The sequence below is a fragment of the Burkholderia sp. APQ4-4ca genome (genome assembly GCF_057837105.1).
In genome coordinates this window covers 1-230,686 of the sequence record NZ_JBYQCG010000072.1, presented here as the reverse complement: position 1 = coordinate 230,686, position 230,686 = coordinate 1, and the positions used below count along the sequence as shown (strand labels likewise).

Sequence of the window (230,686 nt, the reverse complement as noted above, 5' to 3'; positions counted from 1 at the left end):
GAACTCTATTGTTGTCTCGAACCTAGCCGACTCGTGGAAACATTGCGCGAGAAAATGGGCTTTATGATAACACCCGACAATGCCATACTCCTTCAATTTAGCATTGAGCAGCGAGACGAATTTATATTTGTCGTATTTATATATATCCGGGTATTTTTCCGGAAACTCCTGCACAAAGGTCCTTGATCCGCCTTTCCCCGTAAACCAGTCTCCCGATTTTTCATAAACCTTTTCCAATAGCTCGACCGTAATTGCGCAGCAGTCTGTGTCCGCAAAATTCCCGATCAACCCAATCGGATGGAAGTGCCAAGGCGAAAGATCTGTGGGGAAACCGTCAACCCCCTTGATCTGCTCCCACCATTGAAGCTTCGCGAGCCGGTCAAGTTCCGTCTTCCACATCTCGGTCTGCTTCTGCATGAGCGGGTTAAGTTCTTCCCACTTGCCGAGACCGCCGCCCCATTCGGTTTCATTGCGCACCACCAAATGCGAAACCGCTTCGGCCATCCACGGCGTTTCCAGTGCATGCTTCAGTTCTTGTGCCGACACCTTCCCGTCGTGGTTCGTATCGATCGCCTTTTCAAGTTTCGTGATGAGTTCGCCAGCGTTGACCTTCGCTGCCGTTTCCATAAACTCCGTACCGTCCTCATCCGCCAGATATTGCTCGGTCGTATGTATATGGCGTTTGAACATGTCAGAAGGGCTGACGCTGCCGTTGTCGACCAATTCGAAACCCGGCCATTCCCATGAACTCCGGAACTGTACGTGGGGATGGTCGGTTTCACACACCCATCCTTGCCGTGAGGACCCATCGTTCGAGCCGATCGTGATATTCCACCAATGATGGCCCTTATCATCAATTGCGATGTTATCCGCGCCAAGCTTGTTGAGTTCAGCGCGACGAAGCACACGCCGAAAGTCTGCGCCGGGCCCTGCGGCCTTGGAAACGTCCAGGGGAAAGTTCTGCCACCCCGACACATTCGCCGTGCTGATTGTATTGGCGAGACTGCTTTCTACCCACATCGGCTTCCCGACGTCCTTGAGGCTCTGCGTCGCCTTCTGCTTGCCTTTCGCAGGCACATTCGTCACGCTCTTCGGCTGCACCTTGACCCAACGTGAACCTTTCACGTCGCCTATCGGCACGAGCTTCAATCCGGCCTGCGTCAGTTGCTGATCAGGCGCGGGAATTTCGCTGACCAGCTTGGCGCCCTGCTCGATTTCCAGAAGCGGTTTGCTTTTATCGTTCAGTTCTTTGGCACGCGCGCGGCTTTGGTTCATGAAATCCTTGAAATCCGCGCCAGCGAACACTTCGAGATGCAGCATCGGGTAGTTCGGCTTCGGCGGTATCGGACTTGCCTTCCTGGGCCATTGATACTGGCCGACATGCGCGACGACTTCGCCTGCCTTGATGCGCTGCGGCTCCTTCAGGATAACGACCGTATCGAGCGGCTTCGGATCGACAACGGCATCCAGTTCTCCTTTGAACACGTAGCCCCAAGGCGCTTGGGGGGATACCGGCTTACCCACTTCGGCAGACAAAACCGTGCCCGATTTGATGGCCCTGATCTTGATCCAATCCGTGTGTGCGGGATCGCCTTCACCGGCAATCACTTCGGCCCCGGTCGGTAATATCCCGAGAATCTTGCTCTTTCCGTTTGGCAATTCGCGAATGCGCAATCCCATCTGCGGAGCCAGTAGGGCGACATCTTGATCGCTATCGGTCGGTATCGGCTCGTTCTGGCTGGTATTGTTGATGGGCAGATCGTCGGCCGAATCCGCTCGCGTAGCGGGAGGCTGGACAGGTGCCTTCGGCTTCGGCACCGATTGTGGGTCCTTCGCCTTGTCGCCGACTCGATAATAGCGGTCGCCTTCCCAGTATGACATCGGCGTTGGAAGCGCCGGATCGGGTTTCGGGTTCGCCTTGGCCTGCTCAATCGCCTTCTGATAGGTCGCCCAATCCATCGTGTGCATGTACAGGCTGAAAAACACGAGGGATTTGTCGTTCGCCGGTTTGGTGTTGGACGGCGCATTATTGGCTGGAGCGGGTGTAGGAGGTGCAGCGTTCGTCGATGCTGGTGCGGGAGCCGACGCGGGTGCCGAAGTCGGTTTCGCAGGTTCCGTCGGTGCCGGTTTCGGCGGCAATTTCAGCTCATGCCGAATCAGCACAAAGCCGGTCGAGTAGTGCGCCAGACCGAGGTTGTTCGGATACGTCGTTTCCTCGTATTTCGTGTTCAGCCTGTATGCAACAATCTTGCCGTCCGCAATCGCGCGCACACCGCTGTCCTGCTTCAACATCTCCGCGCTGCCTTCGGCGAAGTGCACGCCCCCATGCCACATTCCGCTGACGCCCATCGGATAAAAGCCGTTCTCACATTTTGCCAGCGCCTGGAAATACGTCATCGGGTCTGTCGCGTCGGCCTTACCTACGGGCGTGAACGGATACGCCCAATTCAGCGTGGTATCCGCAGGTTTCGTTGGTTTCGGGGCCGATTGCGGCGCGGTCGCTGGATGGTGCTTCTTTTTATGGGTTGTCTTGCTCATGATTCCCGACTCGGATTCGGTTTCAGGATTTTTTGTGATTAGACTGTACCGGTCGCGCGGTTCAACCGGAGAACACGGTAAAACGCCCGCCCTCAGTCGATACCGGCGACGAATTCAGCGGATTTTGCAGCGCACCGCTTGCGGCACCGGCTTTCTCCCAATTCGCGCACTTTTCTACAATCTGCCCCGACGTTGCATTCTCGATCATGTTCGCCGTCAGCTTGATATACGAGCCGTTGGCGCCGATCCAGATTTCATCGGCCGACAGATACATCTTCTTGCCCGCAGTAATCTTCACATCTTGCGAAGCGGCCAAACTCATCGAATCGTTCTGGGCCTGAAGGTCTATCGGGCCGCTCGCCGCGTAGATCTTGACGCCGAGTTTTTCCGCAAACAGGCTGATTTGCTCCAACACACTGGCGAGTAACGCCCGTCCGGCTGCGAGGTTGATGTCCTCTCCGGCAACCACGTTGGTTTGCTTGTTTGCCGTGATATGCGCCGACCCTTGCGTCGATGCAGCAATGCCTTCCGGACTCGACAGCAGCATGATCGGCTTCCCGAAGCCGTTCGCGTTGCCCGTGCCGCCGCCTGCCGTGCGGCCGCCTTTGGTCGTGCCAGCCACCGGGTGCTGCGTTGCGTCCGTGAAAGTTTTCAGTGCATCGTGGCCGTCTTGCTGACTCTGCGCCCGATTCGTCTGGCTCGCCTTCGACGTCGTCGCCAGCATTGCTTCGGCGCGGGTAAGCTGTTCGGACGCCGCCGTCACACTCAGCGGTTGGGTCGCGACGGGTTGCGTCGACACATAGAGCCCTTGTTCGGCCCGCACCGCACCGTAACCCAACGACTTGAGATCGAAGCCCTGTCCGATAAACGCGCCGCGCGTGTTGCCCGAATGCTGGATCAGGTAGCCCAGGTGCAAATGAGAGCTATAACTCGTCGAGTACAAGTGCACGCGGTTCTGCCCGCTGGCGTCGTCCATCATCAGCTGGTTGTAACCATCACCGCCGTATTCGCGCGACAGCAAGCCGGAGGTCAGCCCATGCGTGTGCCATTCCGGCATGCTTTCGCCGCCGTGCATTCTCGACAAGATCACGGGCCGATCGCAATCACCGTTGATGAAGCCGATCAAAACTTCGTCGTTCTTGCGCAGCGGAAACATGCCGCCACGCTTGTGGCCCGCGTCGGGCATCGCCGCGCGTATCCACGCCGAGACGTTCTGGTCGCCGTCATTGAGTCGATCGGATGTCAGCCGAACCTTCGCCCGGAGCATCGCGTCGGTATAGATTTCTTCGTTCTCCGGCCCGCCGACGATGCCGGTCTGAAGCTGCATGACGGGCTTCTTGTGTTCGAACGGACTGCGAAACGCGACGCGACGCCGTTGCGCTTCGATTTCGACGTGGAAGAATCCGACACCGCCGTCGTCGTGGCGCACCGCCGAACCCGCACCGTTCGCACGCGCTTGCTCGACCTCTGCGCGCACGCTCTTGCGAAACCGCATCAGGTTTTCAAGACCCGGCACGTTGTTCTGGATGAGCCAGTTCACGGAAAGAATCGCCATCTCGCGATCCTGTTCCGACTGTGCATCGTGCACAGGGTGCCCGGTCAGCAGGCCATAGCGACCAGGCCATGCACAACGCAATGCGCCCACACCGTAGAAGCGTTGCGCCCGTGAGCGCCATTCTTCTGTGACAACGTTTGCCTGAGCCTCGCCCATGTCGCGATCCGACCACGTATGCGACCCCGTGTATTCGTACTGCTCGCCCAGCCCCGGCACATCGTCAAGATCGAACGCGGGCATCGTGACGTGCTTCGAAAGGTCCGGACGCTTGTAGTCGAATGTGCCCGTATCGAGTTCGGCCGACTGAATTTCTTGCGAGTCGATCCACTCACTCAGGCCATCGAATTCCTCGTCTTGTACCGAGCGGCTAAACAAAATGGTCTTTTGCTTTAACTCGGGAACCGAGAAAAGATCGTCCATGATGACGACCTTGTGAGACTTGCCGTCCTGCGCGATATCGAAACGCGGAAAAAGACCGAGTTCTTCAAAGGTACGGTGGACGTAATTCCAGTCGGATTCCCATTGCATCCGCTGAGAATACGAGCGCAACGATTGACGCAGTTGCCAAGTAAAGTTACCGGTCGCCTGCGGATACTTTCCCAGCACATCGGACACGGTTTGTTGCGCAGGCGTCTCGATCCAGTCGCGTCGGTCACTGCCGAGGCGCAGCAGCGCGAGGAATGAATTGAAGCGGAGTTGATAGTACGTATTGGCTCCGTCCCCGCCCAAGCGGCTGAACGCCGTCACATAACCGTGAATCGGCATTTCGCTGCCATCCGTTTGCCGGATCCACAGCGTCACGGATTGCCGGATCAGCGCCTTCGCCGGAATTGTTTCGAGCCGCGTCGATGTTGCATCGATCGTGAATTCGAAGTCTCGCCCAAGACACGCGCGCCCCCGGACATAAAGCGGGACCAACCAGTCTTCGCCAAGCGGCGTATCGAGGCGGACAATTCGTCCGTGTTGCACGTATTGCGTGCGCAGTGCCTTGTTCAGGAGATCGGAAACCATCAGGCTACCCCGTACCATGTAGTAACAAAAACGGCCGCCGGGAAGCGCCGGGCGGCAGATTGGTATCTCATCGAAATAGGAAAAAGGCCCAGAATTTTCCGGCCACTGCTGGGGCTTTCGGCATAAAAGGATTCAAGCCGCACACCGGATCGAGCCGGAATTCATCATATCAAATCCAACTCGGATGCAACTTACGCCATGCTTTCGAGCACAACGATATCCGCAGGCGGCGCAGGCACGCCGCCCGTGGGGCCACTGCATGCGGCAACGGTAACGACAGTGCCCACCGTAGCCGGGCCAGCCAGATAGCGATAAATCGAATAACCGTCGTTTACCTTGGAGCTTTCAGTCTATAAACATCAAAAACTGTGAAGCCATCGGGCACGGCCTCCCCGCAATGCAATGCTCGTGCAAATTATGCGCCCTCCAAGCGCTGTAAACGCAAAAGGCTCGGGTTCGATCACCCGAGCCTTTTTCACCAACACAAACCGCCCGCACTCAGAACGTATGCATCATCCCCACATACGCGCCCGTCTGCGACTCGCCCGTTATCGGGCTCGTCCCCGACGTCGCATCCCGCGGCGTCGCGAGTAGCGAGAAGTTCGAATTTCCACCGTTTCGCGCATACGCGACCGTGCCATACAGGAACGTCCGTTTCGACAGGTTGTACGTGGTGCCGAGCACGTACATGATCGCGTGGCCCGACGGATCGTGCGACGCATCGCCGCCACCATCACCCACCTTCACGTAATACCCGCCACCTGTCACGGCCCACTGCGGCGTCGCCGAATAGGTCGCGCCAAGCCAGTAGTGATCCGCCCGATCGGCGACACCGGCCGGACTATCCGGCGCCTGGTAGTGCGTATACGCGCCCTGAATCTTGAACTTCGACACCTTCACGTTCGCACCCACGAAATACTCGCGCGACGCCGTAAAGATATTGCTTAACTTGCCGTTGTTGTCGCGCAGCTCGTCATAGATGCCGCGCACGTCGAGCACCGGTGAGTGGTACGAGATCATGATCCCGTCCGAGCGGCCGAAATCGTCGGCAGCGCCGTAATTGAAACCGCGCGACTGGTTGCCGAACGCGTATTGCGCCTGCACGTCGAAGCCGCCGATCACCGGGCTGTGATATTCGATGTTGTTGCTGCTCTGCTGCCAGTTGCGACCGCGTACGAGCGACGCCGACGAAAACGCCTGCTGGACGAACGGATCGAATTCCCACACGCCGTCGCTGTCGATGAACAGGTTGCGGCCGGCCTGCAGCTGGCCCCACGTGTCGCTCTTCAACCCGACGTATGCGCGCCGCGACCACATGCGCCCGCCGCCCGTCTGGCCGTTCATCACCTGAAACGCGGTTTCCAGGTTGAAGACCGTCGACATCCCGCCGCCGAGATCCTCGACGCCTTTCAGCCCGAACATGCTGGTGCCCCAGTCACCGCTTTCCGCGGTCCAGCGCGTTCCGCTGCCGCCGTTCGGCTTCGCGATGTGGTTCAGGTATTCGATGCCGCCGTCGATCCGGCCATACAGCGTGACGCTCGTCTGTGCAAACGCAGCCGCCGGCGTGGCGGCCGCAATCAGCCATGCGAAGTATTTGAGTCGCAAAATGATGCCCCCTCGAAATCTCGACCGTCCGTCGCGCGCCCCATGCACGCGCCTCGGGTCTGCTTATCCGCGATCGATCGAAAAACGTCCGGGGCCGGCCGCGCAGAGCGCAAGCAAGCCGCCCGAGATCGCGATGTTCTTGTAGAAATGAATCATGTTGTTGATCTGCTCGCCGCCCGTCATCGTCCAGTAGTGGTGGCCGATGATGCCGGTGCCGATCGTATACAGCGCAAGCAGCAGCGCGAGCGGTCGCGTCTGGAAACCGACGAGGATCGCGATCCCGACGAACAGTTCCATCACGACGGAGATCGCCGCCGAGATGATCGGGGCCGGCGCACCCTCGCTGCCCATGAACGCGATCGTACCGGAGAAGTCGACAATCTTCTTCCAGCCGAACATCACGAACAGGATCACGAGCAGGATTCGGGACAACAGCAGCAGCACATCGCGCTGGGACGCGAGAAACGGTTGATTCGGTGTCATGGTGTGATCAACGAAAACGATGCGCGCGCAACCGCACGCACCGGATTGCCTGTGAACCGGTGCGGGCGGCCAATCGCGCCGCCCGCCCCGCTCTGCAACAACCGGCATCGGGGCCCGCCCGATGTGCTGTGCTCCTCCTCTTTTGTGTTGTCGCCCTGCTTCGTCGCGTGCCGCGTCAGCGCAGCTTCGCGACGTCCTGCTCGGTCACCTTCGCGGCCGGATTGCCGAACTGCCCGGTCACGTAGTTCGTCAGCGCGGCGATCTGCGCATCCGACAGCTCGTGACGGAATGCCGGCATCCCGACGTCCTCGCTGCCGGCCTTGCGCTGCACGCCGTTCAGGATCACCTGCACGAGGTTGGTCGGATTCGGTGCGCCGACCGTCGAGTTATGGAACAGCGGCGGGTAGTAACCGTCCGGCGTGCCCTTGCCTTGCATCTGGTGGCAGGTCGCGCAGTTGCCGAGATACAGCCGCGCCGGATCGATGCCCGACGACGCGAGCGCGACGCCGCGCAGCTTCAGGCCGTCCTCGGCCGGCTTGCCCCACGACGAGCGCGACTGCTTCGCATCGCCATTGGCCACGGCCGGCACCGTCCGGATGTACGTCGCGATCGCGCCGATGTCGGCTTCGGTCATCTTCGAGAAGCTGTGCTCGACAGCCTCGGCCATCGGGCCGGCCGCCTGCGCAAGGCCCGGCACGCTGCCGGTGCGCAGGTACTGGACGAGCTGCTGCTGCGTCCAGCCGCCGATCCCCGCGTTCGGGTCGGACGTGATGTTGTAGCCGTCCCAGCCCGCGAGCACCGAGCCCGACAGGAAGCTGCCGCCCGTTTCGTCGAGCGACTTCTCCTGCATCGCGATGCCGCGCGGCGTGTGGCACGTGCTGCAGTGCGCAAGGCCCTGCACGAGATACGCGCCGCGGTTCCACTCGGCGCTCTGCGCCGGCTTCGGCTGGTAGACGCCGTCCTTCAGGAACAGCCAGTTCCAGATCTTCAGCGGCCAGCGCATGCTCAGCAGCGCAGGGATCTCGTTCTTCGGCGGCGCCTGCTTGACCGGTTCGACGCCATGCATGAAGTAGGCGTACAGCGCCTGCACGTCGTCGTCGTTGATCTTCGCGTACGACACGTACGGCATCGCGGGGTACAGGTTGTCGCCGTTCTTCGACACGCCGTGACGCACCGCGCGCTCGAAGTCGTCGAACGTCCACTTGCCGATGCCCGTATCGGGATCGGGCGTGATGTTGCTCGTATAGATCGTGCCGAGCTTCGGCACCGGCATGCCGAGGCCGCCCGCGAACGGCTTGCCGCCCTTCGCGGTGTGGCAGGCCATGCAGTCGCCCGCGACCGCGAGGTATTCGCCGCGCTTGATCTGCGCCGGATCGGCGGAATCGGCCGCGCGCACGAGGCCCGGCAGCGCGAGGCAGCCGGCGACGAGGAAGGTGAGAGTAGATTTCCGCACGGTCAGACTTCCTTCTTCAGCGTGTCCGACATCCGCAGCGCGAGCGCCGCGATCGTCAGCGTCACGTTCACCGTACCGACGGTCGGCATCGTCGAGCTGCTCGAGATGAACAGGTTCGGATGGTCGAACGTGCGGCAGTCCTTGTCGACGACCGAGTCGCGTGCATCCGCGCCCATGATCGTCGAACCCGTGATGTGGTTGTTCGGCGCGAACTCGTCGTTGAAGACAACGTCGGTGCCGCCGAGCACCTTCGCGGCCGTCGCGTAGACCTCGCGCGTGTGCACGGCGCCGCGCTTCACGTAGTCGTCGATCGCATACGTGATCTCGGGGCGCGGGATGCCGATCGCGTCGGTGGCCGTCTTGCTCGGCACGATGCGGTTCTCGGGTTGCGGCAGGATTTCGTGGAAGCAGTCGAACTGCACGTAGCGCGCGGAACGGTCGCGGATCTGCGCGTCGAGCTCCTCGGGCTTCATCAGCTTGCCGGCCTTGAAGATCTTCTGCGTCTCCTGGTTGATGCGCGACATGTTCGACAGGTGGATCTTCTTCGCGGCTTCGGTCGCGCGGAACGGGCCGTCGCGGAAACCGATCAGCGACGTCATCTCCTGCGGGCCGCGGCCCGGCCACAGCTTCTCGTTCGCGTAGAACGACACGCCGGTGCCCGGATGGTCCATCAGGTTGCGGCCAACCATGTCGGAGCTGTTCGCGACGCCGTTCGGGAAATCGCGGTTCGCGGACATCAGCAGGATCTTCGGCGTCTCGATGCCGTTCGCGGCGAGCACGAAGTACTTGCCCTCGACGCGATGGTCGGCGCCCGTCTTGTCCTTGTAGATCGCGGCGACGATGCGCTTGTCCGGCCCGGTCTCGAGCTTGTAGACGACCGCGCTGTCGATCAGCTTGGCGCCGGCCTGCTCGGCCTTCTCGACGTGGACGATGCCGTTGTACATCGCACCGATCGGGCAGATCGGCATGCAGTTGTTGTTCCCGCAACAAGTCGGCCGGCCGTCGTACGGGCGGCTGTTGCGTGCGACCGGCTCGGTCACCACGTGGAACTTCGGGTCATAGCCGTTGAGCGCGCTCTTGATGGTCTGCTCGTTGAACGACAACGGCAGCGGCGGCATCGGGTATGCCTGCTTGCGCGGCGAGTACAAATCTTCCTCGGGGCCCGGGCCCCACACGCCGAGTTCTTCCTCGGCGCGCTGATAGTAATGCTCGAGGTCGTCGTACTGGATCGGCCAGTCGCGGCCGACGCCGTACACGGTCTTCATCTTGAAGTCGTTCGGGATGAAGCGCCACGCCGACGCGGCCCAGTGCCACGTCGTACCGCCCACCGCGCGGATGTACTGCGAGTTGAACTTGTGCTCGCCCTTCAGGATCAGGTAGTCGTTCGGCGGGCCGTATTCCGGATGCGGGGCCCACGGGCTCGACGGGTACGGCGCCATGAAATCGGTCTTGTCGGGCTGGTTGCGAAAACGCTCGACGATTTCCCAGCGCGGCATGCGCGGGCCGGCTTCCAGCAGGATCACGGACTTGCCCGCCATCGCGAGCTGGTGCGCGACGATCGCGCCGGCGACACCCGATCCGACGACGACGATGTCGGCTTTTTGCGTATCGGTATCGGCCATCAGGCTTGCCTCTCGATCGGTTTTTCGGCCCAGAAGCCGGGTTTGTTGGGGCAATACGACGGGATCACGAGGGTATCGGACACCACGCTGAACATTAATGCTTCTTCGTAGGTAATCACGACGTTATCGACGATGCCGAGATACCACGCGCCGAGAATCGTCAATGCGAGCGATTCCTGGTCGGGATTCAGCGAGCCGGATGCGAGCGCACCGGCGAGTTGCGGCAGGCTGTCGGCCGTCTTGAACGAGCCCTTCTGCAATGCCTGCAGATAGCGCTCGCCGGTGACGCGGCTCAGCCCTTTCTTGCCGGTCAATGCTTCGGAAAGCGTCATGAACGTATCGAGCGGCGCGGTGCCGGGATCGTCGGCCAGGGCCCGCAACGCCAGCGAGCCGGTGAGGCCCGCCACCGTCAGCGCCAGTGCGCCCTGCAGCCATTGACGCCGCGTGATGCCGGTTGCGGCTGCGTCGTTGTCACGACGCGATTTGGGGGTGTTGTCGTTGTGCATGTTTCCTTCTCTCGAACACCGGATTCGGGAAAACCACGCTTGATATTTCTCAAACATTGGCGCGGACCTGAAATGTACGCGCTCAAGCCGGATCAAACAATCTTTTTATAGTCGATTAAATGTTCCGCCATCCGAGACAATCGAGATTTCGCTGCAATTTTGTGTCGTCGGCGCGACAGATCCGTTGCCCGCATACCCGTGTCGCGTGCCGACCACACACTGCACCCGCACGCCGCACTGCGCGCGCATGGCGGTCGGTTAGAATCGCGTGCAATCAAACAGAAAGCTTCCCTCCGAGGGCAATCGAGCGATGAAGCAGCGCGACAAGCACAACAAAGAAACAAACCCAACCAACCACACGACCCGGCTGCTCTGGCGCATCGGCGCCGTCGCGGCGCTCGGCGGCGCCGCGGCGCTGTCGCTGCATGCGGGCGCGGCGCGCACGGTGAGCGTGTCGCCGCAAGGCACGATCACCGAAGTCCGGCAGAGCGTCGTCAAGTTCGACGAACCGATGGTCGCGTTCGGCTCGGCCTCCGCGCCGAGTCCGGCGCGCGTGACCTGCAACGATTCGACGGCCGCGCGCGGCTCGGGCCACTGGCTCGACGACAAGACCTGGGTTTACGATTTCGAAAGCGACCTGCCGCCGGGCGTACGCTGCTCGGTCGCGCTCAACGACACGCTGCGCTCGGTCGCCGGCAATGCGGCCAGCGGCCCGCGTCGCTTCACGTTCCAGACGGGCGGCCCGTTCCCGGTGTCGGTACGCCCCGGCTCGCGCGAGATCGAGGAGCGGCAGGTCTTCGTGATGAAGCTGAACGGCCCGGCCGAGCCGCGTTCGGCAGTCGCGAACATCTGGTGCGAAGCGGCCGGCATCGGCAACCGCATTCCCGTCACGGCGGCCGACGACGATACGCGAAACGCACTGCTCGACCATTTCGGGTTGAAAAAAGAGGCGGCGCGCGTGCTGACGCTGTCGTGCGCGCAGGCGCTGCCGGCAAGCGCGAAGATGCAGCTCGTGTACGGCAAGGGCGTCGCGAGCCCGAGCGGCATCGCGAACGAAACCGAACGGCGCTTCGATTTCACCGTGCGCGCCCCGTTCGCCGCGAGCTTCTCGTGCGAACGCGAGAACGCGAAAGCGCCCTGCACGCCGCTGCGCCCGCTCACGCTGTCGTTCAATGCGCCGATCGCGCGCAAGCAGGCCGAAGCGATCAAGCTGCGCGGCCCCGACGGCACGCTGTCGCCGACCTTCGCGGCCGACGATCACAGCGAGGAAGTAACGACCGTCACGTTCAATCCGCCGCTGCCCGCGCAGGCCGGCCTGACCGTCGAGCTGCCGTCCGGCCTGCACGACGTGACCGACCGGCCGCTGTCCAACGCCGACCTGTTTCCGCTCGCGACGCGCACCGCACCGATGCCGCCGCTCGCGAAATTCTCGTCGGGCACCTTCGGGATCGTCGAGCGCTTCGCCGAACCCGGCACGCCCGCGCTGGTGCCCGTCACGCTGCGCAACGTCGAGGCCGACCTGCATATCGCGGGCCTCAATGCGGGCGGCGCGCAATTCGCGAACCTGAAGGTCGAGAACGACACCGCGATCCGTGAATGGATGCGCACCGTCGATCGCTTCGACAACTGGTCGATGACGGCCGGCTCGATCGACAGCCAGATTCCGGGCTTGCTGGAACGCAAGGGGCAACGCCCCGTCTATGTGCCGCTCGAGGCCGGCGAAAAGCAGCCCGCGCCGAAGAACCGCCGCATCGACGTGCGCTCGCTGTCGCTGCTCGCGGGCGAGCCCGGCGCGCAGGTGCTGACGCTGCCGAAAGCCGATCCGAAAGCGCTGCGCCCGTTCGAAGTGGTCGGCGTGCCGATCGAGAAGCCCGGCTTCTACGTGCTCGAACTCGCGTCGCCCGCGCTCGGCCGCTCGCTGCTCGCGAAACCGTCGAGCATGTACGTGCGCACCACCGTGCTCGTCACGAACCTCGGCGTGCACCTGAAACAGGGCCGCGAAAACAACCTCGTGTGGGTCACGACGCTCGACAAGGGCAAGCCGGTGCCGAATGCGCAGATCCGCGTGTCGGACTGCAACGGCGACGAAATCGCGGCCGGCAAGACCGACGCGCAGGGCCTGCTGAAGATCGACGGGCCGTTCGAGCCGAAGCGCGCGTGCAGCTCGTCGGAACAGCGTTTCGACGACTACTTCGTGTCGGCGCGCGTCGACGATCCGAAGACGGGCCCCGACATGGCGTTCGTCAGCTCGGACTGGAACCGCGGGATCGAATCGTGGCGCTTCAACGTGCCGACCGACACCGACAGCGCGCCGACCGTGCGCGCGCATACGGTGTTCGATCGCACGCTGCTGCGCGCCGGCGAAACCGTGTCGATGAAGCATTTCATCCGCACCGAGACGCTGCAAAGCCTCGCGTTCCCGTCGCAATACCCGACGCGCGTGACGATCCGGCATCTCGGCACGGGCCAGACGTACAAGCTGCCGCTCACGTGGGCGGCCGACCACAGCGCGGATTCGCAGTTCACGCTGCCGGCCGCCGCGAAGCTCGGCGAATACAGCGTCGAACTCGAAGGCGGCCCGGACGATGCGCCGACCGCCACCTACTACAGCGGCAGCTTCCGCGTCGAGGCGTTCCGCCTGCCGGTGCTGAAAGGCTCGATCGGCGCGCGCGACGCGCAGAAGAGCCCGCTCGTCGCGGTCAAGGAAGCGCCGCTCGCGGTGCAGATCGACTACGTGTCGGGCGGCGGCGCATCGAACCTGCCCGTGCAGGTGTCGGCGCTGATGAAGTGGGCGTCGCCGCCGTTCGCGGATCGTTTCGAGGATTTCAGCTTCACGCCGTATCGCCCGGACACGAGCGACGGCAATGCCGACGACGATGCGCAGGACGGCGACAACGCGTCGTCGTCGGCGTCGAGCAACGATCCCGACGCGACGAAGCTGATCGCCGACAAGCTGCCGCTGACGCTCGACTGCAACGGCGCGGGCTCGGTCACGCTCAAGGGCCTGCCGGACGTCGACGCACCGAAGCGCATCGCGCTGGAGGCGACGTTCGCGGACCCGAACGGCGAAGTGCAGACGATCCGCGGCGACACGATCCTGTGGCCGGCCGCGGTGGTGGCCGGCATCAAGGCCGGCCGCGGGGTGTCGGTCGGCCAGCGCGTGCCGGTGCAGGCGCTGGCGGTCGATCTGCAGGGCAAGCCGCGCGCGTCGGTGCCGATCGAGATCAAGGGCGTCGCGCGCATCACGACGTCGTCGCGCAAGCGGATGGTCGGCGGCTTCTATGCGTACGACAACAAGAGCGACACGCGCGACCTCGGCGTGCTGTGCTCGGGCAAGACCGACGACAAGGGCCGCATGGCCTGCGACGCGACGCTCGAACAGGCCGGCAACGTGCAGCTGATCGCGGTCGCGAAAGACGGCGACGGCCGTACGTCGAATGCATCGACGTCGGTATGGGTCACGCGCGAGGACGAACTCTGGTTCGGCGGCGACAATACCGACCGGATCGACGTGATCCCCGAAAAAACGTCGTACGAACCGGGCGAAACGGCCCGCTTCCAGGTCCGCATGCCGTTCCGTTACGCGACCGCGCTGGTCGCGGTCGAGCGCGGCGGCGTGATGGAGACGCACATCGTCGAGCTGAACGGCAAGAACCCGACCGTGGACCTGAAGGTCGGCGAATCGTGGGGGCCGAACGTCTACGTGTCGGTGCTCGCGCTGCGCGGGCGGATTCGCGAGGTGCCGTGGTACTCGTTCTTCACGTGGGGCTGGAAGGCACCGGTCGAATGGGCGCGCGCGTTCTGGCGCGAAGGCCGCCACTATGAGGCGCCGACCGCGTTCGTCGACCTGTCGAAGCCCGCGTTCCGCTATGGCCTCGGCGAGATCAAGGTCGGCACGGGCGTTCATCGCCTCGGCGTGACCGTGACGACCGACGCGACCCGCTACACGGTACGCAGCAAGGCGCAGGCGCACGTGAAGGTCACGCTGCCGAACGGCCAGCCGGCACCGGCGGGCACGCAGATCGCCGTCGCGGCCGTCGATGAAGCGCTGCTCGAACTGATGCCGAACAACAGTTGGGACCTGCTCGACGCGATGCTGCGCCGGCGCGCGTACGGCGTCGAAACAGCCACCGCGCAGATGGAAATCGTCGGCCGCCGCCACTTCGGCCGCAAGGCGGTGCCGGCCGGCGGCGGCGGCGGCAGCGCGCCGACCCGCGAGCTATTCGACACGCTGCTGCTGTGGAACCCGCGCGTGACGCTCGATGCGAACGGCAGCGCAACCGTCGACGTGCCGCTGAACGATGCGCTCACGCGCTTCCGGATCGTCGCGATCGCGGCGGTCGGCCCCGACCGTTTCGGCACGGGCAGCACGTCGATCCGCAGCACGCAGGATCTGCAATTGATCTCCGGCCTGCCGCCGCTCGTGCGCGAAGGCGACGCGTTCCGCGCGCAGGTCACGCTGCGCAACACGACCGACCGTGCGATGCAGGTCGTCGTGACGCCACGCGTGACGGGTCTCGACGTCGCGCCGCAAACGGTATCGCTGGCGGCGAATGCGGCGACCGAGGTCGCATGGACGATCACCGTGCCCGAGCAGGCGCTCGATGCGGCCGGTGCGCTGAACTGGCGCATCGAGGCGGCCGAGCAAGGCGGCAAGCGCGCGTCCGACGCGCTGGCCGTCGCGCAGAAGGTCGTGCCCGCGCTGCCGGTGACCGTGCAGCAGGCGACGCTCGCGCAGGTCGACGGCACGCTGACGGTGCCGGTGGCCTCCCCGGCCGGCGCCGCGAACAACGCGCAAGGGCTGCCGCGCGGCGGCATCGCCGTGTCGCTGCAGTCGAAGCTCGCCGACGGCCTGCCCGGCGTGCGGCGCTGGTTCGAGCGCTATCCGTACCGCTGCCTCGAACAGCAGACGTCGCGCGCAATCGGCCTGCGCGACCCCGCGCAATGGCAGGCGCTGATCGCACGGATGCCCGTCTATCTGGACAGCGACGGGCTCGCGAGCTATTTCCCGCCGTCGTCCGACGATTCGCATCACGGCAGCGCGACGCTGTCGTCATACCTGCTCGTCGTGTCCGACGAGGCAAGCCGCCTCGATCCGCGCTTCGCGCTGCCGGAAGACCTGCGCACGCAGCTCGAGGCCGGGCTCGCGCGCTTCGTCGACGGCCGCCTCGAGCGCAACACGTGGGCGCCGCGCCAGGATCGCGACCTGCGCAAGCTCGCCGCGATCGAGGCGCTGTCGCGCTACGGCGCCGCGCAGGGCCGCATGCTCGGTTCGATCGAGATCGCGCCGAACCAGTGGCCGACGTCGGCGGTGATCGACTATCACGCGATTCTCACGCGCGTGAAGGACATCCCCCAACGCGACGAGAAACGCGCGAAGGTCGAGCAGATCCTGCGGGCGCGCCTGACGTACCAGGGCACGCAGCTCGTGTTCTCGACCGCGCGCGACGACGATCTGTGGTGGCTGATGACCAGCAACGAGACCAACGCCGCGCGTCTCGCGCTGGAGTTCGCGGGCGACCCGGCATGGAAGGACGAAATGCCGCGCGTGACCGCCGGCCTGCTCGCGCTGCAACGTCAGGGCGCGTGGCAGACGACGACGTCGAACGCGCTCGGCCTGCTCGCGATCGAGCGCTTCTCGCGCACCTACGAGAGCACGCCGGTCGCCGGCGCGACGAAGGTGGCGCTGGGCGGCGACGAGCGCACGATCTCGTGGTCGCAGGCGGCATCGGCCGCGCCCGCCGATGCGCCGGCGTCAGCCACGCCGGCGACCCGCGCGGCCGCCGCGCGCAGCGTGCTGATGCCGTGGCCGCGTGCGTCGCAGGGGCCGGCCACGCTGTCGGTCACGCAAGACGGCACGGGCCGCCCGTGGGCCACGGTCGAAAGCCTCGCGGCCGTGCCGTTGCGCGCGCCGTTCGCGGCCGGCTACCGGATCACGAAGACCGTCACGCCCGTGTCGCCGGCCGTCAAGGGCGTGCTGACGCGCGGCGACGTCGTGCGCGTGCATCTCGACATCGATGCGCAAAGCGACATGACGTGGGTCGCCGTCAACGATCCGATCCCGGCCGGCGCGACGATCCTCGGATCGGGCCTCGGTCGCGATTCCGAAGCCGCGACGCAGGGCGAGAAAACGCCCGACGGCGCGTGGCCGGCGTTCATCGAGCGCGACTTCGACGGCTACCGCGCGTACTACGATTATTTGCCGAAGGGCAAATTCTCGGTCGAGTACACGGTGCGGCTGAACAACGTCGGCACGTTCGGACTGCCGCCGACGCGCGTCGAGGCGCTGTATGCGCCGTCCGTGTACGGCTTGTGGCCGAACCCGCCGATGACCGTGAAGCCGGCCGACGCGGGCAAGTGACGAGACCGCGATGATCGATCTGGCATTGCCGCGGCCGGCGCGTTTCGCCGGCCGCATCTTCGTCGCCGTGGTGCTGGCCGCGCCGCTCGTCGCGCATGCGCTGCCCGGCTACGACGACGTGCGCCGCAACTGGCGCAGCTCCGACTGGGTGCTGCTCGCGCGCGACGGCACGCCGCTGCAGCGCACGCGTGTGGACCTCACCGAACGGCGCGGCGACTGGGTGTCGCTCGCCGACGTATCGCCCGCGTTCCGCGAGGCGATCGTCGTGTCCGAGGACAAGCGCTTCTACGAACACAGCGGCGTCGACTGGCGCGGGATCGCCGGCGCGGCATGGGGCAACCTGTGGAATGAGCGCACACGCGGCGCGTCGACCGTCACGATGCAGCTCGCGGGCCTGCTCAGCGATTCGCCGCGCCGTTCGGGCCAGCGCTCGCTGCCCCAGAAAGCCACGCAGGCCGTGAACGCGCTGTGGCTCGAACGCAGTTGGCGCAAGGATCAGATCCTCGAGGCGTACCTGAACCTGGTGCCGTTCCGCGGCGAGACGATCGGGCTCGGCTCGCTGTCGCAGGTGCTGTTCGGCAAGGCGCCGTCGGGGCTCGACGCACGCGAGGCCGCCATCGCCGCCGCACTCGTGCGTGCGCCCAACGCGGCCCCGGCGAAGATCGCCGAACGCGCGTGCCGGATCCTGCGCGACATGCAGGCCGCGCAGGCGTGCGCATCGCTCGACGGCTACGTGCAACTCGTCACCGCGCGCCCGGCCAACGCCGTACGCGACGACGGCGCCGCCCTCGCCCCGCATTTCGCGCGGCGCATCGCGGCCGAGGTCAAGCCGGCGGCCGGCGCGCAAGTCCGCACGACGCTCGATGCCCCGCTGCAGCGCTTCGCGCAGGACACGCTGATGCGCGCGCTGACCGAGCTCAATGCGCCCGCGCACCGACGCAACGTGCAGGACGGCGCGGTCGTCGTGATCGACAACGCGACCGGCGAGATCCGCGCGTGGGTCGGCTCGTCGGGGGCGCTGTCGAGCGCGCGCGACGTCGATGCCGTGCTCGCGCCGCGCCAGGCCGGCTCGACGCTCAAGCCGTTCCTCTATGCGCAGGCGCTGGACGAGAAACGGCTGACCGCCGCGTCGCTGCTCGACGATGCGCCGATCAACCTCGCGGCCGGCGGCGGCCTCTATATTCCGCAGAACTACGACAAGGATTTCAAGGGCTGGGTGAGCGTGCGCAGCGCGCTCGGCGGCTCGCTGAACGTGCCGGCCGTGCGCACGCTCGTGCTCGTCACGCCGCACCGCTTCGCGCGCACGCTGACCGCGCTCGGCCTGCCGCTCGCGCAAGAAGGCGATTACTACGGCTTCAGTCTCGCGCTCGGCAGCGCGGACGTCACGCTGCTGTCGCTGACCAACGCATACCGCGCGCTCGCGAACGGCGGCGTCGCACGCAAGGTCGTCGACCTGCCCGCCGCTGCATCGACACCCGCATCCGGCGCATCCGGCGCATCCGGCGCATCCGGCGCATCGGCATCCGCGCGTCCGGACGCCGGTACGCGCGTGTTCAGTGAAGCGGCCAGCTTCATCGTGACCGACATCCTGTCCGACAACAACGCGCGCGTGCGCACCTTCGGCTTCGACAACCCGCTCGCGACGCGCTTCTTCTCCGCGGTCAAGACCGGCACGAGCAAGGACATGCGCGACAACTGGACGATCGGTTTCACGTCGCGCTATACGGTCGGCGTGTGGGTCGGCAATGCGGACGGTTCGCCGATGTGGGACGTGTCGGGCGTCACGGGCGCGTCGCCCGTGTGGTCGGCCGTCGTCGGCTACCTGCACCGCGATCTGCCGAGCCGTGCGCCGCGCGCGCCGGCCGGCGTCGAGACGCGCCGCATCGCGTTCGAGCGCGATATCGAGCCGGCCCGCAACGAGTGGTTCATCGCGGGCACGGCGGTCGACACGATCCGGCTCGCGGCGCCGGTCACGCCCGGCAAGGACGCGGCGCGCGCGCCGCTGACGATCGGCGCGCCGACCGACGGCACGATCTTCGCGATCGACCCGGACATTCCGCCGAAAAACCAGCGGATCTGGTTCGAACGCTCGGCCGGGCGGGCAACGAAGTTCGCGTGGCGGCTCGACGACAAGGTGATCGGCCACGCCGATCGCGTCGCGTGGCTGCCGTGGCCGGGCCGGCACCGGCTCGAACTCGTCGACGCGCGCGGCAACGTCGCGGATGCGATCGGCTTCGAGGTGCGCGGCGCGTTCGCGAAGCCGGCCACGCGCAAGCCTTGAACCGGTGAGCCGGCCTTATTGGCCGGCCGTATTCGCTTTCCCCGGATCACGACATAGAATGACAACAGCGCCGCATTCCCCCACGCGCACCGGTTGCCTCATTCTCTCGGATTGCCCGCGACCATGAACATTCGCCTTACGCGCTTCACCCGCCCCGCGCTGGGCGCGTTGTGCGCTGCAACGCTCGCCGCCCTCCAGGCCTGCAACGGCGATGCCTGCTTCGGCGTCGACGCGTGCTTCAACGACAACACGCAAACCGTCTCGCTGTCGGGCACGGCCGCGACGGGCGACGCGCTCGCGAGCGCGCAAGTCACGGTCAATTGCGCGGCGGGCTCGGCAACGACGCTGACGGACGGAGGCGGCGACTACCATGTGACGCTCGACGCGGCGCTGCCATGCGTGATCACCGTGGCGTCGGGCGGCGCGAGCCTGCATTCGCTCGCCTACGCGGGCGGCACCTTCAACACGACGCCCGAGACCGAGCTGATGCTCGTCTATCTCGCGGCGCAACTCGGAACGAACACGGCCGGGCTGATCGGTAATTTCCAGGGCACCCTGCGCTACCAGCCGGCGATGAACAGCCCCGACACCGTGCAGGCCGCGCAATCGGCCGTGGTGACGAACCTGCAACAGCGCTATGCGGTCACGCTCGCCGCGCCGGCGTTCCTGACCACGTCGTTCGTGGTCGGGCAGCCGGGCGTCGACAGCGATCTCGTCGCGCTGGCCAAGGCCGGAGCGATCGCCCCGAACGGACTGCCGGATCCGGCGGCCGTGTCGCTGTTGCAGCAGGCCGGGGCCGCCCATCCGCTGTAAGCGCCGCGAGGCGGGACGAGAATCGACCGTCAGGCGCCGGCTTCGTGCGCGTCGTCGGCCAGCAACGCCCAACGCTCGTGGTCGCGCCATTCGCCGCCGATGCGCAGATAGCGCGGCGAAAATCCCTCTTGCCTGAACCCGAGCCGTCGAACCAGCGCGATCGACGCATGGTTGCCGGGCTGGATATTCGCTTCGAGCCGGTGCAGCCCGAGTTCGCCGAACGCGACGTCGATCGCCGCGCGCAGCGCATCCGTCATCAGCCCCTTGCGGCTGAAATCCGCCATTCCGTAGTACGCAAGATAAGCGCTCTGGAACACGCCGCCGACGATCTCGTTGAGGTTCACCACGCCGACCACCGCGCCTGACGCCCGCGCGCGCGACAAACCCGACGTTCGGCCCCGTCAGGCAGCGGGCGAACCATTGATCGAACCCGGCCTGGTCGATGAACGAATCGACCCACGGCAGATGATGGCTCCGGCTCGCGCGGTTCGCGGCGATCAGATCGGCGGCGTCGGACCGGGCGACGCGATTCAGCAGGATCCGGTTCATGAGTCGATCGCGAGCCGGCGCTTACGCCGCCTCCCCGCTTCCGCACACCACCGTCGCCGCCTGCTGCTGCGACAGATACCGCAGCAGCTTCGTCACCATCCACACGACGATGAACGACAACGCGACGAAGAACACCGCGAGCGGCGTCAGCACGTGAATCGACACGAACCCTGCCAGCCCCATCATCGCGGACGACACGAGCAGCAGCGCACAGCCGAGAATCGCGCTCGTCAGGCCGGCGATATGCGGAAACAGCGAATTGCCCTTGGCCATCAGCGTCGGATACATCGCACCCGCGCAGAAGCCCATCACGAGCACCGGCGTCGCAAGCGTCCACACACGCAGGCCGACGGTCAGCGCCAGCACCAGCATCGCGATCGACGCGCCCGCCATCGCGCGCGCGCCGATACGCAGCCGTTGCTCGGCGCTCGGCAGCCCGCGGCCGTGAATCCGGTTCGACAGGCCGCCGAGGAAATACATGAGGCCGATGCCGAGCGCGAGATAACCGAAGAAGGTCGGCGGCTTGTGCAGCGTGGTCTGCACCATGAACGGGCCGACGATGTTGAACACCAGCAGGATGCTGTAGCAGAGCCCCTGGGCGAGGAAACAGCTCTGGAACACCGGGCTCGCCAGCACCTTGCCCGCGTTCGTCATCAGCGTGCGCGGCTCGAGATGCACGGGCTTCGGCAAGGTTTCGCGGTAGCGCCACAGCAGCGCCCACATCGCCAGCGAGTAGACCAGCAGGAACACGAGGCACGCGCGCCAGCCGAACCATTCCTGCAGGTGCGCGCCGATCACCGGCGCGATGATCGGCGCCAGCCCCCACGCGATCGACATGTACGTGAACGCGTGCATCAACGCCTGGCCGGAGAACGAATCGGTGATGATCGCCTTCGCCAGCAGGTTGGTGGTCGCGATCCCGAAGCCCTGCAGGCAGCGCGCGAGCACGAACGTTTCCAGGTTCGGCGCGCCGAGCGACAGCAGGCAGCCGATCGTGTAGATCACGAGCCCGAACGCGAGCACGCGCTTGCGTCCGTAGGCGTCGGCGATCGGACCGAAGATCAGTTGGCCGAGCGCGTAGGCCGCCATGTAGCCGGACACGCTCGACTGGATCGCCTGCGGCGTGGTCGCGAACGAGCGGGCCATGTCGGGCAGCGCGGGCACATAGATATCGATCGCGAGCTGGCCGGCGGATGCGAACAGGCAGATCAGGAACAGCAGGAAGCGCGGCGAATTGGACTCGCGCGCGGGCGTGGGCGTGGCGTTCATGAAGACTGGGAAGGAGGTCGGGCAGCAGGCCGCACCATCAATGTTCGAATGCCGAACATGCGTGCGATCGTGGCGAATTCCGTATTGTGCCCGTTGTTGCACCGGGCGACAGGATTCCCCTGGCACGGGCGAGGTTGAATGCCGATGGCGGCACGTCCTGAAATCTGCTGATCGGGCCGGCCGGCGGCAATTTTAATGTTGATTTAAGCCGACGGTCGCATTGTCCCGGATGGCTCACTTCGTGAGCCGTACGTCATTGTTGATTCGATCAGTCTCGTTTGATGGAGATACGAAGATGCGATTCCGTTCGTATATGGCGGCGGGTGCGCTGGCGCTGGTGCCCGTGTTCGCGCTGGCCGGGCAGGCCGGCGCGGCGGCGGCCGCCCACCCGATGTTCGTCAACGTCGACGGGCAAGCCGTGCCCGTGAAAGCCGAAACGCGCGTCGTCCAGACGGCCGTCGGCCCGATGAAGGTCAGCACGTGGAGCTGGAGTAGCCCGCAAGGCGGCGCGAGCTTCGAGATGCAGACGTCGTCGTCGGGCGGCGTGCCGCCCGCGGCGGCGTTGCGGCAAATACAGGCCGCGCAGTACCGGATGCAGGCGGCGCAGGCGCAGATGGTCGCGATGCAGCAGCAGATGATGGCGCTGCAGCACATCGCGCTCGCCAACGCGTTCGCAATGCCGATGCCGCAGCCCGTCGGGTTCGCGATACCGGCGTGGGCCGCGCCCCAACCGGTGCTCGTCATCGTCCCGGCCCAGCCGCCGATGCCGTCGGTGGCCCCCGCAAGGCCGGCCGCACCGGCCGCACCCACCGCACGCGGCCCGGAAATCAAGGCCTGACGCGCTTCGCGCCGCTCGGCGCCCTGCGCTCGAACCGCCGGCACGCGCCGGCGGTTTTTCATTGCGACGGCCGAATCAGTACTGCGCCTGATCCGTCGGATTCTTGAACAACTGCTTCATCTCAGCCGACAGCGGATAGTTGAGGCTCACGCCCTTCGGCGGAATCGGCTGCATGAACCACCGGTCGTACAGCTTCTCGGCCGCGCCCGACGTTTGCATCTTCGCGATCACGCCGTCGACGACACGCTTGAACGCCGGATCGTCCCTGCGCATCATGCACGCGTAGTTCTCGTGAACGAGCGGCGTGCCCGCGACCGTATACGCAGCGGGGTTGCGGTCCTTCGCGATCTCGCCGTACAGCAGCGGCTCGTCCATCACGAACGCGACCGCGCGCCCGGTCGTGACGTTCATGAACGCTTCGGCATGATCCTTCGCGCTGATGATCGTCATGTTCATCGCCTTCTCTTCGTTGAGCTTGCGCAACAGGCGCTCGTCCGACGTGCCGGCCGTCGTCGCGACCGTCTTGCCGGCCAGGTCCGCGAAGTCCTTCACGCCCGAATCCTTGCGCGTGCTGAAGCGGATGCCATACAAAAAGATACTGTTCGAGAACGCGGCCTGCTTTTGCCGTTCGAGCGTATTCGTCGTCGAGCCGCATTCGAAGTCGATCGTCCCGTTCTGCAGCAGCGGAATCCGGTTCTGCGACGTGATCGGGATCTCCTTCACCGCGAGGTTCGGCAGGTTCAGATCCGTCTTCAACTGGTCGATGATGCGCGACGCGATGTCCCGCGAATAGCCGATGTTCTTCTGCTGGTTGTCCGAATACGAGAACGGCACCGACGACTCGCGAATGCCCAGCGACACGACGCCCGTGTCCTTGATCTTCTTCAGCGTACCGGTAAGGGCCTGCGCGTGGGCGGCGCCCGCCAGCGCGCAGGTGAGCGCAACGGCCAGCCAACGAAAGCGGCGATCCATGCTTTTCTCCTGACGAAACGTTGATCGAATCGCGATCGTACGCCCGAAAAAATTCGCGCCGCATCGGGGAAACCGTCAAGCCTTCCGTCGCGCGCCTTCATCGGGAGAAATCGTTTCCGCGTCGCGCAAAAGCGCCTGCGCCGCACGTTTCGTCGGATCGACCGCCCGCATTCTTGCACTCCATGAACATATCACCCGTTCCAAACGCGCGTTCATGCTGCAAGACAGCATCGCAATCGTTTGCGTCCCACCCATTTTTCACACACAACATATTCAAGAAGCCGCCTCATTAGCCGTTACCCAATGCATGGCGCGTCGCAGCAGCCGGCGGGCGCCGACAAAAACAAGGTCCGGTTTGCGCCGGACCATGCACCACCACCGGCACGACGGTTATCTACGAGGATCGACTTTCGACATGAAAGCCAAACGCTTCAATTTCGCGCTGGCCCGTTCGGCCCATGCGCGCATGCTCGCTGGCATGCTGTCCGCCGCCGCCCTCCTGCCCCTCGCCGGTTGCGGCGGAGGCGGCGGCGACGGCAGCAACCCGTCTTCGTCCAACGCTTCACCCGCACCGACACCGACGCCCGCACCGGCACCCACTCCCGCGCCCGCCCCCACCACCCCGCCCACATCGTCCGGCGGCAATGCGTGCACGTCGCAGCAGGCCGCCGTGCAGATGGCCGCGCAGACCGCACCGGCCGAGCCGCCGGTCGATCACCTCATCGTCAAGCTGAAAACGCTGACGGCCACGCGCGCGATGGCGACCATCGACAACGGCTCGCGACTCGATGCGGTGATCCAGCGCGCGATGACGCGCTGGACGGCGCCCGTGACCGGCAACGCGCGCGCGTACGCGAGCACGGTCGCGCAAACACCGGTGAACGTGCAGGTCGAGCGCACGATCTCGAATGGCGCGGCCGTGCTGTCGCTCGGCCAGCGCATGGACGCCACCGATGCCGCCGCGCTCGCGCAGGCGTTCGCGGCGGACAGCGATGTCGACTACGCGGAACCGGATCACCCGATGCAGATCCGCGACACGCCGAGCGACCCGCTCTACAACCAGCAGTGGAACCTGTCCGACCCGGCCGCCGGCATCGACATGCCGCCGGCGTGGAACGTGACCAAGGGCTCGCCGACCGTCGTCACCGCCGTGCTGGATACCGGCTACCGGCCGCACGGCGACCTCGTCGGCAACCTGCTGTCCGGCTACAGCTTCATCAGCAACGTCAACACCAGCAACAACGGCTTGACGCGCGGCCCGGACGCCACCGATCCGGGCGACTGGGTCACGCAGCAGGAACTCGACAACGTCAACGGCCCGTACTATCACTGCGCAAGCCAGCCCAGCAACAGCAGCTGGCACGGCACGCGCGTGATGGGCGTGATCGGCGCGACCGCCAACAACGGCACGGGCGTCGCCGGCGTATCGTGGCTCGGCCAGATCCTGCCCGTGCGCGTACTCGGCAAGTGCGGCGGCGTGACGAGCGACATCGCGGACGGCATGCGCTGGGCAGCCGGCATTCCCGTCAACGGCGTACCGACGAACCCGCGGCCGGCGAAGATCATCAACCTGAGCCTCGGCGGCGTCGGCGCATGCAGCACGACGTTCCAGCAGGCGATCGACGACGTGACCGCGAAGGGCGTGACCGTGGTCGTCGCGGCCGGCAACGACGGCCTGTCGACCGGGCTCGACCAGCCCGCGAACTGCCGCGGCGTGATCACCGTCGGTGCGACCGACGCGACGGGCCGACGCGCGTCGTTCAGCAACTTCGGCGCCGACGTCGCGCTGAGCGCGCCGGGCGTCAACATCCTGTCGACGTCGAACACCGGCACGACGACGCCGGGCTCGGACACCTACGGCCCCGCGAACGGCACCAGCCTCGCGGCGCCGCAGGTGACGGGGGTCGCCGCGCTGATGCTGTCGGTGAACGGCAACCTCACGCCCGCGCAGATCCTGCAGAAGCTGCAAGGCGGCACGCGCGCGGCGAAGCTCGCGGCCGGCACGTCGTGCACCGCGCTGCCGGCGGGCTCGGGCATCCTCGACGCAGGGGCCGCCGTCGCGACCGCGAACCAGTAACCGCACCCCGTTCGACGCGGCCGCGCGCATGCCGACAAGGTGTGCGCGCGGCTGTTTCATTGCGGGTTGTCGGGGGCGCTTGCGAACGCGCACCGGCCCGATCAAGCATCTCGAAATAACGCCCGACAAAAGGGTTGACGCTTCGCACAGCGGGCCATTACCATCGCCCCCGTCTAGTTACATGGAGTGTTCTGTGAACACCGATGCGAGTTGTAGTTGGTATCCGGCCAACTTGACTGCTGCCTGAGGAAAACGCGCAGAGCCTCGTCTTCTGCCGCATCCCGGGAAGCAGGATGCGGCGCCCTTCCGGCCTGACCACGGGCCAGATCTCCCGCCGAATTTTCGATGTTGTCGAATGCACGCGACGCACCGTCGCGCGTGTGCGTTCGCGTTGCGGGCGGCGCCGGCCGCGTGCGCTCTCCGTTCGCGTGCCGTCCGGCCGCGCGCCTCGTTGCGCGCCGTTGCCGATCGCCCGTGCCGACTATCCTCAACCGACAGGAGTGCAGATGAACTCGGACGACAGTAGTCGATTACCGCTCGCCGGTGCGACGCTGCGCATCGACACGCCGTCCGCATCCTGCGCGCCGGCGAGCGTTCCCGCCTTTACCGATCCACAGCCGATCGCGCCTGACGCGACGCGGCGGGGAGCGCTCGCGCGTCGATACCGTCGCGGCCGCTCCCCGCCCGCCGCCTCATGCGCTAGGAGCGACTCATGACGACACGACACAACACCTCTCACAAGAAACAACGCGGCTTCATCAAGGCCGGCGCCGGCCAGCAGACCGACCCGCGCATCATGCGCGTCGCGCAGGAAGCGGCCCGCCCGCTCGACGACACGCTGAAGTCGCTGCGCACCAGCACGCGCGGCCTCACCTACGACCAGGCCGCCGACCGCCTGCAGCATGACGGCCCGAACGAAATCGCGCACGACAAGCCGCCGCACTGGACCCGCCAGTTGCTGCTCTCGTTCCACAACCCGTTCGTCTACGTGCTGCTGGTGCTGGCCGCCATCAGCTTCTGCACCGACGTCTATTTCGCGGCGCCCGACGATCGCGATTACGTCGGCATGACGATCCTGCTGACGATGGTCACGATCAGCGCGCTGCTGCGCTTCGTGCAGGAATTCCGTTCGCTGCGCGCGGCCGAGAAGCTCAAGGCGATGGTGCGCACGACGGCGACCGTGCAGCGCGCGGTGACCGATTCGTTGGAACCGACGCGCCGCGAGGTGCCGATGCGCGAAGTGGTGACCGGCGACATCGTGCATCTTTCGGCCGGCGACATGATCCCCGCCGACGTGCGGCTGCTCGCGTCGCGCAACCTGTTCATCAGCCAGGCCGTGCTGACCGGCGAGGCGCTGCCCGTCGAGAAGTACGACACGCTCGGCGCGGTGGCCGGCAAATCCGCGAGCACGCGCGCGGCCGGCGCGGCCAACGACGCACCGGCGTCGCTGCTCGATCTCGAGAACGTCTGCTTCATGGGCACCAACGTCGTCAGCGGCACGGCGACGGCCGTCGTCGTCGCGACCGGCGAAGACACGTACTTCGGCTCGCTCGCGCGCAACGTCGTGAGCCACAAGCGCATCGAGACGAGCTTCGACCGCGGCGTCGCGAGCGTGAGCTGGCTGCTGATCAAGTTCATGTTCGTGATGGTGCCGATCGTGTTCATGATCAACGGCCTGACCAAGGGCGACTGGTTGAGCGCCCTCACGTTCGCGCTCGCGGTGGCCGTGGGCCTCACGCCCGAGATGCTGCCGATGATCGTCAGCGCGAATCTCGCGCGCGGCGCGGTCGCGATGGCGCGCCGCAAGGTCGTCGTCAAGCGGCTGAACTCGGTGCAGAACTTCGGCGCGATGGACGTGCTGTGCACCGACAAGACCGGCACGCTCACGCAGGACAGGATCATCCTCGAACATCACCTCGACCTGTCCGGCCGCAAGAACGAGGACATCCTGCGGCTCGGCTGGCTGAACAGCGTCCACCAGAGCGGCCAGAAGAACCTGATCGACATCGCGGTCGTCGCGCGCGCCGACGAGATCGGCGAACGCGTGAAGCCGCAGGGCTACAAGAAGATCGACGAGCTGCCGTTCGACTTCGTGCGGCGCCGCCTGTCGGTCGTCGTCGAGGATACGCGCGGCACGCACCTGCTGATCTGCAAGGGCGCGGTCGAGGAAATGCTGGCGGTGTCCACGCACGTGCAGGATGAGGACGGCGTGCGCCCGCTCGACTTCGTGGCCCGCAAGCGGCTGCTCGAACAGGCCATCGCGTACAACGAGGACGGCTTCCGCGTGCTCGTGCTCGCGACGCGAACGATTCCGCGCGGCGACGAACGCGCGCAATACCGCACCGCCGACGAGCGCGACCTCGTCGTGCGCGGCTTCCTGACCTTCCTCGATCCGCCGAAGGAATCGGCCGCACCGGCACTCGCCGCGCTGCGCGAGAACGGCGTCGCGGTGAAGGTGCTGACGGGCGACAATCCGACCGTCACGATGAAGGTATGCCGCCAGGTCGGCCTCGAACCCGGTAAGCCGATGCTCGGCACGGAGATCGAAGCGCTCGACGATGCAACCCTCGCGCAGGTGGTCGAACGCACGACCGTGTTCGCGAAGCTCACGCCGCTGCAGAAGGCGCGCATCGTCAAGGCGCTGCAGGCGAACGGCCACACGGTGGGCTTCCTCGGCGACGGCATCAACGACGCACCCGCGCTGCGCGACGCCGACGTCGGCATCTCGGTCGACAGCGGCGCCGACATCGCGAAGGAAACCGCCGACATCATCCTGCTCGAGAAGAGCCTGATGGTGCTCGAGGAAGGCGTGATCAAGGGTCGCGAGACGTTCGGCAACATCCTGAAATACCTGAACATGACGGCCAGCTCGAACTTCGGCAACGTGTTCTCGGTGCTCGTCGCCAGCGCATTCCTGCCGTGGGAGCCGATGCTCGCGACGCAGTTGCTCGTGCTGAACCTGATCTACGACACGTCGCAGATGCTGCTGCCGTGGGACAAGATGGACCGCGAGTTCCTGAAGAAGCCGCGCAAGTGGGAAGCCGGCAACATCGGCCGCTTCATGCTGTGGGTCGGGCCGACGTCGTCGGTATTCGACATCACGACGTACATCCTGATGTGGACCGTGTTCGGGGCGGGCGCGCTCTATCACCTGAACGGCGGCGCGAGCGGCCAGATCGTGATGAATTCGGGCTGGTTCATCGAGAGCCTCGTGTCGCAGACGCTCGTCGTGCACCTGCTGCGCACGCAGAAGATCCCGTTCCTGCAGAGCACGGCGTCGCTGCCGGTGCTGCTGTCGACCTTCACCGCGATCGCGATCGGCTGCTGGCTGCCGTTCTCGCCGTTCGCGGAATCGATCGGCTTCATGCACCTGCCGGGCACCTACTGGCTATGGCTCGCCGCGACGATGGTCGGCTACATCGTGCTCGCGCAGATCGTCAAGACGATCTACGTGCGCCGGTACAAGCAGTGGTTCTGATGGTGCGCCGATGACGACGTGCCGGCCCGTGCGCCACCCGCGCGGGCCGAACGTCGTTCGGTAATGTACGGGCCGCATCCGCGGCCCGTTTTTTCATTCATTGCGCGTCGTTCGCGCCGAACAGTTGCGCGCACACCGCGCGCCCTTCGTCGGTCAGGGCGGCGCTGCCGGTACCGTCCTCGTTCAGCGTCGTCGCGCTCAGGCCCGCGGCGTCCAACTGCGTCAGCACGCGCCGCAGCGTGCTCATCGGCAGTTGCGTGCGCTTCGCGATCTTCGGCAGCGACCACGCCTTGCCGGCCGGATCGCTCGCGGCTTCGTTCAGCGTCGCGAGCGTGGCGACGAGCGCGGGATCGAGCGGGGATTCGTCGGAGTCTGAAGTCATCGGTTCGGGTTCGTCGGCCGGCGTCGGGCCGGCATGCATGGAGACAACCATCGCGGACACTATACGCCGCGTCACGCGCCCTTGAGCGCGGCGCGCATGAACGACACGAAACGCGTGGTGACCGGATCGTCGCGTTCGGACCGCCATCCGAGCCCCACGCGCCACTTCGCGTCCCGGCCGTCGAGCGGCAGCACCGTCGCATCGCGCAGCAGGTACCGCGCGCTCGACGGAATGAACGCGACGCCGACGCCGGCCGCGACCGACGTCAGCACCGACTGCACGTCCTCCGCCTGCTGCATCACGTGCGGCACGAAGCGGCGCTCGACGCACCACCGGTCGATCTGCGCGGCCAGCCCCGGGCCGCGCGCACGCTGCAGCGCGATGAAGCCGATCTCGTTGAGCACGTCGAGGTTGGCCGGCACGCGCTTGAAGCCCAGATGCGGCGGCACCGCGAGCGCGAGCGCTTCGTCGGTCACCTTGAACGACGACAAGCCTTCGTCGGCAGGCAGGCGCAGGAAACCGGCGTCGAGCTTGCCGGCGTGCAGCCGGCGCGTCTGTTCGGACGACGACAGGTCGCTCAGCGTCACCGCGATACCCGGATTGCGGCGACGAAATTCGGCGATCAGTTTCGGCACGAGCGTGAGCACGGACAGGCAGATGCCGAGCCGCAAATGCCCGCGCTGGCCGCTGGTCGCTTCCCGCGCACGGGCCAGGATTTCGTCGGCATCGCGCACGAGCGCCTGCGCGTCGGGCAGGAAGCGTTCGCCGAACGGCGTCAGTTCCGCGCCATGCCGGCCGCGCTCGAACAGCTTGCCGCCGAGGCTCGCCTCGAGCGCGCCGATCTGCTTGCTGAGCGCAGGCTGGCTCATGTGCAGCGCATCGGCCGCACGGCTGAAATGGCACAGCTCGGTCACCGTCAGGAACGTGCGAAGCAGTTTCAGTTCCATTCTTTTAAGGAATCTGAGTGATCGAAAGATTCATTTTACCGATCGAATGCGATGGCGTTCAATACGGACATGCCCTTCCCGGAACTCACTTCCATGTCCCTCGATCCAGCGGCCGACTGCGTGGCCAAGCCATCATCCGACGTCGCGACTGCAAGCGAATGCGCGGCAGCCACCGATGCGCGCGCACCGAAGCGTCGCGCCGAACGCACGGACGGGCGCAGCCGCCGCTTCCGCTTCGGCGATGCGCTGGAAGACGCGCCGCCGCGCGCGGTGACGGGTTCGATCGCGATCAGTTTCGCGGTCGTGTCGCGGCGGAACTGGCCACGCTGAACCGCGTATCTGCCCGCCTTGCATGCCACCGCGCACCGCTTGCCCGGCAGCGCGAAAACGACCGGAATCCGCCCGCATGAAGCGTCATTGCGCGTCATCCCATCGTCATCGCCGCGCGATCGACCGTATAATTTCCCGCACCCGCTGACCGCCCATGCATTCCGCGCAGCCGCATCGCGCGTGAAAAGGAGACTTTCGCTTGACCGGCCTCATCGCGCACCTGCCTCGCGCCCGGACCACCCTGATCCTCGCCCTGTCGTTCCTGCTGCTCGCATTCGCCGCGCATGCGTCCGCGCAACGCGTGCAGCCGCATCGCACCGCCCATGCGCAGCCGCATGCCCATACGAAGGCCGTCAAGAAGACAGCCCATCGCAAGAAAAAGGCCATCAAGCACCGCCGCTCGCGCGTGACGCATCAAGCGGCCAAACGCCACGCGGCACCCGCACCGCAGCAGCGGCGCGCGAAACGCACGACCGCCGTGCGACCGCGCCCGCCCGCGAAACCGAAATTGCTCGCCAGTTGCGGCTATACGCCGCGCGCGGTCGCGTCGCTGCATTCACGCGCGGCCTACGTGCTCGACGTCGATTCCGGCACCCCACTGCTCGCGCGCAACGCACGCACCGTACGGCCGATCGCATCGATCTCGAAACTGATGACGGCGGTCGTCGCGCGCGACGCCGATCGTCCGCTGAACGGCGTGCTGCGCGTGACCGCGCGCGACCGCGACACGATCAAGTTCACCGGTTCGCGCCTGCAGGTCGGCTCGGAACTGTCGCGCCGCGACATGTTCCATATCGCGCTGATGTCGTCGGAGAACCGCGCGGCCGCCGCGCTGAGCCGCGACTATCCGGGCGGGCGCGCCGCGTTCGTGAAGGCGATGAACCGCGAAGCACGCCGGCTCGGCATGCGGCAAACGCACTTCCGCGAGCCGACCGGCCTGTCGCCGCACAACGTGTCGACGGCAGAAGACCTCGCGCGGCTCGTCGGCGCGGCCGCGCAGGATCCGCTGATCCGCTATTTCTCGACCGATCTGTCGACCACCGTGCGCCCCGGCGACGGGGAGCTCGTGTACGTGAACTCCGACCCGCTCGTGCGCTACCGCCGCCTGCCGATCCGGCTGCAGAAAACTGGCTTCATCAACGAATCGGGGCATGGCGTCGTGATGCGTATGCGCGTGAAAGGCCGCCGCGAGACGGTCGTGCTGCTCGGCGCACCGACGCGTGCCGGCGTATCCGGCGACGCAATCAACATCCATCGCTGGCTGTCCTGTTCGATCCGGTAAGCGCACACGGGCAGCCGGCGCGTTCACGCCACGGGAGCGACGCGATGCAGCACGAATACCGCTTCAACGCCTTCGGCCGGCTGCTCGCCGTCGTGCGCACGGACGGCCGCTGGGCCGTGTTCGATCTCGGCGCCGAAGGCAAACGGCGCCCGGCCAATCTGCAGATTCCATCCGCGCTCGCCGCGGACGAACTCGGCCAGTACCTCGGCGATCTGCTGCACGAAAACGCGACCCCGCGCTACAGCGAAGTCGTACCGGTCGCGCATCGACGCGCGTAATCGCGCGCCGGACGGCGCCGTCAGGCCGGCGATCAATTCGACAGTCAAACTTGCAAGTTTAGCTGTCGTGTTCTAAGATTCGCCGCATGAACCCGCCACGCAAACCCGGCGTTTCCGCCGAAACCGTCGCCGCCGACCTGACCCTCGCGGTCGGCCAGCTCATCCGTCGGCTGCGCTCCGAGATCGATTCCGGTGGGCTCGGCATGTCGCAGACGAGCGCGCTCGCGCGGCTCGATCGGCACGGGCCGATGACGACCGCCGATCTCGCTCGCGCCGAAGCGATGAAGCCGCAGTCGATGAAGGCGATCCTCGCGAGCCTCGAGGAAGACGCGCTCGTCGAGCGCGAACCGCATCCGACCGACGGCCGCCAGATCCTGTTCAAGCTCACCGCCGCCGGCGTCGACGCGCGGCGCAAGCGCAACGCCGCGAAACACAAGTGGCTCGGCGCGGCGATCGGACAACTCGATCCGGACGACATCGACACGCTTGCCGCGGCCATCCCACTGATCCGCCGCATCGGCGAGCAATAAACCCGGCCGGTGCGCCGCGCGGCATGCGCGCGGCCGGCTTTCTTCGCCCTTTCCCCCGGAGCCCCATCATGAGCGCAACCCGTCTCGACACGAACACGGCGCTGGTCGTCATCGACCTGCAGAAAGGCATCGTCGCCCTCCCCACCGCGCATCCGGTCGCACCGGTGATCGCCCACGCCCGCGAACTGCTCGACGCATTCCGCGGCCGCGGCCTGCCGGTCGTGCTGGTCAACGTCGCGGGCGGCGCGCCGGGCCGCACGCAGCAGCAGGTGCGCCTGGACGCCCTGCCGGCCGACTGGACCGAACTCGTGCCCGAACTGAACCGCCAGCCAGGCGACCACGTCGTGACGAAGCGGACCTGGGGCGCGTTCACCGGCACCGGTCTCGACGCGCATCTGAAGGCAGCCGGCGTCACGCAGATCGTGCTGGCCGGCGTCGCGACGAGCATCGGCGTCGAATCGACCGCGCGACAGGCGCACGAACTCGGCTACAACGTGACGCTCGCCGTCGACGCGATGACCGACCTCAACGCGGACGCGCACGCCAACAGCGTCGAGCGGCTGTTCCCCCGCCTCGGAGAAACGGGCACGACGCAGGACATCGTCGCGCTGCTCGACCGGCGCGGCGCGTGAGCGACGAACGCAGACAGCCGACGCCGGGCCATGCGATCGGCCGGCTCGCCCCGTCGATCTGGAAAGTCAGCGCGGTCGCGACGCTCGGCTCGCTGCTCTCGCAGCTCGATGCGACGATCGTCAACGTGTCGCTGTCGAGCCTCGCGACCGACCTGCATGCGAGCCTGTCGACGATCCAGTGGGTGACGAGCGGCTACCTGCTCGCGCTGACGCTGGTGCTGCCGCTGAGCGGCTGGCTCGTCGACCGCATCGGCGCGAAGGCGCTGTACCTGTGGTGCTTCTCGGCGTTCACGCTCACGTCGGCGCTGTGCGGGCTCGCGTGGTCGGCGCCGTCGCTGATCGCGTTCCGCGTGTTGCAAGGCGTCAGCGGCGGCTTGCTCGCGCCGATGGCGCAGATGATGATCGCGCGCGTCGCCGGCCAGCAGATGGCACGCGTGATCGGCTACGCGGCGGTGCCGGTGCTGCTCGCGCCGATCCTCGGCCCGGTCGTGGCCGGCGCGATCCTGCAGCACACGTCGTGGCGCTGGCTGTTTCTGGTGAACCTGCCCGTCGGCGCGCTCGCGCTCGCACTGGCGGTGCGGTTCCTGCCCGGCGACCGGGACGATGCGCCGCGGCGCGAACTCGACTGGATCGGCCTCGCGTTGCTGTCGCCCGGCCTCGTGCTGTTCCTGTACGGCATCGAGCGGATCGGCTCGATGCCCGGCATCGCGGCGGTCGCGGGCGCGGCGCTGCTGCTCGTCGCGTTCCTGCGCGTCGAGCGCCGCCAGGGCGAGCGTGCGCTGATCGATCTCGCGCTGTTTCGCTCGCGCGTGTTCGGCGCGGCAGCCGGCACGCAATTCCTGTCGAACGGCGCGCTATATGCGGGCCAGATGCTGATTCCCGTGTTCCTGATCCAGGCGTGCGGGCGCTCGCCGGGCGAAATGGGCTGGCTGCTCGCGCCGCTCGGGCTCGGCATGCTCGTCACCTATCCGTCGATGGGCGCGCTGACGAGCCGGTTCGGCGTACGCCGGCTGGCCGCCGCCGGCGCCCTGCTCGCACTCGCCGCCACGCTGCCGCTCGTGTTCCTCGCGCTGACCGGCTACGATCCGCTCGTGCTCGTACCGGCGCTGTTTCTGCGCGGCATGGGCCAGAGTGCGATCGGCGCGCCGTCGATCGCCGCCGCGTATGCGTCGGTCGAGCGACGCGACCTGCCGATGGCGACCACGTCGCTCAATATCGTGCAGCGGCTCGGCGGTCCGACGTTCACGACGCTATGCACGCTGTTTCTCGCGTGGCGGCTGCACGCCGAATCGACGGCGGCGGGCGGCACGCAAGCCGTCGCGTATGCGTGGGCGTTCGGCCTGCTGTGCACGCTGCATGCGGCGAGCTTCGTGACGACGCTGCGGCTGCCGTTGCGCTCGGCCGGTGCAGGCGGCGACCGACGGGCCGGCAACGCGCCGGCCGGTTCGCGCTGAATTGGGCGCCGCGCCGCACCGCGTGCGCGGTTTCCCGCTACGGCAACCACATCGGCGCGATCGACACCGCAATGCGGCCGGCAACGCACGTTCCCCAGTCTGGAAAAACGCATTCGTTGGGCTGGCCCGTTGTTCGCGGGAACGATCCCTACACCGTGTCCGGCTCCTGCCGCGCGGGCGTCGTGCCCGCCGCCTCCAGCGCCTGATGCAGCGTGGCGAAGATGCTTGACGCGCCGACCGCCTCGGTGATCCCGTGACGATCCATGTCCGCGCGCAGGTAGCGGTTCACGCGCCCGAACAGCACGCCGATTCCGCGCGCATGCAGCGCCCTGACGAGATCGACCAAGGTCCGCGCGGCCGAATAGTCGACGTCGGTGATCGCGCCCGCGTCGACGACGAACCAGCGCGTCGGCACCGGCGCCGCGTCGACGAGCTCGGTCACTTCCGCAGCGAACAGGTGATCGTTCGCGAAGAACAGATCGGAGCCGAACCGGTAGACGATCAGCCCGGGCGCCGTCATCACGCCGCGCCGGGTGGGCACCGGCTGCCACCGTCCGTTGCCGGCGACGGGTTCGAGCACCATCGTATGCGGCCGGTAGCTGTGCCGCACGTGCCGCATCAACGACAGCGCGACGGCCAGCAGGATGCCGTGCTCGACCCCGATCGTCACGACCGCCGCGGCCGTGATCATCGCGAGCGTGAATTCGCCGGGGCTTTCCCGGCGGATCGCCGCGAGGCTGCACACGTTGATCAGCCCGAGCGCGATCGTGAACACGATGCCGGCCAGCACCGCATGCGGCAGGTACTGCAGATACGGGCTGAAGAACAGCAGCACGACGGCGACGACCGCGGCGAACGCGAGATGGCCGATCTGGCTGCGCACGCCCGCGCCGTCGGCCATCGCCGTCTGCGTCGGGCTGCCGTTGACGATGAACGCGCCGCCGAGCGCCGCCGCCGCGTTCGCGGCCGCGAGGCCGAGGATGTCGGCATTGGTGTCGACGTCCTCGCCGTACTGCTGCGCGAACACGCGTGCGGCGGCCGCGCTCTGCGCGATGATCATCACGAAGCACGACGCGGCGACCGGCACGAGATCGAGGAACTGCTGCCACGTGACCGATGGCCAGCGCAGCGGCGGCAACCCGCCCGCCACGGGCCCGAGCACCGCGATGCCGTGCGCGGCGAAATCGAATGCCGCGCTCGCGGCGATGCTGCCGGCGACCGCGATCATCGGCATCGGCACGCGCGGCAGGAACCGCTTGCACGCGAGAATCGCGACGACGACGAGCGCCGCGAGCGCGAGCGTCGGCCGGTGCGCATGAAGCAGGTGCGTGGCGACGTAGTCGAGTTGCGCAAGGCTGCGCGACGCCGGGTACGGCACGGGCAAGCCGAGCATGTCGCCGAGCATCGCGATCGACACCTGCACGCCGACGCCGGCGAGAAAGCCGACCAGCACCGTGCGCGACAGGAAATCGGCGAGAAAACCGAGCTTGAAGATGCGCGCGAGCAGCAGCATCGCGGCGGTCAGCAACGCGACCATGCCGGCGAGCGCCGCATAGTCGGCGCTGCCGGCCGGCGCCATCGACGATAGCCGGCTCGCGAAAATCGTCGCGGTCGCCGAATCGGCGGCGACCACGAGATGGCGCGACGCGCCGAAGCATGCGAACGCAACGAGCGGCAGGCATACCGTGTAGAGCCCCGTGACGGCCGGCATGCCGGCGATGCGCGCGTAGCCGAGCACCTGCGGGATGTCCATCGACGCGAGCGACATGCCCGCGAAGATGTCTCGGATGGCGCCCGCGCGGCGGATCGGGAGGATGCCTTTCAGCAGCCATACGCGTGACGGACGGCTTTCGTTGGAATCTTGCATGCGTGAAATGCGTGAGGTCGAGTGACGGGGGACGCGAACGGGTGCGCGACGATGGTGCGTGTCGCTCACCTCGCCGGAAGGGCCGGACAGGCCGCACGCCAACGCGAGCGGCACACCGACGACGCCGGCGACGTCCGCATGATTGCATGGATCGCGGATCGTGCGTAGCGAAGCGCAAAGCCCTGCCGTCATGGCTTCCGGCCGAATGCATGCTGGCGGGTGACGCGTCCGGCAACCGGCTCGCACGCCGGCTCGCGGTGATGTCGATTCGAGGCTCGCCTTCACCCCGATGCAGAGGATACCTGCGCAATGGTGAGCCGATTCGGGAGCCGCTCGCCCCGCCTTCACGGCACGCATCCGGAACCCGCTGGCACAATCACGGTCCCTTTCATGTGCCCTTCATCGGGCGCGGGCCGCATCGCGGCGCCGATTCAACGCACGAGAAGGCCCCTGTCCGCCCCTATGACCCTGAACGAATCCTGGTTTGCGCCGCTCGTCGGCATCCTCGTCCTGCTCGCCGCCGCCGGCGCGATCACCGCCGTCGTCCACTTCCTGCTGTTTCGCGTGGTCGCACGGCTCGCGCGACTGTCCGCCACGCGCGTCGACGACGCGCTGTTCGAATTCGGCGCCTTCAAATGGCTGAACCGCATCGTCCCGTTCGTCGTGATCAAGCTCGGGCTCGGCGCGGTGTCCGGCATTCCCGGCCTGGTCGCGCAGGTGGTCGACAAGGTGCTGTTCGCGCTGATCGTGTTCCTCGTGACGATGACCATCAGCGCGACGCTGTCCGCGCTCGAACACGCGCACCGCACCGCTCAACGCGATCAGCCGCGCCTGTCGCTGAAAGGCGCGATGCAGCTCGTCAAGCTCGTGATGTTCATCACGGCCGCGCTCGTCGTGATCGGCGATGCGACCGGCAAGCAGATCGGCCTGCTGCTGTCCGGCATCGGCGCGATGTCGGCGGTGCTGATGCTGATCTTCAAGGACACGCTGCTCGGCCTCGTCGCCGGCGTGCAACTGTCGTCGAACGACATGCTGCGGATCGGCGACTGGATCACGATGCCGTCGGCCGGCGCGGACGGCACGGTCATCGACATCACGCTGAACACCGTCAAGGTCGCGAACTTCGATCACACGATCATCACGGTGCCGACCTGGAAGCTGATCACCGAGAGCTATCAGAACTGGCGCGGCATGACCGAGGCGGGCGGGCGCCGCATCAAGCGCGCGCTGTTCATCGATGCGACGAGCGTGCGCTTTCTCACGAACGACGAGATCGAACGGCTCGAACGCCTGACGCTGCTGAAGGACTATCTCGAGGACAAGGTCGACGCGATCGAGCAATGGAACGGCACGCTCGGCGCGGCCGGCGACTGCCCCGCGAACCGCCGCCAGCTGACGAATCTCGGCACGTTCCGCGCGTACGTCGCGAACTACCTGAAGGGCCATCCGCGCATCCGCCGCGACATGACGAACATGGCGCGACAACTGCCGCTCACGGCCGAAGGCATTCCGCTCGAACTGTACTGCTTCACCGATACGACGACGTGGGTCGACTACGAGACCATCCAGGCCGACCTGTTCGACCACCTGATCGCGGTGCTGCCGGAGTTCGGGCTGCGCGTGTACCAGCATCCGTCGGGCTTCGACATGCGCCGGATGGTCGACGCCGCGCAGCCCGGGCTGCAGGCGCCGCGCGCGGCGTGATACCGGCCACGGCGGCAGGCCGCCGGCCGCCGCCTGCCCTGCCGGCGGGCGGCAACGCTCACCGCGCCGCGCACTCCGACGCGAGCCGCCCCAGCACCTTCAGCGCATCCTCGATCTGCCGCGACCACGGGTAGCTGTAGTTGAGCCGGATGAAATGCCGGTAATCGGTGCTGGCCGAGAACATGTGCCCGGGCCCGACCGTGATCCGCCGCGCGAGCGCCAGCGTATACAGCTTCATCGCATCGACCCGCGGCGGCAGCTCGACCCATAGCACATACCCGCCCTGCGGCTGCGACAACCGCGTGCCTTCCGGGAAGAAGCGCCGCACCATCGCGCTCATCAGGTTCGCCTGCTGCGCGTACTGCTTGCGCATGCGCCGCAGATGAAAATCGTAGCCGTCGTGTTTCAGGTACTCGGCGATCGCGAGTTGCTCGATCGCGGGCGTCGCGAGCGTGTTCAGGAATTTCAGCTTCTCGACCTGGTCGCGGTAACGGCCCGGCATCGCCCAGCCGATCCGGTAGCGCGGCGACAGGCTCTTCGTGAACGACGCGCAATGCAGCACCAGCCCGTCGCGATCGAACGACTTCAGCGCGCTCGGCGCCGTGTCGCCGAAGTGCAGCTCGTGATAGACGTCGCTCTCGATCGCCGGCACGCCGTGCTTCGCGAGCAGCTCGACCAGCGCGCGCTTGCGCGCATCGGGCATCTGGAAGCCGAGCGGATTCTGGAAATTCGGCATCACCATGCACGCGGCGATGCGCTCGCGCGCGAGAATCCGTTCGAGCGCGTCGAGATCGATGCCGTCGCCCGGGTGCGTCGCGACTTCCAGTGCACGCATGCCCATCCGCTCGATCGCGTGCAGCATCGCGTAGAACGTCGGCGACTCCACCGCGATCGTGTCGCCCGGCTTCGCGACGGCCTGCAGGCACAGGTTGATCGCCTCGGTCGCGCCGATCGTCATCACGATCTCGCCCGGCTCGACCGCGACCCCGCGCTCCGCATAGCGCCGCGCGATCTGGCGGATCAGCTCCTGGTTGCCCGGCGGCAAGTCGTCGATCACGCCCCAGCGCGTGCGCCGCCGCCCGATCGCCTGCGCATAGCGCGCGAGACGCTGCACCGGAAACTGCGACGCGTCGGGATACGGCGAGCCGACCGGCACCGCGTCGTCGCGCGCGATCGAGCGCAGCGTCGACAGCACGAGCCGGCTCACGTCCACGGCCGACGGCTCGGCGGCCGGCGCGGAGACATGCAGCTCGGCCTCGGCCGGCGCCGCCGCGCGCGCCCGCACGAAGTAGCCCGACTGCGGCCGGCTTTCGATCAGGCCGCGGCTTTCCAGCACGAGGTACGCGCGCAGCACGGTCGTGACGCTGAGCTGCTGCTGCCGGCTCGCGTGCCGCACCGACGGAATCCGCTCGCCGGGCCGGTACACGCCCCGCTCGATCTGCGCCTGGAGATCGTCGGCCAGTTGTTCGTAACGCTTCACGCGCCTCCCTTTCAACTTCCCTTCAGCAACACAGTTGCGATCCGCACGGGATGAATGGCCGAAACTGTACTCTTTTTTGAAGTGAACAGGTGTACACACAGCCGTACGGGCGCCGCGCGTACTCTGCACGCATCGACCCCGACACCTGCATCATGAAAACGAAATCCGCCACCGCGCGCATCGAACCGTACACCCACCCGGCCGCCGGCTGGGGCGCGCTGAAAGCCGTCACGATCAACCTGATCAAGGAAAAGGTCGCCGGCGGCAACTACCGCACGCTGCTGCGCCAGAACCAGCCGGACGGCTTCGACTGCCCGGGTTGCGCATGGCCCGACCGCCAGCACGCGTCGACGTTCGAATTCTGCGAGAACGGCGTGAAGGCCGTGGCTGCGGAAGCGACGAGCAAGCGCGTGACGCCCGAATTCTTCGCCGCGCACACGGTGACCGAACTGCTCGAACAGTCGGATTTCGAGCTCGAACAGCACGGCCGGCTCACCGGCCCGATGGTGTACGACGCGCAGGCCGACCGCTACGTGCCGATCGCATGGGACGATGCGTTCGCGCTGATCGCGCGCCATCTGCGCGCGCTGCCCGACCCCAACCAGGCCGCGTTCTATACGTCCGGCCGCGCGAGCAACGAGGCGGCGTTCCTCTATCAATTGTTCGTGCGGCTGTACGGCACCAACAACTTCCCCGATTGCTCGAACATGTGCCACGAGGCGACGAGCCGCGGGCTGCCGGCGTCGGTCGGCGTCGGCAAGGGGACCGTCACGCTCGACGATTTCGAGCATGCGGACATGCTGCTGATCTTCGGCCAGAACCCGGCGACCAATCACCCGCGGATGATGGGCGAGCTGCGCGAGTGCGCGAAGCGCGGCGCGACGATCGTGTCGATCAACCCGCTGAAGGAGCGTGGGCTCGAGCGCTTCGCCGATCCGCAAAGCCCGCTCGAGATGCTGACGATGTCGGGCACGAAGATCGCATCGACGTTCATCCAGCCGACCATCGGCGGCGATTTCGCGCTGATCAAGGGAATGGCCAAGCGCGTGCTCGAACTCGACGACGCCGCGCGCGCCGCCGGTGCGCCGCGTGTGCTCGACACCGCGTTCATCGACGCGCACACGGCCGGCTTCGACGCGTTCGCCGACGATCTGCGCGCCGAAAACTGGTCCGCGCTGACGGCCGAAAGCGGCGTGCCGTACGAGCAGATCGACGCGCTTGCGCAGCGCTATGCGCGCAGCGAACGCGTGATCGCGACGTGGGGCATGGGCATCACGCAGCACAAGCATTCGGTCGCCACGGTGCAGATGCTGACCAACCTGATGCTGATGCGCGGCAACATCGGCCGCCCCGGCGCCGGCCTGTGCCCGGTGCGCGGCCACTCGAACGTGCAGGGCAACCGCACGGTCGGCATCGAGGAAAAGCCGTCGCAGGCGTTCCTCGACCGGCTCGGCCACGTGTTCGATTTCGAACCGCCGCGCCATCACGGCTACGACGTCGTCGAGACGATCGAAGGCATGCTCGACGGCCGCGTGAAGGTGCTGATCGGTCTCGGCGGCAACTTCGCGATGGCGACGCCGGACACGCCGCGCACGTGGGAAGGCATGCGCCGCTGCGCGCTCTCCGTGCACATCACGACGAAGCTGAACCGCAGCCATCTGATCCACGGCCGCGACGCGCTGATCCTGCCGACGCTCGGCCGCACCGAGATCGACCTGCAGGACAACGTCGCGCAAGGCGTGACGGTCGAGGATTCGATGAGCATGGTCCACGTGTCGTACGGGATGAACAAGCCGGCGTCGCCGAACCTGATGTCGGAGCCCGCGATCGTCGCGCACATGGCGCACGCGCTGTTCGGCAGCGGCAAGATCGACTGGCTCGCGTACAAGGACGACTACGCGAAGATCCGCGACGCGATCGAGGCGACGCTCGACGGCTTCCATGACTACAACACGCGCATCGCGCGGCCCGGCGGCTTCCACCTGCGCGTGGCGTCGCGCGACCGCGAATGGCTGACGCCGACGGGCAAGGCGAACTTCATCGCGCATGCGCTGCCGACCGACACGCCGATCCAGCGCGCCCGCGCGCTGCACGGCGAACGGCTGATGACGCTGATGACGACGCGCTCGCACGACCAGTACAACACCACCGTGTACGGGCTCGACGACCGCTACCGCGGCGTGTTCGGCCAGCGCCGCGTGGTGTTCGTCAACCGCGACGATCTCGCGATGCTCGGCCTCGCGGCCGGCGACTGGGTCGACATGGAAACCGTGTGGCACGACGGCATCGAGCGGCGCGCGAACGGCTTCCTGCTCGTCGAATACGACATCCCGCGCGGCTGCATCGGCGCGTACTACCCGGAAACCAACCCGCTCGTGCCGCTCGACAGCGTGGGCGACGTGTGCAACACGCCGACGTCGAAGTCGGTGCCCGTGCTGCTGCATCGCGCGGCCGCGCCGGCCTCGATCGCCGCCTGACGGAGCACGACGATGATCGTTCGTCCGCGCGAGCACTGGCTGCGGATGCTGCTCGTCTGGAATGGCTCGGTGCTGCCGACCATCCTGCCGCAGCTCGTGCTGACGCTCGCGATCAGCCTCGTCGCCGTGTGGGGCGGCGGCCGCGTGCTCGGCGAGAAGGTGCCGCTGAACCCGACGCCGTTCACGCTGATCGGCCTGACGCTCGCGATCTTCGCCGGGTTTCGCAACAACGCGAGCTACGAACGCTATCGCGAGGGGCGGCAACTGTGGGGCGGTGTACTGACCGCCACGCGCACGCTGGTGTCGCAGGCGCTCTGTTACGGCGCGGTCGACCGCGACGACGCGTCGCGCCGCGCGTTCGTGCGCACGGTCGTCGCGTTCGTCCATGCGCTCAAGCATCAACTGCGCGGCACCGATCCGGCCGCGGACCTGCGCGGGCTGCTCGACGGCGCCGCCTATGCGCGCATCGCCGCGTCCCGGTTTCGCCCGGTCGTCATCGTGCACGCGCTGCGCGAAGCGTTCGCCGCGCGCGCCGACGCCGGCCAGCTCGCCGACACGCGACTGTGGATGCTCGATGCGCGCCTCGACGAACTCGTCGCGATGGTGAGCGGCTGCGAGCGCATCGCATCGACGCCGATTCCGTTTTCATACGACGTGCTGCTGCACCGGACCATCTACGCGTATTGCGTACTGCTGCCATTCGGTCTCGTCGATTCGATCGGCGCGGCGACACCCTTCGTCACGGTTTTCGTCGCCTATACGCTGATCGCGCTCGACGCGATCGCACATGCGATCGCCGAGCCGTTCGGCAACGGGCCGAACCACCTCGCGCTCGATGCGATGACGCGGCAGATCGAGCGCACGCTGCTCGAACTGAACCGCGAGCCGCTGCCGGCCGAAGTGACGCCCGGCCCGTCGTACCGCCTCACCTGACCCGCCTCACCTGACTCGCGCCGCTCAGTCGCGGCGGCCGCGCAGGAAGCCGTCATGCTCGGCGGCGGCGTCCGCGATCCGCCGCAGCAGGACGATGCCGCCCAGCAATGCATGCGCGGCGTCGCCGTCGCGCGCGGCCACGCGGCGTCGCAACAAGCGGGCGGCGGCGTCGCAGGTCTGCTCGAGCCGCGCGAAATCCGCTCGCGCGACGCGCGCGCGCACCGCGGCCGCCGCGCGGTGCGCGGCCGGCTCGCGCGTGGCCAGGTCGGCGAGCGACAGCACGCTGTCGCCGAGCCCCCAGATCGCGAGCAGGTCGCGCATGTCGCGCTCGATCAGCGTCTGCGGCAGGCTGCCCGCGAAACCGAGCTCGCGCGCGAGACGGTCGGCCGTGCGGCTCAGCCATACGCTCGCCGGCCACGCACGCGGATCGCGTGCGATGGCGGCCAGATCGCGACGCACCGCGCGGTGCAGACGCCGTCGGCTCGTGCCGGCATCGCCGGGAAACACCAGCGCGAAGATCAGCGCGCCGAACGCGATGCCGAGCATCGTCGCGAGCGCGCTGTTCAGGAACGCGGCGTCGCCGATGCGCGTCGTGTTGTCCGGCGACGTGAAATTCCAGAAGAAGATCGAGAACGCGCTGCCCATCGCGGCCGTGCGCGGATGGCGCATCGCGATCCCGGTGCCGATCAGGAACACGCCCAGGATATAGGCGAGCATTTCGAAACCCGACACCGCCGGCAGCAGGATGAAGTTGCAGACGACGCCGGCGATCGCCGCGCATGCCGAGCCTTTCAGGAAGCCCACGGCCGCGCGCACCGAGTTCGGACGGGTCGAGAACAGCGCGCCGACCACGGCCGTGATCGCGACGAAACCGCCGCCTGACGGCCACGCCGTGAAAATCCAGATCGCCGACGCGGCCAGCACCGCGATGAACGCGCGCAGGCCGTTGCGCCACGCGAGCACCGGATCGCGGTGGAACGCGTAGCGCACCCGCGAAGGCGGCAGCTCGGGCCGGTCGAGCAGCGCCTGGCTCGCCCACGCGCGATCGAATCCGCCGAGCAGCGCCGCCAGCCGGTCGAGCGTGAGCAGGCGCGACGTGTCCGGCGCAGCCGGCGCGGCGGCCTCGGCGCGCAGCGCATCGTTCACGCGTGCGCGCAGTGCGGCCATCTCCGGCGCCGCGTCGCCTGCCGCGGCGATACCGTCGAGCACACGCGCGACCTCGTCGACCAGCGGGTCCGGCGCGTCATGCGCGCGCGCCGCATGCTCGCGGATCGCCTGCGCGGCCGCCTGCGCCGTCAGCACGCCGAGCGCCGCCGCGCGCAAATGGCCGATCGCGCGACGCACCGACGGTGCGCCGGCCGCCGCATATTCCGCCGCGGTGTCGAGGTCGAGTGCGTCCGCGAACAGCCGGTGGACGGCCGCGCCATTCGGCTCGCGGCGCAGCGCGCCCGCGCCGAGCGCCACCGCGCGCTCGAGATAGCGCGCGAGCCGCGTCCGGACTTCGTCCAGCGGCACGCCCGGCGCGAATACCGTTTCGAACAGCGCCCCGCACAGGATGCCGACCACCACGTATAGAAATCGCGCGACCGCGATATCGAACGCGTGCAGCGGCGCCGATACCGCATCCATCGCGATGATCGCGGCCGTATAGCCGGCGAGCACCGCCGCATACGCGCGGAAATTCCGCTGGAACGTCGCGACGCCCGCGCACAGGCCGATCCACGCGGCGAGCGCCGGCAGAAACAGCTCGGGCGTCTGCGCGAACGCGCCGGTCAGCGCGAGCGCGACGGCCGCACCGATCGCGGTGCCGAGAATCCGGTACTGACTCTTCGACAGCCCCATCCCGCGGCTGCCCTGCGCGACGATCCACACCGTCGACGCGGCCCATTTCGGATCGTCGAGATTCATCCGGAATGCGATATAGAGCGCGAGCAGCGACGCGGCCGTATTGCGCAGCGCGAATGCAAGCGCGCCGGGCGGCAGCGTCGGCCGCGCGTCGCGCAGCGCGGCCCGGACGGCCGCGAGCGGCGGCATGCTGGGGAAGGCGAATTTCATCCGGCGAGCATACGATCGCGCGCCGGCCGCCACTAAGCGGCGGCGGCGGGATGCGTTATTGCGCCGGGCGGGATAATCGGCTCGACCTGCAGCGATCCGGCCCGTGACGGTAAGATGCGCGCAGGCCGAACATTGAAACGAATCGCATGGACCTCGAGAGCATCCGGATATTCCTGCGCGTGGTGGAGCGCGGCAGCTTCACCGGCGCCGCCACACAACTCGACATGCCGCTCAGCCGCGTGAGCCGCAAGATCAGGCAGCTCGAGGACGACCTCGGCGTCCAGCTGCTGTACCGCACGACGCGCCGCGTGTCCGTCACCGAAGCCGGGCGCGACTATTACGAACGCTGCCTGCGCGCCGAGGAAATCCTGCTCGACGCGGACCGCCAGGTGCGCGCGCTGCGCACGGAGCCCGAAGGCACGCTGCGCGTGCTGGTGCCCTACGCGATCGGCCTGTTCGAACTGGAACCGGCGCTCGCCGAGTTTCGCCGGCGCTATCCGCTGGTCCAGCTCGTGCTGATCTACGACAACAGCGCGCTCGATCTCGTCGAACACGGCTTCGACGTCGCGCTGCGCACCGGCGTGCTGACGGATTCCGGCTACGTCGCCCGCTCGCTCGGCTGGTCGCACGCGAAGTTCGCGGCCAGCCCGCACTATCTCGACCGCGCCGGCCGGCCGCATACGCCGCAGGATCTCGCCGATCACGACATCCTGTTCGTCGGCCGCGACGTGCCCGGCCTGACGCTGCGCCTGACCAACGCGGCCGGCGACGTGGCCGACGTGCCGGTACGGCCGGTGCTGATCTCGAACGAATCGGTCACGGTGCTGCGCCAGGCCGCGAGCGGCGGCGGCATCGCGCTGATTTCGACCCACTTCACCACACGGCGGATCGAGAACAACGAACTCGAAATCGTGCTGCCCGACTGGCATCGCACCGACGACGTCGAACTGCACGCGTTGTACCCGAAGCGCGCGACGCTCGACAGCAAGGTGCGCGCGTTCGTCGAATTCCTGACGGAAGTCTTCACTGCGTGGCGGACGGCGGCATAGCCGCGCCGTCACCCCATCGCACGACGGGCAATCGATGCACGTCCGCGGCATTATTGCGGCGCAGGAAAGGAATTAATGAGCACGCGGGCGTTGATCGCCGTTCGCCGCATCGTTAGCCTGTGCCGATGAAAAACGACCACACACGCCACGGCAGCCACCTGAGCGCTGCCCGCCGACGCGTCACGCGCGTCGCGCCTTCCTGACCGGCCTGCCTGCTTGCCGAAGCCGTCACGGCTTCGCCGATCCGATCCCACGCCTGAACCGCACGCCGCGCGCGAGCGGCGTCCGCTTGCCGGGCCGCGCGCACGTCGCGCGTGTCCGCACGCGCGTGCGCCGTCGGCGCATGCGCCCCGCGGGCCACCTTTCATCACGCAGGAACACCATGTCATCTCCGTCACCCCAGGCGCCGCTGTCGGGCAGCAAGCTCGCGATCGGCACGATCGCGGTATCCCTCGCGATGTTCATGAACGTGCTCGATTCGTCGATCGCGAACGTCGCGATCCCGACGATCTCGGGCGACCTCGGCGTGTCGGTCGACGAAGGCACGTGGGTGATCACGATCTTCGCGGCCGCGAACGCCGTGTCGATTCCGCTGACGGGCTGGCTCACGCAGCGCTTCGGCCAGGTGCGCCTGTTCGTCACGTCGATCCTGCTGTTCGTGTTCGCGTCGTGGCTGTGCGGGATCGCGCCGAACCTGCCGACGCTGCTCGCCGCGCGGATCCTGCAAGGGGCGGTGGCAGGACCGCTCGCGCCGCTGTCGCAGGCGCTGCTGCTCGGCGCGTGGCCGCGGCAGAAGTCGTCGACGGCGCTCGCGCTGTGGTCGATGACGGCGCTCGTCGGCCCGATCGCGGGGCCGTCGCTCGGCGGCTGGATCACGTACGACTACAACTGGTCGTGGATCTTCTACATCAACATTCCGGTCGGTTTCTTCGCGGCGGCCGTCACGTGGTTCGTGTTCCGCGATCGCGAGTCGGCCACGCGCCGCCTGCCGATCGACACGGTCGGCCTGCTGTTGCTCGTGCTGTGGGTCGCCTCGCTGCAGATCATGCTCGACAAGGGCAAGGATCTCGACTGGTTCAACTCGCCCGTGATCGTCGCGCTGGGCATCGTCGCGCTGATCGGCTTCGCGTTCTTCCTCATCTGGGAGCTGAACGAAGCCAACCCGATCGTCGACCTGCGGCTCTTCACGCAACGCAACTTCGCGGGCGGCACGATCGCGATCTCCGTCGCGTACGGGATGTTCTTCGGCACGCTCGTGCTGCTGCCGCAATGGATGCAGGGCTATCTCGGCTACCGCGCGGTCGATTCGGGGCTCGCCACCGCGCCGCTCGGCGTGTTCGCGATCCTGCTCACGCCGCTCATGGGGCGCCTGCTGCCGCGCACCGATCCGCGTTATATCGCGACGACGGCGTTCGTCGGCTTCGCGGTCGTGTTCATGATGCGCACGACGTTCTACACCGACGTGTCGCGCTGGGATCTCGTGCTGCCGACGCTGCTGCAAGGCATTCCGATGGCGATGTTCTTCGTGCCGCTGACGTCGATCATCCTGTCCGGGCTGCCGCCGGACAAGATTCCGGCCGCGGCTGGCCTGTCGAATTTCGGCCGCACGTTCTGCGGCGCGGTGGGCACGTCGCTGATCAGCAATGCGTGGAACGACCGCACGATCCTGCATCACGTGCGGCTCACCGAACAGGCGAGCGTCACCAATCCGGTCTTCACGCAACAGCTCGACACGTCCCGTTCGCTGCTGCACCTGAGCCCCGATTCGGCGCTCGCGTTCTTCAATGCGTCGGTCGATTCGCAGGCGGCCGTGATGGGATTGAACGACATCTTCTACGTGTCGGCGATCATCTTCGTCGCGATCATCCCGCTGATCTGGATCACGAAACCGGTGCGCTCGGGCGGCGGCGATGCCGATGCGGCGGCGGCCGGCGCGCATTAATCCGCATGCGCGGCAGCAGCGCGACGACCGGGCGATCCGCCGCTCACGGCGACAACGGGAGCAAACGCGCGTCCGACAGCGGGCGCCGGTTGTATCGAATCGTTTCAACGCGCCGACGGCGTCGAATGCTGCGGGTATACTCCGTCGTCAGCCGCCTGCCGTGTCGTCGTCCGTCAAAAACGGCCCGATTCCGGGCGGTTTCGTCGCGAAGCTTCGCGTTTCGCTCCCCCGCGCCCCAGCCTCGATACGAGACACCCGACGACCGACCATGAAACGATTCCTGCTGCTCCTTCCCGCCGCCCTGCTCGCCGCCTGCGGGTCCGCGCCCTCGTCCGAGTCGGCCGCCTCGGGCGCCGCGCCGATGATCTACGTGTCGTCGCAACGTCCGGCCTACGCGGTCGCGAACTGCCTCGACAGCCGCCTGTCGGGCACGGAGCAATCGCAGCACAACGGCGTGACCGACATCGCCGTCGGCTCGAATTCGTACTTCGTCACGCTGACGCCGTCGGGCAACGGCTCGGTGATCAAGGTCGTGCGCGGCTCGGGCAACGAACCGGCCGAGGAAGCGATGCGCTTCGCGGTCGCGCGCTGCGCGATCTGACATCCTTCGGCGCCGGGCGCCTGCCCGGCCCACCTGCCTGCCGCTGCGCGCCACGCGGCGCGCCTGCCGAATATTTTCATCCGAACGGCCGTCGATGAGAGAATCGCTCCACGATTCCCTTTCAACGGAGCCCGCATGAAGCACCTGCTGTCCCGGCTGTTCGTCAGCGCCGCGCTCGTCGCGCTTGTTCCGGCGCTGCCGGCGCAGGCTGCCACGCCGCCCGGCATCTTCGTCGTCGCCACGCAACTCGGCGAATTCACGACCCTCGACCCGAGCGGGATCTACGAGCTGGTGCCGTCCGAATACGTCGCGAACACCTACGAACGGCTGGTGCGCGTCGACCTGAAGGACCCGACGCGCTTCGACGGACAGATCGCGCAATCGTGGACGGTCGGCGCCGACGGCGTGACCTACACGTTCAAGCTGCGCCCGGGCCTGACGTTCCATTCCGGCAACCCGGTCACCGCCGACGACGTCGCATGGTCGCTGCAGCGCACCATCCTGCTCGACAAGGGGCCGGCCGGCGTGCTCGCCGATCTCGGCCTCACGAAGGCGAACGTGGCGCAGAAGGTGCGCGTGGTCGATCCGCAAACGGTCGTGCTCGAAACCGACCGCAAGTACGCGCCGAGCTTCGTGCTCAACGTGCTGAGCGCGTGCCCGGCGTCGGTCTTCGACAAGAAGCTGCTGCTGTCGCACCAGCAAGGCAACGATTTCGGCAGCGGCTGGCTGCGCACCAACGACGCGGGCTCGGGCCCGTACCAGCTCGTCAAGTGGACGCCCAACGAGAGCATCGTGCTGCAGCGCTTCGACAAATACCGCACGCCGTACCCGATGAAGCGCGTGGTGCTGCGCCACGTGCCCGAAGCGTCCGCACAACGGCTGCTGCTGGAGAACGGCGATGCCGATGCCGCGCGCAACCTGAGCCCCGACAGCCTCGCCGCGCTGTCGAAGGCCGGCAAGATCAAGATCGCGTTGTGGCCGGTGTCGGCGCTGCTGTACCTGAGCCTGAACACGAAGAACCCGAACCTCGCGAAGCCCGAGGTGCAGCAGGCGATGAAGTGGCTCGTCGATTACGACGGCATTCAGCGCAACATCGTCAGCACGACCTACAAGGTGCATCAGACCTTCCTGCCCGAAGGCTTCCTCGGCGCGTCGAACGCGCGGCCGTACAAGCAGGACGTCGCGAAGGCGAAGGCGCTGCTCGCGAAGGCCGGCTTGCCGAACGGTTTCGACGTGACGATGGACATGCCGAACGACTATCCGTACCTCGAGATCGCGCAGGCGCTGCAGGCGAATTTCGCGCAGGGCGGCATCCGCGTGAAGCTGATCCCGGGCGACGCGAAGCAGGCGATCGGCAAGTACCGCGCGCGCCAGCACGACATCTTCGTCGGCGAATGGTCGCCCGACTACATGGACCCGAACAGCAATGCGCGCGGTTTCGCGTGGAATCCGGACAACTCGGACCAGTCGCCGACCAAGATGCTCGCGTGGCGCAACAGCTGGGACATTCCGCAACTGACGAAGGACACCGAGGCCGCGCTCGTCGAGCCGTCGCCCGCGAAGCGCGCGCAGCGTTACGAAGCGCTGCAGAAGGCCGTGCTCGCGAACTCGCCGTTCATCATCATGTTCGAGAAGGTCGTGCAGGTCGCCACGCGCCCCGGCGTGACCGGGCCGGAAATCGGGCCGATCAACGACCTCGTGTCATACCGCACGCTCGCGAAATAATCGCGGCCGCCCGCGCGCGTGGCCACGCCGCCGCGCGGGCAATCCGCCGCGAGCCGCCGTGCCGGCGCCGGGCGCCTATGCGCTGCCATCGGCCGCTTCATCGAGGCCGCCGCGTATTGCGCGCGCCATCCGCAGATCCGCAAGCGCGTGCTGTCCGACGCGGGCATCCGGTTCTGCGCGCCGCTGTTCGACCTGTTCTCGCGGATCGGCGACGACCGGCTCCACGTGTGCGCCGACCCGCTGTTCTGCACGTTTGTCGTCACGCTGCGCGCGACGAGCCTCGGCGGCCGCAGTGCAACGCGATCCGGCGGCGGCGCGAAGCGCCGGACACGCGGCAGCAAGCTGCCGGCCGGTCCCCGTTCAATTGAATGCCGCCCATACCAGGTACGCGTTCAGCCCGACGATCACGACCGTCGCCGCGCCGGCGACGATCCGCAGCGGCATCCGCATCGCGTAAGCGCCCATCACGTCCGTGCGTGCCGACAGCATCAGCAGCGCGATCATCGGCATCGGCAGCACGAAGCTCAGCACGACCTGGCTGACCACCATCGCGCGCGTGACGTCGCAGCCGAGCGCGACCACCACGAACGCGGGCGCGATCGTCACCGCGCGCCGCACCCAGATCGACATGCGGCGGCGGATGAAGCCCTGCATCACGACCTGCCCCGCCATCGTGCCGACCACCGAGCTCGACACGCCGGAGGTCAGCAGCGCGACGAGAAACAGCGCGCCGGCCGCCGGCCCGAGCACGGGAATCAGCGTGTGATAGGCGTCGCCGATGTCGGTCATGCCGGGCGCGGCCGCGTGAAACGCCGACGACGCCATCATCACCATCGCGAGATTCACGAAGCCGGCGAGCCCCAGCGCGATCACGACTTCGCGGTTGGAGAACCGCACGAGCCGGCGCCGCTCTCCGTCGTCGCGCGGCGCGGTGCGATCCTGCGTGAGGCCCGAATGCAGATACAGCGTGTGCGGCATGATCGTCGCGCCGATGATCCCCACTGCGATCGTCAGCGCCGCATGATCCGGAATCTGCGGGACCACCAGATGGAACGCGGCGGCATGCCAGTCCTGCGGCGCGATCAGCAGTTCGCCGAGATAGCACGCGCCGATCACGCCGACCAGCGCCGCGATCGCCGCTTCCAGCGGCCGGAAGCCGCGTTTTTCGAGCGCGAGGATCGCGCAGGTCGCGAACGCGGTCGCGATCATCCCCGCGAACAGCGACAGGTGGCACAACAACCCGAACGCGAGCGCGCCGCCGAGGAATTCGGCGAGATCGGTCGCCATCGCGGCGATCTCCGACGCGATCCACATGCCCCACACGACCGGCGCGGGAAAGCGGTCGCGGCACAGCTCGGCGAGATTGCGGCCGGTCACGATGCCGAGCTTCGCCGACATCGCCTGGAACAGCATCGCGATCGCGTTCGCGGCCAGCACGACCCACAGCAGCCGGTAGCCGTACGCGGCGCCGGCCTGGATGTTGGTCGCGAAGTTGCCGGGGTCCATGTAGCCGATCGACGCGATCACGGCCGGGCCGACGAACGGCAGCAGCGCGGCGACGCCGGTGCGGCGCCCTTCCAGCGCGGCGCGCGCCGCGCCGTCGGTATGCTCGATGGACCGGCCCGGCAGCGCGAAGCCGCCGGCAGGTTTGCTCGGGACGGGAATCATGGTCAGTATTCCGTTCGAATGAGGAGGACCGATTCGAGGTTCACCCCGCCACGGCCAGCAAGCCGCGTGCCGGCCACGGCAGGACGCCGGCGGCGTTACAGCGGCACGACGTCGGGACGATTGCGCGGAAATTGCGCGATCACGTCCGGCGCGACGTTCAGGTGCGCTTCGACGAGCTTCGGCGGCGTGTGCGCGAGCCAGTCGGACAACGACACCTCCGCATAACGGTCGGTCTTGAAGATCTCGAGGAACACGAGGTCGGTCTGGCCGGTGTTCTGCACGTAGTGACCGAGGCTCTTCTTCACATAGCCGACGTCGCCCGCGCGGAAGTCGGCCGTCTGCGCCTTCGGCCCCGTGTCGAACACGGTCATCCGCGCCTCGCCTTGCAGGTAGTACTGCCATTCGTCCGCGTTCGGGTGCCAGTGCAGCTCGCGCATGCCGCCCGGATGCACGGTGACGAGCGCCGCCGCGACGGTCGTCGACACGTTGAAGTTGGTGCTGTCCGCGATCCGCACCTCGCCGCCGCGCGTCTTCCTGACCGGCTTCATGTCGCCGAGCGAAAAGACGAACGGATGCGGCGGCGCACCGGCCGACGCGGCCGACGCGCGCTGCGCGTCCGCCAGCGGGCCCGGTTCGTCGCCCTGGAAGATCCAAAGATTGTCGAGCGGCACGTTCCTGAACGCGTCGGCCGGCACGCCGAAGTTCAGCGCGAGCACGTCGGGCGGTGTATGCGCGATCCAGTCGGTCAACAGCAGCGTGTTGAATTCGGACGCGCGACCGTTATCGAAGGCGAGCAGGAATTCGGCGCCGTCGCTGCCGAGGCCCTGCAGCGAATGCGGCAGGCCGGGCGGGAAATACCAGAGATCGCCGGTCTTGACGTCCTGCACCGACGGCCGCCCGAGTTCGTCGAGCACAGTGATCCGGCAGCGGCCGTCGAGCATGATGGCCCACTCGGCCTGCTGGTGCCAGTGCATCTCGCGAATGCCGCCGCGCGTCAGCCGCATGTTGACGCCGGAAATGGTTTCGGAAATCGCGAAATCGTCCTGCGTCACTTCGCGTGCCCATCCGCCATTCTGAATGCGTTTATGGGCATTATTGAAAGACGCCCAGAATAACGGCATCCCGTTGATATCGGTAGCCGGCGGATCCTGAAAAGACGGGAATTGATTGGCGATGGCCGGATTTTTAGGCCCCGGGTCGGTCAGGCTCTGCCGGTTGCGGGCATTCACCGCGCCTTCCGGCGGGCTGTCCGGGTTACCGAACGAAGCGGCCTTCGCCGTTACCGCAATGCCCGCGGCCGCAATGGCGCCGGCCGTATTCGTCAACATCCTGCGTCGAGAAAGATTCGTCATGATTTCCTCTTCATTTCTGTCATCGAGAGAATTCCCATTACGGAATACCTGCCGTTTTCGAATGATCGAAAATCGAACATCCCGTGACGCAAGTTAAATCCATATTCATCTAAAAATTAAATGAATTATTAACCTGAATTAATGACTGAATGTGATCGGCTTTAATTTTGTAATTGTTGCGATGCAGCAGAGGATGAATGTCGGGAAGAAGGGATCGATATGCGCGCCGGTCGATGGCGGCCCCATGCCATCGACCGGAACGGGAAAATGCGGATGCGCCGGCTTTCACGTGCCCGGACCGGCCGGGCCGGGACCGGGTCACGCCCGCGGCATGTCGGCAAGTCGTTGCGCGGCGAAGCGCAATCCGCCGAGAATGCGTTCGGCGATCCTCGCCGGAAAGCCGGCCGGCAGCGCCGCGCCGACCGATTCGATCACGTGCGGCGTCGACGCCATGAGTCGTTCGACGATCGGCGTAGCGATGTCGCCAAGCAGGCAATACTCCGCCATCGCAGTGAAGTGGCGGCGCGTAATGTCGCGCATCGCATAGTGCTTGCGCTTGCCGTGCACGGCCATCGCGAGCTTCGCCTTGTGCCACGACCACTGGTTCGCGCCATCCCCCTCGACCGGCCAGATCGACATCACGTCGTAGAGCGGCGTCAGACGGAAGCGGCCACCCGGCAGCAGGCGCAGGCTGAAGTTCTTCGCATGCCCGTCCGGTGCGGCGAGCATCCAGAACACCACCAACGCGGTGAACAGCGTGTCGAGGTCGGCCTGCGCCGTTTCCGACCGGCGGAGGATGCCGGCTAGATCGGGCACGCCGGGGCCGCCCTGCGCTTCGTATTTCAGATGCGGCGGCACGCCGAGCGCCTGGCAGAAATCCTCTTGCGGCAAGCGCAACAGCCATCCGCCGTCACGATGCAGCGCGCGATCGAAGCGCGCGACCGACAACACCTTGTGTTCGCCGAAATGCAGGATGTCGGCCTGCGCCGTCGGCAAGCCGAACGCGCGCAGTATCGCGAGGCACAGCCACTCGTTTTCGACGGATGTCGTCAGATCCGCACGCTTGTTGCCGACCAGCCCGAGCGGCAACTTGAGGATATGCGTGGTCGGCGTCGCGCCATGCGGACGCATCCACCGCCCGTCGTGAAACAGCAGCGCGGTCTTTTCCTGCGCGCCGGCCAGCGACAGGCGGAAGTCGTCATCGTCCTGCGCGCCGCCCGCCGCCCCGCTCGCCTGATCGAGTACGCGTGCCACGTCGTCGTCGGACAACGGCGTACCGTCGATCCGGTCATGGCCGGCCGGGGTTTCATCCTCGCCGAGCAACTGCACCGCGCCGATGCAGTCCCGGCCGAGCGCCGCGAGCAGATCGAACGGCTCGGTCGTCGCCGTGCCGAACCGGGACGCAAGCCGGCGCCGAATCGCGTCGCTGTCGGGCAGCAGATTGTCGAAGTAGTGATTGACGCGCTCGCCGCGCAACGGCGCAGGGCCGATGCCGAACGGCAGCGACAGCGACAGCGGGCGGCCGGCATCCGACTGTTTCCAGCCGGCGTCGTACAGCAGTTCCATGTCGCCGCGCGCGGGAATCCGCCAGATTCCGACCCGCACGCCATTGGCCCAGATCGATAGCGCGCGGCTGTGCGATTTGCGCCCCATCGATTACCACTCGACGTTGGCAGCGTCGCGCCCGTCCTTCGTGCGGATGCTGAGCTCGAGACCGTATAGCGCGGTCAATTCGAGCAACTGCTTGAGCGACAGGCTTTCGGTGCGGATCGTTTCCAGCGACGACAGGCGCGATTGGCCGACGCCGATGCGTGCCGCCGCCTCGGCTTGAGTCAGCCCCTTGGCCTGACGCGCGGACGACAGGATTTCGCCCAGTTGAGCAGGGGTATTGACGATGAGATTCACGGCGGAGGTCCTGTATGCGATTCATGCAGTATATCTCTGACAGGCATAAGCACAAATTATCTCTGACAGAGATAAACGGAAAATATTCCTGTCAGAAATATTTTACACGCCGGTGCGTTGCTCCCCCGTCATTGCACGCACGCCCCCCTATCGTCCACTGCCGCCCCATAGTTTTTATCCGCTGGCGCGAATGATTTTGGCTTTGTCAGATAGATGACATCGAATCATCAAATGACAACGATCTAACATCTCGATGACCTGCGCCTTCGCCCACACCGTCGAATCCCGCTTTGCCGAGTTGACGCCGACCGCAAAGCGCATCGCGAGCTACATGCTCGCGAACCTCGATCGGCTCGGGCTCGAAACCGCCGACCAGATCGCGCAGCAGACCGGCACCAGCGGCATTTCGGTCGGGCGTTTCCTGCGCAGCATCGGTTACCGGAATCTCGACGACCTGAAACGCGAACTGCGCGGCGGCGGCGACCGCCCGTGGATGATCACCGACCGCCTCGACGAGTACCGCCGCGCCACCGCCACGCCAACGACCGTCGGCGAGCGCGACGGCCATCGCGGCGACGGCACGCTGGCGTCGTCGCTCGAGCGCGAACTCGACGCGATCCGCCACGTGTACCGGCTCGCCGAAGAACCGGTGTTCGCGCAGGTCGCCGACCGGATCGCGCATGCCGATGCCGTATTCATCCTCGGCATCCAGTCGACCCGCGGCATCAGCAACGCGTTCAGCAGCTACCTCGAATACCTGCGCCCGCGCGTGTTCTATTCCGACGGCCAATCGGGCTCGTACGTCGATTCACTGAATTCCGAGTTCGAACGGCCGTACTGCATCGTCACCGACACGCGCGCCTATTCGCGCAGCGCGCGCCGCTATTGCCAGGCCGCCGCCGAACGCGGCCAGCCGTTCGCGCTCGTCACCGATCTGTATTGCCCGTGGGCGCGCGAGTGGCCGGCCGATCTGCTCCAGGTGAAGACCGACGTCGGCCAGTTCTGGGATTCGCTCGCGCCGCTCACCTGCCTGTTCAACCTGCTGATCACCGCCGTGGTCGACCGCCTCGGTCCCGCGATCGACCGGCGCGTCGCGCGCAACCGCGAACTGCAGCGCACGTTCGACCAATTCGAATCCTGAGCGAACCGCACCGCCGATGAACCGTCACCGCCTCGTCGAAATCACGCCCGCCACGCATCGCGTCCAGATCGATCTCGTCTACGCGACCGAACGCAACCTGACCGGCAAGCCGATCTACCGCCACGCGCACTGCCTGCTGCTCGAGCCGGCCGAAGCCGCGCTGCGCCGCGCGGTCGACGTGGCCGCGCAGGCCGGCTTCACGCTGCGCATCTACGACGCGTACCGCCCGCCTCAGGCGCAGCAGGTGCTGTGGGACTTCCTGCCGGATCCGAACTTCGTCGCCGATCTCGGCCGTGGATCGAACCATAGCCGCGGCACCGCGCTGGACCTGACGCTCGTCGGCGCGAACGGCGAGCCGCTCGACATGGGCACCGGCTTCGACGAGATGGTGGCCGCGTCGGGCCACTTTCACGCGGGGTTGCCCGAGCCCGTGCAACGCAACCGGCTGCTGCTGCTCGGCGTGATGCACGCGGCCGGCTTCGCGCACATCGACAGCGAGTGGTGGCACTACGAACTGCCCGGCTCGCACGCGCTGCCGCAGATCGACAATGCCGCGAGCGGCCCGTGGCGGTTGATGTGACGACGCGGCACGCCCCCTTTTTCATGCAGTCACACGTTCAACGACTCAAACGACAGATGGAGAAGCGCCCATGAATTTCCCGACCTCCCGGCTCGTCGCGGCGCTGGCCGCCGCATCCCTGCTCACCGCCGTTCCGCTGTCCGCCGCCCGTGCGGAAACGCCGAAGGACATGTTCGTGATGGCCACGCTGCTCGACGAATTCACGACGCTCGATCCGGGCGAGGTCTACGAACTGGTGCCGGAGGAATACGTCGCGAACACGTACGACCGGCTCGTGCGCGTCGACCTGCGCGATCCGTCGAAATTCAACGGCGACGTCGCGCAATCGTGGACCGTGAGCCCCGACGGGCTGACCTATACGTTCAAGCTGCGCCCGGGCCTCAAGTTCCACTCGGGCAACCCGCTGACGGCCGACGACGTCGCATGGTCGATCCAGCGCACGGTGCTGCTCGACAAGGGCCCGGCTGCGGTGCTGACCGGCATCGGGCTCACGAAAGCCAACGTCGCGGCGAACGTGAAGAAGCTCGACGACCAGACTGTCTCGATCACGACCGACCACAAATACGCGCCGACCTTCGTGCTGAACGTGCTCGGCTCGTGGCCCGCGTCGGTGCTCGACAAGAAGCTGCTGCTGTCGCACCAGCAGGGCAACGACTTCGGCAACGCGTGGCTGAAGACCAACGAGGCCGGTTCCGGCGGCTACAAGCTCGTCAAGTGGTCGCCCAGCGACAGCCTCGTGCTGCAGCGCTTCGACGGCTACCGGCTGCCGCTCGCGATGAAGCGCATCGTGCTGCGCCACGTGCCCGAAGCCGCGAGCCAGCGCCTGCTGCTGGAAAACGGCGACGTCGACGCGGCGCGCGACCTGAGCCCCGACGATCTCGCGGCGGTCGTGAAATCCGGCAAGGCGAAGGTGTCGGCCTCGCCGCAGGCGACGCTGCTGTATCTCGGCCTGAACACGAAGAACCCGACGCTCGCGAAGCCCGACGTGCAGGAAGCGCTGAAGTGGCTGGTCGACTATTCGGGCATCCAGTCCAACGTCGTGAAGACGACCTACAAGGTGCACCAGACTTTCCTGCCCGAAGGTTTCCTCGGCACGCTGAATGCGAACCCGTACAAGCTCGACGTCGCGAAGGCGAAGGCGCTGCTCGCGAAGGCCGGCGTGCCGAACGGCTTCTCGGTGACGATGGACGTGCGCAACGACTATCCGTACACGGAGATCGCGCAGGCGGTGCAGGCGAATTTCGCGCAGGCGGGCGTCAAGGTGCAGTTGATCCCCGGCGACAACAAGCAGACGCTCGCGAAATACCGCGCACGCCAGCACGACATCTACATCGGCGAATGGTCGGCCGACTACGTCGACCCGCACAGCAACGCGCAAGGTTTCGCATGGAATCCGGACAACACCGACAAGTCGAGCTATAAAATGCTGGCCTGGCGCAACAGCTGGGACATTCCGCAACTGACGAAGGAAACCGACGCCGCGCTCGCGGAGCCGACCGCCGCGCAACGCGCGCAGCGGTACCAGGCGATGCAGAAGGAGATGCTCGCGCGCTCGCCGTTCGTGATCATGTTCGAGAAAGTCGCGCAGGTCGCGACGCGGCCCGGCGTGAGCGGGCTCGAAGTCGGGCCGATCAACGATCTCGTGTCGTACCGTAACCTGAAGAAACAATAAGATTCGCCGCATGTCGACCCCCGCCTCCTCCCTCGAAGCGCTGCGCACGCTGCCCGCGCGGCGTCCGGCCGTCCGCTGGGCGCTGCGCGTGCTGCGCTGGGCGCTCACGCTCGCCGTCACGTTCGCGGGGCTGCTCGCGCTGACGTTCGTGATCGGCCGCAAGGTGCCGATCGATCCCGTGCTCGCGATCCTCGGCGATCGCGCGTCCGCCGAAGCCTACGCGGCCGAGCGCATCGCGCTCGGCCTCGACAAGCCGCTCGTCACGCAGTTCCTGATCTACGCGCGCGACGTGCTGCACGGCAATCTCGGCATGTCGCTGCTGACCGCGAACCCGGTGCTCGACGACATCAAGCGCGTGTTTCCGGCCACGCTCGAACTCGCGACGATCGCGACGTTGATCGGCATCGCGATCGGCGTGCCGCTCGGCGTCGCGGCCGCCGTGAAGCACAACCGGCCGATCGATCACATCGCACGCTTCGTCGGGCTGATCGGCAATTCGGTGCCGGTGTTCTGGCTCGGGCTGATGGGGCTGCTGCTGTTCTATGCGCGGCTGCACTGGGTCGGCGGACCGGGCCGGCTCGATCCCGTGTACGACGGGATGGTCGACCCGCGCACGGGCAGCCTGCTGATCGACGCGGCGCTCGCCGGCGAGTGGGACGTGTTCCGCAACGCGGTGTCGCACATCGCGCTGCCGGCCGCGATCCTCGGCTACTACTCGGTCGCCTACCTGAGCCGGATGACGCGCTCGTTCATGCTCGACCAGTTGAGCCAGGAATACATCGTCACCGCGCGCGCGAAGGGCTTGTCCGAGCGCCGCGTGATCTGGCGGCATGCGTTCGGCAACATCGCGGTGCCGTTGCTCACCGTGATCGCGCTCACGTACAGCAACCTGCTCGAAGGCTCGGTGCTGACCGAGATCGTGTTCGCGTGGCCAGGGCTCGGCTCGTACCTGACCGGCGCGCTGCTGAACGCCGACATGAACGCGGTGCTCGGCGCGACGCTCGTGATCGGCGCGATGTTCATCACCGTCAACCTGCTGACCGACGCGCTGTACCGCGTGTTCGATCCGCGTGCGCGCTGAGGGCCGGTTCGATATGACCGCTTCCATCCTGCGTCCTGTTCCACCCATGTCGAAGGCCACCCGACCATGAACGCCGAGCGTCTCACCCTGCGCGCGTGGCTGCTTTCCGATGCGCCCGCGTCGCGCTCGCAGGCCGCGTTCGGCCTCGCGTACCGCCGCTGGCGCCGGTTCGCCACGAATCCGCTCAACCTGTTCGGGCTCGCGATCCTGGTCGCGCTGATCGTCGTCGCGATCGTCGGCCCGCTGATCATGCCGCACGATCCGCTGCGCCAGGTGCTGCCCGACCGGCTGCTGCCGCCCGGCTCGCCGTCGCACTGGCTCGGCACCGACCAGCTCGGCCGCGACATCCTTTCGCGGCTGATCGCGGGGTCGCGCCTGACGCTCGGCATCGCGCTGCTCGTCGTCGTGATCGTCGTGCCGATCGGCCTGCTGATCGGCACGACGGCCGGCTATTGCGGCGGCTTCGTCGACAGCGTGCTGATGCGCATCACCGACATCGCGCTCGCGTTCCCGAAGATCGTGCTCGCGCTCGCGTTCGCGGCCGCGCTCGGGCCCGGCGTGATCAACGCGGTCGTCGCGATCTCGATCACCGCGTGGCCGGCGTATGCGCGGCTCGCCCGCGCGGAGACGATCCGCATCGCGCAGGCCGACTACATCCATGCGGCGCGGCTGCAGGGCGCGTCGGGCCCGCGCATCCTGCTGCGCTACATCATGCCGCTGTGCATGTCGTCGGTGATCGTGCGCGCGACGCTCGACATGGCCGGCATCATCCTGACCGTCGCGGGCCTCGGCTTTCTCGGCCTCGGCGCGCAGCCGCCGAGCCCGGAATGGGGCTTCATGGTTGCGTCGGGCCGCAACGTGCTGCTCGACGCATGGTGGGTCGCGACGCTGCCCGGCATCGCGATCCTGCTCGTCAGCCTCGCGTTCAACCTGCTCGGCGACGGGCTGCGCGACGTCTTCGATCCGCGTCATGGAGCGTGACATGTCATTGAATTCCGCCCACGCCGCCGCACCGCTCTGCGAGATCGACGGCCTGAAGATCGGCTTTCGCGGGCACGACGGCGTCGTCACCGACGCGGTGCGCGACCTGTCGCTGACGCTCGCGCCGGGCGAACGACTCGGCATCGTCGGCGAGTCGGGCTCCGGCAAGTCGCTGACGGGCCGCGCGCTGCTCGGCCTGCTGCCCGACGCCGCGCGCTGGTCGGCCCGCACGATGCGCTTCGCGGGCCACGACCTGCTCGCGATGTCGCCGCGCGAGCGCCGGCGCCTGTGCGGCAGCCAGATGGGAATGATCCTGCAGGACCCGAAATATTCGCTGAACCCGGTGATGACGGTCGCGAAGCAGATGGGCGAAGCGTTCCGGCGGCACGAGCCGGGCTTGCGCGGCCGCGCGCTGCGCGAGCGGATCGTCGAGGCACTCGCGGCCGTGCAGATCCGCGATCCGGCGCGCGTCGCCGACGCGTATCCGCACGAGCTGTCGGGCGGCATGGGCCAGCGCGTGATGATCGCGATGATGGTGTCGACCGGCCCGCGCCTCCTGATCGCCGACGAGCCGACGTCCGCGCTCGACGTCGCGGTATCGATGCAGGTGCTCGCGGTGCTCGACGCGATGATCGCGCGGCACGACACGGGCCTGATGTTCATCAGCCACGACCTGCCGCTCGTGATGTCGTTCTGCGACCGCGTCGCGGTGATGTATGCCGGCCGCGTGGTCGAAACCTGCGCCGCGCGCGACCTGCGCGACGCGACGCATCCCTATACGCGCGGGCTGCTGGCGGCGAATCCGCCGCTCGCGAATCCGCCCGACGAACTGCCGGTGCTAAGGCGCGATCCGGCGTGGCTCGACGCGGCGCCGCCGGCCGCCGCGCGCGCCGATCGACAGGAGGCCTCGCGATGATCGACGTCGATCGCGTCTCGATTCGTTTCCCGACCCGCACGGGTCACGTCGACGCCGTGCGAGACGCGAGCTTCGCGGTGCGCGACGGCGAAGTGTTCGGGCTCGTCGGCGAATCGGGCTCCGGCAAATCGACGCTGCTGCGTGCGCTGACGGGCCTCGTGCCGCTCGCGGGCGGCAGTCTGTCGATCGACGGCCGCCCGGTGGGCGGCACGCCCGAACGCGCGTTCCGCCGGCACGTGCAGATGGTGTTCCAGGATCCGTACGCATCGCTGCATCCGCGCTTCACGGTCGACCAGACGCTGCGCGAGCCGCTGTCGATCCATGCGATCGGCGACGCCGACGCGCGGATCGCCCGCGCGCTCGCCGAAGTCGGGCTGGGGCCCGCGTTTCGCTTCCGCTATCCGCACCAGTTGTCGGGCGGCCAGCGGCAGCGCGTGGCGATCGCGCGGGCGCTGATCGTCGAGCCGCGCGTGCTGCTGCTCGACGAGCCGACGTCCGCGCTAGACGTGTCGGTGCAGGCCGAGATCCTGAACCTGCTGCGCCGCCTGCATCGCGAACGCAACCTGACGATGATCCTCGTCAGCCACAACCTCGCGGTGATCGGCTTCCTGTGCCAGCGCGTCGCGGTAATGCAGCACGGCGAGATCGTCGAGCAACTGCGGATCGAGGACGTACGGGCCGGGCAGGTCGCACGCGACTACACGCGCACGCTGCTGAACGCGACCGAAGGGTATCGCCGGCTCGACCCGGCAATCGACGCGCCCACGGCCTGACACGCGCCGCCCCGATCCCGCGACCGTTGCATGACATGCCGCGTCCGCAACGCGGCATGTCGGCCGCCACGCCCCTCCGCCGGCCGGCCGTTCCCGCTTCAATCCGCTTCGAATAACGCATGACCGCCTACGAATGGCGGATAGCGCGAATATCGGGCGGCGCGACCCACGAAATCGGTACCCCGACCGATTTCGATAACGGGGCACACACGCGCCGCCCTGCCTGCCCCCTCCCTTCCCTCTGACTGCCCCTGCGGCAATCAACCAAAAACTTCGTACGCGTACTAGATAAATGGATTATCGATTCGTACGAGTCGCATTACAAAATCATTACGAAGCCCGCATAATTTGACCCGAAACGCGCCATTCTGAAATTTAAATTCAATTCGCGCTTTCGAACGTCGAACTTTATTTGGGACTTCAACCATGAAAAACATCAAGCACAGCGCCATCCCGCTTCTCCTCGTCGCAGCCGGCGCAGCCTTTTCGTCCACGGCCCACGCGGCGGACGGCACGGTCAGCTTCGTCGGCAAGGTCATCGCATCGACCTGCAGCGTCGATGGCGGATCGGATCTCACCGTCCCGCTGCCGCCGGTCAGCACCACCGCGCTCACCGACGTCGGCTCCGTCGCCGGTCGCAGCGCATTCTCGCTGGCGCTCAAGGGCTGCACGGTCGGCGGCGAAAATCCGGTGAAGGTCGGCGTGATCTTCGAAAACGGCGCGAACGTCGATCAGTCGAGCGGTCGCCTGACGATCGACACGGGCGCCAAGGCCGCGACAGGCGTCCAGATCAACGTGCTGGACGATCAACAGAAGCTGATCCCCATCGGCGCTCAAACCTCTGCGAGCACTCAAATCGCCGATATCGACGCCGAAGGCAACGCGAAGCTGAACTACTTCGCCGAGTACTACGCGTCCGGCGCCGTGAAGGCCGGCGACGTCAACTCGCGCGTCGAGTACTCGCTGATCTATCAGTAAGAACGCACGCGTGGAGGTCGCCGCCCCGGCGATCTCCACCCCGTCACGCCGCGCGGCACGGAACTGCCGTTTCCGTCCGCTTCCGTCCAACGATCCGACTCTCCACGCCCATGAAACTGTTGAAGCTCCTCCGTACGCTGACCCTGGCCGTCACCGCATTCGCGTCGCAAGCCGACGCAAGCGTCGTGATCGCCGGCACGCGCGTGATCTTCCCGTCCAGCGAGCGCGAGGTCACGATCCAGCTCACGAACGACAGCAAGCGTCCGGCGTTGGTGCAGGCGTGGCTCGACGACGGCGACAGCAGCGCGTTGCCCGAGCACATCGACGTGCCGTTCACGTTGACGCCGTCGATCTTCCGGATGGAAGCCGGCAATGGCCAGACGCTGCGTCTCGTGCACACCGGCGAACCGCTGCCAGCCGACCGGGAATCGCTGTTCTGGCTGAACGTGCTCGAAGTGCCGCCGAAAGCGTCGGCGGAAGAAAACCGGAACCGCATCCAGCTTGCGTTCCGCTCCCGCATCAAGATCATGTATCGCCCCGCCGGGCTGGCCGGCAGCGCCGACGATGCGCCCAGCCAGCTCGACTGGCGCGTGGTGCGCGCCGATGGCGGCTACGCGCTCGAGGCCCGCAACCCGACGCCGTTCGTCGTCAATTTCGGCAACGTGCTGCTGAATGCCGCGGGCCGCAAGCATGACGCCGGCATGGGCTATGTGCTGCCCCGAAGCACGCAACGATTCCCGATCAAGCATCTCGCCGACGCGCCCGCCGCGGGTGCAACGGTCGAGTTCGGCAGCATCGACGACTGGGGCCGGTCGACCGACATCAGGCGTCCGGTCGGCATCGCTCCGTAACGCGGCAGAAGCCGGCCGCGCGCACCGCGGGTGCGGCCGCCCGCTTCCCTTCCTTTCGTCCGCCGCCCTTTCCGCCGTCTCGACCGGACGGCCCGGACCCGGAATCCCCTGACTCGACATTCGTCACGCAGCAACGCGCACGCCCACGCGACTGCGCCGGCGAAACGCATCCGTTCGATCCGAAACCATCTGGAGTACTGCTCATGACCTCGACTCGACTGCCATGCCATCGGGCGGCCGACCTGCCACGCGTCAAGCCGATCCATCTGCTGGTGATGGCCTGCGTCGGCGCGTGGTCGAGCGACGGCCGTGCGACGACGCAAGCCGCCGCCGCAAGCACGCTCGCGCAAGTCGAGTTCGACGGCGCCTTCCTGCAGAACCGCCTGGGCAAGCATTTCGACGTGTCGCGCTTCGCGCAGCGCAACGTGACGGCGCCCGGCACGTATACCGTGGATCTCCATGTCGGCCCCGACTGGATCGGCCGCTACGACGTGCGCTTCGCGGCCGCGCCCGAGTCGGGCGACGCGCGGCCATGCTTCGACCGCACGCTGTTCGAGCGCGTCGGTATCGATTTCACCAAGCTCGCGCCGGAGGTCATCGCGCAGCTCGCGAGCCGCAACGCCTGCCTGCGCGTCGAGCAAGCGGTGCCGGAAGCCAGCGCGACGTTCGACTTCGCGCGGCAAACGCTGCGGCTCTCGATTCCGCAGGCGTCGCTCGCGCGCAAGGCGCGCGGCTACGTGAACCCCGATCAATGGACCGCCGGCGAAACCGTCGGCCTGCTCGGCTACAACTTCAATCTCTACACGTCGAAGGCCAGCGGCCATACCGCGCAGACGCAGGGCTACCTCGGCCTGAACGGCGGCGTGAATCTCGGCGCCTGGCGCTTTCGGCACGAAGGTTCGTATTCGTGGTCGTCGCGCGGGCAGAGCCGTTACCAGGGCATCGCGACCTATCTGCAGCGCGACCTGCCGTCGCTGTCGTCGCAACTCGTCGTCGGCGAAAGCTACACGTCGGGCGAACTGTTCGATTCGACGCAGTTCCGCGGCGTGCGCCTGTCGACGGACGACCGGATGCTGCCCGATTCGCTGCGCGGCTACGCGCCCGTGGTGCGCGGCATCGCGAACAGCAATGCCAAGGTCACGATCCGCCAGAACGACGTGACGATCTACGAGACGACGGTCGCGCCCGGCAATTTCGAGATCGACGACCTGTACCCGACCGGGTATGGCGGCGACCTGCAGGTGTCGGTCGCCGAGGCCGACGGCTCCGTGCACTCGTTCTCCGTGCCTTACGCCGCCGTGCCGATGTCGCTGCGGCCGGGCATCGGCCGCTACAGCTTCGTCGCGGGCACGCTGCGCAGTCCGTACGGATCGAGCCAGCCGCTGTTCACGCAGGCCACGTACCAGCGCGGCCTGACGAACCTGCTGACGGCCTATGGCGGCGTCACGCTCGCCGGCGGTTATGCGTCCGCGATGCTGGGCAGCGCCCTCAATACGTCGTTCGGCGCATTCGGCGCGGACGTGACGCATGCGATGACCTCGATTCCCGGCGCGAAGCGCTACAGCGGTTCGAGTGTGCGCGTCAGCTATGCGAAGTCCATCGATACGACCGGCACCGACATCGCGCTGGCCGCCTATCGTTACTCGACCGACGGCTATTTCGGCCTCAACGACGCGATGCAGGCGCGCGATGCCGTCCGGGACGGACGCCCGGCCAGTTCGGTCTGGCGTCAGCGCCATCGCGCATCGCTTGCGCTCACGCAGCGCCTCGGCGCGACCGGCGGACGCATCAACGCCACGGCTTCGACCGTCAACTACTGGAACCGCTCCGGCTCGGACGTGAACTATTCGATCGGCTACACGAACCAGTTCCGCAACGTGTCGTATAGCCTGACGGCCACACGGCAGCGCAATGCAGGCGGCGACATGGGCACGCTCTATTACGCGAGCGTCACGATCCCGCTCGGCCACGCGAGCCCGACGACCGTCTCGGGCAACGTGTCGCGCGACACGCTCGGCCGCACCCGGCTGCAGTCGACGCTGTCCGGCTCGCTCGGCGACGATCACGCGCTGTCGTACAGCGTCAGCGCGAACCACGCGTCCGGGTCGGGCTCGGCCACGGACGGCAGCGCAAACGTCACGTACCGCGCGCGCATGGCCGAAATCAATGCGAGCGCGGGCGCGAGCACCGACTTCCAGCAGGGTTCGCTCGGCGTGCGCGGCGCGCTCGTCGCGCACCGCGGCGGCATCACGTTCTCGCAGCCGGTGTCCGAGACGTTCGCGATCGTCGAGGCGCCCGGCGCGGCCGGCGCGCGCATCACGAACGCGGCAGGCGTCAAAGTCGACGGCAACGGCTTCGCGGTCGTCCCGTACCTGACGCCCTACAGCCTCAACACGGTCGCGCTCGATCCGAAGGGAATCTCGATGGACGTCGAGCTGAAGGAAACCAGCCGACAGATCGCGCCGCGCGCCGGCGCGGTGCCGCTGATCCGGTTCGCGACCGACACTGGCCGCGCGGCGCTCATTCAGGCGCCGCAGGCCGACGGCACGCCGTTGCCGTTCGGCGCCGCCGTGCAGGACGAAACCGGCAAGGAAATCGGCGTCGTCGCCCAGGCCAGCAAGATCTTCGCGCGCGGGCTCGGCGACAGCGGCGCGCTCACCGTTCGATGGGGCGCCGACCGCCGCTCGTTCTGCCGGATCGCATACGCGCTCCCCGTCGTCGACCGTCGCGGGCACGCGTCGGGCATACAGACCGTCAAGAGCGTCTGCCGCGCCGATTCGACGACCGCCGCACAATAAGGAACCCAGATGACCCACTTCTCTTCATCGTCCACATCGATCCGCGCAGCGCGCCGCCCACGCATGGCGCACTCGAGTGAAGTTCGGGGCGGCGTTGCCCGACGCGCGTCGCGCGTCGCCGCGATTGCATCGACGTTGCTGCTCGCATGCGCGGCGTTCGCGACCGACGCGGCCGCAGCCGGCCTCTATGCGTTCGGGCAGGCCACGGTTTCGAGCCCGGCCAACGCGGCGCCCGGGGTCGTCGTCGCGCGTCATTACTTCACGCCGCAGGACGTATGCGGCGCGAGCACTTGCCAGATCACGAGCATCAGGATGTATCCGAAAGGCGGCGTGATGACGTCCGACGGCCCCGACCTGGAAACCAACGTGTCCGGCCTGTCCACGCGCATGCTCGTCGACGGCAACGTGGCTGTGTCGTCGACGAAGACGACGCTGCGTAACACGCTCGAAGTCATGCTGTTTCGCGACAGCCGCCAGCCTCAGGACGGCTCGCTCAATTCAGGCATGATCAGCGCCTATTACACGATCTATTACAAATCCGGTCTCCTGGGCGGATCGACTCCCGTCTTCCTCGCGGCGAAGGTCAGCTTCATCAACGGAACCTGCTCGGTTCCCGACCAGACCGTCACGCTGCCGCCCGTGCAGCGCCGCGACTTCAACGGCGTGGGCTCCACCGCCGGCGCGACCGAGTTCCAGGTGCGGTTGAACAACTGCCCGGCCGGCTACAACCGGATCGGATACCAACTGGCGCCGCTCGACGACGTCGTCGCCGGGATACCGGGTGGCATGCAGCTGCGTCCGGATGCGACTGCGGCCGGCATCGGCATCCATATCGCCGATGCGACGACCGGTCAACCGCTGACGCTGCGAAAATCGCACACGGTGACCGGCTACAACGCGGCCACCGGCGGATCGCCGTCGATTCCACTCAGGGCGTCCTATCTGCAAACAGGCGGGAAGATCGGTGGCGGTTCCGTGCATGCCGCGGCGCAGGTGCTGCTCGACTACCAATGAACGATATGTGTGCGCGGCAGCGCCGACATCCGTGCGACACCGTGGCGTGCGATACTCGGCACGCCGCGCGCGGGTTCGCCGCTACCGGGAACCCTGGTGCGCCGCGCGGGTCCATGACGTTTCGTCAACCACTCAACAGCAACCGGGAGGCATCCATGCTGCAATTCATCGAAACCCTGGTGGTCGGGCTCATCGTCGGCCTCCTCGCCCGCGCACTGAAGCCCGGCGACGACAAGATGGGCATCGTGATGACCGTCGTGCTCGGCGTCGTCGGTTCGCTGGTCGCCGGCTACGTCGGCCGCGCCGCCGGCTGGTATGCACCGGGCCAGGGCGCCGGCTGGATCGCGTCGATCATCGGCGCGATCGTGCTGCTCGTCGTCGTGGGTGCGATCCGCAAGCGCGCGGGCTGAACACCGCATACCGCGCTCCGACGCAAACGGCCGCTCGTCCCGCACGAGCGGCCGTTTTCTTTTGGCGAATCGTCATCCTCAGGATTGTCGATTCGTTGAGTCCTCAACGATTTACCCGCAAACGCTGCATCCATTGACGCGCGTCAGCCGAGCGTACGTTATCGGCAATACCCTGACTTGCGGCCGCACAAATTTGAGATAAATTGATTGAAGGAACGCGGCGTCATTTGCTCGGCGTCGTGATTTCCGGGTTTCTCCCTCAAGAGGTTCGATGAACTTGCCGTTTACGCATACAGCACCGCAGCGTTGACGGACTGCCATTCGAGCGGCCTCGCTGCGACGCGCTTCCTCTCTGGAGCCTGTCATGAAGCATCGTTCGTTTGCCGCCTCGCTCGCGCTGGCTGCCTCGCTTCTGGCCTCGTCCTCGTCCTTTGCCGCCGGCGCGTCCGGCATCATCCACTTCACCGGCATGATCGTCGAGCCGCCGTGCTCGTTCGCGCTCGACACGGCCGACGCCGCGCATGCGCACGTGCGGCCCGACTGCCCGCGCCCGGCGAGCGGACAAGTCGCGTTCGTCGACGCGGCCAGCCTGCGCACGATCAAGACCACGGCCTTTACGCAGGCCTCGCGCGCAATCGTTTTACCTGACCGTCCGGGCAACGCGAACGCGCCGATGATCGCGGTCGTCACCTATCAGTAGCACTCGCTGCGGGGAAACGTCGCGCGTCAGTCGCGATGGCGCGCGATCCAGTCGCTGAACGCGCGGATCTTCTGCTGGCTGCCGAGGTTCTCGGGATAGACGAAGAAGTAGCGTGCGCCCGTTTCGAGCACGATGTCGAACGGCCGTTCGAGCCGGCGCGCGCTGACGTCGTCGTCGACGAGCGTCACGTCGCCGATCGCGACGCCGAAGCCCTGCATCGCCGCGTTCGTCGCGAGATCGAGCGTGTCGAACGTCGGCCCGCGCGCGGGATCGACGCCACGCTCGCCCGCATGGTCGAGCCACGCACGCCAGTCGCGATGGTCGCGCGTGGGATGCAGCAGCGTATGGCGCGCGAGATCGCCGACCGTGCCGAGCGGCGACGCCTGCCGCAACTCGGGCGCGCAAACGGGTGTCAGCCGCTCGTCGAACAGCGGCAGCGCGACGACGCCCGGCCCCGGCGACGTCCCGTAGACGATCGCCGCGTCGAACGGCTCGCTCGAGAAATCGACGACGTGCTGCCACGCGGTCGTGATCTGCACGTGGAGATCGGGATGTTCGCCCTGGAAGCGCATGATGCGCGGCAGCATCCAGCGCATCACGCAGGTCGGCACCTTCAGCGCGAGATCGGTGCGCTGCCGCGTGAGCTTCATCGAGATGTCCTCGATCCGCGCGAAGCTCTCGTCGACCACCGGCAACAGTTGCTCGCCCTCGGCCGTCAGCGTGAGGCCCTTCGCATGCCGCTTGAACAGCGGAAAACCGTAATGCGCCTCGAGCGTCTGGATCTGCCGGCTCACCGCGCCCTGCGTGATGCACAGCTGCTCGGCCGCGCGCGTGAAGCTGCGGTGGCGAGCCACCGTCGAGAAGATCTGCAGCGCGTGCAGGGGCGGAAGTCGGCGCATGGCGAACGGAAAACGAAAAACGACGCGGAAGAACCGCGCGCCGACGCCGGCGCGCGCTGATCGACACGATAAGCCAAACGCCGGCTTCGCGCGAGACGCCGAAGGTTCAGGCCGCGGCGGTCAGCGCGCTCGCCGCGATGCGCGCCGCCGATGCGACGACGTCCGCGCGCGCCGCGGCGGCGGCGTCCGGCTGCGTGAACGACACGGCCATCACGATCGGCGCGCGCGACGGCGGCCACAGCACCGCGATGTCGGTCGTCGTGCCGTAGCCGCCGGTGCCGGCCTTGTCTGCCACGCGCCAGCCGGGCGGCACGCCCGCCGCGATGCCGGCCGCGCCGCGTGCGCCGCCGGCCATCCATTCCGTCAGTTGCATGCGCTGCGGCTCGCGCAGCGTGTCGCCGAGCAGCAGCCGCTGCAGCGTGTCGACCATCGCGACCGGCGTCGACGTGTCGCGCTCGTCGCCGGGGGCGGCCCGGTTCAGTTCGGGTTCCCAGTGATCGAGACGGAAGGTGGTGTCGCCGCTTTCGCGCGCAAACGCCGTGACGGCCTGCGGGCCGCCGAGCACGCCCATCAGCAGGTTGCCCGCGCCCTTGTCGCCCGACTGCAGCATCGCCGCGCACAGCTGCGCGACCGTCATGCCGGTGTCGACGTGGCTCTCCGTCACCGGCGAGCCGGACACGATTTCATAGCGGCGGTACAGGATGCGGCGCGGCAGCAGCGACGCGTCGAGCGAGCCGCGCGCGAGCATCGCGGCGGCGGCCATGACCGCATACGTGCCGCACAGCGGGAAGCGCTCGCGCGCATGGTGCGCGATGCGCACGCCGTTCGACGTATCGAGCGCGGCGACGCCGAGCCGTCCGTTCGACGCTTTTTCGAGTGCGGCGAGTTCGGCTTGCGCGGTATGGGCGCGCCCCTGGTCGGCGACCGGCGCGGACGTGCACGCGGCAACGAACGGCGCGGCAACGGCGGCAAGCAACAGCGAGCGGCGTGTCGGAGAGTGTTCCATGAATGAGGTCTGTTCTGTCGGAAACGGTGGCGCGAAGCGACGCGGCCGCGCATCGACGACGCACGACCGTTCACGCCGACGGCCGGCCCGCGACGGCATTCGCCGCGCATCCCCGAAAGACGCCCGTCGACCCCGCGCGGTGGCGAGATTCGCATGAACACCTAGCGTAGCAGCGACCGCCGTCGCGTTCCAGCGAAACGACCCGACTTCACCCTTGCGACGAAGGCAGGTACGGCATCGGATTCACCGGCTTGCCGTCGCGCCGCACCTCGAACAGCAGCGCGACGCGCGAGTTGTCGAGGTCGCCCATCTCGGCGATCGCATCGCCCTGATGCACGATGTCGCCCGTCTTCACGAGCAGCTTGCGGTTGTGCGCATAGGCGGTCAGGAAATCCGCGTTGTGCTGGACGATGATCAGGCTGCCGTAATCGTTCAGGCCGGTGCCCGCGTACATCACGCGCCCGTCGGCCGCGGCGCGGACCGGGTCGCCCGGCCGGCCGGCGATCTGGATGCCGCGGTTCTGCCCGGGCCGGAACCCTTCGACGATCTTGCCGCTTGCGGGCCACTTGAGCGCGACACCGCCCGCATGACGCTTCGTTTCCTTGACGACCTGACGGTCGTTCGCGGTCGACGCGCTGGCCGGCGAAGTGGCCTGCGAAGTTCCCTGCGCGGTGGCCTGATTCCCCGCCGCATCATTGCTCGCGACGGCCTGCGTGCCGGCCGCGCCCGCGGGCGGCAGCGGCTGCTGCTTGACGATGCGCAGCACCTGCCCCATGCGCAGCCTGCCGTTCGCGGCCAGCTTGTTCCAGGTGCGCAAGTCGGCCACGCTGCAATCGTTCGCGGACGCGATGCCCGTCAGCGTGTCGCCGCGCTTCACGACGTACTTGCGCGCGACGAGAACGGGCGCAGGCCGCATCGGCGCGGGCGACGGCGCCGCGGACGGGCTCGAATCGGAGGGTTGGGCCGCCAGCGTGTTGCTCGGCGGAACGGACTGCGTATTTGCACAACCGGCCATGACGAGCACGGCGGCCAGCCCCGACAGCCACGCCGCCTTGCGGTGAATCTCGCGCGTTTTCATGGACGATCCGACTCCGGTTTGACAATCTTTCAAGCATCTCAAAAACGGAACGGCCGACGTGTAACCGGATGCAAACAATGATGACAAACGATCACGGACCGGATGCCGGCCGGCATTCACTACCGGTAGTACGGCCCGATCCGGAAAAACTTGATGGTCTCGACGCGGAAAAACGGAAGAATTTTCGTCGCAACAAACTATGATTGATTCGTGTCGATAGCCTTACACGACGACATTCACCGCAACCATGCGACGAATTCGGCACCGGCCCACGCGATGCCGATACACAGGAACAGCAGATGCAGCGCGATCTTGAACGACACGCCCCATGACGAATCGATCTGCATGACGGGCTCCCCGGTTGATGTGCGTCCATGATCGGCCGCCGATCGCGTCCCGAAAATGCGGAAGCGGCGAACCGGGTCTCAGGCCGCCCCTGAGACCGGCGCCGCGGTTCCTGCTAACTTATCGGCCATTCCCCCACCCATCGCTCCGCCCATCATGCGCTTCGACCTGACCGACCTGCGGCTCTTCCTGAACATCTGCGAAGCCGGCACGATCACGGGCGGCGCCGAACGCACGCACATCACGCTGCAGGCCGCGAGCGAACGCATTCGCGGGATGGAGGACGAGCTCGGCGTGCCGCTGCTGCACCGGACCAAGTCGGGCGCGCAGGCCACCGATGCGGGGCGCGCGCTCGAACATCACGCGCGCACCGTCCTGCAGCAGATCGATCACATGCGCGGCGAACTGCAGCAATACGGCCAGGGGCTGCGCGGCCATATCCGGCTGCTGTGCAACACCGCGTCGCTGAGCGAATACCTGCCCGATGCATTGGCCGATTACCTGCCGCACCATCCGAAGCTGTCGATCAGCGTCGAGGAACGTTCCAGCCAGGAGATCGTGCATGCGATCCGCAACAAGACGGCCGAGGTCGGCATCGTCGCCGATTCGGTCGGGCTCGGCGGGCTCGAACAGAAACCGTTCCGCGAAGACTGGCTGATCGTCGTCGTGCCGGCCGCGCATCCGCTCGCGTCGCACGACAAGGTCGCGTTCAACGACATCGCCGGCGAAGACTTCATCGGCCTCACCGACGGCAGCGCGCTGCAGGTGCATCTCGCCGACCAGGCGCGCGCGCTCGGCAGGAGAATCCGCTATCGCGTGCAATTGAAGAGCTTCGACGCGATCTGCCGCGTGATCGCGAGCGGCGTGGGCATCGGCATCGTGTCGCGGCATGCGGCCGAGCGCGCGATGCAGACGATGGACGTGCGGCTCGTCGAGTTGTCCGATCCGTGGAGCCATCGGAAACTGACGCTCTGCGCGCGGTCGTTCGACGCGCTGCCGAAGTACACGCGCGAGTTCGTCGCGTTCCTGTCTGGCGACGCACCGCCGCCGTAACGCGCGCCGCATTCGACTCGCCCCATCGACATACGGAGACGTGACCATGACCGACATCGATCTCGCAACCCGCTATCGCGCGTATATCGACTGCCTGAACCGGCAGGACTGGACGGCGCTCGGCGAATACGTGTCCGACGACGTGATCCACAACGACCGGCCGCTCGGCCTCGCCGGTTACCGCGCGATGCTGGAACAGGACTTCCGCGACATTCCCGACCTGCGCTTCGACATCCGGCTGCTCGTGTGCGAACCGCCGCGTGTCGCATGCCGCCTTCGCTTCGCGTGTTCGCCGAAAGGGACGTTCATGGGGCTCGCCGTCGACGGCCGCAAGGTCACGTTCGCCGAGAACGTGTTCTACGAGTTTCACGACGGCAAGATCCGGCAGGTGTGGTCGGTGATCGACAAGGCGGCGATCGAGAAGCAGCTTTGAACGTCGTCGAAGCGGCGGGTCGGCGCATGTGGCTGCGGGCAGCCTTGAGCGGCTCGCTGCGTCTGGATTCTTATGGATAACGTTTTCTCTCTTCATGCATCGAGAACCCGTTTCCCTGGCATGCTCCCGCTGGCCGCTTCACAGCTTCTCTGTCGCGCGATGACACGCGGTCATCAAGATAAAATTCCCGCTACTTACGTGTAATTTCGACTCCCCCTCCCTCACACCCATTCGGGTTTCTACCGCCGTCTCCGACGTGAAAGTTCATTGACATCACGCCGCTCGATGCCTAAATTTGGAAAACGTTTTCCAATGCTCGAGCGAGATGTCCGTCATGGCCCGCGCAGGGGGAACGCTTGCCTGCTCGATGTGCGAGGCAGGCCGTCCGCCTCAGGGATCAGGGTTTGCAGGGCGGGCGCCAGGTACGGCACCGAGCGCGGTATCGGCGATACGTGACCGTGCTTCACCACTATTCAAAACTGGAGACACCATGCATCCGCGCAGCAGATTCGCGCTCGGCGCCGCGCTCAGCGCCCTTTCCGTCGTGCTCGTGAGCGCGTGCGGCGGCAACGACGTGACGGACACACCGTCGTCGTCCCCTCCGTCCACCCCGCCCGCGCTCGCATCGAACTCGCTGCAGGCCCTCGTCTATGGCGCGCCCGACACCAGCGTGCCCGCCGGCACGAACGTCCCGGTCACGATGATGGGCCAGATGCGCGCGCTGTTCGACCTGATCCGGAAATCGCCCGATTTCACGCAGGTCGTGATGGATCTCGGCGACGGCACGCCCGTCCACGTGCTCGACACGAATACCGGCGACAAATTCCTTCCCGGCAAGCTCGCGCTCGGGCTGTCATACATCCTGATCGACATGAAGGCGAAGAACGACCCGCAATACGCGAGCTACCTCGCGACGTACCAGACGATCACGACCGCGATGATGGCGCAGTCGGGCGGCACCTACGCGTATGCGAACACGTCGTGGGGCGAGTACTACTACCTCGTCGCGCTGAACAACCTGAAGGCGCGCGGGATGCTCAACGAAGTCTTCAGCGACGCGATGCTCGCGACGCTGCAGCAGCGGCTCACGTTCTGCGACATGTTCGGCCCCGATGCGAGCGGCAAGACCACGACGTGCCCGGCCGCCGGCACGCCGATCGACATCGCGTCGCTCAACACCGCGCAAAACTACTATGCGGTGTCCTACGGCATTGCCGGGCTGCGCCAGAAGCTCGGCTGGAGCAGCCCGTCGTTCGCATCGAAGACCGATCCGGCGGTCGCGGCGATGAGCGCACGCGACGCGCTGCTGTACACGCTGACGAACCACATCCGCAACGACTCGTCGGGCGGGTTCTCCGACGAAGCGTCGAACACGCACACGACCTACTACGACCAGGCGCGCTTCGACCGCTACAGCACGCTGCTGATCGGCGAAGTGGTCGAGCGCACGTTCGAGATGGGCAACGAAGCGAATCTCACGCCGGAGTTGAAGGGCTATCTGCGCAAGTCGGTCGACCTGATCCTGCCGCAACTGAACGCCGACGGCCAGGGTTTCGACTACGGCCGCTCGATCGGCCCGTACGGCGATTCCGCGTTCATGGAGGTGCTGACGGCCGCGGCCAATGCCGGCGTGTTGACCGATCGCGAGAAACAGGTTGCGTATGCATTCATCTACCAGGCCGCGCGTCGTTTCGACACGTACTGGTACGACCCGTCGCTGCCGACGCCGTCGGTGAACATGTGGGTCAAGGGCCGCGGCACCGACACGTATCGCGGCAAGCCGCGCGTGATGGGCGAGAACTTCAGCCTGCTGCACCAGTACCTGTACGTGAACGCGTGGTGGAACAAGCTCGGCTTCGGCGGCCAGGCGCCGATGGCCGATGCGGACTACCGCGCGTGGCTCGACGCGCTGCCGCGCTACACGCTCACCTGGTACAACCAGCCGGGCGACGCCGCGCATCCGTACAGCGCCGCGTTGCTCACCGTGCGCGACGGCCGGCGCGTGATCAACCTGAACCTCAGCCAGGCGCCCGACTACGACTCGTACACGCCGTATTACCCGGTGCCGTTCTCCGACAAGCTGATCTACGGCACGACCGACCTCGGCTATGCGCTGCTGCTCCCGCAGGTGACGTACAACGCGAAAACCTACATTCCCGTCACGTACTACAGGAACCTGAACGTGCAGCAGAGCAACGGCCAGGTGATCGTGTCGTTCGATACGACGAAGTTCCGGCTCGCGTCGAAGAACGCCGCGTACACGACGGATCTCGACCTGCAGGTGCACACGGTGCTGACGTTCGCGCACGGCACGATTTCGCGCAGCGATACGCTGAGTTCGGGCACGCTCGCGGGCAACCTCGCGGTCGAGACGGACTTCACGTCGTTCGCGGATTTCTCGTCGACGCAGGCCAATGGCGACGGCGTGTCGGTGACGTACGCGAACAGCGCCGCGACCGGTTATACGGCATCCGGGTTCGACAACTGCGCGCTGTCCGCCTTCGACACGGCGAACGGCGTGACGAATCCGTCGTCGACGACGCCGATCGGGCAGTTGCATTCGAACTTCGCGTGCACGACGAAACCGTTCGCGCTCGGCGCAGGCGCGACGCGTACCGTCGGGTGGACGCTGAGGTACGCCGATCCGGCGTAAGCGGCACGACCGCCACCCCGTGACCGTTCCCGAAGCCGGCTGCCGAAACCGGCTTCGGGATCATTCAGCGCCGGGGCGCACGCTCACCACCACCGCGATCCCGCCATATACGCGCCGAGCGCGATCAGCCCGACGAAGAAGCAACGCTTGAACATCTTCTCGCTCATCACGCGCCGCGCATATTGCCCGCCGGCCATCCCTGCGAGCGCCGGCACCAGCGCGAGCGCCGACACGCCGAGATCGACCGTCTGCAGTGCGCCCGTCACGCGCAACTGCAGGCCGAGCACGATCGTCGATGCGGTAAACGACAGCCCGAGCGCCTGGATCAGATCGTCCTTCGACAGCCGCAGCGCCTGCAGATAGGGCACGGCCGGTACGACGAACACGCCGGTCGCGGCCGTCACGACGCCCGTCAGGTAGCCGACCACGGCCGATAGCCATGTTTCATGGCGGCCCGGTGCGGGCAGCCGCGCCGCCGCCAGCCCCCACAGCCCGTAAAGCACCAGCACGATGCCGAGCGCCGTGTGCGTCCACGTACTGCCGGCTGCAAGCGCCGGCAACCCGCCCGTCAGTGTGCCGACGGTCAGGCCGACGAGCAGCGGCCACAGCCGGCGCAGCAGCGCGCCGAACGACGGACCGAGCCACAACTGCCACACGTTGGTGATGAACGACGGCACGAGCAGCAGGCTCGCTGCGGCCGACGGCGGCATCGCGAGCGTCAGCAGCCCCATCGCGATCGTCGGCAATCCGAGCCCGATCATCCCCTTGACCGCGCCGGCCAGCAGGAAAACCAGCACGATGATCGTCAGCGTATGAATTGGCATGGCAGGCATCCCGTCCGTTGAGTGCGGCGCCGATGGTGCCTGCCCGCCACGCCGCCCGCCATCTGGCTTTGCCTGAGGCTGGCTCGGGCCCGCCGGACGGGGCTTTCGGGACCGTCGATCCGGCCCCATGCGTCACCCCCGGCCCTGCTCGCTGTCGAGGTGCGCCATCTGCGCGGCCGGATAGCGCTCGCCGGCAGCCGCCCCGGCGGGAACCGCCGCTTCGATGCGGGTGAGCTCTTCGACCGTTAGTTGCAATTCAGTCGCCAGCAAACCGTCCCGCAGTTGCGTGCGCTTGCGCGCGCCGACCAGCGGTACGATGTCGGCGCCACGCGACAGTGCCCACGCAATCGCGACCTGCGCCGGATTGCTGCCCTTCTCGTCGGCGATCGTGCGCAGCGCGTCGACGAGCGCGAGGTTGTGCGTGAGGTTCTCGCCCTGGAAGCGCGGGCTCGCCGCGCGGAAATCGCGCTCGCCCTGCCGCGCCGCCGTCCAGCGCCCGCCGAGCAGCCCGCGCGACAGCACACCGTAGGCCGTCACGCCAATGCCGAGCTCGCGGCACGCGGGCAGGATCTCGGCCTCGATCCCGCGCGACAGCAGCGAATATTCGATCTGCAGATCGGCGATCGGCGCGACGGCGGCCGCGCGGCGAATCGTGTCCGCGCCGACTTCCGACAGTCCGACATGGCGCACGTAGCCGGCTTTCACGAGATCGGCGATCGCGCCGACCGTCTCCTCGATCGGCACCGCCGGGTCGACGCGGGCCGGCCGGTAGATGTCGAGGTAGTCGGTGCCGAGCCGCTTCAACGAGTACGCGACGAAGTTCCGGATCGCCGCGGGCCGCGCGTCGTAGCCGGCGAACCCGCCGGCCGGATCGCGCAGCGCGCCGAATTTCACGCTGATCAGCACCTGGTCGCGCGCCCGGCCGCGCAGTGCGTCGCGGATCAGCATCTCGTTGTCGCCCATCCCGTAGAAGTCGCCGGTATCGACCAGCGTGATGCCGTGGTCGAGCGCCGCATGCAGCGTCGCGATGCTTTCGCCGCGGTCGGCCGGCCCGTAGAAATCCGACATCCCCATGCAGCCGAGCGCGATCGCCGAAACCTGCGGGCCCGTGCGGCCCAGTTGACGCGTGTCCATGTCCGTTTCCTTCGAATGGTGAGTGGATGAAACGGATTCTGGCCGCACGACGCCGCCCGATAAACGCGAAACGCTCCACCAAACCATTCGACGCTGATTAACAATGGAGCCTGTTCCCGTTCCCGCCAAGGTGTTCGCCCGCATGGACCATCTGCAAGCAATGCGCGTCTTCGCGCGCGTCGCCCATCTCGGCAGCTTCACGAAAGCGGCCGAGCAGCTCCAGTTGCCGCGCCCGACGGTCAGCAATGCCGTCCAGTATCTGGAAAAGCACCTGAAGATCCGCCTGCTGCAACGCACGACGCGGCGCGTCGCGCTGACCGCCGAGGGCGCGACCTACTACGAGCGCTGCGTGCGGTTGCTCGCCGATCTCGACGACGCGGAAACGCTGTTCGAGGATGCCGGCGCGTCGCCGCGCGGCGTGATCCGCATCGACCTGCCCGAACGTTTCGCGCTGAACCAGGTGATTCCGGCGCTACCGGATTTCCATGCGCGCTACCCCGACCTGCGCGTCGCGATCAGCACGACCGACCGCTTCGTCGATCTCGTGGCCGACGGCATCGACTGCGCGGTGCGGGTCGGCGTGCTGTCCGACACGTCGCTCGTCGCGCGGCACGTCGGCGAGATGCCCCAGATCAACTGCGCGTCGCCCGCCTATCTCGCGCGACACGGCACGCCGCGCTCGCCGGACGATCTGCCGGACCACGTCGCGGTCGGCTATTTCTCGAGCCGCACGGGCCGCGAACTGGACTGGGAATATGCGGACATGGATTCGGGCGAGCTGCACACGGTGAAGATGCGCAGCGTCGTGTCGGTCAACAGTTCGCAGGCGTATCTCGCGTGCTGTGTCGCGGGCCTCGGGCTGATCCAGGCGCCGCGCGACGGGCTCGCGCCGCTGCTCGAGGGCGGCTCGCTGGTCGAGGTGCTGCCGGAATGGCAGGCGCCGCCGTTGCCGGTGTCGGTCGTGTTTCCGCACAGCCGGCATCTGGCCCCACGCGTGCGGATCTTCGTCGACTGGCTCGCGGAAACGCTCGGCGGCACGCACCGGGCGGACTGACGGCGGCCGTGCCGGGGCCGTTCGCCCCGGCGCCGGCGCCCGGTCAGAACTTGTGGCGGATCGCGGCGCGCACCGCGAACTGGTTCGACGATGCCGACGGCCCGTCCGTGCCGACGACATAGCCGCCGTCGGCGGCCGTGCCCGTCTTGTCGCCGCCCACCTTCTGCCATGCGCCCTGCAGATACACGTCGGTGCGCTTCGACAGGCTGTAGTCGGCCATCAGGCCGACCGTGTGGTACTTCGGCTTGAACGAGCCGGCCGCGGCATCGTACTTGCCGTCCGTGTACACGTACTGCGCGCCGAGGTAGAAATCGGGCGTGAGCTGGTATTTGCCGTTGATCTCGAAGTTCTGGAACTTCGTCGCGGTCAGCCCGAGGCCGGCGAACGTCGACGCCGGCAGATAGATCGTCGATACCGGGTTCTTCACGTCGGTCTTCGTATAGACGACGCCGACCGTCGCCGGGCCGAACGTGTAGTTGACGCCGCCGCCGAAGATGCGCAGCCGATCGGCGACGAAGTTCGCGTCGTCGGCCGCGATCGCGCCCGCGTTGCCGATGCCCGGGTTGTTCGCCTGCAGGTACGCGGCCGCGACCTGCAGCCCGGCCAGCGAATACTGCGCGCCGAGGCTGTACTGGCGGTTGTTCGAGAAGCCCGTGCTGTTGCTGAAGCTGTACGTGCCGCCGAACGTCAGGCCGTTCCAGTCGGCGCTCGCGTACTTGACCGTGTTGTTGACGCGGAACGAGTTGTCCGTGTTGTCGTTGTCGAACGGGTGCGAGAACAGCGTGCCGCCCCAGTTGCCGTTCGCGGTCAGCGGCGCGAGATAGTCGACGACGGCATCGTACTGGCGGCCGAAGGTCAGCGTGCCGAAGCGCGACTCGGACAACCCGACGAACGCCTGACGGCCGAACATCCGGCCGCCCTGGCCGAGCCGGCCGTTGTTCACGTCGAAACCGTTTTCCAGCGTGAAGACCGCCTTCAGCCCGCCGCCGAGATCCTCGCTGCCCTTCAGGCCCCACCGGCTGCCCTGCGCATAACCGCTCGCGAGCTGGTAATTGGTCTTTCCGACCCCATTGACGTTGACGTTGTTCGTGTAATTGAAGCCTTCGTCGATCACGCCGTACAGTGTCACGCTGGTCTCGGCGAAGGCCGGCGCGGCGAAGGCAGCGAGCGCGGCGGCAAAAATGACGTGCTTCCTCATGACGAATCTCCGGAGCCGGGGGCCGGGCTGGCCGTACGCCCGGCGAGTGTTCGATCTGTTGTATGTGTGGCCCGCAGGGCGGACGACGCGGTGTGCGGCCGCGTGAGGACAAAATGGTGTCACGACGCAAACCGTCCGTCCATCGGGTGCGGGTCGTCGCGCGCAAAGCGTTGCGCTCGTCCAACTGCCCCGTTGCGCGGACAGCCTGACGGGCTTGTCGGCAGCGGCGGGCCGGCCCGCCATCCGCGTAAACCCGGAACGCTTCGCATCGGTGGCACAATGCGCATCCGTCCGCCATTTCTCCACGAAGTCATGCTTCACCCCGATTCATGCGCGGCGCGTGCCGGCCGTGCCCGCGGCCCGCGCCGGAAGGCGCTCCGATGACCGCGCCGGCCCGGGCCGGCCGCTACGCCGAGCTCGATTTCTTCCGCGGCCTCGTGCTGCTCGTCATCGTCGTCGACCACATCGGCGGCAGCATCCTGTCGCGCGTCACGCTGCATGCGTACGCGCTGTGCGACGCGGCCGAGGTGTTCGTGTTCCTCGGCGGCTTCGCCACCGCCATTGCGTACAACTCGCTCGCCGAGCGGCACGACGAGGCCGCCGCGCGCCAGCGTTTCATCCGGCGTGCGTTCGAGATCTACCGTGCGTTCCTCGTGACGGCCGGCCTGATGCTGCTGATCACCGCCGCGCTGAATGCGCTCGCGATCGACGGCCCGAACATGCCGACCAACGATCTCGACGGGCTGCTGCACAAGCCGCTCGCCGCGCTGCGCGACATCCTGCTGTTCCGCCGCCAGCCGTACCTCGCGTCGGTGCTGCCGATGTATGCGTTCTTCGCGCTGCTCGTCCCGCTCGCGCTGCCGCTGGCGCGCACGCAGCCGTGGCTGATGCTCGCGTTCAGCGGATCGCTGTGGTACGCGGCGCCGCACGTCGCACGCTTCTTGCCGACCGTCGAAGGCGCGCCGTGGGATTTCAACCCGTTCGCGTGGCAGTTCCTGTTCGTGCTCGGCGTGATCGCGCGCTGCCAGCCCGTCTACCAGACCCTCGCGCCGAAGCCGCAGGGCTGGCTGCTGACGGCCGCGGCGCTCGCGATCGTCGCGGCCGGCGCGTACTACCGGCTGCGCATCGAGCCGTTCCCGACCGATCCGTCGATCAAGCAGAACCTCGGCGCGCTGCGGCTCGTGAACTTCCTCGCGATCGCATGGCTCGCGGCCAAGCTCGTGCACCTCGGCTGGATGAAGAAGGTCGCGCACGCGATGCCGTGGATCGGCACGATCGGCCGGCAGGGGCTGCTGTGCTTCGTCGCGGGCACCGGCATCTCGCTCGCGGTCGACTCGGTGCTCTACCAGGCGACCGAAGGCTATCTCGACGTGCCGCTCGGCCTCGCCGCCGACGCCGTCGCGATCGGGCTGCTGTATCTCGTGGCCAAACTCTACGGGCCGCTCGTCGCGCGGCTGCCGTTCCGCTCGCGGCCATGACGCGCCGCGCCGTCATGCGCCGCTGCTACGATAGCCGGCGCCACTCCCGAAACGATTCGCCATGCGCCGACTCGCCCTTCCGTTCGCCCTCGCCCTGATCGCCGGCGCGATCGCCACCGCCCATGCCACGCCGTCGGCGGCGCCTGCCGCCGCGCCGGCGCTATCGCCCGCGCCGCCGGCCATCCAGACCGCGACGACGCCGTCCGCCGCGCAGGAGCCGCCCGTCAATCCGGGCAGCGGCATCGTGCTGCGCACGTTCCGGTCGGCGTCGCTGAAGCGCGACTGGTCGTACACGGTCTACCTGCCGCCCGGCTACAACCCGGAAGGCGCACGCTACCCGGTGATGTACCTGCTGCACGGCAACGCGGGCAACGCGAACGACTGGGTCACGCAGGGCCGGCTGCAGGCCACCGCCGACACGCTGATCGAGCACCGCGACATCCCGCCCGTCGTGATCGTGATGCCGCAAGGCGGCACCGACTGGTACGTCGATCGCAAGGAGAAGATGCAGAGCGCGTTCCTCAACGACCTGCTGCCCGAAGTCGAAGCGCACTTCGCGGTGTCGAACCAGCGCGCGGGCCGCGCGATCGGCGGCGTGTCGATGGGCGGCTTCGGCGCGCTGCGCTTCTCGCTGCTCGAACCGGGGCTGTTCTGCGGCGCGATGCTGCTGAGCCCGGCCATCTACGCGAACGAGCCGCCGCTCAATTCCGCCGCGCGCTACGTCGGCGTGTTCGGCGATCGGCAGTTCGATTCACGCGTGTGGCACGAGTTGAACTATCCGGCGCTGCTGCGCGGCTATTTCGCGCGCAACTGGCGTGTGCCGATGTTCATCGCAGCCGGCGACGACGACCTGACGATCCAGGCGGAATCGAGCGTGCTGTACACGCACCTGCGCCGCGCGCAGAACCCGGCCGAGCTGCGCATCGTCGACGGCGGGCATACGTGGGACGTCTGGCGCGGGTTGCTCGGGCAGGGGTTGAAGTATGCGCTGGAGTGCGTGAAGTAACGCCCGGCGGCCGTTGCGGCGATCGTTCCGGGCTGGCGGGTCGGTAATCGGCCGACCGCCGTCGCTGACCGTCGTGCCCTGCGCGCCGCCCGCCGCTCAAAGCCACGTCCCGCCCTGTCGCTCGCTCGGCTCCGTATCGAGCGCATCGAAATCGTGGATCCAGTCCAGGTGATGCAGCACGCGATCGCGGTCGGCCAGCCGCGCGTTGCGTGCCTGCGCGGCCGGCCCGTCGGGAAGATGCAGCACGTCGGCTGCCGAGATCGACGCATATTGCACCTTGCGCGTCCGGCCGCGGCGCAGCCGCTCGTAGGCTTCCTGCGCTTCGCGCCAATTGCCCGGGCCGGCCTTCGCCAATTGCGCGGCCAACACCACCGCATCCTCGATCGACTGATTCGCGCCCTGCCCGTGATGCGGCACCAGCGCATGCGCGGCATCGCCGATCAACGTCACGCGCCCGCGGCTCCATCGGCCGAGCGGCGGACGGTGAAACAGCCCCCAGCGCTGGCTGATCGGCACGGCCGTGATCATCTGCACCACCGCCGGATGCCAGTTCCGGAACGTACGCAGTTGCTCGCCTTCCTCGGCCGGCATGACCCACTCGCGCGACGGCCACGGTGACGGGTGCCGCTCGACCAGCAGGAAATTCTGGTCGCCGTCATCGCCGATCGGATAGTGCAGCAGATGCCCATGCGGCCCGACCCAGAACTGGATCGTGTCGGGATCGGGCAGCAGGTCCATGCGCGCGGCCGGCACCACGCCGCGAAAACCCGAACAGCCCGAATACAGCGCATCGTCGTAGCCGAGCATCCAGCGTCGTGTGATCGAACGCGCGCCGTCCGCGCCGATCACGAGATCGGCGTCGACCTGCGTGCCGTTGTCGAACGACAGCGTCACGCGATCGGGGTGTTGCGCGAGGTCGACCAGACGATGGCCGAGATGGATGCAGTCGAGGCCGACCGCCGTCGACAGCACGGCCTGCAGATCCGCGCGATGCACGCCCCAGTACGCGCCGCCGAATTGCCGGCGATAGTCGGGGGCGCCGCGATGATGGCCGATCACCGCGCCGCTGCGCCCGTCGCGGTAGACGAGCCCCGGGATGTCCGCGCACACCGCATCGAAAGCCGCGCGCAAGCCCATGCGTTCGTAGAAGCGCGTCGCATTGGCCGACAGCGCGACCGCCGCGCCGACTTCGCGCAATTCAGGCGTCTGCTCGTAGAGTTGCGCGTCGATGCCGTGCTCGCGCAACGCGAGCGCGAGGGTCAAGCCGCCGATGCCGGCGCCGACGATCGCAATCTTCAGGTTCGTCTGCATGATGAAGGTGTCTCCGATGTATGTGAGGTGTGCGGCGGGCTCGGCGCTCGTGCCGAATGCATGCGCCGTATCGGTATTTTCAGGAGTGGACTTTTATCCGGCAATAAAATGAAATGAATCTGCTTCATCACTGAATGCAATGAACCGGGCTACGCGCAACGATGGAACTGAGCGAGATCGATCTCAACCTGCTGCTGCTTTTCCAGCGGCTGATGCAGGAACGGCGCGTATCGAGCGTCGCCGAGCAAATGAACATGAGCCAGCCAGGCGTCAGCAACGCGCTCGCCAAGCTGCGCCGCCGGCTCGGCGATCCGCTGTTCGTGCGCGGGCCCGGCGGCGTCGTGCCGACACCGTTCGCGCTGCGTCTCGCGGAACCCGTGTCGCAGGCGCTCGCGACGCTGCACGCCGCGCTGAACCCCGACACCGGCTTCGATCCGCTGCACGCCACGCGCACGCTGACGATCGGCATGACCGATATCGGCGAAGTCGTGTTCCTGCCCGCGCTGCTCGAACACTTGTCGCATGCGGCGCCGGGCATCGCGCTGAACACCGTGCGCAACACGAGCGTCAATCTCGGCGACGAAATGGCCGACGGCCGCGTCGATCTCGCGATCGGCCTGCTGCCGCAACTGAAGGGCGGGTTCTATCAGCGCCGGCTGTTCGATCAGCGCTATGTATGCCTGTTCCGGCGCGGGCATCCGCTCGAGGGGGCGCCGCTGACGGTCGACGCGTGGCGCGACGCCGAACATCTGGTCGTGGTGTCGGCCGGCACCGGGCACGGGCAAGTGGACGAATGGCTGACGCGTCGCCGCGTGAAGCGCCAGGTGCGGTTGACGGTGCCGCATTTCATGAGCGTGGGCTACATCCTGCAGCGCACCGACCTGATCGCGACGGTGCCCGAGCACCTCGCGTTGCAACTCGCCGCGCCGTTCTCGCTCGGCTGGCGTGCGCTGCCCGTCACGCTGCCCGGCGCGCCGATCCATATGCTGTGGCACACGCGGGTCAATCAGGACGAAGGGAACCGCTGGCTGCGCGATGTGGTGGTCGAGTTGTTTGCGGAAACCGGTGCGCGAACGCGAAAGGCCGCGGCCGGCCGGCGGACATGATCATGGCGATCGCCTGTCACGGAGAACCCCATCGATGAATCCCAGACGCGTGCATGCGCTCTATCTCAAACATCGTCCCGACGTGGAACTGGTCAAATGCGAATGGATTCATCTACTGTCGACCGGCAGCGTCGATCGCGACCTTCTCTGGAAGATGCTGTCGACGATCGGTTCCGCGGACGTCGTCATCCACGTTCGTCGCAAGATCGGCGATTTTCTGCCGATCGAACCCGCCATCGCTTTTATCGGCGAACACATCGGCAAAGGGCAGATGCTCGTTTCCGATCGCGCATTCACGAACTTCGTCGTCGTCGCGCACAACGGCGTGGCGGCGACCTGGCCACAATGCCTGACGCGAAGCCGGATCGATTTGCTGCCGCGCGCGCCAAACGCCACGGCGATATAGTCGACCGATCGCGAGAGCGTGTCGCGCGGCCAATCGCGCTTCGCGGCTCTGCATCAACCGGCCGGTCGTGCATTTCGACTACATTGCCGAAGTGGCGACGGCATCGACCCTCGCCCGCCTCCCCCGCCATTCAACCCGCAGGAAATCACGCCATGTCCGTCTCGAAGAAATTCGCCGCCGTCACGGGTGCCGGCTCCGGCATCGGTCGCTCCACGGCCATCGCACTCGCCCAGGCCGGCTTCACCGTCGCGCTGCTCGGGCGCACTGAGGCGTCGCTGCGCGACACGCAGGACGCCATCCGCGTCGCCGGCAGCGACGCCGAGGTGTTTCCGGTCGACGTCACCGACGAAGCATCGGTCGACCACGCGTTCGCACAGATCGCGCAACGGTTCGGCCGGCTCGATGTCCTGTTCAACAATGCCGGGCGCAACGCCCCGGTCGTGTCCCTCGACGAATACGAACTCGACGTGTGGAACAGCGTCGTCGCAACCAACCTCACCGGCGTATTCCTGTGCGCGCGCGCCGCATGGCGGCTGATGAAAACGCAGACGCCGCAGGGCGGCCGAATCATCAACAACGGCTCGATCTCGGCGCACGCGCCGCGCCCCGATACGATCGCGTACACGGCCACCAAGCACGCGGTGACCGGAATCACGAAGTCGCTGGCGCTGGACGGCCGCCGCTACAACATCGCGTGCGGCCAGATCGACATCGGCAACGCCGCGACGTCGCTCACGGAACGGATGACGCAAGGCGTCCCGCAAGCGGACGGCAGCCTGGCGCCCGAGGCGCGGATGGACGTCGCGCATGTCGCGAATGCGGTCGTCCAGATGGCGAATCTGCCGCTCGATACCAACATCCTCAACATGACGATCATGGCGACGACGATGCCGTTCGTCGGGCGCGGATAGCGCGCGGTGCGACTGGCGCCGGGAGGCAGCATCACGCATTGACTGCTGCCGAATCACCCCGTCGCGCGGCCGCTGCATGCCAGCGCGCTTACGGCACGGATTCGGTGCGGCAGGCCGATCGCCCGCCGCTCGTCCTCGAGCAGTTGCGCCAGCGAAGCGTGCAACCGTTCGAGGCTGCGCGGCGGTAGTGCAAAGCTTGCCCAGCCGAGCCCGCCATGACGCAGTAACAGCACCACGCCTCCTTCCAGCGGATGGCGCTCGGCATACCAGCAGGGATCCATTTCCGTCACGAATGGCTGCCCGTGCGGCGGACGCTCCGGCACCGCCGGCCGCATCGACGCGCGCAGCAAGCTCAAGTACTGGATGACCGCGTCCACGTCTTCCGGATCGAGCACGGCCGCGCCCCGTTCGATCGACATCAGCACCACGAGCTTGCCGTGCTCTTCGATCATCTTGATGCTCAACGGTTGTGCCATGTTTGTCGTCCTTGCCGGAATTACACGATCCAAGTATCGACCTCGGTACACGCGAACCGGCTGAAGATCGGCGATCCGCGCATGAAGCTTTTTTTAGAAAGCGCCGGGAAAGTGCGCGGCTTCATCGGTTACGCGGTCGACCACTGTCGCGTGCCCGACCGCGTCGCCATGCAGCTCGCCGCTGCCTGATTCCGCCGATCACATTGCGCATACGCTGCGTGACGAAGGCCACCGGGTCGACGGCGCGCGGCTGCCGACCGAGTGCCACTTGCTCGCATTCCTGACGCGCAACGCTGGCCGCGTGCTCACGCGCACGACGATCTTCGAGGCCGTGCGGGCTACCGCTTCGGTCGGCGGCTCGCGACCACCTGCCCGGCTGAGCCCGCCCGTTCCTTAAAACTTGTTTCATCTTTTTTGCGACCGGCTGTTAGTGGACGCTCCGCAGAATCCGGTCATCGGTTGCGCATCGGGTCTTTCCCGAGGACGCGCACAGCCGGCTCTTCTTCACGACGATATTGAACGGAGCAGCACCTCATGCTGAAAATTGTCCGGCTCGCGCTCGCCCGGCCCTATACGTTCGTCGTACTGGCGCTGCTGATCCTGATCGCGGGCCCGCTCGCGGCAGTCCGCACGCCCATCGATATCTTTCCGGACATCCGCATTCCGGTGATCAGCGTCGTCTGGAACTACGCGGGCCTGCAGCCGGACGACATGTCCGGACGCGTGATCACGTACTACGAGCGCACGCTCGGCACGACGGTCAACGATGTCCAGCACATCGAGTCGCAATCGTTCCGCGGCTACGGCATCGTGAAGATCTTCTTCCAGCCGACGGTCGATATCCGCACGGCGACCGCGCAGGTCACGTCGATCTCGCAGACCGTGCTCAAGCAGATGCCGCCCGGCACCACGCCGCCGCAGATCCTCAACTACAACGCGTCGACCGTGCCCGTGCTGCAAATCGCACTGACCAGCAACACGCTCGACGAACAGAAGCTGGAGGATTACGCGGTCAACTTCATTCGACCGCAGTTGCTGTCGGTGCCCGGCGTCGCGATTCCGACGCCGTACGGCGGCAAGGCGCGCGAAGTGCAGATCGACCTAGACCCGCAGGCGCTGCAGTCGAAAGGGCTGTCGGCGCAGGACGTCGCGCACGCACTCGCGCAGCAGAATCAGATCATCCCGGCCGGCACGCAGAAGATCGGCCGCTTCGAATACAACATCAAGCTCAACAACAGCCCGCTCTCGCTCGATGCGCTGAACGACCTGCCGATCAAGTCGGTCGACGGCACGACGATCGACATCCGTGACGTCGCGCACGTGCGCGACGGCTACCCGCCGCAAGGCAACATCGTGCGCGTGGACGGCCACCGCGCGGTGCTGATGAGTATCCTGAAGAACGGCTCCGCCTCGACGCTCGACATCATCGCCGGCGTGAAGGCGAAGCTGCCGCTGGTCGAACAGACGCTGCCGCCGGGCCTGACGCTCGTCACGATGGGCGATCAGTCGACCTTCGTGAAGGGCGCCGTGAGCGGCGTGGCGCGCGAAGGCATCCTCGCCGCGGCGCTGACCTCGCTGATGATCCTGCTGTTCCTCGGCTCGTGGCGCTCGACGCTGATCATCGCCGCGTCGATCCCGCTGGCCGTGCTCTCGGCCATCGCGCTGCTCGCGGCCACCGGCGAAACGCTGAACGTGATGACGCTCGGCGGCCTCGCGCTCGCGGTCGGGATCCTGGTCGACGACGCGACGGTGACGATCGAGAACGTGAACTGGCACCTCGAACAGGGCAAGGACACGCGCACCGCGATCGTCGACGGCGCGAAGCAGATCGTGATGCCGGCGCTCGTCTCGCTGCTGTGCATCTGCATCGTGTTCGTGCCGATGCTGATGCTCGACGGCATCTCGCGCTTTCTGTTCGTGCCGATGGCCAAGGCGGTGATCTTCTCGATGGCGTCGTCGTTCGTGCTGTCGCGCACCTTCGTGCCGATGCTCGCGCAATACCTGCTCAAGCCGCACGCATCGGCCGGTCACGCGTCGGGCGAACTTGCCGCGGTGATGGATCCGCACGCTGGCCATGCCGGCGCGCACGACGTCCCGCCAGCGCGCAACCCGCTGGTGCGCTTCCAGCGCGCCTTCGAGCGCCGCTTCGAAGCCGTGCGCGCGTCGTACCGGATCCTGCTGGGCCTCGCGCTCACGCGCCGCAAGCCGTTCGTCGGCGCCTTCCTCGGCATCGTGGCCGCGTCCTTCCTGCTCGCGCCGTGGCTCGGCCGCAATTTCTTCCCGACCATCGATTCCGGCGAGATCGCGCTACACGTGCGTGCGCCGGTCGGCACGCGTGTCGAGGAAACCGCCGCCGAACTCGACCGCATCGAGAACACGATTCGCGGCGTGATTCCGCCCGCGCAGTTGCGCGAAGTGATCGACAACATCGGCTTGCCGAACAGCGGGATCAATCTGACCTACAACAACAGCGGCACGCTCGGGCCGCAGGACGGCGACATCCTGATCTCGCTGTCGCGCGATCACGCGCCGACCGCCGACTACGTGCACACGCTGCGCGAACGCCTGCCGCGCGCCTATCCGGGCACCACGTTCTCGTTCCTGCCCGCCGACATCGTCAGCCAGATCCTCAACTTCGGCGCACCGGCGCCGGTCGACCTGCAGGTGGCCGGCCCGAACCAGCAGGCCAATCTCGCCTATGCGCGCGAGCTGTACCGCAAGCTGCGCCTGATCGCCGGCGTCGCGGATCCGCGCATCCAGCAGGCCGGCACCTATCCGCAGTTCACGGTGACGGTCGACCGCACGCGCGCCGACCAGCTCGGCATCACCGAGCAGGACGTGACGAACTCGGTGGTCGCGACGCTCGCCGGCACCAGCCAGGTCGATCCGACCTACTGGCTCAACCCGCACAACGGCGTGTCCTATCCGATCGTCGCGCAAACGCCGCAGTACAGGATGACCACGCTGTCGGCGCTGCAGAACCTGCCGGTCACCGGCGCGAACGGCCAGTCCCAGTTGCTGGGCGGCCTCGCCACGATCACGCGCGGTGTCGGCAACGCGGTGGTGTCGCACTACGACATCGAGCCGCTGTTCGACATCTATGCGACTACCCAGGGGCGCGACCTCGGCGCGGTCGCGGCCGACATCGACGGCATCGTCAAGGCCACCGCAAAGGATCTGCCCAAGGGCTCGACCGTCACGCTGCGCGGCCAGGTGCAGACCATGAACGGCGCGTTCGCGGGCCTGCTGCTCGGCCTCGTGGGCGCGATCGTGCTGATCTACCTGCTGATCGTCGTGAACTTCCACTCGTGGGCCGACGCGTTCGTGATCGTCTCGGCACTGCCCGCGGCGCTGGCCGGCATCGTCTGGATGCTGTTCACCACGCATACGCCGCTGTCGGTGCCGGCGTTGACCGGCGCGATCCTGTGCATGGGGGTGGCCACAGCCAACTCGATCCTCGTCGTCAGTTTCGCGCGCGAGCGCCTGGCCGACACCGGCAACGCGCTGGCCGCCGCGCTCGAAGCTGGTTTCACGCGGTTCCGCCCGGTGCTGATGACCGCGCTCGCGATGATCATCGGCATGGCGCCGATGGCGCTCGGCCTCGGCGACGGCGGCGAGCAGAACGCGCCGCTCGGCCGCGCGGTAATCGGCGGCCTCGCATGCGCGACGATCGCGACGCTGTTCTTCGTTCCCGTCGTGTTCAGCCTCGTGCATCGGCGCGACGCGCTGAAGCACGACGCTTCCCGCGCCTCTTCCCTTTCCGCGTCCGGAGCTTCCCATGTCCACTGAGATCGATATCAAGTCGCCGAAACGGCTGCCCAACCTCAAGCTCGTCGCCACGCTCACCGCGCTGATCGCGGTCGGCATCGTCGCGACCGGCATCGTCGGCCGCGCGCACGCGAAACAGGACATGACCACCTGGTCCGCCGAACAGGCGGTGCCGACCGTGGCCGCGTACACGCCGTCGGCCGGCGACGCAGGCGCCGCGCTCGTGCTGCCCGGCCACCTGTCCGCGTTCGAGAGCGCACCGATCCACGCGCAGGTGTCGGGCTATCTGCATGCGTGGTACACCGATATCGGCGCGCACGTGAAGTCAGGGCAACTGCTCGGGCTGATCGATACGCCCGAACTCGACCAGCAATTGCTGCAGGCGCGCGCCGACCTGCAAAGTTCGCTCGCCAACGAGAAGCTGGCCGCGTCCACGGCCGCGCGCTGGACCAGGATGCTCGCGCAAGATTCGGTGTCGCAGCAGGAAACCGACGAAAAGACCAGCGACCTCGCGGCCAAGCAGGCGATCGTCGCCGCCAACGAGGCCAACGTGCGGCGCCTCGAGGCACTGGAGGCGTTCAAGCGCATCGTCGCGCCGTTCGACGGCGTCGTCACCGCGCGCAAGACCGACATCGGCCAGTTGATCTCGGCCGGCGGCGGCACCGGCCCGGAGCTGTTTGCCGTGTCCGACGTCCACCGGATGCGCGTCTACGTGAGCGTGCCGCAGAACGAGGCCGCCGCGATCCGCCCCGGCATGACTGCCACGCTGACCGTGCCGGAGCATCCGGGCGAGACCTTCCGGGCGACACTCGCCGACACCGACGATTCGATCGCCGATTCGACCGGCACGCTGCTCGTGCAGTTGATGGTCGACAACCGCGACGGCAAGCTGATCCCCGGCGAATACACCGAAGTGCATTTCGCGCTGCCGGCCGGCAGCACCCACGTGCTGACGATTCCGGCCAGCGCGTTGATCTTCCGGCAGGCCGGCCTGCAGGTCGCCGTGGTCGGCAAGGACAATCGCGCGGTATTCAAGCCCGTGACGATCGCGACCGATCTCGGCACGCACGTGCAGATCGCGACCGGCCTCGCGCCGGACGATCGCGTGATCGACAACCCGCCCGACTCGCTGGCCGACGGCGACCCGGTCAGGCTCGCGGCACCGGCCCCCACCATTGCATCGGCCAAGCACGACACGGAGCGTGCGCATGGCTAAGCGGCTTCGGCTCTGCGCGATGCTCGCCGGCGTCGCGTTCCTCTGCGCGTGCTCGTTCGCGCCCGCCTATCGCGCGCCGCGAACGGCGCTGCCGGCCAGCTTCAAGGAAGCGGGCGGCTGGCAGCCCGCGAAGCCGGCCGACCGCATCGCGCGCGACGGCTGGTGGAAGGCATTCCGCGACCCCGTACTCGACCGGCTCGAAGCCCGGGTGGCCGCGGCCAACCCCGACGTGGCCGCGGCCGTGGCCCGCCACGACGAAGCGGCCGCGCTGTTCGATCAGGCGCGCTCGGGCCTCTTCCCGACCATCGGTCTCGGCGCGCAGCTCTCGAGCAACCGTCAATCGGCCACGCGGCCGCTGCGCGGCTCGAACCAGCCGAACGTCTATGGCGACAACACACTCGACGCCCGCTTCGACTACGACCTCGACTTGTGGGGCAAAGTCCGCAACGAAGTCGCGGCCGGGCGTGCCGACGAACAGGCCAGCGCGGACGATCTCGCGTCGGTGCGGCTGAGTCTGCAAGCCAGCCTCGCCCACGCGTATTTCAGCCTGCGCGGGCTCGACCAGCAGCAACAGTTGCTGGCCGACACGATCGACACGTATCAGCGCGCGCTACGCCTGACGATGAGCCGGCACGCGGGCGGCATCGCGTCCGATCTCGACGTGTCGCGCGCGCAGACGCAGCTCGATTCGGCCCGCGCGTCGGCCGAGGATATACGAGCGAGGCGCGCGCTTGACGAGCATTCGATCGCGACGCTCACGGGCGTGCCGGCGTCGTCGTTCTCGCTGACGCCGGACCTGAACGCGGCGTATCTGCCGACGATCCCGGCCGGCATTCCCGCGACGCTGCTGCAGCGGCGTCCCGACGTCGCAGCCGCCGAGCGGCGCATGGCCGCCGCCAACGCGAAGATCGGCGTGGTGCGCGCGGCGTTCTTCCCCGACATCACGCTCGGGCTGGTCGGCGGCTACCAGAGCTCGGGCCTCGGCCACTGGCTCAGCGCGCCGAACGAGATCTGGTCGATCGGGCCCAGCCTCGCGCTGACGCTGTTCGACGGGGGCCGGCGCCAGGCGCTCACCGACCAGGCGCGCGCGCGGCTGGCCGAAAACGGCGCGAAATACCGCGTGGTGGTGCTCGATGCGTGCCGGCAGGTGGAAGACAACCTCGCACTCGCGCACCACCTCGGCGACGAAGCCGATCGCGAGCAGGAGGCGCTCGACGCGGCCGAACGCACGTTGCAGTTGTCGATGTCGCGCTATCGGGACGGCGTCGTCAGCTATCTCGACGTGGTGACGGCGCAGGCCACCGAACTCGATACCAGGGTCGCGATGCTGGAGCTGGACACGCGCCGGCAACTGGCGGCGGTGGGATTGATCGCCGCGCTGGGTGGCGGGTGGTCGACGGATGAGGCCGCATCCGGTACGCAAGCGCCGGCCGCGACGACGCCCCGTTCAGCGAACTGATTCCCTTGCGACACGGACGAGGCGTGTCGCATTTCGAGGCACCCGTCGCGATGACGGGTGCCGCTTTTTACGTCGGCCCGACTACTCGGAATGCTTCACGACGTGCCGGTTTCATGCCGCCGCGACTGCACACCGATGCATGAATTTCTTTTCACGTTGCGTATGCCGATCCGCTAATGTCCGTGCCTCATGCTTGTCCTCGACCGTGCGCGGCACCGACACGCCGCGCCTCTGCCATCGCAGGGCGCCCGTCATGTTCGTTGCGCGGCCGGAACCGCGCGTTCATGCGTCCGGCAGCGTCACCGGGTAACCGTAGCTGGTCACCTTATCGATCCGGACGTCGGGCAGATCAGCCGTGGTGCGATTGTGCGCCCAATCTGTCCACGCGATGCGACGCGAGATTGCGTTCGGCATCGATCGCACGATCACTATGTTCGGCTTTTGCGTGCGCGAGCGTCACATCGGCGATCGCGAGTCCGGTTCCCTGCACCTTCGCGAACGCCGGCAGCGACGAACACGCGAGCGCGACCAGGCCGGCCATCATGACGGTTGATTTCATTGCGTTACCCCCTGGGCGCACCGCGCGGTGCGCGGCTTCGATTGATCCATCGCTCGACGATACGCCGCTGCGCCTGACCATCCGGGCACACGCGCATGAAGGATTCTTTAACTTTTAGCGCATGCGGCAGCCCGTGCATGACCCGATCCGGGTTTGCATAAAACATGTTTCATCCTCGCGCTGCTGTTTGGATAGCCCGCTGTCCCTAATCTTCGTCTTGCGGCCGACGCAGGCATCCTGCCGTACGGCCTCTATTCAACGCTAGCCAGGAGCCGAAGATGAATCACCCCGCCCGCTACCTCGTCTGCGCCGCCATGCTCGCATCGAGCGTCTCCGCGCATGCCGAGACGAAACTTACGCCGGCGCACTGCCATGACTATCCGTTCGTGCACACGAACGGACAGGTCTCCCACCGACAGCTCGTCAACGAACTGAACGAGCTGGAATCCGTCGGCTACGACCCGTCGTCCGGAGACGAGAGCAGCTATCCCGACGATATCGATTCGGCGCAGGCGCGCCTGATGCAGAAGTATCGGCATGATTGTGCCGGGGCGGCCAATACCGTCGCGTCGAGCGGTAACTGAATCGCCCCCGGGAACCCAAGCCGCTCGACGCTAGAGGCACCGACCGAAATAGCGCGACTCATCGAAGACTTCCTTGCCGCGGCAAAAAACCGAATGGCGTACCGCACCTGCCGCACGATGAACGCCCGACGCTCACGGCGCGCATACTCACTTTTCGTGCGGAATGCCGTCGATCGGGCACTCCGGCGTGCCGGGCGTTGCGCGCGTGAGCGCTTCGACACGACGGCGCATCGCGTCGGGATCCGCAACCCAGTCGCGATAGAAGCCGAACGGGCATTCGGCGACGCCATTCGCGCCGTCGCCGGAATGGATCGTGCCGGTATAACCGCGATGCAGCAGCTTGTACAGATGGTTCTGCGACTGCATGTTGCGCCGCGCGTCGCGAATCATGCCGAGCGACAGCTCCGCATACTGCACGCCCATTTCCTCCTCGCCGCATTCGCCGAGTGTGCGCCCGTCGAACCCGACGATCGCCGAATGGCCGAAGTACGAATACACGCCGTCCCAGCCGGTGGCGTTGGCCACGGCCACGTAAGTGTTGTTCATCCACGCCATGGCCTTCGCGACCATCACCTGCTGCTCTTTCGCCGGGTACATATAGCCCTGGCAGCGCACGATCAGCTCCGCGCCATTCATCGCGCAGTCGCGCCAGATCTCCGGATAATTGCCGTCGTCGCAGATGATCAGGCTGATCTTGAGGCCCTTCGGCCCATCCGTCACATAGGTGCGATCGCCCGGATACCAGCCTTCGATCGGTGTCCACGGCATGATCTTGCGATACTTCTGCACGATCTCGCCGCGATTGTCGATCAGCACGAGCGTGTTGTACGGCACCTTGCGCGGATGCGCCTCGTGGCGCTCGCCCGTGATCGAGAACACGCCCCACACGTTGGCCTTGCGGCACGCCGCCGCGAAAATATCCGTCTCCTCGCCGGGAATCGTGGACGCCGTGTCGAACATTTCCTGACGGTCGTACATGATGCCGTGCGTGGAATACTCGGGGAACACCACGAGATCCATGCCCGGCAAACCCTGCTTCATGCCTGCCACCATGTCGGCGATGCGGCGCGCGTTGTCGAGCACCTCCGCCTTCGTGTGCAGACGCGGCATCTTGTAGTTGACCACCGCGACGCCCACGCAGTCGCGGCTACTCGAAATATCACCATGTCGCATGACGCTTCCTCCTTGAACTCGTTGACGCCGCGCGCGACGGCCTGTTCGCAGGCATCGGCTCGCGCGCGGCACACCTCAGTGGCTGATCATCCACGGACGCCCCGCCGGCCGCTTGAGGCCGTCCGACGCCGTGCCCGCAAGCTTCGACGCGCCACCCGAGCAACAACTGCAACCGGCGCGATGACGTAGCGGCGGCCCGTCGGCGGACTGGCGCGGCGCGTGCGCGGCACGTTCGTTGGTCGCGTGCGCGGCGCGACGCGTGCCCCCCATCAGCGCCAGCGATGGCGCGCTGATGACGCGCCCACCTTCCGCGCCGCAGTCGGGACAGCGGCACGGTTTCTCGCGATCCGCGATGCGGCGCATCACGGAGAACGGCCCGCAGCTTGCGCATTCGAAGTCGTAGATTGGCATGACGGCCTCCTGTTCCTGCGTCATTTCAATGTGTCGTTTACGCGTTCGCGAGATCCGGCGAACACGGCAGATCGACGCCGCCCTGGATGTGCCGGATCGGGCCGTCGGCATTCGGGCGAATGTCGAAGTCGAAGATCTGCGTGGGCAGCCACAAGGTCGCGCACGCGTTCGGAATGTCCACCACGCCGCTGATATGCCCCTGCACCGGCGCACAGCCCAGCAACGAATACGCTTGCGCCCCTGAATAGCCGAATTTCTTCAGGTACTCGATCGCGTTCAGACACGCCTGGCGATACGCGGTGGTGACGTCGAGATAATGTTGCCCACCGTGCTCGTCGACGGAAATGCCCTCGAAAATGAGGTAATCGTTATAGGTCGGCGTGATCGGGCTGGGCTGAAAGACGGGGTTGCGAATACCGTATTTCGCCATGCCGCCCTTGATGAGATTCACGCGCATATGCACCCAGCCGGCCATTTCGATCGCGCCGCAGAACGTGATCTCGCCGTCGCCCTGGCTGAAGTGCAGGTCGCCGACCGACAGGCCCGCGCCATCCACGTACACGGGGAAAAACACCTTCGAGCCGCGCGACAGATCCTTGATGTCGCAGTTGCCGCCGTGCTCGCGCGGCGGCACCGTGCGTGCGCCCTGCGCGGCCGCCTGGTCGCGCGCCTCGCCCGCGAGCTTGCCCATGTGCGCGGTGGCCGCGAACGGCGGATTCGCGAGCGGCGGCACGCGATCGGGCGCGGTGGCGATCAGGCCGGTTTCGCGCGCGTTCCAGGTCTCCAGCAGCGTCGGGTCGGGCAGGCAGCCGATCAGGCCCGGGTGAATCAGGCCCGCGAAATTCACGCCGGGAATATGGCGCGAGCTCGTATAGACACCATGAAAATCCCAGATCGATTTTTGCGCGCTGGGGAAATGGTCGGTGAGAAAGCCGCCGCCGTTCGTCTTCGAAAAGAAGCCGTTGAAACCCCATTGGCTATCCGCCTTCGCGCCGATGTCGAGCAGGTCGACCACCAGCAGGTCGCCCGGCTCCGCGCCGTGCACGCCCACCGGGCCGGACAGAAAGTGCACGATCGACAGGTCGATGTCGCGCACGTCGTCGGCGCTGTCGTCGTTCTTGATGAAGCCGCCGGTCCAGTCGTAGGTTTCGAGGATGAAATCGTCACCGGGCTTGACCCAGCAGGCCATCGGAATGTCGGGGTGCCAGCGGTTGTGCACCTGTTCGTTTTCGTAAGCCGACTGGTTCAGATCGACCTTGATGAGAGTCTCGGGCATGGCGTTCGCTCCTGGGTTCGCGGATTGACAGACGGCGCGGCGCGCAAACGCCGCACCGCGCTCAGACGGACAGGTATTCGCGGATGCGGTCGGTGTCGCCCGCATCGCGCGTGCTTTGGTGCACGAAGCGCCCGCCCTCGATCACGAACAGGCGGTCGGCCACGTCGAGCGCGAAACTCAACACCTGTTCCGATACGACGATGGCGATGTTGCGACTCGTGCGAATCTGGTTGAGCGCCTTGGCGATGTCCTTGATGACGGACGGCTGGATGCCTTCGGTCGGCTCGTCCAGCAACAGCACTTTCGGGTCGGTCGCGAGCGCGCGCGCGATCGCGAGTTGCTGTTGCTGGCCGCCCGACAGATTGCCGCCCTTGCGCTTTCTCATGTCGAACAGCACGGGAAACAACGCGTACAGTTCGTCGGGTACGCGCTGGCTCTGCGCATTTTCGAGGCCCGTCTGAATGTTTTCCTCGACGGTCAGCGACGCGAAGATCTGCCGTCCTTGCGGCACGTAGCCGATGCCTTTCGACACGCGGCGGTAGCTCTCGTCCTTCGAAACGTCGGCGCCGGCCACGCGTACCGTGCCTCGATTGGCGGGCAGCATGCCGATCAGCGCCTTGAACAGCGTGGTCTTGCCCATCCCGTTGCGGCCCATCACGGCCACGCTTTCGCCCTGCGCGACGGAAAAGTCGATGCCGTGCAGCACTTCGCTCTGCCCATAGCTGACGACGAGATCGTCGACTTCCAGCATGATGTGTTCTCCGTGTTGTCGTTCGGTAACCGAATCAATGACCCAGGTAGACGTCGATCACGCGCGGATCGGCCTCCACCTGCGCCATCGGCCCTTCCGCGAGAATCTTCCCCTGATGCATGACCGTGACCTTGTGCGCGACGCGCTCCACGAAGGCCATGTCGTGCTCGATCACGATCATCGAGCGGTTGCGGCAGATGCGGTCGAGCAGATCGGCGGTCAGTTCGCGCTCGCGCATGCTCATGCCCGCGATCGGTTCGTCGAGCATCAGCAGTTCGGGATCCTGCATGAGCAGCATGCCGATTTCGAGCCACTGCTTCTGGCCGTGCGACAGCAGCCCCGCTTCCAGATCGAGCGCGGCGGCGAGGCCGATTTCGTTGGCCACGTCGCGCACGCGATCGGCCACGTCGGCATCCTCGCGATAGGCGAGCGCGCCGAACACGCCGCGTCCGCGCGGAAACGACACCTCGAGGTTCTGCGCCACGCTCAGGTTTTCGTAGATCGACGGCGTCTGGAACTTGCGGCCGATCCCTTTGCGCACGCGGCGGAATTCCGCGAGATGCGTGATTTCCTCGTTGCGGAACTTGATGCTGCCCGCCGTTTCCTTCGTCTTGCCGCAAATGAGGTCGAGCAGCGTGGTCTTGCCCGCGCCGTTCGGGCCGATCACCACGCGCAGCTCGCCGCGTTCGAGATATAGATTGAGCGAATCGATCGCCTTGAAGCCGTCGAACGACACGGTCAGGTCCTCGATCGCGAGCAGAAAGTCGGTATTGCTCATGCTTCACGCCTCCTCGTTCGCCGCACCGAACAGCCGCCGCACGCGCGGGCGCACATGCTCGTCGTAGAGACCGGCCAGCCCGTTCGGAAACACCATCACCACGCCGATGAACATCGCCGCCATCAGATAGAGCCAGAGGTTCGGAAAGCTCTCCGAGAACCAGCTCTTGCCGAGATTGACGAGAATCGCGCCGTACACCGCGCCGACCAGCGACATGCGCCCGCCAATGGCCGCGTAGATCACCATTTCGATCGACGGCACGATGCCGACGAACGATGGCGACATGAAGCCCACCTGCAGCGTGAACATCGCGCCGCCGATCGCCGCGAGCATCGCCGCGAGGCAGAACGCGAACACCTTGAACATCGCGACGTCGTAGCCCGAGAAGCGCACGCGGTCTTCCTTGTCGCGCATCGCGAGCAACAGCGTGCCGAGCTTGCTGCGCTGAACCCAGCGGCCGGCGAGCAGCGCGCCGATCAGCAACGCGGCGTTCACGAAGTACAGGATCAGCTTCGCGTGATCGGTGCGGATGTCCCAGCCGAGCAGCGTGCGCAGATCGGTGATGCCGTTCACGCCGCCCGTATAGCCTTGCTGGCCGATGATCAGCACCGAGAGGATCAGCGCGACCGCCTGCGTGATGATCGCGAAGTACACGCCGCCCACGCGCCGCTTGAACATCGCGTAGCCGATCACGAAAGCGAGCGCGGTGGGCACGACGAGCACCGCGAGGATCGAGAACGGCAACGAGTGAAACGGCTTCCACCACGTGGGCAGCGCGGTGAGCTGGTTCCAGTCCATGAAGTCGGGAATCCCCGGCGTGGTCTGCGTGTGCGTGGCGGCCGGATCGGACGCCTCGAGCTTCAGAAACATCGCCATCGCGTAGCCGCCGAGGCCGAAGAACACGCCCTGGCCGAGACTGAGCACGCCGCCGTAGCCCCACGCGATCACGAGGCCGATCGCCACGAACGCGTAGGTCAGGTACTTGCCCATCAGGTTCAGGCGGAACGTGTCGAGCGCGAGCGGAAACACGACCACGATCAGCAGCGCGAGCAGCACGATGCCCGCGTAGCCCGACGTGTCGAGCCGCGCCACGCGGGCTCGCCAGCCGGCCGGCGGCGCACCCCGGCCGGATCGCGGGGATACGCCGACCGCCGCGGGTTGGATGGGTTCCATGTCCATCTCTCCAGTCGAATGAAGCTGTGAATGAGGCTTGTGCATGAGCGCGGGCTTAAACGCGTCGCACCTTCGACGCGAACAGGCCCTGCGGACGCAGCATGAGAATCACGACGACGGTGAGCAGCGTGAGCACGCGTGCGATCGAGCCCGACAGAAAGAACTCGCTGATCGACTGCATCTGCGCGATGCCGAACGCCGACGCCACGGTGCCAAGCAGGCTCGCCGCGCCGCCGAACGTCACGACGAGAAACGAGTCGACGATATAGAGCGAGCCGCTCGTCGGGCCCGTCGAGCCGATCGCCGTGAAGGCCGCCCCCGCCACGCCCGCGATCCCGCAGCCGATCGCGAACGTCATGCGGTCGGTACGCCGCGTGTTGATGCCTGCCGCGTTCGCCATCGGCCGGTTCGCGACCGTGGCGCGCACGCGCAAGCCCCAGCGCGACCGATAGAGCGCGAGCAGCAGGCCGCCCGTCATCAGCAGCGCGAGGCCCATCACGAACATGCCGCTCACCGGAATGTCGAGGCCGGGCGTGGGCTCCCACGAACCCATCAGCCAGTCGGGCAGCGCCGGACTCACTTCCTTCGGCCCGAAGGTCGAGCGGAACACCTGCTGCATGCCGAGGCTCAAGCCCCAGGTGGCGAGCAGCGTGTCGAGCGGACGCTTGTACAGATGGCGGATCAGCGCCCACTCGGCGAGCCAGCCCGCCGCGAAGGCCAGCGCGAACGCCGCGAGAATCGCGAAGAAGAAATACACGGGCGTGAGCGCGTGCCAGACGTTCTGCGAAAACCACGAGAACATGTAGACCGTATACGCGCCGATCGTCATGAATTCCCCGTGCGCCATGTTGATCACGCCCATCTGGCCGAAGATCACGGCGAGCCCGAGCCCCATCAGGAGCAGGACGCTGAAGAGGCTCAGACCGGCGAAGCCCTGCATCAGCGTGATGTTGAAAATATCGGTAGCTGACATCGAACGCTCCTCGCGCGGCGGCGTCATCGGCCGCCGCGCCGCTGCGGTTGACGGATTACATGTAGCCCTTCGGGAACGGATTCGGCTGGATCGGTTGCTCCGACTGCGCGACGACCTTGAACTGGCCGTCCGCCTGGCCCTGCCCGATCAGCGAGCGGCTCCACAAGTGGTGGTTCGCATCGACCTTCGCGTAGCCTTGCGGCGCGTTCGCCACTTCGATGCCCGCCGAGTGCGCGACCACCTTGTCGACGTCGAAGCTGCCCGCGCGCTCGCACGCGGCCTTCCAGATCCACGGGCCGAGATAGGCGGCCTGCGTCACGTCGCCGATCACCGACTTCTGGCCGTAGCGCGCCTTGAACGCCGCGACGAACTTCTTGTTGTTCTCGTTATCGAGCGACTGGAAGTACTTCATCGACGAATAGAAGCCCGCGAAGTTGTCGCCGCCGATGCCGAGCACTTCGTCTTCCGTGACCGACAGCGTCAGCAGGAATTGCTTCTGCGGCGTGATGCCCGCGGCCTTGAGCTGCTTGTAGAACGCCACGTTCGAGCCGCCCACCACGGTCGCGAAGATGCAGTCCGGCCGCGCGAGCTTGATCTTGTTCATCAGCGACGCGAATTCGGTCGTGCCGAGCGGGTAATACTCCTCGCCCACCACCTTCGCGTGCAGATGCTGCTCGATATGGCGGCGCGCGAGCTTGTTGGACGTGCGCGGCCAGATGTAGTCGGAGCCGATCAGGAAGAAGGTCTTGGCCTTCTTCGTGTTCGACGCCCAGTCGAGCGCCCAGAGAATCTGCTGGGTCGCTTCCTGGCCGGTGTAGAACACGTTCTTCGACTGTTCGAGACCTTCGTAGAAGGTCGGGTAATAGAGCAGGCCGTTGTCCTTCTCGAATACCGGCAGCACCGCCTTGCGCGAGGCCGAGGTCCAGCAGCCGAACACCGCCGCGACGTGGTCGTTCTCCAGCAGTTTCTTCGACTTTTCGGCGAAGGTCGGCCAGTCGGACGCGCCGTCTTCCTGAATGATCTGCACCTTGCGGCCGAGTACGCCGCCCATCGCGTTGATCTGCTCGATGGCGAGGCGCTCGGCCTGGATCGAGCCGGTTTCGGAAATCGCCATCGTGCCCGTGGCCGAGTGAAGCTGGCCGACCGTCACCGTGGTGTCCGTGACCGCGAGGCGCGTGGTGTTGACCTTCGCCGTGGGCGGCGTCTGCGCCAACGCGCCGCGCGGCAGGCCAAGCGCCATCAGCGGCGCGGCGGCGAGACCGCCGAGCATTTTCCGGCGCAGCGGCGAAGGCATCCGGGCATCGTCATCGAGTCGATCGTCTGCGGACATCACGTTCTCCTTATCGGGTGCCCGGCGCGGAGCGCTGCGGGCTGGGTCGAGGTTGGACGCAATGTAAAAAGCCAATTTGAGGATCGGAATACGTCAATCGACGTATTCCCGGTGCGTGGACTGGAATGTAATTTGCATTGCAGGGCGATCCTGAGCGGTGTGGCCCGCCGTTGTGCCGTTCGCGCCCCGCTCGCGCCGCTTTCGCACCATTTCGGATCATCTTCATGTCCCAGAGTCACCCGTCAGTGGGCGCGCCCGGTACGCAACGCATCGTCAAGGTGCGTCGCGACTACAACGCGTGGGTCGGCGACGAAACCCTCGAGGACTACGCGCTGCGCTTCACGCCGCGCTCGTTCCGGCGCTGGTCGGAGCTGCGCGTGGCCAACACGGCGATCGGCGCCGTGTCGTTTCTGGTGCTGGAAGCGATCGGCGGCAGCCTGGTCGTCAACTACGGCTTCACGAACGCGGTCTGGGCCATTGCGGCCGTCTCCGTGCTGATCTGGCTCACCAGTTTGCCCATCAGCTACTACGCGGCGCGCTACGGCGTGGACATGGACCTGCTCACGCGCGGCGCGGGCTTCGGCTATATCGGCTCGACGGTCACGTCGCTGCTGTACGCGGTGTTCACGTTCATTTTTTTCGCGCTCGAAGCGGCCATCATGTCGCTCGCGCTCCAGCTTTATTTCCATATTTCGCTGGCGATCGCCTACGTCGTCAGTTCGCTCGTGGTGATTCCGATCGTCATGTTCGGCATCACGCTGATCAACCGCCTGCAAAGCTGGACGCAGCCGCTGTGGCTCGTCTTGTTCGTGCTGCCCTACGCTGCCGTGCTGTGGCGCCATCCCGACCTGATCGCGCAATGGACCACCTTCGCGGGCTTCGCGCCGCAAGGCCGCGCTTTCAGCCTGGTCGCCTTCGGCCAGGCGTCGACGGTCGTGTTCGCGCTGATCGTGCAGGTGGGTGAACAGGTCGACTATCTGCGCTTCCTCCCGCCGCTCACCGCGAAGAACCGCACGCGCTGGTGGTTCGCATTGCTCTCGACGGGGCCGGGCTGGATCGTGCCCGGCGCGCTCAAGATGCTGGGCGGCGCCCTGCTCGCCTTCATCGCGCTCCAGTACGAAGTCGATGCCAGCCACGCCACCGAGCCGACGCAGATGTACCTCGTCGCCTATCATCTGCTGCTCGATCCGTTGGGGCTCGCGAGCTGGGCGCTGCCCGCGATGACGCTGTTCGTGATCGTCTCGCAGTTGAAGATCAACGTGACCAACGCCTATGCGGGCTCGCTCGCGTGGTCCAATTTCTTCGCGCGGCTCACGCACAGCCATCCGGGCCGCGTGGTATGGCTCGTGTTCAACGTCATGATCGCGTTGCTGCTCGTGGAAATGGGCGTGTTCGATGCGATCGCCAAGGTGCTGTCGCTCTACGCGAACATCGCGATTGCGTGGATCGGCGCGTTGTTCGCCGATCTCGTCATCAACAAGCCGCTCGGCTACAGCCCGCGACATATCGAATTCAAGCGCGCGCACCTCTACGACGTGAACCCCGTGGGCGTCTGTGCGATGCTGATCGCGGCGGCCGTCGCGATGCTCGCGCATAGCGGCTTGTTCGGCGTGCTTGCCCAGGCGATGTCGTCGTTCATCGCGTTCGGCGCGGCGTTCGCGTGCGCACCCGTGCTCGCGATACTGACACGCGGCCGCTATTACATTGCCCGCGCCGCACAACCGACCGGCGACGCCACCTCGCTGCGCTGCGCGATTTGCGAAAACACCTTCGAACCCGACGATACGGCGTACTGCCCGGCCTACGGCGGCACGATCTGCTCGCTGTGCTGCTCGCTCGACTCGCGCTGCCACGATCGCTGCAAGCCGCACGCGCGCTTCACGTCGCAAGCCGACCGCGCGCTGCATCGCGTGCTGCCCGGCGCGCGGCTCGGCCCCGCCGCACTGCGCCTCATCCACTATGCGAGCCTCGTACTCGCCATGCTCGCCGTGCTGGGCAGCGTGCTCTACCTGATCTGGTCGCAGAGCGCGACTTCGATGAGCGCCGCCGGGCCGTCGATCGGCCATGCGCTTGCGGGCAGTTTTCTGAATATCTTTCTCGCGCTGTCGCTGGTGGGCTGCATCGCGGCCTGGTGGTTCGTGCTGGAGCGCGAAAACCGCCGCGTCACGCAGGAAGAGTCGCAGCGGCAAAACGAATTGCTGATGCTCGAGATCGACGCGCATCAGAAAACCGACGCGGCGCTCAAGCGCGCGACCGCCGCCGCGGAATCGGCCAACCGGGCCAAGAGCCGTTACGTGTCCGGTTTGAGTCATGAGTTGCGCACGCCGCTGAACAGCATTCTCGGCTACGCACAATTACTGCTGCAGGCGAAGGAAGAACTCGCGCCCACCCGCTACAACGCCGTGCGCACGATCCATCGCAGCGGCGAGCATTTGCTCGCGCTCGTCGACGGCCTGCTCGACATCGCGCGCATCGAGGCGGGCAAGCTTCAATTGAACGTCGCCAAGGTATCCCTCGCCGATTTCGTCGCGCATCTGACGTCGATGCTCCGTCCGCAGGCGCTCGAAAAGGCGCTCGCCTTCGACGTGCAGACGGTCGGCCGGCTGCCGGCTACCGTGCGCACCGACCAGAAGTGCATGAGTCAGATCCTCACGAACCTGATCGGCAATGCGATCCGCTTCACGTCGAGCGGCACGATCACGCTGCGCGTGAGTCACGTGCTCGATACGCTGAAATTCGAGGTGATCGATACCGGCCCCGGCATCCCGCCCGCCGAAATGGAGCGCCTGTTCCTGCCGTTCGAACGCGGCGAAGCGGCCCATGCGTACGATCACGGCGCCGGCCTCGGGCTCACGATCTGCCGCCTGCTCACGCAAGCGCTCGGCGGCAGCCTCGAAGTGGACAGCGAAGTCGGGCACGGCACGCGCTTCGTGGTGCGCCTGTTCGCCCCGGCCGTCGACGCGGCGGCCGAAACCCACGCCGAACTCGCGTCGATTCTCGGCTATACGGGTGCGCGCCGCACCATTCTCGTGGTCGACGACCTCGACGATCAGCGCGACATCGTCGTGCAGTTGCTCACACCGCTCGGCTTCGACGTCGCCGAAGCGGCCAGCGGCACCGATGCGCTGCGCTGGCTGGCGATTCACACGGCGGACGCGATCATCATGGACATTTCGATGCCGTTGATGGACGGCTACGAAACCAGCCGGCTGATCTCCGAGAATCAGTTGTCGAACGCGCCCATCGTGCTGCTCTCCGCCAACGCGTTCGCCGACGACCGCGACCGTGCGAGCGCGACCGGATGCAAGGGATATCTGGTGAAACCGCTGCAGGTGAACCTGCTGCTGGACAAGCTTGCACAACTGCTTGCACTCGACTGGATTGCATCCGAAACCAACACGAGCGCGCTACCGGCGGCGAGCCTGCCTGCCGCGACACTGCCGCCCCCACCTGCCGTGTGGCCACGCGAACTCATCGAACATCTGCATGCGCATCTCGAAGTCGGCTACGTACAGGGCGTGATCGAGCAGCTCGACGCCGCCCGCGAGGCCTGGCCCGGGTTGCTGCAACAAATCGACGCGTTGCGCGCATTGGCGGAACGCTTTCAGCTAAGGGAACTCGAGCATGAACTTGACCGACTCGCGCGCGGCGCGAACGCATGACGCGCCCACCCCGATCGTGGCTGCCCCGATCGTCGACGCCCCGGCCGCGTGGCTGCGCGAACGGCCCATGATATTGATCGTCGACGATACGCCGGAGAACCTCGCCTTCCTCTCCGATACGCTGCAGGCGCACGGCTACGCGGTGATCGTCGCGCTGTCCGGCGAGGAGGCGCTCAAACGCCTCGCGCGCGTGACGCCCGACGTGGTATTGCTCGACGCCATGATGCCCGGCATGGACGGCTTCGAAACATGTGTGCGTATCAAGCAGGACGGACGACACGAGCATCTGCCGGTGATCTTCATGACGGCATTGACGGAGAGCGAACATGTCGTACGCGGCTTTCGCGTGGGCGGCATCGATTACGTGACCAAACCGGTGCAGCCCGAAGAGCTGTGCGCGCGCATCGGTGCCCACGTGCGGCGCTCACGCGCCCAGTTGTACGCGGAGGCCGCACTGTCGCTCGACACGCGCGCGGCGCTGATCGTCGGTGCGGACGGCACGATTCGGTGGCAAAGTCCGCAGGCTGCGCATCATCTCGCTGCATACACGGCAGCGCATGACGCCCCCGCCGATGCCGCGCCAACCGCGAACGCGCGCGATACCGGTGCGCCGCCGAAACTGCCTGCGCCGCTGCGCACCTGGTTCATCGACTGGCTCGCGCGCGGCGCCCAAGGCGACGCCGTCCACGAATTCAGCTCGGGCCAGATACGCCGCTCGGCCAGTGCGACGCTGGGCCCGGAACCGGGCGAATGGATCGTGGTGCTCAAGGAAAGAGACGACACCGTGCATTGCAATGCGCTCGCCGAACGCTTCGGCCTGACGATGCGCGAGGCCGAAGTGCTGCTGTGGGTGTCGCACGGCAAGACCAACCGCGATATCGGCGACATTCTGGGCATCGCCCCACGCACGGTGAACAAGCATCTCGAACACCTGTTCCGCAAGCTACATGTCGAGACCCGCGCGGGAGCCGCCGCCGCGGCGATCAAGATGCTCGAGCGCACGTAAAAAGGTATCGCCGTCCCGCACATCGGTGGCAAGAACGTTGCTGGCGGAGCGATGCGTTGAACGACCGCCCGAACGATCGTTGGCGGATGGCGGGTACCGCCAACGGTCGCAAGTCGGTAGCCCGTCGCGCGAGATCAGCCGATTCCTGCCGAACCCGAACACGTGCCGGCACTCGACGGGCGCGTGATGCGAGCGCTGCGGTTATTTCCGCCACCGCTCCTCGCCCATGTTTTTTTCGAACAGCGCATCTTCGAATGCGCGGTTGAGTTCGGTCAACTTGACATCGAGCCGGGCCAGTTCCCGATGGGGCGGCAACGAAAGATCGCCGGATATCGCGAGCGTTCCGTGCCCGACACTCGCAGCCGCATCGAGCGGCATCGATCGGCCGTGATCCGCATCGCTCATCAACGCCTCGATTCGCGTGACGATGGCTGCGCGCGTACGCCGCTCGAAGGCGACAGCCGGAGCGCCGGCTTCAACGGGCAGAAGCGTCGCCACGATCCGGCCGTACAGCCAGCAGACCAGCAGCGTGTCCGACAACCGTCGCGCATCGCCGGAGACACGGAGCATGCGCCACGCGGCCAACGGCCTGATCGCCATCCGCACCTCGTGAAAACGGCGATCGACCGCACGCGTCTGCGCCGCCTCCGGCCGTGTGCCGTCGTCGCGCGCGTGCACGAGTTCGCGCAGCGCGGCCAACAGGCCGTGCGAGCGCGTCGCGATGTGGCGGGACGCCGCCAGCGGCATCACCAGCATCGCCGCCGCGAGCGAAACCGCGCAGCCGATCAATACCTCGCCGATACGCAGTTCCGCCAGCGCGCCGATCTCGAACCCCAGTTGCGCATAGACGAGGCCGATCAGCACCGTCAGAAAGAATACGCCGCGCCCGTAGGCGTGCAGGATGTGGTACGCCCAGGCGAACACACACACGCCCATGACGACGACCACGAGTGCATTCGCATGATGAACGGCGCTGACGACGAGTACGCTCGCGAGCGCGCCGGCGAGCGTACCGGCGACGCGTTGCGTGCCGCGATAGATCGTGTCCGCGCACGAATACGTGCCAAAGAACACGACGAACGTGCTGAGCACCGCCCACATCCACCGCTCCGACGACAGCGTCTCGCCAATCAACATCGCGGCGCACGCAGCCGCCGCGGCGCGGATCGCCGGTAACCATGCAAGCGTGCGCCAGTCGGCGCCCCACCGAAGCGCCCGCGCATGCCGCGGCGACGCGGGCGAACGTGCGGCGGTCATGCGCGCCGCCACTTCGCCGGCGACGCTATCGAAGCGCGCCATCGCCGCGCGTAGCGCCGCGGCGGCGGCATCCGTCCGGTCGTGCTTGAGCACGCGCCGGGCCGCGGCGATCTCCAATGCGACGAGCGCGGCGTGCAAGGCACGCGCGTCGCGCTCGTCGAGTGTCGACGCGTGATGCTCGAGCGCGATGGCGGCTTCGTTCAATGCGAGCAAATGCGCCATCGCATCCAGCGCGCCCGCGTCCGACACGTCGCTTCGTGCGATGCATGCCGCTTGCAGCGATACCGAGCGCGCGATGAGCCGGGGCGTGTGCGCCGCATGCGTCGGCAACAGCATCCGGCAGACGAGCACGACACCCGCCGGGCCCGCGATCGACATCGCCAGCATATGGCCCACCTGCGACGCGGCCGGATGCAGATAGAGGCCGAGGTAGTACATCGCGATCGCCAGGAACGCACATCCGATCGTGCGCGGCCCTTGGGTCTGGCACAACATCGAACAGAACAGCACGATCACGAAACCCGCCTTGCCGACGGCTGGCCACGCGCTCGCGACGGCGGCCGCGGCGAAACTTGCGCAGGCGACGCCGTATTGCCACACAAGCGATTCATACCAGTCCGGCCGGCGAACATCGCGCAGGAAGAGTGGCGCGATCATCGCGAACAGGATGCCCACGGCGCCGGTGGTGATCGCCAAACCGAGATGAAGCGCCGATGCAATGGCGAGCGCGCCGGCAAGCACGCTCGCCAGTGCGGCGCGTGCACCGCCCAGCAGTCGATGAAGACCGAGGTCGACAACGAACAGGCGGTCAATGGCGCGTGACAACGAAACAACTGACATGATCGAAACATTCCAGGAGGCCATGCGTCTGGTTCCGGCCGGCATGCCGGCCGCGGCTTTCAGGACGGCCGCCGCAAGACGCGACGGCCGCCGTGCCGAACTCAAAACACGCGGTCCACCCAGCCGTGGCGATCGGCTGCGCGCCCGTTCTGGATATCGAGCAGTGCCGCTTTCAGGCGCGACGTGACCGGCCCCGCGCCACCGTCGCCGATCGTGAAGTCGTACGCACGGCCCTTCACCCGGCCGATCGCCGTCACGGCCGCCGCCGTGCCGCACGCGAACGCCTCGACCAGTCGGCCGCTGCGCGCATCCGCCTGCCACTGCTCGATCGTGTAGCCCTCTTCCCGCACCGTGTAGTTCAGATCGCGGGCCAGCGTGATCAACGACGCGCGCGTGATGCCCGGCAGAATCGTCCCGTTCAGCGGCGGCGTCTGGATCGACCCGTCGTCGAACACGAAGAACACGTTCATTCCCCCCAGTTCCTCGATCCAGCGGCGTTCGACCGCATCGAGAAACACCACCTGCTCGCAGCCCTCGCGGGTCGCCTCCGCCTGTGCGGCCAGGCTCGACGCATAGTTGCCGCCGCATTTCGCGTCGCCGGTGCCGCCCGGCGCCGCCCGCGTGTACTGCTCCGACACCCACAGCGTCACGCCCGACGTGCCGCTCTTGAAGTACGCGCCGACCGGCGTCGCGATCACGCAGTACAGGTACTCCGGCGACGGCTTCACGCCGAGCACCGCCTCCGTCGCGATCATGAACGGCCGCAAATACAGCGCCGCGCCGTCGAACGCCGGCATCCAGTCGCGATCGGCCCGGACGAGCGCACGGACCGATTCGACGAACATCGCCTCCGGCAACGGCGCCATCGAGAGCCGCTCGGCCGAATGACGAAAGCGCCGCGCATTCGCATCGGGACGGAACAACGCCGCGCCGCCGTCCGGCAGCCGAAAGGCTTTCAAGCCCTCGAAGATTTCCTGCGCGTAGTGCAGCACGAGCGTCGCCGGATCGAACCGGAACGATTCGCGCGGCCCGATTTTCGCGTGATGCCACCCTTCGTCCGCCGAGTACCGGATCGTCACCATGTGATCCGTGAAGACCCGGCCGAAACCGGGATTGGCGAGCAGCGCGGCGCGCTCGGCCGCCGCGACGGAGTGAGGATTTTTTTCGAATTCGAAGTGCTGGACGGAATCGGTGCTCATCGTTTGCCCCTTGATCGGCAGCGGGACCGTCCCGGCTGCTACGGGCAAAAATTTATCGTAGAAAAAATAATTTCAGGTTGCGTGTTCGCCTTAAGATGGACGCGGTTTGGCAATTCCATGCCTCAAAAACCGAAAACCCGGGCACCGCGTGCCTCAACCGAATAGGTCGCACCAATGGCCGTCATCGAACTGGACGAAATGGATCGTCGCATTCTGAAAGTGCTCCAGGAAGACGGGCGAATCCAGAACGCGGAACTGGCGCAGAAAGTGGGCTTGTCGCCGTCGCCGTGCCTGCGTCGAGTCAAGCAGCTGGAACAGGCCGGCGTCATCCAGCGCTACGCGGCGCTGCTCGATGCATCGAAGATCGGCGCGGGCTTGACCGTGTTCGTCCGCATCTGGCTGACGAGCCAGGACGCGAAAACCGTCGACCGTTTCACCGCGGCGGTTCAACGTCTTCCACAGGTGCTCGAGTGCCACCTGATGGCGGGCGATTGCGATTGCCTGCTGCGTGTCGTGACCGCCGATATCGACGCCTATCGGCAACTCCAGATCGACCACCTGACCCGGATCGAAGGCGTGCAGAGCGTGAAGACCGAGATTCCGATGCAGAAGATCAAGCAGACATCCGTGCTTCCGCTTTGATTGCGCACGGCGCTGCGGAACGCTGCGGGCGACACGCCGGCGAGTTCTGTCGAATCGGGGCACGTGCCGGCGCACAAGCCGCGTTCGCGGATCCATGCGGCCTCCGCGAACGGCATTGGCGTCAGAAATGATGCAGCAGCGCGATACGCGCGACATATTGATTCGGGCCTGACGAGATATCGGCGGCGCCCGGAATGTACGCGTAGTCGAAGTCGGTCGCCGTGTGGGCGTTCATCGCATGCTGATAGACGCCCTCCACGAACACCGACGTGCGTTTCGACAAGTCGTAATTCACCTTCGTGCTCAGTTGATGCCACTTCGGATTGAACGCACCGACCGTCGACGCGACGCGGGCCTGGGTGTACGTGTATGCCGCGCCGACATAGAACGCGGTCGTGAAGTGATAGAGGCCGTTCACCTCGAAGTTGTCGAACTTCCACGACTTCCACGCGCCGCCCGGTGGCTGCGTCGTACCGGTGAAATACGCGTTCGAAGTCGGATCGTAGACGTCGACGTGCGAATACGTGAATCCCACGAGCGCATTCGAGAACGCATAATTCACGCCGATGCCGATGTTCTGCTGCGACGACGCATCGAACGTGTTGTCGCCGGTGATCGCCCCGGTCGAATCGGCATTGCGTGCGTTGTTGATCTTCAAATACGACGCGCCGACCGTCAGTCCGCCCTGCTGGTATTGCAGCGCGGCGCCATACAGGCGGTTGTTCGCGAAGCCGCCCGCCTGATTGCTGAACCCGTACATCGCCTCCGCGGTCACGCCGTGCCACACCGGCGACACGTACTTGACCGCGTTATTCACGCGGAACGAGTAGTCGGTATTGTCGTTGTCGTACGGATGCGAGAACAGGTAGCCGGTCCAGTTGCCGTTCGCGGTGAGCGGCGAGAAGAGGTCGACGCTCGGATCGTACTGGCGACCGAACGTCAGCGTGCCGTATCGATCCGACGCGATGCCGACGAAGGCCTGGCGGCCGAACTCCCGACCACCCTGGTTCATTTTGCCGGTGTTGACGTCGAACCCGCTCTCGAGCGTGAAGATCGCCTGGTAGCCCGCACCGAGGTCTTCCGTGCCCTTGATACCCCAGCGGCTGCCGTAGTCATAGCCGCTTTGCAGTTGCACGGTGCCGTGGCCGCGTGCGTTGCTCGTGTAGTTGATGCCGTCCTCGATCTTGCCGTACAGAGTTACGCTGCTCTGCGCATGTGCGGCTGCAGCAAGCAAGGCCGCGGGCGCGACGATCCCCCAACGCTTGTTCATGACGATTTCCCCCTGGTTTTTTCGTTTGCCGGTCGTAACGCTTCCGCGCTGCGTAGGTGCCGCGTCGAGGCTGCTCGGCGATGCGACGGGCGCAGTGTAATGAGCCGATTTTCTGCTGTTAGCCCCTCTCGGCAGGAAGGTGCTCTTCAAAATGGGGGATGTTTGTCGGTGCGGAAAACGGCTAGCGGGCGGTTGAAAAGCAGACGGGCCCGCGTTCCATGGACTGTCGCGAGCCGTTTGGCGGGTGGCCCGGATCTCTGCATGGACGCTCGACAGAGCGCCCGTCGCAATTCAGGCGCGAATATCGCGGGCACGCGACATCACTCGCTTGCGCGCTTCAGCGGATCTGGAAAGAGTCATTCAAGTCGGGATGGCCTGGCACGCCGGGCGCCGCAAGACAGGACGATCGCGCCGGCGAATTCGTGTGCCATACGCACGAATTGACAGCACCCATCGGTATGCCGAAACTGAGCATCCTTTTCCATCGCGGTGGTCATCGAAATGAATTTCGAGATATCGGACTTGCGGGCCTTTGTCGCGACAGCCGATCTGGGCAGCTTTCGCGCCGCGGCCGACACGTTGCATCTATCGGCGTCCGCGCTATCGCGCCGGATAGAAAAACTCGAGGAGGTGCTGGGCGTCAGACTGTTCGAGCGAACGACGCGAAAGATGGACCTGACGATCGTCGGTCGCGGGTTTCTCGAGCGCGCTCACCGTATCCTCAACGAGGTCGACAACTCGATGCTCGAGTTCGACGATCTTGCACGCAAGATGACCGGCGAACTCACGGTCGCATGCGTGCCGTCGGCGGTACGTTACTTCCTTCCCGAAACCATTGCGACCTACCATCAGCGTTACCCGGGCATTCGCCTTCGTCTCATCGACGAGCCGTCGTCGATGGTCTTTCTCGCCGTCGCGCGTGGCGAAGCCGATTTTGGTCTGACTTACGTCGGCACCGAAGAGCCGGACATCGAATTCACCCCGCTGCTCGATGACCCTTTCGTGCTCGCTTGCCCGCGCAGTCATCCGCTCGCAAAGCGCAAATCCGTCGCGTGGGCGGAGCTCGCCCACCTCGAGTATCTGGCCATTGCACAAGGCAGCGGCAATCGCGCGGTCATCGACGAAACGCTGGCCGGCGTCGCCGACCGGCCCAAATGGTTCTGCGAGGTACGCCATGTGCCCGCGCTCGTGAGCCTGATCGAAGCGGGCTTGGGAGTCGGTGTCGTGCCTAGGCTCGCCATGCCCCGCGGCCCGCACAAGGCACTGACCAGCGTCGCGCTCGTCGATCCGCCGATCCGGCGAACGCTGGGCGTCATCCAGCGACGCGGCCGCGGTTTGTCCTCCGCAGGCCGCTTCTTCCTTGAGCTGTTGACGGAAATGCGCTCGCCCGATGTGCCGCCCGCAAGCGCTGCCGAATAGGCGAAGCGCCAGGGCCGGCCTCAGGCGGGACGGCAAAGCCTTCGTGGGGCATCCGTCAGTTGGGCTGGATTCGTGCGCACGACGCACCAATCGAACGAAAATATGCGTTTGTTGCGTGAACCGCTCCTGCACGATCATGTGCGAAACGCAAGCGTCGTGCTATTTGCAGCCGCTTGAACCGCACGGTTTTCAAATCGAAGGAGACAACGCATTCCATGACCCAGCCCACTCCCACCCCCGGCATCGTCACCCGGGCCCATCTGACCGAGCTGACCATCGAAGCACTCTGCACGCTCGGACTGACACGCGCCGACGCAACGGACACCGCCGCGATCCTCGTGCTTGCCGACCTGTTCGGTTTGCGTACGCACGGCACGAGCCGTGTCGAGTCGTACGGCGCCCGCCTGCGCATCGGCGGCATCAATCCCAAGCCTTCGATCACCGCCGAACAGGTGGCGCCGGCGCTTCACCGCCTCGACGGCGACAACGGCATCGGCCCGCTCGTCGGCCATCGCGCGCTCGATCTGGCGATGACCGCTGCACGCGAACACGGCATCGCCTGTGTGTTCGTGCGCGGCAGCAATCACTTCGGCCCCGTCTCACCCTATTCGTACCTCGCCGCACAGCAGGGGTTCGCCAGCATCATCGGCAGTAACGCGACAACGACGATTGCGCCGTGGGGCGGCACCGACGCACGCCTCGGCAACAGTCCCGTCGGCTTTGGTGTCCCGAACCCGGATGGTCATCCGTTCATGCTCGACATGGCGATCAGCGTCGCGGCACGTGCGAAGATTCGCAACGCGCTCAAGCGCGGCGAACCGATTCCCGGCGATTGGGCAACCGACGCGCACGGCAAGCCGACCACCGACCCGAAAGCCGCCCTCGATGGCTTTCTGCTGCCGATCGGCGGCCACAAGGGCTACGGTCTCGCACTGGTGGTCGACCTGTTCGCGGGATTGCTTTCCGGCGCGGCGTATCTCACGCACGTCAAGTCGTGGGAAGACGATCCTGAACAGCCGCAGAATCTCGGCCACTTCTTCATTCTCATCGATACGACCCGACTCGGCAGCACCGCGTGGCTCGCCACGCATATGACCGACTATGCGGCGATCCTGCACGGCTCCAAACCCGCCCATCCGGACGCGCCGGTGATCGTGCCCGGCGAGATCGAACTCGGTCGCCTGGAACGCCAGTTGGCGGAAGGCATCGATATCGGCGCGGCCCAGCTCGCCATGCTGGAAGCGATCTCGCATCCGCAGCGCTGAGGGCCTCGTTCGCGAGCGTGGCCCACCACGCTCGCGCGGTTCCGAATCCGGGGCGCGACTGCGCACCGACAGGCGACGGACCGGGCAGCGCGTTCGAGCGCCCGGCCGTCAAGCACATAACAAGCTCCAGGGAGCGACAGGTGACAAACATTCGATGGCGCATCGTCCTGCTGCTGTTCATCGCAGGCTTCATCAATTATCTCGACCGTGCGGCGCTGTCCGTCGCCGCACCCGCCGTCATGCGGGAACTGCGCATGTCGCCGGGCAGTCTCGGGCTGTTGTTTTCGACGTTCTTCATCGGCTACGCGGCATTCAATTTCATTGGCGGATGGGCCGCGGATCGCTGGGGCGGCAAACGCGTCTTCTCCTGGGCCGTCCTGACCTGGTCGCTGCTCTGCGGCGCGACCGGCCTTGCCGGCGGTTTTGGATCGCTGCTGGCAATCCGCACCCTGTTCGGGATGGCCGAAGGTCCGCTCGCGACGACGATCAACAAGATCGTGAACAACTGGTTCCCGCACAAGGAGTCGGCGACCGCATTCGGCTTCGCCAATTGCGGTCTGCCGCTGGGCGGCGCGGTTGCAGGGCCGGTAGTCGGTCTGCTGACGGCTGCTTACGGCTGGCGTGTCGCGTTCGCCGGAATCGCGTGTTTCGGCTTGCTCTGGCTGGTTTTCTGGGTGTGCATGGCGACCGACAAGCCGCACCAGCATGCACGCGTATCCGATGACGAACGCCGCCTGATCGAATCCGACCGAAGCGTGCCTGAAAGCCCTTCGGACATGCAGCCGCTCGGTTTCTACCTCAAGCAGCCCGTCATTGTCGCGGCGATGATTTCGTACTTCGGTTACAGCTACATCCTGTTTTTCTTTCTCACCTGGTTCCCGACCTTTCTGACGATGGACCGTCACCTGAGTCTGAAAAGCATGAGTCTCGCGACGGTGCTGCCCTGGCTGCTGGGATTCATCGGCTACGGACTGAGCGGCGTGCTGTCCGATCGGATCTTTCGCCGGACGGGCAATGCACTGCTTGCGCGCAAGCGGGTATTGATCGGCTGTCTCGGCACGGCAGGCGTATGCGTCACGCTGGCCGGCGCCGTGACCACGACGCTCGGTGCGCTGCTGTTGATGGCCGTCGCCGTGTTTGCCCTTTATCTGAGCGGCAGCGCCTATTGGGCGCTGATTCAGGACACGATCCCCGGCCCGAAACTCGGCAGTGTCGGCGGATGCGTACATGCGATCGCAAACTGCGCGGGCATCCTCGGCCCGGCGGCAACCGGCTTTCTCGTACAGGAAAGCCATACGTTCCTCAGTGCATTCTTTCTCGCGGGCGGTATCGCGTTGGCCAGCGTGCTGGCCGTGGCGATACTGCTGAGGCCCCGGGCATCGGCGCAACGCAAGTCCAGCGATGCGAGGGTCTGCGGCTGAAGGTCCGTGCTCCCATACGAATGTCAGTTCTTCACGCTATCCACATGAAACCCGATCCATCCATCATTCGCGCATTCACACCTGCCGGCAAGCTGCGGGCATCGATCAATCTCGGGAACCCCATTCTCGCGGGCAAGGAGCCGTCAGGCGCACCAACCGGCGTGTCGGTGGATCTGGCGCGCGCCTTTGCCGCCATGCTCGAGGTGGAACTTGAGCTGGTGGTGTTCGATACGGCGGGCAAGTCCGTCCAGGCGGTCAGCGACGAGCGGGCAGACATCGGCTTCTTCGCAATCGATCCGCGACGAGGAGAAACCATCACGTTTACCGACCCGTACGTGTTGATCGAAGGCTATTACATGGTGCGCGACGGATCGTCGATTCGCACCAACGACGATGTCGACCAGCCGTCGATCCGCGTGGCAGTTGGCGAGGGAAGCGCTTACGACCTGTTCCTCACTCGCGAGTTGAAGCATGCGCGGATCGTGCGGGCACGGACATCCCCGACGGTCGTCCGAACGTTCGTCGATGAAGGCCTGGAAGTCGCCGCCGGCGTGAAGCAACAGCTCGAGTCAGATGCACGTCAAGTCCCTGGCCTGCGCTTGCTCGATGAGCGATTCATGGTGATCCGTCAGGCGATGGGTTTGCCGAAGCGCCGCGGGGCGGCGGCGGCCGAGACGTTGCGGGTATTCGTCGAGGAAGCGAAGGCGTCCGGGTTCATCGCTCAGGCGCTCGCGCGGCACAAGATCAGCGGCGCATCGGTTGCGCCCACGGCGTAGGTCGATGCGGCCCGATGCGCGCCGCTTGTCGCGGAAACGTTATTCAAGCCGAAGGGCCGTCCCTTTGCATCGTCCCACTGCCGCGCCCGGGACTCGGGCGTCCGTCCGAAACGCGTGCGATCGATCGCGTCCGGGCCGCGCCGACGGCAATGAGCGCTCACCTGGGCAACCACGATCTCGCGATGAGCTGATGGCGATCAGGCGGCGTCGGGTAAAGGGGCCCGCCTGCCCTCTTCTACGGCCATCCCCGTGTCACGGCGCGGCGATCAATGCCTGAACCAGATTGGCGGCCATCGGGCGCCCGAGGCCGGTTACGTAGTCGTATCCGGTTGCCGCGGTGCACAGCGTCCCGCATGCGCCGTTCGAGCCGCCGACGATGTCGCGGAAGTTCGTCGCGTAGGCGCTCGACGCGAGCCCGTACAGCACGCTCTGGATCGTGCTCACCGCGTTCAGCGTCGTCTTGCCGCGCGCGATGCGCGCGCTGTTCGCGATCGCGATCAACGCGGACCATTGCGGTGCGCCCGCGCTCGTGCCGCCGACGACGAACCACCCGCTCTGCCCCGCATAGCCGTACGAATCGTAGACCGCGAAGCCGGATGCCGGGTCGGCGTCATAGGCGACGTCGGGCAGGCCGCGCAGCCCGAGGCTGTCCGACGGCAGCCCGAAGTTCGACTGATACGTCGGCGCCGTCTCGACGGCGCTCTGTCCGCCGCCACTGCCGGCCCACGCCGTTTCGTCGACATAGGCGCCGCTCGCATCGGTTGCGATCGACGTGCCGCCGACGCTCAGCACGTACGGCGAGGCCGCCGGGTAGTCGACCCCGTTGCCGCCGTCGCCGGATGCGGCGACGAACGACACACCGTTCGCGCTGGCGAACTGTCCGTCGAATTGCGTTTCGGCCAGGAACTCGCCGCTCCCCCAACTGATCGACACGACCTTCGCGCCGACCCCGCCGGGTGCCGGACGCGTCGCGAGCGCGACCGCGCTCATCAGGTCATCGAGCGAACTCGAGGCGGCTTCGACCAGCACGATCCGCGCATTCGGCGCGATCGCGTGCGCCCACTGCACGTCGAGCGAACTCTCGAGTGCCCACAGTGCGTCGGGCGGCGGCGGCCGCTTGTCGGCTGTCGCGTACACCTTCGTGAAGCAGCGCGGCGACGCGCACGGCGGCAGGCCGAACGTGCGGCTGAACGAGCGCAGATCGGCCTCGACGTTCGGATTGTCGTACGCATCGACGATCGCGATGACCTGATCGTCGCCACCGTAGCCGCGCGCCGGCAACGCGTCGAATCCGTAGAAGCGGCGAATCTGCTGCGGCGACAGGCCCACCGGATTCCGTTTCGCGGATCCATGCAGATGGAGCGGCGGCCGTGCAAACCCGCTCGGCGCTCGATGCGCGGACTGGGCGACCGACACGCCGGCCATCGCCGCGATGCTCGCCGATACGGCCAGCATGCACAGCACACGCGCAAACAACGCTTGCTTCATGGTGTTCCCCGTTGACTAAGGAGCCGGCGCGCATCAGTGCACCTTGGCGCTCGTGAACGACAGCGACTTGCCCGAACCCGCGATGACCAGCCAGTTGACCGGATCGGTGCTCACGACCGTCGCGCTGCCGCTTTTCACGCTCGGCAACTGGTACGTGCTCTTCGGCAACAGCCACGTCATGTCCTGCAGACTGGTCGGCTGCGTCGCGCTGAACGTCCAGCTCGTGCCGGTATCGGTCGCCGTCCAGTTCACGAGCAGGCGGCGCCGGTCGAACTGCGTGAGCTGATCCATCGTGAACCACTTGAACTGGCCGGTCGTCGCCAGCGACGCGGCGTAGCCGAGAATCGCCGTGACGACGTTCGGATACCACGACGCGCCGAGCGGGTGCATGTAGATCAACCGGCTCGTGCGGTTCGCGACGACGAAATTCATCAGCGACATGTACCAGTCCTGGACGTCCGTCGTCGGCACCGCGAACTCCTGGAACTCTTCGAACGTCGCATACTTGCCGAACGGCATCACCGGAAACGCCCAGATGCCCGGATTCGGCAGCGAGCCGTTGCGATACGCACGCGTTTGCGCGTTGCCGGTATGGCCGGTGAAGTAGTAGCCGGAGTAGCCGTTCGCTTCGAGCCAGTTCACCGACCACGTCGGCGTATTGCCTTCCGGGGCCGCCCACTCGACGTCCGGCTTGCCCGTCACCGACTGCACCGCATTGTGGTTCAGCACCAGATACTGCGTGAACGTGCTCGCGTTGGTTTCGCTGGCGTTCGCCCCCCAGTAGTCGTGCGCCCAGCCGCCGTGGCTGCCGATCTTGTGCCCGCGCTTGAGCAGGAACGCGACCAGCTGCTTCGCCTGCGTATTGTTCGTCAGATTGATGCCGAGACCGTCGCCGATCGTCACGTCGTCAGGGCCAGCCGTCATCACGATCGAATACGGGCCGCTGTTCCAGACGCCGTAATTCTTCAGGTACTGCGCCGGCTGAATCTGGTCTCGCGCACAGAAGTGCCAGTTCAGCACCATCCCGGCCTGCGCGCGCGGCTGCAGCGACAGGTGCGGCATCGACAGGATGTTCGTCGTGAAGTAATGCAGGAAGCCGTGGATCGGCATGCCGTCGGTTTGCCCGTCGAGATACGCGAGCGGCAGGTTGACGAACATCACGCCGCCGTTTCCATACGCCTGATAGCCGGCGACGAGCCCGAAGTTCGGCGACGTCAGCAGCGTCGTGCCGGTATACGTGCCTTGCGTGACGTAGCTCGGATAGGTGAGGAAGCCGTATACGTAGCCGGAGATGCCTTCGAGCACGTCGGTCGCCGCGGCGGGCGACGCGCTCGCGAGCGACGTCGCGCCATTCGTCGCCGTCGATACCGGCGACAGCATCGTCGAGGTCGGCGCATACGATCCGGACCGGACCTTTGCACCGGCCGACACGCGCCCGAGATTCAGCGGCACGCCGGTCATGCGCCCGTTCACCGTCTTGTACGTGAAATACGCCTGATGGTTGTAACCGGCAAGCCCGCCCGGGTTCGACGGGCTCGGCTGCAGGTAGAGCAGCGGGTTCGTCGTCGAGCCGGTCGACGGCGTCGACGCGGTTGCGGCCAACGCGGTCGCGGCCGTCGTCGAGCCCGGCCATGCCATCGACTTCCCCGGAGGAATCTGTAGCGCGCGCAACGTGCTGCTCATGCCGGTCACGTTGCCGAGGCCGATCATGTTGCCGCCGAGCGTGTCGTAGAGCACGTAGTTGACGCCGGCCATCGAGCTGAAGCGCGATTGCCCGGCCGGATAGAAACCCGTCGCGTTCAGTACGCCGAAATCATAGACGAGCATCACGCGCCCGCCGTTCAATGCGTAGTTCTGGATCGCGGTCACGAGCGTGTCGTCGGCGACCGTATGCACCTGGTCGGGCAGGATGAGCCCCTGGTACTGCTGCAGCGACGCGCCGCCCTGCTTGAACTGCGTGTCGCTGATCAGCGAGATCTGCAGCCCCTCCTCCGACGCGGAATCGAGCCACGCGGACACACGCGGGTCCGGCAGCGTGAAGTTGTCCGGCAGCAGCAACAGCAACTGGTTCGACAGTGCGCTCGCCCGCCCGGGTGCCAATGTCATCAGGCAAACGGAAAAGACGATCAGAAACGCTCGTAGGGTCCGGATTGACTTGGCCGACATTTTTTCTCTCCCCGTAGGAGGTGGGATGACAGCCGATGCGCGACTCGTCACGGCCTGCGCGTTGCGCTCATCGTGATCGAGCGGTCTGCGTCCGAATCGGGGCGCGCCATCGGCTGGCGGCGCAGAGCGAACGTGCCGTGTTTCGGGCGCCCCGCGACGCATGCGCGTCGATTCGTCGGACGATCAGGAGTGCATGGCGACTATCGTTCCTACCGCCCCCGGTGAAGCGAACACCGTGCCAGTCTCGCAACTGCGTTGTCGGGACGGCCAGCGGCGATGTCGAGCATCCGGCACGGGAAAACCGACCTCAAAACGTTACAACGCCGATACGGCGCACGCGGCCGGTAATGGAATGAAGCGGTGAGAATCGTCTCGACGGACGATGCGAGGCAATTTGGCGCTGCGTCGGACGGGGCGCCCGATCGCTGCCGGCCTGGTCGGGCATCGGCAAGCGCACCGTGGATCAACGGAAAATTCAACGGAAAATGATTCTGCCGTGCAACACCGGCGCGGCACGCGTGTGGCCCGCGCGGTGTTCGCGTGCGCGGCGTGCAAACAGATGGCCCTATCGCACCAGCACCATTTTTACGCAGGTCGGGCCGAGCGGTTCGCCATTGTCGGCAGACGCCCTGAGCGGGAATACCTCCACGGACATGCCTTGCCGTTCGAAGACATCGGAGATCCGGCGGCCGTGTTCGCCATAGCGCGATTGGCGCCTGAATCCCATGGACTCCAGTGCGCCCGTGAACCGCGCGAAATCCGGCTCGCATGTCGCCGGCAGCGGGGAAGCCGGTGTTCCGGGAATCGGGTCAAAGATCAGATCCATGCGCGGGCCTGTATCCCCGCGCGTCAGCCGTTGGAGGCTGAACGCCCAGTTACCTTGCAGGCGTTGGCCGTAGCCGAATTCGTCTTGGCCCAACGCTTGGGTCTGCACGCCAAAGAGACGGTGCACCGTTTCGGGCGTGATGTCGGTCGCGCGATGGCTGCCCTGAATCAGCTCGAGCATGCCTTGCAGTGCCTGCGTTGCAGTCAGGCTCGCCGGGAATCGGGATTCGACGCGCGAGGCCGATGCCGCTTCATCTGGTGGCTGCCCATGCACGCTGCCGAATGGCGGGCATAGACTCAATACGGTCAGGAGGGCAAAGCACACAGAAAGTGGGCGGCCGGCGCGCGCACCTGCGATCGTGCGATTTCCGATGTGTGTCTTTGTCATAGGGAATTTGCGTCGGTCAATCGATCGATTGAATACGACGACAACCCGTCACATCAATGGATCGCGAGCAAGCCCGTCGACAGGACCGAGCCGCTCGGGCACGCCCGACGGCGTCACAGTTTTGCTGGCCCGCTTCTTCGCTTCGAACCAAGACCCGTTTCACCATCGCCGTTCCCATGCGGTCAGAACCTGGAATTGACCCGCACATATGCCGACTGCGCCGACACATGGCCCGTATCGATCGTCGCATCCAGCCCGAGCGATACCGTGGTCGTCTTGGCGGCCTGCAGCGTGACGCTGACGCCCGTGGTCAGGAACGAGCGCGGCAGATCGGCACCCGCCGCCGCGAACACGGTCCCGTCCTGGCTCTGCACCTGGACCACGCGGCGGCCGCGCAGCACCTCGTGCGCATAGCCGACGCGAAGCTGGACGTCGACCGGGCGCACGGCATCGCCGAACGCCTTGTCGAGCGATACACCCACGTACGGCTGGAGGCTCCTCGCGTTGTCGGGGCCGACGTGCAGGTTCTGGCCGTTGGCGCCGTCCTCCCCGAAGCCGCTGCCGCGCACGTACGCATACCGCAGCCCGACGTGCGGCGCGAACCGGAAGCCGCCGGCCGCCATCGGCAGGCTGGCCTGCGTGGCGGCGGTGAATTCGTGGCCGAGATGGTCGCCTTCGGCGGTACCCGCGCTACCGAATGGCCGTTTCTGCGACAGGAAATCGAGACCGTAGCCGAGCGTGGCCGACAGGTTGACCGCGCCGATCGGCTGCGCGCCGTACAACATGACGCGCAGCGTGTCGATGGCGCCCGATGCGCCTGTCGTGTCTTCGGACAACGCGGTGTGCGTGTAGCCGCCGGCCGCACCGACCGTGGCGTCGCCGAGCCGTCCCTGCCCGCCCGCCAGGAACCCATACGCGTGCGTGAGGAAGCCCGGCGCGCCGCTCGTGCCGCCCACCTTGGTGCTGGACCCGCTGGCAACGGCCCACACGTTGCTGGCGCCGGCCGCGTCATCCTCCGGAGCCGCCAGACGCCCGAGCAGCGTCGAGCTGGCGCTCTGCGCCTGCAGCAAGGCCGTCGTGCCGAGCGCCGTATAGATCGACGTCCTGGTCGGCGCGATGATCGTCGGGCCGGCCGGCGTACCGGGGCCGGTCGGCTCGGCGAGCAGCAGGTCGACCGCGTTGGCGCCGTAGTTCACCGACGGTTGCAGCGCGCCGAGATTCGCGCCGGCCGTGGTGGTGACGACCTTCGCGAATTGACCCGTCACGCCGTTGGCCGCGCTCAGCACGGTGTAGCGGCGGGACGTATAGGTGCCGGGATCGAACAGAACGGCCAACGCGCCGTCGAGCGTCGCGGCACCGCCTACGCGCAGTTGCGATGCCTCCGTCGGGCTGACCTCGATCGACAGCGTGCCGCCGGCCGCCTGCGTATAGTTGCCGCCCACGGACAGCGTTCCGATCGAGCCGCCCGGCGCGACCACGCCGCTACTGCCGACGTCGCCCGATATCGTGCCGTGGCCGCGCAACGCGCCGAGCGGATTCACCACGACATTGCCACCGAGCACCGCGCCGGCATTCGCCGCGTCGCCGACGGCCAACGTGCCGCCCGCCACCGTCGTCGTTCCGGAAAACGCGTTGCTGACACCGTTCAGCGTCAGCATGCCCGCGCCTCGTTTGACCAAGCCGCCGGTGCCGACGAGACTGCCGCTGAATGTCTGCGACGAGTCGTCGGACAGCGTGAGCGCGCTGCCGCCCAGCATCACGCGGCTGCCTGCCACGCCGGACAGATGCGCGACCGTCTGGCTGCCGGCCGCGGACAGGTCGAGCGCGGCCACGGGGCCGGCCAGCGCGACCGACGTGGACGCCCCCAGCCGCCCGGCGCCCGACAACGCGAGCGTGCCCGCGTTGACCGTCGTCGCCCCTGTATAGGTGTTCACGCCGGACAGCGTTTGCGTACCGCCCGCCACGGTCAGCCCGCCGCTGCCGCCGACGGTGCCGCCAAACGTGCCGGATGCATGGGCGAGCGTCAGCGTGCGGCTGCCGAGCGCGACCGTGCCCGTGCCGGTGAGCGCGTTGATCGTGGCGCCGGAAGTGGTCGCCGAGATGTCCAGCGTGCCGTTGTTGACGACGCCGCTCGAGGCGGCAATGCTGCCGGCGCCGGTCAGCGCCAGCGTGCCGGCATTGACCGTGGTGGCGCCCGTGTAGGCATTCGCCGCCGACAGTGTTTGCGTCCCGCCGCCGACGGTCAGTGCGCCCGTCCCGTCGAGGGTCCCGCCGAACGTGCCGGCTGCATGGGCGAGCGTCAGCGTGCGGCTGCCCAGCGCAACCGTGCCCGTGCCGGTGAGCGCGTTGATCGTGGCGCCGGCGGTTGTCCCCGAGATGTCGAACGTGCCGTTGTCGATGACGCTACTGGACGCGGCGACGCTGCCCGAACCGGTCAGCGCAAGCGTGCCGGCGTTGATCGATGTTGCGCCGGTAAAGCCGTTGGCGCCCGACAGCGTTTGCGTGCCGCCCGCCACGGTGAGCCCGCCGCTGCCGCCAATGCCGCCGCTGAACGTGCCGGCTGCACTGGCCAGCGTCAACGTGCGGCCGCCCAGCGCAACCGTGCCCGTCCCGGTGAGCGTATTGATCGTCGCCCCCGCAGTCGTCCCCGAGATATCGAACGTACCGTTGTTGACGACGCCGCTGGACGCGGCGACGCTGCCCGAACCGGTCAACGCCAGCGTGCCGGCGTTGATCGACGTTGCGCCGGTAAAGCCGTTGGCACCCGACAGCGTTTGCGTGCCGCCCGCCACGGTCAGCCCGCCCGTGCCGCCAATGGCGCCGCTGAACGTGCCGGCCGCATTGGCGAGCGTCAGCGTCCGGCCGCCCAGCGCGACCGTGCCCGTGCCGGTCAGCGCATTGATCGTGGCGCCGGCGGTCGTCCCCGAGATATCGAACGTGCCGTTGTTCACGACGCCGCTGGAAGCGGCAATGCTGCCCGCGCCGATCAGCGCGAGCGTGCCGGCATTGATGGCGGTGCTCCCCGCATAGCCGGCAGCGCCGGCTATCGCGAGCGTGCCGCTTCCCGCCTGCACGAGGTTGCCCGTCCCGCTGATGGTGCCGCCATACGACACCGTGTCGCTGCGGTTGAACGCCAACGTGCCGTTGTCGACGATGTCCCCGACGACGGAGCCCGTGGTGCCGCCACTGCCGATCTGCAGCGTGCCGGCGCTGATCGTCGTGCCGCCGGTATAGGTGTTGTCTCCCGTCAGCGTGATCGTTCGGCCACCGCGCACGGCCACGTTGCCCGCCCCGGATACCACGCCTGACACCACGAGGTCGGTCGTGGTGGAATCGAAGGTCACGCGGGAGGCGGCATCGCCGAGCGTGACCTGGTTGGACAACGAGAGCCCCGCGGAGCCCGCGGTGATGGTGGTCGTCGCCCCGGCCGCCACCTCGAGGCTACCGACGATGTTGGACCCGGTGACCAACTGCAGCGTATTGTTCGTGCCGTTGAAACGGATGGCTGCCGCACGCGTCACGCCGTCCGCGTACAAGCCGCCCGCGATCGTGCCGCCGTTGACGACGACATCGCTGCCATTGGCGATGACACCGGCGCCGGCGGCCCCGCCGTTGCCGGCGCCGCCGCCGATCATGCCGACGTTGACCAGCACGGTGAAGCCGCCAGCGAGGTTGACGCCCGCGCCGCTGGCGCCGGCCGTGCTTGCGCCGCCGCCGCCGACGCCGCCCACACCACCGACGATGGTCCCGAGATTGGTCACCTGCGAACCGGGCCCCAAGGTCAGCAGCCCGTCGCCGCCGCCACCGCCGCCACCCGGGTTTCCGCCGCCGCCCCCGTTGCCACCGTTTCCGCCGACGAGCGCCCCCTGGTTCGTCACCTCGCCCGCCGGTATCACCATGACCAGCCCACCGCCTCCGCCGCCGCCACCGCCGCCGTTCGACGCAGGACCCGACGTGCCGGCCCCGCCATTCCCGCCGGTGCCGCCCTGCACGGTCACGCCGTTGCCGACGGTCACGCTCGTGCCGGTCGAATACACGCCCGCGCCACCGCCGCCGGCGCCGCCGGCAAAATTGAATCCATCGAAGGACTGACCTGCGCCGCCTTGCGCGTTCGCGTTGATCACCGCATCGCCGGCGAGCACCACCGCGGGCGCACCGCCGGGGCCGCCCTGACCGCTGTCGTTCGTCGCGCCGGTGCCGCCTGTCCCGCCCGACGTGGCGCCGCCGGGAACCTGGACCGTGGCGGAGCCTCCGCCCAACGTGGAGGAACCCCCGCCACCGCCGTTACCGCTGCCGCCGTTGCCGCTTCGGTCCGGGATGCCGTCGCCGCCGGGGGCGCTGCAATTCGCGATGGTGCCGGCAGAGCACGTGACGGCCCAGCCCGGGACAGCCGCACCGGCCAGGCCGAGCGACACGCCGATGGAAACGATGGAAGCGATGGAAGCGCGGCGGTGCGCGGGCGTGGCGCCATGACCGGCGTCGGCCCCGCCGTGTGACGCCTTCGTGCGTTCGGATACCACTTGCGGAGCACGCAAGCTACGGCTCCAGACCAGCCGATAGACCCGGTTCATGTCGATCCCCTCGGTGCATAGACCCATGGGCCTGGCGCTGGTCACGAAGAGGCTGTACCGATGGCGCGACGGGCCCGTCGTTGTTGTCGTTCTATGGCGCGCCGATCCGCGGATACTGATTTTTCTGGCTCATCGGTCGGGGCGCATGCGCGCGCAATATAACACCTGCCGAGAACGCCCATCCGGGGCTGTCGCGCGGCCGCCACGCTTCAGGAGGCGGGAGGATGCGTCAGCACCGCGGACTACCTCTCGTGAGCGAGCCCGGCAACGTCGCGGCCTTCGCATCAAGTTCTCGTCAAACGTCGCCGCGCTCGCTGCCCACGTCGATATACCGTGGGCGCATGTCCAGACATACGCTTGAACGCGTGACTGCATGCGGCTTGCGGACGGGCGCCCCACACCGAGCTCACCTCGGCGGCGCTCGTTCATCACGCTCGGCCGCGAAAACTCGCCACTGCCTGCCTACCGTGCCAAAACCCGCTCCACCAGCCTCACGAAATAACTCGCGCCCACCGGCAGCAACGCATCGTTGAAGTCGTAACTGGCGTTATGCAGCAGGCAAGGGCCGCCGCCATGCCCATGCACGCGATGATCGCCCACCCCGTTCCCGAGGAACGCATAACAACCCGGCTTCTCGCGCAGCATGAACGAGAAGTCCTCCGCCGCCATGGTCGGATCGACGGCGGCGTTCACATGCGCGTCGCCCACCAGCTCGCGCATCACCGTCACCGCCACCGCCGTCTGCTCGGCGTCGTTCACGGTAGCCGGATACTGGCGCTGGAAATCCACCTCGCTCTCGCAATCGAAGGCCGCGGCCGTCGCGGCCACCACGGCACGCATGCGCGTCTCGATCAGGTCGAGCGTCGCCTCGGAGAAGGTCCGCACCGTGCCGCCGAGCCAGGCATCGGTCGGCACCACGTTCATCGCCTCGCCCGCATGCACCTGCGTAACCGACAGCACCGCGCCGTCGATCGGATTGCGGTTGCGCGTGACGATCCCCTGCAAGGCGCTCAGCACCTGCCCCGCCGCGAACACCGGATCGCGGCCCAGGTGCGGCATGGCCGCGTGGCAGCCGGCGCCGCGCAGGTTGATCCGGAACAGGCTGGTCGAGGCCATCAGCGGCCCCGGCCGCACCGCGAAATCGCCGGCCGCGATGCCGGGCCAGTTGTGCAGCCCGAACACGGCATCCACCGGAAAACGCTCGAACAGGCCGTCCTCGATCATCGCGCGCGCGCCGCCGCCCGTCTCTTCGGCCGGCTGGAAGAACAGTTGCACGGTACCGTCGAACTCGCCATGCCGCGCCAGATGGCGCGCGGCCCCCAGCAGCATCGCGGTGTGCCCGTCGTGGCCGCACGCATGCATCGCGCCGGGCACCGTCGAACGATGCGCGAAGGTGTTGGCCTCCTGCACGGGCAGCGCATCCATGTCGGCGCGCAGGCCGATCGCACGCATGCTGCCGCCGCGCTTCAAGGTGCCGACCACACCGGTGCGGCCGACGCCGCGCGTGACGGCGTAACCCCATTGCTCGAGCCGCTCGGCGACGAGTTCGGCGGTGCGGAATACGTCGTAGCCCACCTCGGGATGGGCATGGATATCGCGGCGTATCGCCGTCAGTTCGTCGGCGTGCGCGACGATGGAATCGATCAGTTTCATGCGGATGGGAGCGCTCTCGTCGGTCGTCGCGGCACGGCGGCGGACGGCCATGCCGACCGCCGCCGTGCCGCGAGGCCTCGGGTCAGATATGGAACAGCTGCGCCACCAGGGTCGCGCCGATGAAGGTGCCGGCATTGGCCACGAAGGACACCAGCACGATGCGCCAGCCGAGCCGGCGGAAGGCCGGGATGTCCTTGGCGATCGACAGCCCCGCGAACACCAGCATCGGCGTGGTCACGCCAAGGAAATCGTTGTGCGAGCTGAGCGCGGCGATCTGCGAAGCCCACGGCGACCACGGCGAGGTCAGGAACATCGCCACCACCGATACCCAGCAGACCGCCGGAATCCGACGCCCCGTCACACGTGCCAGCGCATCGCCGACGATCGTCGCGCCCACCATGATCGCCATTCCCGGCAGTCCCTCCAGCGGGGTGGTGCCGTGGGCGATCCAGTCGCACACCAGCGCCATCGCGGCCGTCACGATCCAGGCGAGCAGCTTGCCGCCGTAGCCGAGCGTGGGCGCCTCGGTCCGCACGTCGCCCAGCGACGGGCTGGCCGCCCCGGGCTGCGCCGATGCCTTGGTGGTGCGGCCGATCAGCGGCTCCAGCACGCGATAGCCCCAGACCGCGAGCGGCAGCGAGATGAACAGCGTGAAGTAGGTGCCGATGGTGGTGGTGATCAGGTTGCTGGCCGCGGCGAACGCGAGCACCGATTTCGCCGTCTCCGGGTCCTGCTGCGCGGCGATCGCGCCCGACGCGGCCGCCATCATGCTGCCCGAGCCGACGCCCGAGCCCATCGCCAGCGCGAGCGGATCGAAGATGCCGAGGCTGCTCACGAAACCGGCGAACACGGCGATGAACACCGCACCGAACACGGTGCCGGTCAGGTACTCGGCCAGCACGCCGCGGCCCTCGGCCGAATCCATCCCGTACTTCTCGCCGATGATCGCCAGGCTCGGTTCGCGGCCTACCGAGAAGGTCGCGCCGATCGCCTCGCGCTTGATGCCGAGGAGCAACGCGAGCGGCAGGCCGAGCAGGATGGTGCCGACGAAGTGGCCGAATTCCTGGAAGGCCAGCGCCCAGCCCGCCGATGCCAGCTTGGGCAGTGCGCTGCCCACCATCAGCCCGAGCTTGGAAACGAACAGCAGCAGCGCCGGCTGCAGGATCGCGGCCGCGAAGAACTGGTCGGGCACGCTCAGGCGCGCGCTGCTGTTCCAGCGCGCGCTGGCCAGCCCCACCGCGGCGCCGAGCAGCAGCGCCCAGATCATCGGCAGCAGCACGACCTTGCCCGGTCCGATCTTGAACGTGAACGAGCCGATCCATTCCGCCACCAGCAGGATGCCGGCCGCGTAAAGCAGGACCTTGGCGGTGGCCGCGCCGCCCAGCTCGCGGCGCTCGATACCCAATGCGTGTTCCATGACGAGTCTCCCCTTGAAGCCCGGCTGCCGTCGCATGCGGGCCGGTGGTTACAGATAACCGAACGCGGTGGGCGGCGCTTCGGCCGTCTCGACCCACACACTCTTGGTCTGCGTGTATTCGTACAGCGCCTCGACCCCGCTCGAGCGGCCGTAGCCGCTCATGCCGTAGCCGCCGAACGGAGAGGCCACGTTGATGGTCTTGTAGCCGTTGACCCAGAAGGTGCCGGCATTCACCTGCGCGGCCACGCGATGCGCGCGCGCCACGTCGGTGGTCCAGGCCGCGCCGGCCAGGCCGAAGTCGGTGTCGTTGGGGATCGCGATCGCCTCCTCCTCGGTGTCGAACGGGATGGCGGCCACCACCGGCCCGAAGATCTCGGTGCGCGCCACCTCCATCGCATTCGACACGCCGGCCAGCACGGTGGGCGCCACGAAGTAGCCGCGGCCCTCCCCGACGCGCTCGGCCGAGCCGCTGGCGAGCGTGGCGCCTGCCGCCACGCCGCGCGCGATCATGGACATCACGTGGTCGTACTGCTTGCGATTGTTGATCGGGCCGACCTCGGTCGCCTCGTCGAGCGGCGCGCCGACACGAATCTTCTTCGCCCCGGCAGCCACCATCGCGACGAATTCGTCGTAGACGGCGCGCTGCACCAGCAGACGCGAGCCGGCCACGCAGCTCTGGCCCGCGCCGGCAAAAATCGCCGCCTGGGCGGTCAGCGCCGCGCGCTTGAGGTCGGCATCGGCGAACACGATATTGGCCGACTTGCCGCCCAGCTCCAGCACGCAGGGCAGCACGCGGCGCGCGGCGGCCTCGGCGATGCGCGCGCCGGTGGCCGGCGAGCCGACGAACACCACCTTGCTCACCACGCGATGCGCGATCGCCGCCTGCCCGGTGGTGTGACCGAAGCCGGCCAGCACGTTGACCAGGCCGCGCGGCAGCCCGGCCCGCTCGCCGAGCCGGGCAAGCGCCAGCGACGTGAAGGGCGTCAGCTCCGACGGCTTGAGCAGCACGCCGTTGCCCATCGCCACCGCGGGCGCGACCTGCCAGCCGCAAGTGAACACCGGCGCGTTCCAGGGTGTGATCTGCAGCACCACGCCGGCCGGCTCGCGGCGCGTGTAGTTGAGGTGCGACGTCGGCACCGGGATCACGCTGCCGTAGAACTTGTCGGTCCAGCCCGCGTAGTACTCGAACATCTCGGCGACCTTGGCCACCTCGCCCCGGCAGTCGCGGATCGGCTTGCCCGAGCCCAGCGCCTCCAGCCGCGCGATCGCCTCGGCCTCGGCGCGGATCGCGCGCGCCACTTCCTGCATCACGCGGCCGCGCGCGGCATGCGTGAGCGCCCACCACTCGCGCTGCGCGCGGCGCGCGCTTTCGGCGGCATGGTCGATCACGGCCGCGCCGGCGTCGCGATAGGCGAGCGTGGCCTCGCCCGTCGCCGCATCGTCAAGCTGGATCGTGTCGCCCTGGCCGGCGACGAGTTCGCCGTCGATATACGAGCCGATCGTGGCGGCACCGGGGAAGAAATGCGCGAAGGCGGCGAGCAACTGGTCTGCGTGCTGGGTCATGTCGGGTATCCGTATAAGTAGGTCGAACGGGATCGTGGCGCGAGCTGCCCGGCCTCAGGCAGGGTCGAGGAAGTCGACGATGCGGTTGAAGTCCTCGCCGTCGGCGACGGAACCCTCGCTGGCGGCCCACACGCGCGCGGCCTCGCGCGCCACCGGCGCGACGCTGTCGAACTGGTCGAGCAGCCCCAGCGCGAGCCGCACGTCCTTGCGCATCAGCTTCATGGTGAAACCGGAATCGAACTTGCCGTTGAAGATCCACGTCGGGTAGTTGGTCAGCGTCGCGCTGTTGCGGCCGGAGCCGCCGTTGAGCGCCTCGACCAGCTTTTCCGGATCGACGCCGGCCGCGTGCGCGGTGCGCACCGCCTCGCTGGCGACCAGCAGGTGCACGCCGGTCAACAGGTTGTTGAGCAGCTTGGTGACGTGGCCGGCGCCCACCGGGCCCACATGCACGCGCTTGGCGCTGATCACCGCGAGGATCGGCTCGACGGCCGCGATATCGCTGTCCGAGCCGCCCAGCACCATGGTCATGGTGGCGGTGGCCGCGCCCTTCGGGCCGCCGCTCACCGGGCCGTCGACGAAGCCGATGCCGCGCTCGGCCAGGGCCGCCGCCACGCGCCGCGTGCTGTCCGGATCGGCCGTGGTGGTGTCGATCACGATGCTGCCCGGCTTTGCGTTCTCGAGCACGCCGCCCGCGCCCAGCACCACCGCCTCGACCACCGCCGAAGTCGGCAGCGACAGCAGCAGCACGTCGGCGTCGCGCGCGATCTCGGCCACCGACTCGCGCGCCGACAGCACCGCCTGCCCGGCCAGCGCGAGCGCCACGCCGGGCGCCGCGTCGTAACCGAGCACCGTGTAGCCGCCGCGCCGCAGCGAACCCGCCATGCCGCGCCCCATGTTGCCCAGACCGATCACGCCCACCGTTTTCATCCGACGACTCCTGATAGCTGTTGGTTCGAGGCCGGCGCATCAGCTTGCGCCCGCCTTGCATGACAACGATGTTCCGTCCGGCGACCCGTATAATCAATCAACGCCAATATTGATATTGTTCTCTTTTTTAGAACACCTGGATCATGAGCGATACCCTGACCGACAGCCGGATCGTCTATTTCTACGAGGCCGTGCGTTGCGGCACGATTCGCGCCGCGGCCGACTGGCTCGACGTGGCGCCATCGGCCGTGAGCCGCCAGATCGGGCTGCTGGAGAAGGAGCTCGACGCCACCCTGGTGGAGCGCCACGCGCGCGGCGTGACGCCCACCGAGGCGGGACGCTGCGTGATCGAGTATTTCCGCGAGCAGCTCGCGCACCGCGACGACCTCATCTCGCGCCTGCAGGAACTGCGCGGGCTCAAGACCGGCGAGGTCAGCCTGGTGCTCGGCGAGGGCTTCGTGTCGGACCTGCTGGCCGGGCCGATGCAACAGTTCTGCCGGCAGTTCCCCGGGATCCGCGTCAACCTCGACGTGGGCAGCACCAACGACGTGATCCGCAAGATCTCGAACGACGAGGGCGAGATCGGCCTGGTCTACAACCCGCCCGCCGAGCCCAAGCTGGTGTCGCGCGCGTCGAAGCGGCAGCCGATGATGGCGATCGTCGGCCCGGACTTCCCGCGCCGCAGCCACAAGGTGCTGACGGTGCAGCAGCTCGCCACCTACCCGCTGGCGGCCACCCACCCGTCCTACGGCACGCGGCAGATGATGGAGGCCGTGGAATACGCCGAGCGCGTGCGGCTCGCCCCGAGCGTCACCACCAATTCATTCGCGATCCTCAAGGAGTTCGTGAAGTCCGGGCTCGGCATCGCGGTGATGCCGGCCTTCGCGGTAACGGCCGAACTGCAGGCCAAGGAGTTGTTCGCAATCGAGATCGCGCATCCGATCCTCGAGAACGCCGAGGCGCACATGGTCACGCGCGTGGGCCGCAAGCTGTCGGTGGCGGCCAACAAGATGCTGCAGATGATGACGGGGCAGATGCGGGCGTTTCGTTAGCGAGGGCCGGCCTGGCTCGTGCGCCTGCTGCCGCCCGCGACGCGCGTCCGGGTTGGGAGACGGTTTCATGAAGACCGCCGATTCCGCTGCGAAGTGTTCCGTTTCGGCAGATCGAGCAGCCTCCGCGTTCGCGAAATGCTTCGCGTAGGAAAGCATAACGTCAGGCACACGTCGACGAAGCAGGCGGCTGCCGGAAGTGCCTCGATCGTTGGCGTCTTCATGGCGGACATGGCCCCTTTTCCGGAACGCCTCGAAACCGCGGCGCTTGCAACATCGAGGCGCGGCCACCCATTCGCAACGTGGCATTGATCGTCGCCCCGCCATCGCTGCTCGCGATGCCTGGCCGCCTCTGTCGGAAACACGGGTTCATGCCGCCGGCGGTCCGCCCGGACTTTTTTCAAGAATTCGACGCATCTGCCGTTATCCCGGTATTCCCTCAACCTTTCCTCGTCGTGGCGGGGACCCGCCTTGGCGTCGGCAATGACAGTCGATCTAGCTACCCTTTACCTCCTGGCGATCGGAACGTTGCTTGCCAGTTCCGCCATGACGTACTGGGAGCATATTTCCCATCCCAAGCGCGGCGACGAACTGCGCATGCTGGCGATTGGATATGCGGCACTCGGAAGCGGCTGCGCGCTGGCGGCATTTCGGCGCGAATTGCTGGGCGCCGCTGGCGCCGCCGTGAGCAACCTCGTGATTCTGGGTGGCTATCTCCTGGTTCTGCACGCCGTGGCAATGTTCAATGGCCGACGGTATGTCGGAAGCTCAATGGGTTTGCTTCTCTTGATGGGGCTTACATGGGCGGCCTCTACAGCGTCCTCCCAGACGGTCATATGGCTCTATGTCAGCGCCATCCCGATCGCGCTCGTCTCCGCCATGACGGCCTTCGAACTCACGCGACGCGACGGCATTCCAGCGGTTCAATCCCGACGCGTCGCAGTGGCGGTCACGGGGATCCACGCACTGTTCTATGCCGCCAGAGCATTCGCTCTGCCATGGCTGGTCTCGGCCTGTGGAGCGGGCGCACAATCGATTGCCAGCAAAATCACCATGTACGAGGGCGTCCTTTATTCCGTTATTTTGCCGATGACGTTGCTCCGCCTGACGCGGGAAGAAATTCATGGCGAACTCTTGCAGGAGTCCCGTACCGATTACTTGACTCGCCTGGGGAATCGCCGGCTGTTCTTTGAAGAGGGAGAGCGGGTGATCAACGAGCACGGGATACGTCGGCTACCGACCACTCTCCTTGCATTTGATCTCGATCAATTCAAGAGAATCAACGATCGCTTCGGGCACAAAACCGGCGACGACGTATTGAAGTCATTCGCGGATACGGTCCGATCCGTTGTCGACACCGAGACGAGCGTGGTCCTCGCGCGCATCGGCGGCGAAGAATTCGCTGCGCTGCTGCCAGGTTACGACGCCCACCGCGCAAGCGCGGTGGCCGAGACCGTCGCAAACCGGTTTGCGGCGATATCGCATGGCGCTGACGGCAATCGCATCCGCGCGACCGTCAGCATCGGCCTGGCCGAATCGGATCATGAGACGGCCTCGCTTACCCACTTGCTCTCGGTTGCCGACCAGGCACTGTATCGAGCAAAATCGCTCGGCGGCAATCGGCTCGTCCACGCAACGGGCGAGCACACCGGACATGCGGCGGCATTTTGAAAGAATGGAGCGGTTGCCGCGTATCCATTGGGTCGACCGAACTCACGGTGAAGCGAAGAACCGCACCAACGCCTCCGACACGGCTTCGGGCTGCTCCTCCGGCTGAAAGTGTCCGCAATTCGCGACGATCTCGCCCGTGACGTTGTTTGCAAACGGGCGAAGCGCGGCTGCCATGTCCGGGATCGATCCCTGATCCGCGCTGAGGCCGAGCAACGGCATCGTCAGCTTCCGCTCGTGCGACAGCGCCCGGTTCTGCTCGACCGAAAGCGCCGCGGCGCGATAGAACGCGAGGCCTGCACGCATGCCCCCAGGCGCGCGGTAGATCCTCAAATACTCGGCTATCTCGTCCTCGCCATAGCACGCCGGGTTGGCCGTCTTGCTCCAGAAAAACCATTCCAGATAGGCCCGTTCACGACCTTCGAGAAGAATCTCGGGAAGGTCCGGAACGGCATGAAAGGAAAAGTGCCAGGTCTTCCACGACCGGTCGGACGAAGACGGCAGCATGTCCGGCAAGGTAATGCCTGGAATGCCCGCATCCAGCAATGCCAGTGCGTCAACCTCCTCGCCGAACAGATGTGCATACGGAAATGCCACCCACGCGCCGACGTCGTGGGCGGCGAGACTGTATCGTTTGAGTCCGAGATGGCTTACGAGGTCGTGCACGCGCTGCGCGACCGTTTGCGTGTCGTAGCCATCCATCGGCCGATCGCTATCGCCCTGGCCTGGCAGATCGATGGCGACGACGCGAAAGCGGCTAGCCAGTAACGGCATCACTTTGCGCCACGCATACCAGCTCTCGGGAAAGCCCGCGAGCAGGACGATGGTGCGTGCGGCACCCGCACCGCCATCGACATAGTGAAAACGCAAGCCTTTCGCCGTCGCGAAACGATGTTCAAAGCCGGCGGGCGCCGCCGGCATCTCGCCATGTATCATCAAGGATTCCTCTTCGAAAAAAGCACGGCACCCGCAATCAGCAGAAAGACCGCGATGACTCGCCGTGCGGTGAGGGGATGGGAGGCCGATCCGAACAACCCATACTGATCGATCACGACGGAAAATAGCGCCTGCCCGGTGATGACCATCGAAATCATGGTCGCAGCGCCGAGTCGCGGCGCGGCGGCGGTCATTGCTGTCAGTGCGAGCGCGCCGCACAGGCCGCCGCTCCATGACCAGACCGGCAGATCGACGCCGCCCTCGCCGCGCGGCAAACCGCCAGTGGTCGCCAAACCGATCACGACCAGCGCGACCGTTGTGACTGCGCCGGATGCGGCGGCTGCCCAAAGAGGCGATCCCAACGGGCGCGCAAGTCGCCCATTGATCACCGCCTGCAGTGGCAACATGGTCCCGCCGATGAGAGCCCAAAAAACGGAGCCGTTCATGGTTATTCCAGGACTTTGAGTGCAAGCGCAACGAACGCGTCCGTATCTTCACTGAACGATTCGGCTTTCCCGAGCACGCGCATTCCCTGCAGCAGCGCAAGCAACAGATCGGCCACCGTCGCCGGGGCAGCCGTGGTCGTGATCGAGCCGTCGTCTTGCCCCTGGCCGACCAGTGCGATCAGCAGATCGCGACGCCGCGCAAGCTGGCCACGCATTACAACGCCCACGCGGGAAAACTGAGGTAACTCTGTAATCCCTGCCACCAACAGACAGCCAAGTTTGCCCTCTTTGCCCTGACTAAGCCGGGCATAAAGGCCAAGCAATGCCGCGATAGCGGCGCGCCCGCTCTCCGCGTCAGCCAGTATGGCGGCCACCTCCGCCTCGCGTCGGGCGATATAACACTCGAGTGCTTTGGCGAAGATGCCTTCTTTATCGGAATAGGCCTTGTAGAGGCTACCGGTAGTTAAACCGGTCGCCCTGGACAGATCGCTGATCCCGGCGGCCGAATACCCCGACGCGCTAAAGAAGGCAATGGCGCGACTGAGAACCCGCTGCTCGTCGAAGGTTCTGGGTCGGCCCCGAGAGCGGCCTGCGACTGGCTGAACCATTTTGATCACTCCATTTAGGAAGTGATCATTCTATAAATGGTCCACTTTTTCGTCAAGCGACCAGAATCGGGGCGACGTCCGCACGCGCGCGAACCGGCCGCGGCCTCGGAGGCCGGCCGAGCAACGGGCGACGTTGCACAGCGTCCAGCTTGCGCGCGTGCGGAGTGGTCACGGTACGGCACAGGCCGGGAACCGCGAACGGTATGCCGTTCATGACGCTCGAGGACGAGACGGGACAGGTCGGCGCTGGCTGCGCGACGGCGCGACGGTCGAGTCGCGCCTGCGCTCAATCGCGTTTTAGCGTTGACCTCAGAAACTGTCCCGCCACGAAGATGTCGCGCTCCACCGCGCGTCGCGCCGCGGCGGCATCCCGCCTGTCCAGCGCATCCATCAGGTCTTCGTGGGCGTCGTTCAACACGGCGGAGGCTTCGGCCGTGTCGAAGAGACGGTTCGAGATTGGGCCGGCCTTCAGCCACAGCGTATCGATCAGCTCGAACAGCAACGGCGAGCCGGCCGCCTTGTAGAGCAGGACATGGAAGTCTTCGTTGGCGGCCAGGTAATCGGTGGCTTGGTCGGCCTTCAAGGAAACGGCGGGCTGCCGCAGCGTTTGCTTGTCTCCCGCGGGCGCGCGGGCGCGAGCCGGCCGATTCGCGGGGTTCTTCAACGCCTTCGCCATGCGCTGGCAAAGCTTGCGCAGCGTGGCGAGTTCGGCCGGCTCCAGTCTCAGGCAACCGCGCTCGGCGGCCTCGCCCTCGAGCAGCATGCGCATTTGCAGCAGATCGTCGAATTCGGGCATCGTCAGCCTGGGGACGATCATTCCGGCGTTGGGCACGTTCACCAGCGCGCCTTCGGCGGCCAGACGCTGTAGCGCGGCGCGCACCGGCATCTGCCCCACCCCCATCTCGGCTGCCACGTTGCGGATCTTCAAGCGCTCGCCGGGAAGAAAGCGGCCTACGGTGACCCATTGCCGCAACGTGGCGTAGATCGTGTCCTGCTGCGTGGTGGTGGGTTCGATGTCGTTACTCATGAATCGGTAGCGGCGGTGAGCGAAGCCAGCACGGTATCGAATGCGGTGAGCAGGCGCTGCACGTGCATCGGAGTCGTGTCAGGGCAAACGAGCATCATATTGTGAAAAGGCGTGATCAGCACGCCGCGGTTCAGCAAGGCCAGATGCAGCGCGTGCTCCAACTCGGCATCCATGACCGCCTCGGCCTCGCTGCCGTTGCGCGGCGGCTGCGGGCAGAACTGGAACTCCACCCGGGCGCCCACCTGGGTGACGCACCACGGCAGGCCGTGGCGGGCCAAGATCGTGCGCAGCCCGGCGGCCAGTTGCTCGGCCAGCGCGTGCATGGGGGCGAAGACCTGGGGCGTCATCAGGTGAGTGAGCGTGGCGCGCATCGCCGCCATGGCCAGCAGGTTGGCGGTAAGCGTGGTGCCGATGCCCGAGTGGCCCGGCGGTGCCGTGCGCTTGGCGGCCTCGGCGCGCTCGGCCAGCACGGCGCTGAAACCATAGGCCGCGCATGGCATGCCGCCGCCCAGTGCCTTGCCCACCACCACGGCATCGGGCTGCAGGCCGTGAGCGCGCGCATAGCCGCCGGGGCCGCTGCTGAGCGTGTGCGTCTCGTCCAGTACCAGCAGGCTGCCGTGGCGGCGGATGATGTCTTGCGCCTGCGCCCAGTAGCCCGGTTCGGGCAGCACCATGCCGATGTTGGTCATCACCGGCTCGGCCAGAACGCAGGCCACGTCGCCCGGGGCCAGCGCGGCTTCCAGTGCGGCCAGGTCGTTGAATTCCACCACGCGCGTGGTGGCGGTGAGATCGTGTACCTGGCCCAGCAGGCTGGCACGTTGCGTGGGTTGGCCGTCCACCAGGTCGACGAATACGTCATCGACCGTGCCGTGATAGCAGCCGTTGAACACCAGCAAGGTACGCCGCCCGGTGGCGGCACGCACCCAGCGCAGCAAGAAACGGTTGGCGTCGCTGGCCGTCATGGCGAACTGCCATTTCGGCAGGCCGAAACGCCGAGCCAGCAATTCACCCACGACGGATGCGTCCTCGTTGGGGAGCATGGTGGTCAGGCCGTGCCGTGCCTGGGTCGCCAGTGCCTCGGTTACGACGGCGGGCGAATGGCCGAACATGGCGCCGGTGTCGCCCAGGCAGAAGTCGGCCAGCGTGTGGCCGTCCACGTCGGTGAGTTGCGCGCCCTGGGCCTGCGCCACGTGCAGCGCGAAAGGCGTGGACCAGTCGTTCATCCAGTGCAGCGGCACGCCGAACATCAGCTGCGGCGCGGCGCGTGTGGACATCGCTTGCGACTTCGGGTTGCGTTGCGCGTATTCGGCGCGTTCATGTGCGAGCAAGGCCTGTACGCGTTCGCGCTCGATGCCGGTATGTGGAAGGGTGTGGTTCATTACGGACTCCTCAAACCAGCAGTAACAGGTGCTCTCGTTCCCACGAACTGATCACCCGGTTGTAGGTGGAAAATTCCAGTTCCTTCACCGCGCAGAAGGCATCGACGAAAATTTCGCCCAGCACCTCCTTCATGGCATCGCAGGCGCGCATGGCCTCGATCGCGTTTTCGAGATGGCGCGGCAGTTCGTGGGCGACGTTCCACGCGCTGCCGTCGGTGGGCTCGCTGGGAGGCAGCCGGTCGCGCATGCCGATGTAGCCGCAGGCCAGCGTGGCGGCCATGGCCAGATAGGGATTGGCGTCGACGCCGGGCACGCGGTTTTCGACCCGGCGGGCGCCGGGGCCGGACTTGGGGACGCGAATACCGCAGGTGCGGTTGTCCTGCCCCCAGCGCACGTTGATGGGCGCCGACATGTATGGCGCCAGCCGCCGGTATGAATTGACGTAGGGCGCCAACATGGGCATCACCTGCGGGATATAGGTTTGCAGTCCGCCAATGAAGTGGTGAAAGTGTTCGCTGGCCGCGCCGTCGGTATTACTGAAGATATTGCGGCCTTCGCCGTCGTTGATGCTCTGATGAATGTGCATGGCGCTGCCGGGTTCACCCTCCATGGGTTTGGCCATGAACGTGGCAAAGACGCCGTGGCGCAGCGCCGTCTCGCGCACCGTGCGCTTGAACAGGAAAACGCGGTCGGCCAGGTCGAGCGGGTCGCCGTGGCTGAAGTTGATCTCCATCTGCCCCGGGCCAGCCTCGTGGATCAGCGTTTCCACGCCCAGCTGGTGCTGGTCGCAGAAGGCGGAGAGTTCCATGAAGAACGGATCGAAGTCGTTCACCGCGTCGATGGAGTAGCTCTGCCGCCCCACCTCGGGCTTTCCGGTGCGCCCCAGCGGCGGCTGCAGCGGCTCGTGCGGGTTCTGATTGCGTGCCACCAGATAGAACTCCATCTCGGGCGCCACGACGGGCTGCCAACCGCGTGCTTCGTACAGCGCCAGCACGCGGCGGAGCACCGCGCGGGGCGAGAGTTGCACCGGCTGGCCGTCCCATTCCAGGCAGTCGTGGATGACCACGGCCACCGGTTCGGCCGCCCACGGCACGATGCGCACGGTGGCGGCGTCGGGCTTGCAGACCATGTCTGGGTCGGTATCGCCCACGAAGGGGCTGTTGTCCGGCTGTTGCCCGTTCACGGTGTTGAGCAGCACGCTCTTGGGAATGCGCATCTCTCCCGACGCCATGAACAGATCGCGCGGAAGGATCTTGCCGCGCGCGATGCCCGTCATGTCGGGGATGACACACTCCACCTCGCGGATGCGGTGCCGGGTCAGGAACCCGCTCAAAGCGTCATTCATGGCATGTCACTCACGATGTGATCACAAAAATAGAGTTTTACGTATGCTACCCCAAAAATATTTGGTTTTGTGATCACAAATATAGCCAGGTGAACGATGGACCATTCGCGACAGCGCCAACACTGCGGGTCGCAGATCCATGAGCATCCCCATGCCATCGAATGGCTTCGTACCCGAACGGGCAGCACGCTGCCGTGACGGCATCGAGAATGGCCGAGCGTGTGCGGTGGTGAGACGAGTCGGGATGGGCTGGCTTTCGATCGATGGGCTTGAACGACATCCTCTACGTCTCGGCCGCCGTCTCCGTGCCGATCATTCCGTCGATCTGAATTACGCGACCGCCAAAGGGCGACGGTGGCAACGCGGCCGGGGCGCATCGAGGTGCAGCTTGCCGCCGGCGCCGTGAAGGAGAGCGGCCAAAATCCGGGGCCGGTTATGCCACGATTCCAACACGCTTCCGGTATTCAAGTGGGCTGAGGGAGCCGGGCGAGACCTTGATCCGGATTGCCTCGTACCAGCGGATATACGAGTGGAGAGCTTCGATGATCAGGCGACCCAGATATTCTCGATGGATTTCAACGCACCTATCACGATAGAACGATTGAGCGCCGCAGCAAGCGTGCCGTCTCGTTCCGCATACGCTTCGCACAGCCGCAGGTGATCTGCGCACGAGCGTTGCATCCGACCTGGCAACGACGTGCTCAGATGCCGCATCCGATTGGTCCGCATACGCATGGAGTCGAGCACTTCCTTGAAGATTGCATTGCGGCTCACACGCAACTCCTCGTCACGAAACGCGACGTTGGCCCAGAAGTAAGCGTCGACATCGCCTTGGCTGGCGGCCTGAGCCAGCGCCCCATAGGCTCTCCAGAGCGACGCAATGTCGTCTTCCGTCGCATGCTCGACGATCGCCAGCGACATCTCTGCATAGAGCAGCGCGCGCAGATGGTAAACCTCGCGAACGTCCTTCAGGCTCATCGCCGCCACGCGCGGGCGCCGCCGTGGCGACCAGTCGACCATGCGCTCGCGATGCAGCACGAACAATGCTTCGCGCACCGGCGTCCGGCTGACACCGAAACGTCGGGCAAGCTCGACCGAATTCAGGTCGTCGCCCGGCTGCAACCGGCCTTCGATGATGCTTCGCGCCACCCAGTCGACGATTTCCGCCACCCGCGAACTCTCGCCGCCGGCCTCCGCGGGGTCTTCGGTGTCCGCCAGCACGACGTCGCTTTCATTCATTCCGCTTCCTTCCCTCACCCGACAAGGCGCCTTTTGCACCGGTGCGCTGATTCTACCAAGAGGCGATCGGACGAGGCAGGCACGTTACCGCCCCAAAGTGTATCCACTTCAAAGAAAAATACTTTGAAAAATCCCATTTGTTCGCTTAATCTTGCCAAAGTGTCGACAGATAAATAAGGGCCACATAAATCAACATCGGAGACTGTCATGTATCTGGAGAAAGATGTCGCCATCGCAAGCACGGTCGAAGCGAGCGTATCCGCCCGACTCGATCGACTCCCGCCGACCCGCTACTTTCGTGGCCTGGTCGCGCGCATCGCCATCGGCGGCTGGTTCGAGTTTTACGAAATGTTCATGGCTGCCTATATTTCGCTCGGGCTCATCCACAGTGGCCTCTATCGCGCCACCACGGCGAGCATGTTCGACGTCAATGGCTTCGCGAGCTTCCTCGGATCGTTCTTCGCCGGCATGTTCGTCGGTACCGTCGCGCTAGGCGGATTCACGGACCGCTTCGGGCGCCGCGCGGTGTTTGCCGCGGCGATGGTGACCTACTCGATCGCCACCTTTGCGGCGGCTTTCCAGACGTCGGCGCTTGGCATGGATGCGTGGCGCTTCCTGGCGGGCATCGGCATCGGCGTGCAGCTCATCACTGTCGACACTTACATTTCCGAGCTGACACCCAATCACACACGTGGTCGCTATTCGGCGTTCAGTATTCTCGTCATCCTGACGTCCGTGCCGACGGTAGCCGTGCTGTCGTATCTGCTCGTGCCGTACACGATCCTCGGTCTGGACGGCTGGCGGTGGGTGATGATCATCGGCTCGGCGGGCGCCGTCCTGATCTGGTTCATTCTGCGCAGACTGCCTGAATCGCCGCGCTGGCTGGAAAGCAAGGGCCGTCACGCCGAAGCGCGCGCCATCGTCGACGAGATCGAGCGGCAGGTCATCGCGGAAACGGGGCAGCGGCTGGACGCCCCCGCTCTCGACGTGCCGCTCGCCTCCGAAGAAGGCACCGGCTCGTGGCTCGAAATGTGGAAAGGTCGCTATCTGCCGCGCACGATCATGCTCTCGTGCTTCAACTTCTTCCAGACATTCGGCGTGTACGGCTTCGGCGCGTGGGTGCCGGTGCTGTTGTTTACGAAGGGCATCACGCTCACACACTCGCTGCTCTACACCATGGTGATCGCCTTCGCCACACCGCTCGGTGCGATCGGGGCAATGTGTTTCGCCGAGCGCGTGCAGCGCAAATGGCAACTGGTGGGCTGCGCGGCTGTCGTCGCCGTGGCAGGCGTCCTGTTCGGCATGGCGCGCGGGCCCGGGCCGATCCTGATGTGCGGCGCGGCCGTGACGATCGCCAATAACTGGCTGATCGGGATCTTTCATACCTACCAAGCAGAGCTTTACCCGACCCGCATACGAGCGCGCGCGGTCGGTTTCGTATTTTGCTGGAGCCGGCTGAGTTCGATCTTTGTCGGGTTTTGGGTGGCGGCGCTCCTCAAGCATTCGGGCGTGCCTGCCGTGTTCGTGCTGATTTCGTCGGCCATGTTGGTCATCGTCGTGATGGTGAGCGCCCTCGGGCCGCGCACCAACGGCATCCGTTTAGAGGAGCTGTCTCAATGAGTTCGATTGCCGCCGCATTCGCGCATGGCTTGTATGCCCTCGCGCAGCGTCCGCTGTCCGCTACCGTCGCGCGCGAAGCGCAACGCTCGCTTATCAATGTGATCGGCACGGCGATCGGTGCGTCGGGCCATCCCGGCGTCGACGCGATTCTTGCCGCCGCTCGGGAACTCGGCGTCGCTGCGTGCGCGCCGGTGCCGGGCCGCAGCGAGCGCGTGGACGTGCATTTTTCCGCGCTGGCTACGGGCTTTGCCGGGCATCTGGACGATTTCGACGATACCCATCTGGCAACGGTCATCCACCCGGCCGCGTCGATTCTGGCTGTCATCACCGCACTCGCGCCCGAGACGAAACCTACGGGGCGCACCGCCCTCACCGCGTTCGCGCTCGGCTGTGAAGCGCAGTTGCGCGTGGGCGTATCGATCTCGCCGGAACATTACGACCGCGGCTGGCACATCACCGGCACTTGCGGCGTGATCGGCTGCGCGACGACCGCCGCGTTGCTGCTCGGACTCGACGAAACTCGGCTCGCGCAAGCGGTGGCGATTGCCGCTTCCATGTTCGTCGGCCAGCGCGAGGCATTCGGCACGATGACCAAGCCGTATCACGCGGGCAAGGCCGCGGCCAACGGCGTCGCCGCAGCCCGTCTCGCGCAGGCAGGCCTGCAGGCCAGCGGCGATATCTTCGAAGCGCGCGGAGGGTATGCGCATTCAATGTCGACGCGCGTTGACTTCGGGCAGATGAACGACGCGTTCGGTGAGCGCTGGGAGCTACGCTTCAACACGTACAAGCCCTACCCGTGCGGCATCGTCGCGCATCCGGCCATCGACTCCGGCCTTGCCATCGCACCACACGTGGCAGACGTCGGCGCTCTCGAGTCGATAGCACTGCGATGTCATCCGCTCGTCCCCGAACTGATGGGCAATCCGCAACCAAAGGATGGCCTGCAGGCTCGTTTCAGCGCGATTCACGGTGTGGCGGCGGCGCTGTGCGACAGGCGCGTGGGCCTTGCACAGTACGAAGATGCACGCGTCGTCAAGGACGACGTGCAGCGCATTCGCGCGCTGACGAGGCTCGTACCGGACCCGACGGTCAATCGCGACGAAGTGTTCATCCGCGCGACGCTCACGAACGGCGCGGTGCTCGAACATCATGTGGAACACGCGCGCGGCAGCCTCGCTCGTCCGCTCACCGACGAAGAACTGATGGAAAAAGTCCGCCTGTTGGTCGACCCCGTACTCGGCAAGGGCAGCGCGGCCAGCCTTGCCGCGACTGTCGAAGCGATCGACTCCGCACCGTCGCTCGACACGCTGTTTGCGCTGTGCGCGCCGAACAAGGAACTGAACCATGCATGAAACTGCTCAACATTCCACCGTCTCCGAAGCCCTGACCACCTTGGCCTGCGGCCCGCTCGACGCGACGTCCGCCACTGCCGTCGACCACGCACGCGCGCGTCTCGCCGAGGCGCGCGCACACGTCGACGACGCCATCGCGGCCCAACTGGGGGCACTGCTGCAGTCGCAAGGCAGTTCCGCCGGCGATCTACGGGTACGCGCATGGACGATGGGCGCCATGCTGGCGCAAGTCGACGCCACGCACAACGTGGCTGTGCTCGCCGCCGTCATGACCATCGGCGATGCACTCGACACACCCGAGCTCGAGATGGCGCAAGCCGCGGCCGTCGGCATCGAAGCCGCGGCTCGGCTGCTCGGCGCGGTGGACAGCGATGCGTTCCGCGCGCGCTGGAACGTGGCATCGGCGATTGGTGTATTGGGTGCTGTACTCGCCGCGGCACGCCTGTACCGGCTCGACGAAACGTGCGCACGCCATGCGTTGGGCATCGCAGCCACCCAGGCCGCAGGCCTCGCTCATAACGTGACGCACGACATGGGCGCGCTCGAAACCGGCAAGGCCGTCGCAGACGCGATCGAGGCCGCACTGATCGCGAAGCACGGCTTCACGAGCGCTCCGGCGTCCATCGACGGACGGCGCGGTTTGGCTGCGCTGATGGCGTATCGCTTCGACGCGGCGTCCATCGTCGACATGATCGGTAGACGCTGGGTGTCGGCGCGCTAGATCGACATCTGGGCTTCGCTGTTCTGCACAGTGCCTGGGTTCTGGCAAACATCAACCTCGGATCGCCAGAACCCTTTTGCTGGCCAAGTCATCGGCCAGCCATTTTATTCGTCGAGCCGATCGCAACGGTTCGCCTCACGTTCAAGATCTCATGCCTTCGTATCACTACCGCTGACGTATTGCATGCAGATTCCGACGGCAAGCCGCCCTCGAGCTTGCGCTGTTGCACATCAAACACCGGGGGATCGAGTGCGATCCCGCCGACCTGGTTCGCAGCGGTCATGGCAGCAATGCGGATATCCGTCAGGGGCTCCGGGGAGGCCTCCAACGCAGAGGCGCCGGGTACGACATTGGATTAGCGTCGCTTCCCGAGACGGCAGTGCCCCCGAAAACGGGGAAGCTGACAAATCACCCACCTGATAAGAAACAGCCGATCGGGTTCCTCAAAGGTTGCCGGCGCCTGGCGTCGGTTGATCGTCGGGGTAGAGGATTGCGTCGGCGATCCGGCCTGCCACCCCGTCGAGATCGGGGAACGGCACACCGCGGTTGATGCCAGCCGTCTGAAGCTGCGCGCGCATGGGACCGAACGCGTCGGGCGGGATCCGGATATAGCTCAAGCGCTTTTTGAAATGCGTGTTTGTGTCGAGAGAGACGTACTTCATCCCCACAAACCGTCCTCAATCTTTCAAACACCAACACGGCGCCCGTGCCTGGCGCAGAAATACGTCGAAGTTCTGCACCGATACTGCTCAAGCCACCGGAAAAGAAGCCGACAACCATTAATAACCATCCGCTCTGCGTTCGTTGCGCGCCGCAAGACATTACGGTTCAAGTTCAGATTCTGCTCAGGGGGCATTTGTGAAGCTTACGAGTTCGATCGCATTCAAGTTCAGCGCTGTGGCTGGTGCTGCACTCGCGGTTGCGGTTCTCCTTCTAACCGCGGTCGGCGCGCGCAGTGTGCGACAGCAGGCCGTCGACCAGTTCGAGCGATCCAGCCATGAGCGCATTCTTCAGGCCGATGAATCGCTCGACACCAATTTTCGCGAGGTCGAGCAAAACATCAGCTACCTTGTACAGACAACGCAACTAAGAGCGGCTGATCAGAGCATCACCGACTATCTGACTCATGGCGGCCAGATGACGCCGGATGCTAACGGCGAAACTGAAAAAACTATTTTCACTCTGCTGAAGCAGTTTGGCGACAGTCACCCGAACATGCGATACCTCGATATAGGCACTCGCTGGGGTGGCTACGTCCAATGGCCCATCGAGAGCATGAATGGCGACCACTATGATCCTCGCGTGAGGCCGTGGTATCAGTTAGCGTTGACGGCGCCCGATCGCGTCGTGCGCCCTGCTCCATATCTGAGCGCGGCGGGTTCCGGCGGTGCGATCATTTCGTTTGCTCGAGTCGTGAAAGACAGCAAGGGAGAAATCCTCGGCGTGCTCGAGGGCGACATCTCGCTTGCCGACTTCGCTCGCCTCACCAGCGGTATCAAGTTTGGCGAGACAGGTTACCTGCTCGTCGCAGACAACAACGGAAAGATCCTGATCGACCCAAAGGCCAAGGAACACGAGTTCAAGGATCTGAAAAGCCTTGGCGGCGGCTACGCGCAACTGGCCGCGTCGCCAGACGGGCTGACCACTGTACGGATGGACGGCGTTTCATACGAATCCTTCATCTATACGTCGCGAAGGAATGGCTGGAAATATTTCGCCTTGGTGCCTAGGCCGGAAATGATGGCGGCCTCCAACAGGCTGACTTTGACGCTCATCGCGACGGGTCTTTTCGTGCTGGCCGCAGGGCTTGGCATGACGATCCTGCTCGGGCGAAAGATGACAGGCCCAATCCGCAGCCTCGCTATTTCCATGCATGAGATTGCTGCCGGCGACGGTGATCTGACCCGGAGGCTGCCGCTCGATAGCAAAGACGAAGTTGGCCTTCTGGCGCGTCACTTCAATGCCTTTGTCGCGAAGCTCCACGGCGTCATGCAGAATGTCGCGAGCACCAGCGGCCACCTCGAGCTCGCGGCGGGGGAAGTATCGTCAGGGAATCTGGACCTGTCATCAAGGACCGAGCAGCAGGCGGCTTCGCTACAGCAGACGGCTGCGAGTATGGAGGAGCTTGCGAGAACCGTACGCGGCGCGGCCGAACAGGCAACGAGCGCCAATAGCGTGGCGAGCGGCGCAGTCGAGACAGCCCATCGCGGGAATGAAGCGGTTTTGAAGGCCGCGAACACGATGAACGTCGCGGTCGAGCAATCCAGCAAGATCGTAGGGATCGTCGGCATGATCGAAGGCATCGCATTCCAGACGAACATCCTCGCTTTGAACGCAGCGGTTGAATCGGCACGTGCGGGCGAAAGCGGACGCGGCTTTGCCGTCGTCGCCGCCGAGGTGCGAAACCTTGCCCAACGCTCAACGACCGCAGCCAAGGAGATCAAGGGCTTGCTGGAGTCATCTGTCGCGAATGTCGAGGCGGGTGCCGAACAGGTGAACCTCGCAGGAAAGACCATTGCCGAATTGGCCACGGCCATTTCGCATGTCGCGACGATCACGGACAAGATTGCCACGTCGGCTCGCGAACAGAGTCGTTCGATCGATGAGGTGAATCAGGCGGTCGCCTTGATGGACCAATCGACCCAGCAGAATGCCGCACTTGTCGAGGAAATAGCCGCCGCTTCGGATTCGCTCAAGTCGCAGGGTCACGAACTCAATTCTACCGTTCGCTTTTTCAAGCTGTAGGGCTCGCAGCAGAGCCGCACACCATCGTGAGCAAGACCTCCGGTTCCTTCCGGCTAGAGCATTTTCCGGGCGGCCGGTCATGTCGAATGAAACCGCCGCCTTACTTAAACGGTTGAAGCTCCACGGGATCGCGATTCCTGCCCTTCTCGGATTCGTCGCAGGCTCGCACGGCCGCTACCGCCTGACGACCCGTCTCGACCCGTAATAGGAGTCCCTCCCTCCTATTACGCCCGACGCGACTCTTCAAGGCGCGCAGCGCATCTTCCGCCGTGGACTTCCGATTGGTGTGACCGCCGCGTTGCGCGGCTCGTCGTGACGATGCTGTCCCGTTCGGCAACGCGCGCGGGCCCGCCGCGCGCCGTTCGTACGCTAGAAGCGATGTCGCAGCCCCGCCAGCACCGCGATCTGACTGCTGCGCCCCGCCCCCGCCGGGCCGAAGAAGTTGATCGCGACGGTGCTCGCATCGCCGGCCCGCCGCTGATAGACCATCGACATGTGCAGATCCGTGCGCTTCGACAGCAGATAGGTGACGCCCGCATCCACCTGATGCCATCTCGGCCGGTCGCCGGTCGCGAACGACGTCGCGCCGCTGCCGGCGTACCCGTGGCCATCCGTGAAGATGTAGCCGACGCCGCCGATCAGCGCCGGTGTGAAGTGGTAGCGCCCGTTGATCTCGTAGTTGTCGACGCGCAGGCTGTGGCCGCCGCGATAGTCGAGCCGCGTGTCGGTGATGACCACGTTCACCGCTGCCGCGCCGAACGAGTAGCCGCCGCCCAGTGCCGAGATGCGCTGACGCTCGACGAAACCCGCGTTATAGAAGATGCTGGTCGAGCCGCTGTACTCGTCGCCGATCGCGCCGTTCGGATTATTGCCCGACGCCGCGATCCCCGCCGACGGATTGTTCAGTTGCAGGTAGCTCGCGACCACGTGCATCGGCCCGCGCACGTAGTCGAGCCCGAAGCCGTACGCGCGGTTGTTGGCGAAACCCTGGCCGACGCCGCCGCCCTGGTTGCTGAATGCATAGAGCGCGCCGAGCTTCAATCCCGCGAGCGGACTCGCCTCGTATTTGACGCTGTTGTTCAGGCGAAACGTCTGGAAGCTGTCGTCCACGTCCCCGATGTGCGCGCCGTAGATGCTGCCGAACTGAAGCCACGCCATCAGCGGTGCGACGTAGTCGAACGTGTAGTCGTACTGGCGGCCGAGCGTCAGCTTGCCATACTGCGTGCTCGACAGGCCGACGTACGCCTGCCGCCCGAACAGCCGGCCGCCCTGCGACGACGTGCCGTTCAATCCGCTGAAACCCGCTTCGAGCCGGAACACCGCGGACAGGCCGCCGCCGAGTTCCTCGCGTCCGAGGAAGCCGACGCGGTCGCCGCTGCCCCACCCGGTCGCCATCGACCAGCGCGACGCGCCCTGCGCCCTGATCGACGATGCGACCGTATTCGTCCACGCGATCCCCGTATCGATGATGCCATACAGCGTGACCGAGCTTTGCGCGCGGACCGTGAGCGGCGCCGCGAGGACGCAAGCCACCGCAGCAGTGCAGACTGCCGTTTTCATTGTGCTTCTCCGGTTTCGATGCAATGAGGGGATGCGGATCAACGGCGGCGGAAACGAGCGTCGGGGCGCGAATGCGCCGCATGCATCGCTCTAGCGATCACGCTCGACCACGCGCCGCGCCCAGCCGGCGGGCCCGGCTGCCGTTCCTAGCGCTCCGCCGCGGGCAGCGGCGGCTCGGCGCCCGCGGGATCGCACTCCGCGAGCCCGTCGGCGTGCGTGTCGCCGGGCCGGTACATGCGACCGAGCACGAACATCAGCGCCGCGACGGCAACGACCGGCAGCGCCGCGACCTGGAACAGCTCGCGCACCGGCAGATGTCCGGCGAGCAGCATCCCGCCGATCATCGGGCCCGAGATCGAGCCGATCTTCGCCACGCCGATCGCGGTGCCGGTGCCTTTCGAGCGGAAGCTGGTGGGATAGACGATCGATGCGACGGCATTGAGACCGGCCTGCGTGCCGGCGACGCAAAAACCGACGCCGAACACGGCAGCCGTCAGCCAGGCCGTCTGGAGGTTCATGCCGAGCGCCGCGACGAGCGGAAAGCCGACGAGCGGCAAACAGGTGACGAGCCGCACGCCATGACGATCGATGAAGCGCATTAGCACGAGGCCGCCGAGCGTGCCGCCGACCGAGAACAGCGTCGTCATCAGCGCGGCGCGATGCGCGGCCACGCCGGTCGCCTCGATCAGCACCGGCAGCCAGTTTTGCAGGAAGAACAGCGCCATCGAATTCGCGATGTACGCGAGCCACAGAGCGGTCGTCACGTAGCGCAAACGGCCCGCGAACAGCATGCGCGGCGAGAACTTCGCGACCCGGGGCTCGTCGGTCACGACGAAGCGCGCATCCGGCGGGAACGGGAGTTCGGGCCGCACGCGCGCGGCGGTCGCCGCGATACCGTCGCGGGGCCAACCCTTGAGCACCTGATAGCGCAGGGACTCCGGCATCACGAACGACAGCGCGGCGGCCACCACGAGCGGCGCGAGCCCGCCGACCACGAATACCGCGGGCCAGCCGAAGTGCGGCACGAGCCATACGGCGACGCCGCCGCCGAAGCCCGCCCCGAGCGTATAGCCGGTAAACATCAGCGTGACCCAGGTGGCTCGCAGCCGCTTCGGTGCGAATTCAGACACGAGCACGAACGCGTTCGGCACCGCGCCGCCGATGCCGATACCCGCGGCGAAGCGCAGCCACAGCAGGTGGTCGACCGTCGACGCCCAGGCGGTCGCGAGCGTGACGAGCCCGTACCAGCACGCACCGGACAGAATCGCGCGCTTGCGGCCGATCCGGTCGCCGATATAGCCGAACAGGATCGAGCCGATCATGATGCCGAAGATGTTCGCGCCGAACACCGGGCCGAGCAAGCTGCGCTCGATGTGCCATGCGCGAATCAGCGAAGGCGCGGCGAACGCCAGCGCACTGAGCTCGTAGCCGTCGGTCAGCATCACGAGCCATGTCGACGCGATCAGCAGGATCGCGAAGCGGCCGATCCTCTGTTCGTCGATCAGGCGCGACACGTCCACCGTGCGCGCATCGGGCAGGGTTTGAATCATCGTCTCCTCCTCAGGTGCCGCGTGAGCCCCGGCAGATCCCGGCGCGTCGCGCGTTCCGTCATGTCTCTGGCCGGCGCGGCAGTGGGTGCTGTTCGCGAGCGTGCTTGCGGCGCGCCCGATGCACCTCTTTGGTCTTGCCGTGCCGCCGGCGGGTGTTGCGTCAGTCCTGCAGATGCGGTGGATCGATTCGATCGACGTTGTCGGCGAGCCGCTCGCGCAGCAGGCCGCGATCGATGTCGTGGACGCTGCCACCATCCGCGAGATCGAACGCGTGCGCCGCAGCCGCGCCCATCGCGATGCACGGCCCCATCACCCGCACGCTCGACAGCGCGGTCGCGTCCGCGTCGATGCAGCGGCCGACCGCGATCAGGTTGTCCGCGTCCTTCACGACGAGGCTGCCGAACGGCACGGTATGCAGATGGTCGTCGCCGAACGGCTTCCATTCATAGCCGTCGTCGCGATCGTGCAATTCGATCGGCCATGACGTGCGGGCGACCGCGTCCGGAAACTTCCTGGCGGCGATCACGTCTTCCGAGCGCAACTGCTGGGCGCCGACGATCCAGCGCGTCTGCCGGATGCCGGGCAGCCCGTAGCTGCGGATGTGCGCGTTGCGATAAATGTGCGGATACTCGGCGCGCAGGAACTCGAACGCGCGGTCCGCCTGTTCGCGGCCGGCGAGCGCGGTGCGCGACGCCGCCATCGGTTCGAGCGGCGTCTCGATGTGCGTCATGTTGGCAATGCCGATGTTGCGGCCGCGGAAATAGAACACGAGGCCGTCCTTGCGCTCCAGCCCATATGCGTGCGCCTTTTCCTCGACGCGCTCGCGAAACGCGGGCGGCGTCGGCAGGTCGGTCTCGTCGAGGTTCTCGAGCACGATCATCTGCGTGCCGCGAATCGGCGTTTCGGGCTCCTGGCAGTCGAACCCGGCCAGCCACGTGAGCGCGGCATCGCCGCTCGCGTCGACGAAGCCGTCGGCCGCGATGCGCACGTCGCCGTAGCGCGTCGCGACGTCGAGCTCGCGCACGCGCCGTCCTTCGCGCACCACGTCGCGCAACACGGCCCCGAGCACGACGGTGATGCCTGCGTCGAGAATCTTCTGCTCGATCCAGCGCGCGAGCGCGACTTCGTCGTACAGCACGACGGTCGTCAGCGGCCCTTCCTTGTAGTGCAGCGCGCCTTTCTCGCCGAGATCGCGCAGGATGCCGTCCGCGATCCCGTGCGTCACCTGGAAGCGCTTCGGCCCGTTCGAGAACAGCCCGCAGAACGTGCCGATGATCGAGTTGACGGCCTGGCCGCCGAGCGCGGGCAGGCTGTCCACCAGCACGACCTTGCGGCCCAGCGCGGCCGCTTCGAGCGCAGCCGAGGTGCCGGCGATGCCCGCGCCGACGATGCACACGTCGGCGTCGAGTGTCCAGCCCGTCGGCCGTCCGTCGCGACGGACGATACGAGTACCAGTCTTCAAAACATGTTCTCCTTGAAACCTTGAAAAATCATGGCGGCGGCGCGGCCGAGGCCGCGCGCCGGAATCAGGTGCGGCTGCGCTTGAGCACTTCGACGACGCCGCGCTCGGCATCGACGCGAACCCAGTCGCCCGTTTCGATCACGTCGAGCGGATCGACGTCGAAGCCGGTCAGCGACGGCGCGTGGCTCACCACCGCGCCGAGCGCGATCTTGGTCGTCATTTCGTTGAACAGCATCGCTGCCGGCGCGGTGCCGGCGATCCGCGCGATATGGAACTGGCTGGACCATCCCGACGAACCCTTCGCACCGGGAAACACCAGCACCTTGTTCGCGAAGCTCTGGCCGCGCAGTTCGTGACGCGTCTCGATGATCGTGCCGGTGCGCGGATCGATGCCGCCCCAGCCGGAGATGCGATCGCGCGTGACGAGCGCCTCGCCCTCGACACAGCCGCCGACCACCTTGCGCCCGCGCAGCACGATCGGCGTGCCGGCGTTGCCCGTCATGTCGCGATTCGTGCTCATGCGGCCAGCCCTCCGCGCCAGCGGCCGCTCACCGCCGCCTCGATACAATCGGCCGTGGTGCCGAACCACGCCTGCACGCCCATGATCGCCGGCAGGTAGTGCGCCTGCTTCGCCGAGTCGAGCGCGACGACGCGCGTACCCTTGGGCATCACGCGGCCGATCGCCGAGCACGTGTCGGTCATCAGCACGCCGCCCGCGTCCTCGATCAGCTTCGTATAGCCGGCCTGGTCCGCGAGCTGGCGGGTCGCGCGGGCGGTGAAGATCCACAGTTCGGTATTCGCGCCGATCCGGCGGCCTTCGAGCAACTGGCAGACCTCCCAGATCTGTTCGATCGAATAGTGCGGACAGCCGAGCATCACGAAGTCGACCTGAGCGTCTTTCGCGGTGGTGTTGACGCGCTCGTACGCGATGCGCCGCTCGGCCGCGCCGTAGCGGATCGTCTCGAGCGGCTTGCGGCCGCGCAACGCTTCGTCGCGCGTGCGCGCTTCCGGCGTCTGGCCGACGACGTGGTACATCTCGACGCCGCCCGACGAAGCCGCGGCCGCGCCGAAGTGCTTGAGCTTCGGCAGGTTCGGCACGTCGCGCAGCCCGTCGATCACCGGAATGCGGTCCTGCACGACTTCGCCGACGTAGTAGCCGAGCAGCCCCCAGTCCTGCACCGTCTTGACCTCGACGTCGAGTTCGATCAGATGCGTGCCGCCGCGGTTTTCATCGAGGTGCAGGCCCCAATACGGAATCTTGCCGGTCAGCATCGCGGCGCCGGTGCTCTCGCGCCCTTCGGCATTGGTGCGCGCGCCGAGCACCGCGTTGATGTAGATGACCGCCGACGACTCCATCCACGCGCAATGCTCGCCGCGCACCGGCACGTTACCGATCAGGTACGGCGCACAGGTATTGAGCGGCTGAATGCCGAGCCGTCCCGTGAACGCCTCGCCCTGGCGGTACAGCTTCACGATCTCGCCGTCGACGCCCTGGCGCTGCGCATGCTGCGGGTCGAGCCCTTGCTGCAGATGGCTGCTGAAGACCTTCGCCTTCGGCACCTCGACCACCTCGGGGCTGTCGAGATTGAATTCGGAAAACACCGCGTCGAGGCCGCCGTGCTTCGCCGCGTAATCGCGCAGGAACGGCATCGTCGCGCCGACCGTGCCGCACACGTTGTTCGTATCCACCAGGCGGGACGCGCCGAGCGCTTCGCCGTAGCGCACCAGCAGATCCATCGCGCGCTGCACGGCCGCACCGTCGCGACCGTCGAGCATTGCCCGTTCTTCGTCGTTCAACTGCATTTAGCGTGCTCCCAGTGCAGGTTCGAGTGGCTCGGCCGACGCCGCCGCGTGCCGGTCGACGTCGATCGTCGTCGCGCGCCGCAGCTCGCGGCGTACCGACAGATCGTGACGGCGGCCACGGTGCAGCGTGCAGCGGTTGTCCCAGATCACGAGGTCGCCGGGCAGCCAGCGATGCGAATACACGAAGCGACGCGCGGTCGCATGCTCGAGCAGCTCCATCAGTTGCACGCGGCCTTCGGCCAGCGTGCGACCGACGACATGCGTCGCGTGCGCGCCGATGAATAGATGCCGGCGCCCCGACCCGGCGTGCTCGCGCACGAGCGGCCAGCGCACCGGTGGCAGCGCGTTGCGCTGCTCGTCGCTGTAGTCGGTGTCGCCGAGCAGGAAGCGCGAGTGCAGCGCGTAGTGCTCCGCTTCGAGCCCTTCGAGTTCGCGCCGATCGCGAGGATCGAGCGCATCCCACGCGGCCCGCATGTCCGCGAACTCGGTCTCGCCGCCCCACTCTGGCACGATCACCGCATGCAGCATCGAATAGCGCGCCGCCGGCTGCTGGAACGAACTGTCGCTGTGCCACAGCCGGTTCGCGAGATTGCCGACGATGCGCCGGTGCGCGCGGTCCGCGATCTGTCCGGACTCGTCCACGTTCGAGATGTCCGCGAGTTCCTGGAAGGCGAGCCGCGCATGCGGACGCGCCACGCGCTTGAAACCGAGATCGAGCGGCCCGAGCGCGCGCGCGAACGCGAGCTGCTGGTCCTGCGTGAGCGGCTGGCCGCGGAACACCAGCACCGCGTAGCGGTTCATCGCGGCGTCGATCGCGCACGCGAGCGGTTCGGAAACGGGCGCCGTCAGATCGATGCCGCTGGCAAGGCCGACGAAATCCGGGCGCGCGGCGTCAATGGGAACGACTTCAAGCGACATGGGCGGCTCCTGTTTGAGCGTTGTCCGGCGCGGCATCGTCGCCGCGGCGATGCAGGCGGCCGAGCGCGAACGCGAGCAGCGCGACGAAGGCGACCGGTATCGCGCCGAGAAAGAACATCCGTTCGACCGGCAGATGCGCGGCCATCAGCATCCCGCCGATCACCGGCCCGGCGATCGCGCCGATCTTCTGGATACCGACCGCCGCCCCCGTGCCTTTCGCGCGCAGCGCGGTTGGATAGACGAGTGCCGCGACCGCGTTCAGGCCGAACTGCGTGCCGACCACCGTGAAACCGGTCAGGAACACCGCCGCGACCAGCATCGGCGCGGGCAGTCCAGTGCCGAGCAGCGCGACGAGGGGCGTGCCGACGAGCGGCAGCACGGTGATGATGATGGCGCCGCGCGTGTCGACGAAGCGCATCAGCGCAAGCCCGCCCAGCGTGCCGCCGACCTGGAACATCGTCGAGACGAGCGCCGCGTCGCGCGGTGCGAGACCGACGCTTTCGATCAGCGCCGGCAGCCAGCTGCTGAGAAAGAACAGCGCCATCGAGTTCGCGATGTAGACGGCCCACAGCACTGGCGTCAGCGCGCGCAGCCGGCCCGCGAACAGCAGCCGCAGCGAGCCGTCGCGGCGGCGCTCGTGTGCGAGGTTCTGCGAAGCGCTGCCGATAACGAAGCGGGTATGCGGCGCGACAACGACGCCCGGCGCGATCCGCGCGACGATTCGTGCGACTTCGGCGTGACGGCCCTTGAGCGTCAGGAAGCGGATCGACTCCGGCACCGCGAACCACAACATCGCGCTCGACACGAGCGGCGCGATGCCGCCGATCACGAACACCACCTGCCAGCCGAACTTCGGCACAAGCCACGCCGACACGAGGCCGCCCGCGCTGCTGCCGATCGTATAGCCCGAGTACATCAGCGTGACCCACGTCGCGCGCCAGCGTTTCGGCGCGAACTCCGTCGTATAGGCGATCGCGTTCGGCACCACGCCGCCGATGCCGATGCCCGCCAGAAAGCGCAGTACCAGCAGCTGTTCGAGGCCGGTTGCGCGCGACGCGGCGAGCGTGAAGCCCGCGAGCACGACGCTGCCGATCACGATCATGCGTTTGCGGCCGATCACGTCGCCCAGATAGCCGAGCACGAACGCGCCGATCATCGTGCCGAACACGAATGCACCGAACACCGGGCCGAGCACGCCGTGTTCGAGGTGCCACGCGCGGCTGAGGGCCGGGGCCGCGAACGCCATCGCGGCGAGGTCGTAGCCCTCGGTCATCATCATCACGCCCATCGCGACGATCAGCAGCACACCAAAGCGGGTGGTCTGCCGCCGCTCGATCACGGTGCCGATGTCGATTGCGGTTTCGTCGCCCATCTCAACGCTCCCGCGCCGGCCGCTCGGCGCCGAGCACCGCGCCTTGCGGCATCGTGCCGACCGTCGCGCGGTAGATTTTCAGCCAGCCGGTATCGTTGACCGGCGCCGGACGCTGCCACGCGGCGCGGCGGCGCACCAGCTCGGCTTCGTCGACCTTCAGATCGCAGACGCGCCGGTCCAGATCGATTTCGATCGTATCGCCGTCCTCGACGAACGCGAGCGGGCCGCCGGTCGCGGCTTCCGGCGAGACTTCCGCGACCACCAGCCCCTTGCAGACGAGCCCCGACAAATGCCCGTCGGTGAGCATCGCGACCTGCTCGGACAAGCCCGCACCGTCGATCGCGAACACCACGCGCGACGCCCCACCGCCCATCGCGGGGCCGCCGCACACGCCCGCGCCGCGCATCACGACGACCTTGCCCGGTTGCACGCGGCCGTCCTTGATCGCGGCGATCGCCTCGTCGGAGGTCGAGAAGCAGATCGCATCGCCGCTGAACGCACGCTGCTTGGTCGGCGAGATGCCGAATTTGACGATGCCGGCCTGCGGGGCGAGGTTGCCGCGCACCAGCACGATGGCCGGATGGTTCGCGAACGCGCGCTGCGGCGGGCGAATCACGTCGTCGTCGGCGACGCTCGCATCGGCCAGGTTGCCCTTCACCGTGCGCCCGGTCACCGTCAGCGCACCGGTGTCGAGCCAGGCTTCGAGCCGCTTCATCACGCCGCGGCCGCCGCCCGCCGCCTCCAGTTGCTCGATCGTGTGCGAACCGACCGGACGCACGCCGGTCAGCACCGGGATCTGCGCGGCGAATGCTTCGAACAGCGCGTACACGTCGACGTCGAGCCGGCCTTCGGCCGCGATCGCCTGCAAGTGCTTGACCGTATTGATCGAGCCGCCGACCGCGAGCACCGTCTTCACCGCATTCTCGAACGCGCCGCGCGTGAGGATGTCGCGCGGCTTCAGGTCGTCGCGCACCATCTCGACGATGCGCGCGCCGGCTTCGCGCACGAACGCGAACATCCTGTCGCTGTTGGCGGCGACCGGCGTGCTGCCGGGCAACGACATGCCGAGCGCCTCGCTGACCATGTGCATCGAGTTCGCGGTGCCGAGACCCGAGCACACACCCGGGCCGCGAATCGCGTTCTGGCTCATGCCGATCAGGTCCTCGACGGGCAGTGTGCCGGTCAGTGCATGCATCGCGCCGACGAACACGTCTTCGATGTCCACGTGCTCGCCGCGATATTCGCCGCTCGGCTGATAACCGCACGCGACGACGATGCTCGGGATATTCAGTCGCGCGGCGGCCATCAGCTGGCCCGGCACGGTCTTGTCGCACGACGCGAGGCACACCATGCCGTCGAGCTGCGCGCCCTCGACGGCCACTTCGATGTCGTTCGTGACGAGGTCGCGCGCGGCCAGCATGTAGGCGCCGCGCGCGCCTGCTCCGGTGATGAAGTCGCTCGGCGCCGCGGTGCGGATCTCGAACGGCAGCGCGCCCGCGGCGCGGATCGCCTGCTTCAGTTGCGCGGCGATGCCGTCGAGATGGCTGAAGCAGGTGGCGAGTTCGGACGAGGAATTGACGATGGCGATCTTCGGCTTGTCGAGGTCTTCCTCGCGGATGCCGAGATTGCGCCACTGAGCGGCGCGCACCGCGCCGAGGTACGAACCGCGCGGAAAATTGCTGCGCAACGGGCGTTGCGGCTTGCGTCCATCGGACATGGTGTCTCACTCCTTTGTTGTGGAAACGATGGTAGGAAGCCCGATAAAATCCGTCAATTATGTGAAATCGATAGGTATCATCCAAACCATGGATATTCGTCAGGTCGATCTGAATCTGTTGAAAGTGTTCGATGCGCTGCTGAAAAAGCGCCATGTGACGCAGGCGGGCGTCAGCATCGGGCTCAGCCAGCCGGCGATGAGCTACGCATTGTCGAAACTGCGCGAACTGTTCGAGGACCCGCTGTTCGTGCGCACGGGCCGCGGCATGGAGCCGACCCCGCGCGCGCAGGCCCTCGGCGAGCCGGTAGCGCGGCTACTGGATCTCGTGCAGACCGAAATCCTGCCGATGCCCGAGTTCCGCCCGGCCGAGTCGTCGCGCAACTTCGTGCTGTGCATGTCGGACATCGGCGAAATGGTGTTCCTGCCCCGCCTGGAGAGCTTTCTCGACAAGGCCGCGCCGCACGTGAACATCAAGACGGTCGCGCTCGGCATGCTGGAACTGGAGGAGGGGCTGGCAAGCGGCGACGTCGACCTCGCGATCGGCTACTTTCCGGGGTTGAACAGCGAATCGCTGAAGCGCAAGGCGCTGTACCGGCATTCGTACGTGTGTATCGCCCGCGAAGGTCATTCGGAAATCGGGGACACGCTGTCGCTCGATCAGTACCGTGCCGCCGCCCATGTGATGGTGCATCCCGAAGGCCGCGAGCAGGACGTGCTGGCACGCACGCACGAGCGTCTAGGGATTCGCGTCAACGTACGCTTCAGTACGCCGCGCTTTATCGGCGTGCCGTTCGTCGTCGCCGGGTCGGACATGATCGCGGCGGTGCCGCAGGCCGTCGGGCGGCGCTTCGCGGAGCTCGTGAACGTCAAGCTGCTGCCGCTGCCCTTCCCCGCGCCCACGTACGAGCTTTATCTGCACTGGCATCCGCGTTTTCATCACGAGCCGGCCAACCGCTGGATCCGCGACGCGATGAGCGAACTCGTCAAGGGGCCGATGCAGCACGAGCCGTTGCCGAATACAAAGCGGATGCGTTTGACGGGAGCCTAGGACATCAGATCGCAAGCACCCGTGGTGAAATATCCTTGGGAAGGATCGATCTGCTTCCGTAGACAAAAATAAAGTCGTCACCGTTTGCGAAGTGAAAGTGTCACTTCGCCGGTCGGCATCGACTGAGAAACGGAAAACTGTCGCAAACTCGGGGGCTTGAGTGTCGAGAAATAAAGTGTCGCCGATCCCGGTGTTGCGAAGACGGGCACCCGCCCTCAAACATCCGGATCCGGAATCCGCGCCGACTGAATCACCACCAGCGTGTCGCCCGCCTCGATCCTGCATGGCGGGTCCTCGTAAAACGAGTAAATCTTCCCGCAGCGATCGAGCCCGACCACGATCGCGCCGGGCACGACGTTCGTCAGGCAGCCCACCTCATGCGGCAACGCCTCGCGCTCGACCAGCGTCGCGCGCCCGCGCGTCGACAGCATGTCATTCACGAACGGCACGATGTAACGGCTATGAACCGCATCCGCCAGCAACAGCGCGCCGATCTTCGTCGACGACACGATCACGTCCGCGCCGGCCTGCCGCAGTTGCCGCTGGTACAGGTTCTCCTGGATCCGCACGACGATCTTCGTATCGGGCGCGATGCTGCGCACCGACAGCGTCAGCAGGATCGCGGTCGGATCGTCGGTCACCGAAATGATCACGGCCTTCGCCGCGCGCACCTGCGCCTGCTGCAACAGATCCTCGTGCGCCGGATCGCCGAGCAATCCGGTCACGCCGAGCGACGTCGCGGCTTCGAGCGCCTGCTGCTGCGCATCGATCACGATGATCGTCGCGGGATCAGTGCCGCTTTCCAGCAACTCGCGCACCGCGATCGACCCCGACAGGCCATAACCGCACACGACGATGTGATCGGACAGTTGCTTCTGCAGGCGTTTCATGCGGAATTCCTCGATGACGCGCTGGATCACGAACTGATACGCCGTGCCCAGGAAAATGAACCAGATACCGATGCGGATCGGCACGATGAAGAACGCATCGAGCAGGCGCGCCCGCGCCGTGACGGGCACGATATCGCCGTAGCCGACCGTCGCGACCGTGACCATCGTGAAGTACACGAGATCGGCGACCGTCATCGGCGTGCTCTTCGTCGAATCGCGCAGGCCGTCGCGATCGAGATACAGCACGAGGAACGCCAGCGCGCACAACAGCACGACCGCGCCGAGACGGAACAGCAGCGTGCGCCGCGGCGACGTCGCGGGACGCGTGAACAGCGTGCGCGCACGCGGCGCCTGCCACGGATTGCGGGCGCGACGCAGGCGCATGCGCAACGAGCGGCGTTGATCGGATGGCGTGGCCAACGGGGAATCTCCTGAGGGATGCGGGCTCGATTCTACGACGGGAACACGTGCGCCCGGCCGTCACAGCATGCTGCGCGGCCGCACCATCGTCCCGTCGACGAAACGCCGCGCGCGAAACGCCGACAGGTCGAGCGACGGCGCGCCCGTGTCGATCCATTCGGCGAGCAGCCGGCCGACGATCGGCCCCATCGCGAAACCGTGCCCGCAGAACCCCGTCGCGATCGCGAGCCCCGACGGCGCGCCGGGCGCATCGATCACCGGGATGCCGTCCGGCAACACGTCGATCAGGCCGGCCCATGCCTCGACGATCTGCGCATCCTTCAGCGCGGGAAAGATCGCCTTGAGCTTCGCGAGCGCGCGCGGCGCATGCGCGCGATTCGGCTGCGGCTGCGGATCGCGCGGCTCGATCGGCCCGGTCGAGCCGTTGATGCGGGCGAGCACGTCGCGCCACGCGGACGCACCCAGTTGAAGCCGGAATTTGTCGCGCTGCGACCAGAATTGCGGCCAGAAGAGGCTCAATCCGCGCAAATGGCCGAGCGTCAGATCGACGTCGACCTGCATGTCGTCGGCGAGATTGATCGCGCCGTTCCTGCGCTGCCGGATGCCGAGGCCATGGCCCCATACCGTCGCCGCCGTCACCGGCGGGACCACGTTGGTGCGCATGCAGGTGCCCCGCACGGCCTGCTGCGGCAGCCGGATGCCGACGCCGTCGAGCAGGCGGAAACTGGTCGCGCCGGCCGCGCAGATCACACGCCGCGTGCGGATCGTGCCGCGTTCGGTCGCCACGCCGACGACCGTGCCGCCGGCCGTCTCGATCGCGGTCGCGCCGCAGCCTTCGAAGAAACGCGCGCCGGCCTCGGTCGCGCGCGCCGCGAATGCGGCGGCCACGCGACGCGGCTCGGCCTGCCCGTCGGTCGCCGTATACAAGCCGCCGAGGGTACGCGTGTGCGTCGACAGCCCATTCACGCGTTCGTCGATCTGCGCGCGCGTCAGCGTGCGCGTGTCGAGCCCGTGCTCGCGCGCGACCGTGAGCCACGCCTGGAACGATGCCCAGTCGTCTTCGTTGTCCGCCATGTAGAGACAGCCGCCCTGCCGCCATTCGAGATCGAAGCCGAGCGCGTGCTCCAGCCCTTCCCAGATCCGCATGCCGGCCATCATCAGCGGCACTTCGGCGGATTCGCGTCCCTGCTGTCGCACGAAGCCCCACGCGCGCGTCGATTGCTGGCCGGCGATGCGCGACTTGTCGAGCACGACGGCTTTGAGGCCGCGCAGGCCGAGGTAGTAAGCCGCCGCGCAGCCCATGATGCCGGCCCCGGCGATCACGACGTCGGCTTCGGGCGGAAACGCCGTATCGGGGTCGCTCAATGCGTCGTGCAGCGGATAGGTGGTGGTCATTGTTTTCTATCGAGTGTCAATGCATGGCCGGCAAAGCTTATCGCGGCAACGTCGTCGCATGAAGCGATAAATTGCGGGAAACCGTCATTCGGCCATCCCTTCGTGGCCGACCATCGCATTGACGCCGATTGCGGTCGCGCGGCCCGCCGAAGCCACGGGGCCGGAGCCGCGTGTTGCATTGACGGTTGTCGTCGCTGGCGCATCGATACCGGCCGCGATGCACTCGTCGACCGACGCCGGCGCTCCGGCACCCGGGGCCGTTGCGGAAATTCCGTTCGACGAGGCGAGGCCGCGGAGCGCAACGCGAACCGCCGCGTCGAAATGGACTCGACGTCCGACGCGATCGTCCTCTCGCAATCCAGGATTTTTTATTCGATAAGGACTGCAAATACAACGTCAAACCATGCCCGCTCCATGTCGAAGAACTGGCAATGTCCTGTGCGGTCGGCCCCGGTCAACAAGCGATCGCGACAATCGCTTCCTGCTACCGGAACCGCGGCCGATCCGGCGTGACCGAGTATGTTCGGTCCGTGCTCGTGGACGCAGCGAGGGGTAATCGTCTGCACAAAGAGAACGAGCGGACGCGATCCGTCACGGGGAAGAAGCGCCCGACAACCCACGGCCGGAGACCATCCCGGTCGTCGTCGGGCGCGGGCCCGGACACCCCTCCTCTCGAACGGAAACGTCGAACGACACGAATGGTGATCGAGATTGCCCGTCGGCGATCCGTGATCGTTGCGCGGGCGCGCAAGCGGGTCGACGCCGCGCTCACCGAAGCAGCGGCAGATGGAATCATCAATCTACAAATTTCCGAACGCATTCGCAATATTCAGGCAGGAATTCCCGTCGCTCGGGGCGCCGCACCGGTCGACCGATGCCCGCATTGCACGGGCATGCGCACGCGCCGCGCTACGCATAGCGGCTCAGCCACTCTTCTGAGAATTGTCTTGCGTACGCGACTGCTTCGGCTTCGGTCTCGAATTCACCCAGCTTGCGGAACGCAGCTTCCCGGCTGAAACCCACCTTCGTGACCTCGACCTGCGCGGCATATTTGCCGGCCTCCGTCACGCGCGGCTCGCAGTTCATCTCGTATCCGCGCATCAAGAATTTCTTCTGCATCGGTTCAACACTTTTTTGAGACAAGAAAATCGTAGCACGCCGCTGCGCTGGCGCCGAAAATGTATCCGCGTTGGTTTCACTAGAGGAAACCGTCGATCGCCCATTCTCCGGAGGCTTCGGCCGGCCGTCGCGCGATATCCTCCAAAACTCGGGGCGAATACCTCGTTCCGGGCGGTACGCGCCCCGCGTTGGTGCATGGCGCGGCGATTACCCGCCGCTTCGTATGGAATCGCATCCGGACCGGTTGAAATCCGCCCCGACGGTGCCGAACGCGCCTTCCCGCCCACGCGCCGCGACAGGCCGGACGTAACTTCATGACACACCTTTCACACAAACGCACCTTTCACCACACTGAATGCCGACCATTTTGCGGTAAAGTTATCTTTTCCGTGCGTGGCCGGTCGGCTCGCCATTGGACGTCATGAAGACTGTCCGCCGAGACTGCCGCAAGGCGTCGTTCTGAACGTCACGATCCGTTCCCGTAGCATGACCACTGAAGCAATCACCACGGATTCCCTCGCGGTTGCCGAGCGCGTGCGCGAGCTGATGACCCGCAACGGCATCGGCAAGCGCCAGCAGACCACCGAGCTGTGCCGCATCCTCGATCTGAGTTTCTCGCAAGGCCACCGCAAACTGCGCGGCAGCAGCCCCTGGACGCTCGCGCAGATCAAGAAAGTCGCCGAAGCGTACGGCGAACCCGCCGCCCAGTTGTTCGGCGCGCAAACGCTCGACCCCGGCATGGTCGGCGCCTATTCGCAGGAAGCCGTCCTGTATGCGGGCGTCGCCGAGATTCCATGCACCGCCTGGATCGGCGCGCCGCTCGAAGCCGGCGCGCGCCCCGAGTTCGTCGCGTACGAACAGAACGGCCGTTGGCGCGTGCTGCGCCATACCGGCGTGCTGTACCAGAACGCATACGACGTACACAAGATCGAGATCTACCCGCGCCGTGCGGAGAGCGACAAGCTCGTCATCGCGGTGATCGATCCCGATCGCGTCAGCGCGACCGAGCTGTGCCGCTATCTCGAACGGCAAAGTTTCGCGACGGCCGCGTTCGACGGCCTCGCGGCGTTCGTCGACGCGCTGCAGGGCCAGGCCTTCGACGCGGTCCTGACCGAATGGCTGTTCGACGACGGCACGGCCGCCACCGCGATCAAGGCCGTGCGCACGTCCGACAACCCGGGCGCGCCGATTTTCGTGCTGACGGGCGACCTGCTCACCGGCCGCGCGAGCGAAGCCGACATCAGCGAAGTGATCCGCGCGTTCGACGTGGTGTGCTACGAAAAACCCGCGCGCATGGCGATCCTCAGCGCCGATCTCGCGAAGCGGCTCGCGCGCGGCTGACGTCCGCCGGGCAGGCCGCCCGTCGAACGGCCAACGCACGCGCGCCGCCGCGGGAATGAACGGGTTCCTCAGTACAATAGCCGCACCCGTTCACGCCCACGCCGGCATCCGCCGCCCGACTCCATGGCCCGCCTCATCCCCGATGACTGGAAAAGCCTCGCCGCGACCGGCGCGGCCGAACGCGAACGCGAAACGCTCGCCTCGCTCGAACACGCGCTGCCCGACAGCTACACCGTGTATCACGGCGTCCACTGGACGCGCGCCGACCAGGCGTTCTCGGTGTTCGGCGAAGCCGCGTTCGTCGTCGTGAGCCCCGCCGGCCGCGTGCTGCTGATCGAGCAGAAGGCCGGCTTCCTGCGCGAAACCCCGAAAGGGCTCGTGAAGGTCTACCTGCAGAAGGAGCGCAATGTCCCGATCCAGCTCGCGCGCACGCAGGAAACGCTGCACCGGCGGCTGACGGCGGCGCTCGGCGCGGGCGTCTACGGCGTCGAGGCGCTGCTGTACTGCCCCGACTACTCGATCCGCGACGCGTCGATCGCCGGCGTCGCGCCCGACCGCATCGTCGATGCGTCGCGCAAGGCACAGCTCGCGCAAGTGATCCTGCGGATCCTGCCCGAGGACGACGAACACTTTCCCAACGCGCCGAAGCTCCACCATTTCCTCGCGGACGAACTCGCGCTCACGCCCGACACGAGCGCGCTCGTCGGGCAGGCCGGCACGCTCGTCACGCGGTTATCGGGCGGGCTCGCCGCATGGGCGCGCCAGCTCGACTTCACGCCGTTCCGGCTGCGCGTCACCGGCACCGCAGGGTCGGGCAAGACACAGCTCGCGGTGCAGGTGATGCGCGACGCCGTCGCGGCCGGCCGGCGCGTGCTCTACGTATGCTTCAACCGGCCGCTCGCCGACTACATCGCGCGCATCGCGCCGCCCGGCGCGAAGATCGCGAATTACCACCAGCTGTGCGACTGGGTCGCGCGCGACGGCGGCTATACGCCCGACTTCCAGGTGCCCGGCGAATTCGAACGGCTCGAGGCGCGCTTCGCGCAAGCGCCGATTCCCGACCGCTGGCGCTTCGACGTGCTGATCGTCGACGAAGGGCAGGATTTCCATGGGCCGTGGGCGGCCGCGCTGGAACGCCTGCTCACGCCGGACGCCGCATGGTGGTGGCTGGAAGATCCGCTGCAGAACCTGTACATGCGCGAACCGGTCGCGCTGCCCGGCTGGGTCACGCTGAAGGCGCTCACGAATTACCGCAGCCCGCGCGACCTGCTCGACTTCGTGCGCGACGTCGTCGGCCGCGTCGAGCCGCTCGCGGCCGAACTGCGCTCGGGCAGCCCGTTCGACGGCTCCGAACCGTCGGTGTCCGCATACGGGGAAGACGGCGCGCCGGACGACGCACTGGCGCAAGCCTGCATCGACGCGACCAAACGCGCGATCACGCACGCGCTGTCGCTCGGCTTCCGCAAGCAGGACATCGCGGTGCTGTCGTACCGCGGCCGCGAAGGCTCGGTGCTCGCGCCGCTCGACCAGCTCGGCCCCCACCGGATCAAGCGCTTCACCGGCAAGTACGATCTGTTCGGCAACCCTGAATATCGCGAAGGCGACGTGCTGCTCGATTCGATCTACCGCTTCAAGGGCCAGTCGGCGCCGTGCGTGATCCTCACCGAAGTCGACTTCGACACGCTCGACGCGCGTGCCGCGCGCAAGCTGTTCGTCGGCGCGACGCGCGCGACGATGAAGCTGCTGATCGTCGCGTCGTCGCGCGCGGCCGCGCAACTCGCGGACGCGGCGGGTTGATGCGGCGGGCGGGCGCCTGTCCGCACAGATCCGCGGCAACTCACCCCGTCACGCTCAACCCACCCGAAACGCCCCCACCGCGCGACGCAGCCCATCCGCCTGCTCCTCCAGCGACGCGGCCGCCGCGGCCGCCTGCTCGACGAGCGCCGCGTTCTGCTGCGACACCTGATCCATCTGCGACACCGCGCGGTTCACCTGCTCGATTCCGTCGCGCTGCTCGCTCGATGCGGCCGCGATCTCCGTCATGATGCCCGTCACGCGCCCGATCGCCTGCTGGATATCCTGCATCGTCGCGCCGGCCGTACCGACGAGCCGCGAGCCCGTCGCGACACGCTCGACCGATTCGCCGATCAGCGTGCGAATTTCCTTCGCGGCGGACGCCGAGCGTTGTGCCAGCGTGCGCACCTCGCCCGCGACCACCGCGAAGCCGCGGCCCTGCTCGCCCGCGCGCGCGGCCTCGACCGCCGCGTTCAGCGCGAGGATGTTGGTCTGGAACGCGATGCCTTCGATCGTGCCGATAATGTCGGCGACCTTCTGCGAGCTCCGGTCGATCTCGTTCATCGTGCCGATCACCTCGCCGACGACCGTCGCGCCGCGCGTCGCGATCTCGCTCGCGCTGTCCGCGCACGCCTGCGCCTCGAGCGCGTGGTCGGCGTTCTGCTTCACGGTTGCCGTGAGCTGCTCCATGCTCGCGGCCGTCTCCTGCAGCGCCGATGCCTGTTCCTCGGTGCGCTGCGACAGATCGGTGTTGCCCGCCGCGATCTGGTGCGTCGCCGTCGAGATCGCCTCGGAACCCTGGCTCACCTGACGCACCGTATCCGCGAGGCTGCGCTGCATGCCGGTCACGCCCTTGACCAGTTCGGCCATCTCGTCGCGCGACGACCAATACACTTCCGACGTGAGATCCCCGTCCGACAGCCGGCGGAAATGCGACAACAGGCGATTCACCGGCTGCGTGATCGCGAAATGCAAGCCGATCGCACAACCGAGGCACGCGGCCAGGCCGAATGCGATGCCCGCGATCGCGCCCATGCGCATCCAGCCGTAATAGGTCTGCGCGGTGTCGTACACGTCCTTGCCGCGCGCCGCCTGGTACGCATCGAGCGCGTCGGTCGCCTGCGTGAGCGCGACCGACAGCGGCGGTGCGACGGTCATCAGCAACCGGTCGGCTTCGTCGCGCCGCCCTTCGCGGATCGCATCGATCAGCGGCTTCAGCGCCTGTCCGATCAGCGCCTGGCGCGCGGCATCGAGGCGGCTCGCGAGCGGGCCTTCGTCGCCGTCGTGCGGCATCGTCGCGTAGTTGCGCCACGCCGTGTCCGCCTTCGCGAGATAGCCCTCGGCCTTCTTCACGAGATCGGGCACTTCCGGCGCTTCCGGATGGAGCAGCGCCCGGTCGAGCGTCGTGCGCACGATCGTCAGGTTCAGGCTCGCCGCGGACAGCGCGGTCTTCGCGGCCAATTGCTGCGTATAGGCCTCGTCGAGCGCGCGGTTCGAGCTCTGCATGCCCGCGAGGCCGATCAGCCCCGACACGACGAGCAGCGCGGCGACGAGGCCGAGCGTGGAGAAAATCCGCGTACGGATCGAGAAACGGGAAAACAGGGCGTTCAGGTTCATGACGGCACGTGAGCGATGAAAAATGCCGCGGCAATCGGTCCGCGGCCCTCTGTATTACGGTTTGCCTGCAAAAAACTTGAGTCCGTCCCTGCATTGCGGCTGATCGTGGTCAATTTTTCAGGCGGGCAATCTCCTGTTACGACTGCAACATATCGAGGCTGGGCAGAAATTGACTAGTCAACCATCCATGACTATATTTCGATCCAATTCCCTGCCATGGCAGATATCTCGATGACAACGGACACCTTTCTTACCCCGCCCGCCGCCGAAGCGGCCCGACGCGACGCGCCGACCGGGTTGATCGTCGCCGCGCTGCTGCTCGTCATGCTGCTGTCCGCGCTCGACCAGACGATCGTGTCGACCGCGCTGCCGACGATCGTCGGCGAACTCGGCGGGCTCGACCAGTTGTCGTGGGTCGTCACCGCGTATCTGCTGTCGTCCACCGTCGTGCTGCCGCTGTACGGCAAGCTCGGCGACCTGTACGGCCGCAAGATCGTGCTGCAGGCCGCGATCGTGCTGTTCCTCGCCGGCTCCGCGCTGTGCGGCGTCGCGCAAGACATGACGCAACTGATCGTGCTGCGCGCGCTGCAAGGGCTCGGCGGCGGCGGCCTGATGGTCGTCACGATGGCCGCCATCGGCGATCTGGTGCCGCCCGATCGCCGGGCGCGCTACCAGGGGATGTTCGGCGGCGTCTACGGCCTCGCGACGATCGTCGGCCCGCTGCTCGGCGGCTTCCTGGTCGAGCATCTTTCATGGCGCTGGATCTTCACGATCAACCTGCCGCTCGGCCTGCTCGCGCTCGCGGTGATCGGCATGGCGTTCCGGCCGCACACCGCGCACGTGAAGCACCGGATCGACTACATGGGCGCCGCGTTCCTCGCGACCGCCCTCACCTGCGTGATCCTGTTCACGAGCGAAGGCGGCTCGCTGCTGCCGTGGACGTCGCCGCAGCTGTGGATGACGCTCGTGCTCGGCCTCGTCGCGATCGGCGGTTTCATTTACGAAGAACGCGTCGCGGCCGAGCCGATCATGCCGCTCGACCTGTTCCGTCATCGCACCTTCGTGCTGGTCAGCCTGATCGGCTTCGTGGTCGGCGTCGCGCTGTTCGGCTCGGTCACGTTCATCCCGCTCTACCTGCAGGTCGTGAAGGGCTCGACGCCGTCGCAGGCCGGCATGCAGCTACTGCCGATGATGGGCGGGATGCTCGGGACGTCGATCGTCAGCGGGCGGCTGATCTCGCGGCTCGGCTCGTACCGGCCGTTTCCGATCGCGGGGACGCTGCTCGGCGGCGTCGCGATGGCGCTGCTGTCGACGCTGACGCTCGATACGCCGCTACACACGATGTACGCGTACATGGCGCTGCTCGGAATCGGGCTCGGGATGGTGATGCCCGTGCTGACGCTCGCCGTGCAGAACACCGTCGAATTCCGGCATATGGGCGTGGCGACGTCGGGCGCGACGCTGTTCCGCTCGATCGGCGGCTCGCTCGGCGTCGCCGGGTTCGGCGCGCTGTTTTCGCACGGGCTGCAATCGCGGATGACGCATGCGCTGCCGGCCGGCACCGAGCTGCCGCCCGCACTCGGCCCGGCCGCCGTGCATCAGTTGCCGGATGCCATGCGCGACGCGTACCTGCACGCGTTCGCCGGCTCGCTGCACGTCGTGTATCTGGCGGCTGCGGCGATCATCGCGATCGCGTTCGTGCTCGCGTGGTTCGTCGAGGATGCGCCGCTGCGCAAGCATCACTGAAGCGGCAGGCGGAGCGCGACGCGCCCCGCCCGCACCCGCCGTCACGCCAGCAGCACAACCCCGCCCGTCGTCGCGCGCGACTCCAGCAACCGGTGCGCATCGGCCGCCTGTTCGAGCGGCAGCCGCGCGCCGATCTCGACGTGCATCCCGCCCGCGAGCCGGTCGAGCGTCGCACGCGCGGCGTCCCGATATGCACCGACGTCGCGCGCGATGAAGCCGAGCACGCTCGGTCGTGAAAGCGCGATCGAACGGGCCGGCCCGAGTTCGTCGAGATCGAACGTCTGCCGCGCGCCGATCGCCGCCACCTGCCCGATGCTCGCAACCATGCCGAACGGACGGATCGCTCCGAGCGTGCGGGCCAGCACGTCGCCACCGATTCCGTCGATCGCATAGTCGACGCCTGCACCGCCGCCGAACGCACGCGCGGCCGCGACGAAATCTTCCTCGCGATAATCGACCACCGCTTCGGCGCCGTGCGTGCGCACGAGCGCGGCTTTCGCGGCCGATCCGACCGTGCCGATCACCCGCGCGCCGAGCGCACGCGCCCACTGCGTCGCGAGCAGCCCCACGCCGCCGGCCGCCGCATGCACGAGCACCGTATCGCCGGCGCCGACCTGCCGGACGCGATGCAGCAGCATGTAGACGGTGATCCCCTTCAGCAGCCCGGCGGCGGCGGCTTCGTCGCTCAGCCCGTCGGGAATCGGCAGCACGCGCTCGGCCGGCATCGTGCGCAGGCTCGCATAGCTGCCGGTCGGCATGCCGGCATATGCGACGCGCTGGCCGGGCACGAGCGCCGTTACGCCCGGCCCGACCGCGTCGATCACGCCGGCCGCCTCGACGCCGAGCGCGGCCGGCAGCGCGGGCAACGCGTGCGCGCCCGTCCTGAAATAGATGTCGACGAAATTCACGCCGATCGCGGTCTGGCGAATCCGCACTTCGCCGGCGCCGGGCGGCGCGACGGGCACATCGACGCGACGCAGCACGTCGGCGTCGCCGTAACGGTCGATTCCGATCCGGATGGCGTTGGCAGTTTGGGTCATGACGTTCCTCTCTATCGAATGAAGTGAGACGATCATCCCATCGTGCATAATCGAACGGAATTCACGCTGAACGCCCATCTATTGTGCAAAATTCGACCGATCACGATTCTCCCGCCGCGCGCGCGCTGCAGATGAGCTGGGACGATGTCCGCTACTTCCTTGCGGTGATGCGCGCCGGCAGCCTGTCGGCCGCGGCCCGGGCGCTGCAGGTCCAGCATTCGACGGTCGCGCGGCGCATCGACGCGCTCGAGTCGGCGCTCGGGATCCGGCTATTCGACCGGCTGCCGCGCGGCTGGCCGCCGACCGACGAAGGGCTGCACCTCGCCGAGCACGCCGCGCGCCTCGAAGCCGACGCGCATGCGTTCGCACGGGCGGCGCAGGGCGCGGCCGCGCTTGACGGCGTGGTGCGCGTATCGGCGTCGCCGGTGTTCGCCAGCCATTTCCTCGCGCCGCGCCTGGCCCGGGCGCAGCGCGCATGGCCGGCGCTGCGGATCGACCTGATCGGCGAGATGCACGCGGCGAACCTGTATGCGCGCGAAGCCGATCTCGCGGTGCGACTGTCGCGGCCGAGCGAGCCGGGGCTCGCCGCGCGCCGGCTCGGCACGATGCGCTTCGCGCTGTGCGCGGCACCGGAATGGACGGACGTGCCGCCCGACAGCTGGCCGTTCGTCGGCTACGACGATGCACTCGCGCAAACGCCGCAGCAGCAATGGCTCGAACGCTTCGCGGCCGGGCGCCGTTTTGCGTTCATCGCCAACGACCTGGCCGCGCAGCACCGCGCCTGCGCAGCCGGGGCCGGTGTCGCGCTGCTGCCGCGGTTTCTCCTCGACGATCCGGCCGCGCACGCCGGCGCACCGCTCGTCGAACTCACGAACGCGCCGCGCTGCGACATCGAGCGCGAGATCTGGCTCGTCGTTCACCCGGACGTGCGCCGGTCGCCGCGCGTGCAGCGCGTGGCCGACGCGATCGCCGATGCGGTTCATGCAGCGGACGGACGGCTGTAAAGCCGCCGAAACGCAAACGGGCTTTGCCACGCGCCGCGGCGGCCGGCATAGTAATGCCTTCACTTCGTCCGCCCTGCCGCCATGTCCACAGCTCCCGCCTGCGTCGTGCGCGACGCGACCGACGCCGACCTCGATGCGATCCACGCGATCTATGCGCACCATGTTCGCCACAGCGTCGCGTCGTTCGAGGAAACGCCGCCCGACGCCGCCGAGCTGCGCGCACGCCGCGACGCGGTGCTGAACCACGGGCTCCCGTATCTCGTCGCCGAATGCGACGCTCGCGTGGCCGGCTACGCGTACGCGACGCCGTACCGCACGCGTAGCGCGTACCGCTTCACGATCGAGGATTCGATCTACATCGACGAGGCGCAGCGCGGGCGCGGAATCGGCCGCGCGCTGCTGGAGGCGCTGATCGCGCGCTGCGAAGGCGGCCCGTGGCGGCAGATGATCGCGGTGATCGCCGACGGCGGCACCGGCGGCTCGACGTCGCTGCATCGCGCATTTGGCTTCGAACCGGCCGGCCTGCTGAAGGCGGTCGGTTTCAAGCACGGCCGCTGGATCGACACGGCGCTGATGCAGCGCCCGCTCGGCGCCGGCGCGAACACGCGCCCCGCCTCGCCCGAGCCTGCCGCGGCGCGCTAAAATGGCCGCATGTCAAAACAGACTTCTTCCACGCCCGACGAGGCCGCGCCGGATTCCCGCAACGAGTACACGGTCGACGAACTCGCGCGCGTGTCCGACACCACCGTGCGCAACGTCCGCGCCTATCAGGATCGCGGGCTGCTCGCGCCGCCGGAGAAACGCGGGCGCGTGGGCATCTACGACGACACGCACGTCGCACGCCTGAAGCTGATCAACCATCTGCTCGCGCGCGGCTACACGCTGTCGAACATCCAGGACCTGATCAAGGCGATCGACGAAGGCCACGACTTGCGCTCGATCCTCGGCCTCGAAAACGCGATCGGCGGCCGCTGGTCGCACGAGCTGCCGAAAACCTATTCGCTCGCCCAACTCGCGCAGATGTTCGGCCCGCAGGCGACCACGCAACTGTCGCGCGTGACCGAACTCGGGCTGCTCGAACGGCGCGGTCTGTCGTTCGTCGCGAAAAGCCCCGCGCTGCTCGAGGCGGCGGCCGCAATGACGAAGGAAGGGATTCCGCCGCGCGAGCTGCTCGACGTGATCAGCCTCGCGCGGCCGCATTTCGACGCGATCGCGCGGCTGCTCGTCGATCTCGTCGTGAAGCGGCTGGACCGCTACGACGCCGGCACGCTGCCGCCGGCCACCGACGTGCCCGAACTCGTCGACGCGATCTGGCGGCTGCGCCCGCTCGCGGCCGTGTTCGTCGAAGGCGAGACGAACCGCGCGCTCGAAACCGCGGCCGGCGCGTATCTCGGCGGCCGGGTCGCGACGATCCTCGACAAGAAGCTCAACGACGAAGCCGAAGCGGCGCGGCAGTCCGGTACGAGCGACACGCAACGCGACGGCGACAACGCATAGGCGCGCGGCCGTCGTGCATGCGTTGGATTGTCGCCACGACGCGCGCGGATCCGGTTCGCGGCAAGGTCGCAGGCCATTACCGGTGAATGGCCAGAAGCGCCGCTCGGCGCGCATTCCAGCCAGACGACCCCGCATCGCTCCGCCCACGGCCCCCTCGTCGCGACACAGTTACAAGTTATTCGTTGACGCAAGCCCGCCCGACGGTTAGTGTATGCACCGAAGTCCAAGAAGTCCGATTGCTGTTCATCAATTGCTCGCTCCTCCCAAGCGGTATTCGTTGTCCTCTCCCTCCTTGACGCTTCACGCGCTCTTCAACAGAGCAAATCTCTATTTTTTTCTCAAGGAATCTTCATGGATACCGGTATCGTCAAGTGGTTCAACGACAGCAAAGGCTTTGGTTTCATCACGCCGGACAACGGCGGCGACGACCTCTTCGCTCACTTCTCCGAAATTCGTGCCGACGGCTTCAAGACGCTGGCTGAAAACCAAAAAGTGAGCTTCGAAACGAAGCAGGGCCCGAAGGGTCTGCAAGCGGCCAACATCAAGCCGCTGTAAAGTTTGAAGGGCCCGGCGTCCGTCGACGGACGCCGGGTCGCAGCGACATCCCCACGGAGCTTCGTCTCCTAAAGTTGGCGCGATCGGCTTCAGCTGCATCTGTTTATTCAGCAGCTTGCCACGCGCTACACGTCTCGTTGCACTTCATCCCCCCTCCGGCCGCAACGCCTTATTTTCGCTTTCCGACTGCGTCAGATTCCGCTCGCAATGGCGTTGAATCAGCGTACCCGTGCGCATTTCGCACGGCACGCGCGCACTCGATCATCATTAAAATTAAAATGCACAACCAACGAATTCAACAGTACAACGGCTATGCCGTCCAACCCTCGGCGCATCGCCTGCCCGACGGAAGTTTTTCATCCAACCTGCTGCTCGAACGCGCCGATAGCACGCGCGACGAAGGCCGCTACCAGTTCTACTCGCTCGACTACTTCCCGAGCGAAGCGCAGGCGCTCGCGCATTCGGCACGCTGGGCGCGCAACTGGGTCGATACGCGCGGTTAAAGGTTGCGCTGCTGTCGATATCCGCAGACGGTCATAAAAAACCGGCGGGCAACGTGCCCGTCGGTTTTTTTGCATGGCGCGCCCGTTCACCTCCTTCACCGCAGTCCGGCACGACCCAGTCGTCCGCCCCGGCAGGCCACGATGCCAAAGCATAGGGCCGCCGCCGTCATATCCATATCGGCAATGCTTCGTTTGCGGCCGCTATCGCCCATGCGACGATTCTTCCAACCGAGCGGCGCCGGCCGCTCCCCGAAGAGGTCTCGCATGGAGTTCATTCGATGATTCGTTTCACCCGCTGGATCACCCGCGCCGCCGCCGTCTCGCTCGTCGCCCTGTCCGCCGCGTCGGCATTCGCGCAAGGCGGCGCCGACAGGATCGTGCGCATCGGCTATCAAAAGGCCGGCCTGCTGTCGATCATCAAGGCGCAGGGCGCGCTCGAAGCGCGACTCAAGCCGCTCGGCTATGACGTTCAATGGTTCGAGTTCCCGGCCGGCCCGCAACTGCTCGAAGCGCTGAACGCGAACAGCATCGACTTCGGCTACACCGGCGCGCCGCCGCCCGTGTTCGCGCAGGCGGCCGGCGTGCAGTTCGTCTATGTCGGCGCGGAACCGCCGGCGCCGCATGACGAAGCCGTGTTCGTGAAGGGCGATTCGCCGATCCGGACGGTGGCCGGCCTGCGCGGCAAAAAGGTCGCGCTGCAGAAAGGCTCGAGCGCGAACTACCTGCTGCTCGAGGCGTTGAAGAAAGCCGGCGTGCGCTATGACGAAATTCATCCGGTGTATCTCGCGCCGGCCGACGCGCGCGCCGCGTTCGAAAGCGGCAATGTCGATGCGTGGGCCGTGTGGGATCCGTACTACGCGGCCGCGCAGAACGCGCTGAAGGTGCGCACGCTATCCGACTACACGGGGCTCGCGGCGACCAACAACTTCTACGAGGCAACGCGGCGTTTCGCGCAACAGCATCCCGACGTGGTCGGCGCGATCCTGAAACAGGCGCGCGAAACGGGCCAGTGGGTCAACGGGCATCCGGCCGACACGGCCGCGCTGCTTGCACCGAAGGTCGGGTTGCCCGAGGCGCTCGTCGAGACGTGGATCAAGCGGGTGCCGTTCGGTGCGGTGCCGATCGACGAACGCATCGTCGCCGCGCAGCAAGGTGTTGCCGATGCGTTCTACGCGGCGAAGCTGATTCCGCGGAAGCTGAGCGTGGCCGAGAACGCATGGGTCGACAAAAACGTGGCGAGTGCACTGGCGGCGAAGTAACGCTCGCGGCCTCATCCATCAGCAGGCCGGCCGGGCGCGACGCCCCGCCGGCCGCTTTCGCGTCCCGCGCGGCACGCGCTCAACGCAACGCTTCCGCCACCTTCTTCTGCCGCCACAGGCACAGCAGATCGCAAGCCACATGCGCGGCCGCGATCGCCGTGATGTCCGCGTGATCGTACGCGGGCGCCACCTCCACCACATCCGCCCCGATCAGATTCACCGCCCCGAGCGCCCGCACGATCGCCAGCGCCTGCGCCGACGACAATCCGCCCGCGACCGGCGTCCCCGTCCCCGGCGCGAACGCCGGATCCAGGCAATCGATATCGAACGTCAGATACGCAGGCCGCGCGCCGACGATCTCGACGATCCGCTCCACCGCCGCTCGCGAGCCATGGTCATGCACCCACGCGGCATCGAGCCGCTCGATCCCGAGAAAGTCGTCGTTCCACGTGCGGATGCCGACCTGCACCGACGTCGCGGGATCGATCAGCCCTTCCTTCACCGCCTTGTAGAACATCGTCCCGTGATTGAGGCTGTCCGGATCGTCGTCGGCCCACGTATCGCAGTGCGCGTCGAAATGGATCAGCGACAGCGGCTTGCCGTAGCGCTCCGCGTGCGCGACCAGCAGCGGATAAGTGATGTAGTGGTCGCCGCCGAGCGTCAGCATCTTCGCGCCGGAGCGCAGGATCGTGCGCGCATGCTCGACGATCGCCGGCTTGATCGACAGCGGGTTGTGCGCGTCGAACCAGCAGTCGCCGTAATCGATGGCCGCGAGATCGTCGAACGGATCGAAGCCCCACGGATACGGATTGAGCTCCGCGAGCTGCACGCTCGCCGCGCGAATCGCGGCCGGCCCGAGCCGCGCCCCGGAGCGATAGGTCGTCGCGAGATCGAGCGGCACGCCGGAGATCGCGACGTCGACGCCGTCGAGTGTGCGCGAGTAATTGCGGCGCATGAACGACAGCACGCCCGCATAGGTGTTTTCGATCGAGGAACCGTACGGTGTAGTGCGACGGATCGCGCCGTCGCCGTGGAGAAGTTCGGTCATGGTCGGACCTGTTTTCGTGGTGACCGCGCCGCCCCGCTTCGACTGAGTGCGCGGGCCAGGCACGGCGGGATTCATCGGGCATGTACCGGCTCGCGCATCCGGTCGCGGAGCGAGGCGGGACATCGACAACGGCAATACCGCGGCGATCGTAGCAAGCCGAATCGGAACCGTTGTCCCGGTTCAGCCGGGGCAACGCGCGAAAAAAGTCCGGTAGCGGCGTCGCCGCCGGTCGCCGTCGTTTCCTAGAAGGATTCGCCGGTTTTCGCACGCCCGTCCTTCCGGATAATGGCCGGCAGCCGCGCTGTCGACGGCGCGCCGTCCACCGCAGACAACCACAAACCGGAGACACCCGCCTTGATCGCCACGCTTCCCGCCACCTACCGCCGGCTCTGGCCGCTCGCCATCGCCGCGGCGCTGCTGTACGGCCTGTCGCTCGCCGCCGCGCCCTATCCGGGCCAGGCCGCCGCGAAAGCCGTGATGGGCATCCTGCTGCTCGCGGCAGGCAGCACCTGCGGCGCGCCGCGCGAACGCGCGTGGCTGTGCGCGGCGCTCGCGACCGCCGTGCTCGGCGACGTGCTGCTCGCACTGCCCGAGTGGCCGCCGTCGTTCGTGTTCGGCCTCGGCGCGTTCCTGCTCACGCACCTGTGTTACTGCGCGATCTTCTTCCGGTGGCGCGCGCGGCCGCATGGCTGGCGCATCGTTGCGCTCGTCGGGCTGTGGATCGCCGCGCCGGCGTTGTACGTGGCGTTCTTCCCGCACCTCGGCGCGCTGCTGGCGCCGGTCGCTGCCTATATGCTCGTGCTGTGCGCGATGGCGAGTTTCGCGCTCGCCGCACGCACGCACGGCCCGCTGGTCGCGATCGGCAGCCTGATCTTCGTCGGCTCCGACACACTGATCGGCGTCGGCCGGTTCCTCGGCGGTTTTCCAGGCATCGACGACCCGATCTGGGGCCTCTATGCGCTCGCGCAGGTCACGATCGTGGCGGGGGTTTTCCATGAGGCAGTCGGCCACCCGGTCCGACCCTGATACCGTTTCAAACAGGCCACCGCTCGCCCGCGGTCCCGCCTTTTCTTCCTCTCGCCCTGCCGACGGCCCTTTCCGCGCATTCCGCATTGCGGAAACAGGGCCGTTCCAAACCCCGCGCGGCCTTTCCCCGCCTGGCTTTCGGCCCTTAGAGCGTCGCCTCTAGCCTCTTGCGGTTTTCGGGTTCACCCACTATCGTTACATTAACCAATGTAACATTAAAAAATGAGCCAGATCGGAGACACCCGGATGAATGCTCGCACGTTGCCTTTCGGTCCGCCCGGCCATGACGGCCTGGACGAAACCATCGACATCGCCATCATCGGCACCGGCTTCGCCGGCCTCGGGATGGCGATCCGCCTGAAACAAACCGGCGTGACCGACTTCGTCGTCCTCGAGAAGGCGGCGTCGGTCGGCGGCACGTGGCGCGACAATCATTACCCCGGGTGTGCATGCGACGTGCAATCGCACGTCTATTCCTTCTCGTTCGCGCCGAACCCGCGCTGGACGCGCATGTTCGCGCCGCAGCCGGAGATCCGCGCGTATCTGGAAGACTGCGTGCAGCGCTTCGGCGTCGGCCCGCACCTGCGGCTGAACCACGAGCTGCAGCGCGCCGAGTACGACGATGCCGCGCAACGCTGGCGCCTCACGTTCGCGAACGGCAAGCGGCTGTCGGCGCGCGTGCTGGTGTCCGGAATGGGCGGGCTGTCGCGCGCCGCGCTGCCGGCGATTCCCGGCGTGGAAACCTTCAAGGGCCGCGCGTTCCATTCGCAGCAGTGGGATCACGACTACCCGCTCGAAGGCAAGCGCGTCGCGGTGATCGGCACCGGCGCGAGCGCGATCCAGTTCGTGCCGCAGATCGCCCCGCGCGTGAAGACGCTCGCGCTGTTCCAGCGCACGCCGCCGTGGATCATGCCGAAGCCCGACCGCAACCTGACCGGTGTCGAGAAATGGTTGTTCCGCACGCTGCCGTTCACGCAGAAGATCGTGCGCAGCGGCATCTACTGGATGCTCGAATCGCGCGTGCTCGGCTTCGCGATCCATCCGTCGCTGATGAAGAACGTGCAGAAGCTCGCGCTGCGCCACATCCGCAAGCAGATTCCCGATCCGGAACTGCGCAAGACCGTCACGCCGAACTACACGCTCGGCTGCAAGCGCGTGCTGATCTCGAACGACTACTACCCCGCGCTGTCGCGCAAGAACGTCGACGTGATCACGACCGGCATCGATCGCATCGAAGCCGACGCGGTCGTGACGACCGACGGCAAGCGCCATGAAGTCGACTGCCTGATCTACGGCACCGGCTTCCAGGTGGCCGACCCGTATCCGCGCGGCGCGATCATCGGCCGCGGCGGTCTCGACATCGTCGATGCGTGGCGCGACGGCGCGCACGCCTACCTCGGCACGACGCTGCCCGGCTACCCGAACTTCTTCATGATCGTCGGCCCGAACACGGGCCTCGGCCACAATTCGATGGTGTTCATGATCGAGTCGCAGATCGAATACATCCTCGGCGCGCTGCAGGCAATGCGCCGCGAGCGCGCGGAGGCGATCGAGGTGCGCCCGCTCGTCGAGGCGCAGTACAACGACGACCTGCAGGGCAAGCTCAAGAAGGCGATCTGGTCGACGGGCGGCTGCAAGAGCTGGTACCTCGACCCGCGCACCGGCAAGAACACGACACTGTGGCCAGGCTTCACGTGGCGCTTCCGCCAGGCCACGGCGCAGTTCTCGATCGCCGATTACCACGCGTATCGCGCGCCGCACGACACGACCGCGCGGCCCGCCGCCGCGCCGGCCGCTTCCGCTTCCACGTCCGCCGAAGCGGCCTGAGCCAGACAAGGAGCCATCGACATGAGAGATTTCACCAACAAGGTCGCCGCGATCACGGGTGCCGGCTCGGGCATGGGCCGCGCGCTTTCGATCCAGCTCGCGCAGGCCGGCTGCCACGTGTCGCTCGCCGACAAGAACGGCGTCGGCCTCGCCGAAACCGAACGGATCGTCCGTGCGATCGCGCCGAACGTGCGCGTGTCGACGCGCGTGCTCGACGTCGGCGATCGCGACGCGATGTTCGCGTGGGCCGACGACACCGCGAAGGTGCACGGCAAGGTCAACCTGATCTTCAACAACGCGGGCGTCGCGCTGTCGAGCACGATCGAAGGAATGGACTACAGCGATCTCGAGTGGATCGTGAACATCAACTTCTGGGGCGTCGTGCACGGCACGAAAGCGTTCCTGCCGCACCTGAAGGCATCGGGCGACGGCCACGTGATCAACACGTCGAGCATCTTCGGGATCTTCGCGCAGCCGGGCATGAGCGGCTACAACGCGACCAAGTTCGCGGTGCGCGGCTTCACCGAATCGCTGCGCCAGGAACTCGACATGATGAAGTGCGGCGTGTCGGCCACCTGCGTGCATCCGGGCGGCATCCGCACGAACATCGCGCAGTCGAGCCGCGTCGCGAAGAACATGGTCGGCTTCATCGTCGAGAGCGAACAGCAAGGCAAGGACAGCTTCGAGAAGTTCTTCATCACGACCGCCGACGACGCCGCACGCACGATCCTCGCCGGCGTGCGCAAGAACAAGCGCCGCGTGCTGATCGGCCGCGACGCGAAGGGCGCGGACTGGATGGCGCGCATCCTGCCGGCCGCGTACCAGGCGCTCGTCGTGCTCGCGACGCGCCGCGAGGCCGCGAAGGCCCGCCGTGCCGCACGCGGCACGCCGGCACCGGTGCATGCCACCTACAACAATGCAGGCAATCAGGGAGAACAATCATGACGACACCGAACATGATGCCCGTACGGCGCGACATCCGTTTCGCGCTGCCACCCGAACGCGCGAAGGACTGGCATGTGCAGGGCGTGCCGGTCACGCACTTCATGAATGCGCTGTCGCTGCTGTTCCCGGCCGGCGAACGCTTCTTCATGGATTCGGTGCGCAACTACCGCGACCGGATCGAGGATCCCGAGCTGAAGAAGCAGGTGATCGGCTTCATCGGGCAGGAAGCGATGCACACGCGCGAGCACATCGAATACAACGACCTGCTGCAGGCGTCCGGGCTGCCCGCGCACAAGCTCGACAAGCGGTTGTGGACGATCCTCGGCTTCTTCAAGAAGACGCTGCCGCATTCGATGCAGCTGGCGATCACGATCGCGCTCGAACACTACACGGCGATCCTCGCGAACCAGTTGCTGTCGGGCCACGAGCACCGGATCGACGGCTCGGTCGAAGGCTACCAGCAGATGTGGATGTGGCACGCGATGGAGGAAACCGAGCACAAGGCGGTGTCGTACGACGTATGGAACGTCGTGATGAAGCCGGGCCTCGGCAGCTACCTGCTGCGCACCGGCACGATGCTGCTGACGACCATGATGTTCTGGACGATCGTGTTCGACTTCCACGTGCGGCTGATGCTGTCGCACCGTCGCAAGCATGGCCGGTTCGGCGGCATGTGGCGCCTCGTGAAGTATCTGTACAGCCCGAGGACCGGCGTGTTCCCGAGCATCGCGCGCGAATGGCTCGACTACTTCCGCCCGGGCTTCCACCCGTGGGATCACGACAACCATCAGTACCTGCAGGAACTCGACACGCTGCTCGAGAACATCGACGCGACCAACGCGCGCTATGCGGCGCAAGCCGCCCCGCGCCGCGTGCCGCTGCATTCGGTTGCGCAGGCATGACGCGATGGCACGCGCTCACGAGATGCTGACCGTCCGGTCCGGCGACGTGAAACTCGCCGTCTACGTCAGCGGGTCGCGTCGCGCGCCGCCGCTGATCCTCGTGCATGGCTACCCGGACTCGGCGGCCGTGTGGGCGCCGATCCGCGCGCGGCTCGCGAAGCGCTACCGCGTGATCGCGTACGACGTACGCGGCGCCGGTGCATCCGATGCGCCGCGCCGCCGCGCCGACTACACGCTGGAGCGGCTCGCCGGCGACCTGAAGGCGGTGGCCGACGCGACCTGCGGCGGCCGGCCGTTCCACCTGGTCGGCCACGACTGGGGCTCGATCCAGTGCTGGGAGGCCGTGACCGACCCCGCGTTCCGCGGCCGCATCGCGTCGTACACGTCGATCTCCGGCCCGTGCCTCGATCACGTGTTCCGCGCGAAGATGCGGCTCAGGCAGAGCCTGAAATCCTGGTACATCGCGTTCTTCCATCTGCCGGTCGTGCCGTCCCTGGTGTGGCGGCTCGGCGGCGCCGCGCTGTGGCCGCACTGGCTGCAGCTCACCGAACGCGTGCGCGCCGAGCGCGATCCCGTGCAACTGAAGAACGCGCTGAACGGGATGCAGATGTACCGTGCGAACTTCCTTGCACGGGCCCGCAAGCCGCGTGAGCGGTACGCACAGGCGCCGGTGCAGATCCTCGTGCCGGTGCGCGACCGCTACGTGACGCCCGAGATGTCGGTCGACCTCGACCGCTGGCTCGGCGAGCACGTGCGCGAGGAAATCGACGGCACGCACTGGATCGTGCTGCGCCATCCGGACCTGATCGCGTCGCGGATCGACCGGTTCGCGGCCGCGCATGAAAGACCCGCGGTCGCCGAGGCATCGGCGACCGCACCGGCCGCGCGAACGGAAGCCGCGGTTCAGCGCAGCGGCGGCAGGCGCTTGAACAGCGTTTCGTAGTCGATCACGAGCCCGTCGTCGTCGATGTCCATCTCCGCGGTGAAATTCCGGAAGATGCCTTCGTAGCGATAGCGGCGGCCGGGTTCGATGCACGCGTACGCCTGCTTGACCGGCGTGACCTTCAGATCCGGCGTCGAGATGTACGCGACGTCGATCGGTCGCCGCTCTCCGCGCGCGAGCCCCAGGCGGCCGATCGGCAGCGAATTCGTGAACGGCGTCGCGGCGATGTCGATGTCGATGCAGCCATCCAGCTCGTGCAGCTCCCGCCCTGAACCGTCGCGCCAGTGCCCGGCTCCGTCGCCGTGCAGTTCGAGCGTGCCGCCGCCCATCACCTTGAGCACCGCGTACTTCACCCGCCACTGCGGATCGCACTCGACCCGGTACGCGAGCCCGTACGCACGGCCGTACCGCTGACCGACCACGGCGCTTTCGACGACGATCGCGCCGCCGCTCCGGTCGAACGTCAGATGTTCGACCCCGTCGCCTTCGAGCGACGACCAACGTAGTTCGCGCATCGTTCCACCTCCTTGGTATCCCGCGTCGGGGCATCGTCACATAAATCGTCGCTATCCGGAATGCCGCCGTCGATCGAGTCCAACTCGCATCAGTCGTGTTCGTCGGCCAGGTCCGGCCACTCGTACGGTAGCCCGGTCGCTGGAGCCGTGAAGCCAACGCGCATGGATCACCCCCTCGGCAACCCAGCCCCAAATCCTGACTATCCAGGATTCCCTATTTCGGTGCACCGGATTGTGTCCTATGCTCGCGGCTCATCCCATCCCGCCGCCATCATGCCTACCGCCCGTCCCGCCTCGCCGTCGATCGACCTGCGCATGCTGCTGCGCGGCATCGGGCAGATCGTGCTGCAGGCGAATGCGCTCACCGGTGCGCTGCTGCTCGCCGCGCTGGCGCTGAACGACCTGCGGCTCGCCTGCGCGGCGCTGGTCGGCTCGGCCGCCGCCAGCATGACGGCCGTGCTGACGGGCGCCGAACGCCGCGACGTCGAACAGGGGTTGCACGGTTTCAACGGCGCGCTGGCCGCGCTGATCGCCGTATCGTTCGCGCCCAGTCCACTCGTCGCGGTCGCGCTGGTGCCGCTGGTCGCGATCGGCGCGGCGCTCGTGCAACGCGCGATGCGGACGTCGCTCGCGCGCTGGCGCCAGTGCCCGTATTCGAGCCCGTGCCTGGCCGTCACCGCGCTGTGGCTGCCGTTTGTCGCGGTGCAGCATGCGGACGGTGCGACCGCCGCACCGGTGCCGACGCTCGCTGGCGCAACCGACGCGCTGCTGTCGGGCATCGCTCAGACCACCTTCGCGCAAGGCGCATGGGCCGGCGCGCTGGTCGTCGCCGGCCTCGCCCTCGCGTCGCGCCGCGCGGCCGCATTCGCGCTGGGCGGCGCGATCGTGTCGACCGTGCTGCTGGTCGCGCTCGGCGCGAGCGACGCGTCGTTCGCCGACGGCCTGCTCGGTTTCAACGGCGCGCTCGCCGCGCTCGCACTGATGGCGCGCGGGCCGCGTGCGGCGTTCGCGGCCGCCGCACTCGCCGCGCTGATCCAGTGGCTCGCGATGCGCGCGGGCTTCCCCGTGTTCACGGCACCGTTCGCGCTCGCGACGTGGGTGACCATCACCGTCGCGCGCCGCCTCACCCTCGGAGAACCCGATGTCATTCGCACACCGTCCTGATGCCGTGAAGCCCGGCGGCCCGATCTCCGACGCCGAACGCAGGCTGCGCGTCGACCTCGCCGCCGCATATCGGCTCGTCGCGCTGAACGGCTGGGACGACCTGATCTACACGCATTTGTCCGCGACCGTGCCCGGCGAACCCGGCCACTTCCTGATCAACCCGTTCGGCCTCACGTTCGACGAGGTTCGCGCATCGAACCTCGTGAAGATCGACGTGGCCGGCAACCGGATCGGCGACGGCGAGCATGCGGTCAACGTGACCGGCTTCGCGCTGCATGCGGCCGTGCACGCCGCGCGCGCCGACGCCGTCTGCGTGATGCACCTGCACAATACGGCCGGCATCGCCGTGTCGATCCAGCGCGACGGGCTGTTGCCGGCATCGCAGCACGCGCTGCGCTTTCATGGCGATCTCGCGTACCACGACTACGAAGCGCTCGCGTTCTCGCCGGCCGAAGGCGCGCGGCTGACCGCGAGCCTCGGCGCGAAATCCGCGATGCTGCTGCGCAACCACGGCACGCTGACGGTCGGCCGGACCGTCGCCGAAGCGTACGTGCTGATGGATACGCTGATCAAGGCGTGCGACATCCAGGTGCGCGCGCAAGCAGGCGGCGGACCGCTCGTGCTGCCGGCGCCGGCCATCGCGGAGCGCACCGCCGAACAGTTGCGCGACGGCGGCGCGGTCGAAGGCGAACTGGAATGGCCGGCGCTGCTGCGCCGGCTCGACCGGATCGATCCGTCGTATCGCGACTGACTGCGCTTGCGCACCCGACCGAATCGTTCATCGTCAATCGTTCAATCCCAACCGGAGCCTATGTCATGCCGACTTTCAACATCCAGCTTTTCGAAGGCCGCACCGTGGAGCAGAAGCGCGCATTCGTCGAAGCAATCACGCGCGTCACGTGCGAGACGCTCGGCTGCACGCCGGGCTCGGTCGACATCATCCTCGCCGACGTGAAGAAAGAGAACTGGGCAACCGCCGGCAAGCTGTGGAGCGACGAGCGCTGAGCGCCGACGGCAGCGTCGCGTCGGCGCCGTCCGCCCTGCGCCCTTGTGCGCCCGCACATCGCTTTGTCACGCAATCGGCGCATAATGCCGGACAGACGCAGCAGCCAATGGCCACCCGACGGAGACCGCCATGGAAGCGAAGAACGAGGAAGTCGTCGCACACCTGCTCGCCGATGTCGTCGAATTCGCGCGCGCCCGCCTGCCCGACGCCACGTTCCGGACCGTCGAACCCTTCCTGCGCCATTACTACGATTTCGTCGATGCCGACGATCTGCAGAGCCGCGGCATCGCCGACCTGTACGGCGCCGCGATGGCGCACTGGCAGACCGCCCAGAAATTCGTGCCCGGCAGCGAACGCCTGCGCGTGTACAACCCGATCCTCGAACAGCACGGCTGGCATTCCGACCACACGGTGATCGAGATCGTCAACGACGACATGCCGTTCCTGGTCGACTCGGTGACGATGGCCATCAACCGTCTCGGGCTCGCGCTGCATTCGGCGCTGCATCCGGTGTTCCGCATCTGGCGCGGCGCCGGCGGCGGCATCGAGCGCGTCGACGCGGGCGGCGCGACCTCCGGCGACGGCCATTCGCAACTCGCGTCGTTCATCCATTTCGAAGTCGACCGCTGCGGCGACGCCGCGCTGCTCGACACGCTGCGCGAGGACATCGCGCGCGTGCTCGGCGACGTACGCGCGTCGGTCGAGGACTGGCCGAAGATCGTCGACATCGCCCGCGCGACGATCAAGGAGATGAAGGCGCGCGAATCGACGGCGGAGGACATCGAGGCGCGCGCGTTCCTCGAATGGATGGCCGCCGATCACTTCACGTTCCTCGGCCAGCGCGACTACGCGCTCGTGTCGGACGGCACGGGTTTCGGCCTGCGCGGCATCGATGGCTCGGGCCTCGGGATCCTGCGCGAATCGCTGCGCACGTCCGGCGCAGCCGACGTGACGCCGTTGCCGCCGGCCGCCGCCGACATCATCACCGGCCAATGGCCGATCTTCGTGACCAAGGCGAATTCGCGCGCGACGGTGCACCGGCCCGGCTACCTCGATTACGTCGGCGTGAAGCTCGTCGGCGCCGACGGCAAGGTCACCGGCGAACGCCGCTTCATCGGGCTCTACACGTCGACCGCCTATTTCGGTTCGTACACCGAGATTCCGATCGTGCGCCGCAAGTGCGCGAACATCGTGCGGCGCGCGGGCTTTTTGCCGAAGGGGCATCTCGGCAAATCGCTCGTGACGGTGCTCGAAACCTATCCGCGCGACGAACTGTTCCAGGCCGACGAAGACCAGCTCTACGACATCGCGCTCGGCATCCTGCGCCTGCAGGAACACCAGCGCACGCGGCTGTTCGTGCGGCGCGACCGGTTCGACCGCTTCGTGTCGTGCCTCGTGTTCGTGCCGCGCGACAAGTACAACACCGACCTGCGCCGCCGCATCGCGAAGCTGCTGGTCGACGCGTACAACGGCGTGAACGTCGAATTCACGCCGCTGCTGTCGGAATCGGCGCTCGCCCGCATTCACTTCGTCGTGCATGCGGAGCCGGGCACGATGCCCGACGTCGACACACGCGAACTCGAAACGCGGCTCGTGCAGGTCACGCGCCGCTGGCAGGACGATCTCGCCGACGCGCTGCTCGACGCATTCGGCGAAGAACAAGGCAACCGTCTGCTGCAGCGCTATGCGGAGTCGTTCCCGGCCGGCTATCGCGACGACTATCCGGCGCGCACGGCCGTGCGCGACATCGAGCTGATCGAGCGCGTGAAGGATTCGGGCCAGCTCGCGATGAACCTGTACCGGCCGATCGAGGCCGAGCCGCGCGCGTTCCGCTTCAAGGTGTATCGCGCGGGCGACCCGATCGCGCTGTCGCGCAGCCTGCCGATGCTCGAACATCTCGGCGTGCGCGTCGACGAGGAGCGGCCGTACCGGATCCAGACGCAGGATGCCACGCATGCGTGGGTACACGACTTCGGCCTGGAACTCGCCGACGATACGGAGTTCGACATCGAGCGCGTGAAGGGGCTGTTCGAGGATGCGTTCGACCGGATCTGGAGCGGCCGGATCGAGAACGACGACTTCAACCGCCTCGTGCTGCGCGCGCACCTGAGCGCGCGCGAGGTCACGATCCTGCGCGCATATGCGAAATATCTGCGACAGGTCGGCTCGACCTTCAGCGACGCGTATATCGAACGCGCGCTGACCGGCAATCCGGCGATCGCGCGGCAACTCGTCGAGCTGTTCCTGCTGCGCTTCGACCCGCGCATCGGCGACACGCGCGACGTGCAGGCCGAACGGCTGCTGAAGGCGATCGAAGGCGCGCTCGACCAGGTGCCGAACCTCGACGAGGACCGCATCCTGCGTCAATTCCTCGGCGTGATCAACGCGACCGAACGCACGAACTACTTCCTCGCCGATGCGAACGGCGAGCCGAAGCCGTACCTGTCGTTCAAGTTCAACCCGGCGAAGGTGCCCGGCCTGCCCGAACCGAAACCGATGTTCGAGATCTGGGTGTATTCGCCGCGCGTCGAAGGCGTGCATCTGCGCGGCGGGCGCGTCGCGCGCGGCGGCCTGCGCTGGTCGGATCGACGCGAGGATTTTCGCACCGAGGTGCTCGGGCTGATGAAGGCGCAGATGGTGAAGAACGTCGTGATCGTGCCGGTCGGCTCGAAAGGCGGCTTCGTCGTGAAGAACCCGCCGCCGCCGAGCGATCGCGAAGCGTGGATGCGCGAAGGCATCGCGTGCTATCAGACGTTCCTGCGCGGGCTGCTCGACCTCACCGACAACCTCGCCGGCAACGCGATCGTGCCGCCGCGCGACGTGGTGCGCCACGACCCCGACGATCCGTATCTCGTCGTCGCCGCCGACAAGGGGACGGCCACCTTCTCCGACTATGCGAACGCGATCTCGCACGAATACGGTTTCTGGCTCGACGACGCGTTCGCGTCCGGCGGCTCGGTCGGCTACGACCACAAGAAGATGGCGATCACCGCGCGCGGCGCGTGGGAATCGGTGAAGCGGCACTTCCGCGAGATGGGCATCGACACGCAGGCGACCGACTTCACCGTGGTCGGCGTCGGCGACATGTCCGGCGACGTGTTCGGCAACGGGATGCTGCTGTCGCCGCATATCCGGCTCGTCGCCGCGTTCGATCACCGGCACGTGTTCCTCGACCCGAACCCCGACCCGGCAACGAGCTTCGCGGAGCGCCAGCGCATGTTCGCGCTCGAACGCTCGAGCTGGGCCGACTACGATACGTCGGTGATCTCGCCCGGCGGCGGCGTGTATCCGCGCACCGCGAAGACGATCCCGCTGTCCCCTGCCGTGCAGGCCGCGCTCGGCATCGACGCGCACGCGCTGCCGCCGACCGAGCTGATCCGCGCGATCCTGCAGGCGCCGGTCGACCTGCTGTACAACGGCGGCATCGGCACCTACGTGAAGGCCGCGCGCGAAACCCATGCGCAGGTCGGCGACCGCGCGAACGACGCGGTGCGCGTGAACGGCGCGGACCTGCGCTGCAAGGTCGTCGGCGAAGGCGGCAATCTCGGCTGCACGCAGTTCGGCCGCATCGAGTTCGCGCAGCGCGGCGGCCGGATCAACACCGATGCGATCGACAACTCGGCCGGCGTCGATTGTTCGGATCACGAAGTCAACATCAAGATCCTGCTCGGGCTCGTCGTGTCCGACGGCGAGATGACCGAGAAGCAGCGCAACGCGCTGCTCGCCGAGATGACCGACGAAGTCGGGCTGCTCGTGCTGCGCGACAACTACTACCAGACGCAGGCGCTGTCGATCGCCGGCCGCTATGCGGTCGAATTGCTAGACGCCGAGGCGCGCCTGATGCGCTGGCTCGAGCGCGCGGGCCGCCTGAACCGCGTGATCGAATTCCTGCCGACCGACGACGAAGTCGCCGAGCGGCAGGCCGCGAAGCTCGGCCTCACGTCGCCGGAACGCGCGGTCCTGCTCGCGTACAGCAAGATGTGGCTCTACGACGCGCTGCTCGAATCCGACGTGCCGGAGGATCCGCTGGTGGCCGCGATGCTCGTCGACTACTTCCCGAAGCCGCTGCAACAGCGCTTCAGCGAGCCGATGCGCCGCCATCCGCTGCGCCGCGAGATTCTCGCGACGCACCTCACCAACGCGCTCGTGAACCGCGTCGGCTGCGCATTCGTGCACCGGCTGATGGAGGAAACCGACGCGAAGCCCGGCGACATCGTGCGCGCGTGCATCATGGCGCGCGACGTGTTCGACCTCGATGCGGTGTGGCGCGATATCGACGCGCTCGACAACCGCGTCGCCGACGACGTGCAGGCGCGCATGTTCGTCGACGTCGCGCGGCTGCTGGAGCGCGCGGCGCTGTGGTTCCTGCGGCATCTGCAGTCCGGCGCGGTGGCCGACGGCGGTGTCGCCGGATTGATCGCGCGCTGCCGCGACGCGGTGCAGCGCATCGCGCCGCAACTGCCGTCGCTGCTGCCGGCCGACGATCTGGAAGCGCTGTCCGAGCGGCAGCGCGTGCTCGTCGACGCCGGGGTCGACAGCGCGCTCGCGGTACGTGTCGCGAGCGGCGACATCTCGGCCGCGCTGCTCGACATCGCCGAAGTGGCGGCGACCTGCAACCGCAGTCTCGAACTCGTCGCGGGCGTCTATTTCTCGCTCGGCATGCTGCTCAATTACGGATGGATCGGCGAACGCGCGGCGAACCTGCCGACGCCGACGCACTGGGACATGCTCGCGCGCGCCGCCGCGCTCGCGGAAATTGCGCGGCTCAAGCGCACGCTCGCGACGAGCGCGCTCGCGGAATCGCCGGATTCGACCACGCCGGACACGATCGTCGGCGCGTGGCGCGTGCGCCGCGAGGCCGCGCTCGCGCGCTACGAGCACCTGCTCGCGGACCTGCGCGCATCCGGCGGCGCGAGCCTCGCGGTGCTGCTCGTGGTCGTGCGGGAAATGGCCGTGCTCGAACGCGCGTGACGCACGTGACGCGCATGACGAAGGCGACGGGTCAGACTGTCGCGACGAGTAATTCTTCCGCGCGGTTCGGCGGCCGCAGGCCGTCCGTGCGATCGGCGAAATAACGACGCGTCAGCTCGGCGGCCGACACGTGTTCGGCCTGCGCGAAGCCGGCCTCCAGGGCAAGCGCCTGGATCTCGTCCGGCACGAAGAAGCTGATGAACGGCGTGCCGCTCGCGCGCGCGCCCTTCGCGGCCATTTCCAGCCCCGGGCGCACGTCCGGATCCGCATTCTCCAGCGGCCACAGGAACGTCATCGCGAACGTCGAACCTGGCGCGAGCGACGCGACTTCGCGCAACGCGGCCGCATTCGCTTCGCGCGTCAGGTACATGCTGACGCCGGTGGACACCACGACCGCCGGCCGGCCCGCATCGAAGCCCGCGCCGACGAGCGCGTCGCGCCACGACTGCCTTGCCTCGAAATCGACCGGCACGAAACGCAGCCAGTCGGGCACGCCGAAGCCGAGCTCGGCCAGGCGGCGCTGCTTCCAGCGCTGCGGCGCCGGCGGGTCGACTTCGAACACGGTCACGCGCGACGCCATGTCCGGCCGGCGCTGCACGAAGCTGTCGAGCCCCGCGCCGAGGATCACGTACTGGCTTACCCCGCGCGCGGCCTGCTCGATAACAAGATCCTCGATGAAGCGCGCCCGCGCGACGATCGACGCGCGAAACGGCCGCGTGAACTGCGGATCCATGTCGCCGCGCTGCTGCCAGCCGGGCGCCGGCGCGAGCAATTGCAACCCGATTGCGTCTGTGAGCACATGCGGCGGGCCATCGAGTTCGACGTGCAGCGCACGCCACAGCGCGACGCGCGCGGCCGTGCTGTCGGGCGCGTCGTCTTCGCGGATAACCGTCATGTCGATCTCACGCGTGCTGCTTGCCCGGCGCCTGCAGGCGCCACACCCGGCCGTCCGGATCGCGCACGGTCATGTCGCGCGTCCCCCAGTGCGTATCCTCGAACGGCGCGACGACGTCGACGATCGACTGTGGCTGCAGCGCCTGCTCGTCGGCGACCTTGATCACGACCTGCATGTCGGGCTTTTCGCTGGGCGGCACTTCGGCGATGAACAGGAACGGACCGTCGCCGCTGCGCAACTGCCCCGACTGGTGATCGGTTTCGAATTCCAGCGTGAAGCCTAGCGCCTGAAAGAACTTCGCCGACTTGCCCCAGTTATGCGTCGTCAGGTACACGGCTTCGATTCGCTCGGATGACATGTCACTTCTCCTTGTTGGACGATTCCGCGCCGGGCGGCGGCGCGGCCAGGTACGCGCGCAACGCGTCGGCCACCAGCGCGGACAGCGATTGCTCCGTTTCGATCGCGCGATGCTTGACCTGCCGGATCAGGCCGACCGGCAGGTACACGTTGAATTGCTTCACTTCTTCGTCGGTCATAGGGTTAGTATGCTAGTAATCTAGCAAAAGTCAAATGCGGATGCGATGAAACGACTGGAATGAATCGGCGCGCGGCCCGCGAGCAGGCCGCTTGCAGTGCTCGTATGCCCGCGTTACCGCGCTGTTCGCGCCGCGAGCCGCGCGAACAGCGTGTCGAGATCGAATCCCGCCGTATTGATGCCGATCGTGTCGCGCAGGCATGCGGCCCAGTCGGCTGCTGTGTCGAACGTGACCGTGCGCCCGGCCCCCGCCGCGTCGCGCAACGTCAGCACGGTGTTGAGCAGCGCCGCGCGGCCGTCCGGCAGCACGCGGCACGCGATCAGGTCGTTCACGAAGATCGATTCGGGATACGTCGACGTGAACCAGTTCGCGGCGTCGTAATCGATCCATTCGGCCGGCTTCAGCGAGAAGCGGTAGGTCGTGTGCCAGCCGTCGAGGATCTCGAACTGCATGTCGAATTCGCCGTCGACCGGCGCATCGACCACGCGAAACGCGCCGTGCGGCGTCAGTTGCCGCTCCCCCGGCGCGAAGCGCAGCGGCGCGGTCAGCGTCGCGCTGCCGAAGCCGATGTCCGCGAGCCACGCCGCGCCGTCGAGGTCGATGCGCAGCAGCATGTGCGTCTGCGCGGTGACGATCTCGGGCGGCCGCATCCAGCGCACGCGCGCGATCAGCGGCGTCACGCGGAAACCGATCGTCGTGAGCGCGGTGTAGAACAGCTTGTTGAGTTCGAAGCAGTAGCCGCCGCGGCGGCGTTCGATCACCTTGTCGACGATCGCGGGCAGGTCGAGCGCGACGCACGCGCCGGTCAGCGGATTGAGGTTTTCGAACGGAATCGCCTGCGGGTGCAGCAGATGCAGCCGGCGCAGCACGTCGAGCGTCGGCTCGGCCGGGCCGTCGTAGCCGATGCGGGAGAAATAGCGCGAGAGGTCGAACGAGTCAGTCATGAACCGGCACCGATAAAAGGGACCCGTCACGATAGCATCGCGCGAAATCCCCATGTTGTGCGGGACGATCGTCTGGAGCCGGCGTGCGCGATGCCGGCCACGCATCGCACCCGCCGTCGCGCTACGTCACGGCAGCAGCTTCAGCGCGGACGACGCGACCGACGGCACCGAAATGCCCTGGCTCGTCGCGAACTGCACGGCCTGGCTGAGGGTCGCGGCAAGCGACTGCAACTGGCCCGGCGCGCTTTGCGCGATATACGTCGCGGCCTGCATGTTCTGCGGATTCAGGCCCGACTGCAGCAGCGACGCCGCGCTCGTCGAACCGAGATTGCCGAGCCCCGACTGCAGTTGCGAATACTGCGTGAGCCCCTGCCCGAGCGAGGCGAGGCCGCTGCTGAACGCCTGCTTGTCGATCGGGCCGTGCGTGGCGCCGCCGCTCGCGAACGCCTGGCCGAGCGCCTGCGACACCGATTGCTGCGCGCCGCCCATCTGCGACAGCGTGGCGGGCGACAGCACATCGCCGCCGGACAACTGGCTCGCGGCCTGCCGCGCCTGCCCGGCCGCCCCCGTCAGCCCCATCGCCGATGCGAGCGACGACTGGCCGTTCAGCACCTGCTGGTTCGCACCGACATAGGCCTGCAGCAACTGCGCGACACCGCCCTGCGCCGGCGCCGCCTGCTGTTGGCCGCCGCCGAGCAGCGACGCGCCGATCGACTGCAGGTCGAGCTGTGCATGTGCGGCGCCGCTCACCAGGATGCCGAACGCGATGCCTGCCGAGGCCAGATACCGGCCCGTCGCGCGAATGTGCTTCATGTGTTTCCCTCGTGCCCGAATGGTCGAGGCGATATTGTCGAAGCGCGTCGCGCGGCGCCGCAACGACTGAAACACATCGAAACGAAATCGCCGCGCGCCGCCGCTTGCAATTCCGGGACCAACGAACGTCGTCGCGCCGATTCGTCCGCGTTTGCGGTGCGATGTCGCGCGCGTGCCGACATTCTTTCTCCGGTTGCGTCAATGGACGCTGGCTCCGGTGTGCGCAGGCGGCGCGACGAAACACCGTCAGAGGCGCGTGTCGCGTCGGGCGATGCAAAGCAAAACCGGCAACGCGTCGCCGGCGCTTCGTCACCGCGCCGCTACGGCCCGCGTGCCGGCAGCGCCGTTACGCTGCCATCCACGCCGGCAACCGCTCGCCGACCCAATCGGCCGCCTGCTCATAACCGCGCGCAAGCTGCAGCACGGCGAGATCGGCGCGCGGACGCCCGATCAGCTGCATCCCCATCGGCAACCCCGCGTCGTTGAAGCCGACCGGCACGTTCATCACCGGGCAGCCGGCCAGCGTCCACGGTACGACCGTTTCCATCCAGCGGTGGTAGGTATCCATCGCGCGGCCCGCGATCTCCTTCGGCCAGCGCTGGTCGACGTCGAACGGGAACACCTGCGCGGTCGGCGCCGCGATGAAGTCGTAACGGTCGAAGAAGCTCAGCACCGCCTGATGCCACGCGGTCCGTTCGACGCTCGCGTCGAACACCGCCGCGCCCGGCATCGCGAGCAGGCCTTCGACCTCGTAGATCGCCTCGGGCTTCAGCAGCGCGCGGCGCGCCGGGTCGCGATAATGCGCGAGCAGCCCGCCGCCCGACAGCAAGTGCCGGTGCGTGAGCCACAGACGCCAGATCCGGTCGGGCGCGAAGGCCGGCAGCGCCGCATCGACGTCGCAGCCGATCTCGCGCAGCGTCGCCAGCCCGCGCTCGCACTGCGCGAGCACGCCGGCCTCGGTCGCGAGATAGCCGTTCCAGTCGCCGACCCACGCGATGCGCTTGGCGCGCAGGTTCGCGTCGAGCGGCTGCGCGAACACGGCCGGATCTTCCGCGAGCGACAGCGGATCGTTGCGGTCGTAGCCGGCCTGGATCGCGAGCAGTTGCGCGACGTCGCCGACGGTGCGGCCCATCGGCCCTTCGATGCCGAGCTGCTGCATGAACACGTCGACGCCCGGCCAGCGCGGCACGCGGCCCTGCGACGGACGGAAGCCGTAGATATTGCAGAACGCCGCCGGATTGCGCAGCGACCCGCCGAAATCGCTGCCGTCCGCCACCGGCAGCATCCGCGACGCGAGCGCCGCCGCCGTGCCGCCGCTGCTGCCGCCCGCGCTCTTCGTCGGGTCGTACGGGTTGCGCGTCGCGCCGTAGACCTCGTTGAACGTGTGCGAACCGAGCCCGAACTCCGGCGTATTCGTCTTGCCGATGAAGATCGCGCCGGCCGCCCGCATCCGCGCGACACCGACGGAATCGGCCTGCGGCACGTTCTCACGGAAGATCGGCGAGCCGTAGGTCGTGCGCAGCCCCTTCGTCATCGCCAGATCCTTCGGTGCCTGCGGGATCCCGTGCAGCCAGCCGCGATAGCCGCCGCGCGCCAGCTCCGCATCCTTTTCCGCGGCTTCCGCCAGCAGCGCATCGCGGTCGCGCAGCGCGACGATCGCGTTGATCGCGCCGTTCACGCGCTCGATATGGTCGAGATACGCACGCATCGTCTCGACGCACGAAACCGCCTTGCTGCGGATCGCCGACGCAAGCTCACCGGCCGACAGGCGCACGATCGGATCGACGGAAATGGAAGCGGGAGCGAGAAACTGCGGGGCGCCGTGCGGCATGCGAGGTCTCCTGGGAAGCGGTATCGGGTAGCGCGCCGCCCGGCGGCGGCCGCTCTACTCTACGCGACGCGATCCGGACAACCTCCGATATTTCGCGGCGCAATTCATTGCGGATTCGACTGAATCGCGATGCCGCTGGCGACCGGGGGCCGGCGCCGCCGCTCCCTGCCGTTTATGCGCATAAACTTAAATTTCTTATATTTTTAATCGGTGCGTCACGGGACCGCGCGCGTTAACGACATTTTTATGCAGCCAACCGATCTCTTTAGATCGCTTCGTCCGGCCGCCCGCTACGCTGGAAGCACTTCGTTTCCGGGTTCATCGTCCATGCTCAAGCTGCTGGTTCCGGTCGGCCATTCGCCCCGCTCGCTTCAGGCGGTTCGTCACGCGACATTCCTGTATCGCGAGCGCTGCGCGTCGGAGGTCGTGCTGATCAACGTGCAGGCGCCGCTGGAATCGACGCGGCTCGAGGCCTATCACCCGCTGTCGCGGCTGCGCGCGATCGAGACGCAATTCGCGACCGACGATCTCGCGATGGCCGAGCGGATCCTGCGCGATGCGGACGTGAAATTCAGCGTCGTGATGAAGGTCGGCCCGGTGGCCGATACGATCGCGGCCGTAGCGGCCGAGGCCGGCTGCGACGAGATCGTCGTGGCCGCGCCGAGACGCGATCCGCTGCACGCGCTGATGTCGGTGTTTCGGCGCAGCGTGATGGCCCGGCTGGTGCAAATTTCGAACGTGCCGGTGACGGCGGTGCAATGACGGAAAAACGCGTCACGCGTGCGCATCGTGCGCACGCGGTCGCGCGGCGCTCATTTGATGACCTTGCGCCAGAACACGAAATAGGCGGCCGCCGAGGAAGCCAGCAGCAGGATCGCCCACATCGGGGCAAGGCTGATCAGGACGGAAGAGACGTTCAACATTTGGATTCCTCACTATTTCGACAGCGATATTCAACACCTGCGTGCTTGTCGGACCTGACGCGTCGACCGTGCGTCGCGCTCCGTCAAATCATGCATGCATGCTATCGCCTTGAACGGCCGCGCGACCGCCGCCGCCCGCCCGTACCCTGACATTCGTCAAACTACCGCGCATTGCCCGCCCGCCGGGCGGCGGCGACGGAAAAACAGGACAGGATCGCCCTGCCGCCACCGCTTTCAGCAGAGGTTTACCGGGGGAAGCCCCAAGTGCTTCGCCGAACGTGTCCGCGTTACGCTTGAGCAACGAGGAGACGAACCATGAGACGAGCCGTCCATATCGCTGTTTTTGCCCTGTTGGCCTATCTCATCGGCGATCGCGCGATCCTGCACGCACAGGGCCGCGACGCCAGCCCGCTCGCGTGCGAGCAGGGCGCCGCGCAGGTGAAGGCCGACGCGCTCGGTCGCGGCTTCGGCGAAGCCGCCGCCGGCAGCCAAAGCGAGGCCTTCATGTCGGGCTGCCTGGTGACGGGACGCAGCAGTCAGGACGTTGCGATGGCGGCCCGCTGACGCGTATCATCCCGGCGGCAAGCCGGCTGCGCCCGACGCGGCAAGCGCGGGCGCCGGTTCGCGCTGTCTGCCGCACTTTCCCGATCGATGTTTCGACGGACGTCACCGTCCCTCTCCCTCCTTTACGCCCAAAATGACTGATCCGAACACCGCGTTGATCCAGCGCTTCTACACGGCCTTCCAGCAGCGCGACATCGACGCGATGCTCGCGTGCTATGCCGACGACATCGTGTTCAGCGATCCCGCATTCGGCGAGCTGCGCGGCGAACTGGCGCGCGACATGTGGCGGATGCTGGTCGCGCGGGCGCAGGAGTTCTCGCTGACGTTCGGCGAAGTCGCCGCGGACGACCAGGCCGGCCGCGCGACATGGTGCGCGCAATACCGGTTCGCCGCGACCGGACGGATGGTGGTCAACCGGATCGATGCGCGCTTCCGGTTTCGCGACGGACGCATCGTCGAGCATCGCGACCATTTCGACCTGTGGCGCTGGGCACGTCAGGCGCTCGGGATGAAAGGCGCGCTGCTCGGCTGGACGCCGTTCATGCAACGCGCGATCCGCGCGCAGGCACGGAAAAATCTCGACGCGTATCGCGCCAAACGGAAATAAATGAACCGCGCCCGCCGCGGCCCCTCCGCTACGGCTTCATCGTCGCGTTGATCAGGTCGTAGGCCATGTCCGGCGCCACGCCGTCCGGATTCTCGAGGCCATTCTGCCGATACCAGCTTTCATCGGCCTCCGGATGCGGGCCGGCGAGGCCGACGCGCCCTTTGCCGTAGCGATACGTGGCGGCCGCGATGTCCTTGTTCGGGTAGATCGCCAGCACGGTCCCGCCGGAGCCGATCGGCGCGACCGGGAGCCTCGCGCCGTCCTGAAAGTAGATCCAGCGCTTTTTCCCGCGCCAGACGACCGGCGTCACCGTGTCGGCGATACCGTGAAGCGTCGAACCCGGCCGGTCGACCTCGCCGTCGATATCGCCGGCAACCAGCCCGAAACCCTGCGCGCCGGCCAGGTAGGCGCCCATGCACAGCCCGTGGTATCGGCCGCCGTTCGCGACGTATCGCCGCACGGCCCGCATTTCATTTCGGCCGATGCCGGCTGCCGCGCCGGCAATGTCCTGCCCGCCGCCGGGCTGCACGTAGAGCGCCGCACCGGCGAGCGCCGCGGGCGTGATCTTGAGTTTTTCCGCCGGCCCCACGTAGATCACCCGGAACCGCTGATCCGATTCCCGCAGGCGTCTGGCGATGGTTTCGGCGCACCCGTCGCACGCGGCAGGACCGCGATAGACCAGCGCGACCGGCCGGCTCGCCGCCTCCCGCGCTTCGTCGCCGGGCGTGGCCGCGTGAACGGCCGGCGACGCAACGAGCGCCGCCATCAGGAAAATCGCGTCTCTGGAGTGCATGTCGCGGATCGCCGGAGTCAAGGGAATCGCTACCGCCCGGGCCGAATCGACCGGCGCGCGACCACTTCCGCCTCACGTTCCGGCACCCGATTGCAAGCTGCGTGACGGCAAGCGTAGCGGCCCGAACGCGCCCGGTGTGTGCCGTTTCCTGCGGCCTTGTGCAGATATGTGCGCCACCGGCGACCTCAACCGACACCGCGCACCCGCCCGCCGCCCCCGCCCGACAAGGCCGGCCCCGCCATGCAGCCGCGCCGCCCGTCTTTCGCCTCACCAAGTCTTATATAAGACATAAGACATTTGACGTTCCAGACCATTGAGATTAGAATCCCGCTCAAAGCAGTGCCTGGAATAGCCCCGGAGTGCCGGCAAGGCCTTCCCCTCAAACGCAATATCAGCAGGTCTCCCCATGCTTGAAAACTTTCGTGCTCACGTGGCCGCCCGCGCCGCGCTCGGTATTCCTCCCCTGCCGCTGACGGCTCAGCAGACCGCCGAACTGGTCGAATTGCTGACGAACCCGCCTGCCGGCGAAGAGCAGACGCTGCTCGAGCTGATCACCCATCGCGTGCCCGCCGGCGTCGACGAAGCCGCCCGCGTGAAGGCCGGCTTCCTGGCCGCCGTCGCGAAGGGCGAGACGGCCTGCCCGCTGATCTCGCGCGAACGCGCGACCGAGCTGCTCGGCACGATGCTCGGCGGCTACAACATCCAGCCGCTGATCGAGCTGCTGTCCGACGAAGCCGTCGCCGCGGTCGCCGCCGACGCGCTGAAGAAAACCCTGCTGATGTTCGACCAGTTCCATGACGTGAAGGAACTCGCCGACCAGGGCAACGCGCATGCGAAGGCCGTGCTGCAGAGCTGGGCCGACGCCGAATGGTTCACGAGCCGTCCGGAAGTGCCGCAAAGCCTGACCATCACCGTGTTCAAGGTGACGGGCGAAACCAACACCGACGATCTGTCGCCGGCGCCGGACGCCACCACCCGCCCGGACATCCCGATGCACGCGCTGGCGATGCTGAAGAACGCGCGCCCGGGCATCACGCCGGAAGAAGACGGCAAGCGCGGCCCGGTCAAGTTCATCGAATCGCTGAAGGAAAAGGGGCACCTGGTCGCCTACGTCGGCGACGTGGTCGGCACCGGCTCCTCGCGCAAGTCGGCCACCAACTCGGTGCTGTGGTTCACCGGCGAAGACATCCCGTTCGTCCCGAACAAGCGTTTCGGCGGCGTGTGCCTCGGCGGCAAGATCGCCCCGATCTTCTACAACACGATGGAAGACGCCGGCGCGCTGCCGATCGAGCTCGACGTGTCGCAGATGAACATGGGCGACGTGGTCGAACTGCGCCCGTACGAAGGCAAGGCGCTGAAGGACGGCAAGGTCATCGCCGAATTCCAGGTCAAGTCCGACGTGCTGTTCGACGAAGTGCGCGCCGGCGGCCGCATTCCGCTGATCATCGGCCGCGGCCTGACCGCGAAGGCGCGTGAAGCGCTCGGCCTCGCGCCGTCGACGCTGTTCCGCCTGCCGCATCAGCCGGCCGACAGCGGCAAGGGCTTCTCGCTCGCGCAGAAGATGGTCGGCCGCGCGTGCGGCCTGCCGGAAGGCCAGGGCGTGCGCCCGGGCACGTACTGCGAACCGAAGATGACCTCGGTCGGCTCGCAGGACACCACGGGCCCGATGACCCGCGACGAACTGAAGGATCTGGCCTGCCTCGGCTTCTCGGCCGACCTCGTGATGCAGTCGTTCTGCCACACCGCCGCCTATCCGAAGCCGGTCGACGTGAAGACGCACCAGACGCTGCCGAACTTCATCAGCACGCGCGGCGGCATCGCGCTGCGCCCGGGCGACGGCGTGATCCACTCGTGGCTGAACCGCATGCTGCTGCCCGACACCGTCGGCACCGGCGGCGATTCGCACACGCGCTTCCCGATCGGCATCAGCTTCCCGGCGGGTTCGGGCCTGGTCGCGTTCGCGGCCGCCACCGGCACGATGCCGCTGGACATGCCGGAATCGGTGCTGGTCCGCTTCAAGGGCAAGATGCAGCCGGGCGTCACGCTGCGTGATCTCGTCAACGCGATTCCGCTGTACGCGATCAAGCAAGGCATGCTGACGGTCGCCAAGCAAGGCAAGAAGAACATCTTCTCGGGCCGCATCCTCGAAATCGAAGGTCTGCCCGACCTGAAGGTCGAGCAAGCGTTCGAGCTGTCCGATGCGTCCGCCGAGCGTTCGGCGGCCGGTTGCACGGTGCACCTGAACAAGGAACCGATCATCGAATACCTGAACAGCAACGTCACGCTGCTCAAGTGGATGATCGCGCAGGGCTACCAGGATCCGCGCAGCCTGCAGCGCCGTATCGCGGCGATGGAACAGTGGCTGGCCGACCCGCAACTGCTGTCGCCGGATGCCGACGCCGAATACGCGGCCGTCATCGAGATCGACCTCGCCGACATCCACGAGCCGATCGTCGCCTGCCCGAACGACCCGGACGACGTGAAGACGCTGTCCGACGTCGCGGGTGCCAAGATCGACGAAGTGTTCATCGGCTCGTGCATGACCAACATCGGCCACTTCCGTGCGGCGTCGAAGCTGCTCGAAGGCAAGCGCGACATCCCGGTCAAGCTGTGGGTCGCGCCGCCGACCAAGATGGACCAGAAGCAGTTGACGGAAGAAGGTCACTACGGCGTGTTCGGCACGGCCGGCGCGCGTACCGAAATGCCGGGCTGCTCGCTGTGCATGGGTAACCAGGCCCAGGTGCGCGAAGGCGCGACGGTCATGTCGACGTCGACCCGCAACTTCCCGAACCGCCTCGGCAAGAACACGAACGTGTATCTCGGTTCCGCTGAACTGGCGGCGATCTGCTCGCGTCTGGGCAAGATCCCGACCAAGGAAGAGTACATGGCCGACATGGGCGTGCTCACCGCCAACGGCGACAAGATCTACCAGTACATGAACTTCGACCAGATCGAGGACTTCAAGGAAGTGGCCGACACCGTGCAGCTGTAAGCACGCAGTCGGGCTGCGGCGGGTGGTCGACGTCGCAGCGCACTGAAAGGCGTCGCGGGCTGAAAGGCCGCGGCGCCTTTTTTTCGTGCGTCAGCGACCGGACGCACCCGCGTGGTCAGCCGTACAGCGCGTGCAGCCGCTCGACCACGTCGAACGGCAAGCCTTCGTCATACCCGTCGGCTTCGTCGAGATCGACGTACTCGCGCCCGTCGGTCGGCTGCAGCATCAGTGCCGGCACGGGCCGCGCGACCGGTACGTCCGGATAATCGTTCGGCCCCGCGCCATCGAAGTCGTGCGGATCGAACCAGATGCCGTGATTGGCGTAATAGCCGTCTGCGTAACGTTGCTCGATGTCGCGCAGCAGCCGAAACGTATCGAGTTGATACGAAGCGTCGCCCAGATCGCTTTCGTTCGCATACTGCACGAACCACGCGGCGCCGAGATTCCAGTAGATCAGCAATGCGGTCGCGCGATCGACGTTGCGGTTGTCCAGCAGCCAGCGCAACGCGCGGCCGTTGCCGTCGTAATTGGAGCGTGCGGCGAACCGGTGCCACTGCTCGGGCGTCGCGCCTTCGAGCCAGGCCCGGACGATGTCCCACGCTTGCTGTTCGATTTCGGTATCGTCCATGGATTGCGCCTGGCGGAATGAGCGGTAACGGGAAAGTCTTCGATGACCGGCGATTCTAGCGCCGCTGCCCCTTCATGCCGGGTCGCCACCCGACACGCGACGGATCACCAGTTCGTTGAAGCCGGTGCCCGCATCCGGCTCGCGCGAGAAGCGATGCACGGGCAGCAGCGCGAGCAGGATCTCGGCCGTCGTGCGCACCACGCAGCCGCTCGCGACGTGGCCGCCCGTCACGCGGCCTGCTGCATCGGAGATCGACATATGAAGGTGTGCGCCGTCCGGCGAGACGGAGCCGGCCAGCGTCAGGATTTCGAGGTCTCCGCGCAGCTCGGTCGGCCGATCGACGCCGGCGAAGCGCAACTGCGCGACGCTCAGGCTGCCGATGCCCTGGATCACGAAGGCCGCAGGCGCTTCATGCTGGTGTAGCGCTGCCTCGATGGCGCCGCGCAGATCGTCGCCGGGAGAAAGGCGCAAAGGATGGGCATGCATGGTCGATTCCTGCGGACGGACTGTCGATTCGACCAAGGGTACGTTCGGGGGCGGCATCCGGCAAGTCACCGACCCTGACGGACACCGCCCCGCCTCTTCTCGGCGCACTCGCATGATTTCTCTCCGGCCGCAACGCCATCGGCTAGGCATGCGGACGCGATTGGTCTAGTCTGCACGGTATTTCGCGACGCAAGCCCTCCCGACCCGAACCCTCTCCGATGACAGTCATTCCGAACCGACGATCCCGCCTGCGCGGCGGCCTGCTTGGCCTGCTGATCGGCGACGCGCTCGGCGTGCCGTACGAATTCCACGACGCCGCTTCGATCCCGCCGCCTGCCGCGATCGACATGATTGCGCCGCCGGGCTTCGCACGCGCGCACGACGGCGTGCCGCCCGGCACCTGGAGCGACGACGGTGCGCAGGCGCTCGCGCTGCTCGACGCACTGCTGCACGAGCACGACCTGAATCTCGATACGTTCGCCGGCAACCTGCTGGACTGGTTTCAGCGCGGTGCATTCACGCCGGACGGCCGCGTGTTCGACGTCGGCCTGCAGACGCAACGCGCGTTCCATGCGCTGGCGGCCGGCGCCGCGCCCGCAGTGGCCGGGCCCCGCGACGAGCGCGACAACGGCAACGGTTCGCTGATGCGCTGCTTCCCCGTCGTGATGGTCGCCGCATCGCGCGACGACGCCATCCGGCTCGCACACAAGCAGAGCGTCGTCACGCATGGCCACGTACGTTCGCAGCTTTGCTGCGCGCTCTATTGCCTGACGGCACTGGGGATCGTCGATGGCCGGCCCGCGCCCGATGCGGTGCGCGCAGCCGAGGACGAACTGCTCGCGCGCCACGAAGGCACGGCCGACGAAATCGAACTGAAGACCGTGCTCGACGGCCGCTTCGACGCGCCGCAAGGATCCGGCTATGTGGTCGACAGCTTCTGGTCGGCGATCCATTGTCTGCTATCGACGGGCAGCTACGAGGACTGCGTGAAGCGCGCGATCGCGCTCGGCAACGACACGGATACGACGGCGGCCATCGCGGGCGGCCTCGCCGGCGCGCTGTACGGCGAACAGGCGTTGCCCGACCGATGGATTGCAGCGCTGCGCGGGAAAGACAAGGTCGAGGGCTGGCTCGCGAAGCTGTGAATGCAACCACCGGCCGGCCGTTGAATCGAAGCGGGCTGGCCGAATCCGGTTGCGCCGCGCGATTGCGTCAGCGCGTGCGCGCTCGTCCCGGTCGGAAAACAGACTACCGCGGCAGCATCAGCCGCGATCGCTCGCCAGCAACCCGTACAGCGCGCTGTCCGACACTTCGTCGCCGACGATCCAGCGTTCGCGCAGCAGCCCTTCCCGCACGAAACCCAGCCGTTCGAGCAGCCGCGCCGACGCGACGTTGCGCGGATCGATATCGGCCTCGAGCCGGTGCAGCCGCAACGTGCCGAATGCATGCTCGAGCACGGCCGACGCCGCTTCGCGCATATACCCGCCGCGCCAGAACGCGCGCCGCAGGCTGAAGCCGATCTCGGCGCGCCGGCATTGCGCATTCGCATGGAACAGCACGCACTCGCCGAGCGCCTCGCCGGTTTCCCGCAGTTCGAGCACGCAGGTCAGGCTCTCCCCGCTCGCGGACGTCTGCACGTTGCGCGCGACGCGCGCCTCGGCCTGCTCGATTTCCGTCATCGGCGAGAACGAGAAATAGCGCATCGCTTCCGCATCGGACCAGATCTCGAAGAAGGCCGGTGCGTCGGCGTCGCGAAGCGGCCGCAGCACGAGGCGGGAGGTATTCAGCGTGACGGGTTCGAACAGGGGCATGGCGGCGGTCTGATAAAAATGGGGACCGTGAATTAGAGCACGTAAGCCGTGCGGCAGCCATGGCGCCCGTTCGCAACGCTCGACATGAAACGACCGAACCACCGCGAAATAAAAAGCCCGGGGCGCATCGCCCCGGGCCCGAGCACCTCATCCGTTACCGGCGGCACGCTTACGCCTCGAGCGCCTCCAGCACCTTCCCTTTCGTCTCGATCCCGACGAAATGCACGGTCAGCGCGGCGATCAGCGGCACCACGCCGATCAGATAGAACGCCGGCGCGAGGTTCCCGCCGATGATCGCATGCGGCACGACCATGGGCGCGACGAACGACGCGATCTTCAGCCACGCGCTGCCGAGCCCGCAGCCCGACGCGCGGATGCTCGTCGGATACTGCTCCGGCGTGTAGACGTATGCGGTAATGAACCCCGACGCCATCAACCCGAGCGACAGCGAACAGAAGACCGCGACCACGTACACCGACGACGCGTGATAAATACCCGCGAGCGCCAGCGACAGCGCGCACAGCACGAACGACCACACGATCACCGGCTTGCGGCCGAGCTTGTCGACCAGCAGCGCGGAGGCCAGCGACCCGAGCACGCCCATTACCGAGCTGATCACGGCGAGGTTCAGCGCGAGTTGCAGCGGCGCGTGATAGAAGTTCTTGTAGATCGTCGGCAGCCACGTCGACAACCCGTACTGGATGAACCCGCAGGTTGCCCACAGCGTCGCCACCGCGAGCGTGCGCTTGCGATACGCGGCGCGGAACAGATCGCTCATCCGGCGCTTCGGATGCTGGCGCACCATCTCGTCGAACGCAGCCGCCTGCGCGACCGGCGGCAGCTCGCCGCGTACCGACCCTTCGAACACGCCGACCGCGCGCCCGGCTTCCGCGAGGCGCCCGCGCGACGCGAGCCAGCGCGGCGATTCGGGCACGAGGCGCGTGAGCACGAGCGACAGGATCAGCGGCAGCCCGCCGACGAAGTACATGATCTCCCAGCCGAAGCGCGGCACGAGCCACGCGCCGAGCGCCATCGACACCAGCAGGCCGATCGGAAACACGATCTCGTACAACAGCACGAAACGGCCTCGGCCATGCGCGCGCGTGATCTCGTTGATGTACGTCGCGGCGACCGGCAACTCGCCGCCGAGCCCGATTCCCTGCAGAATCCGCAGCAACACGAAGATCTCGAACGTCGGCGCGAAGCCGCATGCGATGCTCGTGATGCCGATCACGGCCGAGCTCCACGCGATCGCTTTCACGCGGCCATGCTTTTCCGCGAGCGCGGGAAACAGGAACGCGCCGATCAGCTGGCCGATCTGCGTCGGCGACAGCCCCCACTTGTGAATCAGCAGCGGCAGCGTCGCCGCGATCGTGATCACGTCGAAGCCGTCGAAGAACGTCGCGGTGCCGATCAGCACGCGCGCGCGGATCTGCATCGCATTGGCCGGAAGCCGCTCGAGCCGCGCGATGATCGCGCCGGGCGTGGAGGCGGCAGCTTCCATCGTGGCCCTGCCGGCCACGACGTTGTCGAAAGTGCTCATGCGGGGTGTCTCCTGGGTCTCTTTCCGGGCGGGCCGGTCAGGCAAGCGCTTGGGTCGTATCCGCCAGGGCGGCCGTATCCACTGGACGGCCCTGGTTCATCCACTTGCGCGCGAGCTTCAGCTCACGCGCGTTGTTCACGGCGATGACACCTCTCACATGCCCGTCGCCGACAAAAAACAACGTCGCACGACGCGCGGCGAGATCGCCGCGCACGACGAGCTGCGCATCGGCCGGCAGATCGCCGAGGATCTGCAGGTTCACGTCGTACTGATCGGACCAGAACCACGGAATCTCCGCGTACGGTGCACGCACGCCGAGCACGGCCTTCGCCGCCGCGATCGCCTGGTTCTGCGCGTTGGCCCACGATTCGAGCCGCACGCGGCGCTTCAGCCAGCCGTTGTGATGGTTCGCGACGTCGCCGCACGCGAAGATCGACGGGTCGCTCGTCGCACCGTATTCGTCGACGACGATGCCGTCGTCGACCGCGAGCCCCGCATCGCTCGCGAGCGACGCGTTCAGCGCGAGGCCGATGCCGGCCACCGCGAAATCGGCGTCGATCGTCGTGCCGTCGGCGAGCGTCGCGCGCACCTTCGATGCGTCGCCGGGCTGCGCATCGAGCGATTCAAGTGCCGCGCCGAGTCGCACGTCGACACCGTTCGAACGATGCAGGTCGAGCAGGAAGTCGGACACGACCCGCGGCACCGAGCGGCCGCACAGGCGCGGCGCGCCTTCGACGACCACCGCGTCGACGCCGAGCTTGCGCGCGGTCGCCGCGACTTCGAGGCCGATCCAGCCGCCGCCGATCACGAGCACGCGCTGGCTCGCGCGCAGCTTCTCGCCGAGCGCGGCCGCTTCGTCGAGCGTCCGCAGGTAGTGCAGGTTCGGCGTGTGGACGAGCGCATCGGGCAAGCGGCGCGACGTGCCGCCGGTTGCGATCACGAGCCGGTCGTATTCGATCGCGCGACCGCGCTCGGTTTTCACCAAGCGACGTGCGCGATCGATCGACGCCGCGCGTTCCGGCTGCCACGCTTCGACGTTCAGCGCGTCGAATTCGTCGGGGCGCACGACGCGCACGGTCTCGATGTCGGCGTCGCCGGCCAGCACGGCCTTCGACAGCGGCGGGCGCTCGTACGGCAGGTGCGGTTCGTCGGCGATCATCACGAGACGGTCCGCGAAGCCTTCCGCGCGCAGCGTCTTCAGCACCCAGCCGGCGGCCTGGCCGCCGCCGATCACGACGACCGTGCCCGGCGCGGGCGTATTCGTTTCGGTCATGATTTCCGCTCCGTCATGAACTTGCCTTCCGGCGCCTTCGCGTTCTTCTGCCGGCGCGTGTTGCCGTCGAGGCCGCCGTCGACGGCCCATTCGGCGAACACGGTCGGGCCCGGCTCGAATTCGCGCGGCTGCCATTCGGGCGTCAGCACGTCTTCGTCCGCGTAGTACTCGATCAGCGCGCCGGCCGGGTTCCGGAAGTACCAGAAGTACGCGGACGACACCGGATGACGCCCCGGGCCGAGTTGCGTTTCCCAGCCGCAGCGGTCGATGTGCATGCCGCCGCCGAACACTTCGTGGATGTCACGCACGGTAAACGCGACGTGGTTCAGGCCACGCTTGCCGTTCGGCAGCGCGAGCAGGAACAGGTCGTGGTGGCCGCCATGCGGCGCGCAGCGCATGAACGCGCCGCGGCCCGGATAACGGTCCGACGTCTCGAAGCCGAGCAACTCGTGATAGAACGTTTCCTGCGCGTCGAGGCAATTCGTGAAGAACACGACGTGCCCGACTTCGATCGGCTCCGCACGCGCATAGATCGGGCTCGGCTGGTCGACGCGCAGCGTCTGGCCCCACACGTTCGACGGCGAGCCCGTGATGTCGAGCGCGCGCTTGCGCGTGACTTCGACGCGGATCGCCATCCCGTTGGGGTCGATGCAGCCGACCGCCTCGTCCTGCGCGTAGTAGCCGGGCTGGCCGGCCAGCTTCGTGCGCAGTGCGTCGAGTTCGCGCTGCGTCGCGACACCCCACGTGACTTCCCGCAGCGTCGGGCCTGCTTCGAACGCGGGCGCCAGCGACGGATCGTCGGCTTTCACGACGAGCACGGTGCAGCCGTTCATCGTTTCGAAACGCGCACGCGTGTCGTCGTGCGCGACTTCCTTCAAGCCCCAGTCGGCGAAAAAGCGCCGGCAGTTTGCGAGGTCGTCGACACCGTACGTGATCTGCTCGATTCCCAAGATGCTCATTGCGTCATTCCCCTTCGCTCAGTTCGCCCACGGCAGCGGCGCGTCGTTCAAGCCCCAGTAGAGGCTCTTCTGCTGCATGTATTCGCGGATGCCGAGACGCCCCTTCTCGCGCCCCATCCCGCTCTCCTTCCAGCCCGAGAACGGCGTGGAAATCGAAAACAGCTTGTACGTGTTGATCCAGACGGTGCCCGTCTCCAGCGCCCGTGCGATGCGCCATGCACGCTTGTAGTCGCGCGTCCAGATGCCGGCCGCGAGGCCGAACACGCTGTCGTTCGCCTGCGCGATCAGCGATGCTTCGTCATCGAACGGCATCGCGACCAGCACCGGCCCGAAGATTTCCTCCCGGCAGATGCGCGCGCTGTTCGGCAAGCCTTCGAGAATCGTCGGCTGATAGAAGAAGCCGTTCTCGCGCCCGTCGCCCGACGGCCGCTCGCCGCCGCACAGCAGGCGGCCGCCTTCTTCCAGCCCGAGTGCGACGTAGCGTTCGACCGATTCGCGATGCTTGGCGGTGATCAGCGGGCCCATCTGCGTGTCGGGTCGCATTGGGTCGCCCACGCGCAGCTTGCGTGCGCCGGCCACCAGCCGCTGCATGAAGGCGTCGTACACCGCGCGCTGCACGAACAGCCGCGAACCGGCGATGCATGCTTCGCCCGACGAGCTGAAGATCCCGTACAGCACACCGTTGACCGCGTGATCGAGGTCGGCGTCGTCGAACACGATCGTCGGCGACTTGCCGCCGAGTTCGAGCGACACGGGCATCAGCTTCTCGGCGGCGATGCGCGCGATGCCGCGGCCCACTTCGGTGCCGCCGGTGAACGACACCTTCTTCACCAGCGGATGACGCACCAGCACGTCGCCGATCACCGAGCCCTTGCCCGGCAGCACGCTCAGCACGCCCTTCGGCACGCCGGCTTCCTCGCAAAGGCGCGCCAGCGCGAGCGACACGAGCGGCGTGACTTCGGCCGGCTTGAGCACCACCGCGTTGCCGCCGGCCAGCGCCGGCGCGAGTTTCTGTGCATCGGACGCGATCGGCGAATTCCACGGCGTGATCGCCGCGATCACGCCGATCGGCTCGTACACGCTCATCGTCAGGTAGTCGCCGCGCGACGGCGTCAGTTCTTCGTCGAGCGTTTCCAGGCAGGCCGCGAAATAGCGAAACGTGTTCGCCGCGCTGGCCACCAGCACGCGCGTCTCGGCGATCGGCTTGCCGTTGTCGCGGCGCTGCAGGTTCGCGAGCGCCTCGTGGCGCTGCATGATCAGGTCGGCGATCCGGTACAGCACCTGCGCGCGCTGATGCGGCTTGAGCCCGGCCCAGTCGGCGCGACGCCATGCGGCGTCGGCGGCCACGACGGCGTCGGCCGCGTCTTCCGCGTTCGCCGTCGACACTTCCATGTTCAGCGACTGGTCGGCCGGATAGTGGCTCGCGTAAGGCGCGCCACGACCGCGCCGCCACTCGCCGCCGATCAGGATGTTGCCGTCGGGCACGAGGCTCGTATCGAAAGGAGTCATGTCACAAGTCCCACAAATCTGTCTCTGCACGTCCGCCCTCGCCGTGGCGCGGGCGGACGCTCGATGGTCCGGTCAGATCACGCAGCAGGCCGCGCGGTTGCGCAACGCACGGATCGCGCTGTACGCCGTCAGCGCGGATGTCTTCGGGTTGTCGGGCAGCGGCTTGCCGCTCATTTCCAGCGACATCTCGCCGAATGCGCCGCGCGCGGTGATGCGGTGCACGTTGCGCTCGACGGCCGGATCGGCGATCAGGCGCACGTGCGTCGCATCGAGGCCGAGGCCCGCGAGCGCGACCGTCGCCGCGACGTTCGCGTTCTTCGGATACAGCCGCGCGGCGTCGCGCGCGGTGCCTTCGAAGATCACCTTTTCCGCGGTCATCGCGCGCAGGTCGCACAGTTCCTCGGCCGGCGTGCCGAGCCAGCCGAGCGGCGGCTTGCGGCCCACGTACAGCACCTCGTCGAGCCCGCCCTGCTGCGCGGACGCCAGCGCATCGATGCCGCCGATCGCGCCGGACAGCAGCGTCACGGTGGCGCCGCCTTCGTCGGCGGCCTGCGACAGCACGTCGAGCAGCGCGAGATCGGACAGCGCGCCGATCGACGCAACCGCGCAATCGGTGCCGTCCTTCAACAGCGGCACGACGTGATCGACGAGCGCGCCGTGGCCCGCGCATTCGAGCGCGAACTCGGGGCGGCGAGCCAGCGCGTCGACCGACGACACGACCTCCACCGCACTGCCGAGCTCGCGCTGCACCGCGTCGCGCTGATGCGCCGGCACGATCACGTGCGCGACGTGCAGCGACGCATCGTGCTCGACCGCGCGGTACACGGCCGCGCCGATCGCGCCGAAGCCGATCATCGCGACGTCGACGGGTGCCCGCTTGTGCCCGTTATGCATACTGGCGCTCCGTCGGCGCTTCCTTCTTCACCGGCGGGCCCGCGAAGGCGGACGCGAACGAGCCGACCGACAGCATGTCGACCTCGACCATCACCGGCCCTTCCTTCGCGATCCCTTCGCGCACGATCGCTTCGGCCTGGTCGAGCGACGTGATCCGGTAGTGCGTGAGGCCGAAGCTCGCGCAGAACTGCGCGAAATCGGGCTGGTGCAGTTGCACGAAGCAGCGGCGGCCGCCGTAGTGCGCATCCTGGATGTTGCGGATCACGCCGTAGCACTGGTCGTTCATCAGCACGATCATCACGTTCGCGTTTTCCTGCACGGCCGTGACGAGTTCGCCGACGTTGACCATCAGGCCGCCGTCGCCGACGAGGCAGACCGTCTTCGCCGCCGAACCGGCCAGCGCCGCGCCGATGCCCATCTGGATGCCCTGGCCGATGCCGCCGCCGAGCGCATGCACGCCCGCGCGCGGCTCGAAGAGCTTCAGCAGGCGGTTGCCCCACGTGCTGTTCGAGATCGTCACGTCGCGCACCCAGTTGTAGTCGCGGCCGACGGCGCTCTGCAGCGTGTCGACGAGCTTCCTGTACGGCCCCAGGCCCTTCGCCACGTCGGCCACCGCGTCCTCGCGGGCCGCTGCGAGATCGGCCGCGAATTGCGGATCGACCGACAGGCGGCCTTCGAGGCGGTCGGCCAGCTCGGCCAGCACGCGCTTCGAATCGCCATGCACGAACAGCGCGTTGCGATAGCCGCGGTTGTCGGCGAGCGCATCGGCATCGACGCGGAACAGCGGCTGCGGCAGCGCGAGCTTGTATTTCAGCGTCTCGTTGCCGCGCAGGCGCGAGCCGACCACGACGAGCGCGTCGCAGGTCTTGTAGAACGCTTCGACCGACGCATGCACGTTGAACGCGCCGAGCGTCGCCGGGTGATCTTCCGGCAGCACGCCGCGGCCCTGCACGCTCGTCACGACGCCGAAGCCGAGCTTCACGAGGCGTTCGACTTCGTCGCGTGCATGGCGCGCGCCGCCGCCGAGCCACAGCAGCGGGCGGCGCGTGGCCGCGAGCGCGTCGGCGAGCTTCGCGACGCGGGCGCTGTCGTGCTCGCGTACCGCGACGTGGGCGGGCGCGAGGTCTTCCGGCCATTCGATTTCGGCCGCCTGGATGTCGATCGGAATCTCGACGGAGACGGGGCCCGTCGGCGCGGTCTGCGCGATACGCACGGCTTCGCGGATCGTCGGCAGCACGGTTTCGACCGTGCGCACGCGGAACGCGGCCTTCGAGATCGAGTCGAGCATCGACAACTGGTCGGGCGCTTCGTGGATGTACGCGAGATCCTGGTCGAGATACGGCGTCTCGATCTGCCCGGTGATGTGCAGTAGCGCGGTGCCGGCCGTCAGCGCCTCGACCATCGCGCCGGCTGCATTGCCCGCCGCCGTGCCCGTGCTCGTGAACGCGACGCCGAGGCCGCCCGACACGCGGGCCAGCCCGTCAGCCATGTTCAATGCACCGGCTTCGCCGCGTGCACCGACATACCGGATGTTGCCGCGCGAGTTGATCGCGTCGAGGATCGGCATGTTGTGGATCGAGATGACACCGAATGCGGTCTTCACGCCGCACTGCTCGAGAAAGGCGGCAATCAGCTCGCCAACCGTGGTTTTTTCAGACATGGCGTGCAAAGCCTCCAGAAACGTCGATATGGCTGCCCGTCGTGTAGGACGACAGATGCGTTGCGAGATAAAAAAGCGCCCAGGCCGCCTCGTCGGGCTTGCCGAAGCGATTCAGCGGAATGTTCTTCTTGCGGGCGAGCGCGCCCGTCCACGCCTCCCAGCTTTCACCGGGCTGCGCCTGCGTGTCGTAGCGGCGGCGCCATTGCCCCGACTCGACGATGCCGATCAGGATCGAGTTCACACGGATGCGCTGCGGCGCCAGTTCGGTCGCGAGCGACTTCACGAGGCTCAGCACGCCGGCCCGCGCCGACGACGTCGCGACCATGTGCGGCTCGGGCTGCAGCGCGAGCAGCGAGTTCACGCAGGTGATCGTCGGCGCGGCCGCATCGCGCAGCAGCGGCACGAATGCGCGCGTCGGGCGGATGATGCTGAAGTACTTCAATTCGAGTTCCTCGCGCCATGCGTCGTCGGTCGTGTCGGCGAAGGTCGACACGCGGCCCTGGCCGGCGTTGTTGATCAGCATGTCGGCGCGGCCGAAACGCGCGGACACCGCTTGCGCGAATGCGGTCACGTCCGCTTCGTCGAGCACGTCGCAGCATGCGGTCAACAGGTGTGCGCCTGCGTGCTTGTCGCGAAGCATCGCTTCGGCGCGTGCGAGGCGGTCGCTGTCGCGACCGCAGATCGCGACCGATGCGCCGGCCTGCAGGAACCGTTCGGCCGTCGCGAGGCCGATGCCGGACGAACCGCCCGTCACCACCGCCACTTGCCCGGTCAGATCGATCTGGATCATCGGAGTCCTAAAGCCTTCAAAAACGTGTGCTCGTCATCCGAGCGGTAATTGAGCCGTCGCGACAATTCCGCCGCCGCGCGCTGCACCTTGTCGATCAGCCCGTCCGCGATCAGCGCCGCGTCGATCTCCGGACGCGGCACCGTCACCGTGATGCACGCGACGATCTTCCGCGTCTCGTTGCGCACCGGCGCCGTGACGACCGAGATGCCCCGCTCGAACGACGAATTGCTGACACCGTAGCCGCGCTGCGCATCCTCGCGGATCACTTCGTACAGCGCGTCGACCGTCTCCGGCGTCGCGCTCGTCATCCGGTTCAGCGCGCCTTCCGGATACAGCGCGTGCAGCGCTTTCAGCGACAGGTCACCCATCAGTACGTGGCCGTGCGTTGTCGCATGCGCGGGCAGCCGCGTGCCGACGTTCACGCGGATCGAGCTGAACACCGGCGACTGGCTCTGCGCCTTCGCGACGAACACCACGTCGCGGCCGTCGCGGATCACGATATGCGTCGTGAAGCCGGTCGCATCGCGCAGGCTCTCGATCACCGGCAGCCCGAGGTCGGTCAATTCCAGCGAGCTCAGGTATTCGAAGCCGAGCCGCAGCACGGCGATGCCGAGCTTGTAGTTGCGATCCTTGTCCGCGCGTTCGAGAAAGCCGAGCGATTCGAGCGTCTGCAGCAGACGGAACACCGTCGTGCGCGGAATGCCGAGCCGTTTCGACAGTTCGGGCGCCCCGAGTACGGGCTCGCGCGGCGAGAATTCGGCGAGGATGCGCAGCCCGCGTTCGAGGCCCGGCACCACGTAGCCGGCTTCGGCCTTCGCGTTGTCCGCATCCTGTCGTTGTAACGGTTCGCTCATGATGCCTCCGGCCGGGCCGCCCGAAGGGAGACATGCGTCCCCTCTGGGCGCAGCGAACAAACGTAAGCGTGACGGTCGTTCATTCCAGGCCCCGTTGACAATCGCATTGACGGCAGAAGCCGTCGATCAGCGACGAATAAACCGCCGGTTGCTCCACATAGCCCGCGTGACCGGCCTGCGGAATTACCTGCAGCTCCACCTGCGCGGCCGCGGCGATCCGCTCGCATGCGGCAGGCGGCGTGATCGCGTCGTACGCACCGACCGCCACCGCCGTACAACCACGGAAACCGGCGAGATCGGCCGCGAGATCGGCGTTCGCGAGCAGGTGCGTGGCCTGCGCATAGCCGGCCGGCACGACGCGCGCCATGTTCCAGCGCACCCACGCACGCGCCTCCTCGTTCGCGAAACCGGACAACATGTTGCCGCTGCGCTGCTCGGCGAGCCCGGCCGGGCCAAGTTCCGCGAGCATCGCGAGCCGCGCGTCGCGGCGCGACTCGCGGGTGTCGGCCGGTGCGCTGCCGTAGCCGCCCGCGGGCGAGATCAGCAGCAGGCCGGCGATCCGCGCGGGCATCACACGCGCCAACCCGCCCGCGATGATCGCGCCGAGCGAATGCCCGACCAGCACGCAGCGTTCGATGCCGAGTGCCTCGAGCCACGCGTTCAGCGACGCCGCGTAATCGGCGGCGGCCGGCGACCCGCCGTGCACGGGCGTCGACACGCCGTAACCGGGCGCATCCCACGCGAGCACGCGGCGCGATGCACCCAGCGTGTCGAGCTGGCTCACCCACGATGCGGCGCCCGAGCCGATCCCGTGCAGCAGCACGACGGGCAGCGCGCGGCCCGCACGCTGCGCGCCGGCCGCGCGGTAGCCGATCGTGCCCGCCGCGCCGGCTTCGCAACGCTGCTCGGGAAATTGCCCGAGCAGCGCGGCGAACGCTGCGGTGCGGTCGCGTTCAGGTTCGCGTTTGTCGATGACACGCATTGCTTCACCGGCTCCGTCTCAACGCTTGATCTTCGCGAGCGGCGAATCGGGCGGATACGTCGGCGTGATCGGCTTCGACGACCCGAGCATCACGCACATCAGCGCATCTTCCTCGCCGATGTTGATTTCCGTCCGATACACGCCCGGCGGCACCGAGATCAGGTCGCGCTCGCCGAGGATCGCTTCCCACGTCTCGCCGTCGCGCTCGCAGATCACCTTCATCTTGCCGCGCAGCACGAAGAAGATTTCCTCGACGTCGATATGGATATGGCTCGGGCCGATGTTGCCGGCGGGGATCACCATCGTCGAGAACGTGAAGTTGCCGGCCGGCACCGTGTTGACGTCCTTCGCGACGCCCGTGCCGCCCGTGCCGACATAGCGCATCTGTGCGCGGCGGTACTTCGGGTCGTAGTCGGCCTGGAACTTCAGTGCGTCCCAGTCGTAGCGCCGCGTCGCGTAGCGCGCGACGCGCCCTTCCATCCAGTCGTTGAAGCTTGCGCCTTCAGGCTGGTCCCACGACTTGCGTTCGAGATCGGCGTCCGCCATCGTCCTCTCCTTCATTCCGAGTGAAAACTTCAAATCAGTTCATTACGAAGCCGCCGTTCACCGGCAGCAGTTGACCCGTCACGAAGCGCGCGCCGTCCGACAGCAGGAACAGCACGGGGCCCGTCACGTCGTCGGGCACCTGCGCGCGGGCAAGCGCACGGCCCTGCAGGTAGAACGCGTGGCGTTCGGCCGGCACGTAGGCCGTCGCCTCGACTTCGGTGAGCCCCGGCGCGATCGCGTTGACCGTCACGCCATGCGCGCCGAACTCGCGTGCCTGCGCATGCGTCATCGCGATCACCGCGCCCTTGCTCGCGACGTAGGCGAGCAGCTTCGGCGCGCCCCACAGCGCGGTGTCCGATGCGAGGTTCACGATCGCGCCGCGCCCCGATTGCGCGAGGTGCGGCAGCGCCGCATTGCTGACGAGCCACACGCCGCGCACGTTCACGTTCATCACCGCGTCCCACGTCGACACGTCGAGCTCCGTCGACAGCTTGCCGCCCGAGTTCGTGATCGCCGCGTTGTTGATCAGCGCGTCGATGCCGCCGAGCGCCGCCGCGCCCTGCGCGACGAATGCGTCGATGCTGGCCGGATCGGCGAGATCGAGCGCGAAGCAATGCACGGTGTGGCCGGCTTGCGCGAGCTGCGCGGCCAAAGCGCGGCCCTCTTCGATCAGCACGTCGCCGAATGCGACCTGCGCGCCCGCTTCGACCAGCGCCTTCACGAAGGCGGCGCCGAGCCCGCGCGCGCCGCCCGTGACGAGCACGCGGCGACCGGGCAGCGCCACGACCGGAGCGAGCTCAGCCATTCGCGGGCTCCGAAGCGGCGTGGGCCGCGCGATGCGCGTCGAGCGCGGACAGATGCTCCTGCGCACGCTGGCGCAGCATCCGGCGCACGCGCGTGATGCCGACGTCGTGCTGGTACAGGTATTCGTGATCGCGCGCCTGCGGCGCGAGGCTTTCGAGGACGTAGCGATCCTGCTCGAGCACGTCCCAGTGCAGGCCTTCGAGGCGGTTGCGGTACATGAAGCGCCACACGTCGCGCTGCCAGCCGCTGACCTTGCGGGTACGCCAGAAGTAGACCTGGCAGTGGTCGCCGTCGACCGGCGTCGCGAAGCCGATGATCCCGAAGTTGCCGCCGGGGCCGAACTTCTGCTTATAGGGAATCGCGAGGCGCATCCACAGGCAGCCGGTTTCGCCGAGTTCGACCCAGTCGAAGTTCACGTCGCGCTGGCCGATCTTCTCGAACATCAGGCCCGTGTCCGTCTTGCGCACGCGCATGTCGGCCTGCTTGTCGCCTTCGGCCATCGAGTGCGACGTCGCGTGGAGATACGCGCCGTGCATCGGGTCCATCACGTTGTCGATCGCGTACTGGTAATTGCACTTCCAGTTCGACACGCACAGGAAGTGCGCGTACTCGTCTGCGACCAGTTCTTCCGGCAGGTTCAGCGGCGCCGGCTTGCCGTGCGCTTCGTCGCCGAACCACAGGAAGATCGCGCCGGCCTTCTCTTCGACCGGATACGACTTCACGCACTTCGTGCCTTCGAGCGGACAGTTCGACACGGCCGGCACGCGGTTGACCGTGCCGCCGCCGTCGACTTCGATGCCGTGATACCAGCACGCGATGTTGCCGCCGAGGTTCCAGCCGAGCGACAGTCGCGCGCCGCGGTGCGGGCAGCGATCTTCCAGCGCGTGGACCTTTCCTTCGTGATCGCGCCACAGCACGATCTGCTCGGACAGGCGCGTGAGGCCGACGGGCGCGTTCGACACCTGCCAGCTCGGCGCGACGGGATACCAGTAGTTCTTGATGCCACGGTCGAGATAGTCGCGGACCGGGTCGTGTCGGATTTCGTGTTGGTCGGGGGACGTCATCAATGTGCTCCGGATGCGGTTGTCGTCGGGTCGGCGCTCAGGCGCGCGGCGCGGTCGGTGCGTTCATTCCGCCAGCGAGGCCATTTCGGCGCGGAAACGCTCAGGCGTCCAAACCGTGCCGTCCGGCGCGCGGAAGCCGATGCGATTCAGGCCCGCGACGACGTCGTGCAGCTCGGTCGCGCCTGCTTCGAACACGCGCTCGAGCGCATCGCCGAGGTCGTTCTCGTACTGCGTCGGTTCGGCCTTGCGGTTCTGCCAGACCTGGTTCTCGACCTGGCCGGGAATCTCGATCTGCCCCTTGCCGGCGACGTTGTTCGGCTGCGGCGCCACCCACGGCTTCAGGAAGGGATTGAAATTGACGGTCGCTTCTTTCATGTCACTCCACCTTGATCTGGATTTCTTCACCGGCGAGGCGCACCGCGTACTGCTTCAGCGCGCGCCCGCCCGGGCCCTTCAGGCATTCGCCCGTCTTGATGTCGAACACGGCCTCGTGCAGCGGGCATTCCACCGTGCCTTCGTCGATGAACCCTTGCGTCAGCAGCGCGTACGCATGCGGGCACACGTTCTCGAGCGCATACACGTCGTCACCGACGCGGTAGATCCCGATTTCCACGCCGTCGGTCCGCTTGAACTCGATCGGCGTGTCTTCCGACAGCGCACCGGCGTGACCGGCGCAAATCCATTGCTCTGACATCTCGCACCCTTCCTTCTGATCGACTTTCGGTTTGCTCCGATTTGTTCCATATCAGGAACAACAGTTTATGGATGGTGATTATAGGAGCGACCTTCCATGAGTAAAACAAAAAGCTTCATGTCCTAGGGAAAACACCGACCGTCAGGGCGGCGAACACCACGGCCTCACCGCTCGAATGTGATTTTTTGTTTGGAAACGGGTGCTTATCGGCTTTTTCGAGACGTTCCGCGCGATGACCGGGCATCCACACGGCGCCCATCCATCCCGAAAAAATTATTTTTGATCCGACGCGCGACGCCTCTATACTCCATTCCATCAAAGGCACACTGTTCCTTATATGGAACATACGAATGCCCACCCGGCAATGAAACATGCGCGACGGCCGGCCGTCCCCGCGCAGGCCGTCACAACACGTATTCATCAGGTTGGAGAGTCAGGAGACGAAATGGTCAAGCATGCGGTAGCAGCGGCAGTGATCGGAATGGGCGCCGCGTCGGGCGCGTGGGCGCAAAGCAGCGTGACGCTGTACGGCAGCATGGACGCGGGCGTCGCGTACGTGAACAACGTCGGCGGCCACGCGAAGTGGGCAATGATCCAGGGCAATACGCAGCCCGACCGGTGGGGCCTGAAGGGAAAGGAAGATCTCGGCGGCGGGCTGTCGGCGCTCTTTCAGCTGGAAAACGGCTTTTATACGAACAACGGCCAGTTCGCTACCGCGAACACGATCTGGAACCGGGCGGCGTTCGTCGGCCTCGGCTCGGAGCGCTACGGCACGCTGACGCTGGGCCGCCAGACGCCGCTGTCGTTCGACTATCTCGATCCGCTCAGCACCGCGTACCTGGCGCTGAGCTGGTACGCGTTCCATCCGGGCAACATCGACGGGCTCGCCGCGACCGGTAACGTGCCGTACAACAATTCGGTCAAGTACCGCTCACCGACGTTCGCGGGTTTCTCGGCCGCGGCCATGCTCGCGCTCGGCAACACGACGAACTTCTCGACCGGCAAATCGGTCGGCGTCGCACTGAACTATGCGAACGGGCCGTTCAAGGCGTCGGCCGTCTACTCGAACGAGCACGACCGCTCGATCCTGATCGGCCAGACCGGCATCGCGTCGTTCCAGGGGCAGAACACCGCGAACGGCTACCTCGCGAACAAGGTCGAGAACATCGGCGCGGGCGCGTCGTACCAGATCGGCGACTTCCTCGTGCACGGTCTCTACACGCGCGTGAAAATGCAGTCGAACGGGTTTTCGGACACGTTCCAGAGCTACGACGCGGGCGTGAACTACCGCAGCAGCGCGTTCAACACGATCGCGGGCGGCGCGGCGACCACGACGCTGGCCGGCCGCCGCTGGACCCAGGTCGAGCTCGGCGACATCTACGCGTTGTCGAAACGCACGCAGTTGTATGCGAACGTGCTTTACGAACACGGCTCGGGCGGCGCAAAGGCCGCGTTCTTCACGGCCGGCGTGTCGAGCACCGCGAACCAGGTGATCGTGCTGACCGGGATTCATCACTCGTTCTGAGCGCGTTCAGGCGCCGGGTTTCGGCGCCCGAAAACGACAAGAGCGGCCCGCGGGCCGCTCTTGTCGTTTGCAATGCCGCGCGCCGCGGCGGATACGACGCGCATGCGTCAGAGTCAGAACATCGCGACCTTGTGGCGCGCATGCGCGAACGTCGGGTCGCTTTCGAGCGGACGATAGTTCAGCCGTTGCGACAGGTCGACCGCCGCCCCGCACACGGCTTCGACGAGCCGCTCCTTCTCGCCGGCGTCGCCGATCTCCGAGCGCGGCACCGTCGCGGTGATCGCCGCGACGATCGAGCCCGAATGATCGCGCACCGGCGCGGTCACGGCCGAAATGCCGCTCTCGAACGCCGCCTCGCTGACCGCGTAGCCGAGCCGTGCGTAATGACGCACGCGTTCGTACAGTTCGTCGACGGTGCCGGGCGTGCGCTCGGTGAACTGTTCGAGTTTCTTCTCCGGATAGAGCTGCCGCAGCGCATCGCGCGTCAGGTCGCCCATTAGCACGTGGCCATGCACGGTCGCGTGCGCCGGCAGCCGCGTGCCGACGTGCACCTTCACCGAACCGAACATCGACGCATTGCTTTGCGCCTTCGCGACGAACACCACGTCGCGCTGGTCGCGGATCAGCAGGTGCGTCGACAGGCCGGTCGAATCGCGCAGCCGTTCGAGCACGGGCGTGCCGAGATCGGTCAGTTCGAGCGAATTCAGGTATTCGAAGCCGAGCCGCAATACGCCGACGCCGAGCCGGAAATAGCGGTCGCCGTTCACGCGTTCGAGGAAACCGAGCGCCTCGAGCGTCTGCAGCAGGCGGAACGTGGTCGTGCGCGGAATGCCGATGCGCTTGGACAGCTCGGGCGCGCCGAGCACGGGCTCGCGCGCGGAGAATTCGGCGAGAATCCGCAGCCCGCGTTCGAGCCCCGGCACCAGATAGGACGAAGCGACGCCCGACGACTCGTCGCCGCCGGGCGTCGCCGGATCGGGTGTACCGCTCATCGTTGTCTTGACCATGTGGACATGGACGGAAGGAAGTCAGTCACGAAACAGGTCATCGATCGTCGTGGATATTCAGTCATGCTACCTCAGTGCGCGGACAGGCTCGCACCGGCACGCGGCGCCGCGATGCAGGATGCGCCGCCACGCCGCCATGACGCGTCATTCAAGGTCGAGAGGATAGCAGCGTTGGACGGCGCGACGCCATGCGGAAATCGCCGGACGGCGGCCGCGCGCGGCGCTGGTGCGCGGCACGCGGTCGGGCGACGATGGACGGAGCGTGGGATTCGCCGCCCGGATTGCCTACAGGCGCGACAGATAAACGCGAATGGTCGTGCGGTCGTATGCAAGCTGCCGGCCGGATCCGGCTGCAGTACCCGCGTCAGATCGACCGGACGCAGCCATCCGGCACCCAGCAAGCCGCCGTTGATCCCGCGGATTCGGGTGCCGCCGACGGCGATCGCGGCGTGAAAGACATCCGCGCCGCGCGCGAAGCCCACCGCGGTGCCCGCCGGAATGCTCGCGCGCTCGTCCCATTGATTGCCGGTCTCGAAGTTGAAGCGCGTCTTCCACAACTGGCCAATCGTATCGAGTAGCGCGCCGGGCGCAGCAGATACCGGACGTACGCCGCGGCGTCATAGCAAACGCCGCCGGACACGTATTCGTCGATGTTCGCCACCCCGAACATCAACGCCTGCGCGTGTTTTTGCCGCTCGGCGATGCCGGATTGGCCGACATGCCCGCCCGACCCTGGCAGACCGCCTCTCGCCACCAGCGAACAGCGAAAAATGAAAGACAATCGGGAAAGCACCGCCCCGCAACGGGCGGCACAGAGGAAGACGATCCTCGGGCGGAATCGCCGCGACGGCGTCAGGCCGTCACGGCGGCGTCATATTCGGCGCGGGCAAGCTGGCCGGCGGCGTATGCCTCGGCTTCGCCGCGAAAACCTTCGCGGCTGAACGCCACGACTTTCACGCCGACGCCGGTCGCCCGCTTCACCGTCAGCGCCCATTGCCATCCGCCGTCTTGCTCGAAGACGTGCAGCGAGGGTGCGAAGGAAGGGTCGAGTACGGTCACGCGTTTTGCTCCTGCCCCGTTGCGCGCTGCGTCGGCCACGCACGGAGACATGTCGAAAGGGTCGCGCCGATAGCCGGCGCACTTCTGTCATTCGACAGTTTATTCAAGGAATGTTGCGACGCACCATCAGAGGTTTCACTCACCTATCGAAACCGGCCGGTCGATCGAATTTATCTGAAACCTATATGGGACGCGCCTCGGCGCCCGGTCACGCCTCCGGCATCGCGTTCGTGCGGCAACGTGCCGCACGCGCGACCGGTTGCTTGCATCCGCCTTTCACGGATCGAAGAAATGGGACGCGACCTACCCGGCCGCCATGGATACGCGCCGGAAGGTCAGGTTCACGCGTTCGCCCGGCACGCCCGGCGCCTTCGGCACGCGGTGCTGCCATTCGGCCTGCGTGCGTCCGCGCATCACGAGCAGGCTGCCGTGCACGAGCCGATACGCATGCGTGACGCCGGTCGCGCGATGGCGAAGATCGAACACGCGCATCGCGCCGAGGCTCACCGACGCGATCACCGGCGCGTCGCCGAGTTCGGGTTCGTTGTCCGCGTGCCAGCCGAGGCTGTCCAGCCCGTTGCGATAGCGATTGAGCAGCACGCTGTTGAAACGCACGCCGCAGGTCGCCTCGACCGCCTGCTTCAGCCCGAGCACGGCCGGCGTCCAGGGCTCCGGCACGTTGCGGATGCCCGAGTACACGTACACGGCATCCGGTTCGCCCTGCCACGCTGTGAGCCGCGGCAACGGAATGCGTCCGCGCGGCGTGCGGATCGTGTCCTGCCGCCATGCGACCTCGCCGATCAGCGCGGCCAGCGCGCGATCGGCGTCGGGGGGTGCCAGCCAGTCCGGGTACCAGTCCACGTCGGGCGCGGGCGTATCAGCGAAGAGATCGGGCGTCGACATGTCGGCAGGAACGGGCGAGGAACGGCGTGAACGAGACATGTCTGCATACTAGCCAACGGCGCCGCGCGCCGCCATGCGCTGTCATTCGCCGCCGAACGGCCGAAAGGAAGCCGCCGTGCACCGCGATGCGCGTTCGTGTCGCGCGACGGCCGCCCCCCGACCCATCGACTAGCCGCGCGTCAGCCGAATCAGCGTGATCTCGGACGGCACGCCGAAACGGTTCGGCGGCCCCCAATAGCCGGTGCCTCGGCTCGTATACAGCCACATGTCGCCGAAGCGGTTCAGCCCGCCGATCACCGGCTGCTGCAACCGCACGAACGGCGGCCACGGCAGGAACTGGCCGCCATGCGTGTGCCCCGACAACTGCACGGTGAAGCCCGCGCGGTTCGCCGCTGCCGCGCTGCGCGGCTGGTGCGCGAGCAGGATCTTCGTGCCGACGTCGCGCGGCGCACCGGCCAGCGCCTGCTCAGGATCGCTGCGATGCGCGGGATCGAAGCCGCCCGCCGTGAAATCGGTCACGCCCGCGAGCACCGCCCGCGCGCCGCCGCGCTCGATCAGTACGTGCTCGTTGAGCAGCACCGTCAGCCCGATACGACGAAACTCGTCGATCCATGCATGCGCACCGGCGTAGTACTCGTGGTTGCCCGTCACGAGGAAGGTGCCGTGCCGCGAGCGCATCTGCCCGAGCGGCGCGGTATGTTCGCGCAGGCGCTTGACCGAACCGTCCACCACGTCGCCCGTCACGACCACCAGGTCGGCGTCGAGCGCATTGACCGCGCGCACGATCCGTTCGATGTAGGGCCGCTTGATCGTCGGCCCGACGTGGATGTCGGACAGTTGCACGATCGTCAGCCCGTCGAGCGCGGCCGGCAGCCCGGCGACCGGAATCGACACGCGCTTGACCGCGGCCGTGCGGCGCGCGCCGACGAACCCGATCACGGTCGCGAGCACCGCGGCCACCAGCACGCCGAGCGCCGTGTCGGGCGCCGCGCGGCTCCATGCGCCGTCATGCCCGAGATGCCGCCACGCGAACACGCCGAGCAGCACGATTTCGCGCAGGAACGTGAGCACCAGCAGCGACGAGAAGAAACCCATCGCGAGCGCGCCGGCCCAGCCGACCAGCGTCGCGGCCCAACCTTCGTCGAAGCGGCGCGAAAACATGCCGACCGGAATCAAGACGACGAAACTCGCGAGCACGAGCGCCGCGATCGTGCGTGCGAGCGGCGACGCGAACGCATCGGGAATGATCCGCATCCCGACGTACAGATGGAACAGCACGCCGATTGCAATGAACCGGACAAAGAAACTTCGCATGGAACGTTCACCTTCGTTGCACGAGCGCTTCCGCGACGCGCACGGCAGGGGCCGTGATGGCCGGTGCCGCGCGTCGCACCCTACGCACGATGGTACACAGATCCCGGCCGCGACGACGGGTCGCGGCCGGCGGTGCAGCGCCGTGCGGCTTGACGCGACAATGGGCATCGTCCCGCCGCCAGGTCCATGCGCTTCGTTCTCGTCGACGTCAATTTTTCGTGCGCATCGCGGAAGCGAACAACCTCACGCGCGGCGCGGTCGAGAAGGCCAATCGCGCGAAGATCAAGGCAGCGGAAGCCGCGTTCATGCCGAAGATCTTCCTGTCCGCGTCGACGTCATATGCGAGCGGCGGCACGTCCCTCTCCGCGCTGCCCGCGATCGGCGACCAGGCGCCGACCGTCAACCTGAACGGCAGCCGCTACGGCGGCGGCGTGTTCGTCGGCGTGACGATTCCGCTGTACGACGGCGGCCTGCGCTCGGCCGTGCTGATGCAGGCGCGCAACGACGCGGAAAGCGCATCCGCGCGCCTCACGCGGACCAAGGAGGAAGCCGTGCGGCAGGTGGTCGCCGCGCAGAACGCGGTGCAGACGAGCCTGGCGTCGCACGACGCCGTGAAGGCGCTCGTCAATGCCGCGCAAACCAGCTACGACGCGGCGCTGACCGCGTACCGGAACGGCGTCGGCTCGGTCACCGATGCGACGATCGCGCAAAGCCAGTTGCTTGCCGCGCGGAACGCGGAAGTGGACAGCTATGCCGGCGCGTTGTCGGCCGCCGCCGCGCTCGCGCTCGCGACGGGGACGATCGGCGCGGCGCAGTAGCGCTGGCCGCAAGGCGGTTGACGCAGGCGCGCGCCGCCCACTAGAATGCCGCCCATTCTTCCTTCAGGAACCATCGTGGACAGTTGCAGCACTCCGTTGCGTGCGCCGCTTGCCGCCTGAACGCCTGTCCGCCGCAGTTCTCCTGCCCGGCTCGCGTTCCGCGAGCCGCACGCCATCCGTTTCACATTGAATGACGCATTCGCGCGGTACAGTACCGCGCGATGACGGCTATCGCCGCGCCGCGTTCGGCCTTGCGCCGAGGCGACGCGCGCCGGCATGCGCTTCTTGCACGGCAGGACAACCATGACTTTCGATTTCGCACTCCGTCTTTTCACCGCGTTCGCCTGCGGCGTCGCCATCGGCCTCGAGCGGCAGATGCGCCAGCGCACGGCCGGCCTGCGCACCATCACGCTCGTCGCGAGCGGCGCGTGCCTGTTCGTCACGCTCGGCGTGCTGACCGGCAACGGCGTCGCGGGCGTCACGCAGATCGCCGCGTACGTCGTGTCGGGCGTCGGCTTTCTCGGCGGCGGCGTGATCATGCGCGACAAGGGCTCGATCCAGGGCATCAATACCGCCGCGACGCTGTGGTGCTCGGCCGCCGTCGGCGTGCTGGCCGGCTCCGGCCACTACGTGCCCGCGCTCGCCGGCACGGGCGTCGTGCTGCTCACCAATACGGTGCTGCGCAGCGTCAGCCAGGCCATCAACGCGACGCCCGTGTCGAATGCCGATCTCGTGCGCGAATACCAGATCACCGTGATCTGCCTCGCCGCCGACGAAGTGCACATCCGCACGCTGCTGTCGAATTCGATGTATGCGAAGCCGCTGTCGTTCCAGAGCCTCACGAGCGAGGACGTGCCCGAGCAGCCCGACCGGCTGAAGGTGACCGCGACGCTGAAGCTGCATCCGAAGGATCAGCAGAAGCTCGAGCAGATCGCGAGCCGGATGAGCATGGAGAAAAGCATTTCCAGCGTGAGCTGGACCGCGAAGGAAGCGGAGCCGCTGATGGAATGAGCCGCGGCGCGGCGGCCGCCGCATCCGGCGCCGCCGTCGCGCGACGTCGCGTCAAGGTGCTTCGATGAGGCCGGCCGAAATCGCCTTGACGACCGCCTGGACCTTGTTGGTCGCGCCGAGCTTCTCGAGGATGTTGTTCACGTGGAAGTTGACCGTCCGCTCCGAGATGCTGAGGATCTGGCCGATTTCGCAAGCGGTCTTGCCCTCGGCCGTCCAGCACAGCACCTCGCGCTCGCGCGCGGTCAGCGTGACGCCCGCCGCGGGCGACAGCTTCGGCACCATGAAGCGGCTCATCAGCGAATGCGACAGGTTCGCGAGCCAGTTCGTCTGCAGCGTCAGCATGTTGATCTCGGCCGGCGTCAGCGGGTCGGCATGACGGGCGATGCTCAACAGGCCGAACGAGCCGCGCGCCGCCCAGCTCGATTGCGCGACGCCCACCGACAACCCGAAGTCGCGCGCGTCCCGCCACAGCGGACATGGGTCGATGTTGTCGACGTCCGGCCAGACGATCATGTTGGTGCTGAACGCGCCGTCGCGAACCGTCGAGTCGATCTCGATATAGTTCTGCGCCTGATAGTGCGCCATCCAGCCGTCCGGATAGGTATTGAAGATGGCGACCGCCGGCTTCGAAACGGGCAGCGGTACGCGAATGCCGTAACAGCAATATTCGAATCCCAGCCGCCTGGAATAGGCGGCGATCCGCTGGAAGAGCTGCTGCTCGTCTTCCGCGGCGCTGAATTGTTGGTAGGCATCCTGCCAGCGCAGTTCCATTCTTTCTCCGACAACGTCACGCTGTCATACTTGTCAGGTTCCAGCACCCGTTTGAGGCTGATACATTCCGCGCATGACTTCACCCTTGCTGCACCCTGTCCCCGGCCCGTCCCCGGACGGCTACGTACGCCTGTCAGAAGGCGCACTGGCCACACTTGTGCTCGACCATGTCGCGAGCGGCCTCGACCCCTCGCTGCTGGCCGAACTGCGCGACAACGCGATCGACGCCCGCCTCGCCGGCTATACCGAATGGCATCGCGCGGCGGGTGCCGGCGTCGCCTACGTGACGGTCGGCTGGGACTGGTACCTCGAACGCACGACGGGCACGTTCATCATCGCGGGCGGCGACGTCCGCAGCAACGTGATGGCCATCGACGCCAAGGGCGCCGACATCGGCATGTTCCGCACCGCCGCCGCACTCGCCGCGCGGCTCGCCGCCATCGACTGGCCTGCCGCGGTCGCGTCGGCCCTCCTCGGGCACAACGACGCCTATCATGCCGGTCCCACGCTCCAGTGACAACCGGCTGCGCATTCCTCTGACAATTTTGCAAGACTGGCGCTCTTTATAAGCAAAAGCGGCCCGGTTTTCAATCCCGTCGATCAAGAAACCGTTACCACCGCGCAAATGGCGTCTTTACGCCGTGACCCTGTAAGAGTTACCAGTTACAGGCTCCTCGTGCCGCGCGCTGTAATGCGTGCATACAAAAGCACAGATCCGAGGACATCCATGCAGACCTTCGTTCACGAGGAAGGGCGGTTGCCACACGAACTCGCGGCGGATCTAGGGCGCTATCGGCGCCGCGTGTTCGTCGAACAGCTGGGTTGGGCGCTCCCGTCGGCGAACGAAAGTTTCGAGCGTGACCAGTTCGATCGCGACGATACCGTCTACGTGTTCGCACGAAACGCCGACGGCGACATGTGCGGCTGCGCGCGCCTGCTGCCGACGACGCGCCCGTATCTGCTGAAGTCGCTGTTCGCCGACCTGGTCGCCGAGGACATGCCGCTGCCGCAATCGGCCGCCGTCTGGGAACTGTCCCGATTCGCGGCGACCGACGACGAAGGCGGGCCCGGCAACGCCGAATGGGCCGTGCGCCCGATGCTCGCGGCCGTCGTCGAGTGCGCGGCGCAGCTCGGCGCACGGCAGTTGATCGGCGTGACGTTCGCGAGCATGGAGCGGCTGTTCCGCCGGATCGGCATACACGCGCACCGCGCAGGCCCACCGAAGCAGGTCGACGGACGCCTGGTGGTCGCATGCTGGATCGACATCGACTCGCAAACGTTTGCTGCGCTAGGAATCGAGCCGGGGCAGGCTGCCCGGCAAGCTATCGCCGCCTGAGCCGGAACGCACGTTTCCGTCCGGGCGGTATCGTAACGAAGGAGAACCAACGTGGACCAGTCCCAGGTCTTTCGCGCGATGATGCCCGGCCTGACGAGCGCCAGTGGCGCCCGCATCGCGGTCGCCTATCCAGCGTTTCCCAGGCCCTTGCCGCTCGTGCGGCTCGACCGCCGCGGGCTCGTGTTTCGTGCGGCCGGCGCCGCGCCGCTCGTGTGCGGGCTGCCGCGCCCGGCAACCCTGCTGGTCGCGGACGAGCCGCTATGCTCGCTGCGCCTCGTGATCCGCGAGATCGCCGCGACCGGCGATGGCCGGCACGACCTGACGATGCAGCCGTCCGGCGCTGCCGGCGACGAATTGCTGTGGCACGCCTTGCGCGATCGCGAGCCGTACCGGCAGATTCGGCACCCGCTCGCGCCGGTCGCCTCGGACCGCGAACCGCATGCGGCGGCTGGCGAATTCGCGGCGCGCCCGTCGCGCAGCGCGGCTTTCCGGCTGCCCAGCCACAGCGACGCGCTGTTCTTCGCGGACTGGCTCGAATATCACTTCGACGAATTGCGCGCGCTGTCGCAACAGCACGGGCCGCGACTGCAGCTCAATCAGCTCGAACGACAGGTTGACGATGACGAGGTCGGCGTGCGTTTCGTCTACGACATCGACGGACATGCGACGCGGCACGCATTGACCGACTGCGCGCGCGAGGCGTGTGCATGGATCGAGACGGAAATGCGCAGCAAATACGCGCTGCCGGTCGCGCAAGAGCGGTTCGGCGGGTTGGCGGCGCATGCGCGGGCCGGCGGCATGTGAATGAGGCCGTGCCGCGCGCCGCCACACAGCGGTCTGCGCGGCGGCACGTTGTGCGGATGCAACGAGGGCTTGCAAAGGTCCGGGTTTTCCCTTAAATTTACGTCTGTCTCCTCCATGTCTCCAAACATGGATTCAGCCCGCTCAAGCAGCGGGCTTTTTTATTGCCCGAACGGTTTGTGGGGCCGCATCGCCTTCCCCGTCTGGCTAGGCCGCTGGACGTATATCAGTCGGTCGCAGCCAGTAGTAGTACACCGCAAATGTCAGCGCGACCGCGGCCACAAGCGCCAACAGCAGGTACAACCAACCCTTCCTGGTCGCCGGCAGGTCCGTCAGGGCACCGACGTCGCCCGTCAGCGCCGCCAACGCGACCATCGCCAGGCCCGCCAGCACCAACGTCCCCTTTGCCACCCACCCGAAACCGGCCTCCAGTCCAGCCACCCATCGCCACTGACGATAAGGTCCGGCAACCGGCCGACGAAGATCGGGCTTACCCATGCATCATCTCCGGCCCGGCATGCACGTATGCGCACGTCGTGCGACGGGCGCTGCCCAACGCACGAATTCGAATGTCTTGCCGACGAGTGGCTGCTGCGACGCGGCATGCCCACATTGGTATGCGGTCTTTTAACGACGCCCATCAGAGGTTGGGAGTGGCAGGCATGCTCCATGGCATGAGGGCGGCATAGTCGTCGGCGGTTGCGGCGAGCGGCAACCTGGTGAACAGCCAGACCAGATAGCGATACGGCTCGACGCCGTTCGCCTTGCACGTCTCGACGAGGGAGTACAGGTTGGCGCTGGCCTGCGCGCCAGCGACAGTATCGGAGAACAGCCAGCCCTTGCGGCCGACGACGAACGGCCGGATCGCGTTCTCGCACAGGTTGTTCGAGATCGGCCAGTTGCCGTTACCGACGTATCGGACCAGCTTTGACCACTGCCCGCTCATGTACTGCAATGCCTTGCCGAGCAGACTCGACGGCACGACGCCTGGTAGATGCTCGACCAGCATGCGCTCGATGATGTCGAGCACGCGGGCGCTGTACCGGATGCGCAGTCGCTGCCGGCGTTCAGACTTCCACTTCGCGCTGCGCGCCTCGGCCGCGAACAGCTTGCCGATCAGCACGACGAAGCGCGTGGTAAGCAGATCCGGCGAGCGTGCGGCCTTCGGCACCGACTCT

189 protein-coding genes and 3 pseudogenes (1 of these 192 cut by a window edge) are annotated in these 230,686 nt (G+C 66.9%); 89 read left to right on the top strand and 103 right to left on the bottom strand.

All coding sequences use genetic code 11. The annotated features are described in order from the left end of the window. From AC3IFE_RS07050 to AC3IFE_RS07020, 7 genes are all read right to left on the bottom strand, one after another. A protein-coding gene (locus tag AC3IFE_RS07050; protein ID WP_489190017.1) for a glycoside hydrolase family 19 protein crosses the window boundary here: on the bottom strand, window positions 1-2,538 show its 5' portion. 402 nt of this gene lie to the left of the window's left edge; only the first 2,538 of its 2,940 coding nucleotides appear in the window; its start codon is at window positions 2,536-2,538; its stop codon lies off the left edge, out of view. 61 nt (window positions 2,539-2,599) lie between these two features. Then, window positions 2,600-5,104 (bottom strand): type VI secretion system Vgr family protein, encoded by a 2,505-nt coding sequence (locus tag AC3IFE_RS07045; protein ID WP_489190016.1) that lies wholly within the window; start codon window positions 5,102-5,104, stop codon window positions 2,600-2,602. Between the two features lie 498 nt (window positions 5,105-5,602). Further along, window positions 5,603-6,709 (bottom strand): porin, encoded by a 1,107-nt coding sequence (locus AC3IFE_RS07040; RefSeq protein ID WP_489190015.1) that lies wholly within the window; start codon window positions 6,707-6,709, stop codon window positions 5,603-5,605. A gap of 63 nt (window positions 6,710-6,772) precedes the next feature. Then, window positions 6,773-7,192, bottom strand: coding sequence for a DoxX family protein (locus tag AC3IFE_RS07035; RefSeq protein ID WP_126369521.1), 420 nt, complete (start codon window positions 7,190-7,192; stop codon window positions 6,773-6,775). A 175-nt stretch (window positions 7,193-7,367) separates the two neighbouring features. Beyond that, the gene (locus AC3IFE_RS07030; protein ID WP_489190014.1) at window positions 7,368-8,645 is read right to left on the bottom strand and encodes a c-type cytochrome; all 1,278 of its coding nucleotides are present in this window, start codon (window positions 8,643-8,645) and stop codon (window positions 7,368-7,370) included. Window positions 8,646-8,647: 2 nt separating this feature from the next. Continuing rightward, window positions 8,648-10,267: a GMC family oxidoreductase gene (locus AC3IFE_RS07025; protein WP_489190013.1), complete on the bottom strand. Its 1,620-nt coding sequence runs from the start codon at window positions 10,265-10,267 to the stop codon at window positions 8,648-8,650. After that, on the bottom strand, window positions 10,267-10,773 hold the full coding sequence (locus AC3IFE_RS07020; RefSeq protein ID WP_489190012.1) for a sugar dehydrogenase complex small subunit: 507 nt from the start codon (window positions 10,771-10,773) through the stop codon (window positions 10,267-10,269). The genes AC3IFE_RS07025 and AC3IFE_RS07020 overlap by 1 nt, the downstream gene beginning before the upstream one ends. Before the next feature lie 310 nt (window positions 10,774-11,083). On the opposite strand from AC3IFE_RS07020, the gene AC3IFE_RS07015 reads away from it, so the two are divergent. The 3 genes from AC3IFE_RS07015 to AC3IFE_RS07005 all read left to right on the top strand — a co-directional run bounded on the left by AC3IFE_RS07015 (window position 11,084) and on the right by AC3IFE_RS07005 (window position 20,228). Then, window positions 11,084-17,134, top strand: coding sequence for an alpha-2-macroglobulin family protein (locus AC3IFE_RS07015; RefSeq protein ID WP_489190011.1), 6,051 nt, complete (start codon window positions 11,084-11,086; stop codon window positions 17,132-17,134). A 10-nt stretch (window positions 17,135-17,144) separates the two neighbouring features. Next, window positions 17,145-19,415, top strand: a complete 2,271-nt coding sequence (gene pbpC, locus AC3IFE_RS07010) for a penicillin-binding protein 1C (protein ID WP_489190010.1) — start codon at window positions 17,145-17,147, stop codon at window positions 19,413-19,415. A gap of 123 nt (window positions 19,416-19,538) precedes the next feature. Continuing rightward, complete coding sequence (locus AC3IFE_RS07005) at window positions 19,539-20,228, top strand: hypothetical protein (RefSeq protein WP_489190009.1); 690 nt, start codon at window positions 19,539-19,541, stop codon at window positions 20,226-20,228. Window positions 20,229-20,257: 29 nt separating this feature from the next. Here AC3IFE_RS07005 and AC3IFE_RS07000 read toward each other — a convergent pair. Together AC3IFE_RS07000 and AC3IFE_RS06995 are read right to left on the bottom strand one after the other, a co-directional pair. Continuing rightward, window positions 20,258-20,777: pseudogene (locus tag AC3IFE_RS07000) on the bottom strand (GNAT family N-acetyltransferase). Window positions 20,778-20,798: 21 nt separating this feature from the next. Next, a complete protein-coding gene (locus AC3IFE_RS06995; protein ID WP_489190008.1) occupies window positions 20,799-22,046 on the bottom strand; it encodes a multidrug effflux MFS transporter in 1,248 nt (415 codons plus the stop codon). 295 nt (window positions 22,047-22,341) lie between these two features. Between AC3IFE_RS06995 and AC3IFE_RS06990 the strand changes: the two genes are divergently transcribed. After that, window positions 22,342-22,884: a hypothetical protein gene (locus AC3IFE_RS06990; protein WP_301738338.1), complete on the top strand. Its 543-nt coding sequence runs from the start codon at window positions 22,342-22,344 to the stop codon at window positions 22,882-22,884. Between the two features lie 75 nt (window positions 22,885-22,959). Here AC3IFE_RS06990 and AC3IFE_RS06985 read toward each other — a convergent pair whose 3' ends face one another. Then, window positions 22,960-23,856, bottom strand: a complete 897-nt coding sequence (locus tag AC3IFE_RS06985; protein WP_089469970.1) for a glutamate/aspartate ABC transporter substrate-binding protein — start codon at window positions 23,854-23,856, stop codon at window positions 22,960-22,962. 415 nt (window positions 23,857-24,271) lie between these two features. Between AC3IFE_RS06985 and AC3IFE_RS06980 the strand changes: the two genes are divergently transcribed. Together AC3IFE_RS06980 and mgtA are read left to right on the top strand one after the other, a co-directional pair. Continuing rightward, a complete protein-coding gene (locus AC3IFE_RS06980; RefSeq protein ID WP_489190007.1) occupies window positions 24,272-25,933 on the top strand; it encodes a S8 family peptidase in 1,662 nt (553 codons plus the stop codon). A gap of 712 nt (window positions 25,934-26,645) precedes the next feature. Further along, entirely contained in the window at window positions 26,646-29,411 is a 2,766-nt protein-coding gene (gene mgtA / locus AC3IFE_RS06975; protein WP_489190006.1) for a magnesium-translocating P-type ATPase, read from the top strand. A 97-nt stretch (window positions 29,412-29,508) separates the two neighbouring features. Here mgtA and AC3IFE_RS06970 read toward each other — a convergent pair whose 3' ends face one another. Then, window positions 29,509-29,793: a transcriptional regulator gene (locus AC3IFE_RS06970; protein ID WP_301738342.1), complete on the bottom strand. Its 285-nt coding sequence runs from the start codon at window positions 29,791-29,793 to the stop codon at window positions 29,509-29,511. A gap of 71 nt (window positions 29,794-29,864) precedes the next feature. Beyond that, window positions 29,865-30,740: a LysR family transcriptional regulator gene (locus tag AC3IFE_RS06965; RefSeq protein WP_489190005.1), complete on the bottom strand. Its 876-nt coding sequence runs from the start codon at window positions 30,738-30,740 to the stop codon at window positions 29,865-29,867. Window positions 30,741-30,791: 51 nt separating this feature from the next. On the opposite strand from AC3IFE_RS06965, the gene AC3IFE_RS06960 reads away from it, so the two are divergent. The 6 genes from AC3IFE_RS06960 (at window position 30,792) to AC3IFE_RS06935 (ending at window position 35,246) form a co-directional block, all read left to right on the top strand. Then, entirely contained in the window at window positions 30,792-31,070 is a 279-nt protein-coding gene (locus AC3IFE_RS06960; RefSeq protein WP_489190004.1) for a hypothetical protein, read from the top strand. A gap of 199 nt (window positions 31,071-31,269) precedes the next feature. Then, a complete protein-coding gene (locus AC3IFE_RS06955; protein ID WP_489190003.1) occupies window positions 31,270-32,352 on the top strand; it encodes a serine hydrolase family protein in 1,083 nt (360 codons plus the stop codon). A 44-nt stretch (window positions 32,353-32,396) separates the two neighbouring features. Next, window positions 32,397-32,630 carry a DUF7661 family protein gene (locus AC3IFE_RS06950; RefSeq protein WP_489190002.1) on the top strand — a complete coding sequence of 78 codons (234 nt, stop codon included), beginning with the start codon at window positions 32,397-32,399 and terminating at the stop codon, window positions 32,628-32,630. 86 nt (window positions 32,631-32,716) lie between these two features. Then, a complete protein-coding gene (locus AC3IFE_RS06945; RefSeq protein WP_489190001.1) occupies window positions 32,717-33,160 on the top strand; it encodes a MarR family winged helix-turn-helix transcriptional regulator in 444 nt (147 codons plus the stop codon). A gap of 68 nt (window positions 33,161-33,228) precedes the next feature. Continuing rightward, on the top strand, window positions 33,229-33,792 hold the full coding sequence (locus tag AC3IFE_RS06940; RefSeq protein ID WP_089469980.1) for an isochorismatase family protein: 564 nt from the start codon (window positions 33,229-33,231) through the stop codon (window positions 33,790-33,792). Further along, complete coding sequence (locus AC3IFE_RS06935) at window positions 33,789-35,246, top strand: DHA2 family efflux MFS transporter permease subunit (protein WP_489190000.1); 1,458 nt, start codon at window positions 33,789-33,791, stop codon at window positions 35,244-35,246. The genes AC3IFE_RS06940 and AC3IFE_RS06935 overlap by 4 nt, the downstream gene beginning before the upstream one ends. Window positions 35,247-35,394: 148 nt before the next feature. On the opposite strand, the gene AC3IFE_RS06930 is transcribed toward AC3IFE_RS06935, so the two are convergent. Further along, window positions 35,395-37,113, bottom strand: a complete 1,719-nt coding sequence (locus AC3IFE_RS06930) for a SulP family inorganic anion transporter (protein WP_489189999.1) — start codon at window positions 37,111-37,113, stop codon at window positions 35,395-35,397. Window positions 37,114-37,575: 462 nt separating this feature from the next. Here AC3IFE_RS06930 and AC3IFE_RS06925 point away from each other — a divergent pair, with 462 nt between their 5' ends. Continuing rightward, window positions 37,576-38,817 carry a mechanosensitive ion channel family protein gene (locus AC3IFE_RS06925; RefSeq protein WP_089469983.1) on the top strand — a complete coding sequence of 414 codons (1,242 nt, stop codon included), beginning with the start codon at window positions 37,576-37,578 and terminating at the stop codon, window positions 38,815-38,817. 58 nt (window positions 38,818-38,875) lie between these two features. Here AC3IFE_RS06925 and AC3IFE_RS06920 read toward each other — a convergent pair whose 3' ends face one another. After that, window positions 38,876-40,297, bottom strand: a complete 1,422-nt coding sequence (locus AC3IFE_RS06920; RefSeq protein WP_489189998.1) for an aminotransferase-like domain-containing protein — start codon at window positions 40,295-40,297, stop codon at window positions 38,876-38,878. Window positions 40,298-40,449: 152 nt separating this feature from the next. On the opposite strand from AC3IFE_RS06920, the gene AC3IFE_RS06915 reads away from it, so the two are divergent. Further along, entirely contained in the window at window positions 40,450-42,774 is a 2,325-nt protein-coding gene (locus AC3IFE_RS06915) for an FdhF/YdeP family oxidoreductase (protein WP_489189997.1), read from the top strand. 12 nt (window positions 42,775-42,786) lie between these two features. Beyond that, window positions 42,787-43,707, top strand: coding sequence for a bestrophin family protein (locus AC3IFE_RS06910; RefSeq protein ID WP_489189996.1), 921 nt, complete (start codon window positions 42,787-42,789; stop codon window positions 43,705-43,707). A 24-nt stretch (window positions 43,708-43,731) separates the two neighbouring features. On the opposite strand, the gene AC3IFE_RS06905 is transcribed toward AC3IFE_RS06910, so the two are convergent. Continuing rightward, a complete protein-coding gene (locus AC3IFE_RS06905; RefSeq protein WP_489189995.1) occupies window positions 43,732-45,762 on the bottom strand; it encodes an FUSC family protein in 2,031 nt (676 codons plus the stop codon). A gap of 146 nt (window positions 45,763-45,908) precedes the next feature. On the opposite strand from AC3IFE_RS06905, the gene AC3IFE_RS06900 reads away from it, so the two are divergent. The 4 genes from AC3IFE_RS06900 to AC3IFE_RS06885 all read left to right on the top strand — a co-directional run bounded on the left by AC3IFE_RS06900 (window position 45,909) and on the right by AC3IFE_RS06885 (window position 51,079). Continuing rightward, window positions 45,909-46,811 carry a LysR family transcriptional regulator gene (locus AC3IFE_RS06900; RefSeq protein ID WP_089469988.1) on the top strand — a complete coding sequence of 301 codons (903 nt, stop codon included), beginning with the start codon at window positions 45,909-45,911 and terminating at the stop codon, window positions 46,809-46,811. A gap of 382 nt (window positions 46,812-47,193) precedes the next feature. Next, on the top strand, window positions 47,194-48,753 hold the full coding sequence (locus AC3IFE_RS06895; protein ID WP_089469990.1) for a DHA2 family efflux MFS transporter permease subunit: 1,560 nt from the start codon (window positions 47,194-47,196) through the stop codon (window positions 48,751-48,753). 268 nt (window positions 48,754-49,021) lie between these two features. Beyond that, window positions 49,022-49,354, top strand: a complete 333-nt coding sequence (locus tag AC3IFE_RS06890; protein WP_089470589.1) for a sugar ABC transporter ATPase — start codon at window positions 49,022-49,024, stop codon at window positions 49,352-49,354. Window positions 49,355-49,489: 135 nt separating this feature from the next. Next, window positions 49,490-51,079 (top strand): ABC transporter substrate-binding protein, encoded by a 1,590-nt coding sequence (locus AC3IFE_RS06885; RefSeq protein ID WP_489189994.1) that lies wholly within the window; start codon window positions 49,490-49,492, stop codon window positions 51,077-51,079. A 360-nt stretch (window positions 51,080-51,439) separates the two neighbouring features. Here the strand turns inward: AC3IFE_RS06885 and AC3IFE_RS06880 are convergent, their stop codons facing one another. The 4 genes from AC3IFE_RS06880 to AC3IFE_RS06865 all read right to left on the bottom strand — a co-directional run bounded on the left by AC3IFE_RS06880 (window position 51,440) and on the right by AC3IFE_RS06865 (window position 56,004). After that, window positions 51,440-52,747 (bottom strand): Nramp family divalent metal transporter, encoded by a 1,308-nt coding sequence (locus AC3IFE_RS06880; RefSeq protein WP_089469992.1) that lies wholly within the window; start codon window positions 52,745-52,747, stop codon window positions 51,440-51,442. A 95-nt stretch (window positions 52,748-52,842) separates the two neighbouring features. After that, window positions 52,843-54,099: an oxalate decarboxylase family bicupin gene (locus AC3IFE_RS06875; protein WP_089469993.1), complete on the bottom strand. Its 1,257-nt coding sequence runs from the start codon at window positions 54,097-54,099 to the stop codon at window positions 52,843-52,845. A 318-nt stretch (window positions 54,100-54,417) separates the two neighbouring features. Continuing rightward, complete coding sequence (locus AC3IFE_RS06870; protein ID WP_489189993.1) at window positions 54,418-55,752, bottom strand: type II toxin-antitoxin system HipA family toxin; 1,335 nt, start codon at window positions 55,750-55,752, stop codon at window positions 54,418-54,420. A gap of 3 nt (window positions 55,753-55,755) precedes the next feature. Beyond that, window positions 55,756-56,004, bottom strand: a complete 249-nt coding sequence (locus AC3IFE_RS06865) for a helix-turn-helix domain-containing protein (protein WP_050012821.1) — start codon at window positions 56,002-56,004, stop codon at window positions 55,756-55,758. 253 nt (window positions 56,005-56,257) lie between these two features. On the opposite strand from AC3IFE_RS06865, the gene sapR reads away from it, so the two are divergent. From sapR to AC3IFE_RS06800, 13 genes are all read left to right on the top strand, one after another. After that, window positions 56,258-57,145: a sap1 transcriptional regulator SapR gene (gene sapR, locus AC3IFE_RS06860; RefSeq protein WP_489189992.1), complete on the top strand. Its 888-nt coding sequence runs from the start codon at window positions 56,258-56,260 to the stop codon at window positions 57,143-57,145. A gap of 16 nt (window positions 57,146-57,161) precedes the next feature. Next, window positions 57,162-57,725, top strand: coding sequence for a D-alanyl-D-alanine dipeptidase (ddpX, locus tag AC3IFE_RS06855; RefSeq protein WP_489189991.1), 564 nt, complete (start codon window positions 57,162-57,164; stop codon window positions 57,723-57,725). A gap of 70 nt (window positions 57,726-57,795) precedes the next feature. Continuing rightward, window positions 57,796-59,397 carry an ABC transporter substrate-binding protein gene (locus tag AC3IFE_RS06850; RefSeq protein WP_489189990.1) on the top strand — a complete coding sequence of 534 codons (1,602 nt, stop codon included), beginning with the start codon at window positions 57,796-57,798 and terminating at the stop codon, window positions 59,395-59,397. A gap of 10 nt (window positions 59,398-59,407) precedes the next feature. Then, window positions 59,408-60,478: an ABC transporter permease gene (locus tag AC3IFE_RS06845; RefSeq protein ID WP_065501758.1), complete on the top strand. Its 1,071-nt coding sequence runs from the start codon at window positions 59,408-59,410 to the stop codon at window positions 60,476-60,478. 66 nt (window positions 60,479-60,544) lie between these two features. Continuing rightward, window positions 60,545-61,459 (top strand): nickel transporter permease, encoded by a 915-nt coding sequence (gene nikC / locus AC3IFE_RS06840; protein ID WP_489189988.1) that lies wholly within the window; start codon window positions 60,545-60,547, stop codon window positions 61,457-61,459. 1 nt (window position 61,460) lies between these two features. Continuing rightward, a complete protein-coding gene (locus AC3IFE_RS06835) occupies window positions 61,461-62,375 on the top strand; it encodes an ABC transporter ATP-binding protein (RefSeq protein ID WP_489189987.1) in 915 nt (304 codons plus the stop codon). Then, window positions 62,372-63,148, top strand: coding sequence for an ABC transporter ATP-binding protein (locus tag AC3IFE_RS06830; protein WP_089470001.1), 777 nt, complete (start codon window positions 62,372-62,374; stop codon window positions 63,146-63,148). Before AC3IFE_RS06835 ends, AC3IFE_RS06830 begins: the two co-directional genes overlap by 4 nt. Before the next feature lie 426 nt (window positions 63,149-63,574). Next, window positions 63,575-64,126, top strand: a complete 552-nt coding sequence (locus tag AC3IFE_RS06825) for a fimbrial protein (RefSeq protein ID WP_089470002.1) — start codon at window positions 63,575-63,577, stop codon at window positions 64,124-64,126. 110 nt (window positions 64,127-64,236) lie between these two features. After that, a complete protein-coding gene (locus AC3IFE_RS06820; protein ID WP_089470003.1) occupies window positions 64,237-64,977 on the top strand; it encodes a fimbrial biogenesis chaperone in 741 nt (246 codons plus the stop codon). A 203-nt stretch (window positions 64,978-65,180) separates the two neighbouring features. Further along, window positions 65,181-67,775: a fimbria/pilus outer membrane usher protein gene (locus AC3IFE_RS06815; protein WP_489189986.1), complete on the top strand. Its 2,595-nt coding sequence runs from the start codon at window positions 65,181-65,183 to the stop codon at window positions 67,773-67,775. 312 nt (window positions 67,776-68,087) lie between these two features. Continuing rightward, a complete protein-coding gene (locus tag AC3IFE_RS06810; protein WP_489189985.1) occupies window positions 68,088-68,789 on the top strand; it encodes a fimbrial protein in 702 nt (233 codons plus the stop codon). A 155-nt stretch (window positions 68,790-68,944) separates the two neighbouring features. Next, window positions 68,945-69,199, top strand: a complete 255-nt coding sequence (locus AC3IFE_RS06805; protein ID WP_089470006.1) for a GlsB/YeaQ/YmgE family stress response membrane protein — start codon at window positions 68,945-68,947, stop codon at window positions 69,197-69,199. Window positions 69,200-69,563: 364 nt separating this feature from the next. Then, window positions 69,564-69,899, top strand: a complete 336-nt coding sequence (locus AC3IFE_RS06800; RefSeq protein WP_489189984.1) for a type 1 fimbrial protein — start codon at window positions 69,564-69,566, stop codon at window positions 69,897-69,899. Between the two features lie 26 nt (window positions 69,900-69,925). On the opposite strand, the gene AC3IFE_RS06795 is transcribed toward AC3IFE_RS06800, so the two are convergent. The 3 genes from AC3IFE_RS06795 to AC3IFE_RS06785 all read right to left on the bottom strand — a co-directional run bounded on the left by AC3IFE_RS06795 (window position 69,926) and on the right by AC3IFE_RS06785 (window position 72,882). Beyond that, on the bottom strand, window positions 69,926-70,798 hold the full coding sequence (locus AC3IFE_RS06795; protein WP_089470008.1) for a LysR substrate-binding domain-containing protein: 873 nt from the start codon (window positions 70,796-70,798) through the stop codon (window positions 69,926-69,928). Between the two features lie 106 nt (window positions 70,799-70,904). After that, the gene (gene bla, locus AC3IFE_RS06790; protein ID WP_489189983.1) at window positions 70,905-71,804 is read right to left on the bottom strand and encodes a class A beta-lactamase; all 900 of its coding nucleotides are present in this window, start codon (window positions 71,802-71,804) and stop codon (window positions 70,905-70,907) included. A gap of 208 nt (window positions 71,805-72,012) precedes the next feature. Next, a complete protein-coding gene (locus tag AC3IFE_RS06785; protein WP_489189981.1) occupies window positions 72,013-72,882 on the bottom strand; it encodes a peptidoglycan DD-metalloendopeptidase family protein in 870 nt (289 codons plus the stop codon). 501 nt (window positions 72,883-73,383) lie between these two features. Between AC3IFE_RS06785 and AC3IFE_RS06780 the strand changes: the two genes are divergently transcribed. The 3 genes from AC3IFE_RS06780 (at window position 73,384) to AC3IFE_RS06770 (ending at window position 77,366) form a co-directional block, all read left to right on the top strand. Beyond that, on the top strand, window positions 73,384-74,280 hold the full coding sequence (locus AC3IFE_RS06780; RefSeq protein WP_089470011.1) for a LysR substrate-binding domain-containing protein: 897 nt from the start codon (window positions 73,384-73,386) through the stop codon (window positions 74,278-74,280). A 46-nt stretch (window positions 74,281-74,326) separates the two neighbouring features. Next, entirely contained in the window at window positions 74,327-74,713 is a 387-nt protein-coding gene (locus tag AC3IFE_RS06775; RefSeq protein WP_489189980.1) for an ester cyclase, read from the top strand. A gap of 490 nt (window positions 74,714-75,203) precedes the next feature. Further along, window positions 75,204-77,366, top strand: a complete 2,163-nt coding sequence (locus tag AC3IFE_RS06770; protein ID WP_489189979.1) for a hypothetical protein — start codon at window positions 75,204-75,206, stop codon at window positions 77,364-77,366. Between the two features lie 83 nt (window positions 77,367-77,449). Here the strand turns inward: AC3IFE_RS06770 and AC3IFE_RS06765 are convergent, their stop codons facing one another. Beyond that, on the bottom strand, window positions 77,450-78,190 hold the full coding sequence (locus AC3IFE_RS06765; RefSeq protein ID WP_301738363.1) for a sulfite exporter TauE/SafE family protein: 741 nt from the start codon (window positions 78,188-78,190) through the stop codon (window positions 77,450-77,452). A gap of 132 nt (window positions 78,191-78,322) precedes the next feature. Then, window positions 78,323-79,324 (bottom strand): aldo/keto reductase, encoded by a 1,002-nt coding sequence (locus tag AC3IFE_RS06760; protein ID WP_489189978.1) that lies wholly within the window; start codon window positions 79,322-79,324, stop codon window positions 78,323-78,325. 142 nt (window positions 79,325-79,466) lie between these two features. Here AC3IFE_RS06760 and AC3IFE_RS06755 point away from each other — a divergent pair, with 142 nt between their 5' ends. Beyond that, window positions 79,467-80,378 carry a LysR family transcriptional regulator gene (locus AC3IFE_RS06755; protein ID WP_301738365.1) on the top strand — a complete coding sequence of 304 codons (912 nt, stop codon included), beginning with the start codon at window positions 79,467-79,469 and terminating at the stop codon, window positions 80,376-80,378. 43 nt (window positions 80,379-80,421) lie between these two features. Here the strand turns inward: AC3IFE_RS06755 and AC3IFE_RS06750 are convergent, their stop codons facing one another. Continuing rightward, window positions 80,422-81,576 (bottom strand): porin, encoded by a 1,155-nt coding sequence (locus AC3IFE_RS06750; RefSeq protein ID WP_089470017.1) that lies wholly within the window; start codon window positions 81,574-81,576, stop codon window positions 80,422-80,424. Window positions 81,577-81,956: 380 nt separating this feature from the next. Between AC3IFE_RS06750 and AC3IFE_RS06745 the strand changes: the two genes are divergently transcribed. Both AC3IFE_RS06745 and AC3IFE_RS06740 read left to right on the top strand, forming a co-directional pair. Further along, window positions 81,957-83,054 carry an OpgC domain-containing protein gene (locus tag AC3IFE_RS06745; RefSeq protein ID WP_089470590.1) on the top strand — a complete coding sequence of 366 codons (1,098 nt, stop codon included), beginning with the start codon at window positions 81,957-81,959 and terminating at the stop codon, window positions 83,052-83,054. A 61-nt stretch (window positions 83,055-83,115) separates the two neighbouring features. Continuing rightward, window positions 83,116-84,060: an alpha/beta hydrolase gene (locus tag AC3IFE_RS06740; RefSeq protein WP_179233521.1), complete on the top strand. Its 945-nt coding sequence runs from the start codon at window positions 83,116-83,118 to the stop codon at window positions 84,058-84,060. Window positions 84,061-84,156: 96 nt separating this feature from the next. Here AC3IFE_RS06740 and AC3IFE_RS06735 read toward each other — a convergent pair whose 3' ends face one another. Then, window positions 84,157-85,371, bottom strand: coding sequence for an FAD-dependent monooxygenase (locus tag AC3IFE_RS06735; protein WP_301738368.1), 1,215 nt, complete (start codon window positions 85,369-85,371; stop codon window positions 84,157-84,159). A gap of 161 nt (window positions 85,372-85,532) precedes the next feature. Here AC3IFE_RS06735 and AC3IFE_RS06730 point away from each other — a divergent pair, with 161 nt between their 5' ends. The 3 genes from AC3IFE_RS06730 to AC3IFE_RS06720 all read left to right on the top strand — a co-directional run bounded on the left by AC3IFE_RS06730 (window position 85,533) and on the right by AC3IFE_RS06720 (window position 87,794). Further along, window positions 85,533-86,477, top strand: a complete 945-nt coding sequence (locus tag AC3IFE_RS06730) for a LysR family transcriptional regulator (protein WP_089470019.1) — start codon at window positions 85,533-85,535, stop codon at window positions 86,475-86,477. Window positions 86,478-86,511: 34 nt separating this feature from the next. Further along, the gene (locus tag AC3IFE_RS06725) at window positions 86,512-86,883 is read left to right on the top strand and encodes a hypothetical protein (protein WP_144030156.1); all 372 of its coding nucleotides are present in this window, start codon (window positions 86,512-86,514) and stop codon (window positions 86,881-86,883) included. 152 nt (window positions 86,884-87,035) lie between these two features. Further along, on the top strand, window positions 87,036-87,794 hold the full coding sequence (locus AC3IFE_RS06720) for an SDR family oxidoreductase (RefSeq protein ID WP_301738369.1): 759 nt from the start codon (window positions 87,036-87,038) through the stop codon (window positions 87,792-87,794). Between the two features lie 53 nt (window positions 87,795-87,847). Here AC3IFE_RS06720 and AC3IFE_RS06715 read toward each other — a convergent pair whose 3' ends face one another. After that, the gene (locus AC3IFE_RS06715; protein ID WP_301738370.1) at window positions 87,848-88,270 is read right to left on the bottom strand and encodes a hypothetical protein; all 423 of its coding nucleotides are present in this window, start codon (window positions 88,268-88,270) and stop codon (window positions 87,848-87,850) included. Here AC3IFE_RS06715 and AC3IFE_RS06710 point away from each other — a divergent pair. The 4 genes from AC3IFE_RS06710 (at window position 88,232) to AC3IFE_RS06695 (ending at window position 94,713) form a co-directional block, all read left to right on the top strand. After that, the gene (locus AC3IFE_RS06710) at window positions 88,232-88,459 is read left to right on the top strand and encodes a hypothetical protein (RefSeq protein ID WP_301738448.1); all 228 of its coding nucleotides are present in this window, start codon (window positions 88,232-88,234) and stop codon (window positions 88,457-88,459) included. The genes AC3IFE_RS06715 and AC3IFE_RS06710 overlap by 39 nt on opposite strands. 345 nt (window positions 88,460-88,804) lie before the next feature. Next, window positions 88,805-92,059 (top strand): efflux RND transporter permease subunit, encoded by a 3,255-nt coding sequence (locus tag AC3IFE_RS06705; protein WP_301738371.1) that lies wholly within the window; start codon window positions 88,805-88,807, stop codon window positions 92,057-92,059. Further along, window positions 92,049-93,254 (top strand): efflux RND transporter periplasmic adaptor subunit, encoded by a 1,206-nt coding sequence (locus tag AC3IFE_RS06700; RefSeq protein ID WP_301738372.1) that lies wholly within the window; start codon window positions 92,049-92,051, stop codon window positions 93,252-93,254. Before AC3IFE_RS06705 ends, AC3IFE_RS06700 begins: the two co-directional genes overlap by 11 nt. Then, window positions 93,247-94,713 carry an efflux transporter outer membrane subunit gene (locus AC3IFE_RS06695; protein ID WP_301738373.1) on the top strand — a complete coding sequence of 489 codons (1,467 nt, stop codon included), beginning with the start codon at window positions 93,247-93,249 and terminating at the stop codon, window positions 94,711-94,713. The genes AC3IFE_RS06700 and AC3IFE_RS06695 overlap by 8 nt, the downstream gene beginning before the upstream one ends. A 349-nt stretch (window positions 94,714-95,062) precedes the next feature. On the opposite strand, the gene AC3IFE_RS06690 is transcribed toward AC3IFE_RS06695, so the two are convergent. Then, window positions 95,063-95,272, bottom strand: a complete 210-nt coding sequence (locus AC3IFE_RS06690; RefSeq protein WP_301738374.1) for a hypothetical protein — start codon at window positions 95,270-95,272, stop codon at window positions 95,063-95,065. A 278-nt stretch (window positions 95,273-95,550) separates the two neighbouring features. Between AC3IFE_RS06690 and AC3IFE_RS06685 the strand changes: the two genes are divergently transcribed. Next, complete coding sequence (locus AC3IFE_RS06685; protein ID WP_489189977.1) at window positions 95,551-95,856, top strand: DUF4148 domain-containing protein; 306 nt, start codon at window positions 95,551-95,553, stop codon at window positions 95,854-95,856. Window positions 95,857-96,003: 147 nt separating this feature from the next. Here the strand turns inward: AC3IFE_RS06685 and AC3IFE_RS06680 are convergent, their stop codons facing one another. From AC3IFE_RS06680 to urtA, 8 genes are all read right to left on the bottom strand, one after another. Beyond that, window positions 96,004-97,029, bottom strand: coding sequence for an aliphatic amidase (locus tag AC3IFE_RS06680; protein WP_301738375.1), 1,026 nt, complete (start codon window positions 97,027-97,029; stop codon window positions 96,004-96,006). Window positions 97,030-97,104: 75 nt separating this feature from the next. Next, window positions 97,105-97,440: an FmdB family zinc ribbon protein gene (locus AC3IFE_RS06675; RefSeq protein ID WP_489189976.1), complete on the bottom strand. Its 336-nt coding sequence runs from the start codon at window positions 97,438-97,440 to the stop codon at window positions 97,105-97,107. A 37-nt stretch (window positions 97,441-97,477) separates the two neighbouring features. Then, window positions 97,478-98,716: a formamidase gene (fmdA, locus tag AC3IFE_RS06670; RefSeq protein WP_089470026.1), complete on the bottom strand. Its 1,239-nt coding sequence runs from the start codon at window positions 98,714-98,716 to the stop codon at window positions 97,478-97,480. Between the two features lie 61 nt (window positions 98,717-98,777). Next, the gene (gene urtE, locus AC3IFE_RS06665) at window positions 98,778-99,467 is read right to left on the bottom strand and encodes an urea ABC transporter ATP-binding subunit UrtE (protein WP_089470027.1); all 690 of its coding nucleotides are present in this window, start codon (window positions 99,465-99,467) and stop codon (window positions 98,778-98,780) included. A 34-nt stretch (window positions 99,468-99,501) separates the two neighbouring features. Then, window positions 99,502-100,245 carry an urea ABC transporter ATP-binding protein UrtD gene (urtD, locus tag AC3IFE_RS06660; protein WP_489189975.1) on the bottom strand — a complete coding sequence of 248 codons (744 nt, stop codon included), beginning with the start codon at window positions 100,243-100,245 and terminating at the stop codon, window positions 99,502-99,504. 3 nt (window positions 100,246-100,248) lie between these two features. Next, window positions 100,249-101,418 carry an urea ABC transporter permease subunit UrtC gene (gene urtC / locus AC3IFE_RS06655; RefSeq protein WP_489189974.1) on the bottom strand — a complete coding sequence of 390 codons (1,170 nt, stop codon included), beginning with the start codon at window positions 101,416-101,418 and terminating at the stop codon, window positions 100,249-100,251. Between the two features lie 55 nt (window positions 101,419-101,473). Then, the gene (gene urtB, locus AC3IFE_RS06650) at window positions 101,474-102,391 is read right to left on the bottom strand and encodes an urea ABC transporter permease subunit UrtB (protein ID WP_089470593.1); all 918 of its coding nucleotides are present in this window, start codon (window positions 102,389-102,391) and stop codon (window positions 101,474-101,476) included. A gap of 55 nt (window positions 102,392-102,446) precedes the next feature. After that, the gene (gene urtA, locus AC3IFE_RS06645) at window positions 102,447-103,721 is read right to left on the bottom strand and encodes an urea ABC transporter substrate-binding protein (protein WP_489189972.1); all 1,275 of its coding nucleotides are present in this window, start codon (window positions 103,719-103,721) and stop codon (window positions 102,447-102,449) included. A gap of 224 nt (window positions 103,722-103,945) precedes the next feature. Between urtA and AC3IFE_RS06640 the strand changes: the two genes are divergently transcribed. Both AC3IFE_RS06640 and AC3IFE_RS06635 read left to right on the top strand, forming a co-directional pair. Next, window positions 103,946-107,383: a hybrid sensor histidine kinase/response regulator gene (locus tag AC3IFE_RS06640; RefSeq protein ID WP_489189971.1), complete on the top strand. Its 3,438-nt coding sequence runs from the start codon at window positions 103,946-103,948 to the stop codon at window positions 107,381-107,383. A 67-nt stretch (window positions 107,384-107,450) separates the two neighbouring features. Beyond that, window positions 107,451-108,389, top strand: a complete 939-nt coding sequence (locus tag AC3IFE_RS06635) for a response regulator (RefSeq protein WP_489190152.1) — start codon at window positions 107,451-107,453, stop codon at window positions 108,387-108,389. Window positions 108,390-108,590: 201 nt separating this feature from the next. Here the strand turns inward: AC3IFE_RS06635 and AC3IFE_RS06630 are convergent, their stop codons facing one another. Both AC3IFE_RS06630 and AC3IFE_RS06625 read right to left on the bottom strand, forming a co-directional pair. After that, entirely contained in the window at window positions 108,591-110,486 is a 1,896-nt protein-coding gene (locus AC3IFE_RS06630; RefSeq protein WP_489190151.1) for an FUSC family protein, read from the bottom strand. Between the two features lie 101 nt (window positions 110,487-110,587). Further along, a complete protein-coding gene (locus AC3IFE_RS06625; protein ID WP_489189969.1) occupies window positions 110,588-111,685 on the bottom strand; it encodes a branched-chain amino acid aminotransferase in 1,098 nt (365 codons plus the stop codon). A gap of 183 nt (window positions 111,686-111,868) precedes the next feature. On the opposite strand from AC3IFE_RS06625, the gene AC3IFE_RS06620 reads away from it, so the two are divergent. Continuing rightward, window positions 111,869-112,327, top strand: a complete 459-nt coding sequence (locus AC3IFE_RS06620; protein ID WP_489190150.1) for an Lrp/AsnC family transcriptional regulator — start codon at window positions 111,869-111,871, stop codon at window positions 112,325-112,327. Between the two features lie 121 nt (window positions 112,328-112,448). On the opposite strand, the gene AC3IFE_RS06615 is transcribed toward AC3IFE_RS06620, so the two are convergent. After that, on the bottom strand, window positions 112,449-113,597 hold the full coding sequence (locus tag AC3IFE_RS06615) for a porin (RefSeq protein WP_489189968.1): 1,149 nt from the start codon (window positions 113,595-113,597) through the stop codon (window positions 112,449-112,451). Between the two features lie 501 nt (window positions 113,598-114,098). Between AC3IFE_RS06615 and AC3IFE_RS06610 the strand changes: the two genes are divergently transcribed. The 4 genes from AC3IFE_RS06610 to AC3IFE_RS06595 all read left to right on the top strand — a co-directional run bounded on the left by AC3IFE_RS06610 (window position 114,099) and on the right by AC3IFE_RS06595 (window position 118,478). Then, window positions 114,099-115,016 carry a LysR family transcriptional regulator gene (locus tag AC3IFE_RS06610; RefSeq protein ID WP_489189967.1) on the top strand — a complete coding sequence of 306 codons (918 nt, stop codon included), beginning with the start codon at window positions 114,099-114,101 and terminating at the stop codon, window positions 115,014-115,016. A gap of 215 nt (window positions 115,017-115,231) precedes the next feature. Further along, the gene (locus tag AC3IFE_RS06605) at window positions 115,232-116,281 is read left to right on the top strand and encodes an Ldh family oxidoreductase (RefSeq protein ID WP_489190149.1); all 1,050 of its coding nucleotides are present in this window, start codon (window positions 115,232-115,234) and stop codon (window positions 116,279-116,281) included. A 140-nt stretch (window positions 116,282-116,421) separates the two neighbouring features. Beyond that, window positions 116,422-117,702, top strand: a complete 1,281-nt coding sequence (locus tag AC3IFE_RS06600) for an MFS transporter (protein ID WP_489189966.1) — start codon at window positions 116,422-116,424, stop codon at window positions 117,700-117,702. A gap of 44 nt (window positions 117,703-117,746) precedes the next feature. Further along, window positions 117,747-118,478 (top strand): ABC transporter substrate-binding protein, encoded by a 732-nt coding sequence (locus AC3IFE_RS06595; RefSeq protein WP_489189965.1) that lies wholly within the window; start codon window positions 117,747-117,749, stop codon window positions 118,476-118,478. Window positions 118,479-118,730: 252 nt separating this feature from the next. On the opposite strand, the gene AC3IFE_RS06590 is transcribed toward AC3IFE_RS06595, so the two are convergent. The 8 genes from AC3IFE_RS06590 to AC3IFE_RS06555 form a co-directional block, all read right to left on the bottom strand. Further along, entirely contained in the window at window positions 118,731-119,966 is a 1,236-nt protein-coding gene (locus AC3IFE_RS06590) for a S53 family peptidase (RefSeq protein ID WP_489189964.1), read from the bottom strand. Window positions 119,967-119,999: 33 nt separating this feature from the next. Then, window positions 120,000-122,132, bottom strand: coding sequence for a polysaccharide deacetylase family protein (locus tag AC3IFE_RS06585; RefSeq protein WP_489189963.1), 2,133 nt, complete (start codon window positions 122,130-122,132; stop codon window positions 120,000-120,002). A gap of 565 nt (window positions 122,133-122,697) precedes the next feature. Next, complete coding sequence (locus tag AC3IFE_RS06580) at window positions 122,698-123,345, bottom strand: hypothetical protein (RefSeq protein WP_489189962.1); 648 nt, start codon at window positions 123,343-123,345, stop codon at window positions 122,698-122,700. Between the two features lie 182 nt (window positions 123,346-123,527). Then, complete coding sequence (locus AC3IFE_RS06575) at window positions 123,528-127,916, bottom strand: autotransporter domain-containing protein (protein WP_489189961.1); 4,389 nt, start codon at window positions 127,914-127,916, stop codon at window positions 123,528-123,530. A 462-nt stretch (window positions 127,917-128,378) separates the two neighbouring features. Beyond that, on the bottom strand, window positions 128,379-129,569 hold the full coding sequence (locus AC3IFE_RS06570; RefSeq protein ID WP_089470597.1) for a M20 aminoacylase family protein: 1,191 nt from the start codon (window positions 129,567-129,569) through the stop codon (window positions 128,379-128,381). Window positions 129,570-129,651: 82 nt separating this feature from the next. Next, the gene (locus AC3IFE_RS06565) at window positions 129,652-130,986 is read right to left on the bottom strand and encodes a DUF3100 domain-containing protein (RefSeq protein ID WP_489189960.1); all 1,335 of its coding nucleotides are present in this window, start codon (window positions 130,984-130,986) and stop codon (window positions 129,652-129,654) included. A 48-nt stretch (window positions 130,987-131,034) separates the two neighbouring features. Beyond that, entirely contained in the window at window positions 131,035-132,549 is a 1,515-nt protein-coding gene (locus AC3IFE_RS06560) for an aldehyde dehydrogenase family protein (protein WP_489189959.1), read from the bottom strand. A 54-nt stretch (window positions 132,550-132,603) separates the two neighbouring features. Continuing rightward, entirely contained in the window at window positions 132,604-133,491 is an 888-nt protein-coding gene (locus AC3IFE_RS06555; RefSeq protein WP_489190148.1) for an NAD(P)-dependent oxidoreductase, read from the bottom strand. Between the two features lie 128 nt (window positions 133,492-133,619). On the opposite strand from AC3IFE_RS06555, the gene AC3IFE_RS06550 reads away from it, so the two are divergent. Then, the gene (locus tag AC3IFE_RS06550) at window positions 133,620-134,528 is read left to right on the top strand and encodes a LysR family transcriptional regulator (protein WP_089470045.1); all 909 of its coding nucleotides are present in this window, start codon (window positions 133,620-133,622) and stop codon (window positions 134,526-134,528) included. Between the two features lie 480 nt (window positions 134,529-135,008). Beyond that, window positions 135,009-136,196 carry a GGDEF domain-containing protein gene (locus AC3IFE_RS06545; RefSeq protein ID WP_489189958.1) on the top strand — a complete coding sequence of 396 codons (1,188 nt, stop codon included), beginning with the start codon at window positions 135,009-135,011 and terminating at the stop codon, window positions 136,194-136,196. Window positions 136,197-136,238: 42 nt separating this feature from the next. On the opposite strand, the gene AC3IFE_RS06540 is transcribed toward AC3IFE_RS06545, so the two are convergent. The 8 genes and pseudogenes from AC3IFE_RS06540 to AC3IFE_RS06505 form a co-directional block, all read right to left on the bottom strand. Continuing rightward, window positions 136,239-137,129: an alpha/beta fold hydrolase gene (locus tag AC3IFE_RS06540; RefSeq protein WP_089470047.1), complete on the bottom strand. Its 891-nt coding sequence runs from the start codon at window positions 137,127-137,129 to the stop codon at window positions 136,239-136,241. Next, complete coding sequence (locus tag AC3IFE_RS06535) at window positions 137,129-137,575, bottom strand: DMT family transporter (protein ID WP_489189957.1); 447 nt, start codon at window positions 137,573-137,575, stop codon at window positions 137,129-137,131. The genes AC3IFE_RS06540 and AC3IFE_RS06535 overlap by 1 nt, the downstream gene beginning before the upstream one ends. A gap of 2 nt (window positions 137,576-137,577) precedes the next feature. Further along, complete coding sequence (locus AC3IFE_RS06530) at window positions 137,578-138,183, bottom strand: TetR/AcrR family transcriptional regulator (RefSeq protein WP_489189955.1); 606 nt, start codon at window positions 138,181-138,183, stop codon at window positions 137,578-137,580. Window positions 138,184-138,469: 286 nt separating this feature from the next. Then, window positions 138,470-139,210, bottom strand: coding sequence for a GntR family transcriptional regulator (locus AC3IFE_RS06525; protein ID WP_089470050.1), 741 nt, complete (start codon window positions 139,208-139,210; stop codon window positions 138,470-138,472). Next, a complete protein-coding gene (locus AC3IFE_RS06520) occupies window positions 139,207-140,589 on the bottom strand; it encodes an aspartate aminotransferase family protein (RefSeq protein ID WP_489189954.1) in 1,383 nt (460 codons plus the stop codon). Before AC3IFE_RS06520 ends, AC3IFE_RS06525 begins: the two co-directional genes overlap by 4 nt. Before the next feature lie 10 nt (window positions 140,590-140,599). Continuing rightward, window positions 140,600-141,934 carry a glutamine synthetase family protein gene (locus tag AC3IFE_RS06515; protein ID WP_489189953.1) on the bottom strand — a complete coding sequence of 445 codons (1,335 nt, stop codon included), beginning with the start codon at window positions 141,932-141,934 and terminating at the stop codon, window positions 140,600-140,602. Between the two features lie 433 nt (window positions 141,935-142,367). Beyond that, window positions 142,368-142,478: pseudogene (locus AC3IFE_RS06510) on the bottom strand (IS3 family transposase); the annotation flags it as partial. A gap of 2 nt (window positions 142,479-142,480) precedes the next feature. After that, entirely contained in the window at window positions 142,481-143,173 is a 693-nt protein-coding gene (locus AC3IFE_RS06505; RefSeq protein WP_089470054.1) for a GntR family transcriptional regulator, read from the bottom strand. Window positions 143,174-143,380: 207 nt separating this feature from the next. Between AC3IFE_RS06505 and AC3IFE_RS06500 the strand changes: the two genes are divergently transcribed. The 3 genes from AC3IFE_RS06500 to AC3IFE_RS06490 are packed head-to-tail and all read left to right on the top strand — an operon-like array spanning window position 143,381 to window position 146,866. Then, the gene (locus AC3IFE_RS06500; RefSeq protein WP_089470055.1) at window positions 143,381-144,793 is read left to right on the top strand and encodes an MFS transporter; all 1,413 of its coding nucleotides are present in this window, start codon (window positions 143,381-143,383) and stop codon (window positions 144,791-144,793) included. Beyond that, entirely contained in the window at window positions 144,790-146,145 is a 1,356-nt protein-coding gene (locus AC3IFE_RS06495) for an MmgE/PrpD family protein (RefSeq protein ID WP_489190147.1), read from the top strand. Before AC3IFE_RS06500 ends, AC3IFE_RS06495 begins: the two co-directional genes overlap by 4 nt. Further along, window positions 146,138-146,866, top strand: coding sequence for an MmgE/PrpD family protein (locus AC3IFE_RS06490; protein ID WP_489189952.1), 729 nt, complete (start codon window positions 146,138-146,140; stop codon window positions 146,864-146,866). The genes AC3IFE_RS06495 and AC3IFE_RS06490 overlap by 8 nt, the downstream gene beginning before the upstream one ends. A 443-nt stretch (window positions 146,867-147,309) precedes the next feature. Here the strand turns inward: AC3IFE_RS06490 and AC3IFE_RS06485 are convergent, their stop codons facing one another. Continuing rightward, window positions 147,310-147,528: a hypothetical protein gene (locus AC3IFE_RS06485; protein WP_179233522.1), complete on the bottom strand. Its 219-nt coding sequence runs from the start codon at window positions 147,526-147,528 to the stop codon at window positions 147,310-147,312. 196 nt (window positions 147,529-147,724) lie between these two features. Here AC3IFE_RS06485 and AC3IFE_RS06480 point away from each other — a divergent pair, with 196 nt between their 5' ends. Continuing rightward, complete coding sequence (locus tag AC3IFE_RS06480; protein WP_489189951.1) at window positions 147,725-149,611, top strand: methyl-accepting chemotaxis protein; 1,887 nt, start codon at window positions 147,725-147,727, stop codon at window positions 149,609-149,611. A gap of 369 nt (window positions 149,612-149,980) precedes the next feature. Here the strand turns inward: AC3IFE_RS06480 and AC3IFE_RS06475 are convergent, their stop codons facing one another. From AC3IFE_RS06475 to ilvD, 8 genes are all read right to left on the bottom strand, one after another. Then, a complete protein-coding gene (locus AC3IFE_RS06475) occupies window positions 149,981-151,171 on the bottom strand; it encodes a porin (RefSeq protein ID WP_489189950.1) in 1,191 nt (396 codons plus the stop codon). 146 nt (window positions 151,172-151,317) lie between these two features. After that, a complete protein-coding gene (locus AC3IFE_RS06470) occupies window positions 151,318-152,721 on the bottom strand; it encodes an MFS transporter (protein WP_489189949.1) in 1,404 nt (467 codons plus the stop codon). A gap of 160 nt (window positions 152,722-152,881) precedes the next feature. Continuing rightward, window positions 152,882-154,183 (bottom strand): FAD-dependent oxidoreductase, encoded by a 1,302-nt coding sequence (locus tag AC3IFE_RS06465; RefSeq protein ID WP_489189948.1) that lies wholly within the window; start codon window positions 154,181-154,183, stop codon window positions 152,882-152,884. 64 nt (window positions 154,184-154,247) lie between these two features. Next, window positions 154,248-154,703 (bottom strand): aconitase X swivel domain-containing protein, encoded by a 456-nt coding sequence (locus tag AC3IFE_RS06460; protein WP_089470062.1) that lies wholly within the window; start codon window positions 154,701-154,703, stop codon window positions 154,248-154,250. Then, on the bottom strand, window positions 154,700-155,986 hold the full coding sequence (locus AC3IFE_RS06455) for an aconitase X (RefSeq protein ID WP_489189947.1): 1,287 nt from the start codon (window positions 155,984-155,986) through the stop codon (window positions 154,700-154,702). The genes AC3IFE_RS06460 and AC3IFE_RS06455 overlap by 4 nt, the downstream gene beginning before the upstream one ends. Then, the gene (locus tag AC3IFE_RS06450; protein ID WP_489189946.1) at window positions 155,987-156,904 is read right to left on the bottom strand and encodes a TauD/TfdA dioxygenase family protein; all 918 of its coding nucleotides are present in this window, start codon (window positions 156,902-156,904) and stop codon (window positions 155,987-155,989) included. Beyond that, window positions 156,894-158,276, bottom strand: a complete 1,383-nt coding sequence (locus tag AC3IFE_RS06445; RefSeq protein WP_489189944.1) for an MFS transporter — start codon at window positions 158,274-158,276, stop codon at window positions 156,894-156,896. The genes AC3IFE_RS06450 and AC3IFE_RS06445 overlap by 11 nt, the downstream gene beginning before the upstream one ends. A gap of 1 nt (window position 158,277) precedes the next feature. Beyond that, window positions 158,278-159,993 (bottom strand): dihydroxy-acid dehydratase, encoded by a 1,716-nt coding sequence (gene ilvD, locus AC3IFE_RS06440; protein ID WP_489189943.1) that lies wholly within the window; start codon window positions 159,991-159,993, stop codon window positions 158,278-158,280. On the opposite strand from ilvD, the gene AC3IFE_RS06435 reads away from it, so the two are divergent. Further along, a complete protein-coding gene (locus AC3IFE_RS06435; RefSeq protein WP_489189942.1) occupies window positions 159,953-161,041 on the top strand; it encodes a LysR family transcriptional regulator in 1,089 nt (362 codons plus the stop codon). The genes ilvD and AC3IFE_RS06435 overlap by 41 nt on opposite strands. A gap of 215 nt (window positions 161,042-161,256) precedes the next feature. Here the strand turns inward: AC3IFE_RS06435 and AC3IFE_RS06430 are convergent, their stop codons facing one another. The 3 genes from AC3IFE_RS06430 to AC3IFE_RS06420 all read right to left on the bottom strand — a co-directional run bounded on the left by AC3IFE_RS06430 (window position 161,257) and on the right by AC3IFE_RS06420 (window position 164,865). Next, complete coding sequence (locus tag AC3IFE_RS06430; protein WP_089470068.1) at window positions 161,257-162,351, bottom strand: potassium channel family protein; 1,095 nt, start codon at window positions 162,349-162,351, stop codon at window positions 161,257-161,259. A 60-nt stretch (window positions 162,352-162,411) separates the two neighbouring features. Further along, a complete protein-coding gene (locus AC3IFE_RS06425; protein WP_489189940.1) occupies window positions 162,412-163,746 on the bottom strand; it encodes an NAD(P)/FAD-dependent oxidoreductase in 1,335 nt (444 codons plus the stop codon). A gap of 909 nt (window positions 163,747-164,655) precedes the next feature. Next, window positions 164,656-164,865 carry a hypothetical protein gene (locus AC3IFE_RS06420; RefSeq protein WP_027780901.1) on the bottom strand — a complete coding sequence of 70 codons (210 nt, stop codon included), beginning with the start codon at window positions 164,863-164,865 and terminating at the stop codon, window positions 164,656-164,658. 486 nt (window positions 164,866-165,351) lie between these two features. Between AC3IFE_RS06420 and AC3IFE_RS06415 the strand changes: the two genes are divergently transcribed. Both AC3IFE_RS06415 and AC3IFE_RS06410 read left to right on the top strand, forming a co-directional pair. Continuing rightward, window positions 165,352-166,206 carry a helix-turn-helix domain-containing protein gene (locus AC3IFE_RS06415; RefSeq protein WP_069616873.1) on the top strand — a complete coding sequence of 285 codons (855 nt, stop codon included), beginning with the start codon at window positions 165,352-165,354 and terminating at the stop codon, window positions 166,204-166,206. A gap of 123 nt (window positions 166,207-166,329) precedes the next feature. Beyond that, window positions 166,330-168,003, top strand: coding sequence for an ATP-binding domain-containing protein (locus AC3IFE_RS06410; RefSeq protein ID WP_489189938.1), 1,674 nt, complete (start codon window positions 166,330-166,332; stop codon window positions 168,001-168,003). 54 nt (window positions 168,004-168,057) lie between these two features. Here AC3IFE_RS06410 and AC3IFE_RS06405 read toward each other — a convergent pair whose 3' ends face one another. Continuing rightward, a complete protein-coding gene (locus AC3IFE_RS06405; protein WP_489189937.1) occupies window positions 168,058-169,617 on the bottom strand; it encodes a methyl-accepting chemotaxis protein in 1,560 nt (519 codons plus the stop codon). 231 nt (window positions 169,618-169,848) lie between these two features. Between AC3IFE_RS06405 and AC3IFE_RS06400 the strand changes: the two genes are divergently transcribed. Then, on the top strand, window positions 169,849-171,363 hold the full coding sequence (locus tag AC3IFE_RS06400; RefSeq protein ID WP_489189936.1) for an MDR family MFS transporter: 1,515 nt from the start codon (window positions 169,849-169,851) through the stop codon (window positions 171,361-171,363). Window positions 171,364-171,404: 41 nt separating this feature from the next. On the opposite strand, the gene AC3IFE_RS06395 is transcribed toward AC3IFE_RS06400, so the two are convergent. Beyond that, window positions 171,405-172,403, bottom strand: coding sequence for a quinone oxidoreductase family protein (locus AC3IFE_RS06395; protein WP_489189935.1), 999 nt, complete (start codon window positions 172,401-172,403; stop codon window positions 171,405-171,407). 131 nt (window positions 172,404-172,534) lie between these two features. Here AC3IFE_RS06395 and AC3IFE_RS06390 point away from each other — a divergent pair, with 131 nt between their 5' ends. The 6 genes from AC3IFE_RS06390 to AC3IFE_RS06365 all read left to right on the top strand — a co-directional run bounded on the left by AC3IFE_RS06390 (window position 172,535) and on the right by AC3IFE_RS06365 (window position 177,221). Beyond that, complete coding sequence (locus AC3IFE_RS06390; protein ID WP_489189934.1) at window positions 172,535-173,407, top strand: LysR family transcriptional regulator; 873 nt, start codon at window positions 172,535-172,537, stop codon at window positions 173,405-173,407. A gap of 81 nt (window positions 173,408-173,488) precedes the next feature. Continuing rightward, a complete protein-coding gene (locus AC3IFE_RS06385; RefSeq protein ID WP_489189933.1) occupies window positions 173,489-174,049 on the top strand; it encodes a GNAT family N-acetyltransferase in 561 nt (186 codons plus the stop codon). 9 nt (window positions 174,050-174,058) lie between these two features. Then, the gene (locus tag AC3IFE_RS06380; protein ID WP_301738406.1) at window positions 174,059-174,904 is read left to right on the top strand and encodes a MerR family transcriptional regulator; all 846 of its coding nucleotides are present in this window, start codon (window positions 174,059-174,061) and stop codon (window positions 174,902-174,904) included. A 351-nt stretch (window positions 174,905-175,255) separates the two neighbouring features. Further along, window positions 175,256-175,459, top strand: coding sequence for a cold-shock protein (locus AC3IFE_RS06375; protein WP_006485974.1), 204 nt, complete (start codon window positions 175,256-175,258; stop codon window positions 175,457-175,459). Window positions 175,460-175,737: 278 nt separating this feature from the next. Further along, a complete protein-coding gene (locus AC3IFE_RS06370; RefSeq protein WP_089470077.1) occupies window positions 175,738-175,962 on the top strand; it encodes a hypothetical protein in 225 nt (74 codons plus the stop codon). Window positions 175,963-176,240: 278 nt separating this feature from the next. Continuing rightward, window positions 176,241-177,221, top strand: a complete 981-nt coding sequence (locus AC3IFE_RS06365; RefSeq protein WP_489189932.1) for a sulfonate ABC transporter substrate-binding protein — start codon at window positions 176,241-176,243, stop codon at window positions 177,219-177,221. A 79-nt stretch (window positions 177,222-177,300) separates the two neighbouring features. Here the strand turns inward: AC3IFE_RS06365 and speB are convergent, their stop codons facing one another. After that, window positions 177,301-178,269 carry an agmatinase gene (speB, locus tag AC3IFE_RS06360; protein WP_489189931.1) on the bottom strand — a complete coding sequence of 323 codons (969 nt, stop codon included), beginning with the start codon at window positions 178,267-178,269 and terminating at the stop codon, window positions 177,301-177,303. A 354-nt stretch (window positions 178,270-178,623) separates the two neighbouring features. Here speB and AC3IFE_RS06355 point away from each other — a divergent pair, with 354 nt between their 5' ends. The 5 genes from AC3IFE_RS06355 (at window position 178,624) to AC3IFE_RS06335 (ending at window position 183,912) form a co-directional block, all read left to right on the top strand. Further along, window positions 178,624-179,295: a lysoplasmalogenase gene (locus AC3IFE_RS06355; RefSeq protein ID WP_489189929.1), complete on the top strand. Its 672-nt coding sequence runs from the start codon at window positions 178,624-178,626 to the stop codon at window positions 179,293-179,295. A 246-nt stretch (window positions 179,296-179,541) separates the two neighbouring features. Then, complete coding sequence (locus tag AC3IFE_RS06350; protein WP_089470080.1) at window positions 179,542-181,122, top strand: flavin-containing monooxygenase; 1,581 nt, start codon at window positions 179,542-179,544, stop codon at window positions 181,120-181,122. 21 nt (window positions 181,123-181,143) lie between these two features. Continuing rightward, window positions 181,144-182,067 carry an SDR family NAD(P)-dependent oxidoreductase gene (locus tag AC3IFE_RS06345; protein ID WP_301738411.1) on the top strand — a complete coding sequence of 308 codons (924 nt, stop codon included), beginning with the start codon at window positions 181,144-181,146 and terminating at the stop codon, window positions 182,065-182,067. Next, complete coding sequence (locus tag AC3IFE_RS06340; protein WP_089470082.1) at window positions 182,064-182,969, top strand: metal-dependent hydrolase; 906 nt, start codon at window positions 182,064-182,066, stop codon at window positions 182,967-182,969. The genes AC3IFE_RS06345 and AC3IFE_RS06340 overlap by 4 nt, the downstream gene beginning before the upstream one ends. 4 nt (window positions 182,970-182,973) lie before the next feature. Next, entirely contained in the window at window positions 182,974-183,912 is a 939-nt protein-coding gene (locus tag AC3IFE_RS06335; RefSeq protein WP_089470083.1) for an alpha/beta fold hydrolase, read from the top strand. Here AC3IFE_RS06335 and AC3IFE_RS06330 read toward each other — a convergent pair. Continuing rightward, the gene (locus AC3IFE_RS06330; RefSeq protein WP_089470084.1) at window positions 183,873-184,427 is read right to left on the bottom strand and encodes a putative glycolipid-binding domain-containing protein; all 555 of its coding nucleotides are present in this window, start codon (window positions 184,425-184,427) and stop codon (window positions 183,873-183,875) included. The two genes, AC3IFE_RS06335 and AC3IFE_RS06330, sit on opposite strands and share 40 nt — an antisense overlap. Before the next feature lie 273 nt (window positions 184,428-184,700). On the opposite strand from AC3IFE_RS06330, the gene AC3IFE_RS06325 reads away from it, so the two are divergent. From AC3IFE_RS06325 to AC3IFE_RS06310, 4 genes are all read left to right on the top strand, one after another. Beyond that, window positions 184,701-185,591, top strand: coding sequence for an urea transporter (locus AC3IFE_RS06325; RefSeq protein WP_089470085.1), 891 nt, complete (start codon window positions 184,701-184,703; stop codon window positions 185,589-185,591). Beyond that, entirely contained in the window at window positions 185,569-186,342 is a 774-nt protein-coding gene (locus tag AC3IFE_RS06320; RefSeq protein WP_489189928.1) for a class II aldolase/adducin family protein, read from the top strand. Before AC3IFE_RS06325 ends, AC3IFE_RS06320 begins: the two co-directional genes overlap by 23 nt. A gap of 65 nt (window positions 186,343-186,407) precedes the next feature. Then, window positions 186,408-186,596, top strand: a complete 189-nt coding sequence (locus tag AC3IFE_RS06315; RefSeq protein WP_489189927.1) for a 4-oxalocrotonate tautomerase — start codon at window positions 186,408-186,410, stop codon at window positions 186,594-186,596. Window positions 186,597-186,726: 130 nt separating this feature from the next. Continuing rightward, the gene (locus tag AC3IFE_RS06310; RefSeq protein WP_489189926.1) at window positions 186,727-191,568 is read left to right on the top strand and encodes an NAD-glutamate dehydrogenase; all 4,842 of its coding nucleotides are present in this window, start codon (window positions 186,727-186,729) and stop codon (window positions 191,566-191,568) included. A gap of 31 nt (window positions 191,569-191,599) precedes the next feature. Here AC3IFE_RS06310 and AC3IFE_RS06305 read toward each other — a convergent pair whose 3' ends face one another. The 6 genes from AC3IFE_RS06305 to AC3IFE_RS06280 form a co-directional block, all read right to left on the bottom strand. Continuing rightward, complete coding sequence (locus AC3IFE_RS06305; RefSeq protein ID WP_489189925.1) at window positions 191,600-192,463, bottom strand: class I SAM-dependent methyltransferase; 864 nt, start codon at window positions 192,461-192,463, stop codon at window positions 191,600-191,602. A 7-nt stretch (window positions 192,464-192,470) separates the two neighbouring features. Beyond that, window positions 192,471-192,821, bottom strand: coding sequence for a VOC family protein (locus AC3IFE_RS06300; protein ID WP_489189924.1), 351 nt, complete (start codon window positions 192,819-192,821; stop codon window positions 192,471-192,473). A gap of 1 nt (window position 192,822) precedes the next feature. Further along, the gene (locus AC3IFE_RS06295; RefSeq protein WP_489189923.1) at window positions 192,823-192,999 is read right to left on the bottom strand and encodes a ribbon-helix-helix protein, CopG family; all 177 of its coding nucleotides are present in this window, start codon (window positions 192,997-192,999) and stop codon (window positions 192,823-192,825) included. A 113-nt stretch (window positions 193,000-193,112) separates the two neighbouring features. Beyond that, the gene (locus tag AC3IFE_RS06290) at window positions 193,113-193,943 is read right to left on the bottom strand and encodes an arylamine N-acetyltransferase family protein (protein WP_489189922.1); all 831 of its coding nucleotides are present in this window, start codon (window positions 193,941-193,943) and stop codon (window positions 193,113-193,115) included. Between the two features lie 126 nt (window positions 193,944-194,069). Continuing rightward, window positions 194,070-194,756, bottom strand: a complete 687-nt coding sequence (locus AC3IFE_RS06285; RefSeq protein WP_489189921.1) for a hypothetical protein — start codon at window positions 194,754-194,756, stop codon at window positions 194,070-194,072. Between the two features lie 346 nt (window positions 194,757-195,102). Beyond that, entirely contained in the window at window positions 195,103-196,587 is a 1,485-nt protein-coding gene (locus AC3IFE_RS06280) for an amidase (protein WP_089470094.1), read from the bottom strand. Window positions 196,588-196,914: 327 nt separating this feature from the next. Here AC3IFE_RS06280 and AC3IFE_RS06275 point away from each other — a divergent pair, with 327 nt between their 5' ends. From AC3IFE_RS06275 to AC3IFE_RS06265, 3 genes are all read left to right on the top strand, one after another. Continuing rightward, entirely contained in the window at window positions 196,915-197,349 is a 435-nt protein-coding gene (locus tag AC3IFE_RS06275) for a universal stress protein (protein ID WP_489189920.1), read from the top strand. Between the two features lie 476 nt (window positions 197,350-197,825). Then, entirely contained in the window at window positions 197,826-198,074 is a 249-nt protein-coding gene (locus AC3IFE_RS06270; RefSeq protein WP_059584900.1) for a hypothetical protein, read from the top strand. Window positions 198,075-198,207: 133 nt separating this feature from the next. Continuing rightward, on the top strand, window positions 198,208-198,681 hold the full coding sequence (locus AC3IFE_RS06265; protein ID WP_489189919.1) for a nuclear transport factor 2 family protein: 474 nt from the start codon (window positions 198,208-198,210) through the stop codon (window positions 198,679-198,681). Between the two features lie 28 nt (window positions 198,682-198,709). On the opposite strand, the gene AC3IFE_RS06260 is transcribed toward AC3IFE_RS06265, so the two are convergent. Further along, a complete protein-coding gene (locus tag AC3IFE_RS06260) occupies window positions 198,710-199,474 on the bottom strand; it encodes a BPL-N domain-containing protein (protein ID WP_489189918.1) in 765 nt (254 codons plus the stop codon). A gap of 406 nt (window positions 199,475-199,880) precedes the next feature. Between AC3IFE_RS06260 and acnB the strand changes: the two genes are divergently transcribed. Beyond that, on the top strand, window positions 199,881-202,466 hold the full coding sequence (gene acnB / locus AC3IFE_RS06255; protein ID WP_089470098.1) for a bifunctional aconitate hydratase 2/2-methylisocitrate dehydratase: 2,586 nt from the start codon (window positions 199,881-199,883) through the stop codon (window positions 202,464-202,466). 115 nt (window positions 202,467-202,581) lie between these two features. Here the strand turns inward: acnB and AC3IFE_RS06250 are convergent, their stop codons facing one another. Further along, window positions 202,582-203,094 carry a DUF4274 domain-containing protein gene (locus AC3IFE_RS06250; protein WP_489189917.1) on the bottom strand — a complete coding sequence of 171 codons (513 nt, stop codon included), beginning with the start codon at window positions 203,092-203,094 and terminating at the stop codon, window positions 202,582-202,584. A gap of 72 nt (window positions 203,095-203,166) precedes the next feature. After that, on the bottom strand, window positions 203,167-203,580 hold the full coding sequence (locus AC3IFE_RS06245; RefSeq protein ID WP_489189916.1) for a PPC domain-containing DNA-binding protein: 414 nt from the start codon (window positions 203,578-203,580) through the stop codon (window positions 203,167-203,169). A gap of 218 nt (window positions 203,581-203,798) precedes the next feature. Between AC3IFE_RS06245 and AC3IFE_RS06240 the strand changes: the two genes are divergently transcribed. Next, window positions 203,799-204,725 carry an ADP-ribosylglycohydrolase family protein gene (locus tag AC3IFE_RS06240; RefSeq protein ID WP_489189915.1) on the top strand — a complete coding sequence of 309 codons (927 nt, stop codon included), beginning with the start codon at window positions 203,799-203,801 and terminating at the stop codon, window positions 204,723-204,725. Between the two features lie 117 nt (window positions 204,726-204,842). Here the strand turns inward: AC3IFE_RS06240 and AC3IFE_RS06235 are convergent, their stop codons facing one another. The 15 genes from AC3IFE_RS06235 to AC3IFE_RS06165 form a co-directional block, all read right to left on the bottom strand. Next, complete coding sequence (locus tag AC3IFE_RS06235; protein WP_489189914.1) at window positions 204,843-205,391, bottom strand: GNAT family N-acetyltransferase; 549 nt, start codon at window positions 205,389-205,391, stop codon at window positions 204,843-204,845. A 169-nt stretch (window positions 205,392-205,560) separates the two neighbouring features. After that, entirely contained in the window at window positions 205,561-206,934 is a 1,374-nt protein-coding gene (locus tag AC3IFE_RS06230) for an MFS transporter (protein ID WP_489189913.1), read from the bottom strand. A gap of 37 nt (window positions 206,935-206,971) precedes the next feature. Then, a complete protein-coding gene (locus AC3IFE_RS06225) occupies window positions 206,972-208,207 on the bottom strand; it encodes an NAD(P)/FAD-dependent oxidoreductase (RefSeq protein ID WP_489189912.1) in 1,236 nt (411 codons plus the stop codon). Next, on the bottom strand, window positions 208,204-209,166 hold the full coding sequence (locus AC3IFE_RS06220) for a VOC family protein (protein WP_489189911.1): 963 nt from the start codon (window positions 209,164-209,166) through the stop codon (window positions 208,204-208,206). The genes AC3IFE_RS06225 and AC3IFE_RS06220 overlap by 4 nt, the downstream gene beginning before the upstream one ends. A gap of 18 nt (window positions 209,167-209,184) precedes the next feature. Then, the gene (locus AC3IFE_RS06215; protein WP_489189910.1) at window positions 209,185-210,675 is read right to left on the bottom strand and encodes an aldehyde dehydrogenase; all 1,491 of its coding nucleotides are present in this window, start codon (window positions 210,673-210,675) and stop codon (window positions 209,185-209,187) included. A 72-nt stretch (window positions 210,676-210,747) separates the two neighbouring features. After that, a complete protein-coding gene (locus tag AC3IFE_RS06210; protein ID WP_489189909.1) occupies window positions 210,748-211,569 on the bottom strand; it encodes an aspartate dehydrogenase in 822 nt (273 codons plus the stop codon). Then, window positions 211,562-213,229, bottom strand: a complete 1,668-nt coding sequence (locus tag AC3IFE_RS06205) for a thiamine pyrophosphate-binding protein (RefSeq protein WP_489189908.1) — start codon at window positions 213,227-213,229, stop codon at window positions 211,562-211,564. The genes AC3IFE_RS06210 and AC3IFE_RS06205 overlap by 8 nt, the downstream gene beginning before the upstream one ends. Then, the gene (locus tag AC3IFE_RS06200; RefSeq protein WP_489189907.1) at window positions 213,222-214,019 is read right to left on the bottom strand and encodes an SDR family oxidoreductase; all 798 of its coding nucleotides are present in this window, start codon (window positions 214,017-214,019) and stop codon (window positions 213,222-213,224) included. The genes AC3IFE_RS06205 and AC3IFE_RS06200 overlap by 8 nt, the downstream gene beginning before the upstream one ends. Then, window positions 214,016-214,873: an IclR family transcriptional regulator gene (locus AC3IFE_RS06195; protein WP_489189906.1), complete on the bottom strand. Its 858-nt coding sequence runs from the start codon at window positions 214,871-214,873 to the stop codon at window positions 214,016-214,018. Before AC3IFE_RS06195 ends, AC3IFE_RS06200 begins: the two co-directional genes overlap by 4 nt. A 79-nt stretch (window positions 214,874-214,952) precedes the next feature. Beyond that, window positions 214,953-215,855 carry an alpha/beta fold hydrolase gene (locus AC3IFE_RS06190; protein ID WP_489189905.1) on the bottom strand — a complete coding sequence of 301 codons (903 nt, stop codon included), beginning with the start codon at window positions 215,853-215,855 and terminating at the stop codon, window positions 214,953-214,955. 18 nt (window positions 215,856-215,873) lie between these two features. Then, the gene (locus AC3IFE_RS06185; RefSeq protein ID WP_006489904.1) at window positions 215,874-216,401 is read right to left on the bottom strand and encodes a cupin domain-containing protein; all 528 of its coding nucleotides are present in this window, start codon (window positions 216,399-216,401) and stop codon (window positions 215,874-215,876) included. Between the two features lie 34 nt (window positions 216,402-216,435). Next, window positions 216,436-217,206 carry an SDR family oxidoreductase gene (locus AC3IFE_RS06180; protein WP_089470112.1) on the bottom strand — a complete coding sequence of 257 codons (771 nt, stop codon included), beginning with the start codon at window positions 217,204-217,206 and terminating at the stop codon, window positions 216,436-216,438. Further along, window positions 217,199-218,269: an aromatic ring-hydroxylating dioxygenase subunit alpha gene (locus AC3IFE_RS06175; RefSeq protein WP_489189904.1), complete on the bottom strand. Its 1,071-nt coding sequence runs from the start codon at window positions 218,267-218,269 to the stop codon at window positions 217,199-217,201. The genes AC3IFE_RS06180 and AC3IFE_RS06175 overlap by 8 nt, the downstream gene beginning before the upstream one ends. Before the next feature lie 63 nt (window positions 218,270-218,332). Next, window positions 218,333-218,644: a recombinase-like helix-turn-helix domain-containing protein gene (locus tag AC3IFE_RS06170; protein WP_489189903.1), complete on the bottom strand. Its 312-nt coding sequence runs from the start codon at window positions 218,642-218,644 to the stop codon at window positions 218,333-218,335. Window position 218,645: 1 nt separating this feature from the next. Beyond that, window positions 218,646-218,963, bottom strand: coding sequence for a non-heme iron oxygenase ferredoxin subunit (locus AC3IFE_RS06165; RefSeq protein WP_489189902.1), 318 nt, complete (start codon window positions 218,961-218,963; stop codon window positions 218,646-218,648). Between the two features lie 445 nt (window positions 218,964-219,408). Here AC3IFE_RS06165 and AC3IFE_RS06160 point away from each other — a divergent pair, with 445 nt between their 5' ends. Further along, the gene (locus AC3IFE_RS06160) at window positions 219,409-220,488 is read left to right on the top strand and encodes a porin (protein WP_489189901.1); all 1,080 of its coding nucleotides are present in this window, start codon (window positions 219,409-219,411) and stop codon (window positions 220,486-220,488) included. A 113-nt stretch (window positions 220,489-220,601) separates the two neighbouring features. On the opposite strand, the gene AC3IFE_RS06155 is transcribed toward AC3IFE_RS06160, so the two are convergent. From AC3IFE_RS06155 to AC3IFE_RS06135, 5 genes are all read right to left on the bottom strand, one after another. Continuing rightward, complete coding sequence (locus tag AC3IFE_RS06155; RefSeq protein WP_489189900.1) at window positions 220,602-221,495, bottom strand: IclR family transcriptional regulator; 894 nt, start codon at window positions 221,493-221,495, stop codon at window positions 220,602-220,604. 71 nt (window positions 221,496-221,566) lie between these two features. Continuing rightward, a complete protein-coding gene (locus tag AC3IFE_RS06150; protein WP_256979753.1) occupies window positions 221,567-222,052 on the bottom strand; it encodes a hypothetical protein in 486 nt (161 codons plus the stop codon). Between the two features lie 295 nt (window positions 222,053-222,347). Continuing rightward, window positions 222,348-222,554, bottom strand: a complete 207-nt coding sequence (locus AC3IFE_RS06145; protein ID WP_034204546.1) for a hypothetical protein — start codon at window positions 222,552-222,554, stop codon at window positions 222,348-222,350. Between the two features lie 303 nt (window positions 222,555-222,857). After that, entirely contained in the window at window positions 222,858-223,457 is a 600-nt protein-coding gene (locus tag AC3IFE_RS06140) for an alpha-ketoglutarate-dependent dioxygenase AlkB family protein (RefSeq protein WP_179233524.1), read from the bottom strand. Between the two features lie 168 nt (window positions 223,458-223,625). Beyond that, on the bottom strand, window positions 223,626-224,771 hold the full coding sequence (locus AC3IFE_RS06135; RefSeq protein WP_089470117.1) for a metallophosphoesterase: 1,146 nt from the start codon (window positions 224,769-224,771) through the stop codon (window positions 223,626-223,628). A gap of 254 nt (window positions 224,772-225,025) precedes the next feature. On the opposite strand from AC3IFE_RS06135, the pseudogene AC3IFE_RS06130 reads away from it, so the two are divergent. After that, window positions 225,026-225,589, top strand: a pseudogene (locus AC3IFE_RS06130) (TolC family protein); the annotation flags it as partial. A 303-nt stretch (window positions 225,590-225,892) separates the two neighbouring features. Then, window positions 225,893-226,600: an MgtC/SapB family protein gene (locus AC3IFE_RS06125; RefSeq protein WP_489189899.1), complete on the top strand. Its 708-nt coding sequence runs from the start codon at window positions 225,893-225,895 to the stop codon at window positions 226,598-226,600. A 51-nt stretch (window positions 226,601-226,651) separates the two neighbouring features. Here AC3IFE_RS06125 and AC3IFE_RS06120 read toward each other — a convergent pair whose 3' ends face one another. Beyond that, window positions 226,652-227,371 (bottom strand): autoinducer binding domain-containing protein, encoded by a 720-nt coding sequence (locus tag AC3IFE_RS06120; RefSeq protein ID WP_089470119.1) that lies wholly within the window; start codon window positions 227,369-227,371, stop codon window positions 226,652-226,654. A 73-nt stretch (window positions 227,372-227,444) separates the two neighbouring features. Here AC3IFE_RS06120 and AC3IFE_RS06115 point away from each other — a divergent pair, with 73 nt between their 5' ends. The 3 genes from AC3IFE_RS06115 (at window position 227,445) to AC3IFE_RS06105 (ending at window position 229,511) form a co-directional block, all read left to right on the top strand. After that, window positions 227,445-227,888, top strand: a complete 444-nt coding sequence (locus tag AC3IFE_RS06115) for a DUF4902 domain-containing protein (RefSeq protein WP_089470120.1) — start codon at window positions 227,445-227,447, stop codon at window positions 227,886-227,888. 210 nt (window positions 227,889-228,098) lie between these two features. After that, window positions 228,099-228,707, top strand: a complete 609-nt coding sequence (locus AC3IFE_RS06110) for an acyl-homoserine-lactone synthase (protein ID WP_089470121.1) — start codon at window positions 228,099-228,101, stop codon at window positions 228,705-228,707. Between the two features lie 51 nt (window positions 228,708-228,758). Then, entirely contained in the window at window positions 228,759-229,511 is a 753-nt protein-coding gene (locus AC3IFE_RS06105; RefSeq protein WP_179233525.1) for a hypothetical protein, read from the top strand. Between the two features lie 204 nt (window positions 229,512-229,715). On the opposite strand, the gene AC3IFE_RS06100 is transcribed toward AC3IFE_RS06105, so the two are convergent. Continuing rightward, window positions 229,716-230,006 (bottom strand): hypothetical protein, encoded by a 291-nt coding sequence (locus tag AC3IFE_RS06100; RefSeq protein WP_089470123.1) that lies wholly within the window; start codon window positions 230,004-230,006, stop codon window positions 229,716-229,718. Window positions 230,007-230,148: 142 nt separating this feature from the next. Further along, window positions 230,149-230,686: IS66 family transposase (locus AC3IFE_RS06095; protein WP_489189898.1), on the bottom strand; the 538-nt coding region annotated here is incomplete at its 5' end.

What these genes read in the sequence shown, in the direction of transcription:
- urtE (WP_089470027.1), bottom strand. Translation starts at nt 99,467, where the DNA reads ATGCTGGAAGTCGACGATCTCGTCGTCAGCTATGGGCAGAGCGAAGTG.
- AC3IFE_RS06990 (WP_301738338.1), top strand. Translation starts at nt 22,342, where the DNA reads ATGCGATTCCGTTCGTATATGGCGGCGGGTGCGCTGGCGCTGGTGCCC.
- AC3IFE_RS06675 (WP_489189976.1), bottom strand. Translation starts at nt 97,440, where the DNA reads ATGCCAATCTACGACTTCGAATGCGCAAGCTGCGGGCCGTTCTCCGTG.
- AC3IFE_RS06755 (WP_301738365.1), top strand. Translation starts at nt 79,467, where the DNA reads ATGGACCATCTGCAAGCAATGCGCGTCTTCGCGCGCGTCGCCCATCTC.
- AC3IFE_RS06980 (WP_489190007.1), top strand. Translation starts at nt 24,272, where the DNA reads ATGAAAGCCAAACGCTTCAATTTCGCGCTGGCCCGTTCGGCCCATGCG.
- AC3IFE_RS06915 (WP_489189997.1), top strand. Translation starts at nt 40,450, where the DNA reads ATGAAAACGAAATCCGCCACCGCGCGCATCGAACCGTACACCCACCCG.
- AC3IFE_RS06925 (WP_089469983.1), top strand. Translation starts at nt 37,576, where the DNA reads ATGACCCTGAACGAATCCTGGTTTGCGCCGCTCGTCGGCATCCTCGTC.
- AC3IFE_RS06235 (WP_489189914.1), bottom strand. Translation starts at nt 205,391, where the DNA reads ATGCCCCTGTTCGAACCCGTCACGCTGAATACCTCCCGCCTCGTGCTG.
- urtD (WP_489189975.1), bottom strand. Translation starts at nt 100,245, where the DNA reads ATGAGCAATACCGACTTTCTGCTCGCGATCGAGGACCTGACCGTGTCG.
- AC3IFE_RS07015 (WP_489190011.1), top strand. Translation starts at nt 11,084, where the DNA reads ATGAAGCAGCGCGACAAGCACAACAAAGAAACAAACCCAACCAACCAC.
- AC3IFE_RS06220 (WP_489189911.1), bottom strand. Translation starts at nt 209,166, where the DNA reads ATGAGCATCTTGGGAATCGAGCAGATCACGTACGGTGTCGACGACCTC.
- AC3IFE_RS06960 (WP_489190004.1), top strand. Translation starts at nt 30,792, where the DNA reads ATGGCGTTCAATACGGACATGCCCTTCCCGGAACTCACTTCCATGTCC.
- AC3IFE_RS06340 (WP_089470082.1), top strand. Translation starts at nt 182,064, where the DNA reads ATGACGACACCGAACATGATGCCCGTACGGCGCGACATCCGTTTCGCG.
- AC3IFE_RS06805 (WP_089470006.1), top strand. Translation starts at nt 68,945, where the DNA reads ATGCTGCAATTCATCGAAACCCTGGTGGTCGGGCTCATCGTCGGCCTC.
- pbpC (WP_489190010.1), top strand. Translation starts at nt 17,145, where the DNA reads ATGATCGATCTGGCATTGCCGCGGCCGGCGCGTTTCGCCGGCCGCATC.
- AC3IFE_RS06590 (WP_489189964.1), bottom strand. Translation starts at nt 119,966, where the DNA reads ATGAAGCAAGCGTTGTTTGCGCGTGTGCTGTGCATGCTGGCCGTATCG.
- AC3IFE_RS06165 (WP_489189902.1), bottom strand. Translation starts at nt 218,963, where the DNA reads ATGTCAGAGCAATGGATTTGCGCCGGTCACGCCGGTGCGCTGTCGGAA.
- AC3IFE_RS07045 (WP_489190016.1), bottom strand. Translation starts at nt 5,104, where the DNA reads ATGGTTTCCGATCTCCTGAACAAGGCACTGCGCACGCAATACGTGCAA.
- AC3IFE_RS06110 (WP_089470121.1), top strand. Translation starts at nt 228,099, where the DNA reads ATGCAGACCTTCGTTCACGAGGAAGGGCGGTTGCCACACGAACTCGCG.
- AC3IFE_RS06420 (WP_027780901.1), bottom strand. Translation starts at nt 164,865, where the DNA reads ATGCAGAAGAAATTCTTGATGCGCGGATACGAGATGAACTGCGAGCCG.
- AC3IFE_RS06245 (WP_489189916.1), bottom strand. Translation starts at nt 203,580, where the DNA reads ATGCATGCCCATCCTTTGCGCCTTTCTCCCGGCGACGATCTGCGCGGC.
- AC3IFE_RS06760 (WP_489189978.1), bottom strand. Translation starts at nt 79,324, where the DNA reads ATGGACACGCGTCAACTGGGCCGCACGGGCCCGCAGGTTTCGGCGATC.
- nikC (WP_489189988.1), top strand. Translation starts at nt 60,545, where the DNA reads ATGAACGCCGAGCGTCTCACCCTGCGCGCGTGGCTGCTTTCCGATGCG.
- AC3IFE_RS06390 (WP_489189934.1), top strand. Translation starts at nt 172,535, where the DNA reads ATGAGCTGGGACGATGTCCGCTACTTCCTTGCGGTGATGCGCGCCGGC.
- AC3IFE_RS07035 (WP_126369521.1), bottom strand. Translation starts at nt 7,192, where the DNA reads ATGACACCGAATCAACCGTTTCTCGCGTCCCAGCGCGATGTGCTGCTG.
- AC3IFE_RS06680 (WP_301738375.1), bottom strand. Translation starts at nt 97,029, where the DNA reads ATGCGACATGGTGATATTTCGAGTAGCCGCGACTGCGTGGGCGTCGCG.
- AC3IFE_RS06890 (WP_089470589.1), top strand. Translation starts at nt 49,022, where the DNA reads ATGAAACGATTCCTGCTGCTCCTTCCCGCCGCCCTGCTCGCCGCCTGC.
- AC3IFE_RS06745 (WP_089470590.1), top strand. Translation starts at nt 81,957, where the DNA reads ATGACCGCGCCGGCCCGGGCCGGCCGCTACGCCGAGCTCGATTTCTTC.
- AC3IFE_RS06695 (WP_301738373.1), top strand. Translation starts at nt 93,247, where the DNA reads ATGGCTAAGCGGCTTCGGCTCTGCGCGATGCTCGCCGGCGTCGCGTTC.
- AC3IFE_RS06630 (WP_489190151.1), bottom strand. Translation starts at nt 110,486, where the DNA reads ATGTCAGTTGTTTCGTTGTCACGCGCCATTGACCGCCTGTTCGTTGTC.
- AC3IFE_RS06530 (WP_489189955.1), bottom strand. Translation starts at nt 138,183, where the DNA reads ATGGTTCAGCCAGTCGCAGGCCGCTCTCGGGGCCGACCCAGAACCTTC.
- AC3IFE_RS06415 (WP_069616873.1), top strand. Translation starts at nt 165,352, where the DNA reads ATGACCACTGAAGCAATCACCACGGATTCCCTCGCGGTTGCCGAGCGC.
- AC3IFE_RS06470 (WP_489189949.1), bottom strand. Translation starts at nt 152,721, where the DNA reads ATGATTCAAACCCTGCCCGATGCGCGCACGGTGGACGTGTCGCGCCTG.
- AC3IFE_RS06425 (WP_489189940.1), bottom strand. Translation starts at nt 163,746, where the DNA reads ATGACCACCACCTATCCGCTGCACGACGCATTGAGCGACCCCGATACG.
- AC3IFE_RS06725 (WP_144030156.1), top strand. Translation starts at nt 86,512, where the DNA reads ATGAATCCCAGACGCGTGCATGCGCTCTATCTCAAACATCGTCCCGAC.
- AC3IFE_RS06225 (WP_489189912.1), bottom strand. Translation starts at nt 208,207, where the DNA reads ATGACCGAAACGAATACGCCCGCGCCGGGCACGGTCGTCGTGATCGGC.
- AC3IFE_RS06450 (WP_489189946.1), bottom strand. Translation starts at nt 156,904, where the DNA reads ATGTCGCTTGAAGTCGTTCCCATTGACGCCGCGCGCCCGGATTTCGTC.
- AC3IFE_RS06520 (WP_489189954.1), bottom strand. Translation starts at nt 140,589, where the DNA reads ATGAACCACACCCTTCCACATACCGGCATCGAGCGCGAACGCGTACAG.
- AC3IFE_RS06900 (WP_089469988.1), top strand. Translation starts at nt 45,909, where the DNA reads ATGGACCTCGAGAGCATCCGGATATTCCTGCGCGTGGTGGAGCGCGGC.
- AC3IFE_RS06685 (WP_489189977.1), top strand. Translation starts at nt 95,551, where the DNA reads ATGAATCACCCCGCCCGCTACCTCGTCTGCGCCGCCATGCTCGCATCG.
- AC3IFE_RS06160 (WP_489189901.1), top strand. Translation starts at nt 219,409, where the DNA reads ATGGTCAAGCATGCGGTAGCAGCGGCAGTGATCGGAATGGGCGCCGCG.
- AC3IFE_RS06640 (WP_489189971.1), top strand. Translation starts at nt 103,946, where the DNA reads ATGTCCCAGAGTCACCCGTCAGTGGGCGCGCCCGGTACGCAACGCATC.
- AC3IFE_RS06610 (WP_489189967.1), top strand. Translation starts at nt 114,099, where the DNA reads ATGAATTTCGAGATATCGGACTTGCGGGCCTTTGTCGCGACAGCCGAT.
- AC3IFE_RS06950 (WP_489190002.1), top strand. Translation starts at nt 32,397, where the DNA reads ATGCAGCACGAATACCGCTTCAACGCCTTCGGCCGGCTGCTCGCCGTC.
- AC3IFE_RS06280 (WP_089470094.1), bottom strand. Translation starts at nt 196,587, where the DNA reads ATGCCGCACGGCGCCCCGCAGTTTCTCGCTCCCGCTTCCATTTCCGTC.
- AC3IFE_RS06290 (WP_489189922.1), bottom strand. Translation starts at nt 193,943, where the DNA reads ATGACTGACTCGTTCGACCTCTCGCGCTATTTCTCCCGCATCGGCTAC.
- AC3IFE_RS06490 (WP_489189952.1), top strand. Translation starts at nt 146,138, where the DNA reads ATGCATGAAACTGCTCAACATTCCACCGTCTCCGAAGCCCTGACCACC.
- AC3IFE_RS06785 (WP_489189981.1), bottom strand. Translation starts at nt 72,882, where the DNA reads ATGAAAACGCGCGAGATTCACCGCAAGGCGGCGTGGCTGTCGGGGCTG.
- AC3IFE_RS06515 (WP_489189953.1), bottom strand. Translation starts at nt 141,934, where the DNA reads ATGAATGACGCTTTGAGCGGGTTCCTGACCCGGCACCGCATCCGCGAG.
- AC3IFE_RS06690 (WP_301738374.1), bottom strand. Translation starts at nt 95,272, where the DNA reads ATGAAATCAACCGTCATGATGGCCGGCCTGGTCGCGCTCGCGTGTTCG.
- AC3IFE_RS06880 (WP_089469992.1), bottom strand. Translation starts at nt 52,747, where the DNA reads ATGATTCCCGTCCCGAGCAAACCTGCCGGCGGCTTCGCGCTGCCGGGC.
- AC3IFE_RS06810 (WP_489189985.1), top strand. Translation starts at nt 68,088, where the DNA reads ATGTATCCGAAAGGCGGCGTGATGACGTCCGACGGCCCCGACCTGGAA.
- AC3IFE_RS06985 (WP_089469970.1), bottom strand. Translation starts at nt 23,856, where the DNA reads ATGGATCGCCGCTTTCGTTGGCTGGCCGTTGCGCTCACCTGCGCGCTG.
- ilvD (WP_489189943.1), bottom strand. Translation starts at nt 159,993, where the DNA reads ATGTCCGATGGACGCAAGCCGCAACGCCCGTTGCGCAGCAATTTTCCG.
- AC3IFE_RS06405 (WP_489189937.1), bottom strand. Translation starts at nt 169,617, where the DNA reads ATGAACCTGAACGCCCTGTTTTCCCGTTTCTCGATCCGTACGCGGATT.
- AC3IFE_RS06825 (WP_089470002.1), top strand. Translation starts at nt 63,575, where the DNA reads ATGAAAAACATCAAGCACAGCGCCATCCCGCTTCTCCTCGTCGCAGCC.
- AC3IFE_RS06195 (WP_489189906.1), bottom strand. Translation starts at nt 214,873, where the DNA reads ATGAGCGAACCGTTACAACGACAGGATGCGGACAACGCGAAGGCCGAA.
- AC3IFE_RS06180 (WP_089470112.1), bottom strand. Translation starts at nt 217,206, where the DNA reads ATGGCTGAGCTCGCTCCGGTCGTGGCGCTGCCCGGTCGCCGCGTGCTC.
- AC3IFE_RS06845 (WP_065501758.1), top strand. Translation starts at nt 59,408, where the DNA reads ATGTCGACCCCCGCCTCCTCCCTCGAAGCGCTGCGCACGCTGCCCGCG.
- AC3IFE_RS06175 (WP_489189904.1), bottom strand. Translation starts at nt 218,269, where the DNA reads ATGACGTCCCCCGACCAACACGAAATCCGACACGACCCGGTCCGCGAC.
- AC3IFE_RS06325 (WP_089470085.1), top strand. Translation starts at nt 184,701, where the DNA reads ATGCCTACCGCCCGTCCCGCCTCGCCGTCGATCGACCTGCGCATGCTG.
- AC3IFE_RS06570 (WP_089470597.1), bottom strand. Translation starts at nt 129,569, where the DNA reads ATGAAACTGATCGATTCCATCGTCGCGCACGCCGACGAACTGACGGCG.
- ddpX (WP_489189991.1), top strand. Translation starts at nt 57,162, where the DNA reads ATGAACCGTCACCGCCTCGTCGAAATCACGCCCGCCACGCATCGCGTC.
- AC3IFE_RS06875 (WP_089469993.1), bottom strand. Translation starts at nt 54,099, where the DNA reads ATGACGAATCTTTCTCGACGCAGGATGTTGACGAATACGGCCGGCGCC.
- AC3IFE_RS06345 (WP_301738411.1), top strand. Translation starts at nt 181,144, where the DNA reads ATGAGAGATTTCACCAACAAGGTCGCCGCGATCACGGGTGCCGGCTCG.
- AC3IFE_RS06800 (WP_489189984.1), top strand. Translation starts at nt 69,564, where the DNA reads ATGAAGCATCGTTCGTTTGCCGCCTCGCTCGCGCTGGCTGCCTCGCTT.
- AC3IFE_RS06385 (WP_489189933.1), top strand. Translation starts at nt 173,489, where the DNA reads ATGTCCACAGCTCCCGCCTGCGTCGTGCGCGACGCGACCGACGCCGAC.
- AC3IFE_RS06735 (WP_301738368.1), bottom strand. Translation starts at nt 85,371, where the DNA reads ATGCAGACGAACCTGAAGATTGCGATCGTCGGCGCCGGCATCGGCGGC.
- AC3IFE_RS07005 (WP_489190009.1), top strand. Translation starts at nt 19,539, where the DNA reads ATGAACATTCGCCTTACGCGCTTCACCCGCCCCGCGCTGGGCGCGTTG.
- AC3IFE_RS06595 (WP_489189965.1), top strand. Translation starts at nt 117,747, where the DNA reads ATGAAACCCGATCCATCCATCATTCGCGCATTCACACCTGCCGGCAAG.
- AC3IFE_RS06230 (WP_489189913.1), bottom strand. Translation starts at nt 206,934, where the DNA reads ATGAGCACTTTCGACAACGTCGTGGCCGGCAGGGCCACGATGGAAGCT.
- sapR (WP_489189992.1), top strand. Translation starts at nt 56,258, where the DNA reads ATGACCTGCGCCTTCGCCCACACCGTCGAATCCCGCTTTGCCGAGTTG.
- AC3IFE_RS06750 (WP_089470017.1), bottom strand. Translation starts at nt 81,576, where the DNA reads ATGAGGAAGCACGTCATTTTTGCCGCCGCGCTCGCTGCCTTCGCCGCG.
- AC3IFE_RS06265 (WP_489189919.1), top strand. Translation starts at nt 198,208, where the DNA reads ATGACTGATCCGAACACCGCGTTGATCCAGCGCTTCTACACGGCCTTC.
- AC3IFE_RS06580 (WP_489189962.1), bottom strand. Translation starts at nt 123,345, where the DNA reads ATGACAAAGACACACATCGGAAATCGCACGATCGCAGGTGCGCGCGCC.
- AC3IFE_RS06400 (WP_489189936.1), top strand. Translation starts at nt 169,849, where the DNA reads ATGACAACGGACACCTTTCTTACCCCGCCCGCCGCCGAAGCGGCCCGA.
- AC3IFE_RS06140 (WP_179233524.1), bottom strand. Translation starts at nt 223,457, where the DNA reads ATGTCGACGCCCGATCTCTTCGCTGATACGCCCGCGCCCGACGTGGAC.
- AC3IFE_RS06500 (WP_089470055.1), top strand. Translation starts at nt 143,381, where the DNA reads ATGTATCTGGAGAAAGATGTCGCCATCGCAAGCACGGTCGAAGCGAGC.
- AC3IFE_RS06870 (WP_489189993.1), bottom strand. Translation starts at nt 55,752, where the DNA reads ATGGGGCGCAAATCGCACAGCCGCGCGCTATCGATCTGGGCCAATGGC.
- AC3IFE_RS06200 (WP_489189907.1), bottom strand. Translation starts at nt 214,019, where the DNA reads ATGATCCAGATCGATCTGACCGGGCAAGTGGCGGTGGTGACGGGCGGT.
- AC3IFE_RS06115 (WP_089470120.1), top strand. Translation starts at nt 227,445, where the DNA reads ATGACTTCACCCTTGCTGCACCCTGTCCCCGGCCCGTCCCCGGACGGC.
- AC3IFE_RS06765 (WP_301738363.1), bottom strand. Translation starts at nt 78,190, where the DNA reads ATGCCAATTCATACGCTGACGATCATCGTGCTGGTTTTCCTGCTGGCC.
- AC3IFE_RS06250 (WP_489189917.1), bottom strand. Translation starts at nt 203,094, where the DNA reads ATGGACGATACCGAAATCGAACAGCAAGCGTGGGACATCGTCCGGGCC.
- AC3IFE_RS06905 (WP_489189995.1), bottom strand. Translation starts at nt 45,762, where the DNA reads ATGAAATTCGCCTTCCCCAGCATGCCGCCGCTCGCGGCCGTCCGGGCC.
- AC3IFE_RS06885 (WP_489189994.1), top strand. Translation starts at nt 49,490, where the DNA reads ATGAAGCACCTGCTGTCCCGGCTGTTCGTCAGCGCCGCGCTCGTCGCG.
- AC3IFE_RS06315 (WP_489189927.1), top strand. Translation starts at nt 186,408, where the DNA reads ATGCCGACTTTCAACATCCAGCTTTTCGAAGGCCGCACCGTGGAGCAG.
- AC3IFE_RS06310 (WP_489189926.1), top strand. Translation starts at nt 186,727, where the DNA reads ATGGAAGCGAAGAACGAGGAAGTCGTCGCACACCTGCTCGCCGATGTC.
- AC3IFE_RS06770 (WP_489189979.1), top strand. Translation starts at nt 75,204, where the DNA reads ATGCATCCGCGCAGCAGATTCGCGCTCGGCGCCGCGCTCAGCGCCCTT.
- AC3IFE_RS06210 (WP_489189909.1), bottom strand. Translation starts at nt 211,569, where the DNA reads ATGCATAACGGGCACAAGCGGGCACCCGTCGACGTCGCGATGATCGGC.
- AC3IFE_RS06185 (WP_006489904.1), bottom strand. Translation starts at nt 216,401, where the DNA reads ATGGCGGACGCCGATCTCGAACGCAAGTCGTGGGACCAGCCTGAAGGC.
- AC3IFE_RS06190 (WP_489189905.1), bottom strand. Translation starts at nt 215,855, where the DNA reads ATGCGTGTCATCGACAAACGCGAACCTGAACGCGACCGCACCGCAGCG.
- AC3IFE_RS06205 (WP_489189908.1), bottom strand. Translation starts at nt 213,229, where the DNA reads ATGTCTGAAAAAACCACGGTTGGCGAGCTGATTGCCGCCTTTCTCGAG.
- AC3IFE_RS06535 (WP_489189957.1), bottom strand. Translation starts at nt 137,575, where the DNA reads ATGAACGGCTCCGTTTTTTGGGCTCTCATCGGCGGGACCATGTTGCCA.
- AC3IFE_RS06445 (WP_489189944.1), bottom strand. Translation starts at nt 158,276, where the DNA reads ATGGGCGACGAAACCGCAATCGACATCGGCACCGTGATCGAGCGGCGG.
- AC3IFE_RS06815 (WP_489189986.1), top strand. Translation starts at nt 65,181, where the DNA reads ATGACCTCGACTCGACTGCCATGCCATCGGGCGGCCGACCTGCCACGC.
- AC3IFE_RS06740 (WP_179233521.1), top strand. Translation starts at nt 83,116, where the DNA reads ATGCGCCGACTCGCCCTTCCGTTCGCCCTCGCCCTGATCGCCGGCGCG.
- AC3IFE_RS06540 (WP_089470047.1), bottom strand. Translation starts at nt 137,129, where the DNA reads ATGATACATGGCGAGATGCCGGCGGCGCCCGCCGGCTTTGAACATCGT.
- AC3IFE_RS06560 (WP_489189959.1), bottom strand. Translation starts at nt 132,549, where the DNA reads ATGACCCAGCACGCAGACCAGTTGCTCGCCGCCTTCGCGCATTTCTTC.
- AC3IFE_RS06100 (WP_089470123.1), bottom strand. Translation starts at nt 230,006, where the DNA reads ATGGGTAAGCCCGATCTTCGTCGGCCGGTTGCCGGACCTTATCGTCAG.
- AC3IFE_RS06120 (WP_089470119.1), bottom strand. Translation starts at nt 227,371, where the DNA reads ATGGAACTGCGCTGGCAGGATGCCTACCAACAATTCAGCGCCGCGGAA.
- AC3IFE_RS06895 (WP_089469990.1), top strand. Translation starts at nt 47,194, where the DNA reads ATGTCATCTCCGTCACCCCAGGCGCCGCTGTCGGGCAGCAAGCTCGCG.
- AC3IFE_RS06495 (WP_489190147.1), top strand. Translation starts at nt 144,790, where the DNA reads ATGAGTTCGATTGCCGCCGCATTCGCGCATGGCTTGTATGCCCTCGCG.
- acnB (WP_089470098.1), top strand. Translation starts at nt 199,881, where the DNA reads ATGCTTGAAAACTTTCGTGCTCACGTGGCCGCCCGCGCCGCGCTCGGT.
- urtC (WP_489189974.1), bottom strand. Translation starts at nt 101,418, where the DNA reads ATGGAACCCATCCAACCCGCGGCGGTCGGCGTATCCCCGCGATCCGGC.
- AC3IFE_RS06635 (WP_489190152.1), top strand. Translation starts at nt 107,451, where the DNA reads ATGATATTGATCGTCGACGATACGCCGGAGAACCTCGCCTTCCTCTCC.
- AC3IFE_RS06930 (WP_489189999.1), bottom strand. Translation starts at nt 37,113, where the DNA reads ATGCAAGATTCCAACGAAAGCCGTCCGTCACGCGTATGGCTGCTGAAA.
- AC3IFE_RS07020 (WP_489190012.1), bottom strand. Translation starts at nt 10,773, where the DNA reads ATGCACAACGACAACACCCCCAAATCGCGTCGTGACAACGACGCAGCC.
- fmdA (WP_089470026.1), bottom strand. Translation starts at nt 98,716, where the DNA reads ATGCCCGAGACTCTCATCAAGGTCGATCTGAACCAGTCGGCTTACGAA.
- AC3IFE_RS06260 (WP_489189918.1), bottom strand. Translation starts at nt 199,474, where the DNA reads ATGCACTCCAGAGACGCGATTTTCCTGATGGCGGCGCTCGTTGCGTCG.
- AC3IFE_RS06795 (WP_089470008.1), bottom strand. Translation starts at nt 70,798, where the DNA reads ATGCGCCGACTTCCGCCCCTGCACGCGCTGCAGATCTTCTCGACGGTG.
- AC3IFE_RS06330 (WP_089470084.1), bottom strand. Translation starts at nt 184,427, where the DNA reads ATGCGCGAACTACGTTGGTCGTCGCTCGAAGGCGACGGGGTCGAACAT.
- AC3IFE_RS06940 (WP_089469980.1), top strand. Translation starts at nt 33,229, where the DNA reads ATGAGCGCAACCCGTCTCGACACGAACACGGCGCTGGTCGTCATCGAC.
- AC3IFE_RS06615 (WP_489189968.1), bottom strand. Translation starts at nt 113,597, where the DNA reads ATGAACAAGCGTTGGGGGATCGTCGCGCCCGCGGCCTTGCTTGCTGCA.
- AC3IFE_RS06395 (WP_489189935.1), bottom strand. Translation starts at nt 172,403, where the DNA reads ATGACCCAAACTGCCAACGCCATCCGGATCGGAATCGACCGTTACGGC.
- AC3IFE_RS06910 (WP_489189996.1), top strand. Translation starts at nt 42,787, where the DNA reads ATGATCGTTCGTCCGCGCGAGCACTGGCTGCGGATGCTGCTCGTCTGG.
- AC3IFE_RS06830 (WP_089470001.1), top strand. Translation starts at nt 62,372, where the DNA reads ATGATCGACGTCGATCGCGTCTCGATTCGTTTCCCGACCCGCACGGGT.
- AC3IFE_RS06300 (WP_489189924.1), bottom strand. Translation starts at nt 192,821, where the DNA reads ATGTCATCCGAGCGAATCGAAGCCGTGTACCTGACGACGCATAACTGG.
- AC3IFE_RS06320 (WP_489189928.1), top strand. Translation starts at nt 185,569, where the DNA reads ATGTCATTCGCACACCGTCCTGATGCCGTGAAGCCCGGCGGCCCGATC.
- bla (WP_489189983.1), bottom strand. Translation starts at nt 71,804, where the DNA reads ATGGAACACTCTCCGACACGCCGCTCGCTGTTGCTTGCCGCCGTTGCC.
- AC3IFE_RS06295 (WP_489189923.1), bottom strand. Translation starts at nt 192,999, where the DNA reads ATGACCGACGAAGAAGTGAAGCAATTCAACGTGTACCTGCCGGTCGGC.
- AC3IFE_RS06820 (WP_089470003.1), top strand. Translation starts at nt 64,237, where the DNA reads ATGAAACTGTTGAAGCTCCTCCGTACGCTGACCCTGGCCGTCACCGCA.
- AC3IFE_RS06475 (WP_489189950.1), bottom strand. Translation starts at nt 151,171, where the DNA reads ATGAAAACGGCAGTCTGCACTGCTGCGGTGGCTTGCGTCCTCGCGGCG.
- AC3IFE_RS06375 (WP_006485974.1), top strand. Translation starts at nt 175,256, where the DNA reads ATGGATACCGGTATCGTCAAGTGGTTCAACGACAGCAAAGGCTTTGGT.
- AC3IFE_RS06545 (WP_489189958.1), top strand. Translation starts at nt 135,009, where the DNA reads ATGACAGTCGATCTAGCTACCCTTTACCTCCTGGCGATCGGAACGTTG.
- AC3IFE_RS06505 (WP_089470054.1), bottom strand. Translation starts at nt 143,173, where the DNA reads ATGAATGAAAGCGACGTCGTGCTGGCGGACACCGAAGACCCCGCGGAG.
- AC3IFE_RS06410 (WP_489189938.1), top strand. Translation starts at nt 166,330, where the DNA reads ATGGCCCGCCTCATCCCCGATGACTGGAAAAGCCTCGCCGCGACCGGC.
- AC3IFE_RS06365 (WP_489189932.1), top strand. Translation starts at nt 176,241, where the DNA reads ATGATTCGTTTCACCCGCTGGATCACCCGCGCCGCCGCCGTCTCGCTC.
- AC3IFE_RS06525 (WP_089470050.1), bottom strand. Translation starts at nt 139,210, where the DNA reads ATGAGTAACGACATCGAACCCACCACCACGCAGCAGGACACGATCTAC.
- AC3IFE_RS06625 (WP_489189969.1), bottom strand. Translation starts at nt 111,685, where the DNA reads ATGAGCACCGATTCCGTCCAGCACTTCGAATTCGAAAAAAATCCTCAC.
- AC3IFE_RS06700 (WP_301738372.1), top strand. Translation starts at nt 92,049, where the DNA reads ATGTCCACTGAGATCGATATCAAGTCGCCGAAACGGCTGCCCAACCTC.
- AC3IFE_RS06270 (WP_059584900.1), top strand. Translation starts at nt 197,826, where the DNA reads ATGAGACGAGCCGTCCATATCGCTGTTTTTGCCCTGTTGGCCTATCTC.
- AC3IFE_RS06215 (WP_489189910.1), bottom strand. Translation starts at nt 210,675, where the DNA reads ATGACTCCTTTCGATACGAGCCTCGTGCCCGACGGCAACATCCTGATC.
- AC3IFE_RS06550 (WP_089470045.1), top strand. Translation starts at nt 133,620, where the DNA reads ATGAGCGATACCCTGACCGACAGCCGGATCGTCTATTTCTACGAGGCC.
- speB (WP_489189931.1), bottom strand. Translation starts at nt 178,269, where the DNA reads ATGACCGAACTTCTCCACGGCGACGGCGCGATCCGTCGCACTACACCG.
- AC3IFE_RS06135 (WP_089470117.1), bottom strand. Translation starts at nt 224,771, where the DNA reads ATGCGAAGTTTCTTTGTCCGGTTCATTGCAATCGGCGTGCTGTTCCAT.
- AC3IFE_RS06585 (WP_489189963.1), bottom strand. Translation starts at nt 122,132, where the DNA reads ATGTCGGCCAAGTCAATCCGGACCCTACGAGCGTTTCTGATCGTCTTT.
- AC3IFE_RS06715 (WP_301738370.1), bottom strand. Translation starts at nt 88,270, where the DNA reads ATGGCACAACCGTTGAGCATCAAGATGATCGAAGAGCACGGCAAGCTC.
- AC3IFE_RS06380 (WP_301738406.1), top strand. Translation starts at nt 174,059, where the DNA reads ATGTCAAAACAGACTTCTTCCACGCCCGACGAGGCCGCGCCGGATTCC.
- AC3IFE_RS06170 (WP_489189903.1), bottom strand. Translation starts at nt 218,644, where the DNA reads ATGAAAGAAGCGACCGTCAATTTCAATCCCTTCCTGAAGCCGTGGGTG.
- AC3IFE_RS06780 (WP_089470011.1), top strand. Translation starts at nt 73,384, where the DNA reads ATGCGCTTCGACCTGACCGACCTGCGGCTCTTCCTGAACATCTGCGAA.
- AC3IFE_RS06455 (WP_489189947.1), bottom strand. Translation starts at nt 155,986, where the DNA reads ATGCAGTTGAACGACGAAGAACGGGCAATGCTCGACGGTCGCGACGGT.
- AC3IFE_RS06485 (WP_179233522.1), bottom strand. Translation starts at nt 147,528, where the DNA reads ATGAAGTACGTCTCTCTCGACACAAACACGCATTTCAAAAAGCGCTTG.
- AC3IFE_RS06995 (WP_489190008.1), bottom strand. Translation starts at nt 22,046, where the DNA reads ATGAACGCCACGCCCACGCCCGCGCGCGAGTCCAATTCGCCGCGCTTC.
- AC3IFE_RS07025 (WP_489190013.1), bottom strand. Translation starts at nt 10,267, where the DNA reads ATGGCCGATACCGATACGCAAAAAGCCGACATCGTCGTCGTCGGATCG.
- AC3IFE_RS06125 (WP_489189899.1), top strand. Translation starts at nt 225,893, where the DNA reads ATGACTTTCGATTTCGCACTCCGTCTTTTCACCGCGTTCGCCTGCGGC.
- AC3IFE_RS06605 (WP_489190149.1), top strand. Translation starts at nt 115,232, where the DNA reads ATGACCCAGCCCACTCCCACCCCCGGCATCGTCACCCGGGCCCATCTG.
- urtA (WP_489189972.1), bottom strand. Translation starts at nt 103,721, where the DNA reads ATGTCCGCAGACGATCGACTCGATGACGATGCCCGGATGCCTTCGCCG.
- AC3IFE_RS06705 (WP_301738371.1), top strand. Translation starts at nt 88,805, where the DNA reads ATGCTGAAAATTGTCCGGCTCGCGCTCGCCCGGCCCTATACGTTCGTC.
- AC3IFE_RS06945 (WP_489190001.1), top strand. Translation starts at nt 32,717, where the DNA reads ATGAACCCGCCACGCAAACCCGGCGTTTCCGCCGAAACCGTCGCCGCC.
- AC3IFE_RS06305 (WP_489189925.1), bottom strand. Translation starts at nt 192,463, where the DNA reads ATGACGGTTATCCGCGAAGACGACGCGCCCGACAGCACGGCCGCGCGC.
- AC3IFE_RS06970 (WP_301738342.1), bottom strand. Translation starts at nt 29,793, where the DNA reads ATGACTTCAGACTCCGACGAATCCCCGCTCGATCCCGCGCTCGTCGCC.
- AC3IFE_RS06565 (WP_489189960.1), bottom strand. Translation starts at nt 130,986, where the DNA reads ATGGAACACGCATTGGGTATCGAGCGCCGCGAGCTGGGCGGCGCGGCC.
- AC3IFE_RS06350 (WP_089470080.1), top strand. Translation starts at nt 179,542, where the DNA reads ATGAATGCTCGCACGTTGCCTTTCGGTCCGCCCGGCCATGACGGCCTG.
- AC3IFE_RS06730 (WP_089470019.1), top strand. Translation starts at nt 85,533, where the DNA reads ATGGAACTGAGCGAGATCGATCTCAACCTGCTGCTGCTTTTCCAGCGG.
- AC3IFE_RS06155 (WP_489189900.1), bottom strand. Translation starts at nt 221,495, where the DNA reads ATGGTCAAGACAACGATGAGCGGTACACCCGATCCGGCGACGCCCGGC.
- urtB (WP_089470593.1), bottom strand. Translation starts at nt 102,391, where the DNA reads ATGTCAGCTACCGATATTTTCAACATCACGCTGATGCAGGGCTTCGCC.
- AC3IFE_RS06850 (WP_489189990.1), top strand. Translation starts at nt 57,796, where the DNA reads ATGAATTTCCCGACCTCCCGGCTCGTCGCGGCGCTGGCCGCCGCATCC.
- AC3IFE_RS06965 (WP_489190005.1), bottom strand. Translation starts at nt 30,740, where the DNA reads ATGGAACTGAAACTGCTTCGCACGTTCCTGACGGTGACCGAGCTGTGC.
- AC3IFE_RS06275 (WP_489189920.1), top strand. Translation starts at nt 196,915, where the DNA reads ATGCTCAAGCTGCTGGTTCCGGTCGGCCATTCGCCCCGCTCGCTTCAG.
- AC3IFE_RS06460 (WP_089470062.1), bottom strand. Translation starts at nt 154,703, where the DNA reads ATGAGCACGAATCGCGACATGACGGGCAACGCCGGCACGCCGATCGTG.
- AC3IFE_RS06775 (WP_489189980.1), top strand. Translation starts at nt 74,327, where the DNA reads ATGACCGACATCGATCTCGCAACCCGCTATCGCGCGTATATCGACTGC.
- AC3IFE_RS06335 (WP_089470083.1), top strand. Translation starts at nt 182,974, where the DNA reads ATGGCACGCGCTCACGAGATGCTGACCGTCCGGTCCGGCGACGTGAAA.
- mgtA (WP_489190006.1), top strand. Translation starts at nt 26,646, where the DNA reads ATGACGACACGACACAACACCTCTCACAAGAAACAACGCGGCTTCATC.
- AC3IFE_RS06370 (WP_089470077.1), top strand. Translation starts at nt 175,738, where the DNA reads ATGCACAACCAACGAATTCAACAGTACAACGGCTATGCCGTCCAACCC.
- AC3IFE_RS06835 (WP_489189987.1), top strand. Translation starts at nt 61,461, where the DNA reads ATGTCATTGAATTCCGCCCACGCCGCCGCACCGCTCTGCGAGATCGAC.
- AC3IFE_RS06240 (WP_489189915.1), top strand. Translation starts at nt 203,799, where the DNA reads ATGACAGTCATTCCGAACCGACGATCCCGCCTGCGCGGCGGCCTGCTT.
- AC3IFE_RS06575 (WP_489189961.1), bottom strand. Translation starts at nt 127,916, where the DNA reads ATGAACCGGGTCTATCGGCTGGTCTGGAGCCGTAGCTTGCGTGCTCCG.
- AC3IFE_RS06285 (WP_489189921.1), bottom strand. Translation starts at nt 194,756, where the DNA reads ATGAAGCACATTCGCGCGACGGGCCGGTATCTGGCCTCGGCAGGCATC.
- AC3IFE_RS06720 (WP_301738369.1), top strand. Translation starts at nt 87,036, where the DNA reads ATGTCCGTCTCGAAGAAATTCGCCGCCGTCACGGGTGCCGGCTCCGGC.